Source organism: Actinokineospora terrae (assembly GCF_900111175.1).
In the GTDB taxonomy this organism is placed as follows: domain Bacteria; phylum Actinomycetota; class Actinomycetes; order Mycobacteriales; family Pseudonocardiaceae; genus Actinokineospora; species Actinokineospora terrae.
The window spans coordinates 57,193-248,355 of the sequence record NZ_FOGI01000013.1; the positions used below are offsets into that span (position 1 = coordinate 57,193).

The window sequence follows — 191,163 nt, forward strand, 5'->3', positions numbered from 1 at the left end:
GGCGCGCACGTCGAACCCGGTGGGCAGGGTGACCACGGTGACCACCACGCCGTGCCGGTGGCGCAGCAGGTTCAGGTTCGACAGCACCGAGTAGCACTCGTGGCTGGTGGTGACCACCTCGTCGCCCTCGCGCAGGTCCAGGCCGTGGATGACCCTGGCCATGCCCTCGGTGGCGTTGTGGGTGATCACCATCTCGTCCTGGTCGACCCCGTAGGACCGCCCGATCGCCGCCCGGTGCTCGGGGTAGAGCCCTGGCGGGTACACGTCGAGCAGCCCGCCGGTCCACTCCCGGGTGACCCGGTCGACCACGTCGAGCACCTCGTGCGGCATCGCCCCCACCGTGCCGGTGTTGAGGTGCGTCGCGTCGGCGTCGAGCGCGAACAGCGACCTGATCTCCGACCACGAACGGGCGCGCAGGCCCGCCTCCATCACATCCACTTCGGTGGTGTCCCCTTCTTGGTCGATCAACCGACGATGTCGCGCAAGTCGAGCGCGCAGGCCCGCTTGCCGGGGAAGTCGCAGTACCACAGCAGGGACCCGTCCCAGGTCATCCCGGTCGGGTTGCCCTCCACCACAAGGGAACCGAGTTCGGCGCCGGTGGCGGGATCGGTCGCGCGCAGGCGGCGTTCCACGTAGTCGCCGTGCACGACGACACCGTCGGCGTAGGTGAGCCCGGACGGTTCCCCGCCGCCCACGGGGTGTTCGACGAGCACCGCCATCGACTCGTAGTCGCGCAGTTGCAGCACGGTCGGGCCGCGCAGCACCATCCAGATGCCGTCCGGGCCGAACTCGACGCCGGTGAGCCTGCCGTTGGCCGGTGGCACCGCCCGCCGCTCCACCTGCTCGCCGGTGTCGCGGTCCACCAGCAGCAGCCGCTTGGGCCGGAAACCCACCTGGCACAACAGGTTCCCGTCGAACGCGAGATCCGCCCGCAGCCCCGGGCAGCGCAGCGTGCGCGCCACGGAACCGTCCACCGGGTCCAGCGCGTACAGCTCCGCGGCGGGCTGGTCGGAGTGCCACAGGTGGGTGCCGTCCCAGGTGAGCCCGCACGGGTAGTCGCCGGGGAGGGGGAGCGTGCGGCGGACCACCGCTGTCGTCACTGCCGACCTCCCGCGTCACCGGGCACGATTACTTCAGGAACATAGCACGGTGGGCGGTCCCTTGGTCATCCTCGACCGAACTGCTATACAAGCCAGGAGTGATAACGCGGCGAGGGGTGAGTGGCGTGTCGGAACAGGTCATCGACCAGGTCGGCGAGTACTACGACGACATCGGCGAACTCGTGGAACTGGTGGGCGGCAACCTGCACGTCGGGTACTGGGAGTCCGATGAGGACGACACCCCGTTCCTGGCCGCCATGCAGCGGCTCACCACCGAGGTCGGCGCCCTGCTGGCGCTGCGCAAGGGCGAGCAGGTCCTCGACGTCGGCTGCGGCGTCGGCGAACCCGCCGTCCGGCTGGCCCAGCGGCACGCGGTCACCATCACCGGCATCACCGTCAGCCACTGGCAAGTCGCCGAGTCCGCCCGCCGCGTGGTCGCCGCGGGCCTGCGCGGGCGCGTCACCACCCGCTACGCCGACGCCGCCGCCCAACCCTTCCCCGACGCGGTGTTCGACGCCGCGCTCGCCTTCGACTCCCTGCCCAGCGCCCAGGACAAGACCCGGTGGCTGCGCGAGATCCGCCGCGTCCTGCGCCCCGGCGGGCGTCTGGTGTTCACCGAGTACCCGCACACCGCCGAGTTGACCGCCGCCGACCGCGAGGTCCTTAACGCCAACACCATCAACCACCCGCCCGCCACCCTCGACGAGTCCGTCGCCCTGGCCGAGTCGACCGGGTTCCGCGTCACCGCCGCCCTCGACTGGAGTGAGCAGGTCCGCCGCACCTACGACGAGTTCCTCGCCACCCTCGCCGAGCAACGCCCGACCCTCGCCGAGGAGTACGGCGCCGACCGCATCGCGATCTTCAGCGCCGCCATCACCACCATGTTCTCCCTGTGCCGCGACAAGATCGGCTACCACGTCATCGCCTGCGAGAAGCCCGCCTAGACCGCCGACTCCCGCGCTGGGCTCAACCGGTCGCCGGGAAGCGCCGGCGCGGGATCATGGGGAGGGCGTCGACCGGCATCGTCAGGGCCACCTTGGGACGAGGGGTGTGGCCGGGGACCGGTTCCAGACGCCAACGGGAAGCGATAGAGGCCAGGGTCAGGGTCATCTCCGTCAGCGCGAACGGCTCACCGATGCAGGTGTGGTTACCGGTCCCGAACGGGATGTACGCGCCCCGCGGCACCGCGCGCGCCGCGCCCACCTCCCACCGGTCCGGGTTGAACACGCCAGGATCGCGGTGCAGCGCCGGGTTGTGGTTCAGGGCGTGCGGGCTGTACATGATCGCCGCGTTGGCCGGGATCCGGTAGCCGCCGATGGTCGTCTCCCGCGTGGTCGTGCGGCTCAACGCCCAGCCCTGGGTGCGCAGCCGCAGCGTCTCGCTGATCACCTGCTTGGTGTAGCCCAGGCTCGCCAGATCGATGTACTCCGCCGCCCGCCCGGCCAGCACCCGGTCCGCCTCCGCGCACAGCCGCGCCTCCACCTCCGGGTGCGCGGCCACCTCGTGGCACGCCCAGGCCAGGGTGTTCGCGATGCTCTCCGCACCCGCGATGAGGATCGTCATGACCTCGTCGTGCACCTGCCGGTCCGACATGGTGGCCTGCCCGTCGCGGGCCAGCATCAGGATCGACAGCAGGTCGCCGCGGTCCTCCGGGGCCGCCCGGTACGCCGCGACGACACCGTCGATCACCCCGCGCAGGTGCGCCTCGGCCGCCCGGTAGCGCCGGTTGGCCGGGGTCGGCAGCCGCGCCAGCACCCCGGTCGGGTCCATCACCCGCCGGTACAGGCCGTTGAGCACCGTCGCGGTCGCCTCCCGGAACCGGTCGGCGTCCACCTCGACGCCCCCGTCGGCGGCGAACATCGCCCTGGTCAGGTTAATCAGCGCCAGGTCGGCCAGCTCCTGGTGCACCGCGACCTCGACGCCGTCCTGCCAGCCGCCGAACCGGGTGCGGGCCTGCTCGGTGATCTGCGCCGCGTAGCCGACGATGCGCGAATGGCTGAACGCGGGCTGCATCAGCGCCCGCTGCCTGCGGTGCAGCTCCCCGTCCGAGATGCCCAGCCCGTTGCCGAACATCGCCCGGAACCGCTCGGTGATCGGGCCGCCCTTGCCGAAGGTGTCCGGGTCGCGCAGCGCGGACCGGATCAGCCCGGGGTCGTTGATGACGTACACGGTCTGCCTGCCGAGCCGGATCCCGATCACCGGGTCGGTGTCCTGCAACGAGAGCAGGAACTCGCGCGGGGCGCGCTTCATCAGCAGCGCGTGGCCGAGCACCGGCACCGCGCCGGGGGCGATCGCCGGGGTCAGCACATCGGTCACGGTCACGCGAGACCTCCGGGGATGGGGAGTTAACTCCTTTAATGTATAGCCCCGAGGTCAACCCCGATTGGCGGTGGGACCAGGCATTCCCGGTGTTCCCGTCCTCCCAATGGGCGAGCTGTTAATACCATCGGGTGGTTCTCGGTGTTACTATTTGGATCGGGTTGGCCGGGTGGCGACCGGCTCGGGTGAGAGTCACAGGGGAACGTGATGGCGGGCAAGCGCGACTACGGGCAGTTCTGCGGGTTGGCCGCCGGGCTGAACATCATCGGCGAGCGCTGGACCCTGCTGCTGGTCCGCGAGCTGCTGGTGAGCGCGCTGCGGTTCACCGAGCTGCTGGAGAACCTGCCCGGCATCGGCCCCAACCTGCTCGCCGAGCGGCTGCGCACCCTCGCCGAGCACGGCCTGGTCGAGCAGCTGCCGGTGGCCGGGGACGGCCGCGCCAAGCAGTACCGGCTCACCGACCGCGGCCAGCAGCTGCGCGGCCCGGTGCTCGGCCTGGCCCGCTGGGGCATGCAGTTCCTCTCCGCCGACGACCGCGACGGCGGCGAGATCCGCGCCGAGTGGGGCATCATCGCCGTGCAGGCCATGGTGGACACCGGGCGGGTCCCCGAGCTGGACGAGACCTACGAGTTCCGCGTCGGCGACGAGACCTTCGGCGTCATCGTCGCCGCGGGTGACGTGCGGTTCGTCCCCGGTCCGGCCGGGGCGGCGCGGGTGGTCGTCTCCAGCGACCCGGACACGTTCATCCAGATCGGCGCGGGCATGGTCAGCCCGTTCGACGCGTTGGCGGCCGGGCAGATCAAGCTGGAGGGCCCGGCCGACGCCATCCGCCGGTGCACCCGCTTGCTCGGCCTGACCTGAGCTCACCTGCCGCGGTCGGATCACTTCGGAAAGTGATAGCCTGATCGTGTGGCGGTCGACCTGCGCGCGGTGGCCTCGGACTACCTGGCCCGGCGCTTCCCCGGCCGGGACACCGACTACCGGCGGCCCCCGGTCCGCGTGGACGCCGACTTCTGCCGCCGCGTCGCCCGCCACCACGACCAGGCACCGCCGCGCGCCGAGGTCGGCGACGCGTACCGGGTGCTGTGCCGCGAGGACCTGGCCCAGTACGCCGCGATCCGGGCCGCGGGCATCGCCGTCCGGCCCTGGCTCGGCGACGGCCAGCCCTACGCCGATTCGCGGGCGTTGATCGACCAGGTGACCCGCACCGGGGTGCTCTGGCTCTACCTCACCCGATGCGGTCATGGCACCGGAACCGGGGCCGACCACCCCCTGCTCGAACCCAGCGGCGTGGAGGTCGACGGCGAGCCCCTGTGCCACAACGACATCCTCCGCGTGGTGCACGACCTGTTCGGCCACGTCGCACTACGGGCCGGTTTCGGGCCTAGAGGCGAGTTCGCCGCCACCGGTGGTCACCTGCGGCTCTACCCCGCGGAAGCGTGGCCCGCGCTGTTCACCGAGCAGGTCGGGCAGATCTGCTGGTACTTCCACGGCGACCACCTCGCCACGGGCCGACCGCGCTACCCCGAGCAGAAGGTCTTCCTTTACCCGCAAGCCTTCCTCGACGAGTTCCTGGGCCAGGTTCACCCCGCGCGGTGACCCCGGGTGCCGATAGACTCGCCGGCGATCACGAGGGGAACCGGCGACGAGCACAGGGAGAACCACGGTGAGCACCGAGCACTCGGTCACGATGTGGCCGAAGGGGGCCAGCGAGGAGTACGTCGCCGCGCGGGTCGAGTTGGACCGCGCCGAGCACGCGCTGCACGCGGAGGTCCACCGCCTGGCCGCACTACGCCGCGACCTGCCCGAGGGGCCACTGCTCGACGACTACGAGTTCGAGGAGGGCCCGCTCGACCTGGGCCTGACCGAGCCGCTGACCAAGACCACGCTGATCGACCTGTTCGGCGACCACGACACGCTGTTCGTCTACCACATGATGTTCCACCCGGGCGAGGAGCAGGTCTGCCCGATGTGCTCGCTGTGGGTCGACGGCTTCCACGGCGTGTCCCGGCACATCCTGCGCCACGCCGCGTTCGCCGTGATCGCCAAGGCCCCCGTCCCCGAGATCCGCCGCTGGGCCAACCGCCGCGGCTGGGACGGCATCCGCTTCCTGTCCAGCCACGCCAACACCTTCAACACCGACGTGGGCGCCGAGTCCGACACCGGCGACCAGCTGCCGATGGCCAGCGTCTTCCGCAAGGAGGGCACCCGCGTCCGCCACTTCTACACCCAGCGCGCCAACTTCATGGACAACGCCGAGGGCGGCTTCGACCTGCTCAACCCGGTCTGGCACATCCTCGACCTGCTCCCCACCGGCCGCGGCGACTGGTACGCCGAGAACGGCTACGCTGGGCGGCTGCGCGGCAACCTCGCGCCCTAGCTGTAGTCGTCCAGGGCGGCACGCAGGTCGTCGGGGGGGTGGACCGGTTCCATTCCCCCCTCGTGCCTGCGCATGCAGGCCACGGTCTGGGTGCCGGTGGCGATGGTCTCGCCGTCGCGGGTGTAGTCGAAGTCCATGGTGATGCGGTTGCCGCCGCGGGTGCTCAGGCGCATGGCGACCTCGACCTCGTCGAAGGCGAAGCACTCGGTGTAGAAGTTCATCCCGCACGACACCGTCACCAGGGCCAGGTCGCCGTCGCGCAGGGCGTCGAGGACGGCGGGGGCGTGGTCGGCGAGGAAGTGCTCGCGGCAGTGGCCCTGCCAGTGCAGGTAGTGGGTGAAGTAGACGTTGCCGACGAGGTTGGTCTCGTCGAAGGTCACCCGGTGGCGGTAGGTGTAGGCGCGGGTCACGGGATGACCGCGGCGAGGGCGTGGTCGTCGACGAGCAGGCTGGCGACGCGGAAGTGGTCGTCGGCGCGGAGGGTGACGCAGGTGCCGTCGACGGAGAGGATGGCCGGGTCGGCGGTCAGGCCCGCTCGCGCCAACGCCTGGTGGATGGCCTGGGACCGGGCGGTGGAGTGCGCGGTGTTCTCGCCGGTCTTGTCCTGCAGCGTGCTCGACAGGTGATCCGGATCGCCCGCCCCGGCGACGGCCGTCCACACGGGAGCGTCCAGCTCGACCCGCCCCTGTGCCGGGTGGGAGCGGACTTCCAGGCGGTCGGCGACACCGCACTCGATGAGCCGCCTGCTCAACAACGGACCCACGAGCGGCGCCGGGATGGGTGTCGACCACTCGCGGGTGCCGACCGCGCGCAGGTGCAGTCCGTCCCAGCGGGCGATGTAATCGCCATCGGGAGCGATGACGTCCACGGCGAAGGTGAACTCGTCGGCTGTGTGGCTGAGTTCGCGCGCGCGGACGTAGGCCGGTCCGTTGTGTTTGCGCCACACCGTGATCGCGTCAGCGCCAATGGGCAGCACTGTCCGGTGCGGTAGGCAGGCGAGCAGCACGTGAATGCCGGCGTCGAGCAACCCGGGATCGCCCAAGAGCAACTGTTGGGCGTGCACGGGGGCGAACCACTCGGCGCCGGAGGTGTCTATCCAGGCTCCTACCTCGAAAGCGGAGAGGTAGTCGTACCGGAGAAGGCGCTCGAATCGTCCTGAGTGGAAGAACAGCGGGCCGTAGTAGGGATGCGACGCTTTACGAACCGGGGGAGTCCCGCAAGGCTCCGCGGCCGGCGGGGCGGAGGCAGGCGTGACCGTCACGGACAGGCGTGCGAGCTCGAACCGATCACTGTCGTCGCTGACCCTCGCCCGTACCTGGTCGCCGGCAGCGAGGGTCGCGATCCGCACCTTCCTACCGTCGCCTCCGGTGATGGGTGCGGGAAGCTCCAGGTCCCGGAAGGCCCATCCGACGCGTTCGCCTGTGGTCGCCTGCACGGTCTGGGCGACTGCCTCCAAGCCCATTACCGCCGGTAGGACGGACACCCCGTCGATGCTGTGCTCGGCCAGGTAGGGGTCGTCGCGAGAGGTCAGCACCGTGTCCGCGACGACCTCCACGCCCGGGGTGACCGTTCGCGTGTCTTCCAGGAACCGCAGCAGCGGAACGTCCGGGTGCGATAGCGCCAACGTCGCCGTGTCGGGGAAGCGGCCGCTGAGCATGACCGTGGTCGGAGCGCCCGGCTGCCCCAAGAGGTCGAGCAACGCGGTCGTGCCGGAGGCCGGGGTGATCGGCACGACGCCTCGGGCGGCCAGGCCGTCCACGACCCCCATGCGGGCACCCATCCCGACACCGGACCACAACGACCACTCGACACAGTGCGCGCGACATCCCGGGTGCGCGGCCGCCCACTCGGCGAGCGCGTGCCGCAGCCACTCGTTGGCCACGCAGTACTCGGCCTGCCCGGCAAGACCCGTCCTACCGATGATCGACCCGTAGGCCACCACCAGCCGCAGTTCGTCACCCGCCGCGTCGAGCAGGTTGCGCAGACCGTCGACCTTCGGTGACACGGCGCGGCGCAGCGTGGCGCCCTCTACAGCCGACAGCACGCGGGGTTCGTTCACCGCCGCACCATGCAACACCGCCCGCAGAGGCCCCAAAGCTCGGGCCGCGGCCACGGTGCCCTCGGTCGCGCGCGGATCGGTGATGTCAGCGGGGTGGTAGTGCGCGTCGACCTGCCTGCGCGCGGCCGCGAGACCATCGACGACACCGGGATCGGTGGCGGGCCTGCGCCCGGTGAACAGCAGCACGCACCCGGTCCGCTGGGCCAGCTCGATCGCCGTGTGCGCCGTGATCCCGGTGACGCCGCCGGTCACCACGCAGACCTCACCCGCCCCGATCGGCAGCTCGCCAAGCTCGTCCGAGCCGAACAAGGCCGTGGTCAGGTGCTCGACAGAGCCGTCCGACCCCACCCGCAGCTCTTGGTGTCCACTGCCCGCGATCCACGTGGGATCCAGCGAGGTCGTCCCGGCCGGAACCTGGACGACGGTCGTAGCGACGTCAGGTAGCTCTACCTGCGCACTGCGCGCCACCGCCGCCGCAGCGGGATGACCGTGGTGGACAACGACAACCACCGCAGGCTGGCGCTCCCCGATCTCCCTGAGCAGCGCGGCGACCTCGTCGACTCCCGCGTCCTCAGCCAGATGCGCGGCGAACCCGGTCCGACCAGGCGAGCCGGCCTGCGACCCGAGCCACGTCGACCGGGACGACCACTCGACCCCACCCGCGGCGCGGCGCGGGACACCCGGCACCCACCGGTGCGCGAACGGCCGGACCCAGGTGTCCACCCCGCGCACCCCGGTCTCGGTGTGGGTGTCGGCGAGGTCCAGTTCCGCCAGCACCTCGGCCGCCTCGCCCACGGTCGCGTCGGCGAAGGCCGGGAACGCCCGGGGGGTCTTGCGGCCCAGGTCGGCGGCGACCTGGGTGATGAGCGTGACGATCCGCAACGAGCTCAGGTGCAGGTCCCGCGACAGCGACGTCTCCCCGGTGATGCCCGCGAGCGCCAGCTCGCACTCGTCCGCCAGCCGGGTCCGCAGGGCGAGCAGCGGGTCGCGGTCGGTGTCGGTCGCCGCCGCCGCCACGGGTGCCGATCTGGCGGGTACGGGCTGGAGGTCGCCGTCCGCCTCGCACGGGTTGCGCAGGAACGACATGGGCGTGCCGGGCGGAAGGTACCGGTCGGAGCGGCCCGCGAACCACGGCGCCGGGTCGGCGACACCGGCCGCGACCAGGGCTGCGGTGGCGACGGCGTGCGGGCGGCCCGATCCGCCGCAGTCGAGCGTGACGACCGGGACGCGCGGGGCGCAGTCGGCGGCCAGGCCGCTGAGGGTGCGGCCGGGGCCGACCTCCACCAGCAGCCCGACCCGGCTCGCGAGGTCGGTGACGGCCGTGCGGAAGCGGACCGGTTCGGTGAGCTGGGCCAGCAGCAGGGCGCGCAGGTCCGCGTCGTCCAGCGGGGCGCCGGTGACGGTGGAGATCACCGGGCGGCCCGGGCGGCGGAAGTCGACCCCGGCCAGCACCGCCCGCATCGGCTCCCGCACGGGGGCCATGGCGGCGCTGTGGAAGGCGTGCGACACCGCCAACGTGGTGCCGCCGATCCCCTCGGCGGCCGCGCGGTCGAGCACGGTCTTGATCTCGGCGGCCGGTCCCGCGACCGATGTGCGCCGAGGGCCGTTGTCGCAGGCCAGCACGACCGAGGTGCCCGCGGTCATGGCCGCGAGCCGATCAGCGGGAACGTCCAGGGCGGCCATCGAGGTACCGGGCAGCCCGTGCTCGGCCATCAACCGCCCTCTTGCCGCGGCCAGCCCCAACGCAGCGGCGGGGTCTAGAGCGCCTGCCCAGACCAACGCGGTGATCTCACCCAAGCTGTGGCCGACCGCGCCAACGGCGGTGCACCCCAGATGCTCCAGCCACGCGAGACCGGCCAACGACTGCCGCATGATCGCGGGTTGCGCGGCAGCGGTATCGGTGTCCCCGGCGCGCACGGCGACAGGTAGGTCTGGCACGTCCAGGTCCGCGGCCCACGCGGGTAGCTCTGAGCGAACTGGGGCTGCCTGACCGGGAAAGACCAATCCGACCGCGGGGGGCGCGCCCTGGGCGAGGACGAACCCGGCCTTCGCGGCGACCGTGAGCGTCCCGTCCCACGCGGTCAACCGCGCCGCGGCCGCCACCGCGGCAGCACCCAGTTCAGCGGGCCGGGACGCGACCAACGCACACCGCACCGGCCCGTCCGCGCGACTGCTCGCGGCGACGTCATGCAGTTCGGCGTCGCTCAACCCGGCGAACCAGTCCGCGCGCGAGGCCAGGATCTCAGCCAACTCCGCGGTCGTCCCGGCCGCCACCAGCACGATGTCGTACCGAGGCGCGGCCACCACCGGCGCCACCACGTCCGCGGCCGGACGCGTCGACCCGACGACCACGTGGGAGTTGATGCCGCCGAACCCCAATGCCGACACCGACGCCAACCGCGTCGACCGGTCCCATGCCTCCGGAGCGGCCAGCGCGCGCAGGGGAGTGTCGGGGGAGTGCAGCACCGGGTGCGGGTCGAGGCAGCCCGTGGTCGGCGGCAGCACCCCCGCCCGGACCGCCAGCACGGCCTTGATCAACCCGGCCGCGCCCGCCGCGGCCTTGGTGTGCCCGATGTTCGCCTTCACCGACCCCAGCGCCGCCTTCGGCGCACCGGCCCCGCGCAACCCGGACAGCGCCAACAGCTCGGCCTCGTCACCGACCGCGGTCCCCGTGCCGTGCCCCTCCACCAGGTCCACAGCGGACGGCTCCACCCCGGCCATCCGGTACGCCAGGTCCATCGCCCGCCGCTGCCCGGCCACCGACGGCCTGGTCAGCCCGCCAGCGCCGTCCGCGGAGATCCCCCACCCGAGCAGCTCGGCGTACACCGGCATCCCGCGCAGCCGCGCCTCGTCCACAGTGGTCAGCAGCAGCACACCGCAGCCCTCGCCGGGCAGGAACCCGGTCGGGTCGGCGTCGTAGACCCGCATCTCGTCCACCCCGAGCACCCCCACCCTGGCGAACCCGACCAGCTCCAGCGGGTCGATGCTCAGGTCGACCCCGCCCGCCAACGCGAACCGCAGCTCACCGGCGGCCACCGCGCGCGCGGCGTGGATCACCGCGAGCAGGCTCGACGAGCACGCGCCGTCCACGGTGTACCCGCCGCCGCGCAGGTCGAAGTGGTTGCCGACCCGGCCTGCGATCGTGTTCGCCAGCGCACCGGCCAGCGTGTCGTCGGTCGGCACCGGGAACCGGCCCTTGACCTCGGACTCCAGCTCGGCCAGCACCACCGCGGCCACCTCGTCGGCCACCGCGCCCTTGCGCAGCGCCGCGCCTGCGGCCCGCGCCACGAACGGCCAGCGGGTGCGCAGCTGCGCGGCCCGGCTGAACTCGCCGCCGAGCGAGTTGCCCAGCACCACGCCGACCTCGTCGCGCGGCAGCGTGTCCGCGTCGGGCACGCCCGCGTCGGCCAGCGCCTCGGCGGCGGTCTGCAACGCCAGCCAGTGCGTGTGGTCGACCGCCCGGTGCACGCCGACCGGGACCCGGAACGCGGACCGGTCGAACTCCCAGTCCCGCAGCACCCCGGCGTGGGTCACGTAGGTGCGGTCCGGGTCGTCGCGCTCGCCGAGGTAGGCGGGCGACAGCCGGGCGGCCGGGATGCGGCGGAACGCCCGGCGGCCGGTGAGCACGGCCTGCCAGAGCTGGTCCGGGTCGTGGGCGTCGGGGTAGTGGCAGGCCATCCCGACGATCGCGACCCCCGGTCTGCTCACGCGGGCACCCGCCCCCGCGCCCTGGCCACCAGCAGCACGCCGCCGCGCAGCAGGCAGGTGATCACCAGCGCGAAGAACAGGCCGAACACGATGCCCAGCGACACCAGCACCCCGTAGACCGCGGCGGCGGTGAGCCCGAAGACCACCTGCCCGCGCCGGGCGGTCGGCGTGGACCCGGGGTCGGTGATCATGTAGTTGGTGAACAGGATGAACGCCACCCCCGTCATCGGCAGCAGCGCGCCGACCAGGGCGTGGTCGAGCACCAGCCAGCGCACCAGCGCCTGGAGCACGAACCCGCCGACCCACGCGGCGATCAGCGGGATCTTCTTGGTCAGCCCGGCGTTGAGCATGGTGCCCAGCATCAGGATGCCCAGCGGGATCAACCAGGACAGCGTGCCGTGCAGCCAGTTGGTGAAGTGGTACGGCGGGGAGATGCCGACCCAGTCGAACAGCACGAGCGTGACGGCGATGCCGGTGTTCGACGGGTTGAGGACGTGCCGCAGCCTGCCCTTGATCCGCAACCGCACCACGTACTTGCTTGCGTTGCCCACCACTACCGCGAACAGGTAGGGCCAGAGCGAGGAGTTTCCATAGAGGAGCATCGCGCACGCCAACGCGCCAATGTGGGCGGGTAGTAGGAACACGCCCAGGGTGCGCGCGCCGCCCGCGTACTCCGGCTGCCGTTCGTACGCCCACGCGTCGAGGGCCTCGAACCCGATCGCGCTGGCGTACCCGACCAGCAGGCAGACGATGGGGGTGATCGGCGCCTGCTCGAACCCGAAGAACACGTGCCCGAGGATGGTGAACGCCGAGATCGACATGGCGAACCGTTGCAGCGCCAGCACTCGCGGGTCGCGCTTGCGCATGACCGGGGCGACCTCGGGCGTGGTCTGTTCCGGGTTGGCCTGCTCCGGGATTGTCTGCCCCGGGGCGGATTCCGTGGTCGGGAGCGCGGTGATGCCGTTCGGGTGGACCTGGGTGGACTTGGTTGCCTCGGTGGTCATCGCGCCGCGACCTCTCCGTTGGGCTTGAGCTCGAACCGGTGGTGTCCCGCCGTCAGGCGCAACGGCGCGCGGTGCAGGCCTGCGGCGTCCCGCCAGGTGACTGTCGCGTCGGCCGAACCGCCGCGAGGTAGCGCAAGATGCAGTTGGGCTCCTGATGCGCCCGCGTGTCCGTTGGCCGGGTAGAGCTGTGTCTTCTGCGCGGGAACCCCGTTGGTGGCGCGCACCTCGACCTGGGCGCCGATCGCGGGCCTGGTCCCGGTACCGCCAGGGGCGACGAGTTCGACCTCGGCGGAGGGTGGCGCGCCGGTCGCGGTGTTGAGCAGCAGCATCGAGTCGGCGAACTGGTTGGCCACGACCATGTCCAGCAGTCCGTCGCCGTTGACGTCGCCGAGCGCGAACCCGCGTGAAGGTGCCTGCTGGGTCATCCTCAGCTGCCCGGCCAGGTCCAGGTAGCGCCCGTCGGGGCCGTCGACCCAGAACTTGTTCGCGTCGCGGGCACCGGACAGGTCGTCGCCCGGACCGAAGTTGGGCCAGGACACCGGGTACTTCAACAGCTCCGCGTTACCCATGGCCAGTTCCTGTAGCAGCGCCCAGCGGTCCTTGCCGCGGTCACCGAGCACGAACCCGGTGGCCTGGGTCAGCTCGTCGGTGCCGTCGTTGTCGAAGTCGCCCGCCTTGATGTCCCACGACCAGCCACTACGCGCGACACCCCGACGTTGGCTGTGCTCGGTGTAAGGGGCCGTGCCCGCGCGAAGATCCTCGACCGTCCCATCCGGGACGAACAGCATGTTGCTCTCCTGCAAGGCGTAGGTCTCGGTGATGTTGCTGACCGCGATGTCCGGCAGCCCGGTGCCCGAGGAGTAGGTGAACGTGACCCCCATGCCCTTGAACGAGTCCCGGCCGAGCACCTCGGACTTGGGCGTGACCATGTCCCTGGCGCCCTTGACCGGGGTGAACGACACCCGGCCCGGCGTGGAGTTGTTGACCAGCAGCGTGTCCGGGCCGAAGTCGTTGGCCAGGTACAGCGACGGCAGCCCGTCGCCGGTGAGGTCCTGCATGCCGACCGCCAGCACCCAGCCGCGCAGCGCCTCGGCCGGGACGTCCGCGCTGACGTCGGTGATCGTGGGCTTGGCGCCGCGCACCCCGGTCGGCGTGGTCAGCAGCACCCGGCTCGGCCCGGCGTTGGCCGCGTCGCCCATGCCGTCCTGCATCCGCATCCGGGCGTCGCCGGTGGCGTTCGGGTCGAGGACCTTGGCGCCGTCCGGGAAGTAGTTGCCGACCACGATGTCCAGGTCGCCGGACCCGTCGAGGTCGCCGACGTTGAGCGCGGTCGTGTTCCACACCTGCATCGGCTCGACCAGTTCCGTGCCGGGCAGCAGCGCCGCGGACGGTGGCTGGCCTGCCGTGGCCTGGTTGAGGAACAACACGGGCGAGCGGCCCCAGTAGTAGACGATGATGTCGACCGCGCCATCGGCGTTGATGTCCGCGGGCACGCAGCCCATCGGCGCCATCGTCGAGTCCCACCGCCGCGGCTTGAGTTCGAACGCCGGGTACTGGGCGCCACCGGCCTCGGGAACCGGGCTGATCCGCACCGTGTCGTCGCGCGGGTCCACCAGGCACAGGTCGGCGGGACGGCCGAGTCCCCGCAGGTCGGTCAGCGCGACGGCGGCGCCCACGGCCGAGATCCACGACTGGATCCCCACCAGGCCGGGCTGCACCGGCCGCACGTACCGCGCGCCCGCCGGGGTGGTGTTGACCGGAACCTGGCGGAACCCGAACCGGGCCGCCACGGTGTCCTGCTCGGCCTGGCTGGTCTCCGGCAACGCGGTGACCAGCCCCGCGGCCACGCACAGCGCGACCGCGACGACGGCGCTCGTCGAGCGCCGGATACTTCCGGACGGCATGGCAGACCTCTCGCCGATCGACCGCGCGCTCGTGCGCGCAGGCCGGACCTGTCGGATGGGGTGGTTCCCGGGCGTGCCGCGCCTTGGTGTGCGCCGCGGCCCGGGTGTGCTGTGTGCCGGGGCGGCGTCAGGCGCCGAGCGCCCGGACACCCTCGCGCCACCGCAGGTAGGCGGTGACGTCGGCGCGCTCGCCCAGGTCGGCGGCGGCCCTGGCGGCCCACTCGGTCGCGGTGTCGGGGGTGGTGCCCGCGATCCGCTCACAGGCCAGCGCGGTGTGCGCCGGGACGATGCCGGAGCGGGTGCGCGCGGTCGCGCCGAACACGACGCCCTGCACCAGGTGCCCGACGTGCGCGCCCGAGTGCGCGCGCAACGTGTCCAACTCCGCGGGCGGCACCCCGCCCGCGTAGGCGCTGGCCAGCCCGATCCCGCTCCACAGCGCGGGTCTGGCCGCGGCGGGCGCCTCGGCGATGACCTGCTGGATGTCGTCCGGGTCGCCCGCGGTCATGAACCACAGCGCCCGGCCGGACCCGGCGAGCCGGATCAGCCGCAGCGGGTCGGCGCCCGCCCGCTCGGCCCGGCGGCGCACCGCGCGGCGCCCGCCGAAGAACACCTCGGCGAACCCGGCGCCGTCGTAGGCCAGCCACCGCAGCAGCGGGGTGTCGGTCAACCGGACCGGCAGCGGCAACCCGCTCACCGCCAGCGCCCACCCGGCCCCGACGTGGATCAGGTGCGGGTAGTCGGCGCCGGACTCGGCCAGCAGCGCGGCCACCGAGCGGCCCCGGGTGAACACGTCGCGCTGCCCCGCGTACATCGCGGTGCCCTCGTGGGCGAACCCGCGCTCCTCGGCGGGCATCGTGTCGACCGCGGCCCGCACGTGCGGCCAGTGCGCGGCGGCGAGGTTGTACCCGGTGAGGAACGACTTCGCGTGCCGCTCCAGGTGCTCGCGCGGCTGCGGCCGGTCCACCCGGAACCCCCGGCGGGCGAAGTCGGCCATGCCCAACGGCAGTCGCGGCGCCAACCCCCGTCCCCGCCGGGGCGCGTCGACGACACCGGGCCGGTCGGGAGAACCGTGCTGAGTGCTCATGGTGTTCTCATCTCTGGCTCGCCACAACTGCCCGGCGGGAGAACATACTTACGGAATACATAGTGAGCCGCGCTCGATCTTGCCCCGCCGTCGCGGTCCCCTGTCAAGGGAAGACCTGGCCTTTCCCCCGTTTGTAGCATGTTTCGGCCGGTGTCCTTTGTGGGAACGCGTGGGTGTCTCGCTCCTGCCTTCGGTGGTAAGCTCCGCGACGGCGACCAGCGTGGTCGCTTCCTCCTTTGGTGCACGGCGGGCTGGTGGGCACGAGACCGGTCCGGTGGTACCGGCACGCCCGCGCACGGTGCGGGCGCGGCCGATCCGAGGTGAGACGGGAGAGCGCATGGTCGACCTGCTGGACACCGCGCCGCGCAATCACGCGACCCCGGGGGAATCGGCCAGGGCCGATTTCCCCATCCTGGGCACGCGGGTGGGTGGGCGGGCACTGGTGTACCTGGACAACGCGGCCACCGCGCAGAAACCGCTGCGCGTGCTCGAGGCGATCACCGCGCACTACACGAACGCCAACGCCAACGTCGGCCGCGGCTACTACCAGCTCAGCCACCTCGCCACCGACGTCTACGAGCAGGCCCGCGCCACCGTCGCCCGCGCGATCAACGCCGAGCACCCCGACGAGGTGGTGTTCGTGCCCGGCACCACCGCCGCGGTCAACCTGCTCGCCGACACCCTCGGCCGCGACCTCGTCGGCGCGGGCGACCAAGTGGTGGTCACCGGCATGGAGCACAACTCGAACCTGCTGCCGTGGCGCCGGTTGTGCGAGTCGGTCGGCGCGGAACTGGTGGTGGTGCCCGCCGACGAGCACGGCTCGGTGCCCGCCGCGGTGTTCGCCGCCGCGCTCGGCCCCCGGGTCAGGCTGGCCGCGGTGACGCACGTGTCCAACGTGCTCGGCACCGTCAACCCGGTGCGGGACATGGTCGCCCACGCCCACGAGCACGGGATCCCCGTCGTCGTCGACGGCGCGCAGGCCGTGCCGCACCGCCAGGTCGACGTGCGCGAGCTGGGCGCGGACTGCTACGTCTTCTCCGGGCACAAGATGTACGGCCCGATGGGGATCGGTGTCCTCTACGGCCGCCGCGCGCTGCTGGGCACCCTGGAGCCGTACCAGGTCGGCGGCGGCACGGTGAAGGGGATCAGCACCACCGAACGGGTCCGGTACGTGCCGGTCCCCGCGCGGCTGGAGGCGGGCACCCCGCACATCGCGGGCGCGGTCGGGCTCGCCGCCGCCTTCGACTACCTCGCCGACCTCGGCTGGGACGCCATCCGCGCCCACGACGCCACCCTCGTCAACGCCGCCGTGGCCGCGGTGTCCGACATCGCGCGGGTCCGGGTCGTCGGCGATCCCACGGCCGACCCGAGCGGCATCGTGTCCGTCGTGGTCGACGGCATCCACCCCTACGACGTCGGCGGCCACCTCGACGCGCACGGGGTCGCGGTGCGCAGCGGTGTGCACTGCGCCAACACCTTCGTCGACACCTTCGGCGTGGTCGGCACCGTGCGGCTCTCCTTCGGCGTCTACAACACCGAGGCCGAGGTCGAGGTGGTGCGCGACGCGCTGCGCACCGTCCAACCCGGGTTCTGGACCGCCGAGCACCCGACCGAGCGGTTCGTCTGATGCGGTTCGCCACCCGCGTCGTCCACAGTGGACACGAGGTGGACGGTCCGCACGGCTCGGTCGTGCCGCCGATCCACGTGGCCACCACCTACGACCGGTTCGCCCAGGACCCGCCGACGCACTTCTACTCCCGCGGCGAGAACCCGACCATGGCGGCGCTGGAGCGGTGCCTGGCCGAGGTCGAGGGCGCCGCGCACTGCGCCGTGTTCTCCTCCGGCCAGGCGGCCGCCACCACCGCGCTGTCGCTGCTCTCGCCGGGGCAGCGGCTGGTGTGCTGCGACGACGTCTACGGCGGCACGCACGCGCTGATCACCGGCCTGCGCCGGTTCGGCGTCCTCGTCGACCAGGTCGACCTGTCCGACCAGGACCTCGCCGCCGCCGCGCTCGCCGACGACGTCGCCATGGTCTGGCTGGAGACCCCGACCAACCCGCTGCTCAAGGTCATCGACATCGCCGCGGTGTCGCGGCTCGCGCACGCCAGGGGCGCGCTGGTGGTGGTGGACAACACCTTCGCCAGCCCCGCCCTGCAACAGCCGTTGCGCTGGGGCGCCGACGTCAGCCTGCACAGCACCACCAAGTTCGTCGCCGGGCACTGCGACGTGCTCGGCGGCGCCCTGGTGTGCGACGACCCGGCGCTGCACCGGGCGTTCACCGGCCACCGCACCCTCGCGGGCAACGTGCCCAGCGGCATGGACTGCTTCCTGGTGCACCGCGGCGTGAAGACCCTGTCCGTGCGGGTCGAGCGCCAGGTCCGCACCGCGCGGACCCTGGTCGACCTGCTGCTCGACGCCCCCGGGGTCACCGAGGTGCTCTACCCGGGGCTGCCCGCGCACCCCGGCCACGAGATCGCCGCCCGGCAGCTGAGCGCGCCGGGATCGATCATCAGCTTCCGCTACGCGGGCCAGGTGGAGAAGCTGCTCGCGGGCACCGACCTGTTCGCGTGCGCGGTCAGCCTCGGCGGGGTCCGCTCGCTCATCGAGTGCCCCGCCCTGATGACGCACCGCCCCATCCCGGTCGAGGTGCGCGCCGCCGCCGGGATCACCGACGACCTCGTCCGGCTCTCCATCGGCATCGAGGACCCCACCGACCTCGTCGACGACCTCACTGCGGCGCTCGCCGCCGGGGTGTAGCCCCGAAACCCCACCGGCACCACCCGTGTGAACCCGAGAGGAAGCCCATGCCCATCCCGACCGAGCTGATCGGCAGCATCCCGCGCCCCAAGACCCTGCTGGACGCCTTCGACGCGCACACCGCGGGGACCCTGGACGACGCGGGACTGGCCGTGGCGGTCGATGACGCGGTCGCCGACACCATCCACGCGCTGGCGGCGGCCGGATCACCCGTGGTGACCGACGGGGAGCAGGCCAAGCCCAGCTTCGTCAGCTACCCGTTGCAGGGCATCACCGCGCTCGACCCCAATGGCGCGGTCATCCCGTTCGCCGATGGCCACACCCGCACCCTGCCCGTGCTCACGGCGGGTCCGTTCCGCTATGGCGCCAACGCGGTCTCTTACCTGGAAGCGGCCCGCAAGCACGCGACCGTGCCGGTGAAGCAGGCCGTCATCGCGCCGTCCGCGCTGAGCCTGATCTACCCCGCCGATGGCATCGACGGCTACCCCAGGGAGGCGTTCCTCGCCGACCTGGTCGACGCCGCCGAGGCCGACATCCGCACCAGCCTCGACGCCGGGGCCGACTCGGTGCAGCTCGACTTCACCGAGGGCAGGCTCTCGCTCAAGCTCGACCCCTCCGGCGGGCTGCTGGAGTCGTTCGTGGCGCTCAACAACCAGGTGCTCGACCGGTTCACCGACCTCGAGCGCGCCCGCATCGGCGTGCACACCTGCCCCGGCGGCGACCAGGACTCGGTGCACAGCCTCGACGTCGACTACGCCGACCTGCTGCCGCACCTGTTCCGGCTCAACGCAGGCCGCTTCTCCCTGCAGCTGGCCAGCGAGCCCGACCCGGAGCGCGTGCTGTCGGTGGTGACCGAGCACTCCCGGCCCGACCAGTTCGTGTTCGTCGGCGTGATCGACCCGATCGACCCGAGGGTGGAGACGCCCGAGGAGGTCCGCGACCGGGTGCTCGCCGCCGCCAGGCACATCCCGGTCGAGCGGTTGGGCACCTGCGACGACTGCGGGTTCTCGCCGTTCGCCGACGACGTGTCCACCTCCCGGGAGGTCGCCTTCGCCAAGGTCGCCGCCCGGGTCCGGGGCACCGAGCTGGCCGCGGCCGAACTCGGTGTGTGAACCGACCTGCTGAGCTGAACCGCCCGCGAACCGGCGCCGTGTCCGACTACGGCGCCGGTTCCGGGGTCGGCGCGGCCAGGCCCAGGGTGGTGACCAGCCGGTTGATGAACGCGAACAGGGCGGCGCAGAACACGGCCTCCAGCAGTTCCTCCTGGGACCAGCCGCGGGCCGCCTCGGTCCACTCGGTGTCCACATCGGGCACTCCGGTGGTGACCTTCTCGGTCAACCGCAGCAGCGCGGCCGTCCGCTCGTCCACCGGCAGGTCCTCGATCCGGGTGCTGGAGGTGATCGCGTCCGCCAGTTCCGCGGAGCCGCCGAACTGCTGGAGGAACCAGCTGTGCGCGGCGGTGCAGTAGCCGCAGTCGTTGAGCCGGGAGGTCCACGCGGCGACGAGTTCCTTGGTGTCGCGGGGAAGCGCGCTGTCGGCGAAGACGTTGGTGTAGCCGCCGACCACGACCTCCAGCAGGTTGGGCGTGGTGGAGGCCAACCGGAACACGTCCGGCACGAACGGCAGGCCGGTCGCGGCGCGCACCCGCTCGTAGAGTGCGGCGACCCGGCCGGTCGCCTCGGTCTCGGGCACCATCGGCACGCGCTCGGTCATCGGTGTCCTCTCGCGGACTCGCGGTACTGGGTCGGGGACGCCCCGACGCAGGTCTTGAACCGGGCGCTGAACGTGCCCGGACTGCGGTAGCCGACCCTGGCGCTGATGTCGGCCACGTTGAGGGTCGTGGTCGCCAGCAGCCGTTTCGCCTCGGCGAAGCGCAGCGTGGACAGGAACCGCGCCGGGGACACACCGGTGTGCCGGTGGAACACCCGGCTGAAGTGGAACTTGCTGAACAGCGCGACCCTGGCCATGTCCTCGACTGTGAGCGACTGGGCGAGCCGCCCGCGCATGTCCTCGATGGCCCGCTCGACGGCGCGCACCGCCAGTTCGTCCAAGACCGCCCCTTGGTCGTGAAGGGTTCCGCACCGGGAGTTCGGGGGATGGGACTTCCACAGTGGACTGTCCGTCGGCGGGGTGAGCGGCCGACCGGTGTCGACGTTAGCACCGCGGGCGGGTGGGTGCCTTCGCCCTGAAAGGTGAATCTAGCCGGGAGTTCCGGTGGTGGCGACGACCGCGGCGATCCCGAGCACCGCCGCGGCGATGACCACCTCGGTGACCAACACGCGGCGCAGCGCCTCCGTGCGGACCCCGACCAAGGTCGTGCCACCCGCGATGCCCTCGCGTACCGCCACCCGGCAGCGGTCGGCCAACGCGAGCAGGACCACGAACCCGGCTGTCTTACCCAGCAACAGCACACCGTACGTACTGCTCCACAGGGCCTGCACCGAACCGAGGTACGAGGCCGTCATGAGCACACCGCTGAGCACGACGACCGCGACGGACACCTTGGCGATCGGCGAGAACCGGGTCAACGCGACCGCCATGTCCTCGTGCCCGGCCAACAGCGCCAGTTGCACCACGCCGCCGATCCAGACGGCCATCGCGCCGTAGTGCGACAGGTCGGCGAGCAGCGACACGAACATGACCTTCGTGGTGATGGCGTGCCCGGCGGCGGCGGAACTGAGCAGGACCACGAACCCGGCGATGATGGCGGTGTTGGTGTGCGCGGGTTTCTCGCGCCCCGCGTCGGTGCTCAGCATGCGGCGCGCGATCACCATCAGCACCACCGCGGCAATGACGCGGAGGATGAGCAGCTTGCCGTAGGCGGACTCCAGCGTGTTCGCGAGCAAGTCCGGGGCGAAGACACGGGACAAGCCGGCTCCGGTGACGTACGCGCCCTCTAGGCCCAACGCGAGCACTCCGGTCACCGTGATCACTACGCACCCGGCGCGGACAGCTCCCTGCCCTACGCTGTCTCGGGTCGGTCTACAGCACAGCAGGAAGACCAACCCGCCCGCGAGTGCCACACCGGCGTACCCGACCCACCGCACCACGCGGGTGAGGACGTCGACCGCGGTGTCGGTGCCGTCCGCGTTGGAGACAGCGCCACCGGCGTTCATCAGCGGTCCGTCGCCGACCACGAACGCGAACCCACCGCGGACCGGGTGCGAGTCGGTGGACACGACCGCGTAGTGCACCAGGTAGGTGCCATCGGGGAGGTCGGGCTCGAGCCGGATCGTCAGTTCCTCTGCGGTCGCGCCCTGGGTGACCCTGCCCTGGCTGACCACCTCGCCGTGCACGTCCTCCACCCGCAGCGCGTCCTTCTGCACGCCCACGTTCTCCGAGAGCCGGATGCTCACCTGGGTGGGCGGCGTGGTGAGCCGGGTGCCGTCGGCGGGGGAGGAGCCGAGGACGTCGACGTGCGCCGCGGCCGGGGGAGCGGCCAGGACCGCCCAGCAGAACAGGGCGGCGAGCAGTCCCGCGAGCCTCACGCCGCCGCTGCTCGCGCCCGCTGGTGCAGCATGACAGCGATCACCATCGGGATGGTGATGATGGTGTTGTAGAACAGGTGCAGCTCCACCCGGGGCACGATGAGCTGCACGATGCTGGTCGGCACCGCCGCCCCGCCCAGCCGCCAGCCGCTCTGCGCCTGCACGAACAGCAGCAGGTGCTCGATGTGGTGCCAGAACTGCAGCACCAGGGCCAGGTCCCACCACTGCCGCGCGCGCCCGCTGAACCCCTTGCGCAGCACGAACAGGCCGATCAGCATGATCAGCGCGTAGCCGTAGTGCAGCCACTCCGAGGAGATCAGCTTCGGGAACGGCAGCCCGAGCACGCCGCGCGCCTGCGCCGAGGACCAGCCGAATACGTAGATCTGCGCGGCCTGGGCCAGGTGCTCGACCCAGTGCGCGACGACCACCACCATGAAGACCAGCAGCGCGATCCGGTGTGGACGGTCGGTCGCCTGGTCCGGCACCTCGGTGACGGTCATGTCCACCCCATCCGCTCGCAGGTCGGTACCTGTCGACGATAACGGCGGCGGGGACCGCGGGGCTTATTCCGTCGTGCTCACTTCAGCAGGTGCGCGTAGCTGTCCGGATTCGCGCGCAGGAATTCGACGAGCGTCTGCGCGGGGCGTCCCGTGATCCGCTCGACGGTGTCGGAAACGGTAGCCAGTTCACCGGCGGCGATGGCCGTGTAAGAGGTCACCCAACCCGCGACCTCGAACTCGGGCGCGTTGTAGTGGGCGCGGGAGGCGTAGGCCTCGTCCTCGGTCTCTTCCACGTACCGGACCTCGCGCCCGGTGATGTCGGTGAGGATCTTGGCGCCCTCGGCGAAGGTAATGGCCTCTGGGCCGGTGACGTCGAGCACCTGACCGTCGTGCGCGGGGTCGACCAGCACCTCGGCGGCGACCGCGGCCACGTCGTCGAGCGCCACGACGCTGACCCTGCCGTCGCCCGCAGGACCCTGGATGACGCCGCCCGCGCCCGCCATGGCCGGGATCCCGGAGGCGTACATGCTGTCGCGCAGCACCACGAACGGCACCCCGGTGGCCTTGAGGTGCTGCTCGGTGTGCCAGTGGTCCTGGCCGAAGGTGAAGGTGCAGTCAGGCGCGGCCCCGAGGAACGACGTGTAGACGATCCTGCCCACCCCAGCGGCAACCGCGGCGTCGATGGCCGTGGTGTGCTCGTGGACGCGATTCGCCGCCTCACGCGCGGACACGAGCAGAAGCGTGTCCGCGCCTGTCAGGGCTGCCTGGAGCGCGGGCCCGTTGGCGTACTCGGCGCCCTGGACGTTGGTGGCGCCGGGGAGGTCAGGTAGGGCACTCGGGTCCCGCGCGAGCAGGTGCAGGGTGGTGCCCTTGTCGCTGAGCAGGCGGGCGACCCTACCGCCGATGTTTCCCGTCGCACCGGTCACCGCGATGATGGGGCTCATCCATCCTCCTCATGCTCGATGGGCACCAGCATGCCTGACCTGCGCGGATGCCGGTCGACCGGGGGTGTTTCAGTTGATTCCCGTTATTTCGGTGACGGGCTTTATAGCGCTGAACAGCGGCTGTGTCGCGGTCGGTAAACGGCGATTATCGGTGGTCCCTGCTTCTGCCGCGAGGAGTCCACTGTGAAACGCGCGTATTCCGTGCTGGGCGCATTGTTGTTGCTTCCGCTGATTCCCGTACCCGCCGCCGCCGAGGTCGGGTGGCTCGGTGGGGCTACCTCGACCGGGTGGTCGGCGGTGGCCGGGCCCGGTCCGGGGGCACGCTCGCCGGGGACCGCGAACGGGTACTACTACCCGAACGCGCCCATCTCGGTGCGGTTCGAGTCGGGCAAGTACTCGTTGAGCGACCCGAGCAGTGTGCTGTTCTGCGGCATCCAGGGCAACGGCCCGGTCACCAACGGCACCGGTGTGTTCGGCAACCGCTCCGGCACCGACCTGACCACCGCGTGCGCCGACGGGTACTACGCCGCGCAGCAGTTCGGCGGGATGCTGCGCGACTGGCTCGGGCGTGACGGCCTGGACGGCAAGGGCAAGTGGGCGCCGATGTTCGTCGGCATGACCGCCGTCAACGCGTACTGGAACGGCCACACCGCCAACTTCGGCCGCACCAAGGACGGCGCCAGGCAGTTGGTGAACCTGGAGATCGTCGCCCACGAGTTCGCCCACGGCGTCTTCCAGCACACCCCGGGCGGCTTCGACGGCGGCGCCCAGACCTACCAGCTCAACGAGGCCAGCAGCGACATCATGGGCGCCCTCACCGAGCACTACGCCAACAACCCCAACGACCCGCCCGACTACCTGGTGGCCAACGAGTCCAACCCCCTCGGCCGCGGCCCCGAACGCGTCATGTACCAACCCTCCCTAGGCCCCCGCGACGAACCCGACTGCTACCTCCCCAACATGAACTCCATAGAGGTCCACGACGGCGCGGGCCCCGCCAACCACTTCTTCTACCTACTGGCGGAAGGCTCAACACCGGCAGGTAAGCCCGCCAGCCCCATCTGCGCGGGAGGCCCACCTTCGGTGACAGGCATAGGAATCCGCGACGCAGGCAAGATCTGGATGCAGGCCCTCTTGCTCAAGAAGCCCTCTTGGACCTACACCGACGCCCGCACAGCCACCCTCAACGCCACCCGCCAGCTCTACCCCACCGACTGCCCCAAACTAACCACAGTCCGCAACGCCTGGAACGCCGTATCCGTCCCCGCCGGCACCGGTGAACCCACCTGCCTCACGTAAGCCCCACACCAACCCCGTGGTCGGCGTTCACTCCCCAGCGAGCGCCGACCACGACCCGTCCCCAGTCGCCGCGTTCAGCAGCAATGGTGACCGCGCCAAGCCTCGCGCCCTTCCCTGACCGCGACAGCGGCGATGATCAGAGCGACCAGCGGATCAGCCCAGGTCCAACCGAAGAGAGAGTTGAGCAGGAGCCCGATCAACAACGCAGCGGACAGGTAGGTGCACAGGAGCGTCTGCTTGGAGTCCGCGACGGCGCTGGCGGAGCCGAGTTCACGGCCCGCCCGTCGTTGGGCCGCGGACAGGAACGGCATGACCAGGAGTGACACCGCCGCCAGCGCGATCCCCACAGTGGAGTGGTCAGCGGCATCGGCCCCGACCAGGGCGCGCACGGACTCGACGGTCACGTAGGCGGCCAACGCGAAGAACGACACCGCGATGACCTTCAGCGCCGTCCGCTCCCGCGCCTCGGGACGCGCGCCCGAGAACTGCCAGGCCACGGCCGTTGCCGAGGCGACCTCGATGATGGAGTCCAGGCCGAAGCCGACGAGGGCGGTGGAGGAGGCGATCTTGCCCGCGGTGATCGCGATGACCGACTCGACCACGTTGTAGGTGATCGTCGCGGCCACCAGCAGTCGTACCCGGCGGGCGAGCGCCGCCCGTCGTTGAGGATCCGGGCCGGCCGCGGGGGCGCAGCACCCGTCCGAGCAGTTCGGGGCAGGAGTGGTCGACGGCTCGACGTTCACGTGCTCGCCCCGACTTCGTTGAGGCAGGGCTGGGTCGTGTCGACGGCGAGCACCACCTTGACCAACTCGCTCAACGCCCGCGCCAGGTGTTCGTCAGCCAGGGCGTAGTGGACCTGGCGGCCCTCGTAGGTGGCGACGACCAGTCCGCACCCCCGCAGGCAGGAGAGGTGGTTGGAGACGTTGGACCGAGTCAGGCCCAGGTGTTCGGCGAGCTGAGCGGGGTAGCTGATCCCGTCCACCAGGCCCACCAGGATTCGGCACCGGGTCGGATCCGCCAATGCCTTGCCCAGCCGGGCCAGCGCGTCCTCGCGCGTCTCACACTTCACCATGGCCGCGACTGTACAGCGGTGGCTGTATCGATCGTCAGAGGTGTCACCCGAGCCGACTGCCGTTGTTGGTGGGGAGTGGTGGTCACTGGGGTGCCACGGGCAGGGAGATCACGATGGTAAGGCCGCCGCCGGGGGTGTCTTCGGCGGTGAGGGTGCCGGTCATGGCTTCGGTGAAGCCCTTGGCGACGCTGAGGCCTAGGCCGGTGCCGGGGGTGTTGTCGCGGTCGCCCAGGCGTTGGAAGGGGGCGAAGACGGTGGTTGCGGTGTTCTTGGGGAGGCCGCGGCCGTGGTCGACGACGCGGAGTTCCACGCGGTCGCGGTAGGTGCTGGCGCGGATGGCGATCTCGGGTTCGTCGACTTCCCGGCGCGGGGTCAGGCGGCCGTGGCGCAGGGCGTTGTCGATGACGTTGGCCACGACGCGTTCCAGCAGGCCGATGTCGGCGACCACCGGCGGCAGGTGCTCAGGCACGTCCACCGCCAACAGGTCCCGCTCGTCAATGCCCGCCAACGCCCGAGCGACGGCCTCGTCATACGTGACCGCTCGCAGCTGCGGTGCGACCGCGCCGGTCGCCAGCCGGGAGGAGTCGAGCAGGTTGTCGATGAGCCCGGTCAGCCGGTCGGCGGAGATCTCCACTGTTTCCAGCAGGTCCGCGGTGTCCTGTTCGGACAGCACCAGGTCGGGCGTGCGCAGGCTGCCGACCGCGGCCTTGATGGACGTCAGCGGCGTGCGCAGGTCGTGCCCCACCGCCGAGAGCAGCGCGGTGCGCAGCTCGGTGGTCTCGGCCCGCCGCCGCGCCTGCTCGGTCTCGGTCGCCATCCGCTGCTGCCGCAACGCCACCAGTGCCTGCCCGGCGGCCGCCTCCACCGCGCGCTGATCACTGGCAGGTAGAGCACGCCCACGCAGGGCCAGCTGCACGTCCGCGGTCACCGGCACGTTCACGTCGGCGTCCTCGGGCTGATCACACGGCCGCGGACCGACGCACGCGACCCGACTCCACGCGCCGCCGCTGCGTTCGAGCAAGGCGACGGACTCCAGGCTGAAGTTCTCCCGCACCTCCTCCAACAGCCGCTCCAGCGGGTGCGGACTCGTCAGCACCGTCCGGGCATAAGAGGCCAGCAGCTCGGCCTCGGTGCGCGTCCGGGCGCCCTGCTCGGCCAACCGGGCCGCCCGGTCCACGACGAGCGCGACCAGGACCGCGACGATGAGCATCGCGATCAGCGTGACCAGGTTCTCCGGAGTGTTGACCGACAGGCTGTAGTACGGCTCGGTGAAGAAGAAGTTCAACAGCCCCGCCCCGAGCAGGGCAGCCCCGACCGCGGGCCCCAGCCCGCCCACCAGCGCGACGACCACCGTGGCCAGGAAGAACCCGATGAGGTCCGTGGAGAACGCCACCTCGCCGCGGGTGAGCAGCCCGATGCCGGTGACCGCGAACGGCAGGACCAGCGCCAACGCCCACCCCAGCAGCCTGCGCGACCCGGACAGCGCGTTGGTGCCGACCTTCCAGCGGCGGGCCCGGCGCGCCTGGTCGTGGGTGACCATGTGCACATCGATCGAGCCGGACTCCCGCACGACGGCCGAGCCGATGCCCTCGTCGAACGCCCGCGCCACCCTCGACCGCCGCGACGTGCCGAGCACGAGCTGGGTGGCGTTCACGCCCCTGGCGAAGTCCAGCAGCGCGCTCGGGACGTCGTCGCCGACCACGCTGTGGAAGGTCGCGCCCACGTCCTCGGTGGTCTTGCGGAACCTGGCCACCGACTCCGGGGACGGCCCGGCGAGACCGTCGCCGCGCATGACGTGCACGACCATCAGCTCCGCCCCGGCCCGCACGGCGATCCGCCGCGCCCGCCGGATGAGGGTCTCGCTCTCCGGGCCACCGGTGATGGAGACGACGACGCGCTCGCGCGCCTCCCAGGTGTCGGTGATGCGCTGCTCGGCGCGGTAGCGCTGCAACGCGACGTCGACCTGGTCGGCGACCCACAGCAGCGCCAGCTCGCGCAGCGCCGTCAGGTTCCCCACCCGGAAGTAGTTGCCCAGCGCCGCGTCGATCTTGTGGGCGGCGTAGACGTTGCCGTGCGCGAGCCGCCGTCGAAGCGCCTCCGGGGTGAGGTCGACCAGCTCGACCTGCTCGGCGCGGCGCACCACCGCGTCCGGCACGGTCTCCTGCTGCTCGACGCCGGTGATGCGCGCGACGACGTCGTTGAGCGACTCCAGGTGCTGCACGTTCACCGTCGACAGCACGTCGATCCCGGCGGCCAGCAGCTCCTCGACGTCCTGCCAGCGCTTCGCGTTGCGGGACCCCGGCACGTTGGTGTGCGCCAGCTCGTCGACCACGGCGACCTCGGGCGCGCGGGCCAGCAGCGCGTCGACGTCCATCTCCGCGAACTCACGACCCCGGTGGCGCACCTGGGCGCGGGGCAGCACCTCCAACCCGGCCACCAGCTGCGCGGTCTTCTCCCGACCGTGCGTCTCGACCAGGCCGACCACCACGTCGGTGCCGCGTTCCCGGCGCCGGTGCGCCTCCCCGAGCATCGCGAAGGTCTTGCCGACGCCGGGCGCCGCGCCCAGGTAGATCCGCAGTTCGCCGCGGTTGCGCTCGTCCATCTCGTCCACTCCCACGGCACCCGTTCACACAGCGCTGATCCACACAGCGCTGATTCGCACAGCACCGGTCGCGCGGCACCGTTCGCGCAGTGCTGATCCACACAGCGGCATGCTGTTACCTGGCGGCGTCCAGCGCCCGGTTGAGCGCGGTCACGTTGACCCCCGGCTCGCCCAGGAACCCGGCACCGCGGCCGTCCGTGTTGCCGGCGACGAGCTCCCGCACCCGATCCTCCGACATGCCGTTCGCCCTGGCCACCCGCGGTACCTGCACCAGCGCGTAGGCGTCGCTGATGTGCGGGTCGAGCCCCGAGGCCGACGCGGTGACGGCGTCCTGCGGCACCTGGTCCTCCGGCACGCCTTCGCGCTGCGCGATCTCGGCCCGGCGCTGCGCGACGACCGCGTCGTAGGCCTCGTTCAGCTCGCCCTTGTTGGAGCCGCCGGAGGCCGGGAGCGTCACCGCGGACGGACGGGTGTGGAACCACTGGTCGCCCTCGCGGTCGATGCCGACCAGCGTGGTGTCCACGGCCTCGGCGTTGGCGTGTAGCCCCTCGATCCGGGACACCGCCCACACCGCGGCCGGGTACAGGATGCCGGTGATGAGGGTGAGCACGAGCAGGACGCGCAGTCCCGCGAGTGCCTGCTTGCCGAAGGTGGTCATGTCAGCCGATCCCGGGGATGAGTCGCACGAGCAGGTCGATGAGCCAGATTCCAGCGAACGGGGTGACGATGCCCCCGAGACCATAGATCAGCAGGTTGCGCCGCAGCAGCGCCGAGGCGCTGGCGGGCTTGTACCGGACGCCGCGCAGGGCGAGCGGGATGAGCACCACGATGATCAGCGCGTTGAAGACCACCGCCGACAGGATCGCCGAGTTGGGGGAGTGCAGTCCCATGACGTTCAGCCCGCCGAGCTGCGGGTGGATCGCGGCGAACATGGCCGGGAGGATCGCGAAGTACTTGGCCAGGTCGTTGGCGACGCTGAAGGTGGTCAGCGCGCCGCGGGTGATCAGCAGCTGCTTGCCGATCTCCACGATCTCGATCAACTTGGTCGGGTCGGAGTCCAGGTCGACCATGTTCCCGGCCTCCTTCGCGGCCGAGGTGCCGGTGTTCATCGCGACGCCGACGTCGGACTGGGCCAGGGCGGGGGCGTCGTTGGTGCCGTCGCCGGTCATCGCGACCAGCTTGCCGCCCTCCTGCTCCGCGCGGATCAGGGCCATCTTGTCCTCGGGCTTGGCCTCGGCGAGGTAGTCGTCCACCCCGGCCTCGGCCGCGATCGCCTTCGCCGTCAGCGGGTTGTCGCCGGTGACCATGACCGTGCGGATGCCCATCGCGCGCAGTTCGGCGAACCGCTCCCTCATGCCCGGTTTGACCACATCGGACAACCGGATCACGCCCAGAACGGCATCGTTGTCCGCCACCACCAGCGGTGTGCCGCCCTGGGCGCTGATCTCGTCGACCACCCGGCGGGTCTCCCCGGTGAGGACGAACCCGCTCGCGGCGCCCTTGCGGATCCTGCGGTCACCGAGGTCGATGCCGCTCGTCCTGGTCTGCGCGGTGAACGGGACGAACTCGCCGGTCTTCTCCCGGTCGGTCGGCTCGGCGGACCGGCCGTACTCGGTCACCGCGAGGTCGACGATGCTGCGGCCCTCCGGCGTGCCGTCGGCCAGCGACGACAGCCGAGCCGCGTCGACCAGGTCGTCCAGGGACGCCCCGCCGACCGGGATGAACCCGGTCGCGCGGCGGTTGCCCCAGGTGATGGTGCCGGTCTTGTCCAGCAGCAGGGTGTCGATGTCGCCAGCGGCCTCGACCGCCTTGCCGGAGGTCGCGAGGACGTTGCGCTGCACCAGCCGGTCCATGCCCGCGATGCCGATGGCCGAGAGCAGCGCGCCGATCGTGGTCGGGATCAGGCAGACCAGCAGCGCGGTCAGCACGATCACCGACTGCTGCCCGCCGGAGAAGACCGCGAACGGCTGCAGCGCCACCACCGCGAGCAGGAAGATGATCGTCAGTGTGGACAGCAGGATCGTCAGCGCGATCTCGTTCGGCGTCTTCTGCCGCTCGGCGCCCTCCACCAGCGCGATCATCCGGTCCACGAAGGACTCGCCCGGCTTGGTGGTGATCTTGACGATGATCCGGTCGGACAGCACCGTGGTACCGCCGGTCACCGCCGAGCGGTCGCCGCCGGACTCGCGGATCACCGGGGCCGACTCGCCGGTGATCGCGGACTCGTCGACCGTGGCGATCCCCTCGACCACGTCGCCGTCGCCGGGGATCACCTCTCCGGCCTCGACCACGACGAGGTCGCCGATCCTCAGCTCGGTCCCGGGCACCGTCTCGCCGGTGGTGAGGCGTGCGACGGCGTCCTTCTTGGTCTTGCGCAGCGACTCGGCCTGGGCCTTGCCGCGCCCCTCGGCGACCGCCTCGGCCAGGTTCGCGAACAGCACGGTCGCCCACAGCCACACCGCCACCGCGATCGTGAACACGCTCGGGTCGCCGATGGCGAACACCGTGACCAGGATCGACCCGACCCAGACCACGAACATGACCGGGTTGCGCAGCTGGTGGCGCGGGTGGAACTTGCGCAGCGCGTCGGGGAAGGAGACCAGCAGTTGCCGGGGGTTGAAGATGCCTGGCGAGACCTGCCTGCCCGGGATGGGGGTCTGGCGGGTCTGCTCGGGAGTCCGCTGGGTCGTCGTGGTCATAGCAGGGCCTCCGCGATGGGACCGAGGGCGAGAGCGGGGATGAAGGTGAGCGCCGCGACCAGCACGATCGCCCCGGTCAGCAGGGTCGCGAACAGCGGACCCGTGGTGGGCAGCGTGCCCGCGGTCACCGGGACCTTCTTCTGCCTGGCCAGCGACCCGGCCAGGCACAGCACCGCGATGATGGGGAGGAACCGGCCCAGCGCCATGCAGACGCCCAGCGACGCCTGGAACCAGTCGCCGGTGACCGTGATGCCCGCGAACGCGCTGCCGTTGTTGTTCGACGCCGACGCGTAGGCGTAGAGGATCTCGGAGAGCCCATGCGGGCCGGGGTTGTTGAGCGCGCCTTGAGTGCTGGGCAGGATCGCCGCGATACCGGCGCCGATCAGCACCACCGTGGGCATCGCGAGGATCGAGACCGCGGCCGCGGTGACCTCGCGGCGACCCAGCTTCTTGCCCAGGTACTCCGGGGTGCGCCCGACCATGAGCCCGGCCAGGAACATCGCGATGATCGCCATGACCAGGATGCTGTAGAGGCCGGTGCCGACGCCGCCCGGTGTCATCTCGCCGAACAGCATGTTCAGCAGCGTGCCGCCGCCACCCAGTCCGGTGAAGCTGTCGTGCATCGCGTTGACCGCGCCGGTGGAGGTGGCCGTGGTGGTGTCCGCGAACAGCGCGCTCGACGGGATGCCGAACCGGGTTTCCTTGCCCTCCAACGGACGCAGGCCGTTCGCCTCGGCGGTCCAGATCACCGCGAGCATCGCCGACCACAGCACGCCCATGACGCCGAGCAGGACGTGACCCTGCTTGCGGTTGCCGACCATCGTGCCGAAGGTGCGGGTCAGGCAGACCGGGATGAGCAGGATCAGGAAGATCTCGACCAGGTTCGACCAGCCGTTGGGGTTCTCGAAGGGGTGCGCCGAGTTCGCGTTCAGGACGCCGCCGCCGTTGGTGCCGAGTTCCTTGATCGCCTCCTGCGACGCCACCGGCGCCGTCGCGACCGTGTGACCGTCCACGGTGACGCCCGACTTCAGGCTCATCACGACACCCGTGGCCACGAGCACGATCGCGAAGAGGGTCGCCACCGGCAGCAGGATCCGGAGGGTGCCCCGGACCAGGTCGACCCAGAAGTTGCCCAGCCGGTCGGTCTGGTCGCGGGTGAAGCCGCGCACCAACGCGACCGCGACCGCCATGCCGACCGCGCCGGACACGAAGTTCTGCACCGTGAGCCCCGCCATCTGCACGGTGTGGCCCATGACGGCCTCGGGGACGTAGGACTGCCAGTTCGTGTTGGTCACGAAGCTGATCGCGGTGTTGAACGCCATACCCGGCGGGACGTTGCCGCGGCCGAAGTCGAACGGCAGCACCGACTGGACGCGTTGCAGGATGATCAGCAGGACCACGCCGACGAACGAGAACCCGATCACGGCCTGGGCGTAGGTGCCCCACCGCTGCTCGGAACCCGGGTCGACCCGCGCGGTGCGGTAGATCGCACGCTCCACCCGCGAGTGCGTGGTCCCGGTGTAGACCCTGGCCATGTAGTCGCCGAACGGCCGGTACACCACGGCCAGGGCGACCAGCAGGAAGCCGACCTGGAGCAGGCCCGCGGCGGTCGAGGACATCAGAACTTCTCCGGCCTGATCAGCGCGACGAACAGGTACCCGATCAACACCAGGGCGAGCACGCCACCGACGGCGTTCGCCACCACACCCGTGCCGCTCACAACTTCTCCAGACCGCGCACCGTCAACGCCAGCAGCAGGAACACACCGATCAGCAGCAACGCGTAGGCAAGATCCGCCACGGCGCGCTCCCTTCCGACCTCGAGCGACCCACCCGATGGACCGCGACGCCGGAAGAGTGCACGCCGAACCACCCCGTCCGGCGCTGCCTGACGCGTCCTTGACGCCCCCGACCAGGTCCTTTACGCGACGTTGACGCCCGTGCGACCTGGCTCTCACCCACGCCGGGGTGATCCGACTACCGAACGTGAGGGGCGTGTGCGCGGGTGCGGTGCCCGCGGGTCGAAGCGGGGGAGTTCAGGACCGGCCCGGTGCCTCGGGCTTGGCAGTGCGGCTCTTGACCAGCTGCCGGGCGATCTCGTCGAGCGCGTCGTCGACGATCGCGGGCACTCGGTCCGCGTCGAGGAGTCCGTACAGGGGCGGCACGAGTGTCCGAATGGCCCCGGTCACGGTCCTGATGCGACGGGTCCCCATGGCCTCGCCCGCCTCGGTGAAGGTGCGCAGCCCGTTGAAGCGGACCGTCGAGCCGGTGACCTCCGTGGCGGTGAGCGAGATCAGGAAGTACGACCGCGACCGGCGCCGCGGCCGCTCCACGATCAGCCTGCGCGAGGTGATCCGGTAGCGGTTCGACCGGGATCGCCTGGTGACCACGGCGTGCAGTGCCCGCACCACGAGCAGGCCGGTGTAGGCGAGCACGACCCACTTCAGCCACGGCGGCGCCGGGCTGAGGTAGACCAGAGCCCCCGAGCAGGCGAACAGCAGGGCGTAGCCCAACAGCACCACGTCGACAGCGGAGAACCCGGGTGCCTTCACCGTCGAGCCCTCCCACAGCAGGCGCTCATCCGAGGACAGTTCGATCGGCACGGACCAGAGGTTATCGATCAAATCCGGCTGCCGTGGGGACTTGGTCCAGCTGCCACCGATTGGCCCAGGGGCCGGGGGCACGCACCCTGGCTGGGCGGGTTCCCCCCGGCTCCTGGGGTCAACCGGTGTAGGCCGAACGCGGTATCAGGCCACGGCGGTTGCCTCGAGTTCGACCATCAGGGTGGGGAGGGCCAAGCGGGTCACGCCGAGCAGGGTGGTGGGCGGTGCTACTCCGGCGGCGCCCAGCTTGGCCGCCAGGATGCCGTAGTGCTGGAAGAGGAGGTCCACGTCGGTGGTGTAGACGGTGAGGCGGATCAGGTTGGCGAGGGACATGTCCGCCTCGCCGAGGACGGCCTCTAGGTTGCCGAGGCTCAGCGCCACCTGGGAGGCCATGTCGCCGTCGTGCTGGGGTGTGCCCTCGGCGCTGGTCGCGGTCTGCCCCGCGCAGTACAGCGTCCTCGTGTGCCCGGAGACGATCTCGCCCTGGTTGAACCCCATTGCCGCCGACCAGGTCACCGGGTTGACGGCCGTTCGCCGCACTGCCATGTCGAGCTCCATTCAGCTGGGTGTGCGCCGAGCCTGCCAAGTAATCACGACATCCTGTGTCATGTATTCCGGTAACCTCAGGCCGTGCGCGCCGACCGGTTGGTCTCGATCGTGCTGTTGCTGCGCCGGCACGATCGGCTCTCCGCGCCCGCGCTGGCCCGGGAACTGGAGGTGTCCACCCGCACCGTGCTGCGCGACATCGAGGCGCTCTCCGCGGCGGGGGTCCCGGTCTACGCCGAACGCGGCAGGCACGGCGGGTTCGCGCTGCTGCCCGGCTTCCGGACCGAGCTCACCGACCTGAGCCACGACGAGGCGCTCGCCCTGCTGATCGCCGGATCGCGGCGCGGCACACAGGTGTTCGGGCTCGGGTCGGCGCTCGCCTCGGCCATGCGCAAGGTGGTCGACGCACTACCCGAGGGCAACCGGGCCACCGCGGCGGGAGCGGTCCAACGGCTGCTCGTCGACCCGGCGACCGACCTGCTCTCTCGCGGGCAGGCGGGCGAGGAAGTGCCCGACCCGATCGCGGCCGAGGTCCGGCGCGCGGTGTTCGCCGGGCACAAGCTGCGCATCCATTACGCGGCAGCGGATCAGGCCCCGAAGTGGCGCACTGTGGACCCGATCGGTCTGGTCACCGTGCGCGGTTTGGGCTACCTGTTGGCGACCAGGGACGGCGCCGACCGGACCTACCGGCTGTCCAGAATCCTTGCCGCCGAGGCACTCGCCGAACCCGCGCAACGGCCGGACCGGGTCGACCTGGACCGAGCATGGCAGGAACGCGGCACACGGTTCCGCGCCGGTGGCGATCAGGTCGTCGTGCTGGCCCGCGTGAACCCGACCCGGCGGGAAGACCTGGTGGGGACTGCTCTCGCCGTCCTCGCCGAAGAGGCCGATGTGGACGGCTGGCTCCGACTGGAAGTGTCCTTTCAGGACGCCAGGCACGCGGAGTGGGCGCTGTGGCAGCTCGGGACGAACGCGGAAGCCCTTACCCCGCAATGGCTGCGAATCTCGCTGCACGACCGCGCCGCCGCGATCGTGGCCCGCTACGGATGACCTACAGCGCAGAGCCCGCCCGGCCACTCAGGTGTGTGGCCGGACGGGCTCCGTGGTCGTGACCGGGGTCAGCGACCCTGCAGCGACTTCACGTTATCGCCGAAGGACCAGTTCTTCGACCCGTCCCAGTTCAGCGACCAGGTCATCAGACCCTTGAGGTTGCCGCCGAAGCTGTTCCACGCCTGGGACACCAGCGCGGGGGACATGTAGCCGCCACCGGCACCCGGCTGCGCGGGCAGGCCGGGGACCTGCTTGTCGTAGGGGACCTTGATGGTGGTGCCCTGGATGACCAGGCCCTGGTTCAGGCACTCGGTCTGCTTGACGAAGCCCTGCACGGTCGCCGCCTGGTAGGAGTCGCCGCTGCAGCCGTACATGCTCCCGTTGTAGTACTGCATGTTGAGCCACCAGAGCCTGCCGTTGTCCGCGTACTTCTTGATGACCGGCAGGTACGCGCCCCAGATGGAGCCGTAGGTGACGCTGCCGCCGGTGACGTAGGCGGTCTCCGGGGCCATGGTCAGGCCGAAGTTCGACGGCATCTGGGCCAGCACGCCGTCGATGATGCGGATCAGGTTGGCCTGCGAGGCGGACAGGGTGTTGATGTTGCCCGCGCCCGCGAGGCCGGTCTCGATGTCGATGTCGATGCCGTCGAAGTTGTACTTCTTCAGGATCGGCACGATGGTGGCGACGAACTTGTCGGCGACGGTGGCCGAGTTCAGGTCGATGCCCGCGGTCGCGCCGCCGATCGACATGAGGATCGTCTGGCCCTGCGCCTTGGCCGCGCACATCTCGGCGGGCGTGGCGACCTTGACGGTGCTGTCCATGCCGTCTTCCCACAGCGCGGTGCCGTCGGAGCGGATCACCGGGAACGCGGCGTTGAGCACGTTGTAGCCGTGCTGCCGGATCACCGGGTTCGAGACGGTCGTCCAGCCGAACGGCGGGTGCACGCCGTTGGAGGCGCCGTCCCAGTTCTCCCAGTAGCCGACGAGGACCTTGCCCGCGGGCTTCGACTTCACCGCGCAGGTCTCGCCACCGGGGTCGGTGGTCGTCGTTGTCGTCGGCGGAGTGGTCGTCGTGGTGGTAGTGGTCGTCGGCGGGGTCGTGGTCGTGGTGGTAGTGGTGGTCGTCGTCGGCCGCGTGGTCGTCGTTGTGGTCGTGGTGGGGCGGGTGGTCGACGTGGGCGGGTTGCCGTCGCAGGCACCCAGGTCCGACCACAGCGACTGCCCGGCGACCGGGTTCCATCCGGCGCCCGGCCACGCGGTGTGCGTGACCTTGGCGCTGTAGGTCCGGCTCAGGTACGTCACCCTGGTGCCCGAGGTGTAGGTGTTGCCCTCGGCCCACGCCGGGGCGTCACACGCCGCGAGGGCGTTCGCCGCCGATGCCTGCCCGGTACCCGCCACGGCGAGCGTCGTCCCCACGACAATGGTAATACTGGCAACCATCGCGATCCCTATTCTCTGGGATCTCATCAATCTCGATGGCAAAGAAAAGTTCCACATACAGTGATTATCATGAAACTTCCAGTCAATGTCCATACTCGCGCACGCCAACGACACTCCGCCGCATGATCCGAACGGCGCTGGGAAGGGTTCCCGGCTGAACATCTCCTGTTCACGGCCATGTTATGGCCATGATCCGGGAATGCGGCCGACGAATCGTGATCTAGCGGAGCCCGGCCAGGAAAGGCAATGCCACCCGGGCCGATGACGGGTACGAACCGCCCCGGGTTTGGCGCAGACTCCTGCCCTTGGGTGGTTGGGGCGATGGTACGAGTTCCGACATCCGGCGGCGCCGCGGCCTGTTTGACGAGCACTTGACAGGTGTTCCCGGAATGGCGATCGATTCGATTGTCGAGATAGTCGACGGTCGATGGGACCGGCCGCGCGGTTCGCTGTGGACGGTCGGGGGTGGTTGGGCGGGTTCGGCCGATCGGCTGGTCGTGGGTCGGCCGATCGGTCAGTGACCGGGTACTTCCGGCCGAGTCCCCGGCCAGGTCGGCGTTCCTAGCATCTGGCGGCATGGCGATCCTGCTCTCCGACCCGGTCGTCCACGCCGTGCGCGTGGTCGACAACGGCGAACCGCTGGTACCCCTGCCCTTCGCGCCCGAGGTGCTGGTCCGGGCGGGCCTGGCGCGCAGGCTCGTGCTGGCCGGGGCCACGCTGCCCGCCGGTGTGGGGCTGCGGGTGGTCGACGGCCACCGGTCCGTTGTGGACCAGCGGGCGATCATCGACGACTACACGCGCGAGCTGCGCACCCTGCACCCGGACGCCGACGAGGTGGAGCTGAGGCGGCTCTCCAGCAGGTTCGTCGCGCCGGTCGCCGTCGCGCCGCACGTGGCCGGGGCCGCGGTCGACCTGACGCTGGTCGACCGCGCGGGCGCGGACCTGTGGCTGGGGACGCGGATCGATGAGACCCCGGAGCAGAGCGCGGGGGCGTGCTACCTCCACGCCGAGGTCGACGCCGAGGCGCGGCGGAACAGGACGCTGCTCGCGGACGTGCTCGGCGGCGTAGGCCTGGTCAACTACCCGACCGAGTGGTGGCACTGGTCGTACGGCGACCGCTACTGGGCGTTGATGACGGGCGCCGCGCACGCCCTGTACGGCCCGGTCGACGCCCCGGTGACCGTGTGAGCGCGCCCGCCCGCGCGGCTGTGCGCACTGCTCCCACGCTGGCCGTCGACCTGTCCGCCGTCGCCGAGAACACGCGCCGGTTCGTGCGTGCCGTGCCCGGGGAGGTCATGGCGGTCGTGAAGGCGGACGGCTTCGGTCACGGGCTCGCCGCCGTGGCCAGGACGGCGGTGGCCAACGGCGCGACGTGGCTCGGGGTCACCTCCCTGGCCGAGGGTGTCGCCGTGCGCGCGGCCGGGGTGAATGAGCCGGTGCTGAGCTGGCTGAATCCGGTCGAGGTGGAAGTGGCGGCCGCGGCCCGGCACCGGATCGACCTCGCGGTGCCGAGCCTGCGGCACCTTGACGCCATCGCCGCCGCCCAACACCACGTGCGCATCCACCTGCAATTGGACACCGGGATGGCTCGCGACGGCGCCGCGCCGGACGAGTGGGCCTCGCTGATGGCCGCCGCTCGACGGGCCGAGGTGGCCGGTCGGGTCACGGTCGTGGGGATCATGGGGCACCTGGCGATGGCCGCGTGGCCCGGTCATCCGGCCAACTCGCGCGGTACCGAGGAGTTCCTGCGCGGGGTCGCCATGGCTGAGCGGTCCGGACTGCGTCCCGCGGTGCGACACCTGGCCGCGACCGCCGCGACGCTCACCCTGCCCTCCGCGCACCTGGACATGGTCCGGATCGGCGCCGGGCTGGTGGGCATCGACCCGTCCGACAGCGCGTCCCTACGGCGGGCACTGCGGCTCACCACGCCGGTCGCGCAGGTCAGACGGGTCGAGGCGGGGGTCGGCATCGGGTACGGCCACACGCGGGTGACCTGCCGTCCCACCACCCTGGCGCTGCTCCCGCTCGGGTACGCGGACGGCCTGCCGCGATCAGCGTCGGGTCGGGCGCAGGTGCTGGTCGCGGGCAGGCGGTGCCCGGTCGTCGGCGTGATCTCGATGGACCAGACCGTGGTGGACGTGGGCGAGTGCCCGGTGGAGCCGGGCGACGAGGCAGTGGTGTTCGGCCCCGGCGACGGTGAGCCGACGGTGGACGAGTGGGCGGCGTGGGCGGGGACCATCCCGCACGAGATCGTGACCGGCATCGGCTCCCGGGTGAGCCGGAGCGTCCGGTGACAAACCGCGACAGTGCCGTGGGTCGTCGGGTGTCTTTCGCGGAAGGCGTGGGGGAGCGGGGTGCTGGGGCGATGACCGAGCGGGTCAGGGTGGCTGTGGTCGGGGGTGGGCAGAGTGCCGAGCACGAGGTGTCCCGGGCTTCCGCGGCGTCCGTGGTGCGGGCGCTCGACGCGGTGAAGTACGAGGCGGTGGCGTTCACGGTCGGCCGGGACGGGGTCTGGTGCGATGCCGAGGGGCGCCCGTTCGGCGCGTCGCAGGTGGCCAGCCTCGCGGGGGCGCTGCACGCGTTGTCCACGTGCGAGGTCGCGCTGCCGCTGCTGCACGGTCCGCTGGGCGAGGACGGTGCGATGGCGGCGTTGTTCGAGCTGGCGGGCCTGCGGTACGTGGGTTCGCCGCCGCGGGCCGGGGCGCTCGCCATGGACAAGTGGGCGACGAAGCTGGTGGCCGAGGCGGTGGGCGTGCGCACGGCGCCGGGCAGGCTGGTGACGGCCGCGGACACGGTGGTCTTCGAGCGGCCGGTGGTCGTGAAGCCGGTCGCCGCCGGGTCGAGCTTCGGGGTCCGGCTCGTGCGCGCCGAGGCCGAGCTGCGGCCCGCCCTGCTGGCGGCCTTCGAGCACGACGACCGGGTGCTGGTGGAGCACGTGGTGACCGGCCGGGAGATCGACATCGCGGTCCTCGACGACCCCTCGGGAACCCCGCGGACCGGGCCACCGCTGGAGATCCTCATCGACGGCCCGCTGTTCGACACCGCCACCAAGTACGACGGCGACGCGACGTTCGTGGTCCCGGCACACCTGTCCGCAGGCGAGTCGACGGCCCTGGCGGACGCCGCGCTGCGCGTCTACACCGCCCTCGGCTGCCGAGGCATCGCCCGCGTCGACTTCTTCCTGACCGCGGACGGCCCCGTGCTCAACGAGGTCAACACGATGCCGGGCATGACCGAGGCCTCCCAGCTCCCCAAGATGTTCGCCGCCGCCGGACTGTCCTATCCAGACCTCCTCGACCACCTGATCCGGGCGGCCGGGTAGGGCACACTGGCCGGGTGATCCGCATCCACCTGGATTCCCGGACGCTGGAGCGGACCCGAATCGCGATCAGTCCGCTCAGCGAGGCCATCGCCTCGGTGGAACTGTTGCACCGGTGCGGATCCCGCGCGCCGTGGCCGTACACCGCGTGGGCCGAGCGGGCTTGGGCCGTGCTGCGCGCGAACCCGCTGGTCGCGCCGCTGCGTGTCCACCTCGAACTGTCGGAGGTGGGGCGGGGGGCACTGGCCCGGCGGCGTGCCCGACTTCCTGGTGCCCTACCAGTGTGATCGGGCGCGGTCGTTCGCCGCCCTCGCCGACGCGCACGCGGAGTTCTGGCGGCTGGTGATCGCGCCGCACTGGCCGAGGATGCGGATGGCGCTGGGCGAGGAGGTGCTGCTGCGGGCACGGTCCCTCGCCACGGTCGGCCCCGAGTCCCTGCCCAAGCCCGAGGAGTCCCACCTGGTCGCCGCCGACCAGCGCCTACTCCTGCTGCCCCTCATCTTCGCCGCCGACCGCGTCAGCTGCCCCACCGACCACCCCCACACCCTCCGCCTCGCCTACCAAGCCCGCGGCGGCGCCCTACTGGCCGGAACCACCCCACCCCCACCGAACCAGACCGCCTCATCCCCCTGGTCGGCTCCCGCCGAGCCCGAATCCTCCGCGCCCTGGAAACCCCAACCACCACCACCGCCCTGGCCGCCGCCCTAGCCCTGGCCCCCAGCACCGTCTCCGAACACCTCACCGCCCTCGTATCCGCAGGCATAGCCCACCGCCGCAGATCAGGCAAAACCGTCCTATACACCCTGGAACCAGCCGGAGAAGTCCTGTTCGCCCTATTCGAGACGACCGCGCCTCCACCTGAGCTGGGCTGAGTTTCACCCCTCGGCCCGCCACGCGGGATCTCGCGCCGCACGGCTCGCACTGTGTGGGACCACGGATCCGGCCAAGGCGCTCACCGCGTCGGCGGCGGCCGAACTGCCGGAAGACCTGCTCGACGGTGGCGCGAACCTCTCCGGCGGCCAGCGGCAGCGCGTCGCCCTCGCCCGGGCACTGGCCGCGGCGCCGCCCGTCCTCGTGCTGAGCGATCCGCTGTCCGCACTCGACGCCGTCACCGAGGACCAGGTCGCCGCGAGCTTCACCGCGCTGCGTCGTCAGGAAGGCGGCGCGACGCTCGTGCTGACCACCTCCCCCCAGCTTCTCGCCCGCTGCGACCAGGTAGTGCACATTGCCGACGACGGGACCGTACGGACCGCAAGCCACACACGGCTGATGAACGTGCCCGAGTACGCCTCGGCGGTGTCACGATGAGCTGACCGGTGGCGTTGCCCGTGGCGAGCGCCCGCGAGACCGTGCGCACCCTGGCCACGATGGCGCGTAAACACCCGCGCGACTGCGTGGGCGTAGGTCTGTGGACCCTTGCCGCGAGCCTGGCCTCGGTGGCCGTGCCGATCCTGCTCGGCTAACTGGTCGACGCGGTCGCAGAACACCGTCCGACGATGGCCGCGACGCTGGTGGTGCTCGCCGCCGTCACCGCGGTGCTGGGCGCGTTGTTCACCGGGCTGGCTCGCCGCGCCACGATCACCCTCGCGGCCAGGATCGCCGCCGACCTGCGCGAGGCCGTCGTCGAGCGCGTGCTGGGCCTGGACACCTCGGTCGCCCAGAGCGCGGGCAGCGGCGACGTCGCCTCCCGGGTCACCGAGGACATGGAGATCTTCGCGGCCGCGGTGCCCCTGATCTCGGACGTGTTCAGCGCGGCCGCGACCGTCGCGGTGTCGTTCGCGGCGTTCGGCTCACTGGACTGGCGACTCGCGCTCGCGTTCGTCGTCGTGTTCCCGGTGTACGCGTTGATCCTGCGCTGGTACCTACCGCGCGCGGGAGCCGGCTACGGTACTGGCTGGTGCACGACACCGCCACCACGGTCGGCTCCGTCGCGGCAGCCGCCCTGCTGTTCCACCGCTTGTTCGAACCACTGGGCACCGTGCTCGGCTCCGCCGATGAACTGCAACGCGCGGGCGCCTCCCTGGCCCGCATCGCCGGAGTCACCCGCATGCCGACCCGGACGCCCACGCCAGTCCGTGCTCCTGTTGGGAGGGTGAGCGTGCGGGCGAGCGCGTTGAGACACAGCTATGACGGCGTCCACTTTGCAGTGTGTCAGACGGACTTCACCGTGCCCGCTGGGACATCCCTGGCCGTCGTGGGTGCCGGCGGCGCGGGAAAGACCACCCTCGCCGCGATCGTCGCCGGTCTGCTGCACCCGACCCTGGGTCAGGTGCGGTTGCACGACGACGTCGGTGATGTGGAACCCGCGGACCTGGACTCCCTGGGCCGCACGGCGTGGATCGGCATGATCGCGCAAGAGTCGCACGTGTTCGCCGCGACGCTGCGCGAGAACATGACCCTCGCCGCCCCGGATGCCGACGACGCGCGCATCCGAGGCGCACTGGATGCCGTGGGCGCGCGCTGGGTGGACGCCCTTCCCGCAGGGCTCGACACTGTTGTCGGCGCAGGCGGGCACCAACTCGACGTGGTCGCGGCCCAGCGACTCGCCCTTGCCCGAGTCGCGGTGACCGACCCGCCACTGGTGATCCTCGACGAGGCGAGCGCTGAGGCGGGCAGCTCCCAAGCCCGTGAACTCGACACCGCCGCCGCGGAACTTGCCCGCGGCAGAACAGCGATCGTGATAGCCCACCGGCTTTCCCAGGCCCGCCAGTGCGACCACATCCTCGTGATGGCCAACGGCACCGTCGTCGAACGCGGCAGCCATGACGAACTCCTTGCCCGCAAAGGTCGGTACGCCACGCTCTGGCAGGCTTGGACCAAGGTTGCCGATGCGTGAACTGTCGGTGCCTGAACGCTGTGCGCCGGTGATCGGGCTGAGCGTCAACGGGTGTAGAGCACGAAACGTCGGGCGCCCGGTGCGATCGCGCGGTTGCGCGATGGCGCCTGGGCCGCACCGAGCAATGGAATGGGCCCCGGGCGACACCGCCGACAAGAAGATCCACTGGTTGCTCTACGGCTGCCACGAGTTCGAACACGTCTCCTCGGCCGTCTGGGTCACACCGCCCACCTCGACAACCCGCTACCTCGGCCGCTTCGGCTTCGGCCCCTTCTGCGAAGGCTTCATCGAACACACCGCCTACTACCCGAGACCCAAGTCCTAGCCCACCACCCGGCGGCGGGGTGGAGCGGATGCCCGTTCGGTGGTTGGTGTTCATCGCGGGTTCCCCCGGGGTTGGCGTGGCCGGGTACTCGGCGCGGGCCGGTGGGTCGACGTGGAGGGTGTGGGGATGGACGTGTCACTGATCGTCGTGGTGGTGGTGATCACCGCGTTGGCGTTCGACTTCACCAACGGGTTCCACGACACGGCGAACGCGATGGCGACATCGATCGCGACCGGGGCGTTGCGGCCCAGGGTCGCGGTGGGGATCGCGGCGGTGTTGAACCTGGTGGGGGCGTTCCTGTCGATCGAGGTGGCCAAGACGATCAGCAGCGGGATCGTGGACGAGACCAGGATCGGCCCCGCGGTGATCTTCGGCGGCCTGGTCGGGGCGATCGTGTGGAACCTGCTGACCTGGCTGGTCGGGCTCCCGTCCAGTTCGTCGCACGCCCTGTTCGGCGGGCTGATCGGCGCGGTGTGGGTGGCGTCCGGGTCGGACGCGGTCCGGTTCACCACGGTGCTGGAGAAGGTCGTGGTCCCGGCCGTCGCGTCGCCGCTGATCGCGGGCCTGGTGGCCATGATCGCGACGTTCCTGGCGTACCGGATCACCCACCGGACCGGCGAGGACACCCGCCGCCGGGGGTTCCGGGTCGGCCAGGTGGTGACCGCGTCGCTGGTGGCGCTGGCGCACGGGACCAACGACGCGCAGAAGACGATGGGGGTGATCACGTTGACCCTGATCACCGCCGGGTCGCTGCCCGCCGACGCGGGCCCGCCGCTGTGGGTGATCATCGCCGCCGGGTCGGCGATCGCGCTGGGCACCTACCTCGGCGGCTGGCGGATCATCCGCACCATGGGCCGGGGCATCACCGACATCCAGCCACCGCAGGGTTTCGCGGCCGAGGCGAGCGCCGCCGCGGTGATCCTGACCTCGTCGCACGTGGGCTTCGCGCTGTCCACCACGCACGTGGTCTCCGGCGGCGTGATCGGCTCCGGCGTGGGCAGGCGGCTGGCCGAGGTCCGCTGGTCCACCGCCGGGCGGATGGTGGTGGCCTGGGCGCTGACCCTCCCCGCCGCGGCCCTGGTCGGCGCGGCAGCGGGATGGGTCGCGGGCACGGGCGCCGCGGGCACCGTCACCGTCGCCCTCGCGGCGGCGGCGATCTGCGGCGCCATCTACTGGCTCTCACGCCGCAACCCCATCAGCGCCCACAACGTCAACGACGCCGCGACCGTGTGAACCAGGAGCCGACATGCACATCAACTGGACCGGCCTAGGCGAGGTCCTCGCCGTAGCCCTAGCCGCAGGCGTCGGCCTGGTGACCCTGGCCGCGCTCGGCATCAACGCCCTCGACCGCCGGACACGAGCCCACGAACGCGGCACCTCGACCGTGATCGCCACCGCCACCTCCGCACTGTGCGCAGCGGCCTGCGTCGCCCTGATCGGCTACGGCATCTACCTGACCATCAGCAAGTGAAGCCGCCGTTGGTGCTACGCGACGAGTGGGCAGGCCGGGGACGAACCACCCAGGGCCGTGGGGCGTGGTGTCGTCGTGGTCGGCGGTTCCTCGGTCACGGGTGGCCCGCCTGAGGCGAGGCGGGTGCCTGAGCACAGGGTCGTCTCCACCACGCCGTCGCTCGCGTCGCCCTGGGCGAACACCACGTACGACGACCACACGGACAGCTCGATACCGCAAGTAGCGCCGCTGATGGCGGTGTCCACGCCGACCAGCGCAGGCGCGGAACCCTTGTGGTTGCGGTAGTTCAGGACCAGGTAGCGGTACTTGTCGTCGTGCGCGGTGTCCGGGTTGCCCGAGAGCACGACACGCCCGACCACGACCCCGGTGAACACGTGCGTCGCCCGGGCATACTTGGCGCCCTCACCGCCGGGCACGCAGCTACAGGCGCTGGCCGTACCGACGAACACCCCCACCAACATCGCCGCCGCCAGCCCGATGACGGCCAAGACGCGCGCGAACCTGCTCCGCAAGACCGCCATGCTTCCTCCCCGGGGAACGACTGGTGAACCGAGCGTAGCGACGCCCGCAAGCACGACACCAGAGCCGAAGCGCAACGGCCCACAGCTGCCGGATGGGGGAGACCTTGGCCTCGCGCCACCAACGGCGAGTCGGCGGGTGGTTGAACCACCCAGCCCGGATGAGGCGCGACCATCCGATGTGGAGTGCGCTGACACCGGAGAACACCACGACATCAAGGAGTTGACCGTGATGGGTGTGTTGGCGATCCGGTGGTCCGGGGCGGCGTCCGGCGCAGGGGCGAGAACGCGGGGAGGTGCGCGGGCGGGGAGAAGGCGTTGAGCGAGACCGTCGACCGACCGCGGGCGGCGCCCAAGAACTGGATCTCCTGGGTCGCCCTCGCGCTGATGACGACCAGTTCGGTGGCCAGCCTGCGGCCCGCGCCCACCATGGCCGTCTACGGCCTGGCCTGCGTGTTCCTCTACCTCATCCCGGCTCTGGTGTTCCTGCTGCCCACGTCGCTGGTCTCGGCCGAGCTCGCCTCGGGCTGGAAGGGCGGCGTCTACAACTGGGTGGCCCGCGGCCTGTCCAAACCCATGGGGTTCCTCGCGGTCTGGTGCCAGTTCGCGATGACGATCTTCTACTACCCCAGCCTGCTCGGCTACGTCGCCAGCACGCTCGCCTACGTGGTCAACCCCGCGCTGGCGGGCAACGGCCTGTGGACGGCGTCGGTCATCGTGATCACCTACTGGGCTGGGGTGTGGGTGTCCTCGCGCGGCACCAAGAGCGTCGCCGGGCTCGCCAGCGGTGGGCTGGTCATCGGCACCCTCGTGCCCGGCGCGCTGCTGGTGCTGCTGGCGTTCGTGTTCCTCGGCCAGGGCAACGCCCCCGCCGCGCCGATGACCGCCGAGCACCTGCTGCCCGCGTGGACCGGGCTGGCGAGCCTGGTGCTGATCGTCAACAACTTCCCGTCCTACTCGGGCATGGAGATGAACGCGGTGCACGTCTCGTCGCTGCGCGACCCGGGCAAGGGCTTCCCGCGCGCCATGTTCCTCGCGATGGGCCTGGTGCTGCTGATCTTCATCCTGCCCGCGCTGGCCATCAGCTGGGTGATCCCGGCCGACCAGCTCTCCCTCACCGCGGGGGTGATGCAGGCCTTCGACGCGGTGTTCGCGAACTTCGGCTGGCAGTTCCTCACCCCGGTGGTCGGGATCATGCTGGTCCTCGCCTCGCTCGGCGGCATGCTGACCTGGCTGGCCGGGCCGTCCAAGGGCCTGCTGCTGATCTCCCGCCAGGAGGGCTACCTCCCGCCGTACCTGCAGCGGCTCAACCGCAACGGGGTGCAGCAGAACATCCTCGTCGTCCAAGGCGTGATCACCACCGGGATCGCGCTGCTCTACGCGTTCATCCCGGACGTCTCCAGCGCGTACTGGATCTTCTCGGTGATCACCACGCAGGTGTACCTGATCACCTACCTGCTGCTGTTCATCGCCGCGGTCCGGTTGCGGCGCAGGGAACCCGAGCACCCCAGGGGGTTCCGGGCGCCGATGCTCGTCGGCCTGTGAGGGGTCGGGTTCACCGCGTCCCTCGCCGCGCTCCTGGTCGGGTTCATCCCACCGTCGCAGTTCGGGTCCGGCAACACCGGGGTGTACCTGCTGATCGTCGCGGGCGGTGCCATCGGCCTCGGCGTCGTCGTGCCGTTGCTGTTCTACCGACTGCGCAAGCCCTCGTGGAAGACGGAGGTGGCGGCATGAACGACCCCCGCACGCGAACCGCGGCGGAACTGGAGACGCGCGTCGCGGGCCTGATGCCACTGGCACGGGCGGAACTCGGCGAGCTCGTCGCGTTCCAGTCGGTGGCCGACCCCAGGCAGTACCCCCGCGCCGAGTGCGAGCGGGCCGCGGAGTGGGTTCGCGCCAGGTTCGCCGAGCCCGGCTTCACGGACGCGCGCACGATCACCACGGCGGACGGGAGCGACGCCGTGGTGGGTTCACGGCCCTGTGCGGACCCGGAAGCGCCGACCGTGCTGCTCTACGCCCACTACGACGTGCAACCCCCGCTCGACGAGGCCGCCTGGCGCACGCCACCGTTCCAGCTCAGCGAGGTGGACGGCCGCTGGTACGGCCGGGGGAGCGCGGACTGCAAGGGCAACATCATCATGCACCTCACCGCGCTGCGCGCCCTGGCAGGTGACATCCCGGTCCACCTCAAGCTGGTGGTGGAGGGCTCCGAGGAGCAGGGTACGGGCGGGCTCGAACGGCTCGTCGCGGCCGAGCCGGACCTGCTGCGCGCGGACGCGATCCTGGTGTGCGACACCGGGAACGCCGCCGTGGGCCGACCGGCGACGACGATCAGCCTGCGCGGCATGGTCAACGTCGTCGTCACCGTCGAGGCGCTCGCCGCGCAGCTGCACTCGGGCATGTTCGGCGGCGCGGCGCCGGACGCACTCGCCGCGCTGGTGCACATGTTGGCGACACTGCGCGACCGCGCCGGGAACACCACGGTGCGGGGGCTGCGGTCCGACCAGAACTGGACCGGCGAGCAGTACCCGCCCGACCGGTTCCGGCGTGACGCGGGCGTGCTCGACGGTGTCGAGGTGCTCGGCACGGTGTCCGACATGCTCTGGGCCCGCCCCGCGGTGACCATCCTGGGCATCGACTGCCCACCGGTCGTCGGCTCGTCGGCGGCCATCAGCCCGCGGGCAGCGGCACGGCTCAACCTGCGCGTCCCACCCGGTACCGATCCCGTCGAGGCAGAGGCGGCGCTCACGTTGCACCTGCGTGCGGCGGCCCCGTGGGGCGTGCGGATCACGGTCGAGACGGAGGCGATCGGGGCGCCGTTCCGGGCCGCGCAGGACGGTCCGGCCTACCGGGCGGTGGCCGCGGCGATGGACGAGGCCTACGGCACGCCGATGACCACCCTGGGGCAGGGCGGCTCTATCCCGCTCTGCGCGGTCTTGGCCGACACCTACCCGGCGGCCGAGATCATCCTGATGGGCGTCGAGGAACCGCGGTCGCTTATCCACGCCCCCAACGAAAGCGTGTCACCGGCGGAGATCGCGAGCATGGCACTTGCTGAAGCACTCTTCCTCCGGCGCTACGCCAGCCTGCACGCCGCGTGACCTGGTCGCCGCGCTTGCCCCGTTACCGGCGGTGGACCGGTGAGCGGGACCTCGCGCACGCGATCTACGGGACCGTCGTCGGCGCCGCCGCGATGGCCACCGCGAGCGCGCACAGCACGCTCGGCGGGGTCGTCGTGACGGTGCTGGTGACCGTCACCGTGTACTGGGTGGCGGAGCGGTACGCACAAGCACTGGCCGCGGCGGCCCGAGGCCCAGGCCGCCGCGGCAGGCTCTTCCAGGTGCTACGCCAGGGCTGGCCGACGGTCGAGGCCGCGTACACACCACTGGCCGTGCTCGTCCTGTTCGTACTCGCCACCGACGACCTGCACACCGGCGTAGTCGTCGCGTTGGCCGTATCAACCACCATGCTCGGCGCCTTGGGACACACCGCCGCCCGCCGAGCCAGCGCGACCCGCCTAGTGGCCGCCCTATGCGCCACAGGCAGCACCGCCCTGGGCATCGCCGTAATCCTGCTCAAAACCCACCTGCACTAACACCTCCCACGACGACCACACCCCTTCGCCCCAACCTCCATCCCACCCACCCCGCCACCCAGATCCCGTCTGGCTGCCCACTCCCACCCGCACCGCCCTCGCGCAACCACTCCCACCCGCATCCCCCTGTCCAGGCCGTCGCCGCCCAGAGCCTGTCCGCCCACCCCGACCCGCGCTGCCCTCGCGCATCCATTCCCAGGCGCACCGCCCACCCGCACCCGCGCCACCACGCCCCCCGTCCACGCCGTCGCCGCCCAGTGCCTGTCCGGCCGCCCACCCGCGCCGCCGTCTCGCATCCGATCCACCCACCTGCGCCCGATCCACCCACCCTCTTCCCCTGCGTCGCTGCCGCAGAGCCCGTCTGGCTGCCCGCGCCACCCACGCCCCACCCGTGCCGTCGCCGCGGAGTCCGTCCGGCTGGCCGCCCCACCCGAGCCGCCCACCCGCGTCCAAGCCACCTACCCCCACCCGATCCGCTCACGCCCACCTGCGGCGTCACCGCGCAGAACCCGTCCGGCTGCCCACTCCACCCGCGCCCCTACACCCGAGCCGGCTACCCGCACCCGAGCCGCCCGCACCACTCGCGCTCGCGCCGCCTACCCGTGCTGCCGCCGTTACGGAGACCACCTTCGCGGAGGCCCTCCCCGCCTACCCCGGCCCCCACCCTCTCCGGGGGGCGGCCCCGGCTCCATTCTATCGGGCGATAGGTGCACGGCCAGAGGCTCGGCGTGAGTTGTGGATAAGTGCGGAGATGGGGACAAACGCGACCTGGGGAAACGTGGGTGAACAAACTTCTCTGGTGCGGGTGTTCACCTGGTTGGGGAGCTTGGTCCACCGGGGCTCGGCTGATTACTCGCACCTCGGGGAGCGGCGCTCGGAGCTAGGGTGGGGTCATGGGATCGGTCAAACAGGTCCAGGTCACCTTCGACTGTGCGGAGCCTGAGCGGGTTGCTCGGTTCTGGTGTGAGGTGTTGGGATACGTCGTACCGCCGCCGCCTGAGGGGTTTGGTTCGTGGGCGGAGTTCGATCGGTCGCTGCCTGCGGAGCGGCAGGGGGCGGCGTTCGCGTGCGGGGATCCGGAGGGAGTGGGGCCGCGGCTGTACTTCCAGCGGGTTCCGGAGGGGAAGGTCGTCAAGAACCGGGTGCACCTCGACGTTCGGGTGGGTACTGGACTGGTGGGGGAGGAGCGCCTGGCCGCGCTTGAGGCCGAGTGCGCGCGGCTGATCGCCCTTGGGGCGACGCGAGTGCAGCTGCTGCCCGCCGATGACGAGAACGAGTCCTGTATCGCGATGCGAGACGTCGAGGGCAACGAGTTCTGTCTTGACTAGAAGGTTCACGGGCCGGTGGTTGTGGGTAGTGGCAGCACTGGTCGCGGGGTGCTCGACAGGTCAGGATCCGCCGGTCGGGACAACGACCACCTCTAGCACCGAGACAACAGGCCTGGCACGTGAGTTCGCGCAGTTGGAACGAAAGTACGACGCGCGGCGCGGAGTGTACGCAGTGGACACCAAACGGGACCGAACGGTTTCGTACCAGGCGGATGAGCGGTTCGCCTACGCGTCGACGTCCAAGGCGTTCGCCGCGGCCCTAGTGCTGGACGCGACCACACCGCAGCAGCTTGAGGAGCCGGTACCGATCCGCGCGGCCGACCTGGTGGCCAACTCGCCGGTCGTCGAACGGGCGGTCGGCGGCACGATGACCTGGCGCGAACTGTGTGACGCGGCGGTGCGGTACAGCGACAACGCGGCGGGAAACCTGTTGCTGCGAAGCCTTGGCGGCCCCGCGGGACTGCAAGCAGGACTCGGCGACCAAGTCACGTCCGCCGACCGGTACGAACCCGACCTCTCCTCGGCCATACCCGGAGACCCGAGAGACACCAGCACACCCCGGACCATGGCAACGAACCTGCGCAAGTTCACCGTCGACACTGCACTGCCCGAAGAGGACCGTGCCATGCTCGACGACTGGCTGCGCAACAACACCACGGGCACAGACGTCATCCGCGCCGGAGTACCACGGGACTGGGTCGTAGGCGACAAAACCGGCAGCGCAGACTACGGCGGCCGCAACGACATCGCCGTGTTGTGGCCGCCGGGCCGGGACCCGATCGTCATCGCTGTGCTGACGAGCCGGGACAAGGAAGGCGCCGAACGCTTGGACGCCCTGGTCGCCGACACCGCACGGATCGTGGCACGGGTCCTCGGCTGAGGGTGGCCGCGGGAGTCTTGCCGCGGCCACCCAACGAGCTCTACTTGGCCGCGTCGAGAAGGAGCTTCGCGGCCACAGTGGCTCCATCGGTGCGGATCGTGCCGGACACGGCGGTTGCCCGGGCCTGGGTCTCCGGGGCCAGGGCCGTGGCGAGGGCGGCGGCCAGGGACTCGAAGGTCGGGGCCGGACCGTCGTGGGCGGCGCCGATGCCCAGGGCGGCGATACGCGCGGCCCAGAAGGGCTGGTCCGCGATCTGGGGCACGATCACCTGGGGCACCCCCGCCTGGGCCGCGGTCGTGGTCGTGCCCGCGCCACCGTGGTGCACGGCGGCGGCCACCCGGCGGAACAGCGCCTGCTGGTTGACGTCGCCGACGACGAAGCAGTCGGTGGCGTCGTCGATCGCGGCCAGCCCCGCCCAGCCACGGGCGAGGACGACGCGGCGCCCCTGGGCGCGGACCGCCTGGATGGCCACCTGAGCGATGTCCTTCGGGATGGAGGACGCCATGCTGCCGAACCCGACATAGACCGGCGGCGCGCCCGCGTCCAGGAACGCCGCCAGATCCGCCGGGAGTGGACGGTCGTCGGGCCGGGTCCACGCCCCGGTCTGCACGACGTCCAGGTCGGTCATGCCGTCTGACGGGCACAGCGTCGGGTCCGCCGCGAGCCAGGGCCTGCCGGTGAGGACGTGGTCGCGCACGTTGTCCACCGGCGGCAGCCCGATCGCCGCCCGACCGCTGTTGAGCGCTTCCCCGTACAGCGCGTTCACCCGCTGGGCGTCCTGCTCCCACAGCTTCCGGTTGTCGGTCTCCCCTTCCGGCGACGGCGTGCCCGGCCGCCGCCCGGGCGACGAGTGCCGCGACGGCAGCCCGAGCAGGTGGAAGCACGCGAGCACGTACGGGATGCCCCGCTTCTCGGCCACGTCCCGCGCCCCCGCGGGCATCAGCCCGGTCGCCACCAGCGCGTCACACCCCTCGGCGGCCATGGCGAACGTCTCGAACCGGGCCGCGACCAGCGCGGGAGCCAGCTTGAACGCGTCCTCGGCGGTCGGCGGCTTCGGATTCGCCACCACCGACAGCACCGACGGCCCGAACGGCACGAACTCCACCCCGACCCGCTCCGCCAACCCCGCGAACTCCTCGTCCGGCGGCGCGCACAACCGCGCCTCCGCTCCCAACCCCCGCAGCGCCACCGCGAGCCCCACCAGCGGCTCGACGTCCCCGCGCGATCCCCACGTCGTCAACAGCACACGCACTTCTGGATCTCCATTTCCCCAGCTCCTGGCCACAGCGCGGGCAATTGTGCGGCACACCCGGGGTCTTGCCACAAGCCCCCCGGTGCGCTATATGTTGAAGTGGAGGGGAGTGGTGGCTTCCTCCATCCTCCATGTTCAGCACCTGGCGCAGAGCGGTGCGGGCACCGTCACTCGATGGGGGCCTCTTAGGTGGTTGCCGGGAATGACCGGGTACTGCCTGGGCAGAGGGGTTGGACGAGAGGACGACCATGCGGGTCTCGCGTTTGTTTGCCGTTGCCGCTGTGTTCGGCGCGTTGGTCTCGGTGCCGGGCACGGCTCAGGCGGCGCGGTCGGCGTTCGGCTATGTCGACTGTGGAGTGGCGGCGGATCCGTTCCAATTGGACTCGCTCACCGTCACCCCTGACCCGCCGGTGCCGGGACAACGCCTGACCGTTGACGTCGGGTTCCGGGTGACGGAGAGGATCGAGGTCGGCGCTTCCGCCGCTGTGACTGCGAAAGTGGGCCTGGTCACGCTCTTGCGCAAGGTGTTCGACATCGACGAGGAGCTCAAGGAAGCCGGTGGGGACCTTCGGTTGCCGCTGGAACCGGGCAGCTACCGGTTCCGCCACGATGTCGACCTGCCGCGTGAGATTCCGGCGACCAAGTTCGCCATCGTGGTCCGCGGCTCGACCGCCGACGATGACGAGTTGCTCTGCCTCGACCTGTGGGCTGACTTCAGCCCTGGGCGGTGACCAGCGCGGCTTGCACGGCGTTGGCGGCGTTGTTGTGGCCGTCGGCATTGGCCCGGACCATCGCCCAGCGGCCCGCGCGGTCCACGACGCCCTCCACCCAGTTGGCGCCGTCCGGCTTGCAAACGTCGTGGGCGGTGCTGGTGGTGTAGAGGTCGACGTAGCGGATGCCCTGGCGGGCAGCGCTTTCGGCGATGACGCGGTTCATCTGCTCGACGACCTGGGTGCGCAGCCAGGCGAGGTCCGGGTAGCTCACGGTGGCGAAGTGGCGCATGCCTGCCGGGGTGAGGCCGTGGTCGCACGCGGTGGGGTCGGCGGGGAAGATCGTCGGGTAGCCCACGGCGAGGATGGTGGCGCGCGGCGCGGCGTTGCGGATCATGGTGAGCATGCCGTCGTACTCGGCCGCCAGCAGCGACAGGCGGTCGGTGATGGTGGGGACGCCGTCCCAGCCGAAGCTGAAGTAGTCGGTGCACGGGTGATCGGCCACGGGGTCGGCCCACTCGCCCAGCTGCAGGCAGGCGAAGACGAGCTCGACGAACCCGAGGGTGTTGCCGCCGACCCCCACGGTCACCAGGTCCGTGTCGTCGGTGACGGCGTCGAGCTGGCGGGGGACGGGCGGGAACGGGAAGTCGGGGTCGAAGACGTCGAAGAACGGGATGAGGTGGCCGGGAGGCAGCTGCGGCTGGTAGGTGATGTTCGCGATCGATGCCCCGGTGCAGCTGACGTTGGTCAGCTCGTAGCGGCCGGATAGTCTGGTGCGCAACAGTTCTGGGTAGGAACCTGACGTCCGGCCGCACCCGTCGCGCACGCCGCCGATCTCGGTGCCTGCCGCGTTGATGCCGCCCGCGGTGTAGGCGTCGCCCAGTGCCACCCAGCGCAACGGTCTCGCCTGCTGCGCTTGCGCGACCGGCGCGAACGTCGCCATCGTCACGACAACTGCGGTCAGCAATGCTCTAGCGCGTCTCATCGCCACTCCCTCGGTTCGCGGATCTGCCGTCCACAAGTGGTACCCGGCACCGTGCGTCCCAAGCGGACGACCGTCGCCACCACTCTTTGCGGTGAACCTCCAGGTGACGCTCCGCGCAACCTCAGTCGGCGAGCACCTGCTCACGCAGGATGTCGGCGTGTCCGCTGTGGTGGGCCAGCTCCCGCAGCACTTGCAGGTACACCCAGTGCAGCGTGCGCGGCCCGGCGCGGTGGCCGGTCACGACCGTGCTCAGCGGGAGGTCGGCGGTCGCGGCCCGGGCGGTGGCGCAGGCCTGCTGGTGGGCGGCCGTGACCGAGGCGATGGTGTCGTCGTCGGCAAGCCGGAAGGACTCGTCGGGACTCTGCACCAGCCCGAGCTTACTGCGGGACGTACCGCCGACGCACTCCTCGAACCACACCCGCTGCATCCAGGTGACGTGCTTGAGCAGCCCCAACAGTGTCGTCGCCGAGGGAACAAGCCTCCGCCGAACCTGCTCCTCACCAAGCCCGTCAAGGGTCGCCTCGATGGCACCCCGGTAGTCCTCGATGACGGCCTCGAGCTGGGTACGGTCATCTTCTAGGGGGACGTCGAACAGGCCCATGGTGGTCTCCGATCAGTTGGCGTACTTCAGATCCTGCCCTATCTAGGCTGGGGAGATGACCCGGCCTGACCCGACCGACGTCCGCGCACCGATGGCCGCACCCGCGATCTCGTAACCCTTACGGCTTAACGCCCCTGGCATCGTTGAATCCATCGTCGCGTCAAGGTCTACGCCGCACCTCTGAGCAGCAGGTCGATGTTCAGTCCGTTGAGGATGGTCGTGCTCTTGGCGTTGTCGAGTAGCCGCAAGCCCATGAAGTAGTCACCTGTGGTGAAGCCGGGTAGGTCCCAGATGCGTTCGTACGGGATCCAGGTCGCGCGGTAGTCGAGCAGGCTGTAGACGTTGCTCCACAGGCAGTCGCGGGGGTCTGGGGTCCAGAGGGCTCGGGCGAACGCCGGGTTGCGGACGACGTGGCCTACGCGGGCGATCGCGCGGACGTGGCGTTGGCCGGTGAGGAGTAGTACGTCGCCCTGGTGGAGTGTGTCCACGCGCTTGTCGTGCTTGGCGGTCGCGCCCCAGAACCTCGCGGATCCGGTGGGGTGGGTGGACCGCAGTTCGGCGCGCTGATCCGGGGTCAGTGCGTCGCGGTATGGCGGCTCGTCGAACGACACCGGGACGTCCAGCGTGTCGGCCCAGTGCCTACGCGTCTCGGGCTTCCCGTAGGACGGCTGGATCATGACCTTCGTCATGAGCGAGCAGTCTACCGGGCGGCGGTCAGGAGCCATTGCTGCCAGGAAGACGGCGGCGTACCCGAGGATTGGGCCGGTTGTGCCCACCGCCGACCCCACTACGGTGTGCCGCACGTCCTGATCCACTTGGACGAGGCGACCTGGTCGTTGATGGAGTAGGTGTAGCCGTCGCGGCCCGCGCCCCAGCTGAAGTAGACGAACAACACCGGCAGCCCGGCGTGGTTCGCCCCGTCGACCAGCCGGTCGAGCGTGGTCCAGTTGGGGCGGCCGCGCTGCCACACAGGACCGGAGACCCATTGCGGGACCGGCGCGGGCGGTATCGGGGTCGACCCGCCGATCAGCGCCAGCACGGCAGCGGCGACGATCAGCGCGGGCCACCACCGTCTGCGTGATCGGGGTGGCGGTGGTGTGTCCGGTTCGGTGGGCTTGGGCGGTTCCTGCGGGAGTTCCGGGCTCGCGGAGACCGCGCGGGCCCAGAGCCGGTGCAGCTCAAGCAGTTCCGCAGTGCTGGCTCCGCAGGTCAACCCGATCTGCTCGACGACGCCGAACTTCTCCGGCATCGCGGCCCCGGTGCACCGTCGACTTCCCCAGGTTAACCCGCCGCCCGACGCTGTCGTAGCTGCGCCCGCTCCTGGCCTTCAACTCAGCGAACCGCTCCCCCAACTCCCGCGCCCCGGCAGACCCCACCACCGTTCTCCCGCCCCCGCCCCGACCACCACGACCCTCGCGGCACGCCGGTGATCGTACCCAGCGGCCCGGCGGTTCTGACGGCGTTCAGACTCCGTGCAGGACCACGCAACCCAGGCTTCGGCGCAGGCCGTGATCGACCAAGTCCGGTTTACTGTGGACAGACACGCTGCCGCACCGTGGCCAGGTGCTCCTCGGTGATCCCCGTGTGCGGGTCGACCGGGATGAGGTGCGGAAGCTGTGCTCGACGAACCCCGCGGGCTTACCCCCGGCCGGGGCGGCGAACGGGTTCAACGGCCCGTCGACGTCGAGGAACAGCGGCGGTCGCCTGGTGGACATGGTGCCACTCGGACCCGCCCCGTGGCCCGCTTGGCGATGACCGAGGCCTACAGCCAGAGGTAGGCCCGCGGTGCCGTCGTCGGTGGTCACCGGGAGCGGCGGGATCGGGAAGACGTCGCTGGCGTTGCGGTGGGCGCACCAGCACCTCGACCGCTTCCCCGATGGCCAGCTGTACGTGGACATGCGCGGGTTCGCGTCGTTCGAGCAGCCGGTGCCCGCGAGTCGCGCGTTGCGGGGTTTCCTCGGCGCGCTCGGGGTCGGTGAGGACAGCCAGCCCGCCGATGTCGAGACCCAGGCGGCCACCTACCGCAGTCTCGTGGCGGGCAAGCGGGTGCTCGTGGTGGTGGACAACGCCAAGGACTGCGCCGATGTGCTGCGGTTGTTGCCGGGCAGCGCGTCCTGCGCCGTCCTGGTGACCAGCAGGTTGCCGTTGGCGGAGCTGATCAGCAGAGGAGCGCGGATCGTGGATCTGGACGTGTTGACCGACGCCCAGGCGCGGCAACTGCTCGCCGAGCACGTCGGGCGCGAGCGGTTGGCCGCGGAGCCCGGCGCGGTGGCGGAGCTGCTGGGCTACTGCGCGGGTCTACCGCTCGCGGTGGGCATCGTGGCCGCGCGGGTGGTGACGCAGCCGGGGCAGTCGTTGGCGGGATTGGCCGATGAGCTGCGGGAGGAGTCCGAACGCCTCGACGGTCTGGACGCGGGTGACACCGGCATGAGCCTGCGGCGCGGTGCTGTCGTGGTCGTACCAGTCGCTCGCGCCGCAGGTGGCCGCGGTGTTCCGACTCCTCGGCGCCGCACCGGGCAACGACATCGGACTCGACTCGGTCGTGGTGCTCACCGGCCACTCGCGGGCCAAGTCCCGCTCACTGTTGCGCGCGCTGGAGGCCGCGCATCTGGTGCGGCAGCACGCGCCGGGCCGCTACCGCACGCACGACCTGGTGCGGCTCTACGCGGGCGGCCTTACCCCGGCCGATGACCCGGAGACGACCGCCGCGGTGCACCGGCTGATCCAGTTCCTCGTCCACACCGCGCACAGCGGCGCGCGCAAGCTCGCGCCGTACCGGCCGCCCATCGAGATCCCGGTCGAGGGCGCGGACCCAGGGCTGGCGAGCGCTCGGGACGCCATCGCCTGGTTCGCGGCCGAGCACCAGGGGCTGCTCGACACCCAGCGGTACGCGCTGCGCCGGGGCCTGCCCGAGGCGGCCTGGCAGATCGCGTGGTCGCTGGTCGGGTTCCACCACCGCCAGGGACGCCCGGACGGCCTGGTGAGCTGGCGGGCCGCACTCGCCGCGGCGGAGCTGATCGGGCGCCACCGCGAGGTCGACGACATCCTGGCCGTCACCCACCGCCACCTCGGTTACGTGGAGCTCGCCCGCGGTGACCACGCCACCGCGGTGGTCCACCTGTCGCGCGCGGCGGAACTGGCCGAGCGGGTGGGTTCGCTGCCCAGCCAGGTCGCCACGCTGCGGGCGATGGCGGGCGCCCACGACCAGGCGGGCGACCGCGCGCGGGCGATCAGCAGCCTGCGCCGAGCGCGGGAACTGTGCCGGATCGCGGGGCTGCGGGTGTGGGAAGCGGAGGTCCTCGGCCAGTTGGGGCTCTACCACGCGGAAGCGGGCGAGTACGACGCGGCGACGCGGTACCTGGAGTACGGACTCGCCCTGCACCGCGAGATCGGCAACACCGAGGGGGTCGCCTGCGCGTTGAGCGACCTCGGGTCGGTCGCCGCCGGGCAGGGCAGGCACGAGGACGCCGTCGAGCACTACCGCCGCTGCCTGGACCTGCTCCCCGAGTTCGGCAACGTCTTCCACGAGGCCGTCGTGCTCGACAAGCTCGCGGAGAGCCACCACGCGCTGGGCGCCACCGCCGAGGCCGAGGCCGGGTGGCGCCGAGCCCTCGACCTGGCCACGCGGCAGGACCGCGCGGAGTTGGCCGAGGCGATTCGCCGCAGGCTGACCGATCCGCTGCCCTAATTCGCTTGCCCTTGACCCGTGGGTGAGGGGTTAGCGTGCCCGCGCCCATGCGGTGGTCGCGTGGGGGAGAGGTGGTTTGCCGTGGGTCGGGTGGTTCGGTTGGTGGCGGTGCCGGAGGGGTTGCCGCGGCCGGAGGACTTCGAGGTCGTCGAGGTCGCGGTGGGGGAGCCGGGGCCGGGGGAGGTGTTGGTGCGCAACCGGTACTTCCAGGTGTCGGCGCGGTTGCGGACGTTGTTCGCGGGCGGTGTCGAGGGGGCGCCGTTGCCGCCGGTTCGGGTGGGGGAGGTGCCGCCGTCGATCACGGTGGGGGAGGTTGTCGCGGTCGGGGATGGGGTTGCGCTGCGGGTGGGGGAGTTGGTGTCGCACTGGGCCGGGTGGCGCGAGGAGGCCGTGGTGCCCGAGGCGGGGGTGACGCCGTTGGGGGACGCGTTGCCGGATCCGGTGGCGCACCTGGGGTCGACGTGGACGGCGTACGCGGCGTTGACGAAGTTCGCGAAGCTGCGAGCCGGGGAGACGGTCCTGGTCACGGCTGGCGGCAGCGGCGTCGGGTCGATCGTGGGTCAGCTCGCCCGGGTGCTGGGCGCGGGACGGGTCGTGGCCACGGCGCGGACGCGGGAGAAGGCGCGGCGGCTGGTGGACGAACTCGGGTTCGACGCGGCGTTCGTCGTGGGTGAGGAGCCGGTCGAGGCGGCGGACGTGATCATCGACAACGTGGGTGGGGCGCAGCTGCGGGCGGTGCTCGACGTGGCCAGGCCGGGGGCGCGGGTGGCGCTGGTCGGGGCGTTGGCCGGGCAGGTCGACGGGTCCGGCACCGAGGCGCCGGTGGAGATCGACAGCTTCGGGTTGATCCTGCGCGGCATCAGCCTGCACGGCGTGACCACCCGCCCTGACCAGCACGAACGCGACGAGTGGCTGGCCAGGTTCGGCGACTGGCTGCGCAGCGGCGCGCTGACGTTCCCACATGTGCGCGTCCCGGGCATCGACGCGGCGCCCCGTGCGTTGCAGGAGGTGTTCGAGGGACGCCACCTGGGCACGGTGGTCGTGGAACTCTAGGAGGCCAGATGCGGATCGGCGACGCGGCAGCAGCAGCGGGCACTACACCCCGCGCATTGCGGCTCTATGAGGAACGCGGGCTGTTGCCGCCGCCGAACCGCTCTCACACCGGCCAACGCCGCTACACCCAACGCGACGTGGACCGCGTGCGCATCATCCGCCAACTCTTAGGCCTAGGCCTCACCATCGACGACATCCGCGCCAGCGCCGACCGCCTCCACCTCATCGAAGGCGACACCCTCCCCGACTACGACTCCGCCGCCTGCAGCCAAACCTCGGGCACCGTCCACCGCCGTCTAGCCGCCATGGACGCCGAGATCACCCGCCTCATCACCCGCCGCGACCGCCTCGCGGCCCGCATCTCTGTCGGGAACCCGTGACAGGCGTCAGTTGGGGTGGGCGGTGCGGGTCAGGGTGATGGTGTAACCGGTGCCGGTTTGGGTCATTGTGTTGTCGGTGCAGGTGAATACGTCGGGGGTGAAGGTGGTGACGGGGCCGGTTAGGACTGCGGGGTGGTCGTCAACGCTGACGGACCAGGTTATGCCGGGGCGGATGTTGTCGTAGAGGATCTGGTCGCCGTTCACGTGGTAGTCGGCGGTAATGGCGCCCGAGTACGTCATCAGCGCGATGTGCCCGTTGTGGTCAGAGCGAATCGGGGCAAGGCTCAGCACTACGGTGCCGTCGGAGTCGAAGGCCTGCATGGAACCTGTGCTGCGGAACTGCATCGGGCCGACTTCCGTGCTTAGCGTCATCACCGAGGTTCGGTCCACCTCCACCCATGTGCCCAGCAGACACTCCGCGCCGGTCACCGGCTGGACCCCGGTGGCCGTGCTGGTCACCCAGGTCCGGTACGCGCTCGGCACCGTCAACACCCCCACAGCCACCGCCCCGACCGCCACCAGCGCCGGAAAAACGATCCCACCCCGAGGCGCGACCTGAGCGGGCCTCCGACCCGCCACCACCAGCACGCCGAACGCGGAAAGCACCGCCCCCGTCAGCACGACCTGGTTCAGCGTCTCGACCACCAGGTCGAAATCGGGCCACGCGAACAGCGACCGAGCGGGCCGACGCCACACGTCCACCGCCCGGCCCAAGGTGTCCATACCGAACAGCAGCACGACCGTCGACAGCAGCCCGGTCGTCACCACGGCCAACGGCGTCAGCACGGCCCGATGTGGCCCGCGCAATCCCACCGCGACCCCGACCTGGGCCACGACCGCGATCGCCACCAACGTGAAGTGCAGCCCCACGCGGAACCCGTCGCTACCGCGGGCCTGCCCGGACAACCACAGCCGGGCCGCGACGACCACCGCAACAGCGGCGACGGTGAAGGCCGCAGCGCCGATCAACCCCGCCCGCAGCGCGCGCCGCGTGTCGAACACCGAGCGGGTGATCAGGATCGGCACCAACCACAGCAGGGCGAGCAACGGGACGATGAACGGGATCCACGTCGCCATGTGCAGCGGCACGTACCGCACCTGCGTCCAGTGCGCGAGCGTGCCCACCCACCCCGGCGCGTCCGGGATGCCCAGGTCGTAGCCGGACGCCTGGTCGAGGAAGACCCACCAGCCGACGCGGTCGATGTCGGTCCACACCCACCAGGACGCGAGCCACGGCCAGATCGCCCCCGCGACGCCCGCCACCACCACCGGTAGCACCCACCGTGGCGGGTTGTCGAACGCCGCAGACACCGTTGACGCCCACAGCGCCACCACCGCCAGGCCCGCGACCAACAGCAGCACGGACGCGGGGTGCGGCCACTCTAGGTCCGTACGCGTGGAGATCTGGATCAGCACCCGTAGCGCCACCTGCTGACCCACGATGAACCCGGCGGCAAGGTAGACCGCGTGCGTCAGCGGTACCCGCACCGTGCGCTTGCCTGGCGTAAGCGCCGCCGTCCGCCACGACGCCACCGCCACCGGTACCGCCAGCGCGGGCCCGATGAGCCATCCCACCACCAGCGAGTTAAGGCCCGGCACGGACACCAGACTCGTCACGATGACGAACCACAGGTTCGGCGCGATCACCCCGACGGCGAGCCCCGCCGCGGGCATCTCCCACCACCGGGGCCGCAGCAGCAGCGCGGGGTCGTCGATGACCCGCCGACGCCACGCCGGGTCCGGGTGGTGCGCCAGCGACAACCGCCACCGCGACGTGGGCCGCGGCTCGGCCGAGACCAGGTCGCCGAGCGAGCCGCCCGGGCCGTCGTGCAGGGCTGCCACACCGTCGGCGTGCACCTCCCGCTCGCGCAGGATCGCGTTGCGCGTCAGCAGGACCAGCGCGGTCACCACGGCCAGCGCGGCGACGGTGATCAACACCAACCACGACCGCAGGACCACGGCCTCCACCAGCACCGGGACCCACGCCACGAGCACGAACGCCCACCACAGCGACTTCGTCAGGTACGTGAGGTGCACGTCCTGGCCGCGCGCGTGCGCCAACTCGTGCAGCACGACGGCGCGGAACCGGGCCCGGTCCAGGGTGTACGCCCGCAACAGGCCCGCGTCGAGCACCACGTACCGGCGCCGGAACGCGCCGAAGGTCAGCGCGTCCATCGTGCCGCTACGCGAACCGAGCAGGTAGACCGGCGCGCGACGCAGGCCGACGAGGTCGCGCAGCTCGGCGAGGTAGGCCGCCAGGTCGCCCTGTTCGCGTAAGAGCACCAGACGGTGTCGGCGGATCAGCAGGCGCGGGTAAGCCAGGTAGAAGCACAGCGCTACCGCAGCGAGGAGCAGCACGGCATAGAGCGCCCACGCCGCCTGCTGCCCGGTTATCGACGCCAGGCAGTTCGCGGACCGGTGGGCTGCGTCGTTGGCGTCGAACAACGACTCGTCGGTCGCCGAGGTCGGGGGAGTGCACCGCTTGTAGGCGGTGACCATGTCGCCCACATGGTCGCCAACGGTCAACCAGGCCAGCATCCCCAGGAGCCCGACCGTGGCGCACACGGTGGCCGCGAGCAGCAGGAACAGGGTGACCATGCCGGTCGGGATCGGCCCCGTCCGGCGGACCCGCTCGGCGGCCAGGGTCACGGACCGTCGCCGGGGTCGGTCAACCCGCCGATGAGCGCGTCCACGAAGAGCGACACCTGCTCCTCGGCCAGCCCCAAGGCCCTGGCCTTCTCGGCGGCGGACGCGCGGATGCGGGCCAACTCGTGCTCGTCGAACTCGACCCTCGCGGGCAGTTCGGGCCGGTTGCCGCCCCTGACCTTGCGCCGCAGCCACCGCGCGCCCCGGTCCACGACCGCGGTGGCCGTCCGCCCGACGACCTCGTCCGCGATCGCCGCGGACACCACCAGCGCGACCGGCGTGACCAGGGCGACCACCTCGGTGACCCCGAACGCGAGCGGATCACGCCTGGCCCGCCCGCCGGTGCCGTCGGGATCCCGGTCGCGGTCGCGGAAGAACGCCTCGCTCGCGGGCTCGAAGAACACCAACTCCTCCGGCGCCAGCTTGCCCACGATCGCCCTCGCGATACCCCGAACACGCTCTTGGTCGGCCATCTTCCTCCCCTTGGCGGGACACGTCCTCCTCAGCGGGTCACGTCGCCTTGAGTAGACGCCCTACCCCGCGCCCAAGATGTCCGATTGGAGCGCCATCACCTGAACAGCCCACGCGGACACGCTGTCCCTTCCGAGGTGGTCGGGACACGGTCGCACGGTGCTCGGCCCGCGGACAGTCGGCATCCGGGTGGTCGCCCACGGTGAAGTCCCCGGTGAACGGGCCCCACCGAGGTCCACTGCGGACCGCAGGCCGGGATCGGCGATTCCGCCCCGGGGTCGCGCTCCGGTGTGGAACGATCACGCAATGTCGGATCGACCCAAGTGGCTGCGCTTCGCCGCCCTGATCGCGGCCGTCGCCGTGGTGGTGGCGGTGGGTGTCGCGGTGTGGTGGGAGCAGGTGCCCACCGAGGACGAGCTCAAGGAGGCCGCCGGGCTGCGCGGCCGCGCCGAACTGCTGGTCGGCATCAAGACCGACATGCCGGGCATCGGCTACCGCGACGAGTCGGGCGACATCTCCGGCTTCGACGTCGAGATGGCGTACCTGATCGGCGCCGACCTCGGGTTCGAGCCGCGCAAGGTCCGGCTGGTGGAGATCGAGAACGAGGACCGCTCCAAGATGCGCGGCGTCGACGGCCAGCGGGTCGACCTGGTCATCGCCACCTACAGCGCCACCCCCGAGCGGGCGGCGGTCGCGGGCGTCACCTTCTCCCAGCCCTACCTGGAGACCGAGCAGTCCGTGGCCACCAGGGTGGGCCACCGGCCGGTGCTCGACCTGACCGAGCTCAAGGGCGAGCGGGTGTGCACCCTGACCACCTCCACCTCGGTGGCCGCGGCCGAGAGGGCGGGCGCGCAGATCGTCTACCGGCAGACCATCGCCGCCTGCGTCGCGGCGATGCGCGCGAACGAGGCCGACGCGGTCACCACCGACGCCGCGATCCTGGCCGGTTTCGTGCAGAAGTACCCGACCGAGCTGCTGCACCACGACATCGCCCTGGAGGCCAAGGAGATGTGGGCGGTCAACACCGGCGGCAACGACGCGCTGCGCAAGCTCGTCGACCTGTCGCTCTACCGCTCCGCGCACGACCCCGAGGACAAGCGCTGGGAGGACGCGTTCGCGAAGTACCTGCTGCCGATGGCCAGGTACAGCCTCCCGCAGCTGATCCCGCCGGACCGGCAACCCGACGTGACCGAGGTGGAGGTGCGGACATGGCCGTGGGAAAGGCTGGCGGGTCTGATGACGCCCCCGGTTTCCAGTGGACCCTGACGCTGCTGCCCGCCTTCCCGCTCGTCCTGCTCGTCCTGCGGCTCTGGCAGCTCAGCGGTCAGGACCTCAACACCATGCTGCTGCTGGTGCAGCACGTGCACGCGCTGGAACTGGCCAGCTCGCTGGTGATCAGCCTGCTGGAGGTGCCGCCCGCGGTCCTGCTCACCGCGCACCTGCTCGGGCTGATGTCGCTGGCCAGCGGCGACCGGGGCCGCGTGTCACGGCTCGAACGGGCGGCTGAGCGGACCCCGAACTGGCTGGTCGCCGCGGCCGTCCTGTGGTCGCTGCTGGTGTGGGAGCTGCGGTTCGTGCCCACGCTGCTGCTGCTCGGCTGCGCGATCGCAGGCCTGACGATCCGCAGGCGCGGCCGCGACGACCTGGTGTTCCCGGTGTGCGTCCTGCTGCCGATCGCGGTCGCGGTGCTCGAGTACCTGTGGTTCTTCCCGGCCATCATCGACGCCATCACCACCGGCGACGTCGCGGCCGCCCTGCTGCTGCTGGCCCCGCCGCTGCTCGCGCCGTTGCTCACCGGCCCCCTCCCCGAACGCGTCGCCTGGGCGGGCACCCACGGCATCGCCACCCTGGGCGCCCTGGTCACCCCGTTCGTCCTGCTGGCCATGTTCCTCAACGTCCCGGTGCTGCCATCGGTCGCCCTGGTCCTCGGCACCGGCGGCGAGGACCGCACCCCCACCGAGGTAGCCCTCGGCAACGTGGTCACCGTCGACGACACCATGACCACCCTCCTGGACAACAACCACAACGTCCGCTTCGTCCCCAACAACCGCCTGCTCGCCAAGATCCTCTGCCCAGGCCCCGCCCAGATCCCCCAATCCCCCACCCAAGCCCACGGCTGGCTCCTCGAAGACGCCGCCCTGGACTGGCTCCTCCCCGCCAAACCCCCCCAAGGCACCACAGACCCCCACTGCGACGGCCGCCTCCCCTGAAGCGCCCAACCCGCCTGGTAGCAGGGGAAGGAATCCCGGACTTCGACCCACAGCCACAGCTCGTGGGGACGGGACCGGGGGCTGGTCCGATCGGCTACTTGCGGCGGGTGGTTGTCGCACCGGGCGCGTGGAACCGATGCAATCGATCAGTCGATCTGGCGGGAGTGCGTGCGATGTGGCGACGTTGGTCGGTTCCCAAGACTGTGGCGGTAGTGACGGCGATGCTCGCCTCGATGCTGGTGGCGATCGGTCCCGTGGCCGTCGCGCAGTCAGGCCCCGTGGAGGTGGGGATGCCATTCGCGGGTCAGTGGGCGTACAACGCCCCGGTGGCACCGCCCTACAGCGACAGCAACTCCAGCCACCCCTCGGTGCATCACACGCCGGGGGCGGGCCATTGGGGGACTGACCTGTACGGGTCTGAGGGGCAGGCGGTGAAGCTGCACCTGTCCCACCCCGGCGGCGCAGTGTCCGTAACGCGGGATTCGAGTTCCACGACGTGCGGTCAGAGTTTGCGGGTCACGGTCCAGGTGAACGGTGCGGCGGTCGGGCAGTTGTACTTCGCGCACTTGGCGAATGTGCCCGCCGGGGCCATCACACCGGGTATGACGATCGGCACCGTGCACGCGTGGGGTTGCAACCCGGGTAGGCACGTCCACGTGGAGTTCCGCAACAACGCCAACCACGCCTGCTACACCGATCACGGCTCTCCTGGGAGAGTCGTGGGTGAGGCCGTCTCGCTTGGCATGCTCGGATCGAGCAATACCGGGCCCCGGCAGGCCTGCGTGACCGCGCCGCCCGTCGGGCAGCCGTCCGCGCTTCCGGCGGTGACGGTGGCTGTGAACCCGAACGGCGGCCACGTCCTTTTCGGCCGCGGCGGCGCGGGCGAGCTCACCCATAGCTGGCAGGAGGCGCCGGGTACCTCGTGGTCGGCCTGGAACAGCCTCGGCGGTGCCATCACCGGCCAGCCGGTCGTCGGTGTGGCGGCGGGCGGTGGCCACGTCGTTGCCGCGCGCGGTGCGGGTGGCGACGTGGTCCACATCTGGCAATCCGGCCCTCTCGGTCCGTGGTCGTCGTGGGTGTCGCTTGGTGGCGCTATCACCGGGACTCCTGCCATCGCGCCCGCGGTCGCGGGTGGCAACGTGGTCTTCGCCCGCGGCGTGGCAGGCGACCTGACCCACACCTGGCAATCGGGCCCAGGATCGGGGTGGTCCGCGTGGACATCGCTCGGGGGTTCCATCACCAGTACACCGGTGGTCGCGACCGCCGTGACCGGCGGACACGTCGTCTTCGCCCGCGGCACGGGTGGCGACGTGGTGCACACCTGGCAAACCGGACCCGGCACCGAGTGGTCGGGCTGGACCTCCCTGGGTGGTCCCATCACCAGCGACCCGACCGTGATCGCAGGCTACAACGGTGGTCTGGTGGCATTCGCCCGCGGAGCCGCAGGAGAGCTCACCCACCGCTGGCAAGCCGCGCCCGGAACAGACTGGTACGGATGGACCTCACTCGGCGGCGCCCTGGGCTCGGCTCCGACCGCTCACGCAGCGAGCGTCGGCGGCGGTCTCGTCGTCTACTCGCGAAGCTCCTCCGGAAACGCAACGCACACTTGGCAAACCACCGCAGGCGGGGCCTGGTCGGAATGGACGTCGCTCAACGGAAACCTCACCTGACCATGTGAAGGGTAAGTGTTGGTCTTCGAGGTGAGCGGTGTGCTGGCCGGTCAGGTCGATTCCTGGGTGGAGGCGGCGTTCTCCCAGGAGTCGCGCCAGTGGACCTCGTTGAACACGTGAGCTGCTGGAGAGATTTCGGACAGTGAGTTTTGGGCTTCTCAGGCTGCCCGGTTCTGGTCGAACCAGTCGGACTCTACTTCATTCGGCGTTCGGTAGCCAAGTGCGGAATGAAGCCGGATCTGATTGTAACGCAACTCGACATAGCGGGCGATGTCTTCCCGGGCGTGCTCTCTGGTGGGATAATGCACGCGGTGAACACGCTCGTTCTTCAGGGTGCCGTTGAAGACTCCGCCCACGCGTTGTCGTAACATATCCCGGTACGTCCGACCGAGCGTGAAATCTTCAAATCCCCGGCCGCGGCCGCGAACTCCGCGGACACATACTGCGTACCACGATCGGAGTGAAACAGCGTGCTGTCCGGGACGACGGCGACATTGCCGGCCGCCATGCGGAGAGCGTCGACGACGAGTTCGGTCCGCATGTGGTCGGCCATCGCGTATCCGACGACTTTCTTGGAGAAACAATCCAGGACTGTCGCGAGGTACAACCAGCCTTCCGCGGTGCGGACATAGGTGATGTCACCGACCAGCTTCACGCCCGGTCGGTCCGCGTCAAAGTCCCCGGCCACCAGGTCAGGCAGGGTTCCGGCGTCCGCGCCGACAGTGGTGACCGGCCGGAACGGGCGCGGCTGACATGCCACCAACCCCAGCTCACGCATGATCCCCCGGACCGTCTCCGGATCCACCGAGGTGCCCTGGCGTTCCAATTGCGCATGGATACGGCGGTAACCATAAGTACCGTCGGAATAGTCGAACGCGAACCTCACCCGCTCGGCAAGCAACTCACGACGCGAAGCCGTCGCCGATTGTGGACGGTCTTTCCAATCATAGTAACCCGACCGCGACACCCTCGACCACCGACACATGCGAACGACAGGATAACTGCCTTCTTCCGATTCGATGAACGCATACTTCTCGGTCACCGGAACTTCTTCGCGAAGAAGGCCGCCGATTTTCCCAGGAACTCGTTCTCCTGCTCCAGTTCCCGGACACGCCGTTCCAGTTCCTTGAACCGCGCGCGATCCGACACCGACAACTCTTCCTCGCCGGCCGCGTGAACCTCGCGATACTTTTTAACCCAGTGACCGAGAGTCTGCTCCAACACCCCCAAATCCCGAGCAACATCAGCGATCGACCGCGACCGCTCGACCACCTCCTTCGCAGCCGCCTCCCGGAACTCCGGCGAATACCGCGAACGTCTCTGCCCCACAACAACTCCCGTCAGTCAACCCCAACCCTACGTTGGGCCACTGTCCGAGAAGCCTCCGGCGGCTCAACGGGGTGGAGCAACATCCATGTGGACCGGGTGTTCAAGATGATCGGCGGCAACCCGTGCACGACGCTGAACTTCAAGCTCTACAAGTGGAGCGAGTGTACTGGTCGAGCCAGGGCGCCAAGACCGCCAACGGGTGCGACGGTGCTGACGACCTGACCTGGTACACCGGCCCCGGCGAGCACAAGCTCGAGGCGTATACCGGCGTGAACAACAGCCCGATCCGGCGCGCCGAGGGTGTCGTCTACTACCCGTGATCCCGGGCTTCGGCCAACAGATCAGGTAACCGTGGGGTTGACCGCGTGACGATCACGCGGTCAACCCCACGCACGATCCACCACCCGATCACGGCGCCCGCAGTGTTGCTGATCAGGTCGTCCGCGGCGACCGCGCCCTTCTGCGCGAGGAACCCCTGGGTCAGTTCCACCAGCAGCGAGACCACAAGCCCGGCCCACAGCGGTGTCCACACCCGCGAGCGCGGGGCCAGTACCGCCACCACGGCACCCAGCGGAACGAACAACACGATGTTGCCCAGCGTGGCCACGAGCACGTTGCCAGCGGCGGGCGACACCAGTCCCTGCACGGTGTCCACCAACGGGACCAGGCTGAACCGCACCCCCAGCGACGACGAGGGCAACACGACCGTGATGTAGGTGACGAACAACAGCCACCCCGCCGCCGCAGCCCACCCCAGCGCCCTCGCCGCCCCGCCCGGCCGACCTCGTCCATCCCGCAGCGACAACACCCAGGCCGTCACCCCGAACACAGCGATGACCAAAGCCAGACCCAGACTCACCGGATTGACGAACGCGCGCGTCAACGATGTCACACCACACCCCCACAGCGTTGCGTACAGTGCGCAACTGACCTACCACATTCCGTGGCTGATGACCGTCGCCCGGTTCGGCCACGGCGCCATGCAGCTCGCGTGCCCCGGCGTCATGGGACCGCCTGCAGTCGCGACAGCGCGCTCGCCGTTCTGCGCAAGGCCCTCGACCTCGGCATCACCCACATCGACACCTCCGGCGCCTACCGCCCGCGCGTCACCAACGAGCTGGTCCGCGAGGCGCTGCACCCGGAGCTCGACTCGCTCCACATCGTGACCAAGGTCGGCGCGCACCGCGACGAGCAGGCAGCCAGCCCCGACCCGCGGACCTGAGCTGTGCCGTCCACGAGGAGCCGGCAAGCCTCGGCGTCGAGCGGCCGACCCGGTCAACCTCCGGCTCGGCGACGCCCCCACCGGCATGACGATCGGCCTGATCGACGAGCTCGCGGGCCAGGGCGTCGCCTACATGCCCGTGTTCCCGCTCGGTGGGCTCAGCCCGTTGCAGTCCTCGACGCTTCTGACCAGTTGGACAAGATCGGCCGAGCGTGAGCGCCCCTCCACCCGAGGGCAGGTGGAGGGGCGCGGCTTCAGAACGCGGTGATCGAGCTGGGTGCTCGTTCCGCTCGGCTGAGGGCGCGGATCACCGAGACCGGGCCGTGGCGGCGGGTGGCCAGGGTGCTCAGTAGGTCGATGACGACCGCGTTGGTGTGGTCGGGAAAGTCCGGTGTCGGGAGGTCCACGCTCACCGCGAGGTCGTCGGCGTGGACGACCAGTTCCATGGTGCGGGTGATGAGAAGGTCCTCAAGGGACAATGACCACGAGCCCCACAGTCGCATTCGGACGATTCGACTTGGCAGCGGTAGCGACAGTGACGACAGGGCGGCTTCGTAGCGGTCTGCCAGCGCCGAGGGGCCGTCGGCGGCCAGGCGGTGGCCGCCGTCGCGGATGCCGGTGTTGGCGGGGCTGTCGAGGCCTGAGTCGATCCAGGCGGCGCGGGCGTAGTGGTCGAGCAGGGGGATCTGCTGCTCCTGCGGCACTGGGTCGGCCAGTACTTCCGGTACCACCAGGACCTGGTACGCGAGGTGTGCGGCCAGGCCACCGACGCTGAACTCGGGCAGAGCGCTCGGCTTGTCCCAGGCGGCCGCCACCGCCGGGTCGCGGAGCAGGGGTAGGGACGCCTGGGCGGCGGCGAGGAAGGCTTGCGTGCTCATTCCTCGATCGCCCCACCCACGGTCCGGAGGTGTTCGCGGAAGGACACCGGCGGGTCGGTGGCGAGGTAGCGGTCGAACTGGACCTGCGACCGCAGGCTCGTGCCGGAGCGGATCCGGTCCGCCTGGGCGCGTTCGACGTCCCGGATGCCCTCGGCCAGGTCGAACAGCTCCTCGGCCCGGTCGGCGGGCACGAACAGGACGCCGTCGTCGTCGCCGAGGACCAGGTCGTCGCGCGTCACCGTCCACGGGCCGACGTCCGCCGACTCGAGCGCGTCGGGGCGGCGGACCTCCGGCACCAACGGGCCGGTCGGGATGGAGCCGAGGCTGAACACGGGCAGCCCGATCACCCGGATGTCGGCGGTGTCGCGGTGCAGCCCCCACACGACCACCCCCGACACCCCGGCCGTCCGCGCCTCCAGCACGACCAGGTCACCGACGCACGCGTGGTCCCGCCGCCCGCCGTTGTCGACCACCAGGACGTCCCCCGGCGACGCCGACTCGAAGGCCTCCAGGAACACGTCCACGCTGCCCGCGTGCCGAGCAGGCAGGACCCGCCCCAAGACGCGGTCGGCCGGGTGCACCCCCACCAGCGAGACCGTCCGCACCTCGACGCCCGCGCGCACGCACGCGTCAGTCAGGTGAGCCGTGGTCAGCTGGGCGAACCGGTCAGCGAGATCGCTCACGAGGTCAACTCCAGGGCGTGGCCGGTGGTGGCGTCGACGTGCGCGGGGACCTCGTCGTGGTCGTCGCCCACCGACAGCGTGCCGGTGGGTTCGACCAGCAGGACCTGGGCGCCCCCGGCGGACGACGGCTTGTGGTAGGTCCCGCGCGGCACGACGAACAGCGACCCCTGCGGCAGCACCACGGTCCGCTCGTCCGGGTCGCGTAGCGCGATCTCGATCTCGCCCGCGATCACCAGGAAGAACTCGTCGGTGTCGTTGTGCACGTGCCAGACGTGCTCACCAGCGAACCTGGCCAGCCGGATGTCGTAGTCGTTGACCCGCGCCGCCAACCGGGGGCTCCAGGCCTGGTCGAACGCCGCGAAGGCCGCGGTGAGGTCGATCGGTGTGTTCACCCCGCCCATCGTGGTGGTGCGCGCGGCGGTCGGCGAGTGCTAGTAATCGCACATGTCGAAAGGATCCTCGCACCGGGTGGTGGCCATCGTCGAGGACGGGTCGAACCCGTTCGAACTGGGCGTGGCCACGGAGTTGTTCGGTCTGCGCAGGCCGGAGCTGGACCGGACCTGGTACGACTTCGGGCTGTGCGCCGCGGCGCCGACCGTCCGCATGCACCTGGGGATGTTCACGCTGTCGGGGGTCCGCGGGCTCGACGCGGTGGACGGGGCGGACACGCTGATCGTGCCCAACCGGCCCGACCCGGTCGTGCCCGTGCGGCCCGAGGTGCTGGCCGCGGTCCGCCGGGCCGCCGATCGGGGCGCCCGGCTGGTCAGCTTCTGCACCGGCGCGTTCACCCTGGCCGAGGCGGGCGTGATCGAGGGGCGGCGGGTGACCACGCACTGGCGGTGGGTGGACGAGTTCGCGCGCAGGCACCCGGGGGTGCGGCTGGAGCCGGACGTGCTGTTCGTCGACGACGGCGACGTGCTCACCGCCGCCGGGAGCGCCGCCGCGCTCGACCTCGGCCTGCACCTCATCCGCCGCGACCACGGCGCCGAGATCGCCAACATCGTCAGCCGCCGCCTCATCTTCGCAGGCCACCGCGACGGCGGCCAACGCCAGTTCGTCGACCGCCCCCTCCCGCCGCGCCTGGACACCTCCCTCGCCCCGGTCCTGGCCTGGGCCCGCGCCCGCCTGGACGAACCCATCACCATCGCGGCCCTCGCCACCGCGGCCGCCACCAGCCAGGCCACCCTGCACCGCCGCTTCCAGGCCGAACTCGGCACCACCCCGCTGGCCTGGCTCACCACCGAACGCGTCACCCTCGCCTGCCGCCTCCTGGAGCACGGCACCCTCCCCCTGGACCACATCGCCCAGGCATCCGGGTTCGGCACCGCCACCAACCTCCGCACGCAACTCCGCCGCCACACCGGCTTGACACCTACGGCCTACCGCCGCCGCTTCGGCACCCCGACCGGGCCCAGGTAGGCAGAGCACCCTGTGGCCCAGGTGGGCAGAGCGCCCTGCGAAGGGCGGACGCCGTGCTGGCCTGCTCAGCCGACCTAGCCACTGTGAGGCCGGTGGTCGCTGTCCCTTGAGGACCTGTTCGTCACGTGCACCATGGACCTGGTCGTGCACGCCGATGACCTCGCGGTGAGTGTGGACCTCCCGACACCGGAGTTCCCTGATCACACCAACGCGGTCGTCATTGAACTGCTGAGCACCCTGGCCGCCCGCCGCCACGGCGCGGTCTCGGTGATCCGCGCCCTCAGCCGGGCTGAACGAGCACCCAGCACGATCACCGCGTTCTGAAACCGCGCCTGCCCCTCGGGTGGAGTGGCCCTCACGCCCGGCCGATCTTGTCCAACTCGGCCAGGTCGTCGCTAAAGAGCTGGATTGCCACGCGCCCGCGAGCTCGTCGATCAGCCGATCGTCATGCCAGTGGGCGAGGTAGTACATGTTCCGTACGCACACGATCGACGCGATCGCCTGCGCCTCGGCCACCTGGTCAGCGGTGGCATTCGACACGCCGAGGTACCGGATCACGCCCTGCTGCTGGAGTTCGACCAGGGTGCCGAACCCCTCGAGGTTGATACCGAAGTCGGCAGCTTTGTGCAGGACGGCGAACGCGCCATCGCGGTCGGCTGGCGGTCCTACGAACCCGGGGCTTGCAAGCTGCATGGCACCGAAGCCGAACTGGGTGACGGTCAGCCCGCCCAGGGATCAGGTGCCGCCGGGCAGAGGAACAGCGGGTTCGTCAGTCCTCATGCCGTCGATCTTCACGCGCGGCCGGTTGCGGCGGCCAACACCGATTCGGTGCACTGCGATGCGCGCGAACTGCACTTCGGCCGGGCCGCCTAGCGCCTCGGCGTCGGCCACCCCCCGGGCGATCCAGCAACTCGAACGACGCCTCGGCGTCACCCTGCTCGAGCGCAACCGCTGCTGCGCGTCACTGACCGGCGCCTGCGAGATCCTGCTGCAGGAAGGCCGCGCGACCCTCGACGCGACCGCCGCCGCACCCGCCGCGGCCTGGCCGGGGTCTGTCCAGTCGGCCTCGCGACCGTGACGGCAGGAGCAGCACCAAACGTTCGCGACCGCTATCGGACACACCCAGCGACGGACCCGACGTCCGTACTGGACCGTTCGGTTGATGCCATACGGGCTTCGAGGTGAGAAGCCCGGCCCAGGTCGGCGGGTCATGCCAACTTCGTGATCGGCTCAGGAGCAAGCAGGGGCGGTCGGTGCTATCAGCACCGACCGCCCAACTGCACAACAACCGCCGACTCGTACGCGACAAGGACCATGCGCATCACCAACGCACGACTCCGCCGACGATCCGAACCCCACCCGGTGGTTGGTCCACAACCGAGTACAGCCACACCGCCGTATCCATCATGGCTGCCGCCACAACTCCCGCTGGCCCGATTGTGTAGGTGCACTGACAACGTAATGCGGAAAGTCCAGATGGACCGCGCAGCGGGCGCGGCGCAAGACTCCCGCATGTAGGCCGACGGTGCGCCCTTCGACCAGTGTTCGCCTGGCGTGGACCTGCGCACCCGTCCAGATGATGTGGCCTCCAACGAAGTCGGGCGGCCTGCGTTGCTGCGCAGGCCGCCCGGTGGCACAAGACCCCAACGCCTCACCAGCGACTAAGGAATATGCCGATGTCCAACGTACGTCCCCACCAACGATCCTCAAACCCCCAGAGCTGTGACGCGCGTACCGACGCGGGTGCGATCAAGCCCAACGCCGCCATCCACGTGGAGGTCAACGGTGACGGCAACACCGTCACCATCGCCACGCCCACCCAACCCCCCGCGTCCTGGTGGAGCCGCTGGCGCAGGCGCGGAGTCATCACCACCGGCGCTCCCGCCATCGCCGCCGCCGCAACCATCACCACCTGGCTCGGACACCTCAACTAGACCGCGCGCCTTGGTCGATCACAACGTGCCTTGTCCTGGCAAGCCGCTGCCTTCCGGGACCAGGAGCGTGGGATCGACTCGCTCATGCTGCCGCGACCGGCGTCCCCCGGCACGCGACCAGCCAGGACGCGCTGCCCGGGATGCTCTCGACCTCCTTCGATTTTCGCGCGCATCACCGAGGCCGGGCGATCGAGGAGGTAAGCACTGAGGTCATTGGGCCGTGTCACCGCGGCGACACGGCCCAATGAGTTGGTCCACCGGGTCAGGGATTCAACCAGCCTGCGACCAAGGGGAACGCCACCTGCCGCTACTCCAGCATGGAAGTCGCACGAAGTGTCACCACGTGTTACGGGACCAGACTCAGTCAGGCAGCATCGAGAGCAGGTCGGCGTGGGTGCCCGCGAGCTCGGCGGCGCCGTCCTCGCTCGCAACCCAAGGCAGGCCCTTCCTCGCGTCCTCCAACTTCGCCTGCGCCTCGGCCACCTTGCCCTCGGCGAAGGCGGTCTCAGCGATGTCGAGATCTTGGCGCACCGACGCGGCCGCCTCGACCGACCGGGCGTGGTCGGAGTAGAGGAGCTTGGTCAGACCCCAGAGCACGTCGCCGGGCTGGGCTGCCCGGGCAGCCATACCCGCCCCCGTGAACGCGATGGCCAGGACGACCGCGGCCGCCGCGACACCGGTCAACGGCCGCCACGCAGACCCCGACCGGCTATCCGCTGGACGACGACTCACCGCGCGGACTCGGCAGAAGGCAAGGTAGACGGCCGCGGCCCCGAGGAACCCGCACGCGGTGGCGAGCTTGACGACCTTGCCCGGGCGATCCCGGATGAGGTCACGCAACTCGGTGACCCGGTCGGGTCGATCCGGGTAGCGAAGACGAGCGGCCCAGGTGACCACCTTGTCGGCCGCCCAGGGCGACAAGTCGCTGAACTCGTTGACGACCACTGCGGCCCCCAACCCCAACACCGCGGGCCACCAACTCATCGGGCACCGTCCGACACCGGAGACCGGAACAGGGTGAAACCACGCGCGGGGCGATTGCGCTGCATCAACAGGGCCTCAGCCCGCACTCGCCCCGTCGGAGTCACCTCGTAGCAGCGCCGCCGCGGACGGCCCTCATCCTCGGAGAGCTCCTCCCACGTACCCGTCACCCACCCCCACTCCTCCAACCGGTCCAACACTCCATACACCGTCGGTCCCGACCGACCCACGGCCTTCATGATCACCCACCCGTAGGGCTTCTCCCTGCCACCGGCGTGCTCCAGCAGCACTTCTAAGACATCCAACAGCGGACCGGTCACTCGTCGAGGCGCATCCACACCCTTATCTTACCTATGTCGGATAGAGGTCGCACCTCCGGACTGCGGTTGCCCGAACGTCTCCAGAGGGGTGGTCGCACTGCCGGTTCGCGGCGAGGCGTGCGGCCGGGTGCCGTGGCGAGCTATGGCGGAGATCAGGCATGCGAGGGCGAGTGTCGGAGACCACCACATCCGCTGCCTCCTAGGCGAAACCCCACCCACCCCACCTCCACACCATCGCAAGGACAGCCACCGACCACTTCCTCACCCTGATTCCCAACACCCCGATGATCACCTGGTGCAGCCGCCCCGCAGGAGGTTGTTGGGGCGAAGCGAGCCTTGGGGTTGTAGAACCCAGGCCCCCACCAGGAGTACGTCAGGATTGGACGGTGGTGGAGGCGTACTTGCTGAGGGCTATGCGGTTGGGTTCGCCGGTTTTGGCGATGAGGCTGGAGACGTGTTTCTCGACTGTGCGGGGGGAGAGGTGGAGGGCGTCGGCGATTTCTCGGTTGCAGAGGCGGTCCACTAGGAGGCGGAGGACCTCGTACTCGCGGACGGTGACGCCTGCGGAGCGGAGGGCGGGGGGGATCTCGTCGGTGCCTTCGCGGCGCTGGGCGACTGAGGCGCCGCCTTTGCGGAGGAGGGTTCGGCAGGCTCCGGCCACGGCAGGGACGCCGGTGCGGTGGAAGTGGTCCTCGGCGGCGCGGAGCCAGTCGATGGGGGTGCCCCAGTTCGCCGTCAACGCGATCGGGGCCACCAGGCGCAGTCCGAGGTGGCGGGCCATCGCATAGGGGGCGCCGGTGGCGATGGCGCGGGTGACGGCGGCGGCAGCGTCCTCGAAGCGGCCCGCGCGGGAAGCCAGCACGGCGGCGGCGAAGTCCGAGAACATGCGGTCCCAGCGCAGGCGGCTGGCCGGGGCGGCGGTCATCGTGGCGAACTCGTCGGGGGTCAGGTCGCCGGAAAGCGCGCGCAGCAACAGGTCCAGGCCGTAGCGGCCGGACAGGTGGAACGTGGTCGGGTTCTGGTTCTCCGCGTCGATGGCGGCCGCGCACTCGGCGCGGGCCAGGTCGTGGTTCTCCTCCATCAGCGCGCAGAACGCCCCGGCCAGGCCGTGGATGCGCGGCGCGTGGTGGGCCTGGTCGCCGCCCCAGTGCCGGACCTGGGCCAGTTCGGCCTCCATGTCCGCACGTCGACCCCGGTGTCCGGAAAGGACAGTGCGGTGCAGCAGCATGTACTGCGTGGTCTCCACGAGCTTCAACCGCGTGGTCGCCGTCAACACCTGCGCCGTCAACCGGTCGGCCTCGTCGAAGTCCCCGCGCAGGATCAGTTGCAGCGCGATGTTGACCTCGGCCTGGTACCGCGCGGTCACCGCCCCGATGCGCGACGCCGAGTCCCTGGCCACCTCCAGCCGGTCGATGCCCGCGTCGCGCAGCGCGTCGTCGTGCCCCAGGCGCACGAGGGCGTGGACCTCCCAGATGGGCAGGTTGTTCTCGACCGCGATCACCCGGCTGCGCTCCAGCAACGCCGTCGCCTCGGCCGGATCCCGCTGCCGGGTCAGCGCGCCGACCAGCTGCCACGCCTGGCAGGCCACCGCGGGCAACCCGGCCGACTCCGCGACCACCGCCGCCCGCCGCGCCATCTCCTCGGCCTTGCCCAGCTGGTTGTGGCCGGGCACGTCGATCTCCAGGTGCGCCGCCACCACGTCGATCGGCGCGATCTGCGCGTCCGGCGCCCCCGGACCGAGCAGCGCCCGCGCCGCGGCCACCGACTGCAAGCCCACCTCGGGCCGCCCGGCGTGCACCGCCACCCACGCCAACCGGGTGTGCAGGCGGGCGCGGCGGTCCGGCGGCAGCCCGGTCACCTCGTCGAGCAGGTACACCATCGCCAGCGCCCGGTCGACCTCCCCGGCCTCGGCCAGCGCGTGCAGCTGCGCCTCCAACGCCGCCGCGCGCTCGCTGGTGTCCGGCGCCAGCAGGTCGCACGCACGGGCCAGCAGCGCCACCGCCGACTGCGCCGCACCCTGGCGCAGCGCCCGCTTCCCGGCCATGGCCCACAACCGGCCCGCCGCGACGGCTTGACCGGAGTCCAGCCGCAGCGACGCGGTGACCTGGCACCACTCGCCGGGCAGCCCCGGGTACACCGACTCGACGGCGTCGGCGACCTTGCCGCTCAGCGCGGCCCGGTCCGCCGCGGGCACCAGCGTCAGCACCGCGTCGACGATCAGCGCGTGCTGGAACGCGTACCAGTCCGGGGTTTGCTCGTCCGGGGCGACCAGGTGCGCCGCGTTGTCGCCGTGCAGGTGGCCGAGCAGGTCGCGGTAGGTCAGCCCGGTCGCTTCCTGCAGGACCGTGAGCGGGAACCGCTTGCCCAGCACCGCGCAGGTGAACAGCACCTCGCGGGCCGTCGGTCCCAGCGACTCCAACCGGGCGCCGACGGTGCGCAGCAGGGTCGCCGGGGGAGTGGGGCGGTCGGTCTCGGTGACCCGCCAGCCCCGCTCGTCGCGGGCGAGCAGCCCGCTGTCGACCATGCCGTCGAGCATCTCCTCGACCCGGAACGGGTTGCCGCCGCTGCCTGCCCACAGCAGGTCGGCGACCGTGTCGGGCAGCTGTGGTGGCTCGACCGACAGCCGCGCCGCCGCCATCCGCCGCACGTCGGAGCGGTCCAGGCGGCCCAGCTCCAGCACCGTGCCCGCGCCGCGCACGCCCGCGGCCCTGGCGAAGCTCAACGCCTGGCCCTGGTCGGCGCGGATGGTGCCGACCAGCACGGTCCGCTGCCCGGCGAGGTTGTCGGTCAGGTAGTCCACGACCGCCAGCGTCTCCAGGTCGGCGTCCTGCAGGTCGTCGAGGATCACCAGGCAGCCGCGGCCGTCACCGGCCAGCGCGGTCAGCCGCAGCACCGCCTCGGCCAGGATCACCAGGGACCCGACCTCCTGGTCGGCCGGTGCCGGGCCCAGGTCCGGGACTAGCGCGGCCAGGACCGGCCGGTACGGGCCGAGCGCGTCGAGGTCGATCGGGCCGCCGGTGCGCACCAGCGACAGCAGCGCCTCGGTCAGCGACCGGTACGGCACGGTCGGGCCGAGCACGCTGCCGCGGCCGCGCAGCAACCGCATGCCCGCGCCGTAGCCGATGTCCGCGGCGGCCGCGGCCAGCCGGGTCTTGCCGATGCCGCTCTCGCCGACGAGGAACAGGGCGCCACCCTGCCCGGAACGGGCCGCGGTCAGCGCGTCCTCGATCGTCCCGAGCTCATCGTCGCGACCCACGACCAGCGACGACCGGTTCACCACGAGCCGTGACAGTAGTGGCGGCCCGATTTCCGGTCTATCCACCAAACGGCAGTGCGAATGCTCACTGGGGACCCCGATAGTCGCGTGGCGCGGTCACCGGCGGAGTCGGTAGCGACCACCAGGAGTTCCGCCGGTCGCGCCACGCAAGTGATCGGCGCTGTTTGTCAGTTGGGCAGCTCCGGGCAGCAGGTAGTACTACCGGGCCAATCGAAGGCTACCGCCGCCGCGGGGTCGTCGAGCGCCCCGAACGCCACCGCGGACGCCGCACCGGCGGTGATCACCAGACCGGCCAGCGCGGCTGCCCGCACACCGAAGGCCACCGCGGGCATGACCCGCCACGCCCCGGCGCGACCCTGGTCCAGGAAATCGTCGTCACGCATATCCGTTACTCCCCTTAGTCATCTCGTGCTCACCAAACCGCCGGAACCCCGGGTTCCAGCGTCATCACCGAGGGCACCCGGTCGGCGAAAGCCAACCGCAGCAGCCCGTACCCCACACCGGCGACCCCACGCAGCAGGCCGGGTGTGGTGACCCCGCCCGGTGTCGCGCACACCGGGCCGTGCCGCTCGAGCGCGTCGAGCAGCAGGGCCGCCCGCGAGCGCAGCGCCGACCGGGGACAGCGCCCCGCCGCGGCCAGCACCAGCAGGGCCTCGGTGACCCCGGACTCGCCGTGGCACAGGCCGAGGTCCGCGGGCACCGCCCGCTCGCTCGCGCCGAGCACGCCAAGGAGATCACACCCGGCTCCGGTGGCGTGCGCCGCCACCGCGATCCCCGCGGCGCCCCGGCACCAGCCGACGTCGTCGGCTGGTGCCGCCGCGGTTTCCAGCACGTGCCGCGCCATGCCCGACGCGGCACCATCCCCTCCCGGCACCCACCTCGCGTACCGGGAGAGTGCCAGCGCCATGCCCGCCGCGCCGTCGGCGAACCCCACGCCCTGGGGTTCGTCGACCACCGCCAGGTACCGCTGGAGCGTCGCGGCGCGGGCTGCCCCAACCCGCGCCGCCTCCGGCAGTCCCAGTTCGGTGTGCACGGCGAGCATGGCGGCCAGGCAACCCGCGGTGCCGGCGTCCCAGCCGTGCGGGTCACCCGGCGTGGTGGCGTGCGCGGTCAACTCGACCGCGTGCGCCGCCCAGCCGCGTACCTCGTCGTCGCCGAGCAGCCGCGCCAGCCGCGCCAGGGCGTAGGCGATGCCGCCGAGCCCCTGCTGTGCGCCGCCGCCGACGGCCGCGACGAGGTGCGGCGCCCCGGCCAGGGTGTCCAGGAGCCCGGGCACCGCGGTGATCGCCTCGGCGGCGACCTCCCGGTACCGGGCGATGCCGCTGGTCTCGGCCAACTGGGCCAGGAACAGCGCGACCCCCAGGTAGCCGCTGCCCAGGGACGCGCCCATCGGCAGCACCAGCCACTGCCGCTCGTCGACCAGGTCGAGGCCCAGCCAGTTGACCCGGCCGCCGCGGGCGTGGCTGGCGGCGATCAACTGGTCGCCGAGCCCGCACGCGGCCGCGAGCAGCCGTTCCGGGTCGGCCGCGGTGCCGGTTAGTTGGCCGGTCGACGGTGCCGGGGTGTGGTGCTCGGTCCCGGCGTGCGTGGTGGCCATGGTCGCGGCGACCACCCACGCCTGGTCGCGCCGGTCGGACTCGCTCAACGCGGCGATCTTGTCGAGGGCGGAGTCCAGGCCGGACCTGGCGATCGCGCCGGTGATCACGGTGCCGTCGGTGGCGGTGATGCCGCGGTCGCCCGCGCGGCAGGTGAACAGCGGGATGTCACCGGCGCGCAGGTCGGCCTGCTCGGACGGCATGAGCTTGGCGAAGGCCCGGTCCCTGGCCTCGGCGTCGCGCAGCAGGGCCGGGTCGGTGGACTCGGCGAGCAGCGCGGCGTACACGCGGGTGGGGCGGGGGACGACCCGGACCTGGAGGTCGGCGCACTCGGTGACGAGGCGCAGGTAGTCCTCGCGGTGGCGCAGCACGGCGTCGTAGGCGAGGCGGAAGCCCGCGATCAGGGCCGGTTCGAGCGGGTCCAGGCGGCTTCCGGCGAAGGTGGGCCGATTGTCACCACCGGTGAAGGGGATCGGCCGCCGGATCGCGCGCATGGCGTCGGTGCCGGGGTCGGCCCAGTCGACGGCCGTGCCGGGCCAGAAGCCACCCGGGGCGGCGCCGATCCCGGAGATGTCGATCGTCCCGTGCTCGCCGACGGTCGGGACGGGCAGCAGCGCGGTCCGGTGCACCGACTCGGCGAGGGTCGCGGCGGCGGGGCAGCCGGTGTCCTGGGTGGCGAGCGTGGGGTGGAAGAGGGTCTCGACATCGACGATCACCGGCTGGTCACCGCAGGCGACGACGTTGCCGTAGTGCATGTCGGTGGCGTGGAGCAGGTGCAGCAGCGCGAGAAGGGCGCCTTGGCGGCGGTAGAACGTGGTCGCGGCCGCGGGGGCGGGCAGGGGAGAGGGGTGGACGTGCTCGACCCAGCCGTAGTCGTGCCGGGCGACCGTGGCGGGCGTGCGCAAGGCCAGGTCGGGGACGTGGGCGTTGAGCTGGTCGACGAACCGGGTGAACGCGGCGTGCGTGGCGACCTCGCGGGGGCGGTAGATCACCGACCGCCCATCGGCGAACCCGAGCCTGGTCACGGTCCGACCGCCGCGGTGGGGGTCGCCCAGGCCGGGGGTCAGCTGCGTGATCTGGCCGGGGTCGGTGCCGTCGAGCAGGGTGTCGACGATGTCCGCGCGGTCGTGGTCGAACCTGGCGAGCAGCTCGATGGTGGCGGCTTCGGCCCTTGCGCAGGTCCGGGCCAGGAGACTGGCGAGGACCGGGTAGGTGGTGAAGAGGGCGGCCAGGCCGGTGGGGGTGCTCAGCAGGCGCACGAAGTCGTCGAACCGCTCGCGCGGGGTGGTGCCGATGAGCTGGTCCCCGCGGTCATGCAGGGTGTCGACGATGGCGCGGGTGGCGAGCCTGACCAGCTCCTTGCCCAGCCAGTCGGCGAACGTGACCTGCGCGTTGACGCTCTGCTCGGCGAGCGTGGCGGCTGTGGTGGCGTCCACGAGGGGGTGCAGGGCCTGGGCCAGCGCCTTCCGCCAGTCCTGCGCTGTCTCACCCACCACCACGGCGTTAGTCGCCGCCTCGATGACCCCCACCCAAGCGGGCCTACCGATGACTCCAGGCGCAGCCGCGACCCACCAGTCCGCCCCGAAGGTCTCCGCCGACTGGCGGGTGCCCGGTTCGGCCGCCTGCCTCATCACCCGTGCACCCTGACACGGTCAAGGGAAGCCGATATAGGTAGGTCCTACCCATTTTCTCCCACCCGCCCGCCTGCCCCGCGACCGTCGAGGTGCAGGCAGAACACCCACCCGAGCACCCCGGGACAGCACAAGGCCGGGCGGCCCGGAGGGGCTGCCCGGCCTTGTGCCCGGATCAGGTGCCGCTGCCCACCGTGAACTGGTACTCGCGGGTGTCCGACGAGTCCCAGGTGACGAGGTAGGCGGTGACGAAGACGGACTTCTGGCCCGCGGAGGTCGGGGTCAGCTCGACCGTCGCGTTGCCGTCCTGGTCGGCGGTGACGTACTTGTACTGGCCCTCGAACGCGACCACGTACTCCGCCGCGCCGGTGAGGGCGAGGTGGAAGGTGCCCGGGGTTCCCGGGGCGCCGGAGGTGGCGCCTTCCGGGTACTCCGCGCTGGTCACCGCGGGCTTGGACGGCGAGACGTACACCGAGGAGTACGTGGTGCCGGTCCGCTCACCCGAGGTCGTCGTGCCGTAGACGTCGAGTGAGATGTAGCCCGAGACCGGCGGGGTCCAGGTGAAGGACCCCTTGCCGTTGACCGCGGGGACCGTGGTCGGCGCACCGTAGTCGAGGCTGTAGGAGTACGAAGCGATGTCCGAGCGGGACGAGGTGAAGGTGATCGTCCGCTCGACGCCCGCCTCGGCTTCCCCCGGGGTCACCACGACCTCGGGCTCGGCCTGGTTGACCGCGATCGTGCGGTTCATGACCCCCGAGCGGCGCCCCGCCGCGTCGGTCGTCCACAGCACGACCTGGCGAAACGCGGGCTGCAGCGTCGGGATGGTCAGCGTGACCGGGGCGGTGCCCTCCGCGCTGAGCGGCAGGGTGGTCTCCTGGCCGTTGTCGAGGCGGTAGGTCACGCTCACCGCGCCGTCCTGGTTGGCCCGGACGGTGAACGCCGTCGCCTCGCCCGCGATGACCTGGTACGGGCCTTCGAGGTACGGGCCGGTCTCGCGCACGAGGAACTCGTACTCGGTGACCGGGGACCGCAGCCCGGCCCGGTCGATCGCGGTGACCGAGAGCCGGAAGTTGCCCCACGACTTCGGTGTGATCGTCACGGTCGCCGTGCCGCCGAGGCGGTCGGCGGGGACGTCGGCCCACACCCCGGGGCCCTCGTAGTGGTACGACGCGATGTCGTCGACACCGTTGGCGCCGAAGGTGAACTCACCGGGCACCCCGGTCCCGCCGGTGGGCGGGAACTCACCGGTGCTGGGCGGGTACACCGCGGAGGTCACCGTCGGCGCGGCGGTGGGGCTCTGCGTGTCGGTGGTGTACTCGCACGGCGTCGTCCACGCCGAGACCGCGAACCCGTCCTCCGCGCGCACGGCCACCGCGATCTTGCTGTTGTGCACCTGCAGCGCCTTGGGCACGGAGGTCGCGGCCCAGTAGCTCGCGTCCTGCACGATCTCCGTGCGCTGCGACGGGTTGGTCACCGGCCAGAACGCCCACCTGGCGCGCAGGCCGTTGCTGCCGTCCGGATCGGACACCCTCGCCCTGACCTGGATGTCGTAGCCGGGCAGGTACGCCGGGCACGCCGGGGAACCGGTGTACCCGCCGACGGTGAACTCGGTCGGCACGTCGGGCGTGTGGTTGTACCGCAGGCCGAGCGTCGACCACGGCGGGTCGATGGTGCGGCCGAAGGCCACGTTGCCCTCCTGGTCACCCGCGATGCGGATGGCCAGGGTGACGGTGGTGTCACCGCGGGTGAGCGCGTGCTGCACCGCGTCCGTGGCGTCCCAGGACAGGCTCTGGGACACGCACTGGGTGGACTTCGCCCCGGGCAGGATGTTGAGCTCGATGGGCTGGTCGGCCCAGGTCGGGCTGTGGTCCTCCGGGGTCGTCTCCCAGACTTCGATCATCCGCTTCTTGGCGCAGTCGGCCGCCGCGGTCTCCCGGAAGAAGGCGTTGGCGGTGAACAGCTTCGCGGTGCGCAAGGCCGAGATGTCGTAGGTCAGGTAGGCCTTGCCGACGTGCTTGCGGCCCTGCTCGTCCTTCCACGACCCGAGCCGGACCGGCCCGGAGGTGATCCGGCCGTTCGGGTCCCGGGAGTCGACGCCGACCCACGCCACCGGGCGCAGACCGGTCGACGGGAGCTGCGGCTCGGCCTGCGCGGGGCTGACCGCCACCAGGGTCCCGGCCACGGCCGCGGCCACGACGACGCCGAGACGCACGAGGCGTCTGAGCGCGATGTTACGTTTCATGTTTCCCCTCAGTCAGAAGTGCAGGCACATACTGGCCCAGGGGGACGCCGGGATCCAACACAGTTGGCCGGGGACTTTCTCGACCACAGAGGACTTGTCGGTGTTGCCTGCTAACTTCCCCGCCGTGACGACACGTGATCACGGTGTGGAGCTGGTGGGACGGGTGCTCGACGCGGTCCGAGTGGACCCGGGGCGGTCGATGTACGACTACCTGCCGGTGCCCTGGGTGACCGACGGCACACCGCGGCCGATGCCCGCCGATGCGCTGGCGCGGTTGACTTTCCCGTCCGGGCGCCCGCTGCCGCCGAGCCTGCGCGCGTGGCTCGCCCACGACACCTCACTGCTGGAGCGGCACGGCTGGTTCACCGACGACGGTGCGCTGTCGCCGCGGCCGCTGGACCGGTTCGTCGCCGAGGAGATGAGCGAGGCGTGGGCGGAGGACTTCGCGGTGTTGGCGCCCCGCTTCCCGGAGTGCTTCCTGCTGCCGGGCGGCTCGGACTCGCGCCGGGTACTGGCCGTGGGCGAACCGGACTCGGCGGGGGAGCACCCGGTACTGGCCCTGGACTTCGACGACCTCCCGTTCCTGGGCCTGATGTACCCGGGTCTCGACGTCTACCTGGCCCACACCGCCGGGCTCGTCGAACTGCCCGGACCCGGCTACACAGCACTGACCGCGGACAGCGTCTACGGACGGAGAATGACCGAACACGCGGCGCAGTTGTTCGACGGCAAGGCATTCGTCCAGTACCCGTTCTGAACCCGCGGCGGCGGTTACGTCGGGTAGCAGATCTTGCGCGGGTTCGGTGTGGTGATCGCTGCTGCCGGTGCCCAGCCGCTGTAGTCGCACTTGACCACGGTTTGTGCCGTGGCGCGGACCCTGGCCTCGAAGTGTGTGAGGCGGTCCTGCTGGTCGATCCAGAGGTCGAGTTCGAGCGGGCTGGACGAGCCTGCGGCGTGGGTGATCTCCTCGGCCTCCGCACCGAACATCTTGCCGCTCGACGCCGTCTGCATACCGTTTGAACGGTGCGAGTGAGGCACTCGACACCACCTGCTCGGTGTGCGCACCTCACCAGCACCACGAGCACCACATTGCGCGCCACCAAAGCCTTGCCTTGCAAGTGATCCACTCTTTCCAGTCGGACCGGCCGCCGGGAGAACAGGCCTCAACCGCGAGCGGCGGCGGCGACCCAGCAGGTAGGTGGCTGTTGGTCTTGCGATCCGGCGAGGCGAAAGCGCTTCTGGCGGGTTGCCACCTCGCGTTCGTCGTGGCTGCCAAGCTCGTGGGCACGGTGGCGGTCTCGCGCACTTCAGCCGTCGAACCGCGGAGGAGGTCTGGTGAAGGTCCTCACTCGGGTGCCGTGCCCTTGACTTCGTCCGCCCCGGGGTGGACTGTTCTCTGTACGGCGTACAAATCGTGGGCCGTCCTGGGCCGTTCGCCCGTTCGCGATCACGATGAAGGTCACCATGGCTGCCATGCGGCTCGACCCCCTCAGTGGCCCGCCGAGCAAGACGGGCCCGCGTCACCGCCGGGGACTCGTCTCGGTCGACCGCGCCCAAGCCCTGGCCGAACTGGCAGCCGCACTTCGCCGGGTGCTCGACGGGCGAATCGACCCGGTCCGCGTCGAGCCTGCCACCACGCCGCCGTCGCTCTGATGCCCGCTCGATCCGGGGGCTCACCGTCGTTGCCGGTGGGCTGCCCGCGTGGTCGGGTCGGGATCGGCGTAGTGTCGAGGTCACCGAGGGTTTGTCGCGCGTCCGCAGCACAGCGGGGGCCGCCTTGGGCGCACCAGAGAAGCCGGTCGGCTGGGTCGACCGGAGGCGGGAGCGCCGAGTTGACCTCACGCACCGAACCGACACCTGATCCCGAGGCCCCCTGTGCGGTCTGCCCGCACCCGTGGGGCAGCCACGACCGGATCTCGGCCCGTTACTGCGCCGCCACCATCGCGGGTGCGCAAACCCGCGCCTGCGTCTGCCCGACCAAGGGAACACCATGACCGAGTACGTCTCCGGCTACGACACCCGCGTGAACCTGGTCAAGGACGTCCTCGCGCAACACTCGAAGTTGACCGACGACATGTCCCTCGACCTGGCCAAGCGGATCCTCGGCGCCCTCGACACCATCCCGGAGAAGCTGCGCTGACCCTGGTGCCCGGGGTGGCGATCTCGTCGGGATCGTCACCCCGATCAGGCCGGGCCACCGTCCCAGGTGCGACTACCCGGTGTGGACAGGCCGCGGTCGAGCAGGGCGCGGAAGCGCTCGGTCCACGCCCGGACAGTCTCGGCGTCGTACAGGTCGGTCGAGTACTCGACGTACAGCGACAGGCCGCCGTCCGCAGTCGGTGAGAGCGCCCAGCCTTGTTCGGCGCGGGCCACCGGGAAGGTGACGTCCACCGGGTGGGCGGGCGACAGACCGGTGAGTTCCAGGTCGGGCAGCGGGGAGTTGTAGAGACCGAAGAGGACCCGAGGCGGGCGCGCGGCGAAGCCCAGGGCCTCGTTGAGGACGACCGCCGGGACCGACTGGAGGTTGAGGCGTTCCCAGAGGGCCTCGGTGGCGCGTCCGATGAGGTCGTTGAACGACAAAGCTCCAGCGACGGGGACCATCAGCCAGGTCGTGTGGGTGAACACGCCCACCACGTCCTCGAATCGCTCGTCAGGGCGGTTCGCGGCGCTGCTGTGCGGGGCGATGACGTCGGCGCCGGTCAGTTCGTGCCCCAGGGCGACGAAGGCGGCCAGCAGGACGGCGAACGGAGTCGTGCCCCGATCCGCCGCCGCCGCGGTGGCCCTCGCCGTGAGTTCGGGCGACAGCGACGTGACGATCGACGCCCCGACCCCCGTGAGCACCTCCCCGCGAGGACGGTCCGTGGGCAGCAACAACGGCTGTGCACCGGCATTCCGTGCAGCCCAACCCGCGACAAGGTCCCGTGTGGACTGTTGAGCGAGATACGACTGCTCCCACAACGTGAAGTCGAGGTAGTCGGTCGTCACCTCGCGCAGCACCGGCGACGTGCCGACGACAAGCCCCCGGTACAGCTCGCCGAGGTCCCGGATGAGGACTGCCATCGACCACCCGTCGCTGAACGAGTGGTGCATCGCCAGGAGGAGCTCGCCGACCGTCGGGGACACCGTGAACAGCACGGGTCGGAACGCGGGCTCGGCGTCGAGGTCGAACCCACGCGCCGCCCACTCGGCCACAGCATCATCCAGAGTCCCCGCGGTAACAGGGACAACAGGCAGCGTGATCGGCCGCTGCGCCATCACTTCCTGCCGCAGCGAGTCACCCTCAAGCCGGTACCGCGTGCGCAACGCGGGGTGCCGAGCCACGAGCGCGGTCAACGCCCCCACCAGCGCCTCCCGGTCCACCTCGCCCCGCAACGCGAACCGCATCGCGATGGTCAGGACGTTGGGAACGGTGCTCGCGCGAGTCAACCGGTACCCGTGCAGCTGCCCCGTGCTCGCGGGCCCGGTCCGCTCGACCTCGACCGGCGGCTCCAGCAGTGCCGCCAGCCCGCGGATGGTCGGTGTGCGGAGGAAGTCCAGCACGCCGAGCGCCGGGCCGAACTCCGCGCGCAGCCGGTTGACCATCCGGATCGCGCTCAGCGAGTGCCCGCCGAGTTCGAAGAACGTGGCCGTCACGCTCACCGCCGCCAACCCCAGTTCGGCGCACCACACCTCGTGCAGCCGCCGTTCGACCTCGCCGAGCGGAGCGGCCACCTCCGGCGCCGTGGAGATCGACGGCAGTGCGGCCCGGTCGAGCTTGCCGCTGGAGGTCAACGGCAACGCGGGCAGCACCATCCACGCGGACGGCACCATGTAGTCCGGCAACCGAGCCGCCAGCGTGGCCCGCAGCGACGCCGTGGACTCGGCCGTGACGACATAGGCGGCCAGGGAGACGTCGTCGAGCACCCGGACCGCCGCCTCCCGCACACCGGGCAGGGCCCGCAGCTGGTGCTCGACCTCGCCCGGCTCGACCCGGTAACCGCGGATCTGGACCTGGGAGTCGTTGCGGTGCAGGAAGTCCAGCTCACCATCAGACCGCCAGCGCACGATGTCGCCGGTGCGGTAAAGCCTGCCGTGCACAGGATGGTCGACGAACCTGGCCGCGGTCTCCTGCGCCGAGACATAACCACGCGCAAGCTGCGCACCGCCCAGGTACAGCTCACCGGCGACCCCCACCGGCACCTGCCGCCCGGCCGCGTCGAGCACCCGCACCCAGGTCCCCGGCACCGGCCCGCCGATGGACGGGGGACCGTCGCCAGAGGGAGACACCCGGGTCCACGTGGAGGCCACCGCCGCCTCGGTCGGCCCGTAGACGTTCCACACCGTGAACGGCAGTGACGGTGCCGGACGGCGGCGGAGCCGGTCGCCGCCGGTGAGCAGGTGCCGCAGCGACCCCTCCGGCCACGACAGCTCCAGCAGCAGCTCGCCGACCGGCGTGGGCACGAATGTCATCGTGATCCCCACGCGCACCATCCAGTCGCGCAAGCCGACCGGGTCCAGTCGCAGCTCGGACGGGGCGACGTGCAGCGTGGCGCCGGAGCGCAGCGCGGGCCAGACCTCGGTGAGCGAGATGTCGAACCCGGGCGCGCAGACCCAGGCCAGCCGGTCTTCCGCGGTGAGCCCCAGGTCCCGGCACAGCCAGTCGATCGTGTTCGCGATCGCCCGGTGCTCGACGACGCAGCCCTTGGGGGCGCCGGTCGAGCCGGAGGTGAACAGCACGTAGGCGACCTCGTCCGGCGCGGGCAGCACGACGGCGTCGGTCGGCGCGGGCAGGTCGTCGACCAGCACCAGGGAGACCCCCTCCGGTGCGGTGGACGCCGAGCGCGTCACCACCGTCGTGACCCCGGCCTGGGCGATCATCAACGCCAGCCGGGCCGGTGGTTGCGCCGGGTCCAGCGGCACGAACGCCCGTCCGGCGCGCGCCACCCCGAGCTGCGCCGCGACCGCGTCACCGCTGCGGGGCAGGTGGATGCCGATCGGCTCCGGCCCTGTTCCCACCGCCGCGGTGATCGCCGCCGCCCGGGCGAACAGCTCGGCCCTGGTCAGCTCGCCCGAATCGTCGACGACCGCCACACCATCCACTTCGGACACACCGGCGTGCAACGCCGACGGCGGGGCGACCCTGGGGCCGCCGTCCTGCCAGGCGGCCAGCTCGCCCGCCTCGTCGCCGGTGAGCGTGATGAGCTCGCCGAGGACCTGGTCGGGTTCCGAGACACCCGCGGTGACGGCCGCGAGGAACGTCGAGGCCACGCGCTCGGCGGTGACGGCGTCGAACAGGTCCACGGAGAAGTTCAGCTTGCCGCGGATGGTGTCGCCGGTGGTGGTCAGCAGCAGCGCCAGATCGGTCACCGCGCGGTCGACGGCGGCGTCGGCGAGGGTCGCGTCGACCCCCGGCAGGTCCAGCTCGAACGGCGCCTCGTTGTTGATCCGCACCACCACGTCGAACAGCGGGTTGCGCAACGGGTCGGCGGGACCGCCCAGTGCCCGCACGATGTCCGGCAGCGGCACTTCCTGGTGCTCCTGCGCGCCCAGCACCTGCTCGCGCACCGCCAGCACCAGATCGGTGAACGTGGCGTTGTCGGGCACCCCCAACCGCAGCGGCAGGGTGTGCACGAAGAACCCGACCGTGCGCTCGGTGCCCTCGGGCCGGTGCGCCATCGGCGTGCCGACCACGATGTCGGTCTGGCCGCTGAGCTTGCGCAGCGCCACCGCGAACGCCGCGAGCACGACCATGAACGGGGTCGCCCGCACCCGCCTCGCCAGGTCGCGGACCGCCTTGGTCGTCGCGGCGTCCAGCTCGACCGGGGTGGTCGCGCCCCGGCCGGTCGGCCGCGCGGTCCGGGGCCGGTCGATGGGCAGGGCCAGCTCGGTCGGCGCGTCGGCCAGCAGGTCCGTCCAGTACGCCAGCGACTCGGCCGACACCGCGGTCGACGTCCGCCGCGCGCCGGGTTCGGGCAGCTCCGGCGTGCCACCGGCCACCGCGGCCCGGTAGCAGGCGGCGATCTCCTCCGAGAGGATCCCGGCCGACCAGGTGTCGATGACCAGGTGGTGCATGCGCAGCACGAGCAGGTGCCGGTGATCGCCGAGGCGGACCAGCCAGGGCTCGAACAGCGGCCCCCGCGCCAGGTCGAACGGGCGGGCGGTCTCCTCGGCGGCGATCCGCACCGCCGCTTGCCGGGGATCGGCCCCCAGGTCGTCCACCACCGGCAGGCCGACCGCCCTGGACCGGGACACCACGCGCCTGGGCTCGCCGCCGACCTCGCGGAAGACCGACCGCAGCGCCGGGTGCCGGTCCACCACCGCGGCCACGGCCGACCGCAGCGCGGACACCTCCAGCGCGCCGTCGAGGCGGACGACGATCGTCTCGTTGTGCGTCGGCCTGCCGGGGAACGCCTGCTCCAGGTACCAGATCTGCCGCTCCGCCGTGGTCATCTCCTCGCCTGCTGCTACCTGCTCCCCGCCTGCCGCCTGTTCCCCGGCGAACGCGGAGCGCAGCAGGCTGATGGCGGGCAGCGCGGCGGTCACCTGGTCCGGGGGGACGCCGAAGTCGACGAAGCAGGCGATCTCGTCGACCCCGAGCGCGGCCAACCGGCGCGCGATCGGCTCGACATCGGCGGGGCTCCCGATCAGCGCCCGGTCGGCGCAGTACCGGTCGTAGGCGCGGGTCAGCAGGAAGTCGAGGTCGTCGGCCGGGGTGGTGTCCAGGTCGATGCTGAACCCGAGGCTGTTGGTGACCTGGCTGAACAACGACAGCGACGACCGCAGGTAGGCGCAGAACGGGCCGAACGCCGCCGCCCTGGTCCGCTCGGTGTCCGCGCCGAGGAAGGTGTGCAGCAGGACCACCACCCGCCCGGCCGCCGGGTCGAGCCCGTGCTCGGCTCGTGCCGCCCGGTAGAGCGCGATGTTGCCCGCGAGCTCGTCGACGCCCTGCGACATCAGGTTCGTGATCACACCGAGCCCGCGCGCCGCCGCCAGCCGGTAGCTGTCGGGGTTGCCGAGGATCGCGGTGTAGAAGTCGGGCTCCTGCTGGACGGGCCGGGGGAACAGCCGCACCTCGACCGGCTCGCCGTTGCCCGCGGTCCTGGTGACGGCCTCGCCCCGCCACAACGCCTTGATCGTCTCGACGTGCTCGTACATCGCCTCCCGGTGCCGCCCGTACACGCCCGGCGCCAGCACGAAGTCCCTCGCGTGCCACCCGGGGGCCACCCCGAGCGACACCCGACCGCCGGACAGGTTGTCCACCACCGACCACTCCTCGGCCACCCGAATCGGGTCGTGCAACGGCAGCACCACACTCCCGGAATGGATCCGCACCCGCTCCGTCTGCGCGGCGATCGCGGCCGCGAGCACGGAGGGGTTGGGGAAGACGCCCCCGAAGGAGTCGAAGTGCCGCTCGGGCAACCACACCGCGTGCATCCCCGTCTCATCGGCGAACCGAGCGGCGGCCAGGATGGCGGCGTATTTGTCACCGGTGGTGTCGTGGGGGTAGTCGCCGAAGAAGTACAGGCTGAAGTCGGGGGTGGTGGTCGCGGCGGGGTGCGCCGGCGGGGTTGCTTGGGCGACAACGGGTTGCCGGGTGGCCTCAGCTGCGAGGTGTCGGACTGCGTTGGTGGTGGACCGCGCAACTGTGTCGGCCGAACGCTGTGGGACTGCGCTGGCTGCGGGCTGCGGGACCCTGTCGGCCAAGGGTTGCCGGACTGTGTCGGCCAGGGGTTCCCGGATCCTGTCGGTTGTGGGGAGCGGGGGAGAGCCGGCGAGTAGGGCTACCTGGTGGGACATGATCTGGGCGAAGCGGTCCATCAGGGCCAGTTGCTCGCGGATGATGCCCTCGTGCCCTGATCCCGGGACCACGGGTGTCGACGTGGGGGCCCGCACCGGCTGCGCGGCCGGGACGAGGGGCGCGGGCGGGGTGATCGGCGTGGTGGGGCTCGTCGGCGGTGACAAGGTGTCGCGTTGTGCCGCGGGCATGCGGGCGACGATGGTGGTGGTCAGTTTGTCGGGGGTGTCGGCGTCGGCGAAGAGGTCGCGCATCGGGACGCGGACGCCGAAGGTGGTGTGCAGGTCGCGGGCCATGTTGACCATCAGCAGGGAGTCGGCGCCCATGTCGACGAAGGCGACGTCCGCGCCGACCCGGTCCGGTTTGTCGCCGAGGTAGTGGGCGGCCAGTTCGCGCACCTTGCGCAGCACCACCTCGTGCACCTGGACCTCGGAGTCGGACACGGTGACCTCCTCGACGGCGGGCTCGGCCCAGTGCCGGACCAGGGTGAACGGGTAGGTGGGCAGCGGCACGCGCCGACCGGGGTGCAGCGCCGCCCAGTCGACCTCGACGCCGTGGCAGAACATCCCCGCGAGCCCGGGCACGACGCTGTCCGCGCCCCGGCGCACCAGCGGGAGCCAGGTCGTCGTCGGCCACTGCCTGCCGAGTGCGGTGAGCGCACCGGACGGACCCAGCTCGACGAACGTGCGGACCCCACCAGCCACCAGCCGGTCGACACTGGCGCGGTAGTCGGCGCTCGCCCGGGTCTGGTCGCGCACGTGATCGGCCCCCAACGCGGTACCGGGAGCCAGCAGCGCCCCACCGACCCCGGTCACCAGCGGCAGCCGCAGTGGCCGCCAGTCCAGTTGGGACGCCTGCCGCACGAGTTCACCCAGCGCGGGCTCGACCATCCCGGTGTGGAACGCCCGGTCGCCGGGGACGCGAGCCCAGTCGACACCACGCACCGTCAGTTCCTCAGCCGCCGCCTCGACCGCCTCGGTCGGCCCGCCGAAAACGTTGTGCGACGGTCCATTGCGCACCGCGATCTCCAGGCCGGGTAACGCGCCGACCTCACCGAAGACCGCCAGCAGCCCACCATCGGCGACACCCTGCAACGCGATGCCGCGCGCACCGGCCAACCGCATGGCGTCCCTTTCGGACAGTGCACCCGCGACACACAACGCGGCGTACTCACCGGCGCTATGCCCGACCACCAGATCCGGCCGCACACCAAGGTGCGCCAGCAGCGCGACCTGAGCGAGTTGCAGTGCCAGCAGCGCGGGCTGGAGTTCGGCGGTGGTCCACGAGTGCGTGTCTGCCAGTAGTGGACCGAGGATGTCGGTTCCCGAGGCCCGACGGTGCTGCTCGGCGCACCGCCGCAACACCAGGGCCGCCGCCGGGTACCCCATCAGACTCCGCGCCGCACCAGTGCAGTCGAGACCCTGCCCGGCGAACGCGAACACCACCTTCCCCGGATCGGTCGCCGCGCCCGTCACAGAACCGCCCGCCCGCAACACCTCGGCAACGTCGTCCCCCCACGACACCGACCGATGCCGGTACCGCCGCCGACCCGCCCCCAGCGTGGTCAGCACGTCCGCCGGATGCGTCGTGCCCACAACATCCGCCATCCGCTCGGCCAACCGGGCCAAAGCCGTCTCATCGTGCGCCGACAGCGGCACCACCCACGGCGCCGGCTCACCCGGCTCCGGAGCCTCCGGGGCCTGTTCGAGGATGACGTGCGCGTTCGTCCCGCCGACGCCGAGTGCTGTCACCGCGGCCCGCCGGATCCCGGCCACCGGCCACGACCGGGCCTGGGTCGGCAGCACGATAGGCCCATCGCCCAGACCGAGCGCCGGACTCGGCGTGCGCAGATTCGCCAGCGGTGGCACGGTTCCGTGACGCAAGGCCAGCACGGCCTTGATCAACCCGGACATGCCCGCGCAGCTGTCGAGGTGTCCGATGTTGGCCTTCACCGACCCGAGCGCCAGCGGGTCCCGCCGGTCGCCGTACACCTCGCGCAGCGCGTCGACCTCGATCGGATCTCCCAACGCGGTCCCGGTTCCGTGGGCCTCGATGTAGCCGATGGACGCCGGGTCGACATCGGCGGTGGCGAGTGCGGCGCGCAGGACGTCGATCTGGCCGGTGAGTCCGGGTGCGGTGTAACTCATCTTGGCGGAACCGTCGTTGTTGACCGCCGAGCCGAGGATCACCGCGTGCACCGTGTCGCCATCGGCCAGTGCGGCCGCCAGCGGTTTCAACAGGACAGCCGCGACCCCATTGCCACCGACGGTTCCATCCGCGTCCGCGTCGAACGGCCTGCACTCGCCGCTGCGGGACAGGATCGAGCCGTCCTGGTACGTGTACCCCGCCAGGCGAGGCACGTGCAGGGCCGCGGCACCCGCGAGCGCCAGGTCGGCGTCGCCCGCGAGGAGAGCGGAGATCGCGGTGTGCACGGCAACAAGAGATGTCGAGCACGCCGCCCGCACCGACATCGCCGGGCCGGTCAGCCCCAGCCGGTACGACACCCGCGACGGCAGGAAGTCGGGCTCGTTGCCGATCACCACCCGCAGCGCCGTCAACTGGTCGTCCGCGTCGGTGTCGGCGAGGCGGGCGCGCAGGTAGCTGCGCAGCGAGTACAGGTTCATCCCGCTGCCCGCGTACACCCCGACCCGGCCCGCCGCGCCGGTGTACCCGCCGTGTTCCATGGCCTCGTGGCAGATCTGCAGGAACAGCCGGTGCTGCGGGTCGAGCACCGCGGCCTCCGCCGGGCTGATGCCGAACAGCGCGGCGTCGAACCCGGCGATGTCGTCGAGCGCCCCGGTCACCGGCACGAACCCCGGGTCATCCACAGTGGACGGTGAGAAGCCTTCCGCCAGCAATTCGTCCCTTGTGGACCTGCGGGTGCTCACCACGCCGGACAGCAGGTTCTGCCAGTAGCGGTCGAGGGTGTCCGCGCCCGGGAACCGCGCGGCCATGCCGATGATGGCGATCCGCCGGTCGCTCGGTCCGGTCATGTCAACTCCTCGGACTCGCGGTGGGGACTTCCTGAGCGGCGCGGCGGCGCAGGACAGTGGTGGCGAAGTAGGTGAGGGCGACCATGACGACGACCCCGTGCATGAGCCCGACGACGGTCAGCGGCCGCCACGCGTCCAGCAGCCCGCCCGCCATCAGCACGCCGATGCCGAAGCCCGCGTTCTCGGCCATCGCCACCAGTCCGAAGTACTGCCCACGCGCGGGTTCCGGCTCGGCCTGCACCCGCGTGGTGTAACTGATCTCCGTGAATCCGTCTGCCAACCCGGCCACGACCAGCAGGAGCAGCACCAGCGGGTAGGCCGTGTCGGTGAACGCCCCGATGAACGCCAGCGACATCACCGCCGTCCCCACCACGAACCCCCACGCGCCCCGCCGGAGATCCCCCCGGTACACCCGGTTGGCCACCCGGTGGGCGAGGAACAGCCCGACCGCCCACGCCGCCCAGAACCCGCCGACGAACACGGCCGGGTCGCCGGGGTGCACCTGGGTCGCGTGCACCGGGACGCCGACCTGGTGCGAGGCCGAGCCGAACGCGTCGACCAGCCGGATCAGCACGATGGCCAGCACGGCGGGTGCCGCGGCCAGCGCCACCACCGCGGCGCGTCCGGGGAGTCCGCCCTTCGCCGCTGGGGCCTCGCTGCGGCCCGGGAACCGCAGCGGTGTGGACAGCAGCACTACCGCCGACACCACGAACGTCGCCGCATCGATGAGGAACGCCACCGGATAACCGACCGCGGACACCAGTAGGGCGCCGCAGGCGAACCCGACCGCCATCGAGATTGCCCGCCCGGTCACCAGCAACCCGTTGGCGTGCAACCGGTTCTCCGGACCGACGAGGTCGGGGACGCTGCTGCGCAACACCACCCCACTGGTCGTGGTCAGCAGCCCGATCGACACCGCCACCACCGGCAGCATGTGCACCCTGGCGTCCGACGGCAGCGCGGCGAACACGACCAGTACCAGCGCCTGCACCAGGTCGCAGGTGACCATCACCGCCTTGCGCGGCAGGCGCGCCGCGACGACACCGCCGAACACGCCCGCCACGAAACCGCACGCCATGCGCACCACCAGGAACACGCCGGTGGCGAACGCGCTGCCGGTGGCCTGGTAGACGAACAGGTGCAGCGCGACCATGTTCAGGAAGCTGCCGAACGACGACGTGGCGTTGCCCGCCACCAGCACCCGGAAGCGCCGCAGGTCGGCTGAGTCGGCGTGAACGCCGCTAGCGTGGGGAGGTTGTGCGCGCACGAGGCTCAGTACCCGGCCGCGTCGGCGCCGTCGTGGTCGCGGGTCGGGACGAGGAAGCTGCGCTCGAAGCTGAGCACGACCTCCCCGGTCGCGTTCTTGCCGGTCGTGCGGCAGTGCGCGATGCCCTCGCCCGGCCTGCTCTTGGACAGCCGCTTGCCGGTGATCTCGCTCTCGGCGTAGAGCGTGTCGCCGACGAACACCGGTGCGGGCAACAGGATCCGCTCCCAGCCGAGGTTCGCCGTGGCCCGGCCGCTGGTGCTGCGCGCGGCCATCCCGGCGACGATGCTCAGCGTCACCAGGCTCGACACCAGTGGCCTGCCCCACGCGCCCTTCTCGCTGTAGGCGGCGTCGATGTGCAGCGGTGCGGCGTTCATGTGCAGCAGGGACATCAGCACGTTGTCCATCTCGGTCACCGTCCGCCCGGGACGGTGCTCGATCACCGCGCCGACGATGAGGTCCTCGTAGCAGAACCCGACGACCTCCCGGAACCGGTTCTCGCCGACCTGCCGGTACCCGACGGGGTGTTCCTGCTGCACTGGCACTGCTCCCATCACGAGAGGTCGGCGGCGAGCAGGTCGGTGACGTGGCTCGCGAAGGTGGTCAGCTCGTCGTGCTCCATATCGGACCGGATCATCACGCGGAGCCCGGCCTGCCCGCGCGGCACGATGGGGAAGAACACCGCCGAGCTGTAGTAGCCGCGCTGGTACAGCTCGCTGGAGAGCCGGACGGCTCGCTCCGCGTCGCCGACGTCGATGCGCCGCACCGGCAACCCGTTGCCCGACAGGGGAGTGGGCAGCAGTTCGTCGAAGTGCGCGAGGTTGGCCAGCAGCCTCGCCTGCAACTCGCCCAGTTCCGGTGAGCGGTGGATCGCGGCACTGCCCAGCGCGGCGCCGATCGTGGGCACGGACAGGTTCTGCGACCAACCCAGCGGTCCGCCGTGGCGCGCGAGGAGTTCGACCTGCTTGGCGCTGTGCAGCATGGCCAGCCCGCCGCCGCTGCCGAAACCCTTGCCCAGGCTGGTGACGATCGTGGTCAGCGGACCGGGGGCGGTCCGGGAGCGGACGAAGCCCTCGCCGCGCTCGCCCATGATCGACAGCGAGTGCGAGTCGTCGAGGTAGAGGTACAGGCCGTACCGGTCCTGGAGTTCGAGGAGCTGGTCGAGGGCAGCCGATCCGCCCATCGAGTAGGCACCATCGGCGATGTAGGCCACGCTCGGGTACTTGCGGCAGGTGTCGGCGATGAAGTCGATGTCGTTGTGCCCGCTGGTGAGCACCAGGCTCTCCTGCGCGCAGGTGGCCTTCACGTACGACATGGAGAAGTGGCAGTACCGGTCGAAGATCATGACCCGCGGCCCGCCCGGCGCGAGGTGACCGGAGGCGAGCAGCGGCAGCAGGCCCGCGGTCACCGTGCTGCACGTGGTGCTGAGCAGGATGTGCGCGCCGAACAGGTCGCCCAGTTCCTCTTCCAGCTGGAGCTGGATCGTCGGGCGGATGCGCGTGGTGGACGTCATCAGCTCGATCGTGCCGGTGTCGCGCACGGCCTTGACCACGCCGTCGAGCACGGCGGGGTGGCGGTTGAGGCCGAGGTACGAGCAGGAGCACATGTTCGCGAACGCGTGCCCGGTCTCCGGGACGACCAAGCGGTTGTTGGACTCGTGGTCGACGGCGATGTTGATCAGCCCGTTGTCGGCGGCCGCCTGCCAGACCGGGTCGGCGTTGTCCACCAGCGCGGTGCTGTTGCGGAAGGTCCGGGGGCCGGTGACCTCCCGGACGTCGGTCTCGGTCATCGGACTCCTCCTGGGGGGTGGGGCAGCAGGGGTGGCTGGTGCGCGGGTGGCTCGGGGACGGGGGAGCCGAACTCGTCGAGCAGGCGGCGGGACTCGGCGAAGAACGGCCTGCCGACCATCCGGCCGTCCACGGTGGCCACACCGTGACCGCTGCGCCGCGCGGCGGCCACCACCCGGCCCGCGTGCGCGAGCTGGTCGGCGTCGGGGGTGAAGACCTCGGTGAGCACGGGCACCTGCCGGGGGTGCAGCGCGATCTTGCCGCTGAACCCGAGCCTGCGCGCCTGGACCGACTCGGCGCGCACCAGGGCCATGTCCACGAGCTCGAAGGTGGGGGAGTCGATCGCGTGCAGACCGGCCGCCCGGGCGGCGTTGACGATCATCGCCCGCACGGCGGCCAGCGGTTCCCAGTCCAGGCCGATGCCCAGGGCGGCGGCGTAGTCGGCGGCCCCGAAGATCAACCCGCGCAGACTGGGCGACGCGGTGGCGATGTCGGCGAGGCGCTGGACCCCGCGCGGGGTCTCGATGACGGCGAACAGCTCCAGCGGGTCGTCGTCCGCGCCGAGCACCTGGTCGACGATCTCCACGTCCCGCGGCGACTCGACCTTCGGCAGGTGCACGATCGTCGGGCGCACGGGGTAGTGCGGTAGCGCTAACAGGTCGCGGAGGCCGTCCGGGTCGGTGACCGCGTTGACCCTGATGCCGCAGCGCGACCGTTCCTTGAAGAACGCCGCCGCGCTCTGGCGGGCCTCTTCCTTGCGGTTGTGCGGGACCGAGTCCTCCAGGTCGACGACGCACATGTCGGCGCCCGCGTCGTGGCACGAGGTGAAGCGGTGCGGCGCGGTCGCGGGAACGCTGAGCACCGAGCGGCAGTAGCGGGAGAACACCGTCAGGTCTCCCGGTTCACGTCGACGAGGACCTTGCCTGCCGTGGCCCTGGCGGCGATCGCGGTGTGGGCGGCGCCGACCTGGTCGAGCGGGACGATCCGGTCGATGTGGGCGCGCAGGTGGTGCCGCGCGGCGAGCCGGAACAGGTGGTCGGCGATCCGCCGCAGGAGTGTCCGGTTGTCGACCACATGTCGCATCCAGAATCCGGCGCAGCCGATGGAGCGGTCGGTGAGTTCGTCCGTGGTGACCGAGATGGTGCCCCTGCCCGGTTCGGGGGCGCGCCAGCCGTAGCTGACCAGCCTGCCGAATGGAGCGAGGCCGCGGAGCAGTTGTCGGGTCTGGTCGCCGCCGGTGGCGTCCACGACCAGGTCCACACCGCGACCATCCGTCACGGCCCTTAGTTGTTCGTCGAGGTTGGTGGGCTGGAGGACCTCGTCGGCGCCGAGTCCGGCGACCAGCGCGCGTTTAGCGGGCGTTGAGGCGATTCCGATGACTCTCGCGCCTAGAGCCACCGCGATCTGCACCGCGAGGTGCCCCACACCGCCTGCCGCGGCTGACACCGCGACTGTCTCACCCGGCTTCAGCCTTCCCGCCAGCGTCAGCGCGCCGTACGCTGTGGCGCCCTGCTCGAAGATGCCGACCGCCTGCTCGTCGCTGATGCCGTCCGGCACCTCGACCGAGTGCGCGTCGTCAGCGGCCACGACCTGCGCGTACCCGCCGCCGTGGCGCATGAGCACCACCACCCGCCGTCCGTCCCGCCGCCTCGTGCCCACGACGTCGACCCCGAGTACAGCAGGCAGTTCCGGCGGGGGACTGTCCCCGGCCCGCCGTTCGAGGTCGTCGAAGTTGATGCCCGCGAAGGACACGTCGACCAGGCTCTCGCCGTCCTCGGCCGCGGGAACCGGGACCCGGTCGACCTCGATCACCTCGGGGCCGCCGACCCGCCGCATCACCGCGGCGCGCATGAGGGGCATGGTCCACTCCGTGGGGTCGGGCGGCTCGACTCCGCGCTCACGCACCGCGCTGTCTCCCCTATCCAACGGCGATTCGCGCGACGAGATAAGACGCCGATCGGCTCCACTTTGTCAGCCGCTCGGATCAACACCGGAGGAGTTGCCGGTTCGCCGTAGTCCGATCGGGTGCCGCAGGTTGCTTTGGGGTCCTGTCCTTTTCGGGTGAGGCGCGAGGTCGGTCCCGGGCCGCACGCTGGCAGTGGTCGTCGACCGCACCGAGCGAAGGAGACTGCGTGAACCAGTACCCGTTGATCGCCGAGCACGGGATGGTGGGCGACCTGCAGACCGCGGCGCTCGTCTCCGCCGAGGGCAGCGTCGACTGGTGGTGCGCGCCCCGGTTCGACTCACCTAGCATGTTCGCCTCGCTCTTGGACAGCGAACAGGGTGGGTTCTGCCGCATATCGCCGGACCTGTCGGAGGAGACGGTCGTGCGGCAGTTCTACCTGTCGGACACCGCGGTCGTGGTCACGCGCTTCATGGCACCGAGTGGGGTCGGTGAGTTGGTCGACTTCATGGCACCCATCACCGAGCGCGTGCCAACTGACCGTCACAGGCTCGTTCGGGCTGTGCGCGTCGTCAGGGGTACCTTGCCGTTCACCCTCACCTGTCGTCCTCGGTTCGACTACGGCCGCGCCTCGCACACCCTGTCTCTTACCGGTGGCCGGTCCGCGGTGTTCCACGGGCCGGGGACGGATCTGCACCTACAGGTCAGTGCGCCCATCGACCCACTGGCTGACGGTGACGACGTCCAGGCGCGGTTTACCCTGTCTGAGGGGCAGAGCGCTGTCGTGGCGTTGACGAGCGTCAACAGTGGAGGCTCGGCGCCTGTGCCGCCGTCGCCGCAGAGCGCGGCGGAGGAGTTGGAGGGGTGCCGCGCGTTCTGGTTGTCCTGGCTGCGTTCCTCGACCTACCGTGGGCGTTGGCAGCAGATGGTCCACCGTTCTGCCATCACGCTCAAGCTCTTGACGTACCACCCGACAGGCGCTCCGATCGCTGCGGCGACTCTTGGTCTGCCGGAGCAGGTGGGTGGGGAACGCAACTGGGACTACCGGTACACGTGGATCCGTGACGCGTCGTTGTCCGTGCGGGCTCTTATCGACTTGGGGTTTACGGAAGAGGCGCATGCGTACCGGCGTTGGCTGCGTGACCGTGTCGACGAAGGCACGGCTACCGGCGAACCGTTGCAGATCATGTACCGGGTGGACGGTAATCCGAACTTGCAGGAGGAAGTCCTCTCGCATCTAGAGGGCTACCGGGGGTCTTCGCCTGTGCGGGTGGGGAACGCGGCCGCCGGTCAGATGCAGCTGGACATCTATGGGGAGGCGGCGGACGCGCTGGCCCAAGTGGGCGACATGGCCGGGATCGAGGGCTGGCGTTCGTTCTCGGGCATGCTGGACTGGCTCGCGGCCAACTGGGACCAGCCGGACGAGGGCATCTGGGAAACCCGCGGCGGCCAACAGGAGTTCACCTACAGCCGCCTGATGACCTGGGTCGCGTTCGACCGGGGCATCCGCGCCGCCACCGCCCACTCCCGCCCCGCCGACCTCCCCCGCTGGACCGCCACCCGCGACGCCGTCTTCGACCAGATCACCACCCGAGGCTGGAGCCCCGAACGCCGAGCCTACGTCCAACACTACGCAACCGACGTCCTCGACGCCTCACTGCTCCTCATGCCCCGCATGGGTTTCCTGTCCCCACAGGACCCGTCCTGGCTGTCCACTCTGGACGCCATGACCGAGGACCTGGTGAGCGACAGCCTCGTCTACCGCTACGACCCCGCAGCCTCTCCCGATGGCCTGGCAGGGTCCGAGGGCACCTTCAACCTCTGCAGCTTCCTCTACATAGAAGCCCTAGCCCGCTCCGGCCGCCTAAACCAAGCCCACTACGCCTTCGACAAACTCCTGACCTACTCCAACCACGTCGGCCTCTACGCCGAGGAGATCGGGCCCACGGGGGAGCAGTTGGGCAACTTCCCCCAAGCCTTCACCCACCTATCCCTCATCGCCGCGGCCCTAGCCCTCGACACCCACCCAAACCACCCCACCCCCTAAACGGCAGGCCCCGGCGGCCGACCCCTCCGCCGGGGCCTGCCTTACTTCTTCGTCCTCCCATCCAGACGCGTCCGCCGTGTAACACGTGCCCCTGCCGTGTCGATCTGGTAGAGCGAAGATCGCTGTGATCATTCGAAGATGGGGCGTGGCGAGCGTGCGTGATGTGGACAGGCCGTCTGGAGCCATCCGCTCGAGGTTCGCTGCGTCCGCCACGATCTTGACGATCACTGCTGACGTCATCGCGGTTGTTGCCGTGATCTCGCAGGCTTTCGACGTCAAGGGTTGGCCAGTCATCGGGATCACGTTCGGGTTCGTCGGGGTGGTCATCGGGGCCGGCTATCTGCTGGCCACTTCCTTGGTCGGTTGGTCCAACTGGCCTCGCCTCACCGTAGCGATGGCGACAATGGCAGGGGTGGTGCTGGTTGTCATCGGCGTTGTCGGAGCGAGTGGTGTGACGACCACTCAGGCCGGGCCGGGACCTTCCGCGTCCGCTGCCCCCTCCGCTGCTACCAGCACGGCGACGAGCACCACATCGCATCCCTCGACGACGACCGCCGTCAGTCCGACCACTTCGGTGGTGTCGAGGACGACAGTCACAAGCACTGCCACCCCGAACACGCGGGAAGCGGTGTATGTGAAGGAACTGGTGTCCGAGCAGGAGCAGGAACTCTCACACCACGGTTGGGTGCTGGTGGACATCTCCGGGACGCCGATCGAAGGCGAGGCCGCCTACGTGTCCCCGTGTCAGACGGACTCCATAAAGAAGATCCACTTTGTGGTTCCGGAGGGGTACCGGTACTTCGTATCGCAGGTGGGCGCGTCCAAGTCGTCGCCACCGGGTACGAAGATCCGGTTCGAGGTCTACCTCGACGGCGGGATCCGGCCGGTGGGGTCGGTCGACGCGTCGCTGACGCAGCCGCAGAGTCTGCGGGTGGCGCTGGATCCCGCGAAGATCGTCGAGGTCGAGCTCAGGGCGACCTTGGTCAACCCGCCCCCGGACTACTGCAGGGGCGGGTCCGCCCGTGCCATGTGGGGCGAGGCACGCGTGGAGGCCTGAACCCGAGCGGCATTTCGGTTCTCAGGGCCCTGCCGATCACACTGAGCCTGCTGCTGCGATGAGACTCAGCCCACCGGGTGGCCTCTGGGGATGACGAGGTGGCCGTTGCTGTCGATGCTGGGGTATGGGGAGCGGTCGACGGGGTAGTCGTAGAAGTCGTCGCCGCGGGTGGTGGGGAATTCGAGGATCTCGTCCAGGGCTGTGTCGTGGCCGTGGTCGGGGTGGTGGTGGGTGCGCCAGTCGGTGAGGGTGTTGGGGTGTTCGCCTACCGGGACTGTGGGTTGGGGGAGGCCGATGAGCGGGCCGGTGCCGCCCGGGTGGGCTTCCTCCGGTCGGGTGAGCAGTGTGCTGTGGGCGCCGTCGTTGGTGGTTTGGTAGGCCTCCCAGGACGGGAAGCGGGTGACCTTGCCGTTGACCTCGGCCGGGCCGTGGCCGCCGCGTGGGTCGATGACCACGTCGCCGCGTACCGAGATGTTGGCGTCCTGCGCGATCTGGGGCGACAGCGGATTGGCCGCGTCCACCCGTAGTCGCACCCGGCCCGCGGGGTCCTGCTCAACGCCCACCGACGGATTGCCCACCTCGACGTCACCGTTACTCGCGTGCGAGGCGTTCTGCCGCACTACGACGACGCCGGACTCGTAGTCCACGAAGAACGACACGCGGCTCTGGTCCGGACGAGCGGACCGGTCGAACCCGCGGTTGTCGCCCTTGTCGAACAGCGTGCCGTCGAGCTTCGGGTTGAGCACCTCGTCGCCGCCGATGAACGCCGAACCGTGCACCACGCCGGCGCCGGGGACCGGGGTGATCCGGATGACGACCACGCGCGCGTTCGGGTCGCGGTTGGTCGCGTCGCCGCCCTGCAGGTCGAGGGCCTCGGCCATGAGCTTGTCGTTGGCGGACACCGGGTCGCGGCCGTAGACCGAGCGGAACAATGCGTCACGGCGGAGGTCTGCGTCGCCGGGCTGGTCGACCGGTCCCGCGTCCGGCCGCACGATGCCCGGCATGGTCCGGATGGTCTCGGCCTCCGCGCGCAGCACCCGCTCGTACGCCCGGATGTCCGCCTCCAGGATGGAGTTGAGGCCGAGCGCCTCGTCCAGGATCGGCCTGGTCAGGTCCAGCACGATCTCCTTGGCCTTCGCCTTGAGGTCGACCCCGGTGGCCTTCTTGAGGGCCCAGTTGGCGATGCCCGCGCCGGACAGGACCGAGATGGCGTCGTCGGCGATCGACAGCGCCCGGTCCAGGGCGGCGCCCAGCCGGTTCGCCGTGTCGACTAGCTCCCTGGCCTGCCCCTGCACCTTGACCAGCGCGATGCAGACCGCGCGGAACGACACCGCCGACGCCGCGAACTGGGCCGCCTGCTCGTACCGCTTACCGCTCGCGGTCTTGAGCCTGGCCACGGCAGCGTCAGCGGCCGCGCCGGTCCATACGGCGGCTAGCGCGTCGGCGAGTTCGGCCAGTTCGCGGCCAGTGGCGCTGGTGGTGGCCTGCGCGGCCTCACACAGCCGGGCGCGCGCGTCGAGATCGGCCGGTTTGCCGCTGAGGACCCGGTCGGCGAGGTCGCGGATGTCGTCGATGCCGAAGTACTTGAAGACGTTCATCCCAGGCCGCCGATGATCCGTCCGAGCGCCTGCGCGGTGGCCGCGTCGTCCCCGCTGTAGGCAGCCGCGGTCTCACGCAGCCTCGTGGCGAACCCGGCCACCTCGGCCTCCGACGCCGCCAGGTCCTCGAACCGCGTCTGCGTCCAGTCGAAGTGCGCCTGCTGGTACACCGCCGTGGCCTGCACGTCACCGACCTGCGGCGGCGCGGCGCACGCGCCCTGAAGCCGGACGGCGAGCTCCTCGGTCCGCTTGGCGAGGTCGTCCAGTGCTTTCGCGCCCTCGGTGAGCTTCCCGAGGTTCGCGGCGAATCCAGTCACGCTGGGGCCTCTCCAGTGCTGACGGGGACGGGCGGCAGCATCCTCGCGTGGTTCGTACCGCGTACGCCCGAGATCGGGCGCGGTTCACCCGATCGGTGCTCGTAGGCTGCCCCCGGGAGGCGAGATGACTGGAACCACGGCCGCCGAGGTGCTGGCCGACCTGGCCGCGCTGGAAGACCCGAGGGCACGCGCGATAAACGAACGCCACGGCGACGACCACGGCGTCAACCTCACCAAGCTGCGCGCCCTGGCCAAGCAACTCAAGACCCAACACGCCCTCGCGCGCGAACTATGGGCAACAGACAACACCGCCGCCCGCCTGCTGGCGACCCTCGTCTGCCGCCCCAAGGAGTTCCCACTCGCCGAACTGGACGCGATGCTCCGCCAGTCCCGCACCCCCAAGACCCACGACTGGCTGGTGAACTACGTCGTCAAGAAGTCCACGCACAGCGAGCACCTACGCCTGACCTGGCTCGCCGACCCTGATCCCCTAGTCGCAAGCGCAGGCTGGTCCCTCACCGTCGACCGCGTAGCCAAGACCCCTGAGGGCCTCGACCTGCCAGCCCTGCTCGACACCATCGAAGCCGAGATGAAGCCCGCCCCAGCCCGCCTCCAGTGGGCTATGAACCACTGCCTGGCCCAGATCGGCATCACCCACCCCGAGCACCGCCCCCGAGCCCTGTCCGTCGGCGAACGCCTGGAAGTCCTCAAGGACTACCCGACCCCACCCGACTGCACCTCCCCTTACGCCCCCACCTGGATCACCGAGGTGGTCCGCCGCCAGAACGCCGGGTAGGTTCCACCGGTCGCGGATAAGGGCAAGCGCGGCGTCACCATTGCCGTAGTCCGCTCCTCCGGTGCGTGGACGATCGGGTTCCAGGTATTCGGCAATTGACGCCTCGAATGGCCTAGTTGGGGTGCTCGGCAGGTTCTCTTGTATTTCGCTTCCGGTCGTTCGGAAGTGAAAGCCGCGCTGACGGTCTGGTTGTCGGGATGGGATTGTGGATGTGGACCGGGTTTGCTGGGCAGGAGAGTGATGAGCGGCGGATTGCCTTGCCATGAGCGGTTTCGGGGGCGCAGGGTTGGGGCGTTGAGCGTGTTGGTGTGATGTGGTGCCCGTGAGGACGAGGCGCCGGTGGTGGCCTTGGGTTCTCGGTCATCCCGCCAGGCCACTGGTCCGTGGCACCGGTCAGGACACCTTCGTGGAAAAGATGAGTGGATTATGAAGTCGACAGCGCGCACCAGAACCGGTCGGGCACTGCTCGCCATGGGGACCGCGGCGGGGTTTGTGGTTTTCCTGCCCAGCCAGGCGTGGGCACTTCCGCCCGGGTGCTCTCAGAGTGGTGCCAATTTCACCTGCACCGCGGGCGTACCGGCAGGTCAGGTGTTGACCGGCACCACGGGGAACAACGTCATCACCATCACCGGCGGCGCGGTCAACGGCGCCGTGAACGGCCTCGCCGGTAATGACACGATCAGGGTCACCGGCGTCGTCGGTTCCATCGGAGCGAACGGTCCACCGGGTGCCGCGGGCACGGCCGGGACTCCCGCGGGCAGCGCAGGCGGCAACGGCGGGGCAGGCGGCGTCGGAGGGGCAGGCGTGGGGGCCACCGGAGCCGTAGACGGTGGAGCAGGCACGGACAGCATCACCGTCACCGGTGGTGCAGGCGGAAGCGGCGGCGCCGGTGGTGTCGGTGGGAACGGGCTCTCCAGCGGCGCCGGTGGTGCGGGCGGCAACGGTGGAGTCGGCGGGATCGGCGGTGCCGGGAACGCCGGAGCCGTCACCGGTGGCACGGGTGGTGACACCGTCGTCCTCGCCGCGGGCAAGGGTGGCAACGGCGCACCCGGCGGCCTCGGCGGCACCAGCGGTTCGTTGGCGGGCAGCGCCGGTGCCGGTGGCATCGGTGGTGCTGGCGCGGCAGGCGGCGTCGGCAACTCCGGCACCTACACCGACGACGTCAGCGATCCCGGTCTCGACGACGTCACCGCGACCGGCGGCGCCGGTGGTCTCGGCGCGACGGGCGGACTCGGCGGGTGCGGGCACGGCGGTGGCGCCGGAGGTGCTGGGGGTGCTGGTGGGATCGGGAACTCCGGGACCACCAGCGGCGGTGCCGGTGCGGACACCCTCAAGGCCAACGGCGGACCCGGTGGCAACGGCGGTGGCGGCGGCAAGGGAGGCAACGGTTCCGCGGACGTCCAACCCGGTGGCGCCGGCGGGGTCGGTGGCGCGGGTGGTGCGGGCGGGATCGGGAACTCCGGCGCCCTGACCGGCGGAACCGGCGTCGACACCGTCACCGCGACAGGCGGCCTCGGCGGCACGGGCGCGGGCGGCGGTACCGGTGGCACCGGATGCGGTGGCCCAGGTGGTCCCGGCGGGGTCGGTGGCGCGGGTGGTGCGGGCGGGATCGGGAACTCCGGAACCACCAACGACGCGCTCGACACGATCACCACCCCGGTAGGCGCCGGTGGACTGGCAGGCGGCAACGGCGTGGTGGGTATCAACAACGGCGGCGTCTGCGCCTGCTGACCAGCACGCGCCTGCCCGGCTGCGCCACCAGCGGCCGGGCAGGCATTGTTGCCCTCCTCTGGTGATGTGGCGGTCATCCCCCTGTCGGTCGGCCATCACGCGGCGAGTACGCGTCGACCAAGAGACGACCGGGGGCCGGTGGTGTCGCGTGCACAGAGGATCTTCGTGGGCGTGCTGCTCGCCGCTTCGGCGGTGCTGGTGCCGACAGGTGGCCCCGCTCATGCCGCCGTCGCGGACTCCGGTGATCCGGATGCCGTCCACAGGGCGATCACGGCGCTCGCCGAGACGCACGCCGCGCTCGGTGTGTACGCGGAAGGTCCCGAGTTCGTCGTGCTGTTGCCCACCACCGGGCCGAGTAGTGACTCCACCGAGGACGACTTCCAGGTCACCGGCGCCCGGATCCGGCTCGTCCGCATAGCTCTCACGCACGACGAGGTGGATGCCACCCTCGCCGAGGTGCGACGCCGGGCGTGGCACCCCGAGACGGCCCGCTACTCCTACGGCTTACACCAAGGGCCTCATCGCCTACTTCGGCGGCGTCGAGTCGAGCAAGGGCGACTCGGGCGCGTCGTTCTACGCTTACCACCCGGACGGCACCGGGATCCTGATCCGAGGTGTCCACATCGGACATAGCGGGACCACGATGTTCGCCCACAGGTGGAGCACCGCCGCCGGTCGCCTCGGTGCTGCCACCGCCGTCAGCTGACCGTTCCGGCTCTCCGGGCGGCGTCCTGCGCGCGCAGAGGTGCTCCCACCTCGTGGAGGTGCTGGAGGACATGGCCATAAGTGCGCAAGAGTCCGCACTGGGCGTACTCGATGCCGCGTTGGTCGCAGAACTCGCGCACCAGCGGTTGGGCGCGCCGCAGGTTGGCGCGCGGCATGCTCGGGAACAGGTGGTGTTCGATCTGGTGGTTCAGACCGCCGAGGGCGAGGTCGACCCAGGGACCGCCGCGGACGTCGCGGCTGCTGAGGACCTGCTTGCGGAGGAAGTCCGGCGCGGTGTCGTCGGTGTAGGTGGGCATCCCCTTGTGGCCGGGGGCGAACGAGCACCCCATGTAGACGCCGAACAGACCCTGGTGCACGGCGATGAACGCGATCGCCAGGCCCGGTGGGAGGACGAGGAACACCGCACCGAGGTAGACCGCGGTGTGCGCGAGCAGCAGCGCCGCTTCCAGTCGCCTGGCCTTGACCTCGCCGCGCCAGACGGTCTGGACGCTGGTCCAGTGCAGGCTCAACCCCTCCAGCAGGAGCAGGGGGAAGAACAGCACCGCCTGGTGCTTGGCGGTCCAGCGCACGAACCCGGAGCGGCCGCGGGACTGGTCGCGGGTGAACGCGAGGATCGGGATGTCGAGGTCGGGGTCCTCGTCCTCGTGGTTGGGTTTTGCGTGGTGGCGGGTGTGCTTGCCCATCCACCAGCCGTAGCTGATGCCCACGAGCCCGGCGAGGACCCGGCCGAGGCGGTCGTTGGCCCGGCCGGAGCGCAGGACCTGCCGGTGCCCCGCGTCGTGGCCGAGGAAGGCGAGCTGGGTGGACATGACGGCGAGGAGCACCGCGGTGCCCAGTTGCCACCACGTGTCGCCCAGCAGCACGAACCCGGCGCAGACCGCCAGGAACGCCAGCAGGGTGGTGCCGATCTTGACCGCGTAGTAGCCGTGGCGGCGCTCGAGCAGACCCGCGTTCCGAATGACACCGGTGAGGGCGGCGAAGTCACTGCGCGCGGCGGAGCGGGCGGTGGCCACGCTCGCCCCGGGTGCCGGGGGTGCGGACATGACGAGTCCTTCCAAGTCCTGCGTCGCCGGGGACTCGGGCAACTGGTCGTCCTGACTCGACGGGGTTCCCGCGGGCCGACGTGCGCAAACACGCCGGACACCGGCGACGGGCGCGTCCCGCCGGGGACGCGCCCGTGCCGGTGAGCACCGGCTCAGTAGGAGGAGGTGGACCGGCGGTCGCGGGACAGCGCCAGGCCGAGGCCGAACATGCCGATGGCGAGGCCGAGGTGCAGCCAGTTGTCGGCGGTGTTGACCGGGACGAAGTTGGCGGCGCTGTCGTGGTCGATGACCAGGCCGTAGATCCAGAGGACGAGGTAGACGACTCCGCCGCCGATCAGGTACGACCGGGCGCCGCCCGCGGTGCGGGCGAGGGCGAGTCCCGCGATGCCGAAGGCGAGGTGGACCAGGTTGTGCAGCACGGAGACGGCGAACACGCCCAGCAGCGCCGCCTCCGAGTGGTGGCCCGCGAAGGTGAGCTGGTCGTAGTTGGTGGTGATACCGGGCACGAAGCCCAGGACCCCCACGAGCAGGAACACCGCGCCGACGGCGGTCGCTGCCAGTTGGATCGGTCGCTTGGTCGTCGCGCTGGTGTGTGAGGCGGTCATGCGGTCGCTCCTCGTGTCGTGGTGAGCGCCGGGGACCGGGGCGCGGTGGTGGCCCGACGAGCACCGCCGACCGCCCGGGGTCCGTGAGCGGTGCCGTCGTCGCTACCCGGCCCGGGTACCACTGCCTGCCGAGAACAAACAGTTGGTCTGGACCTCGGTGCCCGAGACCGCCACCCGATGTCGGCTGAGCAGCGCCTTTTGCCCGCACGGCAAACACGTGGTGACCTCGGCGGCCGCGCTCGATACTTCGAGGCGCACCGCGTGGCGCGGGCCGATCCGCCGGTGAGTGGGGTGGCGGTGTCCGTGGTCCACCGCGGACCGACTGATCGGCGTCCCGACGGACCGCGGAGTGGGGTTATGGGCTGGTTGGAGAACAGGGTCGTACGGGCGGGGTGGTCGTGGTGATGCCTCCGGAGTTGGGGACCGCGGTGTTCGGGGTGTACGCCACGCAGGCGTTGCACCTCGCTGACAAGACCGGGTTGTTCGCCTATCTCACCGACCACGGGGGCGCTACGTCAGCCGACACCGCCACCGCGCTGGATGTCGACCAGGAGACGCTTGACCGCCTGCTGCTGGTCTTGGTGTCGCTGCGGGTCGTCGAGCGTGACGACCTGGGTGGGCATCGGCTGCCCGAGGGCGCGCGGCCCTACCTGGACAAGCGTGAACCGCAGTACGTGCTCGGGTTTGTCGATCACTTGCTCGGCAGTGCCGCGGAGCAGTTCGGTGTTCTGGCGGACTACCTCGCTCGCGGGAAGAAGGCCGTGGATGCCGAGCGGCCCGCGCCGTTTGACGAGTTGTACCGGGACGTCGGTTCCACGAGGCGGTTCCTCGACGCCATGTGGCAGTTGAGTTTTCATGTCTCGCATGAGTTGGCGGCGCGAGCCGAGCTGGGGGACGCGCGCAGGCTTGTCGATGTCGGTGGGGCTAGTGGGCCGTTCTCGGTGGCTGCGTTGAGCACTTACCCGGAGCTGACCTCCACCGTGTTCGACTTGCCTGAGGTTGAGCCGTTTCTCAAGGAGACGGTGGACCGGTACCGGCTGGAGGGCAGGCTCGGGTTCGCGTCGGGCAGCTTTTTCACCGATCCGTTGCCCGAGGGGGACGCGTTCGCGTTCGGTTACATCCTGTCCGACTGGGACGACGAGACCTGCGCGACCCTGTTGCGCAAGGCGTACGACTCCTGTGTGCCCGGTGGGCGGGTGCTGGTCATGGAGCGGTTGTTCGACGAGGACCGCACCGGGCCGTTGCCCACCGCGGTGATGAACCTGTCGATGCACTTCGAGACCGAGGGGCGCCACCGGACGCCCGGGGAGTACACGGAGCTGTTGCGGGGCGCGGGTTTCACCGAGTGCGCGGTGCACCGCTCCAGTGCCGACAAGCACCTCGTGGTCGGCCGCCGCGTCTGAGCACCCGAGACCGATGAGGGGACCATGCACCCTGACACCGCGCTCCACACGGGACTGCGACGGCTGCCCGGAAGTGCCGAGGAACTGGCCGCCCGGCTCGCCACCACCGCTCTCTCGGAACTGACCCGCGACGAGATCGACGCCCTGTCCCGCACCTACGACGACGCCCTGGCCGGACCGTCGACCGACGAGAACGAGACCCTGCGGCTGTTGACGCGGCCGTTCAGCACGCGGCTGGTGATCCCCGAGTACTACCGCTACACCGCGCTGCACGTGCACGACTGGTTCATCGCCCGCCAGGACGACGTCGTGGCCGGGTGCCTGCTCGCCGCGCACGCCACCCTGGCGGAGCTGGCCAGGCTCGAGCACGAGGAAGCCGCCAGGCACGCGGTCGTCCCGGAGCACATCGCCGAGCGGATCCGCAGACTGGAAACGCTGATCGACCACGTGGGCGGCCTCGCCGTGACCCCCGGCACCACGACCGACGACCTGGTGCGGGCGGCGTGGCTCGACGAGCGCAAGCAGCGGCAACTGCTGGTGCTCAAGCGTTGTTGCGGCTTACGGCGCTCGGACAAGCACGACGAGCACGTCTTCATCCGCGCCGTCCTGGCCTGCGAACTCGCGTTCTACCTGGTGCGCCACTCCGCCCGCCGCGTGCTGGCCGCCCTGCGCGGGGACAGGGCGCAACTGGGGTTCCTGGTGGGTCAGGTCGCCACGTTCGCCGACCTGATCAACCGCGTGTTCCACATGCTCAAGACCCTGTCGCCGGAGTTGTTCCTGGGCTTCCGCGACGCGACGGGCGACGCCAGCGCTCTCCAGTCGTTGAACTACCACCTGATGGAGCTGGTGCTCTACGGCTACGACGAGCGCAAGCTGGAGACCTACACCCGGTTCGCCCATCTCGACCAGATCAACAACTCCCGGCTGCGCGAACTCCAGTCCCTGCGCGACGCTGCGCTGTCCGGTGTGGACAGTGGGTTGACGGAGGGTTTCGCCGAAGTCGAGCAGCACCTGCTCGTCCTGCGCGGCAGGCACTACGGCCTGGGCCGCACCTACCTGCCGAACATCACCGGCTCCGGCGGCACGGAAGGCGCCGCCTACCTCAAGCGCTACGTCGACAAGACCGGCCTGCGCTCGGGCGACCTCGTCGACGACGCCGACGAGCTGATCACCCGCTACGCCTTCTGCTAGCCCCCGAGAACCGGCCGCGCACCAGGGCGGCCGGTTCTCGGGCACCAGGATCAGTAGATGACCCGCGACTCGGCCGTCAACCGCGCGTGCCGGGACTTGCGCAGGTCCCGGGTCACGTTCAACCGCCGCAGCCACCGGTCGGTGCCGTCGAACCGGGCCTGGAACGGCTTGCGGCCGTGCACCACGCGGTAGTTGTCGATGAACACGATGTCCCCGGGCTCCAGCACCACCCCACCCATCGCCTTGTCCACCGCGGCACCGATGGTGTCCAGCGCCCGCTGCTCTTCCTCCCCCTGCACGTCCTTCATGTAGTGCGGGTCCAGCCGCAGGTACGGGTCGTCGGGCGAGCCGAACAGCACCGCGACCGGCTCCGGGGACCTCAGGGCGTTGTCCACCCGCTCCAGGCTCCGGCGCCGCAACTCGACCACGCGCGGGTCCACCCCGGCATCGCCCGCACCCGCGTTCTCCGGGCGGTGCGAGTCGTCGGGCAGGATCAGGTAGCGCTCCTGCGACAACGCCGCCCGGGTCTCGTCGTCGATGACCACGTCGGCGATGTCGGCCGCGGTGGTCTCGACGCCGTCCGGGTTGCGCAGGCACATCAGCGCCAGGTAGTCGGTGCGCAGCGGGTGGAACGCGTCCTCGGTGTGCCAGACCAGCAGTTCCTCGCTGCCCCAGCCGATCTGGTCGTGCTTGTGCCCCGCCATCGGGAACACGTCGTGCATGATCCGGCCGTCCTGCTGGGTCGCCCAGCCGATCGGTTCCCCGAGCAGGCAGCTGATCAGGAAGAACGCGATGTCGTGGCGCAGCGTCTTGGCGCTGTCGCGCGCGGCCCGCCAGTCGGTCGGGGTCGGGCCGAGCCCGCCGTCGTGCACCGGGAGGCCGGAGACGACGAACACCCCGGTCGGCTCGCTCATCCGGAAGTCCACCAGGGCCTGGCGCAGCCGCCGGGGCAGTTCGTGGGCGTGCAGCTGGCTCGCGCGGTGGAACTCCGGGTCTTCCACCGAGGAGAACCGGCTCGCCACCTCCCGCACGACCTTGTCGACCTCGACGAGGTCCTGTTCGGTGAGTTCAAGTCGGATCAAGGCGGGTTCCTCCTGCCGGACGGGGTTTTCGGGAAGCGGCGCAGGGTCGGGCTGAGCGAGGCGCCCGCGGCGGCGACGGCCAGCAGCAGGGCGCAGGCCGGGATGCCCGCCCGCGCGCTGCCGGTGACCGTGATCAGCAGGCCGCCGACCAGCGGTCCCGCCGTGCCCGCCAGGTCCGTGCACAGCCCGACCACGCCGGAGAGCCTGCCGCGCAGCTCGTCCGGCACGCTGGTCAGCTGGTGGGTCATCACAGTCGTCCCCGCGATCGGGAAGAACGCCGAGGCCACGCCGAGCAGCGCACCCAGCGGCAGCCCCGCGGGCACCACCGACATCAGCCCCACCACCACGGCGAACACCCAGGACGTGCCGACCACGATCACCCCCGGCCGCACGGCGGCGTGCACCGGGCCCGCGGCAAACGACCCGGTGAGGCCGCCCACGCCGAGGCACGCCATGGTCAGCCCGATCTCGCCGTAGCCGACACCGTCCACACCGGACACGATGAGCACGGTCACCACCAGCGCGTGGAAGCCGAGGTTCACCGCGAACAACCACAACGCCGTCGCGCGCAACAGGGGTTGCCTTAGCAGCCAACGGAACCCTGCGACCGACCCGCGCTCCGGCTCAGCGGAAACCACGGTGACACGGGGCCATCGCAGGGTCAGCAGCACCGCGAACGACAGAGCCAAGACCGCCACCTCGATGGAGAACGGCCACACCTGGTGCAACGCGAACGTGGCACCCGCCAGCACCGGGCCGATCAAGACCGCCGCGAACGGACGAGCGGCATTGCGCGCGAGAGCGTCGGACAGCTGGGAAGCAGGCACGACCTGGGGGAGCGCGGCGTGCTCCGCGGGCTGGAACACCGATCCACCAACGCCCTCGACCGCCGCGACCACCAGCAAGACTGCGAAGGAGTACGCCCCCGTGGCCAGTGCGACGACCAGGCCCACCATCGCCAACGCCCGAGCCCCTTGGGCCACCAGCATGAGGATCCGCCGGTCACACCGGTCCGCGAGCACACCGGCAGGGACACCGCAGGCCATCCTGGTGCCGGCCAACACGGCAGCGACCGCGGCGACCTGCGCGGCAGACCCGCCGTGCGCCAGCACGAGCAGCGGCAGCGCGATGTAGGCGACCTCGCTCGCCAGCTCGGCCAGCAGCATGCTGGACCACAGCACGTGGTAGTCGCGGTTGCGGGACAGGGGAACCGCGTCGACGACTGGGTTCTCGGTGATCGCCGCCTCCCGCGGGGTGCGCACTGCCTGCGCCGGGATCGTGCGCCGCCGCGACCGCCGCGGGCCAGGTCTTCAACTCCACGGCGAAACCGGGAGGCAGCGCGCCGGGCGCCGGACCATCGTGTTTTGCCCGGCGGTCAATGTCGTGGACCGCGCGGCGGCCGGGCGGGCACGCTCGGGGGACGCCACGACACCGGACGCCCGACTGGTCCAGCCCGTGCGCGGGGGCCGCGGCGGCGCCCACCAGGGCCCGCCTGCCTCGATTCCTATCCCGGTGACCCCGCGGTCGCCGGTGAGCCCGGCCCGTACCGGGCTCCAAGCACGCCCACACCGCCCACCGCAGAGTCGCCGAGGTGCTTGTGAACAGAATGTCCCTGGCCACGCCCGCCGCACAGGCGGCGGAGGCCACCGCGCAGAACCTGACCCAGTTCGAGACGCTGGCGCTGAGCAGCAGGCTCAACCTGGCCGACGGACACGCCCGCCAGGAGTTGACCCCGCCGCAGCGGCGCGTCATCGACGACCTGCCCGCGCTGTGGGTGGAGGCCGCCGAGCGGCCGGTCGACGAGATCGAGCGCGCCGCCTGCCACGCCTTCCTCGGGGCGCTCGGCCAGCACAGCCACCCGTTCGACGACGGCAGGGTGCTCGCCTGCTACTCGTCCTCGCTGGCCATGGAGATCTTCGCCCGCGCGCTGGCCACCGAGAGCGACGCCATCGCGCTGATCCACCCCACCTTCGACAACATCCCCGACATCCTGCGCGGCGTCGGCCTGCGCCTGGTCCCGGTCGAGGAGGACGCGCTGCACGACGGGCCGCTGCCGACCGAGCTGCTGCAACGGGTCGGCTGCGTGTTCGTCACCACGCCGAACAACCCCACCGGTCGGGTGCTGCCCGAGGAGCGGCTGCGCGGCCTGGCCGAGCAGTGCGCCGAGCACGGCGTGGTGCTCACCCTGGACACCTCGTTCCGCGGGTTCGACACCGACGCGCACTACGACCACTACGCCGTGCTCGAGGCCAGCGGCTGCCGCTGGGTCGTCATCGAGGACACCGGCAAGCTGTGGCCGACCCTGGAGCTCAAGATCGGCTGGCTCGTCCACTCGGCCGAGGTCGGCCTCCCGCTGGAGAAGATCCACTCCGACATCCTGCTCGGCGTCTCGCCGCTGGTCCTGCTGATGGTGCAGAGGTTCGCCGAGGACGCGGCCGGTGGCGGCCTGGCCGACCTGCACCGGCACATCGCCGACAACCGCGCGCTGCTGCGCAACAGCCTGGCGGGCGTGCCGGACATCAGCTTCGTGGACACCTTCAGCCGCACCAGCGTCGACCGGCTGCACGTCGGCGACCGGCAGGGCCTCGACGTCTGGTCCGCGGTGCGCGAGCACCAGCTCTACCTGCTGCCCTGCCAGAAGTTCCACTGGGCCAACCCGTCCGAGGGCTCGCACACCCTGCGCGTCGCGCTCTCCCGCAACCCGCTGGCGCTGAGCACCGGCGCGCAGGTGCTGCGCTCGGTCCTCTTGGCCGGGTGACGGCCGCGCACCGAGCCGGGGCGCTCTCGCACACCCGGCGCTGGGACACCACCGTCGTCCAGGCGGTGTCCCGGCCCGGGGTGCTCGACCTCGGTCCCGGCTACCTCGAACCGGAGCTGCTCCCGGTCGACCTGGTCCGCGACGCCTACGCCACCGCGCTGGCGGAGTTCGGCGCCGCGGCCCTGTCCTACGGCGCTGACCAGGGCAACGAGGTGCTGCGGGTGGGCTTGGCCGCGCGCGAGGCCGCCGCGTCCGGGTACCCCTGCGGGCCCGAGCACGTGCTGGTCACCGCCGGTACCTCCCAGGCGCTGCACCTGGTCGGCACGGCGATGGCGGCCCCGGGCGACACCGTGCTGGTCGACCGCCTGTCCTACGACTTCGGCAGGCGCGTCCTCACCGACCACGGGCTCCGGCTGCGCGAGGTGCGCCTCGACGAGGGCGGGATGGACCCCAGGGCGCTGCACGACGCGCTCACCGCCGAGCGCGTCGCGGGCAGGCACGTCGGCTTCGTGCTGCTGAACCCGACCTTCCACAACCCCACGGGAACCCTTGTCGGCATCGACCGCCGCCGCGAACTGCTCGCGGTGGCGGCACTGCACGGTGTCCTGGTCGTCGAGGACGACGCTTACGCCGAACTCGGCCTCGACGGGACGGACCTGCCGCCCTCGCTGGTGTCGCTCGCGGAGTACGACGGCGTGATCCGGTTGGGCACCTTCGCCAAGACCATCGGGCCTGGCCTGCGGCTGGGGTGGCTCGTCGCCCATCCCGCGGTGGTGTCCGGGCTCGCGCGGCGGGGCACGTTCGTCAGCGGCGGGTGCGTGAACCACACGACCTCGCTCGCGATCGCCACCCTGGTCCGCGACGGCCACTACGACCAGCGCCTGGACTGGCTGCGCTCCTGCCTGCGGGAACGCCGGGACGCCCTCGTCAACGCCCTGCGCGCCGGGGCGGACGACCTGGCGGAGTTCACCACCCCGGGCGGCGGGTTCTTCCTGTGGCTGCGGTTCCCGCCCGGGCGCACCGAGGACGAACTGCTCGCCGCGGCCGCTTCGGTCGGGGTCAACGCCGCGGCGGGCTCCCGCTTCGGCACCGCGGGCGGATCCGCGATCCGCCTCGCCTACAGCTTCACCCCACCCGGCGGCCTGGCCGAGGCCGCCGCCCGGCTCGCCGCCGCCTGGCGCCCCGCCGCCGGACCTGGCCAGAGGAGACACCCATGACCCAGTCACCCACCCTCGCGCCCATTCCCAGCCCGCCCGCCCACCCAGCACCCATCCCCAGCCCACCCGCCCACCCAGCACCCATTCCCAGCCCACCCGCCCGAACCGGCCCGGGTGGCTACAGCCTGCCGCTGTCGCCGTCCGGCCGGTCGTCGATGCTCACCCCACCGCCCTGGCACTTCGCGGGCGAGGTGGTGATGGTCGACTACCGCGTCGACCCGGACGCGGCCGCGAGCTTCCTGCCGCCGGAACTGGACCTCGGCCCCGACCCCGGCGCCGCGGCCGCGATCTGGGCGCAGTGGCAGTGGTGCTCGGAATCGGCCGACGAACTGGGGTCACCGCAGCGCTGCCAGTTCGGGGAGTTCCTGATCCTGCTGGCCTGCGAGTACCGCGGCAGGCCGATGGCGCGGTGCCCGTTCGCGTGGGTCGACCACCCGGTGCCGATGGTGCGCGGCTGGGTCCAGGGCATGCCCAAGCAGTTGGGCGCCATCCACCAGACCCGACCCATGCGCGTCGGGTCGGCCGGACCGCGCCTCGGCGCCGCGGGCAGGTTCGACGGCACGGTCGCCGTCGAGGGCAGGCAGATCGCCCAGGCCAGCGTGGTGGTCACCGAGGAAGCCGTGCGGCCGCCCGCACTGCACACCGTCCCGCTGGTGCACACCAGGACCTTCCCCGCGTGGCTGCCCGGCGAGGAACCGTTGGCGCAGCTGGTGTCCTCGACGGTCACCGACGTCGAGTTCTCCGAGGTGTGGTCGGGCAGCGCGAGCCTGCGCCTGGACGGCGACGCGATCCCCGACCTCGGCCTGCTCGCCCCCGTGGCGGTCGGCGCCGGGCACGTGTTCGGGTACGCCGAGACCCTGCACGGCGGTTCCGCGCTCACCTGATCGCTGACGATCGCTCAGTCACGGCCGAAAATTGCCAACCCGGTAATCACCGGACAGGCAATCGCCAGAAAGGGTGATGCCACACCCTGAAAGTGTGAAGCGGTCACCGAGAATTCGCGTTCCCTTTGTGGCCCGGGTCCCGGCAACGAGACCCGGGCGTTCGGCCTGCGCGCCGACTCTACCCGTGAATCCACTGTGCCGCCCCGGATCCACCGGTGTTCTGCTCGCGCTACACTCGGGCAATGGCGAAATCGGGGGTATTGCAGTACGCGGTGCAATTGGATTCGGTCACCAAGAAGTACCGCTCCGGCCGCACTGAGGTCCACGCCCTGCGCGGCATCACGGCCGCATTCCCGACCGGGTCCTTCACCGCGGTGATGGGGCCTTCCGGTTCCGGGAAAAGCACCTTCCTCAACTGCGTCGCCGGACTCGACCACCCGACCTCCGGGCACATCCTGCTCGGTGGGACCGAGCTGTCCGGGCGCACCGAGGCGCAGCTGACCGAGTTCCGCCGCGACCGCATCGGCTTCGTGTTCCAGGCGTACAACCTGCTCAGCGCGCTCACCGTCGAGGACAACGTGACCATGCCGCTGCGGTTGGCCGACGCCCCCGTCGACCACGAGCACCTGTCCTTCGTGCTGTCCGCCGTGGGGCTCGCCGAGCACCGGACCCGCAGGCCCAACCAGCTCTCCGGTGGCCAGCAGCAGCGCGTCGCCATCGCCCGCGCGCTGATCACCCGGCCCGACCTGGTGTGCGCGGACGAGCCGACCGGCGCCCTCGACAGCCGCACCGGCCGCCAGGTGCTGGCCCTGCTGCGCCAGGTCGTCGACGAGATGGGCCAGACCGTGCTGATGGTGACCCACGACCCGGTGGCCGCCGCCCAGGCCGACACCGTCGTCTTCCTCGCCGACGGCCAGTTGGCGGGCGAGTTGCGCGCGCCGACACCCGAGCAGGTCGCCGAGCGGATGACCCGCCTGGGGGAGGCGTGAGCCGCCGCGAACGCAAGCAGGAACGCGAGGACGGCCGCAAGCAGGCCAGGCAGGCGGCCAAGGACGGCCGCAAGGCGGACCGGAAGCTGGCCAGGCAGGAGAAGCGCGCGCACCGCCGGGGTCGGCGCAGGCGCGACCTGGCACTGGCCTGGACCACGATCAAGGGCCGCAGGGGCGGTTTCGCCGCCGCGTTCATCGCCGTGCTGTTCGGCTCGGCGGTCATCTGCGCCTGCGGGATCCTGCTGGAGAGCGCGCAGAGCTCCGGCGTCCCGACCGAGCGGTACAACGGTGCGGCGCTGGTCGTCGGCGCCCGGCAGGACCTGCCCGTCGAGGGCGACATCAACCCGCGCTTCGCCGAGCGCGCCACGCTGCCCGCCGACCGGGTCGGTGCCATCGCGGGCGTTCCCGGTGTCACCGCGGCCATCCCGGACACCAGCGTCGCGCTGACCGTAGTCACCGACAACGGCGCCGCGGGCGCCCCGGACGGCGGCCCCGCGCTCGGCCATGGCTGGGGCAGCGCCCCGCTCGGCCCGTTCACCACCACCCAGGGCAGGGCACCGACCGGACCGGACGACGTCGTGCTCGACACCGCGCTGGCCGATCGCGCGGGCGCCGGTGTCGGGTCGGATGTCCGGCTGGCGGTCGGCTCCCGGGTGTCCACCTTCCACGTCACCGGCCTGGCCGCGCTCTCCGGCGGCGGGCTCGACCGGCAGGCGGCCGCGTTCTTCACCGACGACCGGGCCCGGCAGCTCACCGGCCACCCCGACCGGGTCGCCGCGGTCGGCGTGCTCGCCGCGCCGGACACCGACCTCGACGACCTCGCCGACGCCATCCGCGCCGCTGTCCCGGAACTCGTCGTCTACGCCGACGCCGACCGCGCCGAGGCCGAGTTCCTCGACATCGGCCAGACCCGCTCGGCCCTCACCGAACTCGCCCTCGCCTTCGGCGGCAGCATGGTCGTGGTGATCATGCTGGTGGTGGCCAGCACGCTCGCCCTGTCGGTGCGCCAGCGGATGCGCGAACTGGCCCTGCTGCGCGCCATCGGCGCCACCCCGAAGCAGGTGCTCGGCATGATCGCCGCCGAGACCACCGTGGTCGGGGTCGCGGGCGCGGTCATCGGTGTCATCCCTGGCATCGCGCTGGCGAGCCTGTTCCAGCACGCGTTCACCCTCTTCGGCGCGATACCACCGGACTTCGAGCTGAGCTACAGCCCGCTGCCGTTGCTCGCCGCCGTCGTGCTGTGCGTGATCGGTGCCCGGCTCGGTGGCTGGCTCGCCGCCCGGCGCGCGGCGAGGGTCAAGCCGGTGGAGGCGCTGTCGGACGCCGCGGTCGAACCGCCTGAGCTGGGGTGGCTGCGCCTGGCGTTCGGCTGGCTGCTCATCCCCGCCGGCCTGGCCGCGGCGATCGTGCTGCCGCTGGTGCTGCCCGGTGAGTCCGCCGCCGAGGGCGCCGCCAGTTCGGCGTTCCTGCTGGTGTTCGCGATCGCCCTGCTCGGGCCGCGACTGCTCGTGGGCGCGGTGGCCCTGCTCGGCCCCCGGCTCAACCGTGCTTCCGACGTCAGCGGGTTCCTCGCGACGGCCAACGCCAGGGCCAACTCCCGGCGGCTGGCGGCGGCGACAACACCGCTGATCATGGGCATCACGCTGGCGGCCGCGCAGCTGTTCAGCGCCACCACCGCTGACGCCGCCGCGCAGGAGCAGGCCGAGGCCGGGCTGCGCGCGGACTACACGATCACCTCGTCGTCCTCGGGCATCTCCGCCGATGTCGCGGCCGAGTTGCGGGGCGTCGACGGCGTCGGGACCGTGACCCCGGTCGTGCGGAGCCAGGCCATCGCCATGTTCCTGTCCGACGACAGCCCGCAGTACCGGCCCTACGCCGTGCAGGGCGTCGACCCGGCCGGGATTGACCGGACGATGGATCTCGGCGTCCTGCACGGCGACCTGGGGCAGTTGCGCGACGACAGCACGGTCGCGCTCAGCAGGCTCGCCGCGGGCACCCTCGACGCGGGCATCGGGTCCACCGTCGAGATCCACCTCGGCGACGGAACCCAGATCAAGCCGAAGGTCGTCGCCCTGTACGAGAAGGGGCTGGGCCTGGGCGACGTCACCCTGCCGCACCAGGTCGTCCTCGACCACACCACCAACCACGTCGACACCTCCCTGCTCGTCTCGGCCGCGAGCGGGGCGGATGCCGCTGCCCTGGGCGACGCGCTGCGCGCCGCGGTGTCGGGGTCGCCGACGCTGCGGGTGGACGACCGGAGCGCGTTCATCGCCGCGCGGGGCGAGGAGAGCGGCGACTCGGCGATCGGCCTGGTGCTCAACGGCGTGCTGCTCGGCTACCTGGCGATCATCGTGGTCAACACCCTGGTGATGGCGACGGTGTCCCGGTTCCGCGAGTTCGCCCTGCTGCAGCTGATCGGGGCGACCCGCGAGCAGGTGCGGGCGATGATGCGCGGCGAGACCAAGGTGATCGTGGCCGCCGCGGTCATCACCGGCAGCCTCGCCGCGCTGCCCGCGCTCGTCGGCACCGCCCTGGGCCTGACCGGCTCGCTGGTGCCGTCGATCCCGCCGCTGACCTACCTCGCCATCGTCCTCGCCGCGGCGCTGCTGGGCTGGTCGGCGATCATGGTGTCCACCCGGATCGCCATGCGGCCGCTGCCGGTCGAGGCGATCGGCGGGCGCGAGTGAGCGGCTGACTCCTCGGAGTTTTCCCGAGGAGTCAACGGCGTGGCTCCACCAGGACCCCTGCGGGAGGCTGGTCGCACCGACGACCACCCGGGGGCGCCATGTCCGACCAGCCGGAACTGTCCACACCGGACGCCGGGGAACGCGCCCGGCTCCGGCTGCCCACGGACCGGCCCCGGGCCTCGGCCGGACCGCGCTCGCGGGCCGAGCACCGAGCGGGACTGTCCAAGGACTTGGTGTACCGGCTGCGCATGTTCGGTGTTCGCCGCAGCACCTCGCTGTTCGTCCTCGTCGCCGCGGCCAGTGAGATCGTGTTCGCCCGGTACACCGGGGAGCGCGACTTCGTGGTCGGCGCGAGCGTCGGCGGTGCCGCGCCGGTCCCGTTGGTGTCCACAGTGGATGGCGCGGAGTCGTTCCACACCTTCCTCGGCGGCGTGCGCGCAGCGGTCCTGGACGCGCACGGCCCGGCCCTGTCCGACCCGACCGTGCTGCTGGCCGATGGTGAGCCGCCCCAGATCCCGGTGGACCTCGGCGTCTCCGTGGTGGAGCGCGGCGAGGCCGTCGAGTTGGTGATCGGCTACGACGCCGCCCTGTTCGACGCCACCACCGCCGAGCGACTCGTCGACCACCTCACCACCCTGCTGGTGGGCGCGCTCGCCGACCCCGGTCGTGCGGTGTTCCACCTGCCTTTGGTCACCGGTTCCGAGCGGCAACGGCTGCTGTTGGACTGGAACGACACCACCGCCACCTACCCGGCCCACCGGACACTGCCGGACATCGTCGCCGAGCACGCCCGACGCACCCCGGACGAGCCCGCCGTCGTCGCCGACACCGGCACCCTCACCTACGCCGAGGTCAACGCCCTGGCCAACCGGCTGGCGCACCGGCTGATCGCCGCGGGGACGCGACCGGAGTCCCGGGTCGGCGTCCTGCAGGGCCGCGCCCCGCACGTGGTCGTCTCGGTGCTGGCGGTGCTCAAGGCGGGCGGCACCCTCGTCCCGATGCACCACGGCCAGCCCGACGACCGCCTCCGCTGGGTGCTCGCGGAGACCGGTGCCGTCGCCGTGCTCACAGACCGCGCCATGGCGGGCCGCGCGTCGGCCACCGGGGTGCCCGCGATCGTCGTGGACGAGCCGGACCCCACCGAGTGGCCGGACACGGACCCCGACCTGGTCGTGCACCCGGACCAGGTCGCGTACGTGATGTACACCTCCGGCTCCACCGGCACCCCGAAGGGCGCCGCCGTCACCCACCGCGATGTCGTCGCCCTGGGCTGGGACGAGCGGATGCGCGCCGACGCGCACCGGGTGGTGCTGTTCCACAACTCGCACGCGTTCGACGCCCTCACCTACGAGGTGCTCGTCCCGCTGATCACCGGCGGCCGGACCGTCGTGGCCCCCGACCAGCTCACCCCGCGCCTGCTCGCCCGGCTGATCGCCGACCACGGCGTGACCGGCTCGTGGATCACCGCCGCCCTGTTCGCCCAGTTCACCGACGAGGACCCGCGCTGCTTCACCGGCATGCGGGAGATCTGGACCGGCGGCGAGGCTCCGTCGCCCGCCGCGCTGGAGCGGGCGCTGACCGCCTGCCCCGACGTCGTCCTGGTCAACGGCTACGGCCCGACCGAGTGCACCACCTACTCGACGTCGCACCGCCTCACCCTCGCGGAGGTCAAGGCGGGCAGCACGCCGATCGGGCGTCCCTTGGACAACACCCGCGCCTACGTCCTCGACGAGTACCTGGCGCCGGTCCCGACCGGCGCCCCCGGTGAGCTGTACCTGGCGGGGGACGGGCTGGCCCGCGGGTACTTCGGCAAGCCCGGCTTCACCGCGGAGCGGTTCGTGGCCGACCCGTTCGGCTCCGGCAGCAGGCTCTACCGCACCGGCGACGTCGTGCGGTGGAACAGCGCGGGCGAGTTGGAGTTCGTCGGCCGGACCGATGACCAGGTCAAGCTGCGCGGGTTCCGCATCGAGCTGGGTGAGATCGACACCGCGCTGTGCCTGCACCCCGCGGTCGGTGAGGCCGTCACGGTCGTGCACGAGGCGGGCGAGGCGCGCACCCTGGTCGCCTACGTCGTGTCGACCGGCGTGGACGAGGACACCCTGCGCGACTTCCTGACCGAACGGCTGCCCAGCTACATGGTCCCGTCGCGGTTCGTGGCGCTGGACAGCATGCCCATCACCGTGAACGGCAAGGTCGACCGCCGCGCCCTTCCCGACCCGAACACCGTGGCCACCGGTACCCATGTCGCCCCGCGTACCGACGCCGAGCGCGCGCTTGCCGAGGTGTGGTGCGAGCTGCTGGGCCTGGACCGGGTGAGCGTCACCGACAGCTTCTTCGCGCTCGGCGGCGACTCCATCCTCACCATGAAGGTGGTGAACCGGGCCCGCGCCCGTGGCATCGCGCTCACCGTCGAGGACGTGTTCGACACCCCGACCATCGCCGAACTCGCCGCGGTCGAGAGCGCTCCAGTGGCCACAGTGGACGTCGAGCCAACGCCGCCACCGGATCTGGATCACCTGGCCGGACGGCTCGGCGGCGGGGTCGAGGACGTGTACCCGTTGACGGCCATGCAGAGCGGCATGCTGTTCGACACCCTGATGGCCCCCGACGCCCGCCTGCACGTGGTCCAGATCGTGCTGGAGGTCGGCTCGGTCGACGACCCGGCCGTGCTGGATCGGGCCTGGCAGCACGCCGCGACCCAGCACCCGGTCCTGCGCACCGCCGTCGTCTGGGAAGGTGTCGACGCCCCCGTGCAGGTCGTCCGCCGCGAGGTCCGGACCCCGGTGACGCACGTCGACCTGCGCGCCGAGGCGGACCCGGCCGAGCAGGTGAATCGGCTGCGCGAGCGGGAGAAGGCGACCGGGTTCGACCTCGCCGCCCCGCCGCTGCACCGGATCACCCTCGCCAGGACGACCGACACCGACGTCACGATCATCTGGACCCTGCACCACATCCTGCTCGACGGCTGGAGTTCCGCCGAACTCATCCGGGACGTGTTCGAGGCCTACACCGCGCTGCGGGCGGGCACCGAGCCGACGGCTGTCGTCCGGCGGCCGTTCCGCGACTTCGTGGCCTGGGCGGACCAGCCCGTCGCGGACGCGGCGGCGGCGCACTGGCAGCAGCGGGTCGCGGACCTCGGCACACCGACCGCCCTCCCGGAGCCGGAGTCCCGCGACGACGCCCACCGGCCGTGCGCGACGGCTCGCCTCGACCGGGGCGTGCCCGCCGCGCTGGTGGCGGACCTGGGCCGGTTCGCCCGTGGCCACGGCCTCACCGTCAACACCCTGGTCCAGGGCGCCTGGGCGGTGCTGCTGTCCCGGCACACCGCGCGCGGCGACATCTGCTTCGGCACCACCGCGACGGTGCGGCCCGCCGACCTGGCCGACGTGGACTCGGTGGTCGGGCCGCTGATCAACACCCTGCCGACCCGGGTGCGGGTGGACGAGCGGCGCGGGCTGGTGCCCTGGTTGCGGGACCTGCAGGCCGAGCAGGTCGCCGCGCGCCGGTACGCCTCGGTGCCGCTGCCCAGGATCCAGGGCTGGAGCGGGGTGCCGTCCGGGTCCAACCTGTTCGACACCATCGTCGTCTTCCAGAACTACCCGTTCGACCGCGGTGCGGTGGCGGCGGGCCTGCGGCTGCGGTCCTTCGACGTGGAGTTCACCTCGAACTTCCCGATCGCGCTGTGCGTGCTGCCCGGCGACGAGATGTCCATCCAGCTCCTGCACGACCCCGCCCTGTTCGACACGGCCACGGTAGAACGGGTCTCCGCCCACCTCATCACGCTGCTGGAATCCCTTGCGGGACAGGACGACGACGCCGTCCTTGGCGACCTGCGGATGCTGACCGACGCCGAGCAGCGCACGATCGTCGACCAGTGGGGCGCCGCCGCCGACAACGGTCAGCGCGTCCACGAGGTGATCGCCGAGCGGGCCCGGACCACGCCGGACGACGTCGCACTGGACTCAGGTCTCACCTACGCCGAACTCGACGGCCACGCCAACCGGCTCGCCCGATTCCTGCTGCACCAAGGCATCGGACGCGGCACGGTCGTCGGCATCGGACTCGAACCCGGCGCGGACCTGGTGACCGCCCTGCTGGCCACAGTCAAGACCGGCGCCGCATACCTACCTCTCGACCCGACCCACCCCACCCGCCTGCTGGCCACCGCCATCACCGGAGCACGCCCCGCCCTCGTCCTCACCACCGACGACCACGTGGAACTCCTGGCCGCGGCGGGCGCGAAGACCGCGATCATGGACCAGCCCGCCGTCTTCGACCACCCGGACACCGCGCCCGACCCGATCGGCGGCCCGGACGACCTCGCGGCCATCAGCTACACCGCGGACCCCGAGGGCACCCCGCGCGCCGTGCTCCTCACCCACCGCGCGTTGGCCGCACCGGAACTGCTCGCCTGCGGGGGAGCGGACGTCCTGGCCGGACGCGGTGTGGTGCGGGTCCTCGACGCGCGGCTGCGGCCCGTGCCCGCCGGGGTGGTCGGTGAACTCCACGTCGATGCCCTGGCCTGGGGTTACCTCGGCCGCCCCGGCCTCACCGCCCAGCGGTTCGTCGCCGACCCGTTCGGCGACGGCACCCGGCTGCACCGGACCGGCGAACTCGCCCGCTGGAGCGCAGAGGGCACGCTGGAAGTCGTCGGCCGCACCGACGAGCAGGTGGTGGTCCAGGGGACTCGGGTCGAACCCGCCGAGGTGGCGCTCGTCCTACGCGGCCACAGTGGTGTGAGGGACGCTGCCGTCGTCGTTCGCCCTGACGACACCGGCGCCGCCCGGCTCACCGCGTACGTCGTCGCGGTCTCCGGCGGACCTGCCCCCACCGGGCGCGACCTCAAGACGCACGTCGCCGACCACCTGCCCGCCGCGGCTGTGCCCGCCTCGATCCGGCTCGTGCCCAAGCTGCCGGGGCACCAAGGAAGGCAGGGACCGACCGCGCCGGAGTCCACCTACCTCGCGCCGCGCAACCCGACCGAGGAGGCGCTGTGCCTGCTGTGGTCGGACGTGCTGCACGTCGACCGGGTGGGCGCCGACGACGACTTCTTCCGGTTGGGCGGCGACTCGATCACCAGCATCCGGCTCGTCTCCCGGATCCGGTCCTCGTTCACCGTCGACCTCTCCCCGCACGACCTGTTCGACCGCCCCCGGTTGGCCGAGCTGGCCGCGGTGATCCAGGAGCGGGTGCTGGACCGGCTGCTGTCCGCGCCCGGCGCCTGAGCGGGACTTGGAAGGGACCTCCCCGTGACGTCTTTGGATGACAAGCTCGCCGCCCTGCCCGAGCACCTGCGCGCGGAAGCCCTGCGCAGGCTCGCGGGCACCCAACCGCAGGCGGCCCCGGTGCCGACCGTGCCGGTGGTGCGGCGCGGCGGTCCGCTGCCGCTGTCCTCGGCCCAGCAGAGCCTGTGGTTCCTGGCCGAACTGGACCCCGGCAGCGTCGAGTACAACGCCACCTGGGCGCTGCGGCTGCGCGGCGACCTCGATCTCGACGCCCTGACCACCGCCGTCGACACCGTGGTCAGCAGGCACGAGTCGCTGCGCACCACGTTCGAGTCGATCGACGGCCGTGGCGTGCAGATCGTGCGCGACCACACCCCGGTGCCGGTCCCTGTGCTTGACGGCGACAGCGAAGCCGCTGTGCTGGAGCACCTGAGGGCCGAGATGGCCACACCGTTCGACCTGCGCACCGGTCCGGTTCTGCGCGCGCAGGTCGTGCGGGTCGCCGAGCAGGAACACGTGCTCGCGCTGACCATGCACCACATCGTCGGCGACGGCTGGTCCACCGGACGCCTCTTCAGTGAGCTGGCCGCCGTCTACACCGCAGAGGTCCAGGGCACGGCACCGCAGCTGCCTGACCTGGTGGTGCAATACCCGGACTACGCGGCGTGGGAGCAGGTCCGGGCTTCGAGCGGCGCGCTCGAGGACGGTCTCGACCACTGGCGCCGGGTCCTCGACGGCGTGCGACCCCTCGACCTGCCGACCGACCGGCCCCGGCCACCCGTGCGCACACCCGTGGGCGCGGTGCACGTGTTCGACCTGCCCGCCGACCTGGTCTCCCGGCTGCGCGCACTGGCCGTGGCGAGCGGGTCGACCCTGTTCATGCCGCTGGCCGCGGCGACCACGGTGCTGCTGTCGCGGTACTCCGGGGAGCGGGACATCGCCGTCGGGACGGTCACCGCGGGCCGCGAGCTGCCCGAGCTGGACGACCTGGTCGGCCTGTTCATCAACACCGTGGTGCTGCGCTCCCGGGTCGACGAGGCCGAGACGTTCACCGAGTTCCTCGCCGCGTTCCGCTCGACACTGCTGGAGGCGTTCGCGCACGCCGACGTGCCGTTCCACCGGCTGGTCGAGGCGTTGCGCCCGGAGCGCGACCCGAGCAGGCCGCCGCTGGTGCAGGTCATGGTCAACCTGCAGAACACCGCCGACACCGTGCCCACCATCCCCGGGCTGGTGGTGAGCGAGGTCAAGCCGCCCATCGAGGTGGCCAAGCTGGACCTCGCGTTCGACTTCGACGACCACGGCGACGCGCTGACCTGCTCGGTCGAGTACAGCACCGACCTCTACGACGCGGTCACCGTCGAGCGCATGGGCAGGCACCTGCTGGTGCTGCTGGAAAGTGCCGTCCGCGCTCCCGAGGAGCCGATGCGCGGGCTGGCCATGCTGACCGAGCGCGAGCGGCACGACCTCACGGTCGGCTGGCAGGGCCGCGAGCTGGCGACCGGGCCGGTCCGCCCGATCCACGAGGTGTTCGACGACCGCGCCGCACTGCACCCCGACGCCGTGGCCGTGCGCAGCGGGCACGACCGGCTCACCTTCGCCGGGCTCGTCGCCCGGGCCAACCAGGTGGCGAACCGCCTGGTGGAGCTGGGCGTGCGGCCTGGCGTGCTGGTCGGGGTCTGTCTCGATCGCGGTGTGGACGCCGTGGTCGCGTTGCTGGGTGTGCTCAAGGCCGGTGGCGCGTTCGTGCCGGTGGACCCCGAGTACCCGGCGCGGCGGGTGACCGAGATGCTGACCGACGCCGCGGTTCCGGTGGTGATCACCGAGCGTGCGCTGCGCGACCGGGTCACCGGAACCGGCGCCGTTCTGCTCTTCCCGGACGAAGTCGAGTCCACTTCGGACGATTCGGCGCCTGGTGTCGAGGTGTCGCCGGACGATCTGGCGTACGTCGTCTACACCTCGGGGTCGACCGGCAAGCCCAAGGGTGTGCGGATCAGCCACCGCAACGTGCACTTCATCGTGCACGCCTGGGACGACCGCTACGGGTTGAGCGCCTTGCGCGGGCGGTGCCTGTCGGTGTCCAGCCTCGGTGTCGACCTGTTCTTCGGCGACTTCCTGCTCTCGGCCCTGTTCGGCGGCGAGATGCTGGTCGGTCCCGCCGAGGTGATGACCGACCCGCCCGCGCTCGCCGCGCTGGTGGCTGCGGAGGCGCCGCAGATCCTGATCACGACGCCGTCGCTGCTCAAGGCGGTCGCCCAGGAACCGGAGTGGGTCGGCGGTCTTGCCGCGCTGCGCGTGCTGGCCATCGGGTCCGAGCCCTGGCTGGTCGAGGACTGCGCCCAGGTGCTGGCCCACCTCGGGCCGGACACCGTGGTCACCAACAACTACGGCGCCACCGAGACCACTGTGGACTCGACGGTGTTCGACGTGCGGTCGGTCGGCGAGGACGGCCCGGCGATCATGCCGATCGGTCGACCACTGGCCAACACCAAGGTCTACGTCCTCGACCCGCACGGCCGCCCGGTGCCGGTCGGCGTGCCCGGCGAGATCCACGTCGGCGGCGACGGCGTCGCCCAGGGCTACCTCAACCGTCCCGAGTTGACCGAGCAGCGGTTCACCGCCGACCCGTTCGCCACGACCCCCGGGGCTCGGCTCTACCGGACGGGCGATGTCGGCCGGTGGCGCGCAGACGGCACCCTGGAGATCGCGGGCCGGGTCGACGACCAGGTCAAGGTCCGCGGGTTCCGCGTCGAACTCGGCGAGGTCGAGACCGCGATGGCCCGCCACGCGGGCATTTCCGCTGCCGCGGCGGCCGTGCGGCGTGCTGACGACGGCCGTGATCGCCTGGTCGGCTACGCGGTGCCCGCCGCTGGTGGTGCACCTGACCTGGCCGGGCTCCGCGCGTTCCTGGCCGACAGCCTGCCCGACCCCGCCGTGCCCTCGGCGCTGGTCGTCCTCGACGCGCTGCCGATGACCCCGAACGGCACTCTCGATCGTCGCGCCCTGCCGACTCCCCAGTGGCAGGTGCGCGGTGCGGCGGACCGGGTGGCGCCCCGCGATCACGTGGAGACCGTGCTCGTCGAGGTGTGGGCCGACCTGCTGGGCGCCGACCGGGCCGCGATCGGCGTCACCGACAACTTCTTCGGCCTCGGTGGCGACTCCATCGTCGGCCTGCGGGTCGTGTCCCGGGCCCGGCAGGCCGGTCTGCGCCTCAGCGCCAAGCAGATCTTCCTGCACCAGACCATCGCCGAACTGGCGCGCGTGGTCACCGTGGATGAGACGCCCACTGCCGTGGCTGGCCCCGCGACTGGTGAGGCTCGCCTGACCCCGGTTCAGCGCTGGTACTTCGAGCGCTTCCCTGACGGCGCGGCGCACTACACGCAGTCGGTGTTCCTCGAACTGGCGCCCGAGGTCGACCTCGCCGCGCTGGACACCGCGCTGAGTGCCGTGTTCGACCACCACGACGCGTTCCGCCTCCGGTTCGAGCACACGGCCGATGGCTGGCGCCAGCACTACACCGAGTCCGGCCACGGCGTGACCCTGCGGTCGGTGAAATTGTCCACTGTGGAGGATCGAGAGGGCGCCATCCGCACCGCCACCTTGGCCGCGCAGGAGGGTATGCGGCTGACCGATGGTCCCGTGGGTGCCGCCATCCTGTTCACCTCCGATCACGCCCCGAGGCTGTTCCTCGCCGCGCACCACCTCGTGGTCGACGGCGTGTCCTGGCGCGTGATCCTCGCGGACTTCGCACAGGCGTACGCCGCCGCCGTGCAAGGCCGCGCTCCCGAACTCCCTGCGCGCACCAGCTCGTTTGGCCACTGGTCGGAGCGGCTGCACGAAGCCGTCGTGGCGGGCCGCTTCGACACCGAGCGCGAGTACTGGGCCGCTGTGAAGGTCGACCAGCCTCTTCCGGTCGACGGTGACGGCCCGAACCTGGTCGGCAGCTCCGCTGTGGTGTCGGTGGAGGTGGACCCGGACACAACCGCCGCCCTCTTGCAGGACGTGCCCGACACCTACCGCACGCAGGTCAACGACATCCTGCTCAGCGCTCTCGCCACCGTGCTGACCCGCTGGACCGGCGGCGACTCCATCGGCGTCGAAATCGAGGGCCACGGCCGCGAAGACCTGTTCCTCGACGTCGACCTGTCCAGCACGGTCGGCTGGTTCACCACGATCTACCCCGTCGCCCTCACCCCCGGACCCGACTGGGCCGCCACCATCAAGACCGTCAAGGAATGCCTCCGCGCTGTACCCTCCGCGGGCCTGGGCTACGGCGCTTTGCGCTACCTCGCCGAGGATTCCGGCCTCCGGCAGGTGGGGGAGTGCCAGGTCGGGTTCAACTATCACGGCCGGTTAGACCTGGACGAGACCGACGACGGCGCCCCATACCGGCGCTGGCTGACCAGTCCGGTCCGCGACGAGGGCGATGACCTCGCCCGGGCCAATCTGATCGAGGTCGTCGGGATGGTCCGCGAAGGGCGGCTCCGGTTCGACTGGGAGTACTCCACCGCCCGCCACGACCACGCCACCATCGCGCGCCTGGCCGAGGAGTACACCGCCGCGCTCCGCGAGATCGTCGAGCACTGCGCCGAGCCGGGCACCGGTGGCCGCACGCCGTCGGACTTCCCACTGGCCGGGCTCGACCAGGCGGGCGTCGACCGGATCGCGGGCGACGGACCCCTGGTCGAGGACGTCTACCCGCTGACCCCCATGCAGAACGGCCTGCTGTTTCACTCCCTGGGCGGGCACGACACCGACATCTACCTCACCCACTTCGGCGTCCACCTCGACGGCGTCACCGATCCCCGGGACCTCGACGACGCCTGGCAGCGCGTGCTCGACGCGACCCCGGTCCTGCGCACCGCCGTGTCCGGCGCCGAGGCGGGCGAACCCCGCCAGGTCGTCCACAAGGGCGTCCGGCTGCCGGTGGCGCACCACGACTGGCGCGGGTTGACCGGGGCCGAGCGCGACGAAGCCGAACGGGCGTTGTGGGAAGAGGCCAAGCACACCCGGATCGACCTGACCCGCCCGCCGCTGCTGCGCCTGCACCTGGCCCGGACCAGCGACACCAGCGTGTTCCTGCTCTGCTCGTCGCACCACATCCTGCTGGACGGCTGGAGCTTCGCTGAGGTCCTCTCCGACGTCTACGAGCAGTACGCCGCGCGGACCCCGGTCGCCCCCAAGTCCCGCAGGCCCTACCGGGAGTACGTGCGGTGGCTCGGCGAGCAGGACCAGGACGCGGCGGCGGAGCACTGGCGCGGCGTGCTGGCCGGGTTCACCGCGCCCACCCCGCTCCCGTTCGACCGCGTCCCCACCCGCGCGCACCAGACACACGACTCCGCCTGGTTCGACCTCGCCCTGAGCACCGGTGACACCGCCCGGCTGGTCGACTTCGCCCGCCACAGCCGGGTCACGGTCAACACGATCCTGCAAGCCGCGTGGGCGTTGCTGCTCGCCCGGTTCAGCGGCGAACGCGACGTCTGCTTCGGCACCACCGTGTCCGGCAGGCCCGCCGACCTCGCCGGGGCCGACGACATGATCGGCCTGTTCATCAACACCCTGCCCGCCCGCATCACCCTCGACCGCGACCTCGACGTCGCGTCCTGGCTGCGCCGGATCCAGGAGCAGCAGGTCCACGCCCGCCAGCACGAACACGTGTCGCTGGCCCAGGTGCGGCAGTGGAGCGAGGTCGAGCAGGGCAGCGGCCTGTTCGACAGCGCCGTCGTGTTCGAGAACTACCCGTGGGACGCCGACGCGGCGGGCAAGAGCGGGCTGGTCGCGCGGTCGATGACCAGCGCCGAGTCGTCCACCTTCGCCCTGACCTGCGTCGCCGAGCTGACCGGCGCGCTGAGCATGCGCTTCGGCTACGACCCGCACCTGTTCGACCGGGACACCGCCGCGCGGATGTCCGAGCACCTGCTGCGCACGCTGTCGGACCTGGTCGAGTCCCCGACCGTGCCGCTGTCACGTCTTCCCGCGGTCGGTGGCGAGGAACTGCGCAGGCTCGTGGTCGACTGGAACGACTCCGCGGCCGAGTACCCGGACCGGTGCCTGCACGAGGTCTTCGCCGACCACGCGCGCCGCACCCCGGACGCTCCCGCCGTGGTCTGCGGGGACGTCCGACTCACCTACGGCGAACTCGACGCTCGCGCCGATCGGTTGGCCGGGGAGTTGGCGGCGCGCGGTGTGGGACTGGAAGTCCCGGTCGCGGTGTTCCTCGACGGCGGTCCGGACATGATCACCGCGCTGCTCGGCGTGCTCAAGGCGGGCGGCGCCTACGTGCCCGTCGACCCGGGCTACCCGGCCGAGCGCGTGGCCCACCTGTTCGCCGACACGGCCGTCCCGCTGGTGCTCACCGAGTCCCGCCTGGTCGACCGGCTTCCGGCCACGGCGGCGGAGGTGTTCCTGCTCGACGGGCCCAGGGATGCCACGGCCGCGCTACCCGCGGTGGCTGTGCACCCGGACAACCTCGCCGGGCTGATCTTCACCTCTGGGTCGACCGGCGTCCCCAAGGGCTCGATGATCACCCACCGGGGCCTGGTGCGGCTGGTCCTCGCCGAGGGCGAGCACACCTTCGGCGGCGCGCCCGTCATCGCCCAGCACCACTCCGTCTCCTTCGACGCCGCCCAGAACGAGATCTGGAACGCCCTGCTCACCGGCGCCTGCCTGGCCGTGCGGCCCGGCGGCTTCCACTCGGTGGACGAGCTCGCGGACTTCCTGCGGGCCAACGACGTCGCCGCCATGTCGTTCGCGGCCGGGTTCTTCCACGCCATCGCCGACACCGACCCCGGCATCCTTTCCGGCCTGCGGAAGGTGGTCTGCGGCGGCGAGGCGCTCTCGCCCGCGCACTGCGCCAAGGTGCTCGACCGACTGCCCGACCTGCGGATCGTCAACGCATACGGGCCCACCGAGTGCTCGGTCACCGCGACCTGCTCCCCGGTCGAGGAGATCCCGGCAGGCGCGGTGGCGGTGCCGGTCGGGCGGCCGGTCGCCAACGCCACCGTGCACCTGCTCGACCGCGACCTCAACCCGGTCCCGGTCGGTGTCGCGGGCGAGGCCTACATCGGCGGCGACGGCGTCACCCGCGGCTTCTTGTCCCGGCCGGGGATGACCGCCGAGCGGTTCGTCGCCGACCCGTTCGGGCCGCCCGGGTCCCGGCTGTACCGCACCGGCGACCTCATGCGCAGGCGCCCCGACGGCACCCTGGAGTTCGTCGGGCGCACCGACGACCAGGTCAAGGTCCGCGGCTTCCGGATCGAGCTGGCCGAGGTCGAGAAGGCCGTCGCGCGGCACCCCCGGGTGGCCACGACCGCGGTCGTCGTCCGCGAGGACCGGCCCGGCCGCAAGCAACTGGTCGGGTACGTCGTGCCTGACGGTGAGCTGGATCCGGTCGAGCTGCGGGCGTTCGTGGCCGCCGCGCTGCCCGAGCACATGGTGCCCGCCGCGTTCGTCGTCCTCGACCGGTTCCCGCTCACGCCGAACGGCAAGGTCGACCGCCGAGCGCTGCCCGCCCCCGTCACGGGGTCCGCTGACCGGCCGCACGTGGCCCCGAGCAGCCCCGACGAACAGGCCATGGCCGCGATCTGGGCCGACGTGCTCGGTGTCGACAGGATCGGTGCCCGGGACAACTTCTTCGACCTCGGCGGCGACTCGATCCTCAGCATCCAGGTGGTGTTCCGCAGCAGGCAGGCGGGCCTGGCGATCTCGTCGAGCGACCTGTTCCGCTACCCGACCATCGCCGAGCTGACCGCGGTGGCGGGCCAGGGCGAGCGGGTCGTGGCCAACCAGGGCGTGGTCGAGGGCGCGGTGCCGCTGACCCCGATCCAGCGCTCGTTCTTCGACCGCGAGCCGGTCGCGCCGCACCACTTCAACCAGGCCGTCCTCGTCGAACTGGTCGAGGGTGTCGACGTGGACGCCGTGCGCGCCGCGTTCGCCGCCGTGCTCGACCACCACGACGCCCTGCGCATGCGCTACACCGTCGAGGACGGGCGGTGGACGCAGTACAACGCTGCTGCGGAAGCGGGGGAGGTGCTCCGGTGCGTTGACCTGTCCGCCGTCGCCGAGGCCGACCGCGCCGAGGTGATCCGCGAGCTCTCGGTCGACGCGGACTCCACAATGGACCTGGCGAACGGGCCGCTGCTGCGGGCGGTGCTGTTCGACTGCGGCCCCGGCGTCCGCCCGTGGCTGCACATCACCGCCCACCACCTGGTGATCGACACCGTGTCGTGGCGCGTGCTCAGCGACGACCTGGACACCGCGTACCGCCAGGCCGTCGCGGGCGAGCCTGTCCGACTCGGTGCCAAGACGACCTCGTTCCGCGACTGGGCGCTGCGGCTGGCCGGGCACGTCATCGACGGTGGTTTCGACGACGATCTCCAGCACTGGGCCAGCCTGCCCGCGCCGACCCCGCTCCCGGTCGACCACGACGGGCTCAATGTCGTGTCCTCCCGGCGGGTGCTGCGGTTCTCGCTGACCGAGCAGGACACCGCGACCCTGCTGCACGTCGCCCCCGGCACCTTCCGCGCCCGGGTCAACGACGTGCTGCTCGGCGCGCTGGCGTGGTCGCTGTGCCGGTGGACCGGCTCGGACCGGCTGCTGGTCGAACTGGAAGGCCACGGCCGCGAGGAAATCTTCGACGACGTCGACCTGTCCCGTACCGTTGGCTGGTTCACCACCTCTTACCCGGTGCTGCTCGCCGTGCCTGAGGGCGACGACTGGGCGTCGCTGGTGAAGTCGGTGCGCCGCGGCCTGCGCGCGGTACCCGCCAACGGCCTGAGCCACGGCGCACTGGCCCACCTCAGCCCGTCCGGAGTGCTGGCGGAGCGTGCCCACCCGCAAGTGGTGTTCAACTACCACAGCCACATCGACGAGATCACCCGCGTGGACGGCCGCTCCCTCTACCACGCCTTCCACGACAGCGCAGGCGCCGAACAGCACTCCGGCGAGAAGGCGTTGCAGCTCCTGGAGATCGTCGGCGCCGCCAGGAACGGCCGCCTGTCGTTCGACTGGCACTACTCCACCGCGGTCCACGACCTGACCACCATCGAGCGTGTGGCGGGGGAGTTCCTGGCCGCCCTGACCGCCATCGCCCGCCAGTGCGATGCGACGGTCGAGGGAGAGTTGCCGTGAGCACCGTGGACCACCGGACGCTGACCGATCTGTTGACCCGCTTGGCGGCCGTGCACCCGGAGCCCGCGTCGTCGGTGCCGCAGGTGGACGACGAGGCGGTGTCGGACTGGTTCGACACCTCGACCGACCCGGAGATCGCGCAGGCGGTGGCGCAGAAAGTGCCGGGCGCGCGGCCGGCCGTCGAGATCGGGCTGGAGACCTCGGGTAGTGGCCGCGTGATCACTGCCGGGTCTGTTTTCCCGGTCGGCTTGCTGACCGAGCCGTTCACTGCCGCCGCCCGCCGGTGCGATGCGATCGTCGAGGGGGAGTTGTCGTGGATCGCCGGACGTTGACCGATCTGCTGAGCCGCTTGGCGGCCGTGCACTCCGTGCCGGGCGCGCAGCTCGCCGTGCGGTGGCGGGGCGAGGTGATCACCGCTGAGACCGGGGTGGAGACCTCCGGTACCAGTCGCGTGGTGACCGCCGGGTCTGCCTTCCCGGTCGGCTCGCTCACGAAGCCGTTCACCGCCACCGCGGCGATGATGCTGGTGGCCGATGGCGATCTGGAGCTCGACGAACCCATCGGGGAGTATCTGCGTGAGGTGCGCGGCACGGCCACCGGGCAGGTCAGTCTGCGCTGGCTGCTCAGCCACACCGCCGGGCTCGCCGCCAACGTCGACGAACTGCCCACCGGCACCACCCGCCGACGCTGGGCCGGGACGCGGGCCGGGCATGCCGTGGCGCATCAGCCGGGAACGGCGTTTTCCTACGCCAACACCGGCTACCTGCTCACAGGCCTGCTCATCGAGGAAGTCACCGGCATGGGCTGGCGTGAGGCCGTTCAGTCGATGGTGCTGCGGCCGTTGGACATCAAGCCCTCGTTCGTGCTCGGCCCCGTCGCGCGCGGTCCCATCACCGGGCACGCTGTGCTGCGCGACGGCGCGGTCGTCCCGGTTGCCGCGCAGACCGTCACCGCGTTGGAGGAACCGGTTGCCGCACTAGCCGCCAGTGCCACCGATCTGGTGCGGTTCGCCGAGGCCCACCTGCCCAGCCACCCCGGGCCCGGACTGCTGGACCCCGGGCGCGCCAAGGACATGCGACGCGATGAGACCGCCGGGTTGGCCGCAGGGCCGTTCGGGCTGGCCGATGGCTGGGGTGCGGGGTGGTCGCTCTACCGGAGCAGCGGGCCGGAGTGGTTCGGCCACGACGGCACCGGTGATGGCGCGTGGTCGCACCTGCGCGTCGAACCCGACAGCGGCACGGTTGTCGCGCTGCTGACCAACGCCAACACCGGCGTGGATGTCTGGGAGGCGCTCGTCGCCGAACTCGGCATCGAGATCGGCCACCACTCCATGTCCCGCCTCGTCGACCCAGGCGACCCGGTGGCTGGCCCTACCGACGCCGTTGGCCGCTACACCAACGGGTCCGAGAGCTACACCGTCACCGCGGACGCAGGCCGCCTGCACCTAGCCGCCGACGCCGAGCCCGGTGCGGAGCTGACCTGCTACGACAGCGACCAGTTCACCACCACCGCCCGCACCGGCACGCTGCCCCTGCTCGGCCGCTTCCTCCGGCACCCGGGCACCGGCGAGATCCACTCCCTCCAGGTCACCGGCCGCCTGGCCCGGCGCACGTGATCACCCCACGGAGAACTCGGGAAGCCCTGATGACCGAACGCACCCTGTACCAGCGGTTCGCCGACACCGCCGCACGGTTCCCCGACGTCGTCGCGCTGGAGGTCGGCGACTGGGCGGTGACCTACCGGCAACTGCACGCCCACGCCGAGGCCCTCGCCGCCGCACTGCCCCTGGCCGCGGGCACCGCACAGCCCCGGATCGCGCTGTTGGCCGGCCGCAGCCTGGTCGCCTTCACCGGGTACCTCGCCGCCCTTCGGCTCGGTGCCGCCGTCGTGCCGCTCAACCCGCGGTACCCGGCCAGGCGCAACGCCCTGATCTGCCGCACCGCCCGCCCGGACGTGCTGATCGCCGACGAGTCCGGCGCCGACCAGCTCGACGGGGACCTGGCCGACCTCGCGGGCTCGGTGTTCGAACTGGCCGACGACGACGTGCCCGACCTCGACCGAGGCGACCTGCCCGGGTACCGCCCGGACCTCGACGCGGTCGCCTACGTGCTGTTCACCTCCGGGTCCACCGGCACGCCGAAGGGTGTCCCGATCACCCACCGCGCGGCGGCGGCGTACGTGGCGCACAACGCCGACCACTACGGCCTCGAACCCGGCTGCCGCACCTCGCACACCTTCGACCTGACCTTCGACCCGTCGGTGTTCGACCTGTTCGCCACCTGGAGCAGCGGCGCGACCCTGGTGTGCCCGCAACGCGAGGACCTGCTGAACCCGGTCGACCACCTGGTCGACCGCGCCATCACGCACTGGTTCTCCGTGCCATCAGCGGTATCGGTCAGCACGGGCCTCGGCGCGCTGCCCGCCCGCCGGGTCACCACCCTGCGGCACAGCGTGTTCATCGGCGAGCAGCTGACCTACGCGCAAGCGGCGGCGTGGCAACGGCTCAACCCGAGCGCGCCCATCGACAACGTCTACGGCCCGACCGAGCTGACCGTCGCCTGCACCCGCTACCGCCTGCCCGCCGACCCCGCGCGGTGGCCCACCACGTCGAACGACACCGTGCCGATCGGACCGGTGTACGACTTCCTGGCCGCGGTCGTCGTCGGCGAGGACGGCTTCCCCGCTGACGAGGGCGAACTGTGCGTGCGCGGCGTCCAGCGGTTCGACGGGTATGTGCGCGCGGAAGACAACCAGGGGCGGTTCCTGGTCCACGACGACGGCCGCTGGATCGAGTCGTCGAGCGCGGTCCCAGGGCCAGCGGAGTACTACCGGACCGGCGACCGGGTTCGCTGGGAGCACGGCGAACTGGTCCACCTGGGCAGGCTGGACCAGCAGATCAAGATCCGCGGCTACCGGGTGGAACTCGGCGAGATCGAGTCCGTGCTGACCCGCCACGATGCCGTCACCCAGGCCATCGTCGTCGCACTGCGCGAGGGGGACGCGGTGCGGCTGGCCGGTTTCTACACCGGAGCCGAGATGTCCGACCGGCAGCTCACCCACTGGCTGCGCGAACGGCTGCCCGCGCACATGGTGCCAGAGCGGCTGACGCACCTGCCCGCGCTGCCGCTCAACGCCAACGGCAAGGTCGACCGCGCCGCCCTGGTGGCGCTCTCCCCGACCTGATCCCGCACCGGGGCGGGTTCGTTCGGACACCCGGCCTGCGAGCATGTCCCTGCGAAGAACGGATCCCCCGTGCTGACCTCCCCATCCTCGTTGCCCTCCACATCGGACACTGAGATACCGCCGGAACGCGTACTGGCGCCGATCGCCTGGCGTTCCGTGTTCGTCGTCGCAGGACTGCTGTTCGCCGCGCTGATGGCGTTGGCGGGCAGGCACGGGTACCTGCTCGACGAGTTGTACACACGCGTGGCGGGCCAGCACCTGGCCTGGGCGCAGATCGACCAACCGCCGCTGCCCGCGCTCGTGGCACGCCTGGAGACGATCCTTTTCGGCGACACCGTCACCGCGCTGCGTGTCGCCCCGGCGCTGGTCGCGGCCGCGCTGGTCGTGCTCTCCGCGCTGATCGCCCGCGAAGTCGGCGGCACCGGCCGGGCCCAGTTCCTCGCCGCGGCGGCCGCGGCGGCCAGCGGGTTCGTGGCCAACACCGGGCACTTCCTGACCACCAACGACTTCGACGCCCTGTCCTGGGTCGGCGTGTTGTTGCTGGCGATCCGGATGGCGCGCACCCGCAACCTCAAGCTGTGGTTGGCCATCGGTGCCGTGGTGGGCGTCGGGCTCTACGGCAAGTACCTCATCGCGCTGCTGCTGATCTCGCTGGCTGTCTCGGTGCTGGTCTGCGGTCCGCGCGACCTGCTGCGCGGCAAGTGGCTGCCGCTCGGCGTGCTGATCGCGCTGGTCATCCCGGCGCCGGTGCTGCTGTGGCAGGCGTTCCACGGCTGGCCGCAGTTCGAGATGGCCGCCGCGGTGTCCAAGGCCCTCGAAGACCTGGCCGTCGTGTCGTTCCTGCCCATCCTGATCCTCATCATGGGCCTGTTCCTGACCCCGTTCTGGGTCGCCGGGCTCGTCGCGCTGCTGCGCAGGCCGCGGTGGCGGCCGTACCGGTTCGTCGCGGTGGCCTTCCCGGTGATGATCGCGCTGCTGATCATCACCGGCGGACCGTCCAACTACGCGTCGGCATTGCAGTTCGTGCTGCTCGCCGCGGGTGCGGTGGTGGTCGACGGGTGGACCCGCACGGTGACCCGCAAGGTGGTCATCGGCGTGGCGCTGGTCGCCAACGCGGCGCTGTCGGCGGTGCTGACCCTGCCCGTGCTGCCCATCCAGGCCTACGCCGACGACGGCGTGCTGCAGAACTCGTCCTTCGTGCAGTTCGACCAGGTCGGCTGGCCGGAACTCGCCGCGCAGGCCGCGGCCGTGTACCGGTCGCTGCCTGCCGAGGACCAGGCCCGCGCGGTGTTCTACGGCAACCACTACGGGCAGGCCGGGGCACTGGACCGGTACGGCGCCGACCTCGGCCTGCCGCGCGCGTACAGCGGCCACAACTCGTACGCGGACTTCGGTGTGCCGACCGACGACAAGACCGTCGTGATCGCCATCGGTGTCGACCGCGCGCTGTTCTCCGACCTGTTCGCCTCGTGCGAGCAGCGCGGCGCGTTCACCCTCGACCTCCCGGTTTCGGACCGTGGTCAGCAGTTCCTGGTCTGCCGCGACCCGGTGCGCCCGTGGGCGCAGACCTGGCCGCGGTTGCGCTGGATCGGATTCCAGTGCCCGTACACCACCAAGCCGGTGACGGCCACCAGCGCGACCGGCTGCGACTGACCCCGGGCACTGGTCCGACACCACCCGCCCAGCGGTCCGTGCCCAGCGCACGACCGCTGGGCTCTTGTCGTCCGCTGGTCGGACGAGTGTCCGGTTGGGACTACTTGGCACCGTGCCGCCCGGTGATGTTGCCGAGTGACACGACCGGCTCGTTTCGCGTGGTTCCCCGGGTTGGTTCCGGGGTCGTTCTCGCGGTTGATGTGGCGGGCGGAGGGGTGTGGCATGCTTTTGGCAGGGGTCGCAGGGGGTAGACCACAGAAGGAGATGTGTGGTGCGTGGTCAGCGCAAGTCCTCCGACGACGACGTCCGCGACGTTTCGGAAGCCGAGCGGGAGGAAGAGGAACGCGAGGCCCGCGAGATCCGCGAGCGGGTGTTGCGCTTCCTCGAGGAGCAGAACGGCGGGTCCGGTGTGGAGGGATGACCGCCGCCGGCCGCCGGTGAGGCCGAACGCCGCCGGATAGCCGTTGCCGCGCGGGCGAACGGTGCCGCGGCGCGCCCGCGTTCACCGTTGTGTTCAGGGATCCGGTGGAGCGCGCCGCTATCCATGAACGATGTCGAACAACATCGCCCCCGGGCAGACGGTCGCGGTCCGCGTCGTCACCCCCGAGCTGTCCCTGCCCTCTGACACCACCGGCCGCACCGACACCGCGGCGAACGTGCGGACCGTGCGGCGGTACTACGAGACCGTGGACGCGGACGCCGTCGAGGAGTTGGTGGCCCTGTTCGCCGTGGATGGCGTCTACCGCAGGCCGGGCTACCAGCCGCTCGAGGGCCGCAAGGCGATCGAGCGCTTCTACCGCGACCAGCGGGTCATCGAGTCCGGCAGGCACACCCTCACCCACGTCACCGCCGAGGCCGCCGCCGTCGCCGTGCACGGGGAGTTCGACGGCGTGCTCAAGGACGGCACGCGGGTCGCGCTGCGCTTCGCCGACTTCTTCGAGTTCGACGCGCAGGGCCTGTTCGCGCGCCGGGACACCTTCTTCTTCGCCCCCGCGGTGTGACCATGGCGAACACGACGTGGAACCGGCAACTCCTCCCCGACGCCGCCCGGCTCACCCCGGCTCGGCGAGCCGAGCGGACGGCCGCCCCCGCCTTCGGTGAGGTCCTGACCGAGCACATGGTGTCCCTGGAGTGGTCGGCCGAGCAGGGCTGGCACAACGCGGCCGTGCTGCCGTTCGGTCCGCTGCCGCTGGCGCCCTCGACGGTCGGCCTGCACTACGGGCAGGTCGTGTTCGAGGGCCTCAAGGCCTACGCCCAGCCGGACGGGTCCGTGGCGGCGTTCCGGCCGGAGCACCACGCGTCGCGGTTCCAGCGCTCCGCGGCCCGCCTGGCGATGCCGGAGCTGCCGGTGGGGCTGTTCCTGGAGTCCCTGGCCGAACTGGTGGCCGCCGACCGGCGCTGGGTGCCCGAGGTCGAGTCGCAGAGCCTGTACCTGCGCCCGGTCCTGTTCGCCACCGACCCCAGCCTCGCGCTGCGGCCCTCGGCCACCTACCGCTTCCTCGTGCTGGCCGCGGTCACCGAGGACTTCTTCGGCGCCGACGCCCCACCGGTCGCGGTGTGGGCCAGCACCCGGTACTCGCGCGCGGCCAGCGGCGGCACGGGGGAGGCCAAGTGCGCGGGCAACTACGCCGGTGCGTTCGTCGCGCAGGTCGAGGCAGCCGAACACGGGTGCCAGCAGGTCGTCTGGCTTGACGCCGCCGAGCACCGGTGGGTCGAGGAGATGGGCGGGATGAACCTGTTCTTCGCCTACGGCGACCACCTGATCACCCCGCCGCTGTCCGGGTCGCTGCTGCCCGGCGTCACCCGGGCGTCGCTGCTCGCCCTGGCGGCCGAACTGGGGTTCACCGTCGAGGAGCGGCGGATCACCCTGGAGAAGTGGCGCGAGGACTCCCGGTCCGGGGCGATGACCGAGGCCTTCGCCTGCGGCACCGCCGCCGTGATCACCCCGGTCGGCCGGGTCGCCGCCGCGTCCGGCGACTTCACCATCGGCGACGGGGGAGCGGGCACCGCGGCCAAGCGGCTGCGCGGCGCCCTGGTCGACCTGCAGCGCGGCCGGGCCGAGGACCCCAGGGGGTGGCGGTACCGGCTGGCCGAGCGCTGAGCCGCGCTGAGTTGTCCGGGCTCTGTCGTCGCCCCCGGCTGCCTGTTCCCGGGAGCGCGGGGGCGGCGACCTGATGGACCTGGGGTCGGTGTTTTACCCACGGCGCAAATACCGGCGGGCTGATTCGCGGGCGCGCTTACGCTGGGTCGAGCCGACCCACCGGACCGCGGCTCATGCTGCCCGCCAGCGCGAGGAAGCCCATGACCGTCCACCTGCTCGGGCCCGTGGAGATCAGCGCCGACGACGGCGGCCCGCGGCTGCACCGGCGCAAGCAGCGGCTGCTGCTCGCCCTGCTGGCCGCGTGCGCCAACCGCGTGGTGCCGGTCGAACGCATCATCGACGTCCTCTGGGAGGACGACCCGCCCCCGCCGACCGTGCGCAACCAGGTCCACGTCCACGTCGGCGCGGTGCGCAGGGCGCTGACCGCGGCCACCGGCGACCCGGGCGCCCTGGAGACCACCGCGACCGGGTACCTGCTGCACTCCCCGCCGGTGGTGGTCGACGTGCGCGAGTTCGAGGACGCCGTCGCCGCGGGTGTGCGGTGGCAGGCCGCCGGTCAGCAGAGCGCCGCGTCGGCCGCGTTCGCCAAGGCCCTGGCCTGTTGGCGGGGTGCGCCGCTGGTCGGGCTGGACGGCCGCTACGCCGCCGCCGAGGCCGCGCGGTTGCGCGAGCGGTGGCTGTTCGCCCGGGAACGCCAGACGGACATCGAGCTGGCCCTGGGTCGGCACGCCGAGCTGTTGCCCGTGCTCGCCGGTCTGCTTGAGGCGCACCCGCTGCACGAGGGGTTCCGCCGCAGCTACATGATCGCGCTCTACCGGTGCGGGCGCGTGGCTGACGCGTTGGCGGCTTACCGGGACGGGTGGCGGCTGCTGACGGAGGAGCTGGGCATAGAGCCGACCGCGGCGCTTCGCGACGTGCAGCAGGCGATCCTGCGCGGTGCTCCCGCGGACCGGCTCGCTGTGCCGGTGTGGGGGACCGCGCGGCCCCGGCAACTGCCCGCTGAGGCCAGTCCGTTCGTGGGCCGGGACGAGGTGCTGGCCAGGATGGACGCGGTGACCGCGGCGGACCGCGACCGGGTGCCGGTGGTGCTGACCGGGCCCGCCGGGGTAGGCAAGACCGCGGTCTGCACCCGCTGGGCGCACCGCGTCAGGGACCGGTTCCCCGACGGGGAGCTGTACGTGGACCTGCGGGGGAGTGGTCCACTGCCGCTGGACCCGGCGGCCGTGCTCGCCCGGTTCCTGCGCGCGCTGGGCATGGCGCCGGAGCGGGTGCCCGCGGACTGCGCCGAGGCGGCCGCCGAGTACCGGTCGCTGCTCGCGCCGACCAGGACCCTCGTCGTGCTCGACGACGCCGCGTCCGCCGAGCAGGTCCGCCCGCTGCTGCCGGGCACGCGGTCCTGCCAGGTGCTGGTGACCAGCAGGCACGACCTGGCCGAGTTGGAGGCGAGCGACGGGGCCGCGCGGATCGCGCTGCCCGAGCTGTCCTCGGCCGAGGCGCAGGCGCTGGTCACCGTGCTCGCCGCGGGCGGGCGCGCCCCGGTGGTCCTCGCCTCGCTGTCCGGGCGCAGACCGGTGGAGCTGCGGCTGGCCGCGGCGCGGTTGTCCGATCGAATGGTCGATGGCCGCGGAATGGAACGGGCGGCGGTGGTCGAGCCGATTCGCCGCTCGCTGCCCTGAGAAAGTCTCATACCGTCCGATCCTTTCTTGGGTGTGGCTGGGTTCACCGCTGTGAATCGGACTGAGCGCGTGCCCGTGCAATTGTGTCGGTACGGCTGGACGTGGCCTTTTCTCGCCAACCTCGCCGGTTGGCGCAGGGCAACCGCCATTCGGAGTGTCGGTGCGGATGGTCGCCGTGGACCGGTCTGGACTAGTCCGCAGGGACGCGGTAATGTCGCTTGGCGCCCAAGGGTCGCTTATTGTGCGGCGGGTGCGGCTCGTACCGGGGAAATGTCAACGGGCGCAATCCGTCTAGGGGGCACAGTGCTGCGAATCCACTTCGGCGTGGGTGACCTCGCGCGGGTCCGGATGGTGACCGGCCTGGGGGTGATCGCCGAGAGCGTGTTCGCCATCGACCTGTTCGGCAGGCCGGGCAGCGTGTTCGGCCGGTGGCGCAAGCGGGTCCGCAGCAGGCTCGGCGGCAGGCTCGAGGGCATCGAGCGCACGGTCCGCGAGCAGTTACCCCTGCAGGACTTACTCTGGCTCGTCGAGCGGCCGGAGGGCGGTGGCGGGCGCGGTGCCCTGCCCGCGTCCAGCAGGCACCTCGCCGAGGCCGTGTTCGAGTTCGGCAACGCCGCCGTCGTCCCGTACTGGGAGCAGGGCCTGGCGCACCTGCGCGCCGAGCGCGACGACCGCGGCCGGGTGGTCATCTCCGGCGGCATGGACCGCCTGCTCGGCAGCCTGCACCCCAGCCTGTACTGGGACGCCCCGGTCCTCTACGTCTCCACCCCCGGCCCCGACCGCGACATCCACCTCGACGGCCAGGGCCTGCTGCTCAGCCCCGCGCTGTTCCTCGCCCCCCGCACCTGCGCCTTCGTCGACGCCGAGGACTCCGGCCCGCCGGTCCTGGCCTACTCCACCGCGTTCACCGCCGCCACCACCCCCGACGACGAGGACCGCGACGACGCGGGCGGCCAGGCCCTCGGCAACCTCGTCGGCCACACCCGCGCCGCCGCCCTCCAGGTCCTCTCGGACAACTGCACCACCAGCGAACTGGCCGAGCGCCTCGGCATCTCCATCGCGGGCGCCAGCAAGCACGCGACCGTGCTGCGCAAGGCGGGCCTCATCCGCACCACCCGCCACCGCAACGCCGTCCTGCACACCCTCACCCCCCTCGGTGTCGCCCTGCTGCAGCGCACCGTCCTGGTCAACCGAACCTCCATCCCCGCCTGACCGTCCCCAGTGGACATCCAATCCCCGAGAGGAACATCCCCATGACCACCAACCCCTTCGACGACCCCGACGGCACCTTCCTCGTCCTGGTCAACACCGAGGGCCAATACTCCCTCTGGCCCACCTTCGCCCCCACCCCCACCGGCTGGACCCCCACCCACGGCCCCACCACCCGAGCCGACGCCCTCGCCCACATCGACCACACCTGGGTCGACATGCGCCCGAACAGCCTGATAGAGGCCATGGGCCGTTGAGGACCTCCACCGTGGAGTTCGTCGGTATCGAGCCGCTGGGCGAGATCGGCCAGATCGATGTCGTGCTCGACGAACTGGGCGAGGTCGACCTCCGCAACGACGGGGCGGTGGTGGGCATCCGGTTCCTCGCCCGCGCCAGGGCCTTGTCGGTGGTGGTCGACTTCTCGATCAGAGGACGGGCCGTGTCGCTGGAGTTCGCCGACGCGGAGGTGATCCGCGCCGAACCCGACCTGCCGATGACCGTCGACCCGATCCACGGCCACGCGCTCCTGGTCGGCCTGCGCGCCTGGACCGCTCCGGGCGGCAGGCGCGGCTGCACGGTCGACACGACGATGATGTCGATCGACCTGTACCCGACCAGGGTCATCGCGACGGTCGACCAGGGCACGGGCGTCAGTCCGGGATGGCCTTCGCCGCGATGAGCATGGGGCCGGAGGTGAGCAGGACGGTGACGGCCTTGCCGTTGCCCGCTACGAGGACCTCGCCGAAGCGGAACTGGGCTGGGACGCGCCGGTGGATCTCCTTGGGGATGGACAACCGCAGGTTCCGGTCGTCCTCCAGGTCGATCGCCACCGCACCCACGACGTACTGGTCCACCTGAGCCACCCCCGTCGCCCACCCGGTGCGGGCGGCCGCCTCGGCCCGCGTGCGCCACCGCACCCGGTGGACCGCCCCCTCGACCGCGTAGAAGCTGCCCACCGTCGCGGCCAGCGTGATCCACAGGGTCTGGAACGTGGGCTGGTCCACGTGCCACCGCGCCAGGATGAACCCGAGCAGCATCGCCAGCACCACGGTCCCGAAACTCACCGACACCAGCGCACGCTTGCTCAACCGCGCCACGGCATCCGCCGCGTCCCGCTCCGTCATCAGGCGCGGGCGCGGCACGGTGATCTTCCCCAGGTCCGCAACCGCCCTCGCCTGAAACCTCTCCCGCGCCGCCTCGACCGCGAGATCGTCCACCCCACACCCCCTGCTCGACACCCCGACGCCGCCATGATCAACGACCACCACCCGCCGCACCTCCGAAACCGGCCCGATTACGCCGAGTGGCGCAAAGCCCTGGCCGGACCGCTCAGTGGCGTCCGGATCGCCCCGTCTGGGCGTATCGGGGGTGCGGGCCTTCCCCTAGATTGGTCTGGACCATAACGCCGGGTGGAGGAGGGCCATGTCCTGGAAGAGGTGGGCACCGTCGTCGCTGTTGGGGCGGTGGCGGTCGGAGTGGCGGTTGTCGGGGTTCCCGCGCAGGCGCACGGCGGGGGCGGTGGGGTTCGCACGGTCGGGTACTACACGCAGTGGAGTCACCAGGACCGCGGGGTGCCTGTCCGCTACATCGTCGACAACGGCTCGGCGGCGAGGCTGACGCACCTCAACTACGCCTTCGGCCTGCTCGACGAACAAGGCAGCTGCGTCAGTTCAGACCCGGCGGCCGACTACCAGCGGTTGATCCCGGCGCGGGAATCCGTTAGTGGCAAGGCGGATCGGCCCGGTCAGGCGCTCGCGGGCAACCTCAACCAGCTCAAGCAGCTGAAGCAGAAGTTCCCGAAGCTGCGCGTCTACATCTCGCTCGGCGGCTGGATCGGCTCCGCGTACTTCTCCAACGCCGCGCTGACCTCGCAGTCCCGCGCGGCGCATGTGCGGTCGTGCATTGACCTGTGGCTCAAGGGAAATCTCCCCGGCGCGCCCGCTGGTGCGGCCAAGGGGGTGTTCGACGGGATCGACCTGGACTGGGAGTGGCCCGCGACCGATGGCAACGTGGGCAACGTGGTTCGGCCTGAGGACAAGCAGAACTTCACCGCGTTGCTGCGCGAGTACCGCGTCCAGCTCGACCGGCAGGGGGCCAAGGACCGCAAGACCTATGACCTCACGGCGTTCCTGCCCGCCAACCGGGAGGCGATGGACCGCGGGTACGAGTTCGCCGAGGTGTACCGGCTGCTGACCTTCGCCACCGTGCAGGGCTACGACTACCACGGCGCCTGGGAACGGACCGCCAACCAGCAGTCGGCCCTGCGCGTCCCCGACGGCGACCCGACCACCCCCAAGGACAGCGGCGAGATCGTCGTCGACGCCCACCTGCAACGCGGCGCCCCCCGAGACAAGATCACCCTCGGCGTCCCCTACTACGGCCGCGGCTGGACCGGCCTGCCCAACCAGAACAACGGCCTGTTCCAACAATCCACCGGCCCCGCCCCTGGCACCTACGAAGCGGGCTACGACGACTACCGCACCCTCAAGGGCCTCCTGACGAGCGGCAAGTACACCCTGCACCGCGACACCAAGGCGGGCCACGCCTGGCTCTTCAACGGCACCACCTTCTGGACCTACGACGACCCGACCGAACTCACCCGCAAGGGCCGCTACATCCGCGACCGCAGTCTCGGCGGCGCCATGATCTGGTCCCTCGACGGCGACACACCCCAGGGCGAACTGATCCGCGCGCTCAGCACCGGCCTGCACCGACGCTGAGGTTGTTCTCCGGCACAAGCCACTGACCGCCCAGGGAGCGACGTCCACATCGGAACGTCGCTCCCTGGGCGGAGACTTCAGCTTTCGGCGGAGCGGGCCGCGGTGTCCAGGGACTTCGTGAGGGTGCGGAGCCAGCGGGTGGCCGTCGCCGGGTCGTTCTGGTCGAGGGGCTCGTTGACGCCGGGCAGGACCTTGACCGCGTAGCCGGTGTAGGTGCCGGGGGTGTAGATCTGGTGCCGGTACCACGGGCGGTTCGGCAGGCCCTCGGTCCGGGTGAGGGCGCGTTCCTGGGCCAGCAGTGACCTGTTGAGCCGGGAGAGCCGGTCGCCGCCGAGGTCGCGTTCTCGCAGCAATCTGTCCCGAGTGGACTCCAGCCTTTCCGTGGCGCGCAACCACTCCTGAGCCGCCTTGGTCGCCGCCCGGACGTCTACGCCGCGTTTGCCCGCGGCTTCGAGGTAGGTGAGGGTCTCGCGTGCGTAGTCGGAGTAGTTGAACGGGATCACGTCGGCCTGGGCCAGGCGGAGGCCGAGTAGGCCGGTGGTCTTGGCGGCGGTGGACTGGTAGCGCGCGCCGGGGTCGAGGAAGCGGTGGGTGAACTGGGGGTCGTCGATGGTGCTGTGGTAATTGCCGTTGGGGGAGTGGAAGCCGATGTCGGCCGAGGCGACGCCCAAGCGGTCCAGGAAGGCCGTGTAGTCGGAGCCGCTGCCCAGGCGGCCGGGGGTCGTGGCGCCCTGGGCGGCCCAGTTGTCGTGGACCGTGCCGCCCGCGGGGTCGGGGACGGACCGGGTGACCGCCGTGATCAGGTCGTCCAGCGCGGGAACCGCCGCCGCGCCGAAGGACCGGCCCGCGGTGCCGTCCATGTTCAGGTAGGCGACCGCGCCCCGCCGCAGTTCGGGCGCCAGCTGCTCCACCCACTCGGTCGAGCCGAGCAGCCCGTACTCCTCGCCGTCCCAGCCCGCGATGACGATGGTCCGCTCCGGGCGCCAGCCGGTCTTGAGCAGCCGGGAGAGCCCGTAGGCGATCTGCAGGGCCGAGGTCCACCCGCTGGTGTTGTCGGTGCTGCCGTACACCCAGGCGTCCCGGTGGGCGCCGATGACGACCTTCTCGTCCGGGTGGGTGCGGCCCTTGATCTCGGTGATGACGTTGTCCACCGGCACCTGCCGGTAGTCGATGTCCAGGTCCAGGTGCGCCTCGGTCGGGCCGGGTCCGACGCGGTACGGGAAGTCCAGCCCGCCCTGCCAGGTCGTGGGCACCGCCGGGCCGCCCAGCGCGCGCAGCAGGTGCTGGGCCTCGCCGTAGGAGATCGGGGTGGTCGGGATGCGGGGCAGGTTGTCCGCGTCGTCCGGGTCGATCCGGTCGGTGCCGGGCACGGACGGTTCGCCCGGGGTCAGCGGGTCACCGGGGTACTGGAAGATGTACTGCACGCTGCCGCGCTGGATCGCGTCCGCGGGCCGCCACGGGCCATCGGGGTAGACCGGGCCGCGCACGAACCCGTCGTCCTTGGGGTCGGAGTAGATGATCAGCCCCTTGGCGCCGTGCTCCTGCGCGACCTTCGACTTGACGCCCCGGAAGCTGCCGCCGTAGCGGGCCAGCACGATCTTGTCCCGGACGTCGACGCCGAACTCGGCGAGCCGCTGGTAGTCCTCGGGCAGGCCGTAGTTGGCATAGACCACCTGACCGGTGACGTCCCCGGCGGGCGAGTACGCGTTGTAACCGACCACGGCCTCGTCCAGGTGCTCCTGACCCGGGTAGGGCTTCTCCTTGACGCTCAGCACGCGCCTGGTCGGGGCGGTGATCTCCACCTTGATGTCCTTGGGCACCGACGTGTACACGGAGTAGCGGGCATGGCGGGCGGGCAGCCCCCACTCCCGCAACCTCCGCGTCGCGTACTCACCGGAAACCCGGTTGCCCTCCGTCCCGACGAGCTGCGGCCGCGCCGACAACGCCGTGTTCACCGCGAGCGCCTGCGCGGGATCGATGGCGGCCAGGAAGTCCTTCTCCACCCGCCGTTGTGCGGCGGAGTGAGCGGCGGTGAACCCGAGCAGGGATCCGTCCTGCGCGGCAGCGGGCCCCACGGCCAGTGAGGAGACAACCCCCACCACGACCACGCCCGCGACAACCTTGGAACTGCGCTGGGTGATACTTCGCATCCACCCAGTCAGCCACCTCCCCGTTGCGCGCGGTACCCACTGATCGTCCGGTGTCCTACCAGGTGGACATCCCGGAACACCCGGACTCCCACCCGAGGCGGCTGACGCCCGGGCCATCAACCGGCCGTCACCACTGATGGCGGAGGCGAATACCTTCCCAGAGGTGTCTCGGCAAGCACTGCTCATGCGCGTGGATCGGCCGTGGACTGGCGGGGCGGCGTACAGTGCGGGTACCCGCGATGTCGTGGCGCGGCTCCGCAGCATGAGCGACCCCAGCCTGGTGGACGGGCTGGAGGCAGGAGCGCCGGGATGGTCGTGGAGCGGTCCGGTTCGCCGGTGGGGGTCTTCGTTCCCCAGTGTTAGCCCGGGCCTCATCGTGCCCCGATCCACCTCTTCGCAGAGCCGCTGGCGGACCCGTCTCGGCCTGGCCCAACCAGAGAGCTCCCATGCAGCCGTCCGTCCTGCTCGCGCCCGTCGTCCGTGCTCCCCGCTCGCTCACCGACGTGTACGGCCCGGGGGTCGCGCTCTGCGCCCGGCCGGAGCTGGAGGTCGGCGTGCGCGCGGGCGCGAACCGGCACACCCGCGACGTCGTCTCCGCCCGGCCGATCGCGGTCGCCGCCGAGACGCCGGTGATCTGCAGCGCGGGTGGGACGGGTCCGGAACTGCTGGCCCACCTGCGTGACAGCGGGCTCCCGGTCGGGGTGGACCTGCGGGAGTTCCGCAGTGAGGCCGAGTTCGCGGCGCGGGTGCGGGAGGCGGTCGCCGACGGGGTGCTGCTGGCGATGGAGTACCCGCAGCCGGTCGCGCTGTGCCCGGACGCCAGCGCGCTCAAGACGGCGGGGCTCGTCGGCCACCTGAACAACAAGGCGAGCATCAACACCCTCGTCGACCCGCGGTTCCGGGCCCGGCGCACCGTCGTGGCCCGCGGCGACCTGGCGGCGGCGACCCCGGTCGGCGAGTCCTGGGTGCTCAAGGCGGCCACCGACGACGCGCACGGCGGCAGCCTCGACGTGTACCTGCACGTGGCGGGGGAGCCGGTCGCGCTGCCCGCGTTCACCGGGGTGCTCGCGGAGTGCGTGATCGAGGAGTACCTGCCCATCCGGCACAACTGGGGCATCCAGCTCTACGTCGGCCCGGACGCGACGGCGCGGCTGCTGGCCATCACCGAGCAGCGCATCGACGCGGTCGGCATCTACGCGGGCGGCCGGTTCGGCCCGGTCACCGCGCCGCCCGCCGAGCTGCTGGCCGAGTGCCTCGCCATCACCCAGCGCGCCGCCGACCTCGGCTACCGCGGCCTGTGCAGCCTCGACTGCGCGTCGACCAGCACCGGCGGACTGGCCGTGCTCGACCTGAACTTCCGCATCACCGGCGGGTCGATCCCGCTCCTGGCCATCCAGGCCATCCGCCCCGACACCGTCGACCAGCCCGCCGAGTCCCTGAAGCTGACCGCCCCCGTCCCGCTCACCGACCTCCTCACCCCGCTACGCCCCGCCCTCGCCGCAGGCACCCTCCTCATCACCAGCGGCCACGACACCACCCGAACCGACAACCCCGTCCCCCATAGCACCCTCCAACTCCTCCTACTGGGCGACGACCCGGACGAACTCGCCGTCCGCCGGGTTGCCCTGGAGAGCCGGTTCGCCCACTGACCTGCGCGCAGTGGTCCGTGCGGCGGATGGCATTCCCGCGGGGTGGCCCCACCCTGGGGTGATGGATGACGTGCCGGGCCTGGTTGTGTCGAACACGCTGTCCGGCACGGTCTTCGGGTCCGTGGTGCAGGCCGGGGTCGTGACCGTGGCGGTCGGGCCGGTCCCGGTGCTCCCGCGGCAGCTTCCGGCGGCCACGCCCCACTTCGTCGGTCGCCGTGCGGAACTGGCGGAACTCGACGGACTGGTCGACGGGGCGGCGAACGCGGTGGTCGTGTCTGCGGTGGACGGCACCGCGGGCATCGGGAAGACCGCGTTGGCGTTGCGCTGGGCGAACGCGGTCCAGCACCGCTTCCCCGATGGCCAGTTGTACGCCGACCTGGCGGGGTTCGGCCTGCGGGAGCCCGTGTCGTGTGCCGCGGTGCTGGACGGCTTCCTCACGGCGCTGGGGGTCCAGGCGGCCCAGGTGCCCGCGGGCCTGAACGCCAAGTGCGGCCTGTACCGGAGCCTGTTGCACGGTCGGCGGGTGATGATCGTGCTCGACAACGCCAGGGACAGCGGTCACGTGCGACCGCTGCTGCCGGGCACCGCGGGGAGTCTGGTCCTGGTCACCAGCCGCAACGCGATGGGCGGACTGGTCGCTCGGGACGGCGCTTGGCGGTTGCCGCTCGGCCTGCTCACGCACGAGGACGTCCTTGCCCTGCTCGAACGGCGCCTCGGCGCGGCGCGGGTGGCGCGGGAGCGGAACGCGGCCCTCGCACTGGCCAGGCGGTGCGCCGGACTACCGCTTGCGCTGAGCATCGTCGCCGCCCGTGCGGCGAGCCGTCCCGATGTCCGACTGGGCGACCTGGCCGAGGAACTGGCCGACGAGGACGCCGTTCTCGACGGCCTCGACCTCCACGAGTCCGATGTGGACGTACGCACGGTCTTCTCCTGGTCGTACCGGGCGCTGTCCCCGCAGGTGCGGGCGGTCTTCCGGCTGCTCGGCCTGCACCGGAGCACCGACATCAGCGGTACCGCCGTGGCGAGTCTCGCAGGGCAGCCGGTGCGCCGCACTCGTGGTCAGCTCGACCGGCTGGTCGCGGCCGGGTTGCTGGAGCAGCACGGTGCGGACCGGTACCGGATGCACGACCTCATGCGGGTCTACGCGGCCGAACTCTCGCGTTCCCTGGACGCGGACGACCGCAGCGCCGCACTGCACCGCTTGTTCGACCACTACGTGCACTCGGCGTGGTCAGCCGACGAGCAGCTGTACCCCTACCGAGGTGGAACGCTTCCCGGTGGACCTCGCGACGGCGCCATCATCGACGCACCCACCGACTACGACAGCGCGCTCGGCTGGTTCACCACCGAACACGCGACCCTGGTGACTGCGGTCGAGCACGCGGCGGCAGCGGGGTTCGACGCCCACGCATGGCACCTGTCCCGGTGGCTGTCGACCTACCTCGACCGGAGCGGGCACTGGGAGGACTACGTCGGCGTCCTGCGCGCGGCGGCGGATGCTGCCACCCGGCTCGGTGACCGGTCGATGCTCGCGCAGACCTTGCGGCGACTGGGACGCGCCAACCTCCTGCGGCGGGAGTTCGACGAGGCACTGAGCTGCTGCGCTCGCGCCCTGCGGATCCATCAGGAGACGGGCGACAGCGAGGGCATGGCCCGCGCGTACCGCAACATCGCGATGATCCACCAAGAGCGGGGGGACTACGACGGCGCGCTCGCCAACGCGACGCGATCCCGTGACCTGTTCCGGCTCACGGGCAACAGATCCGGCGAGGCCAGGGCCTTGCACGCACTCGCGTGGTGCGGCGCCGAATCCGGCCAGTACGCGCAGGCATTGGTCCACTCCCGTAGTGCCATCGGCATGTTCGAGTCGCTGGAAGCCGCCGACCACCAAGGCCAGGCCAGCGCCGTGGAGGTGCAGGCTTATGTGTTGCACCGCACCGTACACCGAGAAGAGTGCGTCGAGCATTACCGGCGAGTGATCCAGCTGTGGCGGCGGCTCGGGAACCGCTTCTACGAGGCAGGAACCCTCAAACGCCTAGGCGTCGTGTACCGGGAACTCGGCGACGTGGACTCGGCCAGGGACGCGTGGAGCCGTGCTGTCGAGATCTTCGCGGAGTTGGGCCACGACGAAGCTGAGGTGGTCAGGCGGGGACTCGCCGATCTCGGCTAGTGGTCAGGAATCGGCGGTGTCGTCGCGGGCTTGGCGGCGTTGTTGTTCGGCTCGTTCTCGGCAGCGGCGGAGGAAGTCCTCGTCGGCGGCGGGGTCCGGGGCGGCGAAACGGCCGGGGCGGTTGTACTCGGGGTAGTGCGGGGTGGTGCGTTCGTAGGCACCGGGGTGGCGCGGGGTTGCGGTTTGGGGGCGGCCCGCGACGAGCCAGAGGAGGGAGCCGATGAGGGGGAGGACGAGGACCAGCAGCAGCCAGCCGAACTTCGGCAGGTTGCGGTGGCTGCCCTCAGGGGCGGTGATCACGTCCACCAAGCAGAAGATCCACAGCGCCAAGGTCGCGAGTCCGAAGACGCCGCCGAAGTACCACATGTCGCCCACCCCCAAGTAGATCTGACCGGGACATGCTAGGGCACCCGCGCGCGTCCCCGGCAAGCGGATTCCGGCCACCACTCCCTTTCGGACGACGGCGAACCTGTCCCTCCCGTCCCGAACTCCGCCTCCACCGCTGTCCGAACGGGCAGGACCGGGGCGCTCGCGCGGGGCGATCCTGGCGGGCGCGCGGGTGGTGCGAGAAAACAAGGAGTCAGGTGCATGGCTGGAGACATCAACCTCAACGAGCAGTTAGTCGCGACCGCGGACGGTCACCACGCGGTCGCACACGAGTATGGAGACCTGGTGGTCGCCGCGGTGCCTGAGGGCACGGCGGCCGTGGCGGCGGTCGACGAGGAGAGCCTCGACGAACTCGCCGCGATCGGGCTCGCCGCGCTGCGGTTGCGCGAGTCCGCGGAGTACGCCGAGGCCAAGGCGCAGCGCCCCCTCGACGGTGCCAACTGGGACGAAGGCGACGCCCCCGACGCGGACGACGACGCCAAGGTGTCCACTGAGGACAGCGGGGCCGCGCTGTCGGCCAGGCTCACCGGCCGGGTCGCGGTGGGCATCGTGATCGTGGACGGGCCCACCGCGGACCTCCAGTTCACCGCCGCCGAGCGCACGAAGGTCGTCGCCGAGGTGCAGAACGGGTTGGGCTGGTTGGGCGCGCAGAGCAGCCCGGGCGGTGTCACCTGGGTGTACGACGTGCGCACCCCGTCGATCACCGCGCAGCCGGAACCCGACGCCGCCGACGCCGCCAAGGAGCCCCTCTGGCGCGACCCGGCCCTCAAGGCGATCGGCTTCGACACCGCCGCCCAGTACGCGGAGAAGTTGCGCGACACCAAGAACTCCACGTGGGCGTACGTCGCGTTCTTCACCAAGTACCCGGTGCGCCACTTCGCCTACGCCTCCATCGGCGGTCCTCGGCTGGTCATGCAGTACAGCAATGACGGTTGGGGGGTCGACAACATCGACCGGGTCTTCGCCCACGAGACCGGCCACATCTTCGGCGCGCCCGACGAGTACGCCTCAAGTGGTTGCGACTGCGGCGGTTCCTGGGGTCCGTGGGGCAAGCCGAACGCCAACTGCGAGACCTGCGCCCCCGGCGGCGGCGAGCCGTGCATCATGAAGTCCAACAGCTGGACCATGTGCGCGCACACCCCGTGGCACCTCGGGTTCCCGCAGGGCCAGCGGTACTCGGGCGTGTTCACCGCGGGCACCGGCGGGCACGGGTTGTGGGTCAACGCCGACTGGTCGCACTTCGTGGCCAAGTGGCAGGAGTGGAGCGCGGCGGGCCTGCGCCTGGATGAGCTGGAGATCAGCAAGCCCGGCGGGAACCTGCGCTACTCCGGGGTTTTCTCGGCGGGCGCGGGCGGTTACGGCCTTTGGGCGCTGGTCGACTGGGACAGCTTCGTCGCGAAGTGGCAGGAGTGGAGCGCGCAGGGTTTGCGGTTGGTGGACCTGGACATCACCGAGGTCGACGGGAAACCGCGCTACTCCGGCGTGTTCCGCGCGGGCGCCGGCGGCTACGGGCTGTGGGTGAACGCCGAGTGGTCCAACTTCGTGGCGAAGTGGCAGGAGTGGAGCGCCGCCGGGCTGCGGCTCGACGACCTGACCGTCACCACGATCAACGGCCAGCTGCGGTACTCGGGTGTCTTCAACGCGGGCGCGGGCGGTTACGGGTTGTGGGCCCTCGCCGACTGGGACAGCTTCGTGGCCAAGTGGAAGGAGTGGAGCGCGCAGGGGCTGCGGTTGGTGGACCTGGACATCACCGAGGTCAACGGCCAGCGCCGGTACTCGGGCGTGTTCCGGGCAGGCACGGGCGGCTACGGCCTGTGGGTCAACACCGACTGGACGAGCTTCCTGGAGAAGTGGCAGGAGTGGAGCGCGGGCGGCCTGCGCCTGGTCGACTTCGACATCACCCTCACCGGCATCGAGGCCTTCGCGGCGACCGACACCGGCCACCTGGTCGAGGCCGCCGCCGAAGCGCACACCCCGACCCCGGCGGGCATCGGCTTCGCGTCGATCTCGCTGGCCACCACCCCCACCGACCTGCACCACAACGCCCTCGACGACGGCACGGGCGACCCCTCCCCGGGCGTCGGCTACCTGCTCACCCCGTCCGACGCCGGCCAGGGCGCCCGCTCGACCCCCGACGACCTGGTCCTCCCGGTCACCACCGGCTTCGGCGCCATGTCCCCCCAGTAGCCCCGGGGAGCCCGCCGTGCCCACCAACCCGGGCACGGCGGGTTCTCCACTCGTCGTCCGGTGGCTAGTCGATGTCCGCGTTGGCCATCCCCAGCCGGGAGCACACCGTCTCGTCACCCGGGAAGACCCCCACCGAGCCCGGGCCCTCGCCGCCGTCCAGGTTGTACGCCCTGGAGTTCAGGATGCACGCCACGAGCGGCGGCGGGCTCGAGCGCGGCCCGCCCGGTGACCACAGGTACCGGTTCGAGGTCCAGATGGTCGCGCAGATCTCGATGCTCGCCGCCGCGGTGTCCCCGTCGACGAGGCCGACGGAGATGTGCTGGTCGCGCTCTGTGCTGGAGATATCGGCGGTCCGGTAGCAGTAGGCGCTGTCCCGGGCGATCGGCTCGACCGTCACGGGCGCACCGCCGGGTGTCAGTTCGGGCACCTTCGACCGCGTCAGCAGCGTGGTCCCGCTGAGAATGATCACCGCGACCGTCGCCACCACGACGGCGGAGGCCGCCCGCACCCGACGCCGGGCGACGCGCCGACCGGTGGCCTCGATGGCGTCGAAGTCCAGTCCCAGCGGCGGCTGGACACCGATCGCCCGGTCGAGCAACTCGCGTTCGCGGGTCATCGGAGCACCTTCTTGTCCTGGTCACGGTCGGCAGCCTGGTGCTGACCAGCGGCTCGGTCTTGGTCAGCAGCGTGGTCTTGGTCGGCGTTGTCCGACAACAGGGTCCGCAGCGTGCCCAGTGCCCGCGCGGACTGCGATTTCACCGTCCCCTGGGTGATCCGCAGCGTGGACGCCGTCTCGGCGACCGACAGGTCGCAGGAGAAGCGCAGCACCAGCACCGCCCGCTGCCGGGCCCCGAGCGTGCCCAGTGCCGCGCGCACCTCGTCCCGGTCGGCGGGCGGCGTGGGACCCGGCCGGTCCGGCGGCGCCACCAGCACCTCGGCGCGCCGATGCGGCCGCCGGGACTCGTCGATCGCCAGCCGCGCGATCACCTTCCTGGTGTAGGCGTCCACACCGGCGGGGTCGAGCCGGTCCCACCGCTGGTACAGCCGCACCAGGGCGACCTGCACGATGTCCTCGGCCAGCGCCCAGTCCCCGCACACCAGGAACGCGATCCGACACCACAACGGTGCCCGGTCGCGCGCCACCTCGCTGAAGCGCCATTCCGCCACGGCCCCTATACGAGCCGATGGCCCCGTCAGGTCGCAGCGGCACCCGACCGGTTGACGAGGGGTGCGTGCGGCGGGGGTGCGGCGCGAGACTGGTCGGGACGACAGGGAGTCAACAATGCGGAGTCGGGCGAGGTTCGCGGGACATGCGGTGCACCCGATGCTGGTCGTGTTCCCGTTGGGGCTGCTGGTGACGGCGGTCGTGTTCGACGCCCTGTTCTCCGTGACGGGCGGGGCGGACTTCGCCGTCGCGGGGGCGTACACCATGGCGGCGGGGGTGGTCGGGGGCTCGGTGGCGTCCACGTTCGGGTGGGTGGACTGGTCCTCGCTGCCCGCGGGCACCCGGGCGCGGCGGATCGGGCTGGTGCACGGGTTGACCAACGCGGTGGTGATCACCTTGTTCGCCGTGAGCTGGCTGGTGCGGTTGACGGGGGAGACCTGGGAACCCACGTCGACGTCGCTGGTGCTGGCTCTCGCCGGGCTGGCGCTGGTCGTGTTCGGCGGCTGGCTCGGGGCCGAGTTGGTGGAGCGGCACGCGGTCGGGGTAGACGAGGACGCGAGCCTGAACGCGCTCAAGAGGTCTACTCCGGGTAAGGCGCAACACGCGTGAGGACCTGCCTGTCACCCACATGGGCGGATGGCTAATCTCTGCGCGTGACTGCGCACCGGGACTGGTCTGATCTGGAGCACGCGTACGGCACCGCCGAGGACACGCCCGGGTTCATCGAGGCGTTGCGCGGCGCGGACTGGGAAAGCGCGCTGCAGAACCTGCACGCGTCGATCTTGCACCAGGGCACGATCTACAACGCAACGTTGCCCGCCGTGCCGCGCATCGTCGACGTCGCGCTCGATGCCGCCGCGCCGGGTCGGCAGGGTGCACTGTGGTTCATCGTCGCGTACGCCGAGTCCATCGCGCAGGGGTACAGCGAGTCGTCGCACTACCTGCCGGAAGACACCGACATGGACGACTTCGACGAGTCCGCCCGCGCGGCGTTGTCCGACGCGAGCCGCCGACTCGCACCGTTGCTCGACGACGCGGACGACGAGGTGCGGGCGTCGATCTATCAGCTCACGTCTTACCTGGTCGACGAGCCGGTGGCCGAGGAGATCATGCCGCTGGTGCGCGCCAAGTTCGACAACGAGCGCGCTGCGGCGGCATCGTTGATCGAGTCGCTGGTGCGGCACGACCTGTTCACCGAGGCGGACTTCGAGGTCGTGCTGGAGCGCGGCGACGACGCCGTCACCTTCGCCGCGGCGTGGAGCGCGATCGCCGAGGGGATGGACCTGCCGGACGCCATCGACCACGTGGTCCGGCTGTGGCTCGCGCAGGCGGACGGGTACCCCGGTTCCGGGGCGTCGCTGGAGGTCCTGGCCAACCACGCCGGTCCTCGGGCGGTACCGGTGTTGCAGGCCCTCGCGGACTCGATCGAGACCGACGCGCTGGCTGACGCGTGGGTGGAGGTCGGGCTCGCCTCGCGGTCGTCCGTGGACGCGGTCCTGGACGGCTTGCTCGCGCTGGCGCCCCGCACGGTCGGGGTCGTCACGGCCCTCGCCCAGGTGCTGCCCGCCGTCCCCGAACGGGCAGCCGAGCTGTGCGACGCGGTGTTCGAGTTGGCCGATAGTGACGACCCGACGCTGCGGGCGGTCGTCGCCACGACGTTGTTCTCGGCGCGGGATCCACGGTGGGCCGCGCCCGCGAAGACCGTGACCGCGCACCCGACCGAGCCGACCGTCGCACGCCGGAAGGCCCGGATGTCGTTCGCCTACGCCCTGACCGGGTTCGGCCCACAGCGCCCTGACCTGCTGTGGGCGGCGGACGACCTGTTCGAACTGGCTGTCGCGGCGCTGGGGTCCTGGCGGAGCGGCGCGTGGGTCGAGGTGCTGGGGGTGCTGCCGCTGACCCAGGAGACCGTGCGGGCCGTGGTGCCGTTCGCTGCCGAGTTGCCCGCGCAGGTCGGTAAATTGTTGGCCCACGCCGTCGTGGCGGGACTGGCTGTCCCGCCGCTGGACGGCACCGATGCCTGGGTGATCACCGCCGGTGCCCTCGCCGACCCGGACGCCGACCTCGACACCGCGTTCCGCCGGGCCTGGGAGTCCAACGGCGGCGACGACCGCGCCAGCAGCGACCTGATCGACGTCTGGTCGACGCGCCCGTCACCCGCCCTGCGCGAGACCTGCCTGCGCCTGCTCGACGGCACCGCGCTCACGTCCTTCCCCGGCCAGTTCGCCCAACTCGCCGCCGCCCGCGCGGTCGACGACCCCGCGCGCACCTGGCCCACGGTCCGCGCGGTCCTCGACGAGGCGGGCAACCCGCTGCCGACCGCCATCGCGGCCGCCCTGGCCCTGGACGAGCACCGCGCCGAGGTGGTCGCCCTGCTGGAGGACATCAGCACCACGGGCCGCGAGACCTGGTCCGGACGCGACCACCTGGCCGTCGTGGTCGCGGTGGACACCCTGGTCGACCTGGGGGAGATCGCGCCGGGCGCCGCGGTCGAGCGGGTGATCGAGGCCCTGTTCGACTCGATCGACGAACACAGCGCCTGCCGGGTCGCGCCGCAGGTGGGCCTGGTGCTCGGCAAGGTGCTCGCCGCGCACCCTGAGCTGCGGGAACAGGTTCGCGAACAGCTGTCGGACATCCTCGACGACGACCACCGCCTGCCCACCGCCAGCGACACGATCGCCGAGGACGTGGAGATCACCACGGCCCTGCGGGCGGGTCTCGGGGGCTAGCGGGCGGCCGCGGTTGCGGGACGGGTGCGGGTCGAGGGCGAGGGTGGTGCGGGCGGGGACAAGCGGGGGTCGCCGGGGTCAGGATTGCTGTGACCGGCAGCACCGACCCGAAGGAGCCCCCGATGACCGAGAACGAGATGTCGACCCTCCGCGACGTGGCCGACCAGTCCATCCTGTTCCACAACGGCCTGTGGGGCGGCCCGATGGGCTTCCGCTGGTCCGACACCGACGGCGGCGCCGCGGGCACCGTCCCCCAGTGGCAGTCCGAGTCCCTCGACCGCCTCATCCGCCGTGGCCTCGCCCAGATCACCCCCACCCCCGGCGCCCGCCTCGCCAAGGTAACCCTCACCCCCACCGGCGCCGACTACGTCGACCTCCCGATGGCCGCCTGACCTGGTTCGACGCGGTTTCGTTGCGGCGCAACGGAAGAACGTGCTCTAGAGGCTAGGCAGGCCCGTGTGCGGGCCATTCGATCACCGGGCAGCGGTCCTGGATGAAGCGCAAGCCCGCGTCCGTCGCGCGCTTGCCCGCGGCGTCGTCGATGACGTTGAGTTGGAACCACACTGCTTTCGCGCCGATGGTCACGGCCTCGTCGGCGAAGGGGCCCGCGTCCTCGGAGCGGCGGAAGACGTCGACGCAGTCCACCGGGAATGGGATGTCCGCCAGCGACGCGTAGCCCTGCTCGCCCCACACCGTCTCGGCTCGCGGGTGGACGGGCACGATCCGCTTCCCGCGCTGTTGCAGGAACCGGGCGACCCCGTGTGCTGCCCGTGACGGGTTGTCGGCCAGGCCGATGATCGCCCAGGTGTCGCAGTGGGCGAGGATCCAGCGGACGTCCTCGGTGCTCATGCGCACCACCCTCTCATGCTGATAGCTTGCCCCCGTGAGTGATCATGTGGTGACCGTGCTGGGGGCGACCGGCAAGACCGGGCGCCACGTCGTGGCCCAGGCCGTCGAGCGGGGCTGGGTGGTCCGCGCGGCGGGCAGGCGGGCCGCCGGGGCAGGCGAGTTCGTCGCGTTCGACTGGGACGACGAGTCCACCTGGCACCCCGCGTTCGCCGGTGCCGACGCGGCGTACGTCGTGATCCCGTTCAACCACGCGGGCGCACCCGAGAAGGCCCCCGACGTCATCCGCGCCGCCGCGGCCGCCGGGGTGGCCCGAATCGCGCTGCTGTCCACGATCGACGTCGACCACGCCCCCGACGACGACCCCACCAAGGTCGCCGAGCAGACCCTGCTGTCGCTCCCGGTCGAGGCCGCGCTCATCCGCCCCACCTGGTTCCTCGACAACTTCACCGTCGGCTCCTTCCGCGGCATGCTCGACACCGGCGAACTCCGCCTGCCCGCGGGGGAGGCGCCCTTCCCGTTCGTCGACACCCGCGACATCGCCGCCGTGGCCGTCGCCGCCCTCGCCCCGGACGGCCCCACCGGCCCGCTTCCGGTCACCGGCCCCGAATCCGTCACGCACCACGCCGTGGCCGAGGCCCTCGAGGCCGCCCTGGGCCGCCCGTTCCGCTACATCCCGGTCCCCGCGGCCGAGTTCATCGCCCTGCTCGAATCCCGCGGCTTCACCCACTCCTACGGCGACTTCCTCGCCGACGCCCTCGGCAAGGTCGCCAACGGCAGCTTCGTCATCCCCGTCGCCGACACCGTCGAACGCCACTGCGGCCGCCGCGCGTACACCCCGGCCGAGTTCGCCCGGCACTTTGCCCAGTCCTGACCTGGTGATCCCCAGGCTCCGGCACTCCACGGTGTACTGGAGCACGCTCACCGCGGTCTGGCTGTTCGCCGCCGCCGTCGAGTACCACGTGTGGGGTTACCGCTCCGACTTCGGCAGCGTGTGGGCCGCGGTCAACGCTGTGCTGTTCCTGGGCGCGGCCGGGTGGACGACCAGGCTGATCGTCGATGTCGGACCGGTCCGCATCCGCGACGGCAGACTCGAGTTCCGCGAACGACTCCGGCGCCATTCCCTCCACCCCACCGACATCAAGTCGTGGAAGTGGACCCGCTACCAGCAAACCCGCTTCAACGCCCGCAGCTACCTGACCCTCACCCTCACCGGCGGCCGCACCATCTCCCTCCGCCACCGCTACCTCCACTCGGGCACCCCCACCCGCCGCCACGCCGCCGCCGCGCTGACCGCGTTCCTCGCACCAGAACCCAGTGACGTGCGTGATGGCGCTGAGTGATCCGGCTTCCTAGCCGGCCCCTCGGACGCCGGTTGTGGAGCCGGGGCGGGTGATCATCAGGACTACGACGGTGGCCCAGAGGAGTTGAAGAGGCCGGTGGTCATGGTCAGGCGGGTGGTGGCCTTGCGGGTGGCTTCCACGGTGTCAGAGGTCGGTGATGAGGCGCGCGCAGCGGCGGCAGGATCGGGCGGAGCCCGCGACGAGGGCGTGTGAGGCGGCGGCGAGAACGCAGGCGAATGTCAGCAGGACCCAGTCCGTGCCCAGGGCCGCGGACAAGGCGAGGGCGAGAGTCGCGATGGCCATGGACATGCTCGCGGCGGTGCCCGCCCAGGCGATCGTGAGCGGCAGCCGGTCCGGAGTCGGGAACCACCGGGCGAGGGTTCCGGTGGCGGCCAGCGTCACCGCGGCGAGCACGGCCGCGACAGCCGACACGACGGCAAGGTGTTGGGCGGCGCGCGGGAGGTGCCAGAACGAGTCATCGGCTCGTTGGAGCAAGGTCCAGCAGACGATCACGAACGGGACGGTGCGCGCGACGGCCCGAGCGGTGTGCCTGGCCTGCGCGATCGTCAGTTCCCGTTGCCAGCTCCCGATGAGCTCGGCCGCGGTCCCGAACCCACGCACGGCCTGCTCGGCGGCGTGCTCGTACGACAGACCCGCCCGCGTGCGTTCGGACACCGCGTCGGTGAGATCACCGCGGGCCTCGGCCACCATGCGCGCCTTGGTCCGCTTCGGGCCGTGCAGTGCGGCGGCCAAGGAGGAGAGGTAGTCCTCGACGGGATCGCTCATGTGGCGGTCTCGGGCGGCGGGACGGGGTTGAGCACCGACCCGATGGCGGCCGTGAACTCCTGCCACGCCGTCCGCTCGTTCGCCAGCGTCCGCCGTCCGGCGTCGGTGAGGTCGTAGCACCGCCGGTGCCGTTCGCCCGAGGACTGCGTGGTGCTGTGCAGCAACCCGACCCGTTCCAGCCGGTTGAGCGCGGGGTAGATCGTGCCCGTGCGCAGTTCGAGCGCGCCCCCGCTGCGCTGCTGGACGGCGGTGATGATCGCGTAGCCGTGCAGCGGACCCTGTTCGAGCACGGCCAGCAGCAATCCGTCCAGGTGACCGCGCACCGCATCCTGTCTCACGACGAGCCAGGCTACGCCACAAGCGTTGTCGCCCTACCTATTGGAAGACAACGTGTCAGGCCGGTCGTGCTGTCATCGGCCTGATCGGGCCGCCTACACTTCTGGGGTGCGGTGGTACAGGTGACCTGGAACGCGGTCTTCGGGCTGCTCGCACTCTTCTTCGCGCCGATCGGGTTCTACGCCTCGGGGTGGTTCGGATCGAGGCTGGTGCGCAGGCTGCGGGTTCGGCGGGTGAGTGCGCGCCGGGAGCGGCAGCGGTTGGAGCGGGTGCGGGCGGACGGCGACAAGCGACCGGTGTCGTCGTTGTCCGAGCGGTCGCGACTGCCGGTGGACCTGAGCGCCATCCGCGATTCCCCGTACGTGTACCTGACCGACCTCCGGATCACCGACCTGCGCTGCTTCCGCGAGGCACGGCTGTCGCTGCGCTTCCCCGGCGAGTTCGCCACACCCGACGACGCACCGCTCGTGCCCAACGTCAACCTGCTGATCGGCGACAACGGCACCGGCAAGTCCACGGTGCTGCGCGCGGCGGCGATGGTGGCGCTCGGGCCGGTGCTCGACAGCTCGGGGTTCGTGCCGTACCGGTTGGTCCGCGAAGAGCGGGACACCGCGCTGGTGGAGGGCAGGCTCGCGTTCGGCGGTGTGGGCGGGTCGGAGCCGCTGGCCTGCGATGTGCGGATGCGCCGCCGCGGCGACTTCGAGGTCGTGGAGACCGACACCCGCGGGCCGTACTGGGACGACCTGTTCGACGAGTCGTCGCCGTCGTTCTTCGTCGCCGGGTACGGGGTCAACCGGCGCACCGCCGAGGACGCGCGGTCGGACCCCAGCCAGGAGCGGGGCAGGCGGCGGCGGCGGTTCCAGCGGGTGTCGAGCCTGTTCGACGAGACCGTGTCGCTGGTGCCCTTCGGCGCCTGGCTGCCCACCGTCAGCGCCGAGCGCAGGCGGGAGGTCGCCGAGGTCCTGCGGCGCGCGCTGCCCGACGACGTCCGGTTCGACGACGACTTCGACGGCGAGGACGCGGTGTTCCGCCGCCGCGGCGTGCCGGTCCCGTTCCGCGCGCTGTCGGACGGCTACCGCTCGTACCTCGGCTGGCTCGGCGACCTGCTGTTCCACCTCAGCGCCGTGGCCCCCGCGCACGTCCCGCTGGGCAGCATGGGCGGCATCGTGCTGGTCGACGAGATCGACCTGCTGCTGCACCCCGAGTGGCAGCGCAAGGTGGTGCTCGACGTGGCGGTGATGTTCCCGAACATCCAGTTCATCCTCACCACGCACAGCCCGATCGTCACCGGCACCCTGCAGGCCCGCAACATCCTGCTCGCCCGCGACGACCCGGACGAGTCGGTGTCGCGGCTGAGCGGGGTGCGCGCGGAGGTGCACGGCCTCAACGCCGAGCAGGTGCTGCTCAGTTCCTATTTCAGCCTCGACACCACGCGCGCCCCCGACGTGGCCGACGACCTGACCGAGTTGGCCAGGAAGGCCGTGCGCGGCGACGACGCGGCCCGGCGCCGCTACCTGGCGGTCCTGGTCGACGGCGCCACCGGGAGCCGCTGACGGTGATCAGGGTGTTGGCGGGCCGCGACCGGCTGCTGGCCTGGCTCGGCGCGGACGCGCAGGTGTGGCGCGGGAAGGCGAGCAAGGCGACCGACCTCAACCGCGCCAAGGGCAAGCACGTGTCCGGCGAGAGCCTGTGGTCGGCGCTGCGCCCGGGACTGACGCGGTTGCAGCACAACAAGTGCGCCTACTGCGAGAGCGAGCTCGAGGCGGACGGCGTGGAGTGGACGGTCGACCACCACCGCCCCAAGGGCCGGGTCCACAGCGGCACCAACCCCGCCGAGGACATCCATGACGTCGGAGGCGCGTCGCAGAACGGGTACTACCTGCTCGCCTACGAGCCGGACAACTTCATCGGGTCCTGCGGCACGTGCAACAAGTACAAGGACAACTACTTCCCGACCGCCGCCGCCCGGGCCCTGCACACCGGCGACCGGGCGGCGCTGCGCGCGGAACGCCCGTACCTGGTGGACCCGACCGACGAGCAGGACACCGATCCGGAGCGGCTGATCGACTGGCGCGGGACCTTCGCCGTCGCGGCGCCCGGCCTCGACGAGCACGGCGTGCGGCGCGCCGCGGAGACCATCCGGCTGCTCGGCCTCAACCGGGACAAGCTGCAGACCGATCGCGCGCTCGTGCTGATGGCGTTCTGGTACGCGTGGGAGAAGAACAAGACGGCGAACATGGACGCGCTGTGCGCTCCGGGAGTGCGTTACTCGGCGTGCACGCGGCGGTTCCGCCTGCTGTGCGAGACCGACCCCGCGGCGGCGGAAGAGGTGTTCGGCGAGGCGACCGAATTGGTGCTGGGGCGGGACAGGACGGCGGTATGATCCTGGGCGACTACTCGCTCCGGTGAGGCGGCGGTCGGGCTCCGGTCCGGCCGCCAATCAATGCCTACTCGGCGATCTGGGCGATGCCGGTCCGGAGGGTGCGGATCGTCACCTCGGGCGCCCGCCGCACCTGGTCGATATCGGTCGAGCGGTAGGTCAACTCCGCCCGCTTCCGCCAGAGCGCCCAGGTCAGGGTCAGGCACAGCCGCAGGGGTTTGTCGTCGGACACGAAATCCTCGACCCGGGTGCGCAGCGGTGAGTCGGCGGCCGTGCTGACCACGATCCGCGGGGCGACCAGCGACTCACCTGCACGCGACCTGCGCACCAGCACACCGGGCGCGCCCGCCACGTCGACCAGGGTGAACCTCGTGGTCCGCAGGCTCAACTTCCGCAGCAGGACCAGCGGGGCGTCGCCGGGAACCGGCACGCGGACGGCGGACCAGAGCGCGCGGAGCCCGTCGCCTACCGCGACCAGCACCCAGAACGCCGCGGCGACCGCGAAGCTGTAGCCGAACACCAGGTAGAAGTCGAGGAAGCCGTGCTCGCGCGTGTAGTCCCTCGGCTCACCCGGCCAGAACCAGGCGGTGAGCACCGGGTAGAGCTTGGCCATCCCCAGCGACAGCAGCACACCGAGCACCGCTGTCCTGGTCGCGGCGGCCACCACCGAGCCTGCCTGCTCCGCTTCCGCCGCGGGTCGTCGGCGCCACGGTGAGCACCGCCGGACCAGGAAGCCGGTGGTGAGCACGATGATCACGCCGGGTAGCACCAGGAAGACCGGCACCCCCAAGGCCTGCAGGATGTCGGACTCGCCGAACACCTCCAGCGTGACCGGCATGGTCACCACCAGCGACACCGCCGTCTCGACCCGGCCTGGCTCCTGGGCGGAGATGTGGAACAGCGCGGGACGCGTGCCGGGGACAACCGCGCCCTCGGTGCCCAAGCGCACCGGCAGCGACATCGTCGACCGCGGCGCCAGGTCGAACGCGCACGGCTGCCCGGCGGGGCGGTTCTCGTCCCACCTGGCCACCCGTCCGCCCGGGCAGGTCACCTCCAGCCAGGTGTGCGGCGGCGGGACCACCGACAGCGCCGTCACCCGCACCGGCCCCTCCCGGTCGGTGCCGATCACCAGGGTCGCCGAGCCCGGCCGGTTCTCGTTGACCCGGTCGGGTCCCGCCTCGGCGGTGACGGTGACCGGCGGCGGGTTCGGCACGGCCTTCACCGTGGTGCCCGCCACCGCGGACGCCGCGCGGGAGTCGACCACGAAGGACAGCCCGACGTCCTGGCCGGACCCCTCGGACCGCCTGGTGACGGTGACCGCCTCGGTGCGGGACTGGCCGGGCGCCAACTCGAACGGCGCCACCGGCGAGGTGATCACCGAGTCCTCGGCGGCCACGGCCTTGACCGTGACCGGCACGCGCTTGTCGGTGGTGTTCGCCAGCGACACCAGCACGACGGCCGACCGTCCCGGCGCGAGCGCGATCTGGGCGGGGGCGATCGACACCGTCACCGGCGCCTCCGCAGCCATGACCGGTGCGCCGAGCGACAACAGCCAGGCCACCGCGAACACGCGGGCGAGCGCCCTCGGCAACCCCACACGCACCCCTCTCGCTCCGTCCACAAGACTCATCTCCCGTGGCCGGTGATCCGCTACACCCGTCGGTGTAGCGGATCACCGGCCGGGACAGATGTGTTCGGGTAGTCGAAGAGGAGTCAGATGGCCGTCATCCGCAGCGCGGTGTTCACGATCACCTGGACGACCCAGTACCCCGACCTGCTCGCCGACGGCGCGCTGGGCGGGCTGACGACCCGGTCGCGGCACGAGCAGGTGTACCGGTCGTACCGGCCCGAGCTGATCATGCCGTGGGAGCCGGACGCGGAACCGGCCACGTGGAGCCGGTTCTGGTCGGCCTACCTGGGCAAGCCGGGCGTGATGCGCAAACCGAACGCGGACATCGTGTTCCAGCGGGTCGTGCCGTTCCGGCTCGGGGAGTTGCCGTCGCTGCACGGCCCGGAGGGCACCACGGCCACGGCCCGGGTCCTGCTGTACCCCGCCGCTATCGCGGTGACGCTTACCGTGCGGGTGGCCGGGTCCTGGCTGGTCACCGACCTGGCCGACGCCCTGTCCCGCCTCCGCGCGGCAGCCGTCTGGGGCATCGACGCGCCAGGACAGCTGACCCTGCGCGCGATCGCCACCCGCCTACGCGACGCCGCCGCGCCCCGCCTCACCACCGACGGCCGCGTCGTCGAGGCAGGCCCCACCTCCGCCCACACCGTCGCCGCCCCCCTGACCGCCACCGACGGCACCCCGGACGACCTGACCCCACCCTCGGACGGCGTGGGCCCGTGCATCGCGGGCCTGGCCTCCCTCGGCCCACCCGGCTCGTTCGACGCGGACCGATTCCTCGCTTCCAACACCGACACAAACCTGGCAGGCCGCCTCTACGCCCACGGCAGCGGCCTCACCATCTGGTCGCCGCGGCAGCTCTTCGACCAACCAGGCCCCGACCGCCTGCTCTGCCTGGTCCGCAACCAGACTGACTTATCGGTGCAGGTAGAGGCATTGCGCGGCATGGCCCAGTGGGCCGCGGACCAACTGGCAGAGGGCCCACCGCCGCCGGTGGAGATCCATCCCCTGCTACGCGCAACGGCGGCCCGGTTACGCGCCTTACGAGAAGGCAGACGCGACAGGACTTACCGCAGCAAGGTAGCGGCGCTACGGATCGACCCCTTGGCAGACGCCCTAGCCACCCTGGACGTCCTGTGACTGCTCGACCCACCAGACCCGCAAAGTTCCTCAGGCACCCGGTGCTCGGCTTGTTGCCGCACGGTGTCGACGAGGTACTTGAACACGACGTAGCCGCCGGCCTCGTGCAGCAGGGCGGCGGTGGCGTGCAAGACCTCGACGCCCCACTGGAAGGCGTCCTCAAGCGGCTCCGACCGCAACCGCCTGGCGGTATGCGGCGGCGATGTCCGCCCGCGCCCTCGGTGCGAGCAGCGGGTCACCGGCCCGAACCGCGCGCACAGCCTCGAAAGCCGCCCGGTGCACGCCTGGCAGCGTCGGGTCCACGACGTCGCGGACCTTCGGCAGCCGCTTGCCGTCCGTGCGAGGGCGAGTCAACACAGACCACATCGGTCGGTGCGCCCATTGTGGACAGATCGGGTCGCAGGGGTGAAAGAGCCGCGGCCCGGAGGTCGCGGCTCTTCGTCGCGGTACAGCGTGGAGTTGTCCGGCCGGTTGCTACGCCGCGAACAGTCGCCCGTAACCGGTGACGTCGCGCGGGGACGTGCCCGCCGTGCGGAGGCTGTGCCAGAGGCAGGCCTGGTTCGACGTGATCACCGGCACGCCGAGGTCGGCCTCCAGCGCCGACACGGCGTCGGCGCAGCGGAAGCCGTTGCCCGCCAGCAGCACGCCATCGGCGGTCGACGGGAAGTCGGCGCGGACCTGGCGGTAGACGTCAGCGGGCCGGACCTCCCACTGGGCGCCCGCGTCCCACGTCTCCCAGGGCTTGAGGGTGTCCCAGCCGCGCCCCAGCCGGAAGCGCTGGATGTCGACCGGCGGGTGGCCCGCCTCGGTGAAGTACGACTGCCCGACCTCGACGATCTCGTCCTTGAACCACGGCGGCACCACCACGTACGGCCGCGAGACACCCACGGCGGCCAAGGCGGCGGCCGACGACTGGGCGGCCGTCACCACCGGGATCCCACCCGCCGCGGCACTGGCCCGCGCCGCGAACGACACGTCGAACGCGGGCCCGCCGAACAGGCTCGACGTCGTGAAGCACACGCAGATGGCGTCCAACTGCATGCCGCCGAAGAACTCCAAGCCCCTGGCGACATCGGGGGAGGACGCCACCAGTTCCGCTGGGTCGTCGCCGTAGTCCGAGGTCCCCGGCTTGCGCGGCGACTCGAACCGCGCGGCCACGATCGACACTCCGGGGGGCGCCATCGACCAGAACTCGGACTCCGCCACCGGGTCCTTGTCGATCACCAGGACCCCGATGGCCGCGCGCCACCCCCACCGGTCGGACCGCACGTCAGGTCCTGGCCGGGGCCAGCGCGGGCACCCGGTTCTCGGCGAAGGCGAGCGCCGCCAGCACGATCACCGTGCCGACGACCATGTTCCAGCTGATGGACTCGCCCAGGGTGATCAGGCTGACCAGGACCGCGGTGATCGGGACCAGGTAGTTCACCGCCGAGGCGTTGGCCGCGCCGAGGTCGCCGATCAGCCGGAAGTAGATCAGGTACGCCAGGCCGGTGCCGACGATGCCCAGCAGCAGGATGCTGATGATGACGCCGACCGAGAAGTGCGGGGCCTTCCAGGGGAAGAACGGGGTCACGATCGCCTGCAGCACCGTCGCGGTGATGACCTGCGTGGTCGCCGACACCAGCGGCGGCACGCCCTTCGAGGCGAGCATCTTCTTCACGTACACCGTCTGCAGCGCGTAGCACAGCGCCGCGCCCAGCACCGCGAGCTGGCCCGCGAGCGACCCGGCCGAGGTCGACCACGGCCCGATGACCAGCACCACGCCGACGAAGCCGACCACGAAGCCGACCCCCTTGCGCCAGGTGACCTTCTCGGCGGGCAGCGCCGTGGTCACCGCGGCCAGGGTGAGCAGCGGGGTCGCGGCGATGAGCACGCCTGCCATCGCCGCGCTGGTGCGCTGCTCACCCCAGGCCAGCAGCAGGAACGGCACGACCATGCCGAGCAACGCCGTGACGACGGTGTGGCCCCACACCGCCGCGTTCCGTGGCAGCTTGCCCTTGGTGGCGGTCAGCACCGCGAACAGCACGACCGCGCCGAGCACGACCCGCCCCAGCACCAGCTGCGCCGGGGTCAGGCCGTCGACGGCGATCTTGATGAACGTGTAGCTGCTGCCCCAGATGAAGGCCAACAGGATGAACAGGGCGACGTTGACTCGACTCATGAGCGTGCGGTGTCCCTAACGGGTGTCAGACGAGAACGGGTGAGGGGATGCTGTCGAGGCCATCTTGCAGTGCCTGGTCGCTGAGGGCGTCGTCGGACAGGGTGCCCGCCAGGTACTTCTGGTAGGCGACCAGGTCGAAGTCGCCGTGCCCGGACAGGCCGAGCAGGATCGTCTTGCCAACGCCTTCCTCCCGGCAGCGCAGCGCCTCGGTGACCGCGCCGCGGATGGCGTGGGTCGACTCCGGGGCGGGCACGATGCCCTCGGCCCGCGCGAACAGCACACCCGCCTCGAAGCAGTCATTCTGTCGGACGGCGACGGCTTCCATAAGACCGTCTTCCACCGCCCGGCTCACCACCTGGGCGATGTTGTGCGCGCGAAGACCACCGGCGTGCACCGCGGGCGGGATGAACTTGTGCCCGAGGGTGTGCATCCGGAACAGCGGGGTCAGCCCGGCCGAGTCGGCGTGGTCGTAGGCGATGCGACCGCGGGTCAGCGTCGGGCACGCGGCGGGCTCGACGGCGATCAGCCGGATGTCGCGCCCGCCCGCGAGCTTCTTGCGCAGGAACGGGAACGCCAGGCCCGCCAGGTTGCTACCGCCACCGGCCGCGCCGACGACGATGTCCGGGTAGTCGTCCGCCAGCTCGAACTGCTTGACCGCCTCCTGCCCGATGACGCTCTGGTGCGCGCACACGTGGTTGAGGCCGCTGCCCCGGGTGTAGCCGTACTCCGGGTTGGCGAGGGCGAACTGCAGCGCCTCGGACTTGGCCACGCCCAGGCTGCCCGGGTGGTCCGGCCGCTCGGCCAGCACGGCGAGCCCGGATTCGGTCTCGGTGCTCGGCGACGCGGTGCAGACCGAGCCGTAGGTCTCCATCAGCGTGCGGCGGTACGGCTTCTGCTCGAAGCTCACCCGCACCATGAACACCTTGGTCTTCATGTCGAACAGCGCGCCCGCCAGCGCGACCGCGCTGCCCCACTGGCCCGCGCCGGTCTCGCCGACCAGCCCGGTCTTGCCCGCCAGCTTGTTGTAGTGCGCCTGCGCCAGCGCGGTGTTCGGCTTGAAGCTGCCCGTGGGCGCGACGCCCTCGAACTTGTAGTAGATCCGCGCGGGGGTGTCGAGCGCCTTCTCCAGCCGCCGCGCCCGGAACAGCGGGGTGGACCGCCACTGCGCGTAGAGCTGGCGGACCGGCTCGGGGATCTCGAACTCCGGCTCCAGGCTCAGCTCCTGCTCGACCAGCGCGGGCGGCATCGAGCGCGCCAGCGCCTCGCGGCTGACCGGCTCGCGGGTCGCCGCGTCCAGGATCGGCGCGATCCCGCCGACGTCGTAGGCCGGGTTGTACCAGGTGTGCGGGATGTCGGACTCGGTCAGCTCGTACTTGATGTTGTCCATGCTCTGGCGCTCCTAGCTGGCCTCGCCGGTGAGGGAACCCTCGGCCAGCTCGTCGTCGGATCGGAACAGCTTCGGGTGCGCGGCGCGGATGCCGTCCACCACGGTCTCGTACGGGAAGTCGTCGAACTCGCCGCGCATCCGCAGGAACTCCATGTGCCTGCGGCCGTTCTCGTCGTACGGGTGGTACAGGCTGTCGGCCGTGCCGTCGAACTCCAGCGGCGCGATCTTGTAGAGCTTGCACAGCAGCTTGTTGAACACCGGGGTGGCCTTCACCCACCGGCCGTCCAGGTGCACGGAGGTGAGGCTGTGGAAGCAGAACACGTCCCCGCCGACCAGCTCGCGCAGCCGCTCGGAGGACAGGTGGTTGCGCACGTCGCCGTAGACGATCCGGCTGGGAACGCCAACGGCGCGCACGGCCGCCGCGTACACAATGGACTTGTGCACGCAGAACCCGCGCTTGTGCTTGATGATCGCGCTCGCGGTGAACTCCCCGCGCGTCATCCGGCTGCCGTAGACCTCGTAGTTGATACCGTCCCGCACGGCGTAGTAGAGCCGCACGGCCTTCTCGGTGTCGCTGAGCCCCTCGCCCGGTTGCCCTTCACCGGGCAGCGCCTTGGCGACGAACTCCCGCACGGTGTCGGAGTTGTAGTCGAGGAACTCGGTCTCCGCTGTCAGTGCCTTTAGCTCGACCGTCTCGTGTGAACTCATCCCAGTCCCATCATCGCGGCGACGCGCTGGCGCTGGATCTCCGTGGTGCCCGAGTAGATCGTCCCGGCCACGGCGTTGCGCACGTCCTTCTCGACCCCGTACTCGGTCATGTACCCGTACCCGCCGAACACCTGGACCGCGGCCAGCGCCGAGGCCAGGTTCGCCTCGCTGACCACCAGCTTGGTGATCGCGATGTCGGTGGTGACGTTCTTGCGCGCCACCAGTTTCTCCGCGGTGTCGTAGAGCCACTTGCGGGAGGTCTCCACCCCGATCCGCATGTCGACGAGCTTGTTCGACACCGACTGGTTGGACCCGATCGGCGCGCCGAACTGCTTGCGGGTCCTGGCATAGCGCACGCTCTCGCGCAGCCGGTGCTCCATCTCGCCCAGGTTGACCACGAAGGAGAGCAGGATCTCCCACTTCATCACGTGGTCGAGCACCAGGAACCCGGCGCCCACCTTGCCGACGACCCGGGTGGCGGGCACCCGGACGCCGTCGAGGAACAGCTCGCTCAACGGCGAGGTCTTCAGTCCCATCTTGCCCATCGGCTGCCCCACGTGCAGGCCGGGGGAGTCGCGCTCCACCAGGAACGTGGTGATGGCGTCCGGCGCGCCCGCCTTGCCGGTGCGGGCGTACACCAGGTAGGTGTCGGCGATGGGACCGTTGCTGACGAACGACTTCGACCCGGTCAGCACGTAGTCGTCGCCGTCGAGGACCGCGGTGGTGCGCATGGCCATCATGTCCGAACCGGCGTCCGGTTCGCTGATCGCGTGCGCGCCGATGGCCGAGCCGGAGCACACCCCGGGCAGGTACCTGGCCTTGAGCTCGGCGGAACCGAAGCGGTGCAGCGGGACCCCGGTGCTGACCACGTGCGTGGTCACCGAGAACGGGAACCCGCCGTCCCGGCAGGCCTCGCCGAGGCCCTCCAGCACGTACATCGTGGTCAGCAGGTCCGCGCCGAGCCCGCCGTACTCGGTGCCGAAGGGCAGCCCGAGCAGGCCGGACTCGCGCACCAGCGCCCACCCGTCCCGGGAGAACTCGCCGGTGGCGTCCCGTTCCAGGTGGTCCTTGCCCACCGCGGCGCCCAACTCGGCCGCCGCGGCGCGCAGGGTGCGCTGCTCGTCGGTCCAACCGATCACGGGGCGCACTCGTAATGGGAGAAGCCGTCGGCGTCGAGGTTGTGCCGCTCGTCGCCGCGCAGCGCCGGGGAGAAGATCGACACCAGCTCCAGGTCCTGGTCGGGACCGGCGATGAGGAAGTGCGCGTCGTTCTGGTCGAGCGCGTAGAGCACCCCGGGCTCGAGCCGGTGCACGGTCCCGTCCGGGGTCTGCACCTCACCGGACCCGGCGATGCAGTAGCACGCCTCCAGGTGCTGGCGGTACTGCAACCGGGACTTGGTCCCCGCCCGCACGGTGGTGTGCGCGACGGAGAAGCCCATGTTGTCCGGTCTCAACAGGAACCGGTAGCTCAGCCCGTTGCCCCAGTCGACGCAGGCAACCTCGGAGCGGTTGCGGACGATCATAACGCTGGCCCTTTCACGAGTGCGGACTCAACGAAGGCGTCGACGGCGCGCACCGACCGGAACTGCTCCGGCGCGAGGTCGATGTCGTCGACGGGCAGGTCGTAGCGCTCGCCGAGCCAGCCGATCAGCCGCAGCAGGCCGAGGCTGTCGACCACGCCGTTGTCCAGCAGGTCGTAGTCGGCGTCGAGTTCGTCGGCCCGGATGTCGGGGGCGAACTCGGCGACGACGTACCGGGTGATCTCATCGATGCGGGACATCCGCTCCAGATCCCTTCCGTGCTAGACCCGTTCGGCCAGCAGCTTCTTGCGGTCGACCTTGCCGGTGGACGTGCGGGGGAACTCGTCCGCGGTGAGCTCCACCGAGGACGGGACGGCGGTGCGGGGCAGCAGCCGCGCGCAGTGCGAGCGCAGGGTGAGGCTGTTGGGCCGGGTGCCGTCGACCGCGCGGATCACCGCGTGCAGCCGGTACCCGGCCTCGTCGTCGGGCACCGCGAGCACCACGACGTCGGCGACCTCGCCGTGCGCCTGCAGCGCTTGCTCCACCTGGCGCAGGTTGGTCCGAACGCCGCGCACCTTGACCTGGTGGTCGGCGCGGCCGTCGAGGTGGAACACGCCGTCGGCGTCGCGGCGCACGAGGTCGCCGGTGCGCAGCCAGGTCTCGCCGTCGATGTCGACCCACCGGTCGGTGATCGCGGTGTCGAGGTAGCGGCCCGCCTGGAACGGGGTGCGCACCAGCAGCTCGCCGCCGTCCACCCTGGCCTGGACGCCGTCGATGGGGCTGCCGATCGGTACCGGGTCGCCGCTGGTCGGGTCGGAGTCGTGGATGAGGCTGTCGTTGGTCTCGGTGCAGCCGTACACATTCCGCAGCCGGGCGTTCGGGAAGAACTCGGGGAGGCGGGCCAGCAGCTCGGGCGGGATCGCGTCGCCGGTGTGTACGACCTCCCGCACGCCCGGGAACGGGCTGTCGGCCACCTCCAGCAGCCGCCGGTAGAACAGCGGGACCGCCTGGACGACCTCGACCCGCGCGTGGGTGAAGGCGCGCAGCAGGTAGCGGGCGTCGAGGGCGCGTTCCTGGTCGGCGAGCAGCACGTGGCCGCCGTGGCGCAGCGTTGTCCAGATGTCGAGCAGGCACAGGTCGAAGTTCAGCGGCGCGTAGCTGAACACCACGCTGCCCCCGGTGATGCCGAACGCGCCCGCGGCCCAGTCGGTGAACCGGTCGACCCCGGTGTCGGGCAGCGGCACGACCTTGGGCAGTCCGGTGGACCCGGAGGTGGTCAGCAGCGGGCCGACGCCGTCGAGGTCGGGCACCTCGTCGGCGGGCTCGCCGGTGTCCACGGTGGTCAGGTCGGCGTGCAGCACGTGCCCACAACCCGCCTGCCGGTACAGCGCCGCGCTGGCGTCGACCCCGAGGTCGTAGGGCGGCAGCAGGAACGGGCGGCGTTCGGCCCAACAGGCCAGCACGAGCGCCACCGACTCGGGGGACTTGCGCACCCGCAGCCCGACCGGTCGCCCGCCGGGCAGCCGCTGGAGCACCCGAGCGGCGTCCCCGACCAGTGCCCGCAGCTCCCGATAGGACACGTCGGCCCCATTGAACGTCAGCGCGGTGCCTTTAGCGCGGCTGTCCACGAGACCGGATAAATGGTCTCCCATAAAGGCCCCCGATTGATAAGCATTCTGCCTTTCCGAGACGCTAGCGACGACCGGTCGGACCACGCAAACCGCCGAACGGGTGACGGTCAGGTGAAACCAATCCCAGATTGAAGGACCCCGGGCTAGTGCCTGCTACTCCGAAAGAGCCAGTCGGGCCACCCGGTCCGCGCAATGCCCCGCGCTTCCCGAGAGCTGTTCACTATTGAATTTGCGGGCGGGTGTTAACGCATTGGTGCGCTTCGCGGCTATACGCCCGCGACAAAGTGGTGTAGGCCCCATCTGTTCTCATGGGACGGTAAGGGGTTGACATCCGGCGACCCTCCGGGGTGGAGGGTGCCAGCGGTGCCCGGCTCCGTGTTCGCGGCCGACCGGTGCTGTGCCACGCCGGGTCGGGTGTGATCCGGGTTCGCGGGTCTGGCGTGATCGGTGCCGCCGGAGCGGTGCTTACAATCAGCGCCCAGTCCGGGCCGCGATCGGCTGGAGTGTCTACAAGGGACTATTCCGGGATCGGGTAGACCTGACCGAGCGACCGGTGCACCCGGGCGATGTCCTCGGGCGCGGTCCGGGTGGTGCGGCGGGTGCGGGCCAGGTGCGCCAGGATCACCCCGGCCATCACCTCCGCCTCGCGTTCCTCGACGGCCGAGTAGTTCTGCCGCGCCAGCAGCACCGCGGGGTCGATGTCGGGGAACAGCAGGTCAAGGGCCGCGCCGTCGAGGCTGTCGCCGATGTGGCCGCACAGCAGGTGGCCGAGTTCGTGGGCGATGATGTGTTCCTGGTGCGGCGTACTGGTTTGCGACTCGTAAACGATGTAATCCCCGGCCCTGGTGGACAACCAGACGCCGGTGGGGTCGGTGCTGCGCAGTGCCATGGGGATCAGGTCGATGTCGCGGCCGAGCCGGGTGGCGACCTGGGCGCAGAAGCGGTGGATGTCGCCGTCGGCCGGGATGTCGAAGGCGGCGAGGCGGTCCTCGCACGCGCGGCGCAGGCGCTTGACCGTCGCCGGTCCGGTCTGCCTCAGGCGGAGCCAGTCGAGGACCGGGATTCCCACGTCGCATCTCCCGCGAGTTCGGTCGGCCGGGGTGGTGGCGCGGCCGGACCACCTCGCCAAGGGTAACGGACGAAACACTCGCTGACGCGGACCAACCAGGCGATCTCACTGGGCAGACTGTCGATGGGCGGGCTGAAGAACGCCAGGTCCTCACCGCCGACCGGTGCGCCGAGCGCGGCGCGGATCTGGCTCGCGGCGACCACGGCCTCCGGGTCCCGCCCCGCGGTCCTCGCCGTCGCCGCCGCTTGGGCGAGCAGGTCGCTGGTGAGCCGGGACCGCAGCACGAGCAACCCGTCGCGGATCTCGATGACCCTGCGGTAGAGCCGATGGCTCAACTCGGTCGTCTGCACGAGGTCGTACGCCGCGGAACGCGGTGGCTCCAACGCGATGTGCGGCACGGCTTGGTAGATGGCCAGCCATAGCGGATAGAGAGTGCGGTATGTCCGATAGGAGCGCACCCACACTGCGAGCCGCGGCCCCCACGCCGGGATTGTCAGTCCGAGAGCGATGAACAAGATGGCGCTACCGCAGCCGACCGGGGTAAGCCACTCCCAGCGCAACGGGTCGAGTCCGAGGTAAGCCAGCACCATGCCCGTGATCCGGTTGACGCACATGCTCAGGTAGCACAACGCTCCCAGGGCAGTAAGGCGTAACCCTCGGCGTAACCACGGTTCCTCGGTGCGGCGGGCGCAGGACACACACATCCGGAAGATCTCGATCAGACCCGCGCCGAACGTGATGACGTAGACCAGCGTGTAGATGGCGACAGCGGGACGGGTGTAGTTCTGCGGTAGGTAGGTCTCCGAGTGCTGCTCGACGGCCGCGTACACCCAGAGCGCGACAAGAGCGGCGGACACCACCACCGCGTAGGCGATGCGGCGGCGTGCGCGCGGCCATGCCTGCTCGGGAGGGTGCGACCAGTACACGAGCAGTATCAACATGCTCGGCGTGAACAACCCGACCGCGAGGACGTGCATCAGCAGCACGGCGAGGTTGGGCACACCGGTGCCGTCGTCGAACGCGGCGGCGATCTGGGGGACCGCCAAGACCCAGCCGAGGCCTTCGGCCAGTAGCGCCACGATGAGCGCCACCACGGCTGGGTCGCGGCGGTTGCGCCAAGAGGCGGTCACCCGGTACCCGAGGGCGGTGAAGCACAACACCGCGCACGACGAGAAGACCACCGTCTTGACGACAAGCATGCTCACGCTGAGACGGTGTCAGGCGTTCGCTCGACGCGGTAGGACAACCACCCCGATGCCACAGCGAACACACCCACGATCCCGCCGACCACGCCAAGCCAGACTGGGCCAACGAGAGAGAGGGTCGCCCCGCCCAGACCGCCACCGACCGCGATACCGAGGTACAGCGCGGAAGAGTTGAGCGACACCGTGAACGGGCCGGAGGCGGTGGACAGCTCCAACAGCCGGTGCTGCTGCGGCACCAGGTACATCCAGGACGCGATTCCCCACACCAACACCGCGACGACCGCGACGGGGAACGTGTGTGTGGTGACGGGAAGCAGCAGCAGGTCTGCGGCCATCACCCCGAGGGCGATGAGCAGCACGGACTTGTTGCCCCACCGGTCGACGGCGGGTCCGGCGATGGCGTTGCCGATCACGGCCCCGATGCCGAAGATGAGCAGCAGCACCGACAGCGTCTTACCGCTACCGCCCGTGGCTTCGTCGAACACGGCGCTGATGTAGGTGTAGACGAGGTGCTCTGACACCAACGCCAGGAACGTCGTGGTCAGCACCAACGCGACGATCCCGCTGCGCAGCGGTGCGAGCCGTTCGCGAAGGGTGTGCGGCGGCGGTGCCTTGACCGCCCCGAGCAGGAGCGGCGCGAGCAACGCGAACGCGCCCAGCGCCACGACCAGCCACAACGTCGCCCGCCAGCCGAAGCTCGACCCCACGAACGTCCCGATCGGCACGCCCAGCGCGGTCGCCACGGTCAACCCGCCCACCACGATGGACAGCGCCGTGCCGCGACGGCCCTCCGGCGCGTTCTCCGAGGCGATCGCCACCGCGTGCGGGGTGAACGACGACGCCCCGGCCGCCGCGATGATCCGGCCGAGCACCATGACCTCGAACGACCCCGACAGCGCCGACACCACGTTGCCCGCGATGAAGGTGACCAGCGCGAGGGTGATGATCCGCTTGCGCGGCCACGACGAGGTGAGGCTCGCGCTGATCGGCGCCAGCACCGCGTACGCGAACGAGAACACCGTCACCAGCTGGCCCGCGGTCTCCACGGTGATCCCGAGGTCCGCGCTGACCTCCGGCAACAGCCCGGCGAAGATGAAGGCGTCCGTCCCGATGGCGAACGTCCCCACGGCGAGCAGATAGAGCACGACGGGCATGAACAGTCCCTTCCCCGATCCCCTTGACCCACCCGCTGCCGTTCCCCGTCCATCTCGGCTGACGGCAGGCGGCGGCGCAACCCTGGCCCACGATGTGAACGCCACGCCGGAGCGTGGTGGAGCTCTCACTCGCCGTCGTCGGCGTCCTCCCGCCCGGTGGCGCTGTCGGTCGAGCGCGCCCGCTGCAGCCTGCTGACCTCTTGCATGATCCGCACGATCGAGCGCCGCGCGTCCGGGTCGAGGTGGCTGGCGCGCAGGGCGATGTCGCGGACGTCGGCGTCGCGCATGGCGGCGGCCAGCGCGAGCTGGGAGTCGACCCGCTCGGTGGTCTCGTCCTCGAAGAAGTAGCTGACCGGGACCTGGAAGAACGCCGCGACGGCCTCCAGGTGCCGTTTGGTCGGGTTGTCCCGCTGGCCGGTCCGCAACTGCCAGACGTAGGTCTTGGAGAACGTCCCGCCCGCGACCTCGGCGCACCCGCGGGCGACCTCGTCGTAGCTGTACTCGCGGCCCCCGGGGCGGATGGTCTTGAACAGGTGGTCGATCTTGTCCGCGAGGGTCGACGGGGGCATCGGCGCACCTCCGTTCGCTGTCGTGGACGTTCGCTGTGATGAACGTTCGTGAGATCCGCGCCCAGTCTAGTTGACGGTCAACTCCCGGTCTCCTTACGATTGCGTTCGCTCAGATGGACGAGGTGCCTTTCTTTTCGCCGTTTCAGCTAACACGGAGAACCATGACGATCATCGGGGAGTTCGTCGACCTGGCCGCGCGGGCCACCAGCTCGCGGACCGGCACCGTCGCGGTGCTCGGCGCGGGCGCGATGGGGCAGGGGATCGCCCAGCTCGCGCTCGCCGCTGGCCACCGGGTGCTGTGGCACAACCGGTCAGCCGACCGCCTGGACCGGTCGGGCGACACCGTCCGCGGCAGGCTGGAACGCCTGGTCCAGAAGGGGAAGCTGACCGAGGCGGTCTACCAGGACGCCGTCACCGCGCTGGAGCTGACCACCGACCTGGCCGCGCTCGCGGACGCCGACCTGGTGATCGAGTCGATCGCCGAGGACTTCGACGTCAAGACCGAGGTGTTCACCGCCCTGGAACAGGTGCTGCGGGAAGACGCGATCCTGGCGACCAACACCTCGTCGTTGTCGGTCAACGCGCTCTCCGCCAGGTTGACCCACCCCGGCCGCTTCCTCGGGCTGCACTTCTTCAACCCGGCACCGTTGCTGCCACTGGTGGAGGTAGTGCCAAGCGCACGGACGGCGCCGTCGACCACGGACACGGCCCTGGACGTCATGCGCTCTTGGGGCAGGCAACCAGTCTTGTCGCGTCCGACACCCGGGTTCATCGTCAACCGCGTCGCGCGCCCGTTCTACAGCGAGGCGCTGCGGATCGTGGACGAGACCGGCGCCGATCCGCGGGTTGTCGACGCCGCGATCACCGGCAGCGGTGGGTTCCGGATGGGGCCACTGGAGCTGACGGACCTGATCGGGCAGGACGTCAACCTTGAGGTCACCCGGCAGATCTGGAACGCCATGGGCTTCGACCCGCGCTACAGCCCTTCGGCGGCGCAACAGGCTCTAGTCGAGTCGGGGTTGCTGGGCCGTAAGACCGGTCAGGGCTTCTATCGCTACCCCGACGACAAGCCCGTTGTCGGTACCGAGGTGGTGTCCACGCCAGGGCAGGTGAGGGTGCGCGGTGACCTCGGACCGGCGGAACCTGTGGTCGGGTTGTTGGAGGCCGCAGGGTGGTCCGTGGTGCGTGAGGACGGACCTGGCCTCTTGGCGCTTCCTGGCGGGGTCGTGCTGGCGTTGACCGATGGACGTACCGCGGCCGTGCTGGAACGGGAGTGGGACGCGCCGGTCGTGGTGTTCGACCTGGCCCTGGACTTCGCCGCCGTCGAGCACACCGTGATCGCCGCCGGACCCAGGGCGCGGACGGCCGGGCTCGCGCAGGCGCAAGCGGTGGTCGCCGCGTTCAGCCGACGGGTCAGCGTGTTCGCCGACTCGCCGGGGCTGGTGGTGGCGCGGACGGTCGGCATGCTGGTCAACCAGGCGGTCGAGGTCGTCGCCGAGGGCGTGTGCGCCGCCGCCGATGTCGAGGTCGCCGTGCGGACCGGGGTGAACTACCCGCGGGGCCTGTTGGAGTGGGGGGACGCCGTCGGGCCGGAGTGGCTGTGCCGGGTGCTGGACAACATCGCCGCGGTCATCCACCCGACCCGCTACCGGGTGACGCCGTCGTTGCGGTTGGCGGCGGCGGCCGGGAGTTCGTTGTCGGAAGCGGTGTGAGGCGGGGAGGACTGTCATGGTGGACATCTTGGGCAAGCTCGCGGACGACCTGGAAGTCGTAAGGGCGCAGGGCCGCTACCGCGAGTACCTGAACCTGGAGCGGCGCGCGGACCTCGCACCGGGAGCCATCGCGCACGGCGAGGACGGTCCGCGCGACCTGGTTGTGTGGTGCTCCAACGACTACCTGTCGATGAGCCACCACCCGGTGGTCTTATCGGCTGTAGTCGAGGCTGTCGAGCGCGTTGGCCTGGGCACGGGTGGCGCGCGCAGCATCTCCGGTAACAGCATCTACCACCAGCAGCTGGAAGCCGAACTCGCTGACCTCTATGGCAAGCCGAAGGCGCTGCTGTTCAGCACCGGGTTCAACGCCAACGACTCGGCGCTCAGCGCGCTCGGTGCCCGACTGCCCGGGTTGATCTACTTCTCCGACGAGCTGAACCACGCGTCGATCATCCGCGGCGTGCGGAGCTCGGGTGCGGCCAAGCGGATCTTCCGGCACAACGACACCGAGCACCTGCGCGAACTGCTGGCGGCCGCGGACCGGGACGCCCCGAAGATCATCGTGTTCGAGTCCCTGTACTCGATGGAGGGCGACTTCGCGCCGATCGAGGAGATCATCGCGCTGGCCGAGGAGTTCGGCGCGTTGACCTATGTGGACGAGGTGCACGCCGCGGGCAGCTACGGCGCTACCGGCTCCGGTTACGCCGAGGAGCTCGGTCTGTCCGACCGGATCACGGTATTCCACGGCGGCTTCGGCAAGGGCTACGGCGGCGCGGGCGGGTACCTCGTGGGTCCTGTCGAGATCGTCGACACGGTCCGGTCGTTCGCGGTGCCGTTCGTGTTCAGCACCTCGTCGCCCGCGCCGGTCGTCGCCGGTGCCCTGGCCAGCGTGCGGCACCTGCGCGCCAACGCCGACCAGCGCGAGGTCCTGCACGCCCGCTGCCGCCAGCTCCGCGAGACCCTCGCCGAGCTGCGCATCCCGGTGCTCTCCCGGGACAGCCACATCCTCCCGGTCCTGGTCGGCGACCCGCACAAGAACAAGGAGGTCAGCGCCCGCCTGCTGCGCGACCACCAGATCTACGTCCAGCCGGTGAACGCCCCCACGGTCCCCGCCGGCACCGAGCGCCTCCGCGTCACCCCGACCTCACGGCACACCGAGGACGACGTGGTGGCCTTCGCCAAGGCCATCGACCAGGTGTGGTCCTCGGTAGAGCTACCTCGCCTGCCCCACTGAACCCGGCCGGTGCCGTCACCTGGGGGTGGCGGCACCGGCCCACCCCTCCGCCAGGCATGATCCGTGGGCATGCACGTAGCAGCGATCACAGTGGACTGCGCGAACCCGGCCCACCTCAGCACCTTCTGGCAAGCCCTACTCGGCGGCGAGTCAGCTCCCCCCGACGAAGAGGGCGTCATCACCCTGACTCTGCCCACCGGCCTACAGCTGGACTTCGCCCCCGTCCCCGACCCCAAGACCACCAAGAACCGCCTACACCTGGACATACGCACCACCGACTACGGCAGCGCCATCACCCGCGCCCTAGCCCTAGGCGCAGCCCCAGCGGACGACGTCTACTCAGGCACCCGTTGGCAGGTCCTCCGCGACCCCGAGGGCAACGAGTTCTGCCTGCTCCGCCCCACCAGCGAGCCGACCGAATGACCAGCCGAACCGCCCTGCACCAGGTGGCCAGGTCCGGAACCGCCGCCGAGGCCACGGCCCTGATCGCTTCCGGCGAAGACCCGGGCAGCCCGGACCACAACGGCTTCACCCCACTGCACCTGGCCGCCCAGTTCGGAAACCTCGCCGTAGCCGAGATCCTCCTCCGCTCCGGCGCCCCCGTGGACCCCCAGAACACCCACAGCAACACCCCCCTCTTCACCGCCGTCTTCACCTCCCAAGGCCACGGCGACATGATCAACCTCCTCCGCGCCCACGGCGCAAACCCCACCCTCCCCAACGCAGCAGGCCAAACCCCCCTAGGCCTAGCCAGACTGATCGCCAACCACAACGTGCACCAGTTCTTCACCGACCTCGATTGACACCGCCGCCGCCTCCCACGTCGCCGAGGTCGCGTTGTCACTCGCACGTGTACTTCCCCTGACGGGGCGGCGTCGATGACCCTGGTGAGGAGTGATCCTGCTGGTCGTTGATGGAGGTCGTGCGATGGCGTTGAGGCTGAAGTTGGGCAACTACGAGACCCAGTCCACCGACTCGTTGGGTCGCACGTGGGTCGGCTACTTCCCCCGGATGACCGAGCACGAGGCATGGGCGGCGGGCCGGGGTCTGTGGAAGATGAGCGCGGAGCGGGCCGCCCGGCAGCGGTTCGCCCTCATCGTCGGCGAGGGCCTGGTCCGCGCGGTCGGCGAGATCGCCACGTTGTCGGTGCACGGCACGCCCACCGGGCAACGCATCGCCCTGGAAGGTCATGTCCTGCCTGAAGGGCACCCCGTTCGAGACACGTGGCTGGGTAGGCCCGATCCAGTGGACAACGGCTCGCAGAACCCGATCGCTTACTGCGAACTGCCCGAGGAACAGCCGTTCCTGCTCCGACCCTGTGCCTGCGGCTGCGGCGAGGACACCGACCGCGACTTCAAGCCCGGGCACGACATCCGCGCCATCCAAGCCCGCGTCCGCGACCACTTCGGCAGCTCCCCGCTCACGTTCATCACCTGGATCGACACCACCCTGGCCGACAACGACACCACACCCGGAGCGCCTGCCACCGTCGATCGAGCAGCAGGGGCGCCAGTTCCCAGTCGGCGCTGACAGCGAGGTCACCGCCGCGACCGTGCGGGGATGTGGTGGCGCTCGTGGTTCGCCGACCGCACCGGACCGCTCGCTGGCTACTCCATCGGCATGTACGCGTCGAGCGCCTGCAACCGGGCCCACGCTCACAGCACGCGCACAGGGATCGTCGAAGAGCCTGCCGTCGTGGTCGAGTCTGGTGGATGCGTTTGCCGTGGTCGATCTGCCGTTGGTGCTGGTGGCGGCCCGCGTGGAGGTGGGCTCGCTGTGGATGTTCGCCAAGCAGCAGCAGCAGGCGTTGCTCGCCGGGTTCGGGGTGCGGGTGCCGACCCGATCCATGCTGGCCATCACCTACAGCCGGTCCGCGATGTCGATGACGCTGCCCGCGGGCTCGGTCGTGTCCGCGCTGTTCGCCGTCGAGCAGTACCGCCGGTTCGGCGCGAGCCGGGCGACCACCGCCATCGTGACCGTCGCCTCCGGGGTGGTGTCCGCGCTGGGGCTCGCGAGCGTGTACCACCGTCACGGCGGCCTTCGGCGTCGACGTCCCGGTCGTCGAGCTCGGCCTGCTCTACCTCGGCATCCAGCTCGTCCGGCAGATCCCGCTGAGCCCCGGCGGCATCGGCGTGATCGAGGTCAGCCTCATCGCCGGTCTTGGCCTCCTCGGCGCCACCATCCCCGCCGCCGCGGCGATCACCCTGGTCTACCGGCTCCTGTCCTGCTGGCTCGTCATCCCACCCGGCCTGGCCACCTGGCTGACCCTCAACAACAAGCCCGCACCGTGATGGTGCCGGTCATGTACTGGTGGAGTGAACAGATGTAGGGGTATTCGCCCGGCTTGTCGAAGGTGTGGGTGAAGGTCGCGCCGTCGCTGAGGTCGTCGGAGGCGAACGACTTGCCGGAGGCCGTGACGTTGTGCTTGGCGGTGTCGGTGAACTTCCAGGTGACCGTGGTGCCGACGACGACGGTGAGCTGCTGCGGGGTGAAGGTGAAGTTCTTGATCTCGACGGTCGCGTCGCCGGTGGCCGGAGCTGACGGGGTGGACGCCGAGTCCGTGCCACACCCCGTCAACGCCAGCACGAGAGCCGCGGCGATGAGCCGAACGCGCATCTACTTCGGGAGAAGGGCGTCGGGCTTGACGGCCTTGTCGATGCCGATGAAGGCGTCCGGGACCGGGTACTGGCCGAGGACGAAGTTGAGGATGGCGGCGTGCATGGCCTCGACCGGTTGGATGGTGGCGGCGGTCATGATGCCGCCGGTGTCGGTCACGTTGGCCGCGGCGAAGGTGTAGGTCTGGGCGGCGGCGTTCTCCAGCTCCAGCGCCAGCTTGGCCACGTCCGGCACGGACTTGGCCGCGCCGAGGGCCTTGACCTGGTCGGCGGTGATCGACAGCGGCGCGTCGCTGATGGTGGGTTTGCCCGCCTTGGACAGCACCGCGTTCCAGGCCGCCGCGTGGTCCTTGTGCTGCTTCATCGCGGTCTGCACGAACACCCCGATCGCGGGCGGCACCGTGCCCAGGGTGCCCTTGCCCGCGGCGTCGAGCGCGCCGGTGTAGGCGGTCACGGCCAGGTTCTCCAGGGCCGCGGCCAGCGCGACGACCTTGAGGTCGCCCTCGTAGGTCGCCCCCGCGGTGGTGCTCGCGGGTGCGGCGGTGGTGGTCGATGACCCGGTGTCACCACTGGAGCAGGCCGCGGCCATCCCCAGTGTGGTGACGCCGCCGACGCCGAGCAGGAAGCCGCGGCGGCCGGTCGGGAGGCCGCGGGTGATGTGGGCGAGGTTGGCCGAGAACTCGTCGAGCAGCGTGCGCACACCCGGGAAGGTGGACTCGTGCAACTCGTCGAGGTCGCGGGTCATCGCGGTCAGCTCGCGTTCGCTGATCTGCATCTCGGGGCGCTTGTCGGTGCTCACTTGACCGCTCCTTCCTCGACCGGCGAGGCCTTCTCGGTGGGGAAGAACGCGTCCGGGAACCCGACGCTGCCCGCGGCGTCCGGGAGCTTCGCCGCGTCCGGCGGCAGGGCGATCAGCTGCGGCGCGCCGCCGTCGAGCAGGGCCTTGACCGCGAGCAGGATCGCCTTGTGCTGCGACTCGACCCCGGCGACGCTGGCGAACAGCTGCCGCAGCTCCGGGGTGGAGACCTGGCTGACGTTCTTGGTGTACGTCTGCGCGGCCACGTCCTCCAGCGCGATCGCCAGGGCGACGACATCACCCGCGCCCTTGATCGTCGGCACCGCCTCCTTCACGACCGCCGCGTACTTGGCGTTCGGGTCGTTCTGCGCCTTGCCACCCAGCTTGGCCACCGCGCCGTTGAACGCCTGGCCGTGCTCGATGTGCTGCGCCATCGTTTTCTCGGCGAACGCCTTCACCACACCGTTGGCGTCCGCCCCCCCGATGAACGGCAGCGTCAACGCCGTCTTGTAGGTCGCGACCGCCAGGTTCTCCAGGCTCGCCGCGGTCTGCAACGCTTGGACGTCCTGGGCGGGGTCGGCGGCGGCCGGCCAGGCCGCGAGCAGCGTGCCCGCCCCGGCCAGCCCGGCGACCACGCCGACCTTGCCCCAGCCCGGCCACTGCCCGCCCGGATCGCGAGACCTGCCCCGGGTGTCCAGCACGGCCTCGACGTAGTCGTCCAGGTCTCGTGTGGCCGTGCGCATCGCGTCGGACTGCATGTCATCGGACTCGACCAGCAACTCGCGCAGCCCGCGCTCGTCTATGGGATCCACCGGGCACCTTCCATCCCCGCGGCGAACCACACCACAGGACATGGCGATCTGTCACCGTCGAACGCCATTCGACCTGAGTTCCGTTCACGTGCCAACTCGGTTCGCGTTTACCACTCGAACGAGTCGGGTCCGACATCGTCGGGGGATCGGTACGCGGTCACCCGTTGGTGCGTGCCCGTCCGGTGGTTCGACGTGACGCGCCGTGGACCGGTTGTCGGTAGTGCATTCGTGCCTCGCCGCGGTCCGGATTGGTCGGCGCACGGTATGCCGCGCTGACGGAGCACAAGGATGAACTCGTTGTGCGACAACCAAACCGCCAGGCTTCGGGTGGCGAATCCGCTGTCGTGGTCCGTGTTCGCGGGCCGGGTGAGGGTGGTGGTGCCGGTGTTGACGCTCGCGTTGATCGGGCTGGTCGGGGGGCTGGTGACCGGGATCTCGCCGTGCATCCTGCCGGTGTTGCCGGTGATCTTCTTCACCGGCGCGCAGTCCACCAGGGCCGATGGAGAGCGTGGGGGCGGCGTGGCGGTGGCGGCGCGGCCGGTGTCGAAGGCGCGGCCCTACCTGGTGATCGCCGGGCTGGTGGTGAGCTTCACGCTGGTCACGTTGTTCGGCTCGTTGTTGTTGTCAGTGCTGGGTTTGCCACAGGACGTGTTGCGGTGGGCCGGGCTGGTGGTGCTGGTGCTGATCGGCATCGGGCTGATCGTGCCGCGGTTCGAGCACCTGCTGGAGAAGCCGTTCAGCTGGATCCCGCAGCGCAACCCGGACGCGTCCAAGGGCGGGTTCGCGCTGGGGTTGGCGTTGGGCGCGGTGTACGTGCCGTGCGCCGGGCCGGTGCTGGCCGCCATCACGGTGGCCGGGTCGACCGGGCGGATCGGGATCGACACGGTCGTGCTCACCGCGACGTTCGCCGTGGGTGCCGCGTTGCCGTTGTTGGTGTTCGCCCTGGCCGGTCGCCGAGTCGCCGAGCGGGTCCGCGCGTTCCGCAAGCGCCAGCGGGGCATCCGGGTCACCGCGGGGATCGTCATGATCGCGTTGGCGGTGGGGTTGGTGTTCAACCTCCCGCAGTTGTTGCAGCGGGCGATCCCGGACTACACCGGCGGGTTGCAGGAACAGGTGAACGAGTCCGCCCCCGTCCGCGAGGCGCTCGACCTCGGCGGCCTGACCAACGACCAGAACAAGGACCTGGCCAAGTGCACTGTCGGCGCCACCGAGTTGCAGAGCTGCGGCACGGCACCGGACATCCGCGGCATCCAGCAGTGGCTCAACACACCTGAGAGCGCGGCGGTCAACCTGGCCGACCTGCGGGGCAAGGTCGTGCTGCTCGACTTCTGGGCGTACTCGTGCATCAACTGCCAGCGCTCGATCCCGCACGTGACCGCCTGGGACGACGCCTACCGCGCCGCGGGTCTGCGGGTGATCGGCGTGCACTCCCCGGAGTACGCGTTCGAGAAGGAACCCCGCAACGTCATCGCCGCCGCCGCCGGGTTCGGCATCCGCTACCCCGTTGCCCTCGACAACTCATTGTCCACGTGGACCAACTACCGCAACCGCTACTGGCCCGCCCACTACCTCATCGACGCCACGGGCACCGTCCGGCACATCAAGTTCGGCGAGGGCGACTACGACGTCACCGAACGCATGATCCGAGACCTGTTGCGCGCCAACGACCCCAGCGTCTCCCTCCCCACGCCGACCGACACCGCCGACACCACTCCCAACACCGCTGACATCACCCGCGAGACCTTCCTCGGCTCCACCAAACAGGTCAACTTCTCCGGCGGAGGCCCCTACACCGCGGGCCAGGCCTCGTTCGCCTTCCCCGCCCAGCAACCCGACAACACCTTCGCCCTCGACGGCGCCTGGACCCTCGACACCCAGAACATCACCCCCACCGGCACCGACGCGCGCGTCCGCCTCGACTTCCGCGCCAAGGAAGTCCGCGTGGTACTAGCCGGAACCGGAACCGTCACCCTCGACACCCCCATCGGCCCCCGCACCATCACCGTGTCCGGCACACCCCGGTCCTACGAGGTCATCACCACGCCATCCGTGCAGCCAGGCACCCTCACCGCCAACGTCAGCAGCGGTGTGGAGGTGTTCTCGTTCACCTTCGGCTGACCCAGTACCACGATCGGGTGGCTGGCCAATCCACCGCACCCGACCCGCCGAATGACCCACGAGGCCTTGAGCGCCACCGCCGAGGACTTCCACTCGCAGTCCACACGCGACTGATCATTCCCAGCACCCTGGAGTCGAACCGCCATGCAGAACAGGATTCGCACCGCTGTCGTCATCGCTGGGATCGGCGCGCTGGCGCTGACGGCAGCGGCCTGCGGGAACAGCGACAACACCGCCGCGGGCTCGTCCGCGGCGGTGACCACCACGACCACCGCCCCGATGACCACCACTGCCGCGATGGCCGCTGCTGCCGCCGCGGATCTGGTCGGCCCCGGCTGTGCCGACTACGCCAAGGCCGTTCCGAGCGGTGCGGGCTCGGTGTCGGGTATGGCCGCTGACCCGGTGGCTGTCGCCGCGGGCAACAACCCGTTGCTGACCACGCTGGTCGCGGCGGTGTCCGGCAAGCTCAACCCGAAGGTGAACCTGGTCGACACGCTCAACGGCAGCGAGTTCACGGTGTTCGCGCCGGTCGACGACGCGTTCAAGAAGATCGACGCCGCGACCATCGAGAAGCTCAAGACCGATGACGCGCTGCTGACCAAGATCCTGACCTACCACGTGGTGGCCGGGCAGAAGTCGCCGTCGGCGGTCGTCGGCTCGCAGACCACCGTGGAGAAGGGCGCTGTCGAGGTCACCGGCTCCGGCAACAACCTGAAGGTCAACGACGCCAACGTGATCTGCGGCGGCGTCAAGACCGCCAACGCCACCGTGTACCTGATCGACTCGGTCCTCATGCCCAAGAGCTGAGTGGACGCGCTGTCCCGGCCC

General features: G+C 71.1%; 168 protein-coding genes and 5 pseudogenes (1 of these 173 only partly in view). 90 read left to right on the plus strand and 83 right to left on the minus strand.

Annotation, left to right across the window (positions count from 1 at the left end; translation table 11 throughout):
• Nucleotides 1-429, minus strand: partial view of an aminotransferase class V-fold PLP-dependent enzyme gene (locus BMY07_RS27000; RefSeq protein WP_092784727.1) — the beginning only. Its footprint begins 843 nt before the window's first position; the window shows 429 of its 1,272 coding nt (coding positions 1-429); it begins with the start codon at nt 427-429; its stop codon lies off the left edge, out of view.
• A 35-nt stretch (nt 430-464) separates the two neighbouring features.
• Nucleotides 465-1,100 carry an NHL repeat-containing protein gene (locus tag BMY07_RS27005; protein WP_092784730.1) on the minus strand — a complete coding sequence of 212 codons (636 nt, stop codon included), beginning with the start codon at nt 1,098-1,100 and terminating at the stop codon, nt 465-467.
• 125 nt (nt 1,101-1,225) lie between these two features.
• On the opposite strand from BMY07_RS27005, the gene BMY07_RS27010 reads away from it, so the two are divergent.
• Entirely contained in the window at nt 1,226-2,044 is an 819-nt protein-coding gene (locus BMY07_RS27010) for a methyltransferase domain-containing protein (protein ID WP_092784733.1), read from the plus strand.
• 22 nt (nt 2,045-2,066) lie between these two features.
• Here BMY07_RS27010 and BMY07_RS27015 read toward each other — a convergent pair whose 3' ends face one another.
• A complete protein-coding gene (locus BMY07_RS27015; protein ID WP_218150789.1) occupies nt 2,067-3,422 on the minus strand; it encodes a cytochrome P450 in 1,356 nt (451 codons plus the stop codon).
• 204 nt (nt 3,423-3,626) lie between these two features.
• Here BMY07_RS27015 and BMY07_RS27020 point away from each other — a divergent pair, with 204 nt between their 5' ends.
• The 3 genes from BMY07_RS27020 to BMY07_RS27030 all read left to right on the plus strand — a co-directional run bounded on the left by BMY07_RS27020 (nt 3,627) and on the right by BMY07_RS27030 (nt 5,799).
• Complete coding sequence (locus BMY07_RS27020; protein ID WP_092784736.1) at nt 3,627-4,280, plus strand: winged helix-turn-helix transcriptional regulator; 654 nt, start codon at nt 3,627-3,629, stop codon at nt 4,278-4,280.
• 48 nt (nt 4,281-4,328) lie between these two features.
• Nucleotides 4,329-5,018 (plus strand): crotonobetainyl-CoA--carnitine CoA-transferase, encoded by a 690-nt coding sequence (locus BMY07_RS27025; RefSeq protein ID WP_218150790.1) that lies wholly within the window; start codon nt 4,329-4,331, stop codon nt 5,016-5,018.
• Nucleotides 5,019-5,085: 67 nt separating this feature from the next.
• A complete protein-coding gene (locus BMY07_RS27030) occupies nt 5,086-5,799 on the plus strand; it encodes a DUF899 family protein (RefSeq protein ID WP_218150791.1) in 714 nt (237 codons plus the stop codon).
• Here the strand turns inward: BMY07_RS27030 and BMY07_RS27035 are convergent.
• From BMY07_RS27035 to BMY07_RS27055, 5 genes are all read right to left on the minus strand, one after another.
• Entirely contained in the window at nt 5,796-6,209 is a 414-nt protein-coding gene (locus BMY07_RS27035) for an acyl-CoA thioesterase (protein WP_092784739.1), read from the minus strand. The genes BMY07_RS27030 and BMY07_RS27035 overlap by 4 nt on opposite strands.
• Nucleotides 6,206-11,566, minus strand: a complete 5,361-nt coding sequence (locus BMY07_RS27040; RefSeq protein ID WP_092784743.1) for a type I polyketide synthase — start codon at nt 11,564-11,566, stop codon at nt 6,206-6,208. The genes BMY07_RS27035 and BMY07_RS27040 overlap by 4 nt, the downstream gene beginning before the upstream one ends.
• Nucleotides 11,563-12,570, minus strand: a complete 1,008-nt coding sequence (locus BMY07_RS27045) for an enediyne biosynthesis protein UnbU (RefSeq protein ID WP_218150792.1) — start codon at nt 12,568-12,570, stop codon at nt 11,563-11,565. The genes BMY07_RS27040 and BMY07_RS27045 overlap by 4 nt, the downstream gene beginning before the upstream one ends.
• Nucleotides 12,567-14,474 carry a CRTAC1 family protein gene (locus BMY07_RS27050; protein WP_092784746.1) on the minus strand — a complete coding sequence of 636 codons (1,908 nt, stop codon included), beginning with the start codon at nt 14,472-14,474 and terminating at the stop codon, nt 12,567-12,569. The genes BMY07_RS27045 and BMY07_RS27050 overlap by 4 nt, the downstream gene beginning before the upstream one ends.
• Nucleotides 14,475-14,601: 127 nt before the next feature.
• On the minus strand, nt 14,602-15,558 hold the full coding sequence (locus BMY07_RS27055; RefSeq protein WP_092784749.1) for a DUF1702 family protein: 957 nt from the start codon (nt 15,556-15,558) through the stop codon (nt 14,602-14,604).
• 337 nt (nt 15,559-15,895) lie between these two features.
• Between BMY07_RS27055 and BMY07_RS27060 the strand changes: the two genes are divergently transcribed.
• The 3 genes from BMY07_RS27060 to BMY07_RS27070 are packed head-to-tail and all read left to right on the plus strand — an operon-like array spanning nt 15,896 to nt 19,427.
• A complete protein-coding gene (locus BMY07_RS27060) occupies nt 15,896-17,185 on the plus strand; it encodes an aminotransferase class V-fold PLP-dependent enzyme (protein WP_092784752.1) in 1,290 nt (429 codons plus the stop codon).
• Complete coding sequence (locus BMY07_RS27065; protein WP_092784755.1) at nt 17,185-18,315, plus strand: trans-sulfuration enzyme family protein; 1,131 nt, start codon at nt 17,185-17,187, stop codon at nt 18,313-18,315. Before BMY07_RS27060 ends, BMY07_RS27065 begins: the two co-directional genes overlap by 1 nt.
• 47 nt (nt 18,316-18,362) lie before the next feature.
• On the plus strand, nt 18,363-19,427 hold the full coding sequence (locus tag BMY07_RS27070; RefSeq protein ID WP_092784758.1) for a cobalamin-independent methionine synthase II family protein: 1,065 nt from the start codon (nt 18,363-18,365) through the stop codon (nt 19,425-19,427).
• A 46-nt stretch (nt 19,428-19,473) separates the two neighbouring features.
• Here BMY07_RS27070 and BMY07_RS27075 read toward each other — a convergent pair whose 3' ends face one another.
• The 5 genes from BMY07_RS27075 to BMY07_RS27095 all read right to left on the minus strand — a co-directional run bounded on the left by BMY07_RS27075 (nt 19,474) and on the right by BMY07_RS27095 (nt 23,247).
• Nucleotides 19,474-20,028: a carboxymuconolactone decarboxylase family protein gene (locus tag BMY07_RS27075; protein WP_092784761.1), complete on the minus strand. Its 555-nt coding sequence runs from the start codon at nt 20,026-20,028 to the stop codon at nt 19,474-19,476.
• Complete coding sequence (locus BMY07_RS27080; protein ID WP_342741561.1) at nt 20,025-20,366, minus strand: helix-turn-helix domain-containing protein; 342 nt, start codon at nt 20,364-20,366, stop codon at nt 20,025-20,027. The genes BMY07_RS27075 and BMY07_RS27080 overlap by 4 nt, the downstream gene beginning before the upstream one ends.
• A gap of 147 nt (nt 20,367-20,513) precedes the next feature.
• Nucleotides 20,514-21,803 carry a copper resistance CopC/CopD family protein gene (locus BMY07_RS27085; protein ID WP_092784764.1) on the minus strand — a complete coding sequence of 430 codons (1,290 nt, stop codon included), beginning with the start codon at nt 21,801-21,803 and terminating at the stop codon, nt 20,514-20,516.
• Nucleotides 21,800-22,303, minus strand: a complete 504-nt coding sequence (locus tag BMY07_RS27090) for a hypothetical protein (RefSeq protein ID WP_092785167.1) — start codon at nt 22,301-22,303, stop codon at nt 21,800-21,802. Before BMY07_RS27090 ends, BMY07_RS27085 begins: the two co-directional genes overlap by 4 nt.
• A 77-nt stretch (nt 22,304-22,380) precedes the next feature.
• Nucleotides 22,381-23,247, minus strand: coding sequence for an SDR family oxidoreductase (locus BMY07_RS27095; protein WP_092784767.1), 867 nt, complete (start codon nt 23,245-23,247; stop codon nt 22,381-22,383).
• A gap of 183 nt (nt 23,248-23,430) precedes the next feature.
• On the opposite strand from BMY07_RS27095, the gene BMY07_RS27100 reads away from it, so the two are divergent.
• On the plus strand, nt 23,431-24,546 hold the full coding sequence (locus BMY07_RS27100) for a M4 family metallopeptidase (RefSeq protein ID WP_092784770.1): 1,116 nt from the start codon (nt 23,431-23,433) through the stop codon (nt 24,544-24,546).
• Between the two features lie 74 nt (nt 24,547-24,620).
• On the opposite strand, the gene BMY07_RS27105 is transcribed toward BMY07_RS27100, so the two are convergent.
• The 10 genes from BMY07_RS27105 to BMY07_RS27145 all read right to left on the minus strand — a co-directional run bounded on the left by BMY07_RS27105 (nt 24,621) and on the right by BMY07_RS27145 (nt 34,061).
• Complete coding sequence (locus BMY07_RS27105; RefSeq protein ID WP_092784773.1) at nt 24,621-25,289, minus strand: cation efflux transmembrane domain-containing protein; 669 nt, start codon at nt 25,287-25,289, stop codon at nt 24,621-24,623.
• Nucleotides 25,286-25,618, minus strand: coding sequence for a Cd(II)/Pb(II)-sensing metalloregulatory transcriptional regulator CmtR (gene cmtR, locus BMY07_RS27110; protein ID WP_092784776.1), 333 nt, complete (start codon nt 25,616-25,618; stop codon nt 25,286-25,288). The genes BMY07_RS27105 and cmtR overlap by 4 nt, the downstream gene beginning before the upstream one ends.
• An 82-nt stretch (nt 25,619-25,700) precedes the next feature.
• Nucleotides 25,701-28,220: a sensor histidine kinase gene (locus BMY07_RS27115; RefSeq protein WP_092785171.1), complete on the minus strand. Its 2,520-nt coding sequence runs from the start codon at nt 28,218-28,220 to the stop codon at nt 25,701-25,703.
• Nucleotides 28,221-28,335: 115 nt separating this feature from the next.
• Entirely contained in the window at nt 28,336-28,878 is a 543-nt protein-coding gene (locus BMY07_RS27120; RefSeq protein WP_092784779.1) for a potassium-transporting ATPase subunit C, read from the minus strand.
• Nucleotide 28,879: 1 nt separating this feature from the next.
• On the minus strand, nt 28,880-30,919 hold the full coding sequence (kdpB, locus tag BMY07_RS27125) for a potassium-transporting ATPase subunit KdpB (protein WP_092784782.1): 2,040 nt from the start codon (nt 30,917-30,919) through the stop codon (nt 28,880-28,882).
• Entirely contained in the window at nt 30,916-32,538 is a 1,623-nt protein-coding gene (kdpA, locus tag BMY07_RS27130) for a potassium-transporting ATPase subunit KdpA (RefSeq protein WP_092784785.1), read from the minus strand. The genes kdpB and kdpA overlap by 4 nt, the downstream gene beginning before the upstream one ends.
• On the minus strand, nt 32,538-32,639 hold the full coding sequence (gene kdpF, locus BMY07_RS27135) for a K(+)-transporting ATPase subunit F (protein WP_092784788.1): 102 nt from the start codon (nt 32,637-32,639) through the stop codon (nt 32,538-32,540). Before kdpF ends, kdpA begins: the two co-directional genes overlap by 1 nt.
• On the minus strand, nt 32,636-32,791 hold the full coding sequence (locus BMY07_RS34575; protein WP_177215797.1) for a hypothetical protein: 156 nt from the start codon (nt 32,789-32,791) through the stop codon (nt 32,636-32,638). The genes kdpF and BMY07_RS34575 overlap by 4 nt, the downstream gene beginning before the upstream one ends.
• 163 nt (nt 32,792-32,954) lie before the next feature.
• A complete protein-coding gene (locus BMY07_RS27140; RefSeq protein WP_143073663.1) occupies nt 32,955-33,521 on the minus strand; it encodes a hypothetical protein in 567 nt (188 codons plus the stop codon).
• Nucleotides 33,522-33,665: 144 nt separating this feature from the next.
• A complete protein-coding gene (locus BMY07_RS27145; protein WP_177215826.1) occupies nt 33,666-34,061 on the minus strand; it encodes a RidA family protein in 396 nt (131 codons plus the stop codon).
• Between the two features lie 90 nt (nt 34,062-34,151).
• Here BMY07_RS27145 and BMY07_RS27150 point away from each other — a divergent pair, with 90 nt between their 5' ends.
• A complete protein-coding gene (locus BMY07_RS27150) occupies nt 34,152-35,117 on the plus strand; it encodes a helix-turn-helix transcriptional regulator (protein WP_092784794.1) in 966 nt (321 codons plus the stop codon).
• 68 nt (nt 35,118-35,185) lie between these two features.
• On the opposite strand, the pseudogene BMY07_RS27155 reads toward BMY07_RS27150, so the two are convergent.
• Nucleotides 35,186-36,145 (minus strand): annotated as a pseudogene (locus tag BMY07_RS27155) (chitinase); the annotation flags it as partial.
• 192 nt (nt 36,146-36,337) lie between these two features.
• Nucleotides 36,338-36,718: pseudogene (locus BMY07_RS36100) on the minus strand (carbohydrate-binding protein); the annotation flags it as partial.
• A 414-nt stretch (nt 36,719-37,132) separates the two neighbouring features.
• On the opposite strand from BMY07_RS36100, the gene BMY07_RS27160 reads away from it, so the two are divergent.
• The 13 genes from BMY07_RS27160 (at nt 37,133) to BMY07_RS27210 (ending at nt 44,507) form a co-directional block, all read left to right on the plus strand.
• On the plus strand, nt 37,133-37,744 hold the full coding sequence (locus BMY07_RS27160) for a M15 family metallopeptidase (protein ID WP_092784800.1): 612 nt from the start codon (nt 37,133-37,135) through the stop codon (nt 37,742-37,744).
• Nucleotides 37,741-38,850, plus strand: a complete 1,110-nt coding sequence (gene alr / locus BMY07_RS27165) for an alanine racemase (protein ID WP_092784803.1) — start codon at nt 37,741-37,743, stop codon at nt 38,848-38,850. Before BMY07_RS27160 ends, alr begins: the two co-directional genes overlap by 4 nt.
• 71 nt (nt 38,851-38,921) lie before the next feature.
• Nucleotides 38,922-39,878, plus strand: a complete 957-nt coding sequence (locus BMY07_RS27170) for a D-alanine--D-alanine ligase family protein (protein WP_092784806.1) — start codon at nt 38,922-38,924, stop codon at nt 39,876-39,878.
• A 14-nt stretch (nt 39,879-39,892) separates the two neighbouring features.
• Nucleotides 39,893-40,162 (plus strand): hypothetical protein, encoded by a 270-nt coding sequence (locus BMY07_RS27175; RefSeq protein WP_092784809.1) that lies wholly within the window; start codon nt 39,893-39,895, stop codon nt 40,160-40,162.
• Nucleotides 40,131-40,583, plus strand: a complete 453-nt coding sequence (locus tag BMY07_RS27180) for a hypothetical protein (protein WP_245782688.1) — start codon at nt 40,131-40,133, stop codon at nt 40,581-40,583. The genes BMY07_RS27175 and BMY07_RS27180 overlap by 32 nt, the downstream gene beginning before the upstream one ends.
• Nucleotides 40,568-40,747, plus strand: a complete 180-nt coding sequence (locus tag BMY07_RS36275; RefSeq protein ID WP_425426359.1) for an ArsR/SmtB family transcription factor — start codon at nt 40,568-40,570, stop codon at nt 40,745-40,747. The genes BMY07_RS27180 and BMY07_RS36275 overlap by 16 nt, the downstream gene beginning before the upstream one ends.
• 49 nt (nt 40,748-40,796) lie before the next feature.
• Nucleotides 40,797-41,183 carry an ATP-binding cassette domain-containing protein gene (locus BMY07_RS27185; protein ID WP_281245096.1) on the plus strand — a complete coding sequence of 129 codons (387 nt, stop codon included), beginning with the start codon at nt 40,797-40,799 and terminating at the stop codon, nt 41,181-41,183.
• 8 nt (nt 41,184-41,191) lie between these two features.
• Nucleotides 41,192-41,338 carry a hypothetical protein gene (locus BMY07_RS34580; RefSeq protein WP_177215803.1) on the plus strand — a complete coding sequence of 49 codons (147 nt, stop codon included), beginning with the start codon at nt 41,192-41,194 and terminating at the stop codon, nt 41,336-41,338.
• A 33-nt stretch (nt 41,339-41,371) separates the two neighbouring features.
• Entirely contained in the window at nt 41,372-41,971 is a 600-nt protein-coding gene (locus BMY07_RS27190; protein WP_092784816.1) for an ABC transporter transmembrane domain-containing protein, read from the plus strand.
• A gap of 2 nt (nt 41,972-41,973) precedes the next feature.
• On the plus strand, nt 41,974-42,711 hold the full coding sequence (locus BMY07_RS27195) for an ATP-binding cassette domain-containing protein (protein WP_177215804.1): 738 nt from the start codon (nt 41,974-41,976) through the stop codon (nt 42,709-42,711).
• 124 nt (nt 42,712-42,835) lie between these two features.
• Nucleotides 42,836-43,036, plus strand: a complete 201-nt coding sequence (locus tag BMY07_RS27200; RefSeq protein ID WP_092784821.1) for a hypothetical protein — start codon at nt 42,836-42,838, stop codon at nt 43,034-43,036.
• Nucleotides 43,037-43,162: 126 nt separating this feature from the next.
• Complete coding sequence (locus BMY07_RS27205) at nt 43,163-44,269, plus strand: inorganic phosphate transporter (protein WP_092784824.1); 1,107 nt, start codon at nt 43,163-43,165, stop codon at nt 44,267-44,269.
• A gap of 13 nt (nt 44,270-44,282) precedes the next feature.
• Nucleotides 44,283-44,507, plus strand: coding sequence for a hypothetical protein (locus BMY07_RS27210; RefSeq protein WP_092784827.1), 225 nt, complete (start codon nt 44,283-44,285; stop codon nt 44,505-44,507).
• A 14-nt stretch (nt 44,508-44,521) separates the two neighbouring features.
• On the opposite strand, the gene BMY07_RS27215 is transcribed toward BMY07_RS27210, so the two are convergent.
• Nucleotides 44,522-45,028, minus strand: a complete 507-nt coding sequence (locus BMY07_RS27215) for a hypothetical protein (RefSeq protein WP_245782689.1) — start codon at nt 45,026-45,028, stop codon at nt 44,522-44,524.
• Between the two features lie 315 nt (nt 45,029-45,343).
• Between BMY07_RS27215 and BMY07_RS27220 the strand changes: the two genes are divergently transcribed.
• The 5 genes from BMY07_RS27220 (at nt 45,344) to bla (ending at nt 50,828) form a co-directional block, all read left to right on the plus strand.
• A complete protein-coding gene (locus BMY07_RS27220; protein ID WP_245782690.1) occupies nt 45,344-46,570 on the plus strand; it encodes an APC family permease in 1,227 nt (408 codons plus the stop codon).
• Between the two features lie 185 nt (nt 46,571-46,755).
• The gene (locus BMY07_RS27225; protein WP_092784830.1) at nt 46,756-48,126 is read left to right on the plus strand and encodes a dipeptidase; all 1,371 of its coding nucleotides are present in this window, start codon (nt 46,756-46,758) and stop codon (nt 48,124-48,126) included.
• On the plus strand, nt 48,123-48,620 hold the full coding sequence (locus tag BMY07_RS27230; protein ID WP_092784833.1) for a hypothetical protein: 498 nt from the start codon (nt 48,123-48,125) through the stop codon (nt 48,618-48,620). Before BMY07_RS27225 ends, BMY07_RS27230 begins: the two co-directional genes overlap by 4 nt.
• Before the next feature lie 893 nt (nt 48,621-49,513).
• A complete protein-coding gene (locus BMY07_RS27235) occupies nt 49,514-49,948 on the plus strand; it encodes a VOC family protein (RefSeq protein WP_092784836.1) in 435 nt (144 codons plus the stop codon).
• 28 nt (nt 49,949-49,976) lie between these two features.
• Nucleotides 49,977-50,828 carry a class A beta-lactamase gene (bla, locus tag BMY07_RS27240; protein WP_425426356.1) on the plus strand — a complete coding sequence of 284 codons (852 nt, stop codon included), beginning with the start codon at nt 49,977-49,979 and terminating at the stop codon, nt 50,826-50,828.
• Nucleotides 50,829-50,868: 40 nt separating this feature from the next.
• Here bla and BMY07_RS27245 read toward each other — a convergent pair whose 3' ends face one another.
• The gene (locus BMY07_RS27245; protein WP_092784842.1) at nt 50,869-52,080 is read right to left on the minus strand and encodes a glycosyltransferase; all 1,212 of its coding nucleotides are present in this window, start codon (nt 52,078-52,080) and stop codon (nt 50,869-50,871) included.
• Nucleotides 52,081-52,328: 248 nt separating this feature from the next.
• Between BMY07_RS27245 and BMY07_RS27250 the strand changes: the two genes are divergently transcribed.
• A complete protein-coding gene (locus BMY07_RS27250) occupies nt 52,329-52,811 on the plus strand; it encodes an ML domain-containing protein (protein ID WP_092784845.1) in 483 nt (160 codons plus the stop codon).
• Here BMY07_RS27250 and BMY07_RS27255 read toward each other — a convergent pair.
• From BMY07_RS27255 to BMY07_RS27270, 4 genes are all read right to left on the minus strand, one after another.
• Entirely contained in the window at nt 52,795-53,775 is a 981-nt protein-coding gene (locus BMY07_RS27255; RefSeq protein ID WP_092784848.1) for an SGNH/GDSL hydrolase family protein, read from the minus strand. The two genes, BMY07_RS27250 and BMY07_RS27255, sit on opposite strands and share 17 nt — an antisense overlap.
• Nucleotides 53,776-53,896: 121 nt before the next feature.
• Nucleotides 53,897-54,376, minus strand: a complete 480-nt coding sequence (locus BMY07_RS27260; protein WP_092784851.1) for a DinB family protein — start codon at nt 54,374-54,376, stop codon at nt 53,897-53,899.
• A 167-nt stretch (nt 54,377-54,543) separates the two neighbouring features.
• Complete coding sequence (locus BMY07_RS27265; protein WP_092784854.1) at nt 54,544-55,065, minus strand: hypothetical protein; 522 nt, start codon at nt 55,063-55,065, stop codon at nt 54,544-54,546.
• Nucleotides 55,066-55,163: 98 nt separating this feature from the next.
• Nucleotides 55,164-55,625, minus strand: coding sequence for a hypothetical protein (locus tag BMY07_RS27270; protein WP_092784857.1), 462 nt, complete (start codon nt 55,623-55,625; stop codon nt 55,164-55,166).
• Nucleotides 55,626-56,161: 536 nt separating this feature from the next.
• Between BMY07_RS27270 and BMY07_RS35655 the strand changes: the two genes are divergently transcribed.
• The 4 genes from BMY07_RS35655 to BMY07_RS27290 all read left to right on the plus strand — a co-directional run bounded on the left by BMY07_RS35655 (nt 56,162) and on the right by BMY07_RS27290 (nt 59,497).
• Nucleotides 56,162-57,067, plus strand: coding sequence for an NB-ARC domain-containing protein (locus tag BMY07_RS35655; RefSeq protein ID WP_092784860.1), 906 nt, complete (start codon nt 56,162-56,164; stop codon nt 57,065-57,067).
• A 289-nt stretch (nt 57,068-57,356) separates the two neighbouring features.
• Entirely contained in the window at nt 57,357-58,064 is a 708-nt protein-coding gene (locus BMY07_RS35660; RefSeq protein ID WP_281245097.1) for a tetratricopeptide repeat protein, read from the plus strand.
• Between the two features lie 81 nt (nt 58,065-58,145).
• Nucleotides 58,146-59,117, plus strand: coding sequence for an MDR family NADP-dependent oxidoreductase (locus BMY07_RS27285; protein ID WP_218150794.1), 972 nt, complete (start codon nt 58,146-58,148; stop codon nt 59,115-59,117).
• A gap of 8 nt (nt 59,118-59,125) precedes the next feature.
• The gene (locus BMY07_RS27290) at nt 59,126-59,497 is read left to right on the plus strand and encodes a MerR family transcriptional regulator (protein ID WP_092784870.1); all 372 of its coding nucleotides are present in this window, start codon (nt 59,126-59,128) and stop codon (nt 59,495-59,497) included.
• 6 nt (nt 59,498-59,503) lie between these two features.
• Here the strand turns inward: BMY07_RS27290 and BMY07_RS27295 are convergent, their stop codons facing one another.
• Together BMY07_RS27295 and BMY07_RS27300 are read right to left on the minus strand one after the other, a co-directional pair.
• Nucleotides 59,504-62,146 carry a M48 family metalloprotease gene (locus tag BMY07_RS27295; protein WP_092784874.1) on the minus strand — a complete coding sequence of 881 codons (2,643 nt, stop codon included), beginning with the start codon at nt 62,144-62,146 and terminating at the stop codon, nt 59,504-59,506.
• Nucleotides 62,143-62,616, minus strand: a complete 474-nt coding sequence (locus BMY07_RS27300) for a hypothetical protein (protein ID WP_092784877.1) — start codon at nt 62,614-62,616, stop codon at nt 62,143-62,145. The genes BMY07_RS27295 and BMY07_RS27300 overlap by 4 nt, the downstream gene beginning before the upstream one ends.
• A gap of 304 nt (nt 62,617-62,920) precedes the next feature.
• On the opposite strand from BMY07_RS27300, the gene BMY07_RS27305 reads away from it, so the two are divergent.
• The 3 genes from BMY07_RS27305 to BMY07_RS27315 all read left to right on the plus strand — a co-directional run bounded on the left by BMY07_RS27305 (nt 62,921) and on the right by BMY07_RS27315 (nt 66,494).
• Nucleotides 62,921-63,880: a transporter substrate-binding domain-containing protein gene (locus BMY07_RS27305; protein WP_092784880.1), complete on the plus strand. Its 960-nt coding sequence runs from the start codon at nt 62,921-62,923 to the stop codon at nt 63,878-63,880.
• On the plus strand, nt 63,823-64,824 hold the full coding sequence (locus tag BMY07_RS27310) for a hypothetical protein (protein ID WP_092784883.1): 1,002 nt from the start codon (nt 63,823-63,825) through the stop codon (nt 64,822-64,824). Before BMY07_RS27305 ends, BMY07_RS27310 begins: the two co-directional genes overlap by 58 nt.
• Before the next feature lie 107 nt (nt 64,825-64,931).
• Nucleotides 64,932-66,494, plus strand: a complete 1,563-nt coding sequence (locus BMY07_RS27315; protein WP_245782701.1) for a PLL family lectin — start codon at nt 64,932-64,934, stop codon at nt 66,492-66,494.
• 158 nt (nt 66,495-66,652) lie between these two features.
• Here BMY07_RS27315 and BMY07_RS27320 read toward each other — a convergent pair.
• A pseudogene (locus tag BMY07_RS27320) lies at nt 66,653-67,823 on the minus strand (IS3 family transposase).
• A 152-nt stretch (nt 67,824-67,975) separates the two neighbouring features.
• On the opposite strand from BMY07_RS27320, the gene BMY07_RS34585 reads away from it, so the two are divergent.
• Nucleotides 67,976-68,143: a hypothetical protein gene (locus tag BMY07_RS34585; protein ID WP_177215806.1), complete on the plus strand. Its 168-nt coding sequence runs from the start codon at nt 67,976-67,978 to the stop codon at nt 68,141-68,143.
• On the opposite strand, the gene BMY07_RS27325 is transcribed toward BMY07_RS34585, so the two are convergent.
• Entirely contained in the window at nt 68,134-68,715 is a 582-nt protein-coding gene (locus BMY07_RS27325) for a VanZ family protein (protein WP_177215807.1), read from the minus strand. The genes BMY07_RS34585 and BMY07_RS27325 overlap by 10 nt on opposite strands.
• A gap of 99 nt (nt 68,716-68,814) precedes the next feature.
• Between BMY07_RS27325 and BMY07_RS27330 the strand changes: the two genes are divergently transcribed.
• Nucleotides 68,815-69,045, plus strand: coding sequence for an aldo/keto reductase (locus BMY07_RS27330; protein ID WP_245782692.1), 231 nt, complete (start codon nt 68,815-68,817; stop codon nt 69,043-69,045).
• 254 nt (nt 69,046-69,299) lie between these two features.
• On the opposite strand, the gene BMY07_RS27340 is transcribed toward BMY07_RS27330, so the two are convergent.
• Genes BMY07_RS27340 through BMY07_RS27350 form a run of 3 tightly spaced genes read right to left on the minus strand, consistent with a single transcriptional unit; the run spans nt 69,300 to nt 71,007 of the window.
• Nucleotides 69,300-69,923 (minus strand): maleylpyruvate isomerase N-terminal domain-containing protein, encoded by a 624-nt coding sequence (locus BMY07_RS27340; protein WP_092784895.1) that lies wholly within the window; start codon nt 69,921-69,923, stop codon nt 69,300-69,302.
• Entirely contained in the window at nt 69,920-70,606 is a 687-nt protein-coding gene (locus BMY07_RS27345) for an RraA family protein (RefSeq protein WP_092784898.1), read from the minus strand. Before BMY07_RS27345 ends, BMY07_RS27340 begins: the two co-directional genes overlap by 4 nt.
• Nucleotides 70,603-71,007, minus strand: a complete 405-nt coding sequence (locus BMY07_RS27350; RefSeq protein ID WP_092784901.1) for a cupin domain-containing protein — start codon at nt 71,005-71,007, stop codon at nt 70,603-70,605. The genes BMY07_RS27345 and BMY07_RS27350 overlap by 4 nt, the downstream gene beginning before the upstream one ends.
• Nucleotides 71,008-71,050: 43 nt before the next feature.
• On the opposite strand from BMY07_RS27350, the gene BMY07_RS27355 reads away from it, so the two are divergent.
• Together BMY07_RS27355 and BMY07_RS27360 are read left to right on the plus strand one after the other, a co-directional pair.
• Nucleotides 71,051-72,025 (plus strand): helix-turn-helix domain-containing protein, encoded by a 975-nt coding sequence (locus BMY07_RS27355; protein WP_092784904.1) that lies wholly within the window; start codon nt 71,051-71,053, stop codon nt 72,023-72,025.
• Nucleotides 72,026-72,157: 132 nt separating this feature from the next.
• Nucleotides 72,158-72,349, plus strand: coding sequence for a hypothetical protein (locus BMY07_RS27360; protein WP_092784907.1), 192 nt, complete (start codon nt 72,158-72,160; stop codon nt 72,347-72,349).
• A 177-nt stretch (nt 72,350-72,526) separates the two neighbouring features.
• On the opposite strand, the pseudogene BMY07_RS36280 reads toward BMY07_RS27360, so the two are convergent.
• Nucleotides 72,527-72,718: pseudogene (locus BMY07_RS36280) on the minus strand (aldo/keto reductase); the annotation flags it as partial.
• 145 nt (nt 72,719-72,863) lie between these two features.
• Between BMY07_RS36280 and BMY07_RS27370 the strand changes: the two are divergent.
• Entirely contained in the window at nt 72,864-73,103 is a 240-nt protein-coding gene (locus tag BMY07_RS27370; RefSeq protein WP_218150795.1) for a LysR family transcriptional regulator, read from the plus strand.
• 598 nt (nt 73,104-73,701) lie between these two features.
• Entirely contained in the window at nt 73,702-73,959 is a 258-nt protein-coding gene (locus BMY07_RS33905; protein ID WP_143073667.1) for a hypothetical protein, read from the plus strand.
• Between the two features lie 360 nt (nt 73,960-74,319).
• Here the strand turns inward: BMY07_RS33905 and BMY07_RS27375 are convergent, their stop codons facing one another.
• From BMY07_RS27375 to BMY07_RS27400, 6 genes are all read right to left on the minus strand, one after another.
• Nucleotides 74,320-74,943, minus strand: a complete 624-nt coding sequence (locus tag BMY07_RS27375; RefSeq protein WP_143073668.1) for a hypothetical protein — start codon at nt 74,941-74,943, stop codon at nt 74,320-74,322.
• Nucleotides 74,940-75,278, minus strand: a complete 339-nt coding sequence (locus tag BMY07_RS36285) for a PadR family transcriptional regulator (protein WP_092784913.1) — start codon at nt 75,276-75,278, stop codon at nt 74,940-74,942. The genes BMY07_RS27375 and BMY07_RS36285 overlap by 4 nt, the downstream gene beginning before the upstream one ends.
• A 355-nt stretch (nt 75,279-75,633) precedes the next feature.
• Complete coding sequence (locus tag BMY07_RS27385) at nt 75,634-78,540, minus strand: ATP-binding protein (RefSeq protein WP_092784917.1); 2,907 nt, start codon at nt 78,538-78,540, stop codon at nt 75,634-75,636.
• Nucleotides 78,541-78,704: 164 nt separating this feature from the next.
• Nucleotides 78,705-78,920 (minus strand): hypothetical protein, encoded by a 216-nt coding sequence (locus tag BMY07_RS27390; RefSeq protein ID WP_092784920.1) that lies wholly within the window; start codon nt 78,918-78,920, stop codon nt 78,705-78,707.
• Between the two features lie 29 nt (nt 78,921-78,949).
• On the minus strand, nt 78,950-81,763 hold the full coding sequence (locus BMY07_RS27395; protein ID WP_092784923.1) for a type 2 lanthipeptide synthetase LanM family protein: 2,814 nt from the start codon (nt 81,761-81,763) through the stop codon (nt 78,950-78,952).
• Nucleotides 81,764-81,938: 175 nt separating this feature from the next.
• Nucleotides 81,939-84,005, minus strand: a complete 2,067-nt coding sequence (locus BMY07_RS27400; protein ID WP_143073669.1) for a hypothetical protein — start codon at nt 84,003-84,005, stop codon at nt 81,939-81,941.
• A 124-nt stretch (nt 84,006-84,129) separates the two neighbouring features.
• Between BMY07_RS27400 and BMY07_RS27405 the strand changes: the two genes are divergently transcribed.
• Nucleotides 84,130-84,762, plus strand: coding sequence for a hypothetical protein (locus BMY07_RS27405; RefSeq protein WP_218150797.1), 633 nt, complete (start codon nt 84,130-84,132; stop codon nt 84,760-84,762).
• A gap of 14 nt (nt 84,763-84,776) precedes the next feature.
• On the opposite strand, the gene BMY07_RS27410 is transcribed toward BMY07_RS27405, so the two are convergent.
• Nucleotides 84,777-85,016: a hypothetical protein gene (locus BMY07_RS27410; protein WP_092784932.1), complete on the minus strand. Its 240-nt coding sequence runs from the start codon at nt 85,014-85,016 to the stop codon at nt 84,777-84,779.
• A 462-nt stretch (nt 85,017-85,478) separates the two neighbouring features.
• Here BMY07_RS27410 and BMY07_RS27415 point away from each other — a divergent pair, with 462 nt between their 5' ends.
• The 3 genes from BMY07_RS27415 to BMY07_RS34590 are packed head-to-tail and all read left to right on the plus strand — an operon-like array spanning nt 85,479 to nt 86,145.
• Nucleotides 85,479-85,658: a hypothetical protein gene (locus BMY07_RS27415; RefSeq protein ID WP_143073670.1), complete on the plus strand. Its 180-nt coding sequence runs from the start codon at nt 85,479-85,481 to the stop codon at nt 85,656-85,658.
• Nucleotides 85,658-85,999: an RGCVC family protein gene (locus BMY07_RS35025; protein WP_218150798.1), complete on the plus strand. Its 342-nt coding sequence runs from the start codon at nt 85,658-85,660 to the stop codon at nt 85,997-85,999. Before BMY07_RS27415 ends, BMY07_RS35025 begins: the two co-directional genes overlap by 1 nt.
• Entirely contained in the window at nt 85,996-86,145 is a 150-nt protein-coding gene (locus tag BMY07_RS34590; protein ID WP_177215809.1) for a DUF6307 family protein, read from the plus strand. The genes BMY07_RS35025 and BMY07_RS34590 overlap by 4 nt, the downstream gene beginning before the upstream one ends.
• Nucleotides 86,146-86,189: 44 nt before the next feature.
• On the opposite strand, the gene BMY07_RS27420 is transcribed toward BMY07_RS34590, so the two are convergent.
• Genes BMY07_RS27420 through BMY07_RS27445 form a run of 6 tightly spaced genes read right to left on the minus strand, consistent with a single transcriptional unit; the run spans nt 86,190 to nt 99,728 of the window.
• On the minus strand, nt 86,190-94,772 hold the full coding sequence (locus tag BMY07_RS27420) for a hybrid non-ribosomal peptide synthetase/type I polyketide synthase (protein ID WP_092784938.1): 8,583 nt from the start codon (nt 94,770-94,772) through the stop codon (nt 86,190-86,192).
• A gap of 1 nt (nt 94,773) precedes the next feature.
• Nucleotides 94,774-96,039, minus strand: a complete 1,266-nt coding sequence (locus BMY07_RS27425) for an MFS transporter (RefSeq protein ID WP_177215811.1) — start codon at nt 96,037-96,039, stop codon at nt 94,774-94,776.
• Between the two features lie 5 nt (nt 96,040-96,044).
• Nucleotides 96,045-96,575, minus strand: a complete 531-nt coding sequence (locus BMY07_RS27430; protein WP_245782694.1) for a MaoC family dehydratase — start codon at nt 96,573-96,575, stop codon at nt 96,045-96,047.
• 14 nt (nt 96,576-96,589) lie between these two features.
• A complete protein-coding gene (locus BMY07_RS27435; protein ID WP_092784947.1) occupies nt 96,590-97,825 on the minus strand; it encodes an aminotransferase class I/II-fold pyridoxal phosphate-dependent enzyme in 1,236 nt (411 codons plus the stop codon).
• Nucleotides 97,822-98,709, minus strand: coding sequence for an HpcH/HpaI aldolase/citrate lyase family protein (locus BMY07_RS27440; protein WP_092784950.1), 888 nt, complete (start codon nt 98,707-98,709; stop codon nt 97,822-97,824). Before BMY07_RS27440 ends, BMY07_RS27435 begins: the two co-directional genes overlap by 4 nt.
• Nucleotides 98,710-98,711: 2 nt before the next feature.
• Nucleotides 98,712-99,728, minus strand: coding sequence for a quinone oxidoreductase family protein (locus tag BMY07_RS27445; RefSeq protein WP_218150799.1), 1,017 nt, complete (start codon nt 99,726-99,728; stop codon nt 98,712-98,714).
• Between the two features lie 227 nt (nt 99,729-99,955).
• Between BMY07_RS27445 and BMY07_RS27450 the strand changes: the two genes are divergently transcribed.
• Nucleotides 99,956-101,773, plus strand: a complete 1,818-nt coding sequence (locus tag BMY07_RS27450; RefSeq protein WP_092784953.1) for a glycoside hydrolase family 15 protein — start codon at nt 99,956-99,958, stop codon at nt 101,771-101,773.
• 145 nt (nt 101,774-101,918) lie between these two features.
• Nucleotides 101,919-102,830 (plus strand): hypothetical protein, encoded by a 912-nt coding sequence (locus BMY07_RS27455; protein WP_143073672.1) that lies wholly within the window; start codon nt 101,919-101,921, stop codon nt 102,828-102,830.
• 65 nt (nt 102,831-102,895) lie between these two features.
• Here the strand turns inward: BMY07_RS27455 and BMY07_RS27460 are convergent, their stop codons facing one another.
• Entirely contained in the window at nt 102,896-104,428 is a 1,533-nt protein-coding gene (locus BMY07_RS27460; protein WP_092784959.1) for a hypothetical protein, read from the minus strand.
• Nucleotides 104,425-104,745 carry a hypothetical protein gene (locus BMY07_RS27465; protein ID WP_092784962.1) on the minus strand — a complete coding sequence of 107 codons (321 nt, stop codon included), beginning with the start codon at nt 104,743-104,745 and terminating at the stop codon, nt 104,425-104,427. Before BMY07_RS27465 ends, BMY07_RS27460 begins: the two co-directional genes overlap by 4 nt.
• Before the next feature lie 124 nt (nt 104,746-104,869).
• On the opposite strand from BMY07_RS27465, the gene BMY07_RS27470 reads away from it, so the two are divergent.
• The 3 genes from BMY07_RS27470 to BMY07_RS27485 all read left to right on the plus strand — a co-directional run bounded on the left by BMY07_RS27470 (nt 104,870) and on the right by BMY07_RS27485 (nt 107,978).
• On the plus strand, nt 104,870-105,541 hold the full coding sequence (locus BMY07_RS27470; RefSeq protein WP_092784965.1) for a DNA alkylation repair protein: 672 nt from the start codon (nt 104,870-104,872) through the stop codon (nt 105,539-105,541).
• A 591-nt stretch (nt 105,542-106,132) separates the two neighbouring features.
• Nucleotides 106,133-107,272 (plus strand): hypothetical protein, encoded by a 1,140-nt coding sequence (locus BMY07_RS33910; RefSeq protein ID WP_143073673.1) that lies wholly within the window; start codon nt 106,133-106,135, stop codon nt 107,270-107,272.
• 439 nt (nt 107,273-107,711) lie between these two features.
• Nucleotides 107,712-107,978, plus strand: a complete 267-nt coding sequence (locus tag BMY07_RS27485; protein ID WP_092784971.1) for a hypothetical protein — start codon at nt 107,712-107,714, stop codon at nt 107,976-107,978.
• On the opposite strand, the gene BMY07_RS27490 is transcribed toward BMY07_RS27485, so the two are convergent.
• Both BMY07_RS27490 and BMY07_RS27495 read right to left on the minus strand, forming a co-directional pair.
• On the minus strand, nt 107,971-109,041 hold the full coding sequence (locus BMY07_RS27490; RefSeq protein ID WP_092784975.1) for a fatty acid desaturase family protein: 1,071 nt from the start codon (nt 109,039-109,041) through the stop codon (nt 107,971-107,973). The genes BMY07_RS27485 and BMY07_RS27490 overlap by 8 nt on opposite strands.
• A gap of 152 nt (nt 109,042-109,193) precedes the next feature.
• Nucleotides 109,194-109,646, minus strand: coding sequence for a DUF4383 domain-containing protein (locus BMY07_RS27495; protein WP_092784978.1), 453 nt, complete (start codon nt 109,644-109,646; stop codon nt 109,194-109,196).
• Nucleotides 109,647-110,050: 404 nt separating this feature from the next.
• Between BMY07_RS27495 and BMY07_RS27500 the strand changes: the two genes are divergently transcribed.
• Both BMY07_RS27500 and BMY07_RS27505 read left to right on the plus strand, forming a co-directional pair.
• Nucleotides 110,051-111,049 (plus strand): methyltransferase, encoded by a 999-nt coding sequence (locus BMY07_RS27500; RefSeq protein WP_092785187.1) that lies wholly within the window; start codon nt 110,051-110,053, stop codon nt 111,047-111,049.
• A 24-nt stretch (nt 111,050-111,073) separates the two neighbouring features.
• Complete coding sequence (locus BMY07_RS27505; RefSeq protein WP_092784981.1) at nt 111,074-112,240, plus strand: tryptophan 2,3-dioxygenase family protein; 1,167 nt, start codon at nt 111,074-111,076, stop codon at nt 112,238-112,240.
• Between the two features lie 50 nt (nt 112,241-112,290).
• On the opposite strand, the gene gntD is transcribed toward BMY07_RS27505, so the two are convergent.
• Both gntD and BMY07_RS27515 read right to left on the minus strand, forming a co-directional pair.
• Nucleotides 112,291-113,322 carry a guanitoxin biosynthesis L-enduracididine beta-hydroxylase GntD gene (gene gntD / locus BMY07_RS27510; protein WP_092784984.1) on the minus strand — a complete coding sequence of 344 codons (1,032 nt, stop codon included), beginning with the start codon at nt 113,320-113,322 and terminating at the stop codon, nt 112,291-112,293.
• A complete protein-coding gene (locus tag BMY07_RS27515; RefSeq protein ID WP_092784987.1) occupies nt 113,319-114,584 on the minus strand; it encodes an MFS transporter in 1,266 nt (421 codons plus the stop codon). Before BMY07_RS27515 ends, gntD begins: the two co-directional genes overlap by 4 nt.
• A 344-nt stretch (nt 114,585-114,928) precedes the next feature.
• On the opposite strand from BMY07_RS27515, the gene mppP reads away from it, so the two are divergent.
• From mppP to BMY07_RS27600, 18 genes are all read left to right on the plus strand, one after another.
• A complete protein-coding gene (mppP, locus tag BMY07_RS27520; protein WP_092784990.1) occupies nt 114,929-116,080 on the plus strand; it encodes an enduracididine biosynthesis enzyme MppP in 1,152 nt (383 codons plus the stop codon).
• On the plus strand, nt 116,077-117,297 hold the full coding sequence (locus BMY07_RS27525) for an aminotransferase class I/II-fold pyridoxal phosphate-dependent enzyme (RefSeq protein WP_092784993.1): 1,221 nt from the start codon (nt 116,077-116,079) through the stop codon (nt 117,295-117,297). The genes mppP and BMY07_RS27525 overlap by 4 nt, the downstream gene beginning before the upstream one ends.
• A complete protein-coding gene (gene mppR, locus BMY07_RS27530; RefSeq protein ID WP_092784997.1) occupies nt 117,294-118,181 on the plus strand; it encodes an enduracididine biosynthesis enzyme MppR in 888 nt (295 codons plus the stop codon). Before BMY07_RS27525 ends, mppR begins: the two co-directional genes overlap by 4 nt.
• 242 nt (nt 118,182-118,423) lie before the next feature.
• Nucleotides 118,424-119,170 carry an ABC transporter ATP-binding protein gene (locus BMY07_RS27535; RefSeq protein WP_092785000.1) on the plus strand — a complete coding sequence of 249 codons (747 nt, stop codon included), beginning with the start codon at nt 118,424-118,426 and terminating at the stop codon, nt 119,168-119,170.
• Nucleotides 119,167-121,857 carry an ABC transporter permease gene (locus BMY07_RS27540; RefSeq protein ID WP_245782695.1) on the plus strand — a complete coding sequence of 897 codons (2,691 nt, stop codon included), beginning with the start codon at nt 119,167-119,169 and terminating at the stop codon, nt 121,855-121,857. Before BMY07_RS27535 ends, BMY07_RS27540 begins: the two co-directional genes overlap by 4 nt.
• A 98-nt stretch (nt 121,858-121,955) precedes the next feature.
• Complete coding sequence (locus tag BMY07_RS27545) at nt 121,956-127,082, plus strand: non-ribosomal peptide synthetase (RefSeq protein WP_092785004.1); 5,127 nt, start codon at nt 121,956-121,958, stop codon at nt 127,080-127,082.
• A 24-nt stretch (nt 127,083-127,106) separates the two neighbouring features.
• Nucleotides 127,107-136,208: a non-ribosomal peptide synthetase gene (locus BMY07_RS27550; RefSeq protein ID WP_092785007.1), complete on the plus strand. Its 9,102-nt coding sequence runs from the start codon at nt 127,107-127,109 to the stop codon at nt 136,206-136,208.
• Entirely contained in the window at nt 136,205-136,540 is a 336-nt protein-coding gene (locus tag BMY07_RS27555) for a hypothetical protein (protein ID WP_092785010.1), read from the plus strand. The genes BMY07_RS27550 and BMY07_RS27555 overlap by 4 nt, the downstream gene beginning before the upstream one ends.
• On the plus strand, nt 136,522-137,823 hold the full coding sequence (locus BMY07_RS27560; protein ID WP_177215812.1) for a serine hydrolase domain-containing protein: 1,302 nt from the start codon (nt 136,522-136,524) through the stop codon (nt 137,821-137,823). Before BMY07_RS27555 ends, BMY07_RS27560 begins: the two co-directional genes overlap by 19 nt.
• A gap of 29 nt (nt 137,824-137,852) precedes the next feature.
• A complete protein-coding gene (locus BMY07_RS27565; RefSeq protein WP_092785018.1) occupies nt 137,853-139,391 on the plus strand; it encodes an amino acid adenylation domain-containing protein in 1,539 nt (512 codons plus the stop codon).
• A 69-nt stretch (nt 139,392-139,460) separates the two neighbouring features.
• Nucleotides 139,461-141,044, plus strand: a complete 1,584-nt coding sequence (locus BMY07_RS27570) for a glycosyltransferase family 39 protein (RefSeq protein WP_143073674.1) — start codon at nt 139,461-139,463, stop codon at nt 141,042-141,044.
• Nucleotides 141,045-141,315: 271 nt separating this feature from the next.
• Nucleotides 141,316-141,465, plus strand: coding sequence for a hypothetical protein (locus BMY07_RS34595; RefSeq protein ID WP_170224482.1), 150 nt, complete (start codon nt 141,316-141,318; stop codon nt 141,463-141,465).
• 130 nt (nt 141,466-141,595) lie between these two features.
• The gene (locus tag BMY07_RS27575; protein ID WP_092785024.1) at nt 141,596-142,045 is read left to right on the plus strand and encodes a nuclear transport factor 2 family protein; all 450 of its coding nucleotides are present in this window, start codon (nt 141,596-141,598) and stop codon (nt 142,043-142,045) included.
• A 2-nt stretch (nt 142,046-142,047) separates the two neighbouring features.
• Nucleotides 142,048-143,145, plus strand: a complete 1,098-nt coding sequence (locus BMY07_RS27580; RefSeq protein WP_092785027.1) for a branched-chain amino acid aminotransferase — start codon at nt 142,048-142,050, stop codon at nt 143,143-143,145.
• Nucleotides 143,146-143,345: 200 nt separating this feature from the next.
• Complete coding sequence (locus BMY07_RS27585) at nt 143,346-144,821, plus strand: AfsR/SARP family transcriptional regulator (protein ID WP_177215814.1); 1,476 nt, start codon at nt 143,346-143,348, stop codon at nt 144,819-144,821.
• A gap of 303 nt (nt 144,822-145,124) precedes the next feature.
• Nucleotides 145,125-146,033 carry an ArsR/SmtB family transcription factor gene (locus BMY07_RS27590; RefSeq protein ID WP_177215816.1) on the plus strand — a complete coding sequence of 303 codons (909 nt, stop codon included), beginning with the start codon at nt 145,125-145,127 and terminating at the stop codon, nt 146,031-146,033.
• Nucleotides 146,034-146,074: 41 nt separating this feature from the next.
• Nucleotides 146,075-146,287: an MbtH family protein gene (locus tag BMY07_RS27595; protein ID WP_092785036.1), complete on the plus strand. Its 213-nt coding sequence runs from the start codon at nt 146,075-146,077 to the stop codon at nt 146,285-146,287.
• Nucleotides 146,288-146,298: 11 nt separating this feature from the next.
• The gene (locus BMY07_RS27600) at nt 146,299-146,709 is read left to right on the plus strand and encodes a hypothetical protein (RefSeq protein WP_143073675.1); all 411 of its coding nucleotides are present in this window, start codon (nt 146,299-146,301) and stop codon (nt 146,707-146,709) included.
• Here the strand turns inward: BMY07_RS27600 and BMY07_RS27605 are convergent.
• Nucleotides 146,681-147,247, minus strand: a complete 567-nt coding sequence (locus tag BMY07_RS27605; protein WP_092785039.1) for a hypothetical protein — start codon at nt 147,245-147,247, stop codon at nt 146,681-146,683. The two genes, BMY07_RS27600 and BMY07_RS27605, sit on opposite strands and share 29 nt — an antisense overlap.
• A gap of 192 nt (nt 147,248-147,439) precedes the next feature.
• On the opposite strand from BMY07_RS27605, the gene BMY07_RS27610 reads away from it, so the two are divergent.
• On the plus strand, nt 147,440-148,750 hold the full coding sequence (locus BMY07_RS27610) for a glycoside hydrolase family 18 protein (protein ID WP_245782696.1): 1,311 nt from the start codon (nt 147,440-147,442) through the stop codon (nt 148,748-148,750).
• Nucleotides 148,751-148,827: 77 nt separating this feature from the next.
• Here BMY07_RS27610 and BMY07_RS27615 read toward each other — a convergent pair whose 3' ends face one another.
• The gene (locus tag BMY07_RS27615) at nt 148,828-150,900 is read right to left on the minus strand and encodes a M28 family peptidase (RefSeq protein WP_245782697.1); all 2,073 of its coding nucleotides are present in this window, start codon (nt 150,898-150,900) and stop codon (nt 148,828-148,830) included.
• A 446-nt stretch (nt 150,901-151,346) separates the two neighbouring features.
• On the opposite strand from BMY07_RS27615, the gene BMY07_RS27620 reads away from it, so the two are divergent.
• Together BMY07_RS27620 and BMY07_RS27625 are read left to right on the plus strand one after the other, a co-directional pair.
• Nucleotides 151,347-152,549, plus strand: a complete 1,203-nt coding sequence (locus BMY07_RS27620; protein WP_092785042.1) for a hypothetical protein — start codon at nt 151,347-151,349, stop codon at nt 152,547-152,549.
• Nucleotides 152,550-152,610: 61 nt separating this feature from the next.
• Nucleotides 152,611-154,719 carry a tetratricopeptide repeat protein gene (locus BMY07_RS27625; protein WP_092785045.1) on the plus strand — a complete coding sequence of 703 codons (2,109 nt, stop codon included), beginning with the start codon at nt 152,611-152,613 and terminating at the stop codon, nt 154,717-154,719.
• Nucleotides 154,720-154,722: 3 nt separating this feature from the next.
• On the opposite strand, the gene BMY07_RS27630 is transcribed toward BMY07_RS27625, so the two are convergent.
• Entirely contained in the window at nt 154,723-155,085 is a 363-nt protein-coding gene (locus BMY07_RS27630) for a PLDc N-terminal domain-containing protein (RefSeq protein ID WP_092785048.1), read from the minus strand.
• 222 nt (nt 155,086-155,307) lie between these two features.
• Here BMY07_RS27630 and BMY07_RS34600 point away from each other — a divergent pair, with 222 nt between their 5' ends.
• The gene (locus BMY07_RS34600) at nt 155,308-157,293 is read left to right on the plus strand and encodes a hypothetical protein (RefSeq protein ID WP_177215818.1); all 1,986 of its coding nucleotides are present in this window, start codon (nt 155,308-155,310) and stop codon (nt 157,291-157,293) included.
• Nucleotides 157,294-157,357: 64 nt separating this feature from the next.
• Here the strand turns inward: BMY07_RS34600 and BMY07_RS27640 are convergent, their stop codons facing one another.
• Nucleotides 157,358-157,909: a hypothetical protein gene (locus BMY07_RS27640; RefSeq protein WP_092785051.1), complete on the minus strand. Its 552-nt coding sequence runs from the start codon at nt 157,907-157,909 to the stop codon at nt 157,358-157,360.
• A complete protein-coding gene (locus BMY07_RS27645; protein ID WP_245782698.1) occupies nt 157,906-158,460 on the minus strand; it encodes a sigma-70 family RNA polymerase sigma factor in 555 nt (184 codons plus the stop codon). Before BMY07_RS27645 ends, BMY07_RS27640 begins: the two co-directional genes overlap by 4 nt.
• Before the next feature lie 115 nt (nt 158,461-158,575).
• Between BMY07_RS27645 and BMY07_RS27650 the strand changes: the two genes are divergently transcribed.
• The 3 genes from BMY07_RS27650 to BMY07_RS27660 all read left to right on the plus strand — a co-directional run bounded on the left by BMY07_RS27650 (nt 158,576) and on the right by BMY07_RS27660 (nt 161,579).
• Nucleotides 158,576-159,067: a DUF2231 domain-containing protein gene (locus tag BMY07_RS27650; protein ID WP_092785200.1), complete on the plus strand. Its 492-nt coding sequence runs from the start codon at nt 158,576-158,578 to the stop codon at nt 159,065-159,067.
• 44 nt (nt 159,068-159,111) lie between these two features.
• Entirely contained in the window at nt 159,112-161,187 is a 2,076-nt protein-coding gene (locus tag BMY07_RS27655; protein WP_092785054.1) for a hypothetical protein, read from the plus strand.
• A 122-nt stretch (nt 161,188-161,309) separates the two neighbouring features.
• Nucleotides 161,310-161,579: a hypothetical protein gene (locus tag BMY07_RS27660; RefSeq protein WP_092785203.1), complete on the plus strand. Its 270-nt coding sequence runs from the start codon at nt 161,310-161,312 to the stop codon at nt 161,577-161,579.
• Between the two features lie 52 nt (nt 161,580-161,631).
• Here the strand turns inward: BMY07_RS27660 and BMY07_RS27665 are convergent, their stop codons facing one another.
• Nucleotides 161,632-162,036, minus strand: coding sequence for a CoA-binding protein (locus BMY07_RS27665; protein WP_092785057.1), 405 nt, complete (start codon nt 162,034-162,036; stop codon nt 161,632-161,634).
• Between the two features lie 34 nt (nt 162,037-162,070).
• On the opposite strand from BMY07_RS27665, the gene BMY07_RS27670 reads away from it, so the two are divergent.
• Nucleotides 162,071-162,907 (plus strand): SDR family oxidoreductase, encoded by an 837-nt coding sequence (locus BMY07_RS27670; protein WP_092785060.1) that lies wholly within the window; start codon nt 162,071-162,073, stop codon nt 162,905-162,907.
• Between the two features lie 4 nt (nt 162,908-162,911).
• Nucleotides 162,912-163,376, plus strand: coding sequence for a hypothetical protein (locus tag BMY07_RS27675; RefSeq protein WP_092785063.1), 465 nt, complete (start codon nt 162,912-162,914; stop codon nt 163,374-163,376).
• A 144-nt stretch (nt 163,377-163,520) separates the two neighbouring features.
• Here BMY07_RS27675 and BMY07_RS27680 read toward each other — a convergent pair whose 3' ends face one another.
• Nucleotides 163,521-164,162 carry a permease prefix domain 1-containing protein gene (locus tag BMY07_RS27680; RefSeq protein ID WP_092785066.1) on the minus strand — a complete coding sequence of 214 codons (642 nt, stop codon included), beginning with the start codon at nt 164,160-164,162 and terminating at the stop codon, nt 163,521-163,523.
• Nucleotides 164,159-164,500 (minus strand): PadR family transcriptional regulator, encoded by a 342-nt coding sequence (locus tag BMY07_RS27685; protein ID WP_092785070.1) that lies wholly within the window; start codon nt 164,498-164,500, stop codon nt 164,159-164,161. Before BMY07_RS27685 ends, BMY07_RS27680 begins: the two co-directional genes overlap by 4 nt.
• A gap of 120 nt (nt 164,501-164,620) precedes the next feature.
• Here BMY07_RS27685 and BMY07_RS27690 point away from each other — a divergent pair, with 120 nt between their 5' ends.
• Nucleotides 164,621-166,051, plus strand: coding sequence for an AAA family ATPase (locus tag BMY07_RS27690; RefSeq protein ID WP_177215820.1), 1,431 nt, complete (start codon nt 164,621-164,623; stop codon nt 166,049-166,051).
• A 2-nt stretch (nt 166,052-166,053) separates the two neighbouring features.
• Complete coding sequence (locus tag BMY07_RS27695; RefSeq protein WP_092785076.1) at nt 166,054-166,881, plus strand: HNH endonuclease family protein; 828 nt, start codon at nt 166,054-166,056, stop codon at nt 166,879-166,881.
• Between the two features lie 64 nt (nt 166,882-166,945).
• Here the strand turns inward: BMY07_RS27695 and BMY07_RS27700 are convergent, their stop codons facing one another.
• Complete coding sequence (locus tag BMY07_RS27700; RefSeq protein WP_092785079.1) at nt 166,946-168,475, minus strand: hypothetical protein; 1,530 nt, start codon at nt 168,473-168,475, stop codon at nt 166,946-166,948.
• A gap of 120 nt (nt 168,476-168,595) precedes the next feature.
• On the opposite strand from BMY07_RS27700, the gene BMY07_RS27705 reads away from it, so the two are divergent.
• Nucleotides 168,596-169,645 carry a hypothetical protein gene (locus BMY07_RS27705; RefSeq protein ID WP_092785082.1) on the plus strand — a complete coding sequence of 350 codons (1,050 nt, stop codon included), beginning with the start codon at nt 168,596-168,598 and terminating at the stop codon, nt 169,643-169,645.
• A gap of 159 nt (nt 169,646-169,804) precedes the next feature.
• On the opposite strand, the gene BMY07_RS27710 is transcribed toward BMY07_RS27705, so the two are convergent.
• The 13 genes from BMY07_RS27710 to BMY07_RS27770 all read right to left on the minus strand — a co-directional run bounded on the left by BMY07_RS27710 (nt 169,805) and on the right by BMY07_RS27770 (nt 181,048).
• The gene (locus BMY07_RS27710; protein ID WP_143073676.1) at nt 169,805-169,999 is read right to left on the minus strand and encodes a hypothetical protein; all 195 of its coding nucleotides are present in this window, start codon (nt 169,997-169,999) and stop codon (nt 169,805-169,807) included.
• A gap of 120 nt (nt 170,000-170,119) precedes the next feature.
• Nucleotides 170,120-170,914, minus strand: coding sequence for a maleate cis-trans isomerase family protein (locus tag BMY07_RS27715; RefSeq protein WP_092785088.1), 795 nt, complete (start codon nt 170,912-170,914; stop codon nt 170,120-170,122).
• Nucleotide 170,915: 1 nt separating this feature from the next.
• Nucleotides 170,916-171,806: a DMT family transporter gene (locus tag BMY07_RS27720; RefSeq protein WP_092785091.1), complete on the minus strand. Its 891-nt coding sequence runs from the start codon at nt 171,804-171,806 to the stop codon at nt 170,916-170,918.
• Nucleotides 171,807-171,831: 25 nt separating this feature from the next.
• On the minus strand, nt 171,832-173,193 hold the full coding sequence (locus BMY07_RS27725) for a TrpB-like pyridoxal phosphate-dependent enzyme (protein WP_092785094.1): 1,362 nt from the start codon (nt 173,191-173,193) through the stop codon (nt 171,832-171,834).
• 12 nt (nt 173,194-173,205) lie between these two features.
• Nucleotides 173,206-173,901 carry a transglutaminase-like domain-containing protein gene (locus BMY07_RS27730; RefSeq protein ID WP_092785097.1) on the minus strand — a complete coding sequence of 232 codons (696 nt, stop codon included), beginning with the start codon at nt 173,899-173,901 and terminating at the stop codon, nt 173,206-173,208.
• Complete coding sequence (locus BMY07_RS27735) at nt 173,898-175,040, minus strand: acyl-CoA dehydrogenase family protein (RefSeq protein ID WP_092785207.1); 1,143 nt, start codon at nt 175,038-175,040, stop codon at nt 173,898-173,900. The genes BMY07_RS27730 and BMY07_RS27735 overlap by 4 nt, the downstream gene beginning before the upstream one ends.
• On the minus strand, nt 175,037-175,423 hold the full coding sequence (locus BMY07_RS27740) for an ectoine synthase (RefSeq protein ID WP_092785100.1): 387 nt from the start codon (nt 175,421-175,423) through the stop codon (nt 175,037-175,039). The genes BMY07_RS27735 and BMY07_RS27740 overlap by 4 nt, the downstream gene beginning before the upstream one ends.
• Nucleotides 175,420-175,680, minus strand: coding sequence for a phosphopantetheine-binding protein (locus BMY07_RS27745; RefSeq protein WP_092785103.1), 261 nt, complete (start codon nt 175,678-175,680; stop codon nt 175,420-175,422). The genes BMY07_RS27740 and BMY07_RS27745 overlap by 4 nt, the downstream gene beginning before the upstream one ends.
• A 21-nt stretch (nt 175,681-175,701) precedes the next feature.
• Complete coding sequence (locus BMY07_RS27750; protein WP_218150803.1) at nt 175,702-177,072, minus strand: AMP-binding protein; 1,371 nt, start codon at nt 177,070-177,072, stop codon at nt 175,702-175,704.
• Nucleotides 177,073-177,568: 496 nt separating this feature from the next.
• Complete coding sequence (locus BMY07_RS27755) at nt 177,569-178,120, minus strand: ImmA/IrrE family metallo-endopeptidase (protein WP_092785106.1); 552 nt, start codon at nt 178,118-178,120, stop codon at nt 177,569-177,571.
• The gene (locus tag BMY07_RS27760) at nt 178,087-179,319 is read right to left on the minus strand and encodes an MAB_1171c family putative transporter (protein ID WP_092785108.1); all 1,233 of its coding nucleotides are present in this window, start codon (nt 179,317-179,319) and stop codon (nt 178,087-178,089) included. Before BMY07_RS27760 ends, BMY07_RS27755 begins: the two co-directional genes overlap by 34 nt.
• A 2-nt stretch (nt 179,320-179,321) precedes the next feature.
• Complete coding sequence (locus tag BMY07_RS27765; RefSeq protein ID WP_092785111.1) at nt 179,322-180,479, minus strand: MFS transporter; 1,158 nt, start codon at nt 180,477-180,479, stop codon at nt 179,322-179,324.
• A 125-nt stretch (nt 180,480-180,604) separates the two neighbouring features.
• Entirely contained in the window at nt 180,605-181,048 is a 444-nt protein-coding gene (locus BMY07_RS27770; RefSeq protein ID WP_092785114.1) for a helix-turn-helix transcriptional regulator, read from the minus strand.
• A 161-nt stretch (nt 181,049-181,209) separates the two neighbouring features.
• Between BMY07_RS27770 and BMY07_RS27775 the strand changes: the two genes are divergently transcribed.
• The 6 genes and pseudogenes from BMY07_RS27775 to BMY07_RS27800 form a co-directional block, all read left to right on the plus strand.
• Nucleotides 181,210-182,760 carry a 3-hydroxyacyl-CoA dehydrogenase gene (locus tag BMY07_RS27775; RefSeq protein WP_177215822.1) on the plus strand — a complete coding sequence of 517 codons (1,551 nt, stop codon included), beginning with the start codon at nt 181,210-181,212 and terminating at the stop codon, nt 182,758-182,760.
• 16 nt (nt 182,761-182,776) lie between these two features.
• On the plus strand, nt 182,777-183,994 hold the full coding sequence (hemA, locus tag BMY07_RS27780; protein ID WP_092785121.1) for a 5-aminolevulinate synthase: 1,218 nt from the start codon (nt 182,777-182,779) through the stop codon (nt 183,992-183,994).
• A 69-nt stretch (nt 183,995-184,063) separates the two neighbouring features.
• Complete coding sequence (locus BMY07_RS27785; protein ID WP_143073678.1) at nt 184,064-184,417, plus strand: VOC family protein; 354 nt, start codon at nt 184,064-184,066, stop codon at nt 184,415-184,417.
• Nucleotides 184,414-184,797: an ankyrin repeat domain-containing protein gene (locus BMY07_RS27790; protein ID WP_092785124.1), complete on the plus strand. Its 384-nt coding sequence runs from the start codon at nt 184,414-184,416 to the stop codon at nt 184,795-184,797. Before BMY07_RS27785 ends, BMY07_RS27790 begins: the two co-directional genes overlap by 4 nt.
• 124 nt (nt 184,798-184,921) lie before the next feature.
• Nucleotides 184,922-185,524, plus strand: a complete 603-nt coding sequence (locus tag BMY07_RS27795) for a hypothetical protein (RefSeq protein WP_177215824.1) — start codon at nt 184,922-184,924, stop codon at nt 185,522-185,524.
• A 509-nt stretch (nt 185,525-186,033) separates the two neighbouring features.
• Nucleotides 186,034-186,285: pseudogene (locus BMY07_RS27800) on the plus strand (lysylphosphatidylglycerol synthase domain-containing protein); the annotation flags it as partial.
• Here the strand turns inward: BMY07_RS27800 and BMY07_RS27805 are convergent.
• Genes BMY07_RS27805 through BMY07_RS27815 form a run of 3 tightly spaced genes read right to left on the minus strand, consistent with a single transcriptional unit; the run spans nt 186,263 to nt 188,217 of the window.
• On the minus strand, nt 186,263-186,610 hold the full coding sequence (locus BMY07_RS27805; protein ID WP_092785130.1) for a cupredoxin domain-containing protein: 348 nt from the start codon (nt 186,608-186,610) through the stop codon (nt 186,263-186,265). The pseudogene BMY07_RS27800 and the gene BMY07_RS27805 overlap by 23 nt on opposite strands.
• Nucleotides 186,611-187,408, minus strand: coding sequence for a ferritin-like domain-containing protein (locus BMY07_RS27810; protein WP_218150804.1), 798 nt, complete (start codon nt 187,406-187,408; stop codon nt 186,611-186,613).
• Nucleotides 187,405-188,217, minus strand: a complete 813-nt coding sequence (locus tag BMY07_RS27815; RefSeq protein ID WP_218150805.1) for a ferritin-like domain-containing protein — start codon at nt 188,215-188,217, stop codon at nt 187,405-187,407. Before BMY07_RS27815 ends, BMY07_RS27810 begins: the two co-directional genes overlap by 4 nt.
• Nucleotides 188,218-188,505: 288 nt before the next feature.
• Between BMY07_RS27815 and BMY07_RS27820 the strand changes: the two genes are divergently transcribed.
• Entirely contained in the window at nt 188,506-190,335 is a 1,830-nt protein-coding gene (locus tag BMY07_RS27820) for a cytochrome c biogenesis protein DipZ (protein ID WP_092785136.1), read from the plus strand.
• A gap of 144 nt (nt 190,336-190,479) precedes the next feature.
• Complete coding sequence (locus BMY07_RS27825) at nt 190,480-191,142, plus strand: fasciclin domain-containing protein (RefSeq protein ID WP_092785139.1); 663 nt, start codon at nt 190,480-190,482, stop codon at nt 191,140-191,142.
• Nucleotides 191,143-191,163: the final 21 nt, after the last annotated feature.

What these genes read in the sequence shown, in the direction of transcription:
- BMY07_RS27620 (WP_092785042.1), top strand. Translation starts at nt 151,347, where the DNA reads ATGCAGCCGTCCGTCCTGCTCGCGCCCGTCGTCCGTGCTCCCCGCTCG.
- BMY07_RS27730 (WP_092785097.1), bottom strand. Translation starts at nt 173,901, where the DNA reads ATGAGTTCACACGAGACGGTCGAGCTAAAGGCACTGACAGCGGAGACC.
- BMY07_RS27265 (WP_092784854.1), bottom strand. Translation starts at nt 55,065, where the DNA reads ATGACGAAGGTCATGATCCAGCCGTCCTACGGGAAGCCCGAGACGCGT.
- BMY07_RS27225 (WP_092784830.1), top strand. Translation starts at nt 46,756, where the DNA reads ATGAACGACCCCCGCACGCGAACCGCGGCGGAACTGGAGACGCGCGTC.
- BMY07_RS27500 (WP_092785187.1), top strand. Translation starts at nt 110,051, where the DNA reads ATGCCTCCGGAGTTGGGGACCGCGGTGTTCGGGGTGTACGCCACGCAG.
- BMY07_RS27535 (WP_092785000.1), top strand. Translation starts at nt 118,424, where the DNA reads ATGGCGAAATCGGGGGTATTGCAGTACGCGGTGCAATTGGATTCGGTC.
- BMY07_RS27350 (WP_092784901.1), bottom strand. Translation starts at nt 71,007, where the DNA reads ATGGGCGGGGTGAACACACCGATCGACCTCACCGCGGCCTTCGCGGCG.
- mppP (WP_092784990.1), top strand. Translation starts at nt 114,929, where the DNA reads ATGTCCCTGGCCACGCCCGCCGCACAGGCGGCGGAGGCCACCGCGCAG.
- BMY07_RS27470 (WP_092784965.1), top strand. Translation starts at nt 104,870, where the DNA reads ATGACTGGAACCACGGCCGCCGAGGTGCTGGCCGACCTGGCCGCGCTG.
- mppR (WP_092784997.1), top strand. Translation starts at nt 117,294, where the DNA reads ATGACCCAGTCACCCACCCTCGCGCCCATTCCCAGCCCGCCCGCCCAC.
- BMY07_RS27160 (WP_092784800.1), top strand. Translation starts at nt 37,133, where the DNA reads ATGGCGATCCTGCTCTCCGACCCGGTCGTCCACGCCGTGCGCGTGGTC.
- BMY07_RS27820 (WP_092785136.1), top strand. Translation starts at nt 188,506, where the DNA reads ATGAACTCGTTGTGCGACAACCAAACCGCCAGGCTTCGGGTGGCGAAT.
- BMY07_RS27395 (WP_092784923.1), bottom strand. Translation starts at nt 81,763, where the DNA reads ATGAGGCAGGCGGCCGAACCGGGCACCCGCCAGTCGGCGGAGACCTTC.
- BMY07_RS27585 (WP_177215814.1), top strand. Translation starts at nt 143,346, where the DNA reads ATGACCGTCCACCTGCTCGGGCCCGTGGAGATCAGCGCCGACGACGGC.
- BMY07_RS27545 (WP_092785004.1), top strand. Translation starts at nt 121,956, where the DNA reads ATGTCCGACCAGCCGGAACTGTCCACACCGGACGCCGGGGAACGCGCC.
- BMY07_RS27255 (WP_092784848.1), bottom strand. Translation starts at nt 53,775, where the DNA reads ATGAGACGCGCTAGAGCATTGCTGACCGCAGTTGTCGTGACGATGGCG.
- hemA (WP_092785121.1), top strand. Translation starts at nt 182,777, where the DNA reads ATGGTGGACATCTTGGGCAAGCTCGCGGACGACCTGGAAGTCGTAAGG.
- BMY07_RS27170 (WP_092784806.1), top strand. Translation starts at nt 38,922, where the DNA reads ATGACCGAGCGGGTCAGGGTGGCTGTGGTCGGGGGTGGGCAGAGTGCC.
- BMY07_RS27235 (WP_092784836.1), top strand. Translation starts at nt 49,514, where the DNA reads ATGGGATCGGTCAAACAGGTCCAGGTCACCTTCGACTGTGCGGAGCCT.
- BMY07_RS27630 (WP_092785048.1), bottom strand. Translation starts at nt 155,085, where the DNA reads ATGTGGTACTTCGGCGGCGTCTTCGGACTCGCGACCTTGGCGCTGTGG.
- BMY07_RS27490 (WP_092784975.1), bottom strand. Translation starts at nt 109,041, where the DNA reads ATGTCCGCACCCCCGGCACCCGGGGCGAGCGTGGCCACCGCCCGCTCC.
- BMY07_RS27390 (WP_092784920.1), bottom strand. Translation starts at nt 78,920, where the DNA reads ATGCGTGACGACGATTTCCTGGACCAGGGTCGCGCCGGGGCGTGGCGG.
- kdpB (WP_092784782.1), bottom strand. Translation starts at nt 30,919, where the DNA reads ATGACCACGACGACCCAGCGGACTCCCGAGCAGACCCGCCAGACCCCC.
- BMY07_RS27060 (WP_092784752.1), top strand. Translation starts at nt 15,896, where the DNA reads ATGGTCGACCTGCTGGACACCGCGCCGCGCAATCACGCGACCCCGGGG.
- BMY07_RS27640 (WP_092785051.1), bottom strand. Translation starts at nt 157,909, where the DNA reads ATGACCCGCGAACGCGAGTTGCTCGACCGGGCGATCGGTGTCCAGCCG.
- BMY07_RS27305 (WP_092784880.1), top strand. Translation starts at nt 62,921, where the DNA reads ATGTCGGATCGACCCAAGTGGCTGCGCTTCGCCGCCCTGATCGCGGCC.
- BMY07_RS27355 (WP_092784904.1), top strand. Translation starts at nt 71,051, where the DNA reads ATGTCGAAAGGATCCTCGCACCGGGTGGTGGCCATCGTCGAGGACGGG.
- BMY07_RS27790 (WP_092785124.1), top strand. Translation starts at nt 184,414, where the DNA reads ATGACCAGCCGAACCGCCCTGCACCAGGTGGCCAGGTCCGGAACCGCC.
- BMY07_RS27020 (WP_092784736.1), top strand. Translation starts at nt 3,627, where the DNA reads ATGGCGGGCAAGCGCGACTACGGGCAGTTCTGCGGGTTGGCCGCCGGG.
- BMY07_RS27460 (WP_092784959.1), bottom strand. Translation starts at nt 104,428, where the DNA reads ATGAACGTCTTCAAGTACTTCGGCATCGACGACATCCGCGACCTCGCC.
- BMY07_RS35025 (WP_218150798.1), top strand. Translation starts at nt 85,658, where the DNA reads ATGCCCGCTCGATCCGGGGGCTCACCGTCGTTGCCGGTGGGCTGCCCG.
- BMY07_RS27435 (WP_092784947.1), bottom strand. Translation starts at nt 97,825, where the DNA reads ATGACCGAGACCGACGTCCGGGAGGTCACCGGCCCCCGGACCTTCCGC.
- BMY07_RS27580 (WP_092785027.1), top strand. Translation starts at nt 142,048, where the DNA reads ATGGCGAACACGACGTGGAACCGGCAACTCCTCCCCGACGCCGCCCGG.
- BMY07_RS27775 (WP_177215822.1), top strand. Translation starts at nt 181,210, where the DNA reads ATGACGATCATCGGGGAGTTCGTCGACCTGGCCGCGCGGGCCACCAGC.
- BMY07_RS27745 (WP_092785103.1), bottom strand. Translation starts at nt 175,680, where the DNA reads ATGTCCCGCATCGATGAGATCACCCGGTACGTCGTCGCCGAGTTCGCC.
- BMY07_RS27200 (WP_092784821.1), top strand. Translation starts at nt 42,836, where the DNA reads ATGGAATGGGCCCCGGGCGACACCGCCGACAAGAAGATCCACTGGTTG.
- BMY07_RS27190 (WP_092784816.1), top strand. Translation starts at nt 41,372, where the DNA reads ATGGCCGCGACGCTGGTGGTGCTCGCCGCCGTCACCGCGGTGCTGGGC.
- BMY07_RS27260 (WP_092784851.1), bottom strand. Translation starts at nt 54,376, where the DNA reads ATGGGCCTGTTCGACGTCCCCCTAGAAGATGACCGTACCCAGCTCGAG.
- BMY07_RS27760 (WP_092785108.1), bottom strand. Translation starts at nt 179,319, where the DNA reads ATGCTTGTCGTCAAGACGGTGGTCTTCTCGTCGTGCGCGGTGTTGTGC.
- BMY07_RS27565 (WP_092785018.1), top strand. Translation starts at nt 137,853, where the DNA reads ATGACCGAACGCACCCTGTACCAGCGGTTCGCCGACACCGCCGCACGG.
- BMY07_RS27825 (WP_092785139.1), top strand. Translation starts at nt 190,480, where the DNA reads ATGCAGAACAGGATTCGCACCGCTGTCGTCATCGCTGGGATCGGCGCG.
- BMY07_RS27370 (WP_218150795.1), top strand. Translation starts at nt 72,864, where the DNA reads ATGCGCGCGAACTGCACTTCGGCCGGGCCGCCTAGCGCCTCGGCGTCG.
- BMY07_RS27485 (WP_092784971.1), top strand. Translation starts at nt 107,712, where the DNA reads ATGCCACCCTCGCCGAGGTGCGACGCCGGGCGTGGCACCCCGAGACGG.
- kdpA (WP_092784785.1), bottom strand. Translation starts at nt 32,538, where the DNA reads ATGTCCTCGACCGCCGCGGGCCTGCTCCAGGTCGGCTTCCTGCTGGTC.
- BMY07_RS27250 (WP_092784845.1), top strand. Translation starts at nt 52,329, where the DNA reads ATGCGGGTCTCGCGTTTGTTTGCCGTTGCCGCTGTGTTCGGCGCGTTG.
- BMY07_RS27300 (WP_092784877.1), bottom strand. Translation starts at nt 62,616, where the DNA reads ATGGCCGACCAAGAGCGTGTTCGGGGTATCGCGAGGGCGATCGTGGGC.
- BMY07_RS27400 (WP_143073669.1), bottom strand. Translation starts at nt 84,005, where the DNA reads ATGAAACGTAACATCGCGCTCAGACGCCTCGTGCGTCTCGGCGTCGTC.
- BMY07_RS27795 (WP_177215824.1), top strand. Translation starts at nt 184,922, where the DNA reads ATGGCGTTGAGGCTGAAGTTGGGCAACTACGAGACCCAGTCCACCGAC.
- BMY07_RS27805 (WP_092785130.1), bottom strand. Translation starts at nt 186,610, where the DNA reads ATGCGCGTTCGGCTCATCGCCGCGGCTCTCGTGCTGGCGTTGACGGGG.
- BMY07_RS27045 (WP_218150792.1), bottom strand. Translation starts at nt 12,570, where the DNA reads ATGACCACCGAGGCAACCAAGTCCACCCAGGTCCACCCGAACGGCATC.
- BMY07_RS27410 (WP_092784932.1), bottom strand. Translation starts at nt 85,016, where the DNA reads ATGCAGACGGCGTCGAGCGGCAAGATGTTCGGTGCGGAGGCCGAGGAG.
- BMY07_RS27415 (WP_143073670.1), top strand. Translation starts at nt 85,479, where the DNA reads ATGCGGCTCGACCCCCTCAGTGGCCCGCCGAGCAAGACGGGCCCGCGT.
- BMY07_RS27750 (WP_218150803.1), bottom strand. Translation starts at nt 177,072, where the DNA reads ATGGGAGACCATTTATCCGGTCTCGTGGACAGCCGCGCTAAAGGCACC.
- BMY07_RS27615 (WP_245782697.1), bottom strand. Translation starts at nt 150,900, where the DNA reads ATGCGAAGTATCACCCAGCGCAGTTCCAAGGTTGTCGCGGGCGTGGTC.
- BMY07_RS27055 (WP_092784749.1), bottom strand. Translation starts at nt 15,558, where the DNA reads ATGAGCACTCAGCACGGTTCTCCCGACCGGCCCGGTGTCGTCGACGCG.
- BMY07_RS27215 (WP_245782689.1), bottom strand. Translation starts at nt 45,028, where the DNA reads ATGGCGGTCTTGCGGAGCAGGTTCGCGCGCGTCTTGGCCGTCATCGGG.
- BMY07_RS27360 (WP_092784907.1), top strand. Translation starts at nt 72,158, where the DNA reads ATGGACCTGGTCGTGCACGCCGATGACCTCGCGGTGAGTGTGGACCTC.
- BMY07_RS27665 (WP_092785057.1), bottom strand. Translation starts at nt 162,036, where the DNA reads ATGAGCACCGAGGACGTCCGCTGGATCCTCGCCCACTGCGACACCTGG.
- BMY07_RS27340 (WP_092784895.1), bottom strand. Translation starts at nt 69,923, where the DNA reads ATGAGCACGCAAGCCTTCCTCGCCGCCGCCCAGGCGTCCCTACCCCTG.
- BMY07_RS27705 (WP_092785082.1), top strand. Translation starts at nt 168,596, where the DNA reads ATGGCCGTCATCCGCAGCGCGGTGTTCACGATCACCTGGACGACCCAG.
- BMY07_RS27120 (WP_092784779.1), bottom strand. Translation starts at nt 28,878, where the DNA reads ATGACCACCTTCGGCAAGCAGGCACTCGCGGGACTGCGCGTCCTGCTC.
- BMY07_RS27050 (WP_092784746.1), bottom strand. Translation starts at nt 14,474, where the DNA reads ATGCCGTCCGGAAGTATCCGGCGCTCGACGAGCGCCGTCGTCGCGGTC.
- BMY07_RS27595 (WP_092785036.1), top strand. Translation starts at nt 146,075, where the DNA reads ATGACCACCAACCCCTTCGACGACCCCGACGGCACCTTCCTCGTCCTG.
- BMY07_RS27420 (WP_092784938.1), bottom strand. Translation starts at nt 94,772, where the DNA reads ATGACCGGACCGAGCGACCGGCGGATCGCCATCATCGGCATGGCCGCG.
- BMY07_RS27625 (WP_092785045.1), top strand. Translation starts at nt 152,611, where the DNA reads ATGGATGACGTGCCGGGCCTGGTTGTGTCGAACACGCTGTCCGGCACG.
- BMY07_RS33905 (WP_143073667.1), top strand. Translation starts at nt 73,702, where the DNA reads ATGTCCAACGTACGTCCCCACCAACGATCCTCAAACCCCCAGAGCTGT.
- BMY07_RS34600 (WP_177215818.1), top strand. Translation starts at nt 155,308, where the DNA reads ATGGCTGGAGACATCAACCTCAACGAGCAGTTAGTCGCGACCGCGGAC.
- BMY07_RS27660 (WP_092785203.1), top strand. Translation starts at nt 161,310, where the DNA reads ATGACCGAGAACGAGATGTCGACCCTCCGCGACGTGGCCGACCAGTCC.
- BMY07_RS27650 (WP_092785200.1), top strand. Translation starts at nt 158,576, where the DNA reads ATGCGGAGTCGGGCGAGGTTCGCGGGACATGCGGTGCACCCGATGCTG.
- BMY07_RS27095 (WP_092784767.1), bottom strand. Translation starts at nt 23,247, where the DNA reads ATGAGCCCCATCATCGCGGTGACCGGTGCGACGGGAAACATCGGCGGT.
- BMY07_RS27765 (WP_092785111.1), bottom strand. Translation starts at nt 180,479, where the DNA reads ATGCCCGTCGTGCTCTATCTGCTCGCCGTGGGGACGTTCGCCATCGGG.
- BMY07_RS27090 (WP_092785167.1), bottom strand. Translation starts at nt 22,303, where the DNA reads ATGACCGTCACCGAGGTGCCGGACCAGGCGACCGACCGTCCACACCGG.
- BMY07_RS27210 (WP_092784827.1), top strand. Translation starts at nt 44,283, where the DNA reads ATGCACATCAACTGGACCGGCCTAGGCGAGGTCCTCGCCGTAGCCCTA.
- BMY07_RS27740 (WP_092785100.1), bottom strand. Translation starts at nt 175,423, where the DNA reads ATGATCGTCCGCAACCGCTCCGAGGTTGCCTGCGTCGACTGGGGCAAC.
- BMY07_RS27290 (WP_092784870.1), top strand. Translation starts at nt 59,126, where the DNA reads ATGCGGATCGGCGACGCGGCAGCAGCAGCGGGCACTACACCCCGCGCA.
- BMY07_RS27070 (WP_092784758.1), top strand. Translation starts at nt 18,363, where the DNA reads ATGCCCATCCCGACCGAGCTGATCGGCAGCATCCCGCGCCCCAAGACC.
- BMY07_RS27270 (WP_092784857.1), bottom strand. Translation starts at nt 55,625, where the DNA reads ATGCCGGAGAAGTTCGGCGTCGTCGAGCAGATCGGGTTGACCTGCGGA.
- BMY07_RS27770 (WP_092785114.1), bottom strand. Translation starts at nt 181,048, where the DNA reads ATGCCCCCGTCGACCCTCGCGGACAAGATCGACCACCTGTTCAAGACC.
- BMY07_RS27065 (WP_092784755.1), top strand. Translation starts at nt 17,185, where the DNA reads ATGCGGTTCGCCACCCGCGTCGTCCACAGTGGACACGAGGTGGACGGT.
- BMY07_RS27505 (WP_092784981.1), top strand. Translation starts at nt 111,074, where the DNA reads ATGCACCCTGACACCGCGCTCCACACGGGACTGCGACGGCTGCCCGGA.
- BMY07_RS34590 (WP_177215809.1), top strand. Translation starts at nt 85,996, where the DNA reads ATGACCGAGTACGTCTCCGGCTACGACACCCGCGTGAACCTGGTCAAG.
- BMY07_RS27785 (WP_143073678.1), top strand. Translation starts at nt 184,064, where the DNA reads ATGCACGTAGCAGCGATCACAGTGGACTGCGCGAACCCGGCCCACCTC.
- BMY07_RS27680 (WP_092785066.1), bottom strand. Translation starts at nt 164,162, where the DNA reads ATGAGCGATCCCGTCGAGGACTACCTCTCCTCCTTGGCCGCCGCACTG.
- BMY07_RS27115 (WP_092785171.1), bottom strand. Translation starts at nt 28,220, where the DNA reads ATGGACGAGCGCAACCGCGGCGAACTGCGGATCTACCTGGGCGCGGCG.
- BMY07_RS27205 (WP_092784824.1), top strand. Translation starts at nt 43,163, where the DNA reads ATGGACGTGTCACTGATCGTCGTGGTGGTGGTGATCACCGCGTTGGCG.
- BMY07_RS27375 (WP_143073668.1), bottom strand. Translation starts at nt 74,943, where the DNA reads ATGAGTTGGTGGCCCGCGGTGTTGGGGTTGGGGGCCGCAGTGGTCGTC.
- BMY07_RS27725 (WP_092785094.1), bottom strand. Translation starts at nt 173,193, where the DNA reads ATGGACAACATCAAGTACGAGCTGACCGAGTCCGACATCCCGCACACC.
- BMY07_RS27075 (WP_092784761.1), bottom strand. Translation starts at nt 20,028, where the DNA reads ATGACCGAGCGCGTGCCGATGGTGCCCGAGACCGAGGCGACCGGCCGG.
- cmtR (WP_092784776.1), bottom strand. Translation starts at nt 25,618, where the DNA reads ATGGTGAAGTGTGAGACGCGCGAGGACGCGCTGGCCCGGCTGGGCAAG.
- BMY07_RS27720 (WP_092785091.1), bottom strand. Translation starts at nt 171,806, where the DNA reads ATGAGTCGAGTCAACGTCGCCCTGTTCATCCTGTTGGCCTTCATCTGG.
- BMY07_RS27575 (WP_092785024.1), top strand. Translation starts at nt 141,596, where the DNA reads ATGTCGAACAACATCGCCCCCGGGCAGACGGTCGCGGTCCGCGTCGTC.
- BMY07_RS27495 (WP_092784978.1), bottom strand. Translation starts at nt 109,646, where the DNA reads ATGACCGCCTCACACACCAGCGCGACGACCAAGCGACCGATCCAACTG.
- BMY07_RS27310 (WP_092784883.1), top strand. Translation starts at nt 63,823, where the DNA reads ATGGCCGTGGGAAAGGCTGGCGGGTCTGATGACGCCCCCGGTTTCCAG.